Raw genomic sequence first — 224,733 nt, 5'->3', positions numbered from 1 at the left:
CAGTGCGGCGATCATTTGCACGCCGGGAGAGGCGCCGGGGAAGAAGACCTGGCCAAGCGCATAGGCGACAAAGCCGTATACGCCGAAGTCGAACCACTCCATCGCGTTACCCAGGGCCGCCGCGGTGATCGCCTTCTTGAGTTTGCTGTCATCGATGATGGTGATGTCGTTAATGTGCATCGGTTTATGTCGTTTTTTTCTTAACTTCATATAATCATCCCTTAATGAATTATTCGTTGTTCGTGAAAGCGTAATCTCCGTTCACTGTTGTTTTCGAGTTATCAAATCGGCTAATCGAATCGCGGTTCAAGACGATTCATTATCCACATTTAAGTTGGGATGTGGATCACAAAATACCGTCGTTTATGCCGAGGTTATGTCATTTAGGTGACTAATTATTTTGCATCTATAGCTTAACGTTATATCTTGCGGCGATCAAATCCAGCAGTTTAACTTAAGTGTTTGCACCGATTTGGTGCGAGAATGGTCTAATAAATGTGCGATTTGACGATTTTTCGTCTAATTGGTCATGTTTTAAGTATAGAGAGTACGGGAGATAAAACAGGAAAAATTGATGTGTTTGCCGTCAAAAAAAACGCCTGACCCACTGGCCAGGCAGTTTGGATTAAGGTACCGATGAACCGCCGAATTCGAGATAGATTTTCGCCAGATTCTGGTACTGCGCGAAGCGGTTTTCATCCACCGACAGTTCCGCCTGACGGCGTTGTTCCTGAGCATTCAGCCAGTCGGTAATGGTGACGGCGCCCTGTCGGTAACGCACCTCGTTCAGCCGTTCCGATTTACGCGCCAACGCCAATGAGGCGCGCAACTGTGTCTCCTGCGCCAGCAGCTGCGTGCGCAGTGACAGCGCGTTGTTCACATCGCCCATCGCTTTGTACAGCGCCTGCTTGAAGGCCAGAACTTGCTGTTCATAATCGTTGCGGGCGATCTTGATCTCCACGCCCATTTGCCGCCACTGCAGGAACGGCAGCGTCAGGCCGGCGCCGAGGCTGCCCGTCGGGTTGCGCAGGAATTCCAGCAGCGCGCTGCTGCTGGCGCCCAGTGAACCGGTCAGGCTGAACGCAGGATAGTATTGCAGACGTTTTTCATCGACGTTGGCCAGGGCGGCGCGCAACCGCAGCTCTTGAGCGCTGAGATCCGGGCGACGGCTCAGGACGCTAGCGGGAATGCCGGTGTTGATCTGCGGCATCGCCGTCGTCGGCAGGCGCACGGGCGCGATGGTGGCCTGGCCTGATGGCGCGCCCAGCAGCACCGCCTGCTCGTTCAGCGCCTGTTGACGATCGTGTTGTAACGCCAGCAGGCTGCGTTCCTGCGCCAGCAAGTTTTGTTCCGCGTTCACTACGTCCAGCGCCGAGATGCTGCCGGCCTGATAACGGGCGTTGGCCAGCCGCAGCGTCGTTTTGGCATAGGCGATGCTCGCCTGGCTGACGCTGATTTGTTGATTGAGAAAACCGATGCGCCAGTAGTTGGTGGCGGCGTCGGCCAACAGTTTCAGGCGCGCCGCCTGCAGATCCTGCACGGAAGCCTGGCTGCTCCACTCGGCGGCGTCGCGCTGGCGCGCCAGCTTGCCCCACAGATCGACTTCATAGCTGGTGGTGAGCGACGCGTTGCTGGTTTTATTCCACGCGGAGGACTCGGACAGCGGGCGATTGATACCGCTGCCTAATGAGGCGCTGATGCCGGGCGCGGTGCTGATGCCGACGCGTTCCGCCTCGAGCTGCGCGCGGTAAACGCGCAGTACGGCGGCGGCCAGATCGTTATTGCTCGCCATCACCTGTTGCAGCCAGCGATCGAGCTCAGGATCGTGGAAATCGCGCCAGTCGAACGGCGTGGGCGCGGCGTTGTGGGCGTCGTGCTGCCAGCTCGTCGGATAGTTGACCTGCGGCGCCCGGTAGTCGCTTTTCAGGGCGTTGCCGCAGCCGGCGGTGAGCAAGGCGACGAGGCTTAGCGCCAGGGGAGATAAAATTTTCATGGGTTACTCGCTGGCCAATGAAACGACCGGATCCATCCTTGCCGCTTTACGGGCGGGGAGATAACCGAAGATCATGCCGATTAAAGTTGAACAGAAAAACGCCGTCGCGGCAGCTTGCCAGGAATAGATGGCGGTGAACATACCGCCCGCCAGCGAGGTGAACAGCGACCCGGCGGCGAACGACAGCGCGATGCCCAATGCGCCGCCGATCAGACAGACCAGCACCGCCTCTATCATGAACTGTTGCATGATGTCGCTGCGCCGCGCGCCGACCGCCATGCGCACGCCGATTTCGTGGGTGCGTTCGGTCACCGAGACCAGCATGATGTTCATCACCCCCAGGCTGCCGATCACCAGCGCGATTGATGCCACCATCAGGATCAGCAGGCTAAAAGTCATTGACGTGCGTTCGATGGACTTTCGGATTTTATCGAAGTTGTACAAACGGAAATCTTTTACGCCGTGGCGCTGGGTCAACAGCTGTGTGATAGCGGTGACGGCCGATTCGCTGGCGACATTGTCCTTTAGGCGAACGGTGATGCCGCTGAGCGTCGGTTTGCCTACCATGCGATACATGACAGTGCTGTAGGGCATCCATACAGTGATGCGATTGGGCGCGTAATTGCGATTGCTTTTAGCCACACCGATCACCCGGGCCGGCACCGAGCCGAGAAACACGATCTGGCCGAGCGGCTCGACGCCGAAATCGCCGAACAGCGCCTGGCGCGCATTGTCGTCGATGATCACTTCCTGCAGCGCATTACGATCGTCGCGGAAAGTCACGCCTTGTAACAGCTCGACGCCGTTAACGCGGAAATAGTCGCGCCCGACGCCGGTGATCGAGGCAGTGGCGGATTTGCTGCGAAAACGGATGCTGTCGGAGGCGTCTACTTCCGGGCTGACGCTGTCGACGAAGCTTTGCTGTGACAGCGCGTCGGCATCGGCCGGTACCAGGGTGCGGATGCTGTCGATGGCGTCGTCGAAGAAATCGCGGCCCGGATAGATGCTTACCACATTCGTGCCGAGATCTTTGAGGTTTTCCAGCGTGCGCTGTTTGGCGCCTTCGCCCAGCGCCACTACCGTGACCACGGCGGCGATGCCGAAGATGATGCCGGTCATGGTCAGCGCGGTGCGCAGACGATGAGCGTTCATCGCCTTCAACGCCATGTGCAGCGATTCGCGAGTGCGGTCGATCAGGCGTTGCCAGCCGCTTTGCCGGCTGCGGTTCGGCGGCGGCAACGATGGGCCGGACGCCGACTTGCGGCCACTGTCAGCGATGATCTTGCCGTCTTGCAGTTCGATGACGCGCTGCGCATGTTGCGCCACTTTCATATCGTGTGTGACGATCACCACGGTGTGGCCGCGCTGATTCAGTTCGCTCAGGATCGCCAGCACTTCCTGGCCGGATTGGGTGTCCAGCGCGCCGGTCGGTTCGTCCGCCAGGATGATCTCACCGCCGTTGATCAGCGAACGGGCGATGCTGACGCGCTGCTGCTGGCCGCCGGAAAGCTGGCCGGGTTTGTGGTCTTCGCGTCCCTCAAGCCCCAACCGCGCCAGCAATTGCGCCGCCCGCTGCCGCCGCTGATCGCGCCGGGCGTTGGCGTAGATAGCCGGGATTTCGACATTGCCCAGCGCGCTGAGATCGGGCATCAGGTGGTAACGCTGGAAAATAAAGCCGATATGCTCGCGGCGCAGGCGGGCCAGTTCGTCCGGCGACAGGTGGGCGGCGTTCTGGCCGCTGATGTAGTAATCGCCGCGATCCGGCACGTCGAGGCAGCCCATGATGTTCATCAGCGTCGATTTGCCGGAACCGGAGGCGCCGATGATCGCCACCAGCTCGCCGGCGGCGATGGTCAGATCGATGTCTTTCAATACCGTCAGCGCCTGGCCGCCGTTGGTGTAGGTTCGGCTGATGCCTTTTAGTTCGATGATCGCGTTCACAGGAAGATGCCATCCTCAGCCGATTTGGCGGCGGGCTGCGACAGCACCACGGTTTCACCGGCTTTCAGACCGCTGAGGATCTGAATGTCGACGTTGTTGGTGATGCCGGTGGTCACTTTGCGCGTTTCCAGCCGCTGGTCTTGGGTCAGCACCTGCACCTGCTGCTCTTGGCCATCGATTTTATGCACCGCCTGGATCGGCACCAGTAGGGTGTTCTTCGCGTCGCCGAGCAGCAAGGACACCTGCGCGGTCATGGCGATGCGCAGGCGGTTTTCCGGGTTGGGCACGTCCAGCAGCGCGTTGTAATAGACCGAGGCGTTCGAGGTGCCGGAGCCGGAAGCAGAGCTGGTCCCGGCGAGCGAGTCGTCTTTCATCACCGATTCCGGTGCCAGCTCGATGGTGCGCAGCGTGGCGTCGTACCGCTTATCCGGATCGGAGAAAATAGTGAAGTACGCCTTTTGTCCCGGCGAAATGCGGGTGATGTCGGCTTCGGAGATCTGCGCCTTGATGGTCATCATATCCAGCCGCGCCAGCTTGACGATGGTCGGTGCACTTTGGCTGGAGTTGACCGTTTGTCCCTGCTGCGTGACCACGGCGATAACAATGCCGTCCATCGGCGCAACCACGCGGGTATAGCCCAGATCGATTTTTTTCTTTTCGACTTCGATCTGCGATTGCACCAACTGCGCATTGAGCGCCTGCAGATCGGCGCGAGTGGTAGCGAGCGAGGCTTCGGCGGTCTCGAAGTCTTCCCGCGAACTGGCTTCGTCGTTCAGCATGCGGCGCTGGCGTTTAAAACGCGACTCCGCCTGTTTCAGCAAGGCCTGTTTGGCTAATATATTGGCTTTGACTACGTTCAGCGCCGCCTCGGCGTTGCGCAGATCGTTGCGCTGTTGCAGATCGTCGATGTCGGCGATCGGTTGCCCTTTGGTGACGCGATCGCCCAGCTTGACCTTCAGCGATTTGACTTCGCCGGAGACGCGGGCGCCGACGTTGACGCGTTCGATGGCATCCAGCCGCCCGGTGGCCAGCACGGCGTTTTCGATATCGCCCAGGCGGGCCGGCGCGGTAACGTAATCCTGCTGAGGCGGGCGTTGCCAAAAAATGGCCAGCGCGACGGCGACGGCGATGAAAACGATGGCGGCGATCAACGCCAGACGGCGGGAGGGGAGTTTCAGTGATGACATACCCAGGTTTTCCATAACGATAAAAGCGGCGGTTCCAGTCTGCCATCATGGCAGCGCCAGCTTGAACTGGCGCTAAACGTGAGGCGCTTTCCCGCTGGAAAGGGGATAGTAAAGGCTTTCCCGCTAAAGATCACGGCGAGTTATTATCCACCACGTGTGCAACCGGCTGCGTTGGGCGTTATACTGGGTAAAAAACCAGTATTCATTCATCAGCAGGATAACACCACCGCCATGATGCCAAACCGCCTCGAGCCAGAACTCGACATTTACCAATACCCGGAGCACCTGCGCGCCGGCCTGGCGCCGTTGCCCAAAGGGCCGGGCGTGTATGTGTTTCACGGTCAAAGCGAGAGCCTGCCGCTTTACATCGGTAAAAGCGTCAATATACGCAGCCGGGTGATGGCGCACTTCCGCGCGCAGGACGAGGCTAAAATGCTGCGCCAAACCCGGCGCATCAGCTTTATCGAGACCGCAGGCGAGTTGGGGGCATTGCTGCTGGAGGCGCAATTGATCAAACAGCAACAGCCGCTGTTCAACAAACGTCTGCGGCGTTCGAAACAGCTGTGCGCGCTGCGCTTGCAGGCAGATGCGGTGACGATTGCTCACGCCAAAGAGATCGACTTCGCCGTCACGCCCCACCTCTACGGGCTGTTTGCCAATCGCCACGCCGCGCTGGAAAAGCTGCGCGCCATCGCCGATGAGCATCGTTTATGTTACGGCAAGCTGGGGATCGACAAGCTGCCGGCAGGGCGAGCCTGTTTCCGCTACAGCCTGCGCAAGTGCGCGGGCGCCTGCTGTGGCGTGGAATCGGCGCAGGAGCATGCGCTGCGGCTCGGCGCGGCGCTTGAGCAGTTGCGCATCGCCTGTTGGCCGTTCGCCGGGCGCGTGGCGCTGGAGGAGCAGGGCGAGACGCTGCGTCAGTACCATGTGATCCACAATTGGTTTTATCTGGGCTCGGTCGGCGATCTGGCGCAGGCGGAGCGGCTACAGAGCGCGGCCAGCCATTTCGACAGCGATGGCTACAAGATTTTGTGCAAGCCGCTCATCGCTGGCGATTACCCGATTATTGAGCTGCCGTAAGGCCATCATGCTGGTGATAACCTAAGATTTATCCGTAAAGTCAGGGCATTATGCTAAAAAAGCTTGAATCCATAATGTTGCTATGGATAATGGCGCCCCGAAGCGAAGGAACGCGCTATTAACTCAGTTGGCAGAGTGATTGGTTTTATAATGGCTTGTTTTGGCTTGAAAATTGATAGACGCGGGTTCGAGTCCTGCATAGCGCGCCAGCTTTCTTCCTTCGTCTCATCGCGCTTACCGTAAAGCGCACCCGGGTTGATTTGCACTATCGGCTCCTCGTTGGGATTTTCGGGTGTGCTTTACCGTAACCGCTGGCTTTCCTTCCTCTTTCTCTTTCGATCCTTTGCTAAACTGTAATCAGGCAGGCTTGCTGCCCGGCAACAGGAGGTCGATATGTCTCACTCCGATCAACTGCAGGAACTCTTGCAACGCGTCGCCGCCCTCGAGGCGAGAGAGAAAGCGCTGACCGCCGCGTCCAACGCTTATCAGGCGATTATCACCACCATGTTAGGCAATATGGAGAAGACCGAACGTGATCGGATCATCGCGATGATCGATCAGGCCCATGAAATCGCCTACGCCCGCGCCATTCAGCGCAGCAACGAACCGCAAAAGCAGAAAATCAAGCAGGCCGACGATGTGGCCCAGCGCATGTTCATGTTTGCGCAAGGCAAGGCCGCTCAGCCGCGCTGAAGCCGAACTATAACAGTTGCCGTCATTAAGTTGGCTAACTGATCTACCCGGCAAAACTGTACTTGTGTTACTTTTAGCAGCGAGATTTGATGGCAATGCTGTTTCCAGCATAAGGTTGTAACGATGGACGCGATTAAAAGCATCTTGGTTAAAGAGATTGAGCAGATCAATCGGCGCGAAGGGCGTGACGGCAAGCCGCGCTTCAACAGCGAATTCGCCCGTACTCACCGCTATTTGTGCCTTGCCATGTTCGCCGGTTACTTCGCGGTGATCGCCGTGATGTATCAGGTGCCGTACATGGGAGTGTATGCCTTCCTGGGCTTCACCGCCTTCGTGCTGTTCATGTTCGCCATGCTGCTGATCGAGATCCGGCCGGTGTACCGTTTCGAGGATATCGGGGTGCTGGATCTGCGGGTTTGCTACAATGGCGAATGGTACTTCACCCGCGCGCTGTCGCCTTATGCGGTGCAGCAATTGCTGGATGAGCCCTCCATCGGCGCCGCGCTGAAACAGAAGATGCGAGTCATCATCGGCAACAAGGGCGAAATCGACTTCTACGACGTGTACGATATGGCCTACGGAAAAAAGCCGCAGGATGAGCCACCGCAGCTGGCGGCGGCAAACTGAAAGGTTTCCGGCCGGCGGCTTGTCGATTATACTCAGCGTTTACATGAAGCAGAATAAGGACCAAGCGATGAGTGATGATATTTTCGATTTTGATATCGATGCCGAACTGGCGAAAGCCGAAGAAAAAGCGGCGCAGAAGGTAAAAGAGGTCCCTGAAATCCTCGAAGACGAAGCGGACTGCGAAGGTTGCAAGATCTGATCGCCTGACCCATAAAAAAAACCGCCGCGGCGGTTTTTTTTATGTCTGAGCGTCGCGTGGCATCAATCCAGCACGAATCCCCAGATCAGGAACGCCGCCACCAGAATCAGGCAAAGCGCGGACACCGTCACCAGTATTTTCCCCAGAATGTCTTTTTCTTGTTCCTGCTGCGTCACGTTAAAATTATCCAATTAAAAGTCTATGGACCAAACCGGCGATGCTGAGATCGGCTGCCGCTACACCCAGCGCCATGAGCATCATCACCGAAAGAAATCGAGTCTTGCCGTTCACACCCTTAATCCCTGTGGGCGCCGCTGTTAAGTTTTTATATCAAAGGGATATAATTCAGCGGCGCCGAATCGCATACATCGTGATAGTGATTAAGAACGTTCTTAAGGCCAGAAGTTCCCTCATCTGATAGCGCCGCTGTGCGGCAGCGTCAGTCGGTCACGATCCTGACGCCTATCTTGCTGACTTGATTGCCGTCCATTTCTGCAATGGTCCAGGTCAGGCCGTCCCACTCCACCTGGTCGCCGATCACCGGTTCGCCGCCGATCAGCTGAATGACGAACTGCCCCAGCGTCTGCTGCTCGTCCACGTCGTCTTGCAGGTTGAGGCCATAAACCTGTGAGATGTCGCTCAAACGGGCGTCGGATTGCAGGATAAAGTCGCCGAAGAAGCGCTCGTCGAGCGTCACTGCCGGTGCCTGGCTAAAGAGCTTGCCGAGGATCGGCAGGTCGTGCTCATGGCCGATGACGCACAAAATATCGTTCTCGCGCAGCCGGGTACTGCCGCTAGGGTGCAACAGCTCTTTGCCGCGGAACAGGGCGGCGATGCGGGTATTAGGCGGCATTTTCAGTTCACGCAGCGCAGCACCGACGCACCAGTTTTCCGCCGAAAGCTGATAAACGAATTGTTCCCACTGGTTTTCCGGGTGTACGTCCAGCCCAACGCGGGAGATCGGCGTCAGCGCCGGCGGCACGATCACCTTGGCCTTTTTGGCGGCGAATGACAGCGTGGTGCCTTGCAGTAGCAGGGAAACCAGCACCACGAAGAACGCCACGTTAAAGAACAGTTGGGCGTTGGGCAGCCCGGCCATCATCGGGAACACCGCCAGGATCACCGGCACCGCGCCGCGCAGGCCAACCCAGGAAATAAAGCCGCGTTCGCGCAGGGTAAAGCTGCGGAACGGCAGCAAACCGATAAACACCGACAGCGGGCGCGCGAACAGGATCATCCACAGCGACAGCAGCAGGGCAGGGATGGCGATCGGCAGCAGCTCATGCGGGTTGAGCAGCAGGCCGAGTACCAGGAACATGCCGATCTGGCTGAGCCAGGCCAGGCCATCGAAGGTTTGCACGATGCCGTGACGGTTGCGGATTGGACGGTTGCCCAGCAGCAGACCGCACAGGTACACCGCCAGAATGCCGCTGCCGTCCAGCGCGGTAGTCAGCGCGAAAATAAGAATGCCGCCGCTCACCGCCAGCAGCGGGTAGAGACCGTCCGCCAGCTTGATGTGGTTGATCAGCGTCAGCAGCAGCCAGCCGCCGCCGAGACCGAAGACGATGCCCATGCCGAACTGCTGCATCAGATGCAGCGGGAAGGTCCAGCTTAGCGCGGTTTCCCCGGCGGCGATCATCGCAATCAGCGTGATGGTGAGAAATACCGCCATCGGATCGTTGCTGCCGGATTCGATCTCCAGCGTAGCGCTGACGCGTTCGTTCAACCCTTTGCCGCCCAGCAACGAGAAGACTGCGGCGGCGTCGGTGGAACCGATGATGGCACCGATCAGCAAGCCCTGCAGCAGATCGAGGTTGAACAGCCAGGCGGCGGCCATGCCGGTTAGGCCGGCGGTGATCACCACGCCGACGGTGGCGAGAGACAGTGCTGGCCACAGTGCCACGCGGAACGAACTGACCCGGGTGCGCATGCCGCCGTCGAGCAGGATCACCGCCAACGCGAGGTTACTGACCAGATAAGCGACCGGGTAATTGCTGAAGACGATGCCGCCGGGGCCGTCGACGCCGGCCAGCATGCCGATCGCCAGGAAGATCACCAGGATCGGAATGCCGAGTCGGGAAGAAAATGAGCTGAGCAGAATGCTTGCCCCCACCAGCACGGCACCGATGACGAACAAGCTGTTAATGGTGCTGGCATCCAAAATTTCGCTCTCCTGAGGCTGGGGATAGGGGGCACTGCGCGTGTGCCGATGATAACGTGTTTAGTGGGTAAAACGCCAAGGCTGATTGTGAAAACAATCGATCAATTATTGCCCTTTGGTACGATTAAACTAAGAAAGTGAGGAGAAGAGGGGAAATTCTGCCTTTTATCCAACATTATCAGGCTGCTGTATTTTTGCTGTGGCAACAATGATCGAGCGGCTCGGAGGAAATACCATTAAGCCCGCGCAGGCAGGCTTAATGGTTTGCAGGCGCGGTAGGGTTAGTGGTCGAGCGATTCCAGCGCCCGTTTGATCAGCTCGGTGGCCAGCTTGCTTTCCGCTTCAGAAATGCCGTCGAGATTAAAGTTGGAGAGCTCAGCGACCAAAACGCTGCGTTCTTTGCCGCTGATTGAGGCGTCCAGCGCGGACAGCAGCCTGCCGAGGATCTTCAGCAGGGTAGCGTTTTCCGCTACGGCTTCCTGAGCCGGGGTGTTCTTATCGGTCATTCAAAATCCTCTCTGTCGTGACGGAAGGGAGATGCAGCTAACGCCATCGAATGAATTAAACGATCGCGCAGCCCTTCGGGGGTGTCGAGCCCAATCACTACCGTAAGGCAGGGATATGGATTTTTACTTATGCATTTCAGTTATAACGACTAGGTAATCTATGCTGCCGTATCACTGTGCCCTAACGGGCGACGCCAGGCTGAGCAATGTGTGCTCTGTATGCAAACGACCAGTATAGGCTTTCTGCGCGGCGTTAATATGACAGAAAACCCCTGCGAACGGTCAGGTTTACAGGGGACAAGGTTATTGCGGCTTGCCGGAGAACAGGAAACGCAGCACCGGAATGCGCTTGTGCAGCTCATATAACGCGAAGGCCAGCGAGAACACAAACAGCAGGCCCAGCAAAAATCCCAACAGGTTATTGCCGATATACGGCGTCACGAAAGCGCCATATATCAGGGTCAACGGGTGGTGCACCAGATATATAAACAGCGAGGCGTTGACCAGATAGGTGATGCGCGGCGAGTGATAATTCAGCAGGTTATGCCCGAAAGAGAACACCACATTGGTCATCAGGATCCCCATTAGGGTTTTGATCACCACTTCCAGCTCGAACATATAGCTGCTGTGCGCCAACAGTTTCTGGTTCAGCATATATGCGATAAACAGCAGCAGCGAGCCGAGCAGCGCCAGCGGCGAACGACGCAGAAAAATCTCTTTAAGCCACACATACTTAAACGCATAGGCGCCGAGGATGAAGAACGGCAGGTAGAACATCGTCTCCATCACCACGAAATTGAACAGGCCATTGGATAATAGCTGCGGCGCGAAAATTAAAATAATACGGTGCGCGGCCGAATAGCATACCGCATAAATAAAGAAACACAGTGAGACATTTCCTAATCCACGCATTCTGTTTATTAACGGTGGAATAGGATCGCGGGTTTGACGCTTGATTTTGCGGAACAGATAAAAGCAGGCGAAGGTCAACAATGACAGGGTCAATAAGAACCACAGATGAGACACCAATTCCCAAACTGTTACATTTATTTTCTGATAGAGAGAAAACTCGTCCCAGCCGTTTAATTTATCGGTGAAATATTTCAGCATGAAAAATTGCGGCACCGTAATTAGCGGGATGGAGCTCAACAGCGGGATCGCCACCCGCTCCAGCCTGACCTTCAACCACTGATGGCGCTCGTAGCGCTCGTAGAGCATGTAGGAGAAGTAGCCGGAGATCACGAAGAACACCTGCATGCGGAAAGCGTGGATGAAGTCGTTCAGCACCGTGAGCGAGAAGGAGGGCGACGCGCTGTTCACCGCCCAGGCGTGGCTGGAATAAATCAGGGAGAGGTGAAACGGAATGCCGAGCAACATCAAATAGGCTCGGATCGAATCGAGGAAAAACTCGCGCTGTTTGCTGCCTTTAGTCATAGATTACCGCTGGTGATTTAATCGAGAGTTCATTAACACGCTTAATAAGTCGTCAAACGTTAAATTGTTATCCGGAACCCTACTATAGCCCCCCGCATTTTTCCATAGCGTCTTGTTGCGCGGCTTGCTACGCTGGTGTTCCATCAGCTGCTTAAACAATGAGCCGTAAACATGAACCATCCATTTATCATGTTGTCGGAAAGCTGAGTAATCCATTAATATGGATTTAAATGATTTGAGCACACGAATAGGGGGGGATGTGCTAGTTAATATATTATCCGGACAACCACGCGCCGCGAGCGTTCGTTGGTTAGGTGCTACCGTATTGTTCACGCTGTTCAGTTCGCCGGCATGGGCCTTTTCTATTGATGATGTCGCCAAGCAGGCGCAGGATCTGGCGGCGAAAGGTTTCGAAGCCCCGAAGAGCAACCTTCCTTCTCAGTTCCGCGAGATGAAGTTCGCAGACTATCAGCAGATTCAGTTCAATCACGATAAAGCCTATTGGAGCAAGCTGAAAACCCCTTTCAAGCTTGAGTTTTATCATCAGGGGATGTACTTCGATACGCCGGTGAAAATCAACGAAGTCACCTCCACCAGCGTAAAACAGATCAAGTACAGCCCAGATTACTTCAACTTCGGTTCGGTCAAACACGACCCTGAATCGGTGAAAAATCTCGGTTTTGCCGGCTTCAAGGTGCTTTATCCGATCAACAGCGCCGACAAAAACGATGAGATCATGAGCCTGCTGGGCGCGAGCTATTTCCGCGTGGTGGGTAAAGGGCAGGTTTACGGGCTTTCCGCTCGCGGCCTGGCTATCGACACCGCTTTGCCGTCCGGCGAAGAGTTCCCGCGTTTTCGCGAATTCTGGGTTGAACGTCCGAAGCAGGGCGACAAGCACCTGGTGATCTACGCGCTGCTGGATTCCCCGCGTGCCACCGGCGCTTACCGCTTCACGGTGATCCCGGGCCGCGACACCACCGTGGACGTCGAGTCTAAAGTGTTCCTGCGCGACAAGGTGGGCAAACTGGGGCTGGCGCCGCTGACCAGCATGTACCTGTTCGGGCCGAACCAGCCGTCACCGACGCTGAACTACCGCCCGGCGTTGCACGATTCCAACGGTCTGTCTATCCATGCCGGCAACGGCGAGTGGATCTGGCGTCCGCTGAACAATCCTAAACACCTGTCCGTCAGCACCTATACCGTTGAGAATCCGAAAGGCTTCGGTCTGCTGCAGCGCGGTCGCAACTTCAAAGAATATGAAGATCTGGACGATCGTTACGATCTGCGTCCGAGCGCCTGGATCGAACCGAAGGGCGACTGGGGCAAAGGCAAGGTCGAGCTGGTGGAGATCCCGACGGCGGATGAAACCAACGACAACATCGTCGCGTTCTGGACGCCGGATACCTTGCCGGAAGCCAAAAAGCCGCTGACGCTGAGCTACCGCCTGAACTTCACCCGCGATGAAGACAAGCTGCATTCGCAAGACATCGCCTATGTGGCGCGGACCATGCGTTCGACCGGTGACGTGAAGCAGTCCAACCTGATTCGCGAGCCAGACGGCAGCGTGGCTTTCCTGGTCGACTTCGTTGGCCCGGTGCTGAAAGGACTGGATGCCAATACCCCGGTCGCCTCTCAGATCAGCATCGGCGACAATGGTGAAATGGTAGAAAACAACGTCCGCTATAACCCAGTGACCAAAGGCTGGCGCCTGACGGTGCGTCTGAAAGTGAAAGACGACAAGAAGCCGGTAGAAATGCGTGCGGCGCTGGTCAATGGCGATAAGACTCTGTCGGAAACCTGGAGCTATCAGCTACCTGCCAATGAATAAGCCTACTCAACCCGCCCAGGATTATCTTGCGGCGTTGCCTCTGACCGCTGAGCGGTCAGAGGCGCTCAACCCTCAAACGGCGGATGACGCTCAGGCTCTGGAGGCGCTCCATCGGCAGATGGGCGCCGCCGACGCCAACGTCAATAGCCTGTCGGCGGATGACGTGGCGCTGGCCTCGGTCAAGCCGCGTATCGAAAACGCCTGGCCGGATGCGGTCAGCGATGACGACTTCGATACCGACGCCGAAGGGCGTGCCATTCTGAAGGCGACGCCGCCGATCAAACGCACCACCATGTTCCCGGAAGCCTGGCGCACCAACCCGGTGGCGCGCTTCTGGGATTCTCTGCTGGGGCGTTCACCGCACAATCGGCACGCCACCAAAGAGGAAGCCGCGGCCGAAAACCGCTGGCGTGTCGTCGGCTCCATGCGCCGCTATGTGCTGCTGGTGCTGATGCTGGTGCAGACCGGCATCGCCACCTGGTACATGAAAACCATCTTGCCTTATCAGGGCTGGGCGCTGATCGATCCTATCGCCATGTTGGATCAGGATCTGATGCAGTCGGTGCTGCAGCTGCTGCCGTATGTGCTGCAAACCGGCATTCTGATCCTGTTCGCCGTGCTGTTCTGCTGGGTCTCGGCCGGTTTCTGGACCGCGCTGATGGGCTTCCTGCAGTTGCTGATCGGCAAGGACAAATACAGTATTTCCTCTACCATCAAGGGCGATGAGCCGATCAACCCGGCGCACCGCACCGCGCTGATCATGCCGATCTGCAACGAAGACGTCGAACGCGTGTTCGCCGGCCTGCGTGCGACCTATGAGTCCGTCGCCGCGACCGGTCAGCTGGAACACTTCGATATCTACGTGCTGAGCGACAGCTACGATCCGGACATCTGCGTGGCGGAGCAAAAGGCGTGGATGGAGCTGTGCCGCGATGTCGACGGCCACGGCCGCATCTTCTATCGCCGCCGCCGCCGCCGCGTAAAACGCAAGAGCGGCAACATCGACGACTTCTGCCGTCGTTGGGGCGGTGAGTACAGTTACATGGTGATCCTGGATGCCGACAGCGTAATGAGCGGCGAATGCCTCACCGGGCTGGTGCGTTTGATGGAAGCCAACCCGAACGCCGGCATCATCCAGTCGGCGCCGAAGGCGTCCGGTATGGATACCCTGTATGCGCGCGTGCAGCAGTTCGCCACCCGCGTTTACGGGCCGTTGTTCACCGCCGGCCTGCATTTTTGGCAGTTGGGCGAGTCGCACTACTGGGGCCATAATGCCATCATCCGCGTGAAGCCGTTTATCGAGCACTGTGCGCTGGCGCCGTTGCCGGGCGAGGGCTCCTTCGCCGGTTCAATCTTGTCGCACGACTTCGTTGAAGCGGCGCTGATGCGCCGCGCCGGCTGGGGCGTGTGGATCGCTTACGATCTGCCGGGCAGTTACGAAGAGCTGCCACCAAACCTGCTGGACGAGCTGAAACGCGACCGCCGCTGGTGCCACGGCAACCTGATGAACTTCCGCCTGTTCCTGGTGAAGGGTATGCACCCGGTGCACCGTGCGGTGTTCCTGACCGGCGTGATGTCTTACCTGTCGGCGCCGCTGTGGTTCATGTTCCTGGCGCTCTCCACCGCATTGCAGGTGGTGCATACGCTGATGGAACCGCAATACTTCCTGCAGCCGCGGCAGCTGTTCCCGGTCTGGCCACAGTGGCGGCCCGAGCTGGCGATTGCACTGTTCTCCACCACGCTGGTGCTGCTGTTCCTGCCGAAGTTGCTCAGTATTGTGCTGATCTGGGCCAAGGGCGCGAAAGAGTACGGTGGGGCGTTCCGCCTGTTCATTTCGATGCTGATGGAAATGCTGTTCTCGGTGCTGCTGGCGCCGGTGCGCATGCTGTTCCATACCGTGTTCGTAGTGAGCGCCTTCCTCGGTTGGGAAGTGGTGTGGAATTCTCCGCAGCGTGACGATGACGATACGCCTTGGGGTGAAGCGTTCCGCCGCCATGGCTCGCAGATGTTGCTGGGCCTGGTGTGGGCCGGCGGCATGGCGTGGCTGGATCTGCGCTTCCTGTGGTGGTTAGCGCCGATCGTGTTCTCGCTGATCCTGTCACCGTTCGTGTCGGTGCTGTCGAGCCGCGCAACGCTGGGCATGAAGAGCAAACGCGCCAAGCTGTTCCTGATCCCGGAAGAGTACAACCCGCCGCGCGAGTTGCTGGCGACGGAAGAATATCTGCATCTCAACCGCAACCGCGCGCTGACCAACGGCTTTATGCATGCGGTGGTCAACCCATCCTTCAACGCGCTGGCGACGGCGTTGGCGACGGCGCGTCACCATCTGCGTGCGACGCTCGATCGCAACCGCGAGGAGCGGGTGAACGAAGCGCTGCAGCTGGGGCCGGAGAAACTGGTGAAGGGCAAACGTCTGGAGCTGCTGAGCGATCCGGTTACGCTGGCTCGTTTGCACCAGCGCGTTTGGCTGTTGCCGGAAGGCGCCGCCTGGCGTGAGCACTATCAGCAGTTGCCGCACAACCCGCTGGCGCACCCAACGGGCCGGCGTTAATCGCTGAACGGCAACGCTCAAACGGGGAATGCGCATGGCGCGCTCCCCGTTTTTTTTACCTTTTGCTTACGCGCGCCGATGCCGGTGGAGAAAGGGAACTGTGATAGACTGCGGCCGATGCGTTGTTCACTCGCGAAACAACCCTTTGCTCAGAGTCAATGTCGTGAAGCTCTCTTCCTACCTTCGGCTGGCCTGCGTGGCGGCCGGCGTGATGGTCTTAACCGGCTGCGGCAGCATCATCAGCCGCACCATGCCCGGCGCGGGGCATGGCCACCAGTACTATCCCGGCGTGCAGTGGGATTTGCGCGATACGCCCTGGCGTTACGTCACGGTGATAGATGTGCCGTTGTCGATGGTGGTGGACACCTTTATGCTGCCGTTCGATGCGCAGCACGGCCCCTATGAATAAACCTGCTCAGCGGGTGGCGAACACCACCAGCTGATAGCCTTTCTGCCCACAGTGGAAAGGTGCCAGCGCCGTCATGCCCAACCCTTGCACGTGAGCGGCCAACGAATGCGGATTGTCGTCGTCGATAAACAGCGCGCCCACGTCGTAGTCATGACTGGTGTGCGCTTTGACGGCGGCGTAGAGGCGTTTCAGCACGCCTTTGCCGCGCCAGGCGGCGTCGAGGCAAACCGGGCCGTAGAGAAACACCCGCTGCTCACTCAGCGCCCGCCCGGCGAAGGACTGCGTGGCGAGCGTCGCCAGCATCGCATCCACCACCGGTGGCCGCGGTTGCACGTCGGCAGGCATCAGGCAAACGAACCCTGCCAGTTGGTTCTCCTGTTCGGCCACTAGTATGCCGATGCCGCGGTTGATCGCCGTCAGCTGCGCCTCATTCATGCGCGATACGATAAATCCCTGCCGTTTTTGGCGCTCGTCGAGCGCTTCCGGCACGTTTTCCCCCTGCAGCTGCAAAATGGCGGGGTAGTCGGTAGAGCGGGCCCGGCGGATAATCATGTTGCCTCCTTGGCGATAAAAATGTGGTGCGGGTTAACGTTCATCCCACTCATCGGCCGCGGCCTGGCCTTCTTCGGTATCCAGCGGCGGTTCGAGCTGGAAGTCGCCTTCTTCCCATTCATACAGGGTATTTTCGTCTATCCACTCGGCGGTAATTTCCACCTCGTCGTAGTCCCCGTCGAAGATTGCCTGTGCCGCCGCACCGCTGCGCAGCGTCAGGCATTCCACCGCTTCACCCTCTTCTTCGAAGAACTCCGCCTGCCACATCGTGTCGCCATCCTGCATCACGTACTTTTGCAGATTGAACTGCTGCGGCACCGGCGATTCGTCACCGCTGCCGCCTTCGGCGGTGTCGAGAAACTCTTCGCGTGCGGCCTCGATGGCTTCTTCCAGGGTTGCATACAGGCTCATGTTCGCCTCCGTTGACAATGAGAATAAAGCGTCCGGCGTGCTGCCGGCGCGGTGGGGAAAAACGTCAAAACTAATTGTTGTCTCACTGGCGCAGGATGCAAATTTTTTTGTTGTCCGCTCTGCGACGACGGTTGTCCGCAAAGCGGGAGAAGCAGGCGCGGAGACGGGAAATAATGACGGTATCGTTCACTCAGGCATCAGGAGAAGCCCATGTTAATCGACCCTTCAAGCAAATACCGACCGTTCCCGCCGGTGACGTTACCGGATCGCCAGTGGCCTGCGCGCACGCTGCGGCAGGCGCCGCGCTGGTGCTCCAGCGATCTGCGCGACGGCAACCAGGCGCTGGCGGAGCCGATGGATAACGCGCGCAAGCGCGAATTCTATCAATTGTTGTTGCAGTGCGGTTTCAAAGAGATTGAGGTGGCTTTCCCTTCGGCGTCGCAAACGGATTTCGATTTTGTGCGTGCCCTGATCGACGAGCAGCTGATCCCGCATGACGTCACGATTCAGGTGCTGACGCAGTCGCGCGACGATCTGATCGATCGTACCTTCGAGGCGCTGCAGGGGGCGCCGCGGGCTATCGTGCATCTGTACAACGCCACGGCGCCGATGTTTCGCGACATCGTGTTCCGCCAGGATAAGGCCGCTACCGTGGCGCTGGCGGTGAACGGCGCGCGGCGCATTCGCCGGCATTGTGAGGCTCAGCCCGATACCGCCTGGTGCTTCGAGTATTCGCCGGAAACCTTTTGTTTTACGGAATTAGAGTTCGCGCTGGAGATCTGCGAAGCGGTGGCGGAGGTGTGGCAACCGGGGCCGCAGCGGCCGATGATTATCAACCTGCCGGCGACGGTGGAAGTGAGTACACCCAACGTGTATGCCGATCAGATTGAATGGTTCTGCCGCCATTTCAGCCGTCGCGCCGATGTGGCGATCAGCGTGCATCCGCATAACGATCGCGGTACCGGCGTGGCCTGCGCGGAGCTGGCGCTGTTGGCCGGCGCCGATCGGGTCGAAGGCTGCCTGTTCGGCAACGGAGAGCGTACCGGTAACGTCGATCTGGTTACGCTGGCGTTGAATCTTTATACCCAGGGCGTGGCGCCGGGCCTGGACTTCAGCCGCCTGAAACAGGTGGTGGAAGTGGTGGAACAGTGCAATCAGCTGCCGGTGCATCCTCGCCATCCTTATGCCGGTGAGTTGGTGTTTACCGCCTTCTCCGGTTCGCATCAGGATGCGATCAAGAAAGGTTTCGCCGCGCAACGCCAGCGACAAGATGGTTGGTGGCAGGTGCCTTACCTGCCGCTCGATCCCGCCGATGTCGGCTGCAGCTATGAGGCGGTGATCCGGGTTAACAGCCAGTCCGGCAAAAGCGGCGCCGCCTGGCTGTTGGAGCAGAACCATGGGCTGGCGTTGCCGCGCGGTTTGCAGATTGATTTCAGCCAGGTGGTCCAGCGGGCGACCGACGGCAGCGGTAAGGAAATGAGCGTTGCGCAGCTGTGGCGCTTATTCCGCGACACTTACGGGCTGGTGGAGCAGCCGTGCTTGCAGCTGTTGAGCTACCAGACGGAAAGTCACGGGGTAGAGGCCTACAGTTTCAACGCGAGAGTCGCCTGGCAGGGGGAGACACTGCGGTTGCAGGGAGCCGGCAACGGCCTGCTTTCCAGCGCGGTGGATGCGCTGCGCCAACGCTTCGGCTTGCCGTTGGCGATCGAGGATTACCACGAGCACACGTTGGGGTATCAGAGCGACAGTCGAGCGGTGGCCTATATCCGCTGTGCGCTGCCGCACGGTGAGGCGATCTACGGCGTTGGCATCGACGTCGACTCCGCCAGCGCTTCGCTGCAGGCGCTGTTCAACGTTGCCGGGCGCTATCTGGTGTCAACGTCGGCGCGGCCCGGCTGAAATAGTCGCTGGGCGCGACCCCCAGCACTCGGCGAAACATGGCGCTGAACGCGCTGGGGCTGTCATAGCCGAGATCCAGCGCCACTTCCAACACCGAGCGGCCGGTCGCCAGCGCGTTCAGCGCCGCCAGCAAACGGGCGCGTCGCACCCAATCGGCAAAATGCAGCCCGGTTTCTCGCTGGAAGCGCCGCGACAGGGTGCGTCCGCTGACGCTGAGCTGAGCGGCCGCCTGTTCCAGCGTCCAGGGCTGCGCCAGCGTAGTCTGAATATGGCGGCACAGGGCAAGCAGTGAGGCCTCACGCGGTTCGGGCAAGTGCAGCGGCAGGCTCGGCAGCATTCGCAACTCATCCAGGATCAGTTCCATCACGCGCTCATCGCGCCCGCCGCTGGGATAGCCGGGCGCAATCTCCATCGCGCTGATAATCAGCTCGCGCAGCAGCGGCGACACCTGCACCACCTGGCACTGAGCCGGCAGATCGGCGCGCGCCAGCGGATCGACAAACAGCGTCCTGGCCGCCACCTGGCCGGTGATGCGCAGGCTGTGCACCACTTTCGCCGGTACCCAGACGCCGCGGCCGGGTGGCACCACCCAACTGCCGAGCCGGGTGGTGACCTGCACCACGCCGCTCAGGCTGTGGATCAGCTGCGCGCAGTTATGGTAGTGATCCGGCTCGCTGTCGCCGTGGCGATAATCCTTGGCCAACGGCCGGATGGGCTGATCGACCGGCAGAACGTCATGAAACAACAGCATCGTTAGCGGCCTCCGCGCGGCAAAAGGGGGGAAGACAGCATGCCATGCGGCGCGGTTTCACACCAGCCTGTGGCACGCGGCAGATAAATAGTTTATAAAATGATATTATATAATTTTATAAACTATATGGAAGGGTGATGGATATTGACGTGATGCGCAAGGCGGCGGCGCAGGCTGGCGCGATGCTGCGCACCTTGGGCAACGAAGATCGGCTGCTGCTGCTGTGCCGGCTCAGTCAGGGCGAGATGGCGGTGAGCGAGCTGGCGCAGGCGCTGGATATCCGCCAGCCGACGTTGTCCCAACAGCTTGGCGTGCTGCGCGAGGAAGGGTTGGTCTCCACCCGACGCGCCGGCAAGCAGATTTACTATGCGGTGGCCGATGCCAAAGCGCTGGCGCTGCTAACGACCCTGTATCAACTGTATTGCCCACAGCCGGAGAACCGCGATGACCATTGACTGGCAACACTTCACGCCTTATTCCGCGCTGGCGGGCGGGGTCATTATCGGCGGTGCGGTAGCGCTGCTGCTGCTGTTCAACGGCCGCATCGCCGGCATCAGCGGCATTACCGGCGGCTTATTGAGCGCGGGCGGCCGAGAGCGGGGCTGGCGCGCCGCATTTCTTGGCGGGTTGCTGATTTCTCCTTGGCTGTATGCTGCTGCGGCGGCTTTGCCTCCTGCTGAGATCGCGGTCGGCAGCGGCTGGCTGGCGATCGCGGGGCTATTGGTGGGGGTGGGTACCCGATTGGGCAGCGGCTGCACCAGCGGGCACGGCGTGTGCGGCGTCGCGCGGCTGGCGCCGCGATCGTTGGCCGCCACGGCGGTGTTTATGCTGCTGGGCTTTACGACCGTGTGGCTGATGCGCCATCTGCTGGGAGGGTGAAGATGCTTAAGTCTCTGTTGGCGCTGCTGAGCGGCGTGATTTTCGGTCTGGGGTTAATTATCGCCGGCATGGCCAATCCGGCTAAGGTACTGGCGTTTCTCGATATTACCGGCCAGTGGGATCCTTCGCTGGCGTTGGTGATGGTTGGAGCGATTGCGGTGGCGGCACTGGCCTTTATGTGGGCGCGCCGACGCGAGCGGAGCCTGTTGGGGGAACCGCTGCAGATCCCGGCCGCCGGGCGTGTGGATCGCCGTTTGCTGGTGGGCAGCGCGCTGTTCGGCATCGGTTGGGGCATTGCGGGCATTTGCCCTGGCCCCGCCTGGGTGTTGGCCGGGGCGGAGATAAGCCGGGTATGGCCGTTCCTGCTGGCGATGCTGGCGGGTATGGCGCTGTATGACGTTATCATGAGGAGGAGGAGTACGTGTCGATAGCCAAAGCGGTGTTGCGCATCGCGCGCCCGACCGATCGGTTGCAAGAGATTGCTACGCTGTATTGCCGCGGGCTGGGTTTCGAAAAGCTGGGTGAGTTTGTCGATCATCAGGGGTTTGACGGCATGATGATTGGGCATCCGCAGCATGCCTACCATCTGGAGTTCACGCAGCATCGTGGGGTGCGGGTCGGGCAGGCGCCGACGCAGGATCATCTGCTGGTATTTTATCTGCCGGATGAGAACGAATGGCGGGCTGCGTGTGAGCGGATGCAGGCGGCAGGGTTTTTATCGGTCGCCGCCTATAATCCCTATTGGGATCGGGCGGGGCAAACCTTTGAAGATCCTGATGGCTATCGGGTGGTATTGCAACATCAGGCTTGGCAGGCATAAAAAAACCGGCGCATCGAGCGCCGGTTTGCGAGATAAAACGGGGTATCCGTCAGACGTTGGTCGCCGGTTTTTGCGCGCTCTTGGACTGGGTATTTTCCAGCATGCGGCGAATCGGCACGATCAGCACGATCAGCACGGCGGCGCAGATCAGCAGCGCGACTGAGCAGCGAGCGAACAGATCCGGCAGCATATCCAGTTGGTCTGCCTTGACGTGACCGCCGATAAGACCGGCCGCCAGGTTGCCCAGCGCACTGGCGCAGAACCACAGCCCCATCATTTGCCCGCGCATTCTCTCCGGCGCCAGCAGCGTCATGGTGGCCAGCCCGATCGGGCTCAGACACAGCTCACCCAGCGTCAGCATCAGGATACTGCCCACCAGCCACATCGGCGATACGCCGGCGCCGCCGTTGCTCAGCACATTCTGCGCGGCCAACATCATCAGGCCGAAACCGCCGGCGGCGCACAGGATACCGATCACGAACTTGGTGATGCTGCTCGGACGCACGTTATTGCGCGCCAGCGCAGGCCAGGCCCAGCTGAAGACCGGCGCCAGCAAGATGATGAACAGGGCGTTGATCGACTGGAACCACACCGCCGGGATCTCGAAGCCGCCGACCATGCGATTGGTGTAATCGTTGGCGAACAGGTTGAACGAGGTTGGCTTCTGTTCAAATGCCGACCAGAAGAACGCGGCGGAGATCAGCAGGATGAAGCACACCAGCAGGCGTGCGCGCTCTTTGCGGCTCAGGCCGGCAAAGGCGAACAGATAGATGAAGTACAGGGTGACCGAGGCGGCGATGACGTACACTAGCACGCTGGCCACCTCGACCGGGTTGATAACGATCGTGCCCTGAGCGATCAGCACGATGGCCGCCACCAGGATGGCCGCCAACGCCAGCAACCAGGCGCCGACGCCTTTTTTCTTCGCGACCGGGCTGTTCCAGGTGGAGTCCAGGCCCACTTCGCGATCATAGCGTTTCATCGCCGGGACGGCGAACACCCGGAAGATCACCAGCGCCACCAGCATCCCGATACCGCCGATGCCGAAGCCCCAGTGCCAGCCGTGTGACTTGATCAGCCAGCCGGAGATCAGCGGGGCGATGAACGAACCGATGTTGATGCCCATGTAGAACAGCGAGAAACCGCCGTCGCGACGCGCATCGCCTTTCTTGTACAGCGTGCCGACCATCACCGAGATACAGGTCTTGAACAGGCCTGAACCGAGCACGATGAACATCAGACCGATGAAGAACAGGTTGGTGCCCATCACTGCGGACAGGGCGATCGACAGGTGGCCGAGCGCGATCAGGATCGAACCGTACCAGACGGCCTTGCGTTGGCCGAGCCAGTTATCTGCCAGCCAGCCGCCCGGCAGCGCCGCCAGGTACATGCTGCCGGCGAAGATGCCGACGATCGCCGACGCGTTCTCACGCGCCAGGCCCAGGCCGCCGTCGTACACGGTGGCAGCCATAAACAGGATCAGTAGCGGACGGATGCCGTAGAACGAGAAGCGCTCCCACATTTCGGTGAAGAACAAAGAACCCAGTGGATAGGGATGGCCGAAGAAGGTCCGGCTTTCTGACTTATTGACAGAGGATTGCATAACGATTTCCCAATAAAAGGCGCTGCAAGGCTGCAGCCCGTACTGTGGTATGTATGTGTATTTAATGAAGGCGATCCGCCCAATGCGGATTACCCGACAAACACCGCGGCTGCAACGCTGATAAACCGTGGAAAGCGTGCTGACCTTTTCTTCACTTGGCCGATGCTTCACATCTGGCGTGATATTATTTAACCATTTGATAACTGGTCGTTGGTTTTGTCTAGTACCTGTATCCCATTTTTTAGACGAAAAGTCGACAAGCATCTCCTTTTCTGGTTTTTCTGTTGGTTATGACAGGAATATGATTGACAGCGGGTTTTATGCGCTGAAAGTTAATTAATTGTTGATAAACAAGATGTTGAGATAAGAATGTTCTGAGCGGGGCGAAAGTTCACAGGCCTGAAGGAAGCATTATTAAAAGTAGGGGAAACGCGCCGTTGATCTGACCAACGGCGGAAAGTGGCGATAAATGCAGCTATGACTCTTCCTGCAGCGTGTCTTCCCGCCTATAGCCCGGCCGTCGCCGCAGACACCACCAGGAATAACCGGCGTTGAACAGCACCACCAGCGCGGTGACCGCGAAGACCGCGCGAAAACCGTAGCCGGCGGAGATTGCGGCGCCGAGCAGCGGGCCGCTGACGTTGCCAACATCGCGGAACGACTGGTTGTAGCTGAAAATACGGCCGGCCACCTGATTGGTGCAGTTGTAAATCAACAACGTCTGTACCGCCGGCAGCAACGCGCCGTCGGCCGCCCCCAGCAGAAAACGCAGTACCCCGAGCTGCCACGGCGTCTGCACGAACGCCATCGGGATCAGTAACAGCACCGAGACGATCAGCATAAAGACCAGAATGCGTTCCGGGCCAATGCGATCGCCCAGCTTGCCCAGCCGCGGGGCGCTCATCAATGCCGCGACGCCGGGCACTGAGGCGATAAGCCCGCTGATAAACGCCAGATTGTGGGTGGCGCCGGCCAGATCGCGCACATACAGCGTCAGGATCGGCGCAATCGAGCCGGTGGCGATCTGGATGATCATGGTGGTGACAAACAGGCTGAGCACCAGTTTCGGGTTCTTCAGCGAGGCGAACACCTGTTTTGCGTGCAACATGTCGCGTTTTTGCACCGGGGTAAATTGTTCTTTGACATACAGCAGCGTCAGTACGAAGCAGACGAATAACACTGCGGCGGTGATATAAAACACCGGGCGCAGGCCGTACAGATCGGCTAACAAACCGCCGATCAATGGGCCTATCAGCGCACCGCCGACGCCGCCGGTAGACAGGATGCCGAGCGCCCAGCCGCTGCGGTTGCGCGGCACCTGGGTGGCGATCAGCGCGTTGGCGTTGGGAATGAACCCGCCGAGCAGCCCCAGCACCGCACGCAGCGCGAGAAACTCCCAGACCGTTTGCGCCATGCCCATCAGCGCCATGACGATCGCCATACCGAGCGCTGAACGCAGCAGCATCAGTTTGCGGCCGCGTCGGTCTGCCAGGGCGCCCCAGAACGGCGCGGCGATAGCGGAAAACAGGAAGGTGATGCTGAACAGCAGACCGGACCACATGTTGAGCGCCTGATGGCCGGTAACGCCCAGCGTCTCTACGTACAGCGGCAGAAACGGCATCACCAGGCTGAAGGCGGCGCCGGTGAGAAAACATCCCAGCCAGGCGACGAAAAGGTTGCGTTTCCAGTTAACGGGTTCTGCTGCCGAAGCCATAAATGTCCACTGCCGAAAGGTGACGCGTTTTGCCAGCGGCAAGATGAAGGGGCAAAACGTGAAAGTTAGCCTGGTAAGTATGCGCCGCAAGCGCGGCGACGGCAAACGAGGGGACAAAGATTGGGCGAAAAATGAAATAAAGTTTTAAAAATGACGTTTAAACCTTATTCCGCGCTTAGCGCGCGGAATTTACAGCGTTTTATAGTCCGGTCAGCGCCTCGAAACCGGCGGCGGTGGTGGTGGCGCTAAAGTCGGTGACCTCGTAGTGGGCTACGGCGTTGAAGGGATCTTCGGCCAGGATGGCGTCTAACTGCGCACGGTCAATGCCCTTGGCCAGGATCACGCCGCCGGTGCGGGGATTCTTGCGGCCGGAGGCGACGAAGGTGCCATCCTGAAAATATTTCTTAAGCCAGGCGATGTGCCCGTCAAGGTGGCTGTCGACGTCGGCGATCGGGCGATGGTAGGTCAGGCTGACAATGTACATAACGGCTCCAGGGTGGGCGGCAAAGGCTTTACCATCCCACCCTCGCCGTCGATTCTCAAGAGGCGCGCAATAAAAAACCCGCCGGTGGCGGGTTGGCTTGATCAGTAAAGAGAAGGCTCGCCTTCCGGGCGGGTCTTGAAGCGGCGATGCAGCCACATATATTGGTCCGGCGCCATCAGGATCTCTTTTTCCACCACCTTATTCATGAAGGCGGCGGCCTCGAGTTCGTTATCCAGCGGGAAGTTTTCCACCGCCGGTTGCATGATCAGCTCATACCCTTTGCCGTCCGGCAGGCGGCGCGGGGTGAACGGAACGATCGCCGGTTTACCCATCCGCACCAGCACGTAGCTGCCGGTGGTGGTGGCAGCCTTGTCCACCGCGAACAGCGGCACGAAAACGCTGCTGCGCGGGCCGTAGTCGTGATCCGGCGCATACCAGATGATATCACCCTGTTTCAGGGCGCGGATCATGCCTTTGATGTCTTTGCGGTCCAGCATCGATTTGTTGGAACGCATGCGGCCCCAGGTTTGCAGCCAGTCCATCAGCTTGTTGTCGTGCGGGCGGTAAACGCCGATGCCCGGGTTGTGAATGCCGAAGATGCGCGCGCCCAGCTCCAGCGTCAAAAAGTGCAGGCCAATCAGCAACACGCCCTGCTGGTTGTCGCGCGCTTGTTGGATGTGCTCCAGGCCACTGACCTTGAACCAGCGCTCGATGCGCCAGTTGGGCCAGAACCACGCCATGCCGGTTTCAAACAGCCCCATGCCGACCGATTCGAAATTCTTTACCACCAGCGCATCGCGTTCGGCCTGCGGCATGTCGGGAAAACAGAGCTCGAGGTTGCGTTGGGCGATAGCGACGCGTCGCTTGAGAAAGCGCATGGAAAATCGCCCAATCGAGGTGCCGAGCCAGTAGATGACGGGGTAAGGCAGCAACACCAGCAGGTACAGCAAGCCGATGCCGACCCAGGTCAGCCAATAGCGCGGATGCAATAAGGAACGATTGAAAGTAGGAACTTGAGTCATGGGTTCTCTGTTTGAATACGGTTGTTTAAGTGTAATGACAGAGTCATCGCATGGTCTGGCAGCCGGGTGAGCTCGGCGGCAAGGTTCGTTTCTGCCGTTTGTTTGCGACTATTGTGGCATTTTTCTGGCGATCCGGGAAAACACAACGCATTAAAATCCCTCTTTGGGCGTTAAATATGCATCGAATGCCGAATTTTTCCACAATCTTTCCTGCCAAAGATAATGGCGATATTATTACTGGTAATTATTCAGAGGGTAAATATTTTGGCACCATGGATCAGTGCGGGGCTGCTGGTTTTGGGCGCGACGGTCGGCAGCGTTGGCGCGCATCTGCAGGTGAACGCGATATTGGCGCTCGCCGGCGTGATGATGGCGCTCGGCATAGTGGCTTCTGCGTTTACCGAAGGCGACGGACACTGAACGGGGCGCTGGCGCCAGGGCTGCGCGGCGGCGGTTTTTCGGGTATGATATGCGCCGCGCGCGGGCCGGCAGGCGGCGCGCGATAATCAGTCACCTCCCGAAAGACAGGAAAGTACACCATGCCAGTGTTACATAACCGAATTTCTAATGAGGAACTGAAGGCGCGCATGCTGGCGGAAACCGAGCCGCGCACCACAGTTTCTTTTTACAAATACTTCTCCATCGACGATCCCAAAGCGTTTCGCGACAGCCTGTACGTTCAGTTCGAAAAACTGAAGGTGTTCGGCCGCATCTACGTGGCGAAAGAGGGCATCAACGCGCAGATCAGCGTGCCGCAGCACCACTTCGACGCGTTCAAAGCCGCGCTGTTCGCCTCGCACCCGGCGCTGGATCAGGTACGCCTGAATATTGCGCTCGAAGACGATGGCAAATCCTTCTGGGTACTACGCCTCAAGGTGCGTGAGCGCATCGTGGCCGACGGCATCGATGACGAGAGCTTCGACCCAAGCAACGTCGGCGAGTATCTGCAGGCCGATCGCGTCAATCAGATGATAGACGATCCGAATACGGTATTCGTCGATATGCGCAACCACTATGAGTACGAAGTCGGCCATTTCGAAAACGCCATTGAGGTGCCGTCGGATACCTTCCGCGATCAGCTGCCGATGGCGGTGGAGATGCTGCAGGACAGTAAAGACAAGAATATTGTCATGTATTGCACCGGCGGCATTCGCTGTGAAAAAGCCAGCGCCTATATGCTGCACAAAGGCTTTAAAAACATCTACCACGTGGAAGGCGGGATTATCGAGTACACCCGCAAAGCGAAAGAACAGGGGTTGCCGCTGAAGTTTATCGGCAAAAACTTCGTGTTCGATGAGCGTATGGGTGAGCGCATCTCCGACGATGTGATCGCCAACTGCCACCAGTGTGGAGCGCCGTGCGACACCCATACCAACTGCAAGAACGACGGTTGCCATCTGCTGTTCATTCAGTGCCCGAGCTGCGCCGCCAAATTTGAAGGGTGCTGTAGCGAGATTTGCCGCGAAGAGCTGAAGCTGCCGCGCGAAGAGCAACGCGCGCGCCGTGCCGGCCGTGAAAACGGCGTCAAGATCTTCAATAAGTCAAAAGGCTTGTTGCAGACTACGATGCACATTCCGGCACCGGAAGAAGAAGGCCCAGCCCGCTGAGCCTGAGGAAATGAGAAGCCCGGCCGCCAAACCGGGCTTTTTTTTATTTATTTCTCGCGTACGCCTTCTACGGAGATGATCAGCTCAACGTCTTGCGACGCCGGGCCCAGATCGGTGGTGATGCCGAAATCTTTCAGCTTGATCTTACCGTTGGCCTCAAAGCCGGCGCGGTAGCCGCCCCACGGATCGTTGCCCTGGCCAATCAGTTTGGCGTCCAGCGTAACGGGCTTGGTGACGCCGTTCAGCGTCAGGTTGCCGACCACCGCATAACCGTCGCCGCTTTTCTTCACTTCGGTGGATTCAAACTTGGCTTGCTTGTTCTTCTCCACGTTGAGGAACTCGGCGCTGCGCAGGTGCTTGTCGCGCTCGGCGTGGTTGGTGTCGACGCTGGCGGTATTGATGGTCACGTTGACCTTGTCCTTGGACGGATCTTTTTCGTCGAAGGTGAAGCCGCCGTCGAAGTCTTTAAAGCTGCCATACAGCCAGCTGTAGCCCAGGTGCTGGATGCGGAACTCGATAAAGGCGTGCTGGCCCTGTTTGTCGATCTTGTAGTCCGCCGCCAGTGCGGAACCGGCGCTCAGCAGCAGGGCGCCTGCGGTCAGGCCCAATACGGTCTTTTTCAACATAGCAATCTCCATAAATCCAAAGGTTAATCGGCGCTGCTACCCAGCATCCGTTTCAAAGTGACATCACGATCGATAAAGTGATGTTTAAGCGCGGCCAGACCGTGCAGTACCGAAAGCACTACCACGGCCCAGGCCAGGTAAAGGTGTATGGCGCCGGCGGTGTCGGCCTGTTCCGCCATGCCGGTGACGGTGGCGGGCACGTCGAACCAGCCGAATACGCTGATCGGTTGGCCGTCGGCGGTTGAGATCAGATAGCCGCTGATCAGAATGCCGAACAGCACGGCATACAGCGCCAGATGCGCGAGAATAGCGCTGACGCGAGTGAGGCGACCATAGCTGGCCAGCGGCTTGGGTGGCGGCGAGACAAAGCGCCAGATCACGCGGATCACCATCACGATGAACAGCAGCGTGCCGATGCTTTTGTGGATCTCCGGCGCCTGATGGTACCAGACGTCGTAATAGCCCAGCGTAACCATCCACAGACCGAGTGCGAACATGCCGTACACCGTCAGCGCCACCAGCCAGTGGATTAACACTGACACATGGCCGAAACGATCGGCGGTATTTTTCCAGAGCATCCTGTTTCCTTCGATTACCGATTGGCTGGCTGCAATAATTAAACTTTAGGAAACATAAAATCAATAATAAATTTAACTATGTTACTTCTTAGAAATATTAGTCAGTGAATTTGTTTGAGATGTTCGGGCTTCATCAGATAAATCGTTGAAGATGATATTATTTCCCTCATGGGGCGGTCGTGCTAGTTGTTGAAAATTAGGCTTATTATCTATTAATGTCAGCTTTTGTCATTTTACGTAAATCGTCCATGAGTTGCTCGGTGGAATTATTTGTTGGCAAACGTTATGCCTATTTCTTGCGGCAAAGAGCAGGGCGGAAAGATTAATTTTTTCGAACGGTTAGGCGAAATCCTCTGCGGCGTGACGGTGGACTTTGCTACCATTAGCGCCAAGAGTCGGCTCTTGGTGGCCGGTTAACCCAGTGAAATAACAAGGAAACGTCATGGGCCGAACCCGTGTGACCGACAGTAGCCTGCGTCTGGCCGTCCTGCTGGCGATGTTGGTGATCATTTTGGCCGGGGTGAAAGCCGCCGCCGACATCGTGGTGCCGTTTTTGCTGGCGGTGTTCCTCGCCATGGTGCTGAACCCGCTGGTGGCGATGCTGGAACGCCGACGAGTGCCGCGTATCGTCGGGGTGACGCTGCTGGTGACGGCGGTGATCGTGGTCGTGATGCTGTTTATCGGCATGCTGGGTGCTTCGCTGAACGAGTTCGCCCGCTCGCTGCCCCAGTACCGCGGCATGATGATCGAGAAGCTGCGCGAGCTGCAGCATTACGCCGATCGCTTCAATATCAGTCTCTCCAGCGAAGCGATGCTGCAGTATGTCGATCCCAGCGCGGCGATGAATCTGGTCACCCGCATGCTGGGGCACCTGTCTGGCGCCATGACCAACGTCTTCCTGCTGCTGATGACCGTGGTGTTTATGCTGTTCGAAGTGCAGCTGCTGCCGTATAAGCTGCAGCAGGCGCTGGATAAGCCGAACGAGGGGCTCGCCGCGGTGCGGCGGGCGCTGGACGGCGTGACACGTTATCTGGTGATTAAAACCATCATCAGCCTGGCCACTGGGGTGATCGTCTGGATCTTCCTGGCGGCGGTCGGCGTGCGTTTTGCCTTTATCTGGGGGCTGCTGGCGTTTCTGCTTAACTACATTCCCAACATTGGCTCGGTATTGGCCGCCATTCCGCCGCTGATTCAGGCGCTGTTGTTCAACGGATTGGGTGATGCGCTGGTGGTGGCGGGGGGCTTTATCGCTGTCAACATGGTGATCGGCAATATCCTCGAGCCGCGCGTGATGGGGCGCGGGCTGGGGCTGTCGACGCTGGTGGTGTTCCTGTCGCTGATCTTCTGGGGCTGGCTGCTCGGCCCGGTGGGCATGCTGCTGTCGGTGCCGCTGACGATCGTGGCGCGCATCGCGCTGGAGACCACCGAAGACGGCTATCGGCTGGCGGTTATCCTGGGGGACGGTCGCCCGCCGCGCCAGCCTCCAGCGGCGCCGGAGTGAGGAATATTTTGCCATTCACGCCGGGCTGGGCGGCGTGGTGCAGCGCCGCTGCGTAGTGAGGCAAAGGATAAATCGCGGCGGGTGGGCGCAGCGCCAGCTGGCCGCGTCGCAACAGCTGGAATAACTGATAAAACGCCGTCTGCCATTGCGCCGGTGCCGCCTGTGCGTTCCATTTGCGCAAGTGGAACAGCGAAGCCCGCAGCTTTAACTCGTCCACCACGCGCCGCCAGTCTACCTGGCGGCCGCTAAGCAGGCCCAGCGCCACAAAATCGCCGCCGGTGCGGACCGCCCGCGCCAACTGCAATCCGTCTTCGCCGCCGATGCAGTCGATGGCCGCACGGGCGCCAAAATTCGTCATTTCCACCAGCTGCGACGCTTCGATAACGCGCCAGGCGCCGGCGGCCAGTAACGCCTGGCGATGAGCGGTGTTGCGCACCACGACCGCCAGACGAATGCCGCGCAGCGCCGTCATCTGCGCCAACAGCAGGCTAACGGCGGAACCGCCGCCGTTGAGCAGCAGTAAGTCGCCGGCGTTGAGCGGCAGCCATTGCGTCAACAGCACCCAGCAGGTGAGCGGGTTGATATAGATTTGCGCTGCGCAGGCGTCGTCGATGTCGTCCGGCACCCAGATCACCCGATCTTCAGGCAGCGTGACGAACGTTTGCCAACTGCCGGTACCCGCTACCGCCAGCGCGCGGCGGCCCGTTGAATGCCCATTCTGCGGGTTGACGACGACGCCCACGCCTTCATATCCCGGCACCTGAGGAAGGGCGATGCGGTGCGCGTATTGGCCGTGGATCGGGATCAGATCGGAAGGGTTGATCGGGGCATAGCGCATCTGCAATAACCGCTGTCCGGGGCGCAGCAGCGGTCTGCTCATCTGCTGCAATTCCAGCACCTGGGCAGGATCACCGAAGCGGTTGAAGCTCAATCGGGGAAATAACGGCGGCATGGATTACATGACGAAGAAGAAATAGACATCCAACGCCAGCAGCACTAGCCACAGACACAGGTACAGCACCAGGTGCTCACGCACGTTGTTGACGATAGCCGCCAGTATTCGGTTTAACATTTCAGCTGCCTGAAGAAAGGGACCTTTGATTATAGTCCTTTTCTCGGCGTCTTTTACAGCGCGCCGCGCGTGAGTGCGGGAAGAGAGGCGATAAAAAAGCCTGCGTTATCGCAGGCTTGAGGTTACACGGCCAGCAGCGCCAGCGGCGTCGAATTTGTTGGCGTGCTCGGCGGGTAGAAATAGCGCAGCACGTTATACAGCGAGTAGAACTCCAGCCGGTTGCGCGCGTTGATCTTCTCCGTGATGTGACGCTTGTGCACGTACACCGTATGCGAGCTGATTTGCAGCTTTTTCGCGATGCGGTAGTTGGGCATCTCCGCCATCCAATATTTCATCACCGTCAGTTCCTGCGGACTGAACAAGGAACGCTCTTCGCCGTCATCGGCCAGCGCCAGCGGATTTTCGCGCAGCGTGCGTAAAGTGAGTGGCAGAATGCTTTTATTGAACAGAAAGGCGTTATCGGCGATGCGCATTGGCGTTTCGCTGTAAGGGTAAGGCGTATCGAGATAGATAAACAGCAAGGCAGACTGGCTGGCTTCCATAAACGCCAGCAGCTGCGCGTCTGCTTCGTTATAACGGCACTGGTTGCTGAGGTTCACCAGAATGTGGCTCGGCTGAAAGCTGGCCAACAGCGGCGTAGCGTATTCAATGCTGTGGCAGCACTTGATCGTCGTAATCCCACTATCAGCAAAGTAGCTGGCTATACCGACCCGGGTGAAGCAGCATTCGTCCACGACAAGTAGTTTCATGGTGACGTCCTTGTTGAAAGCCGATGGAGCATATCTTCTGTAAAATAGGACTTACACTGCAAGTGTTCAATTCGGAAATTCAAATGCTGAATATAAGAAATTTCCGTTATCAGGATTTTTACTTGGTATTTAAAAGAGTTAGCAGGTTAATAAATTGTAACCGCTAAATTTTGCTGTCCAGGGCACGACGGCAACCTGGACAGAGAAATCCTTCGCTTAGCTAAATCGTTTCAGACCAAAGCTGGAGACGTCGACCGGCGGCGCTTTGTCCTGCGCGAACAGCGCGGCAATCTCACCCAACGCGCTGGCGAACTTGAAGCCGTGGCCGCTCAATCCGCTGATGACCATCAGGCGATCGCAATCCGGCAGCGTATCGATAATAAAGTCTTCGTCGGGGCTCATATCATAACTGCAGGCTTCGCCGTGTAAACATACGCCTACACCCGGTAAAAATTGCCGCAGGAAGGAGAAAACTTCCGTGCCGTCGCTGGCGTAGCTGCCGAAGGGTTTGCGCTGCTCGGGGGCATCCATCGGCTGGCCGCCGTCGTGCTTGCCTACTTTCAGGCCGTCGTTATCCGCCGGGAAACCGTAATAGTGCGTGCCGTCTTGCGCTTCGACGGTAAAGGCCGGGAAACGATTGTTCACGCTGTAGCGGCCATCTGCCTGATGCCAGGAGAAGACTTTGCGCAGTGGCGCGACGGGTAACTGCGGCAACAGCGCGTTGACCCAGGTACCGGCGGTGATCACCGCTTTTCGCGCCGTGAAACGCCCTTCGCCGGTGATGACCTCAACGCCGCCCTCGATAGGCTCCACCGCGCTGACCGGGCAGTTGAACAACTGGCTGCAGCCGGCTTCTTTTGCCAGCTTGATCAGAGTGGCTATCGCCAGTTCGGCACGCAGGAAGCCGGCGTCGGGCTCGAACACGCCGACATAACCTTGCGGGGCCCGGAATTCCGGCCAGCGTTGAGCGATCTGTTCGGCGCTGAGGGTTTGCGCGTTCAGGCGGAATGTTTGCGCGCTCTGCTGCGCATTGCGAATGAAGTCGGAGTGCTGTGGCCCCAGGTTGAGCACGCCGCACGACTGGAACAGTTCCTCGCCGGATTGTTGAATCAGCGCATTCCACAGCGCCTGGGCACGTAGCACCAGCGGCACGTACTTTTCGCCTTCGCCGTAAGCGTGACGGATAATGCGGGTATCGCCGTGATGGCTGCCGTTGCGGTGCGGGGGAATGGCGCTGTCGATCATCAGCACTTTCAAGCCGGCCCGCGTGGCGTAATAGCCTGCCGCTGCGCCGACGGAACCGCTGCCCACCACAATCAAATCATATTCCACGTACCCACCCTCTCTGATAGCGATTTCTTATCGCCCCATGATAAAAGGTTGGCGGGCGCAATGCACTGATTGAACGATGAAAGGCAAAGAAAAAGGCGCCGGGAATGGTCACGGCGCCTTAGAGGTTAGGAGACGATAAATCAATGTTTTCTGCGATCAAGATCCTGGTAATCCGTAGCTTCAATCTTGGCGATGCCGGCTTCTAAGATATTGATTAATTGACGGGCGACATCTGTAGTCAGCCAAAGCGTTCGGTCTACTTGGGCTTCTTCGGGCGTTTGGTCTAGTGAAGACAGGTAATGAAGGCGTATCATCATGGCGTCGTAAACGTCGACAGTACTGATATCCCAACCGACAAGCGGGTGCGTCTGAATTACTTCATCATTTCTGTCCATAAAGACCCCTTATTGAGTAGTAACTACCGTGAGTGACTAACGAGGATCAATGAGGCTCATCATCATGAGAGCAATTACAGTATACGCATCCGCTTTCATCGGTGGAGGGGGTTGTCACCGAAATTTGCAAAATAAATATTTATTTGAACAATTATTCTACAAATTTGTAGGTGCAGCAGTGGACGAGTCAAGCGCAGCGCGTTATTCCGCGTCGGCAGGTGGCGATGCACCATGCAGACATTTTTCCAGCTCTTCGGCCAAATGGGCGAAATGCTTTTGCGTTTCGGCATCACGATTCTGGCTGTGCGATTCCAGCTTCAGGCTGTGGATCAGCCGTTGGTTGGCTTTGTCATCCAGGCTGAAGGCCAGATAAGAGAAAGCTACTTCCAGTACGTTCAAGCGCCTTTTCTGATCGGCAATCAGCGCCAGCAGTTCGCCAAACGTCATTGCGTCTTCGGATTTCACCTTGTCCGGGGCCATGCTTACTCCTTTGCGTTAAATACAGCGCTGAGGCAGATTTTGTTTCAGAGTAAGGGTAAGCGATGAATGGGCAGGGCGCCAGAAACAAAAAAGCCGGAGAGCGACCCCCGGCAAAAACAGCATTGCAGTGTTATTCTGCGCTAAACCATTCGTCCGCGCTTTCCCAGGTTTCCTGAAGGATTTCCTCGATCAGATCCCGGTCGGTTTTGGCGCCTCCCAGCACGGAGAGCCCGTTGGCGCCGGCATAACGTACGTGAACGACGGCGTCTGGAAACTGGCGATTGACCCGTTTGCCCAGTTCACCGGTCAGCGCCTCAATGGCGCCCGACGGCAGCGGCCGGGTTTTATCTAGAGTGACTTCAACACGCATAATTGCCCCCGAAGCGATTTACTGTTTATTTATACAGTTAACCATAGGCGAGGGCAAGAGGGCGAAGCAAAAATATCAGCCTTTCAGCGACCAGTTCAGGGTTTCGCCGGCCAGGAATGGGATCACGGATTCATTGCCCAGGGCGATCTCTTCCGGCTGGGTGGTCGGCACGCGCTGCAGTTCGATGAAATCTTCGTTGATCGGCAGGCCATAGAAACGTGGGCCGTTGAGCGAGCAGAAGGCCTCGAAGTGCTCCAGCGCGCCGAGCTGTTCGAAGACGGCAGCGTAAGCCGGGATCGCATTCGGCGCATTGAAGCAGCCGGCGCAGCCGCAGCTGGACTCTTTGCGATGCTTGAGGTGCGGCGCGGAGTCGGTGCCGAGGAAGAAACGGTCCGAGCCGCTGGCAACCGCCTGACGCAGCGCCTCCTGATGGACGTTGCGCTTGAGGATCGGTAGGCAGAACAGGTGTGGGCGAATGCCGCCGACCAGCATGTGGTTGCGGTTGAACATCAGGTGTTGCGGCGTGATGGTGGCGCCGAGGAAACGGTTGCCTGCCTGCACGTACTGTGCCGCTTCTTTGGTGGTGATGTGCTCGAAGACGATTTTCAGTTCCGGGAAGTGACGGCGGATAGGCTCCATCACCTGTTCGATAAAGCGCGCCTCGCGGTCGAAGATATCCACGGCAGGATCGGTCACTTCGCCGTGGATAAGCAAAGGCATGCCGATTTTTTGCATTTGCTCGAACAGTGGGTAAATGCCGGTCACGTCGCTGACGCCGTGGCTGGAGTTGGTGGTGGCGTTGGCCGGATACAGCTTGGCGGCGGTAAACACCCCTTGCTCGAAACCGCTGACCAGTTCACTGGCCGCCAGAGAGTTGGTCAGGTAACAGGTCATCAGCGGAGTGAAGTTGTGACCCTGCGGCACCGCCGCCAGAATGCGATCGCGGTAGGCGCGTGCGGCGGCCACGGTCGTCACGGGCGGAACCAGGTTCGGCATCACGATCGCCCGGCCAAATACCTGGCTGGTATAGGGCACCACCGTTTTCAGCATCTCATCGTCACGCAGGTGGATATGCCAGTCGTCTGGGCGGCGGATTTTCAGAACTTGAGGTTGTGCGGTCATCTAGCTAGGCTCCGGCGGTCAAATACGTCTAATGAAAAGCGAATAATGGGTTTATTCACGCCGGGGTGTAAGGATAAGCGGAAAGTGCCGCAGATGCATCTGTTTGTTGGCGACAAGTTGAAATCAACGGCGCAGCAGGCGCATAGTGACAAGGATTTCAACGATGCCGACGCCAATACCGTCGACTTTCATCAAGTGGAAAGGGAGAAAACAATGGAAGTACGCGTTATCGCCACCCTGCAAGCGAAAGCGGGATTTGAGGCCGCAGTCAGTGAAGCGGTGCACGACATTCTCGAGCCGAGCCGCCAGGAGCTGGGCAACCTGCAATATGATTTGCATCGCGATCTGGAAAAGCCGGGCACCTTCGTGTTCTTTGAGCGTTGGGCCAGCAGCGAAGCGCTGGATAAGCATAATGAGACGGCGCATTTTCAGCAGTTCGTCAGTCGACTTGACGGCAAGTTGGATGTTCTGGACATCAAGAAACTGAAAAAGATCGCCTGAGCTTTTTACAGGCAAGAAAAAACCCGCCGATGGCGGGTTTTTTTAGGGTTGCAGATTAACTTATTCGTTAACCGGCTGCGGCTTTGTGGCAGGCGCGGTGGCCTGGCTTACTGCCGAGTGACCACCGGCTGAACCTTTGCCTTCAAAGTTGAAGGAAGGGCGCTGCCAGTTGCTGTGCTTGCGTTCTTCCGGCACGTAGGCTGGCGCAGGCGCTTTAGTCATCGGCGCAGTGGCGATGTGTTTGTACAGCGCGTCCTGCACGGCTTTCACCGGCGCCGGCTGCTGCGCAACTGCAGGTGCAGGTTCTGCGGCGATTGGCGCTGGGGCTTTTTCGACCGGAGCAACTTCCACGGAGGCTGCCGCAGGTGCGGCTTCTACCACTGGCGTTTCTTCCGCTGGCGTGGCTTCTACCACCGGTGCAACTTCGACCACAGGCTCGTCTTCCGTTGGCACAGGTTCAACCACTGGCTCTACAGCTATGGTTTCAGCTACCGGCTCGGCTTCCACTGCAGGGGCAGTCTCTTCCACTTTCGGCTGTTCAACTGCAACAGTTGCCGGGGCGGTTTCCACCGGCGCCGGGATTTCCTCGGCCGGAGTGGCTACAACCGGTGCTACGACTGCAGCTTCTTCCGTTACGGTAACGCTAGCAGTTTCAACGGCGGCTTCGGGTGCCGGTCCGTTGACGCTGGCCGCGGTCTGAGTGTCTTCCACGGTAACGCTGTGCTGTTCAACCGCTGCGGCGACAACCGGCGCCTGCTCTACGGCTTCGGTTTGCACTTCGGCTTCTTCAACCTGAGCGACCGGGTAGCTTACCCATACTTTGCCTGATGCCATTTCCGGCGAAGCGAACGCGCCCGCCAACGGCATTGGGGATTGCAGCGGGTAACGCTCATCGCGGTAACGACGGCGACGCTGGCCGCTGACGCGCAGGTGACGCGGTGAACGACGGGAACGACGCGGCATGCCTTCGCCGTTGCCGCGGCTTTCGCCCTGGGCATCGTCTTCCGGCTGTGCGGCAACGGTTTCCGGCAACAGCTTGACGCTATCGTCGGCGGTCGGCTGCGCGTCTTCGGCTTTCGCTACCGGCGCTTTCGGCGCCAACAGCTCTTCCGCTGCACGCTGCAGCTCTTCTTCCGCAGACAGGATACGCACTTTCTGCGACAGAGGGCGGCGCTGACGGCGCTGCATGTTCTGCTGCTGGCGCTCTTCCTGCTCTTCGTCGGTACTCTCGACTGCGTCAACGCTTTCCAGCGCTTTCACTTCCTGCTGAGCCTGACGTTTCTCTTCCTGACGACGACGCTGGCGTTCAGCACGCTGCTCACGGCGTTGCTGCTGATCTTCGCGCGGCGCTTTAGCACCTTCTTCCGAAGCGGTTTCCTCCGCTACCGGCGCGTTCTGCTGCTGGTTGCGGCGGTTACGGCGCTGTTCATCGCGGGATTCACGCGATTCACGGCCTTCACGGTTCTCACGCGGTTCACGGTTATCGCGCTCGCGATTGTCACGGCCTTCACCGCGCTCTTTACGCTCGCCGCGTTCCGGGCGATCGCCACGGTCGCTACGCTCACCGCGCTCTTTACGGCCGGTGCCTTGACGGCGCTGACCGCGACGATCCTGACGACGGTTCTCACCGTTGCCTTCCGCCTTCGGCGTTTCGGCCGGTTTGGCTTCTTCGACGGCAGGTTGTTCTTCACCGGCGAACAAGTTCTTCAGACCACCGAACAGGCGGCCCAGGAAGCCCGGTTTAGCGGCGGCCGGCGCTGCGGCTTTAGTCTTGGCGGCTGCAGCGACAGGTTTGGCAACGGCGACGGGTTCTTCAGCCGGCGGCGGCACATCGGCGGACAGGGAGAAGGAAGCCAGGGCCGGTTGCTCCGGACGCTTGCGTTCCATCGGCGCATCTTCCAGCGGACGCTCCATGTCTTCTTCGTGCAGTTTCGGCAGCAGGTAGCTGAGGGTAGAGGTTTCCTCGCCCTTGCGCACGCGCAGCACCGAGTAGTGCGGGGTTTGCATTTCATCGTTCGGCACGATGACGGCTTTCACGCCACCCTGACGTTTTTCGATCGCGCTGACGGATTCGCGCTTTTCGTTCAGCAGGTACGAAGCGACCTGAACCGGCACGATAGCGTGAACTTCTTTGGTGTTTTCCTTCAGCGCTTCTTCTTCGATCAGGCGCAGGATGGACAGCGCCAGCGATTCGTTGTCGCGGATGGTACCGGTGCCGTTACAGCGTGGGCACACGTGGTGGCTGGACTCACCCAGCGACGGGCTGAGGCGCTGGCGTGACATTTCCAGCAGGCCGAAGCGGGAGATGCGGCCGATTTGGATGCGCGCGCGGTCTTGACGCACGGCGTCGCGCAAGCGGTTTTCCACTTCGCGCTGGTGGCGTACCGGCGTCATGTCGATGAAGTCGATGACGATCAGGCCGCCGAGGTCGCGCAGGCGCAGCTGGCGAGCGATCTCGTCCGCCGCTTCCAGGTTGGTGTTGAACGCCGTCTCTTCGATATCGCCGCCGCGGGTTGCGCGTGCGGAGTTGATGTCGATGGCGGTCAGCGCTTCGGTGCTGTCGATGACGATCGAGCCGCCGGACGGCAGGCGCACTTCGCGCTGGAAGGCGGATTCGATCTGCGATTCGATCTGATAGTGGCTGAACAGAGGAATTTCACCGCTGTACAGTTTGATTTTGCTGCTGAAATCCGGGCGGCCCAGCGCAGCGATGTGCTCTTTGGCCAGATCGAGAATTTTCGGGTTGTCGATCAGGATTTCGCCGATGTCCGGGCGCAGATAATCGCGGAAGGCACGCACGATAACGTTGCTTTCCTGGTGGATCAGGAACGGTGCAGGGCGGCCTTCGGCGGCTTTTTTAATCGCTTCCCAGTGCTTCAGACGGAAGGAGAGATCCCACTGCAGCGCGTCGGCGGATTTGCCTACGCCCGCGGTGCGAACGATCAGGCCCATGCCGTCTGGCAGTTGCAGCGAAGAGAGCGCTTCTTTCAGCTCGGTACGATCGTCACCCTCGATGCGGCGAGAAATACCGCCGGCGCGCGGGTTGTTCGGCATCAGCACCAGATAGCTGCCCGCCAGGCTGATGAAGGTGGTCAAGGCGGCGCCTTTGTTGCCACGTTCTTCTTTGTCTACCTGAACGATGACTTCCTGGCCTTCGCGCAGCACATCTTTGATGTTCGGGCGGCCATGGGAAGAGTAATTGCTAGGGAAGTATTCGCGGGCGATTTCTTTAAGAGGGAGGAAACCATGTCGTTCTGCGCCGTAGTCCACGAACGCTGCTTCAAGACTTGGTTCAATGCGGGTGATTTTGCCTTTGTAAATATTCGCTTTTTTCTGCTCATGACCCGGACTTTCGATATCCAAATCATACAGCCGCTGTCCATCTACGAGGGCAACACGCAACTCTTCCTGCTGAGTTGCGTTAATCAACATTCTTTTCATCTTAACTTACTCGTTATTTTTACATTATCGACAAAGCTGCGGGCAAAATAACCTCATGGCCGGAGTTAAACCGAAAGCCCCGTGTCTTCTCGCAAAGCCGTCAACCTCACGGTTGTCGCCTGCATAGGGGCGCATTATCTCGGTAAGCCTGCTTTTCTTTGTGAAAGACAGCACTTTTACTAGGGGAATAGCCTCTGATTTACGTCGACAGATCTGATTCCATTTGCCGGCCAAGCTGCAACCCGCAGCCCGCTAATTGTTTGATTTCGCATTACGTCTTACGCCATTGCTGCGTTTTTGCGCAATCAGACAAATTTTATAATTCCACCGTTTTCCCTGTTTAACGAGAATCAACGCGGAAAGTGACTGCATTATTCCACTGCTGATGCCGTTATAGCAAGGTGACTTTTCCTTAACTGCGGAAGAAATCGCAAACGTTCAAATCGGCTTGCTGCCTTATTGTCCGCTGGGGTTTCGCCCGCCGTCAGAGAGACAGTTAAGCACAGAAAAAGATGTGGCGCTATTCACGCGCTCTATTTAGAATCCCGCACCATGAAAACGAACAATCCAGCAGTACAATTCATCACGATTTCCGACGACGAAGCCGGTCAGAGAATCGACAACTTTCTGCTCGCTCGCCTGAAAGGCGTGCCGAAGAGCATGATTTATCGCATCGTGCGTAAAGGCGAGGTGCGGGTTAATAAAGGGCGCATCAAGGTCGAATACAAATTGGCGGCCGGCGACGTGGTGCGCGTACCACCGGTGCGCGTAGCCGAGCGCGAAGAGGCGCCGGTGTCGGCGAAGCTGGATAAAGTGGCCGCATTGGCAGACTGCATCCTGTATGAAGACGATCATCTGTTGATCCTTAACAAACCTTCCGGCACCGCGGTGCACGGCGGCAGCGGCCTGAGCTTCGGCGTGATTGAAGGGCTGCGCGCGCTGCGCCCGGAAGCCCGCTTCCTGGAGCTGGTGCATCGTCTGGATCGCGACACCTCCGGCGTGTTGTTGGTCGCCAAAAAACGTTCCGCGCTGCGTTCGCTGCATGAGCAACTGCGCCTGAAAGGCATGCAGAAAGATTATCTGGCGCTGGTGCGCGGCCAATGGCAGTCCCACTGCAAGGCCGTACAGGCGCCGCTGCTGAAAAACATTCTGCAAAGCGGCGAACGTATCGTGCGCGTCAACAGCGAAGGCAAGCCTTCGGAAACCCGCTTCAAGGTGGAAGAGCGTTACGAATTTGCCACCTTGGTGAAGGCCAGCCCGATCACCGGGCGAACTCACCAGATCCGCGTGCACACTCTGCATGCCGGGCACCCGATCGCCTTTGACGATCGCTATGGCGACCGCGAGTTCGATCGCCAACTGGCGGGTACCGGCCTGAAGCGACTGTTCCTGCACGCCGCGGCGCTGCGCTTCGAGCATCCGTCCACCGGCGAAACGATGCGCATCGAAGCGCCGATGGATGAAGAACTGCGTCACTGCCTGCAAGTGCTGCGCCGGCAGGCCGCCAAATAATCCGCGTCAGACCAGCGGGTTGATGCCTTCAGCCCGCAACATCTCCAACAGCGCGATCAACGGCAGGCCGATCAGGGCGTTCGGATCCCGGCCTTCCAGCCTGTCGAACAACGCGATCCCCAATCCCTCGCTCTTGAAACTGCCCGCGCAGTTCAGCGGTTGCTCTAGACGCACATAGGCGGCGATCTCCGCCTCGCTCAGCGCGCGAAAATGCACGTGGAAAGGCTCGCACAGGGCCTGCAGCTGCTTGCTGCGGCTGTTGTACAGCGCCAGGCCGGTATAGAAGGTCACGGCCTGGCCGCTGGCCTGGCGCAGCTGCGCCCGGGCGTTCACCTCGGTATGGGGCTTGCCGGTGATGCTGCCATCGATCACGCAGACCTGATCGGAACCGATGATCAGATGCTCGGGGTAGGCGAGGGCCAGCGCCTGAGCCTTCGCTGTCGCCAGGCGCAGCACCAGCGCTTCGGCGCTTTCACCCGGCAGTGGGGTTTCATCCACCTGCGGCGCGGCGCAGTCGAACGGCAGTTGCAGCTTCTCCAGCAGCATTTTTCGATAGGGGGAGGTGGAGGCTAAAAGCAATCTCTGCATAATTTTTTTCGCAAACCGTAGCGTAAATGGGTACGGCATTTTAAACTGTCGGCCGCTGTGGAAGCGAATATTGGTGAAAGGAGCCGTTTTACGGCCTTTTTCTTTGACTCTATGTCGTTACAAAGTTAATATGCGCGCCCTATGCAAAAGGTAAAATTACCCTTGACCATTGATGCGGTACGTACCGCTCAGAAACGCCTGGACTATGCTGGTGTCTATGCGCCTGAGCAGGTTACTCGTGTTGCCGACTCCGTGGTCAGTGTGGACAGTGATGTTGAGGTGTCGTTGTCGTTTAATATCGACAATCAGCGCCTCGCGGTGATAACAGGGCATGCGGACGTCACGGTAACGTTGATGTGCCAACGCTGTGGAGTCCCGTTCGAACATCAGGTTCACACAACATATTGTTTTAGCCCGGTCGTCAATGATGAGCAGGCTGAGGCATTACCGGAAGCGTACGAACCGATCGAAGTTGACGAGTTTGGCGAAGTCGATCTGTTGGCAATGATTGAAGACGAAATTATTCTTTCACTGCCTGTCGTTCCGGTACATGAATCTGAACACTGTGAAGTGTCCGAAGCGGACATGGTATTTGGCCAACTGCCTCCCGAGGCGGAGAAACCGAATCCGTTTGCCGTATTAGCCAGTTTAAAGCGTAAGTAATTGAGGAGTAAGGTCCATGGCCGTACAACAGAATAAACCAACCCGTTCCAAGCGTGGCATGCGTCGTTCGCACGATGCTCTGACCACGACTACTCTGTCTGTAGACAAAGTATCCGGTGAAACTCACCGTCGTCACCACATCACTGCCGACGGTTTCTACCGCGGTCGCAAGGTTATCGGCTAAGTAGCGATACCTTGACTCGTCTAACCCTGGCGTTAGATGCAATGGGCGGGGACTTCGGTCCCTGCGTCACAGTGCCTGCTTCGTTGCAGGCACTGGCCTCTAATTTACAGCTTCATCTCCTGCTGGTCGGCAATCCCGACGTCATCTCCCCTTTGCTTGCCCACGCCGATCCGGTTCTTCTGGAGCGTCTGCAAGTCGTGCCCGCCGAGTCTGTGATCGCCGGCGACGCCAAACCTTCACAAGCGATACGCGCCAGCCGCGGCACGTCGATGCGCATTGCGCTCGAACAGCTCAGCAGCGGCAATGCGCAGGGCTGCGTCAGCGCCGGCAATACCGGTGCGCTGATGGGGTTGGCGAAGCTGTTGGTCAAGCCGCTGGACGGCATTGAGCGCCCGGCGCTGATGACGGCGATCCCGAATCAGCAACGCAGTAAAACCGTGGTGCTGGATCTGGGCGCCAACGTCGAGTGCGACAGCACCATGCTGGTGCAGTTTGCCGTGATGGGCGCGGTGATGGCGGAAGAGGTGATCGGCATTGCGCAACCGCGGGTGGCGCTGCTGAATATTGGCGAAGAAGAGACCAAAGGCCTGGATAATATCCGCGAAGCGGCCGCTGTGCTAAAAAATACTCCGGCAATCAACTATATTGGTTACCTGGAAGGAAACGAACTGCTCACCGGCAAGACCGACGTGTTGGTCTGCGATGGCTTCGTGGGCAACGTCACCCTGAAAACCATGGAAGGGGTGGTTAGGGTATTCTTATCGCTGCTGAAATCGTCCGGCGACGGAAACAAGCAAGCGTGGTGGCTGAAATTGTTGGGCCGTTGGTTGCAAAAACGGGTGGTTAAGCGGTTCGGCCACCTGAACCCCGACCAGTATAATGGCGCATGTCTGTTAGGATTGCGCAGCACCGTAGTCAAGAGCCACGGCGCTGCGAACCCTCACGCGTTTGCAGTCGCAATCGAACAGGCTGTGCAGGCGGTGCAGCGGCAAGTCCCGGAAAGGATTGCTGCGCGCCTTGAGGCTGTATTACCTAAGAGTGACTGATCGTACATGTATACAAAGATTCTCGGTACGGGGAGTTATTTGCCCGTACAAGTGCGCACCAATGCTGATTTGGAAAAAATGGTGGATACCTCTGACGAATGGATCGTCACGCGTACCGGTATCCGCGAACGTCGCATCGCCGCTGCGGATGAAACCGTCGCGACGATGAGCTTCCAGGCCGCTGAGAAAGCGCTGGAAATGGCAGGTGTGGCTAAAGAAGACATTGGGCTTATCGTCGTGGCGACCACCACCACGACTCACGCATTCCCGAGCGCGGCGTGCCTGGTGCAGCAAATGCTGGGCATCAAAGACTGCGCGGCGTTCGATCTGGCTGCGGCCTGCGCCGGCTTTACTTATGCGCTCAGCGTGGCCGATCAGTACGTGAAAAACGGCGCGGTCAAACATGCGCTGGTTATCGGCGCGGACGTCTTGTCGCGCACGCTGGATCCTGAAGATCGCGGCACCATCATTCTGTTTGGCGATGGTGCGGGTGCGGTGGTGCTGGGGGCGTCTGAAGCGCCGGGCATTCTGTCTACCCATCTGCATGCCGACGGCAGCTACGGCAACCTGCTGACGCTGCCGTACAAGGATCGTCAGAATCAAGACAAGCCGGCCTATGTCACCATGGCGGGCAACGAAGTCTTCAAGGTTGCGGTTACCGAGCTGGCGCGCATCGTTGACGAGACGCTGCAGGCCAACAACATGGACCGCAGCGAGCTGGATTGGCTGGTGCCGCACCAGGCCAACCTGCGCATCATCAGCGCAACGGCGAAAAAACTGGGCATGGGGATGGACAAAGTGGTGGTGACGCTCGATCGTCACGGCAACACGTCTGCCGCCTCGGTGCCTTCCGCACTGGACGAAGCGGTGCGTGACGGGCGAATTCAGCGTGGCCAACTGGTGCTGCTGGAAGCCTTTGGCGGCGGCTTTACCTGGGGCTCGGCGCTGGTTCGTTTCTGATTTGGACAGGAAGAAAAAATGACGCAATTTGCTTTTGTTTTCCCGGGCCAGGGGTCGCAGACCGTTGGCATGCTGGCCGAGTTGGCCGCACAGTTCCCGATCGTCGAAGAAACCTTTGGCGAGGCTTCTTCCGCCCTGGGTTACGACCTGTGGCAGCTGGTGCAGCAAGGCCCGGTGGAAGAACTGAACAAAACCTGGCAGACCCAACCGGCTCTGCTGGCTGCCTCGGTGGCGATTTTCCGCGTTTGGCAGCAGCAGGGCGGTAAAGCGCCTGCGCTGATGGCGGGTCACAGCCTGGGCGAATACTCGGCGCTGGTCTGCGCCGGCGTGCTGGACTTCAAGGCGGCGATCCGTCTGGTCGAGCTGCGCGGCAAGCTGATGCAGGAAGCGGTGCCGGAAGGTACCGGCGCGATGTACGCCATCATCGGTCTGGATAACGACGCGATCGCCAAGGCGTGCGAAGAGTCTGCGCAGGGGCAGGTGGTTTCTCCGGTCAACTTCAACTCGCCGGGCCAGGTGGTCATCGCCGGCAACAAAGAAGCGGTTGAACGCGCAGGCGCCGCCTGTAAAGCTGCCGGCGCCAAACGTGCGCTGCCGCTGCCGGTGAGCGTGCCTTCGCACTGTGCGCTGATGAAGCCGGCCGCCGACAAGCTGGCCGTGGCGCTGCAGGACATCACCTTCAACGCGCCGCAGGTGCCGGTGGTGAACAACGTCGACGTGCGCACCGAAAACGATCCGGAAGCGATCCGCAGCGCGCTGGTGCGTCAGCTGTACAGCCCGGTGCGTTGGACCGAAAGCGTAGAGTTTATCGCAGCACAGGGAGTGACGTCGCTGCTGGAAGTGGGGCCGGGCAAAGTGCTGACCGGTCTGACTAAACGTATTGTTGACACCCTGACGGCTGCGGCGGTGAACGACACCGCCAGCCTGTCGGCGGCGCTTGAACAATAAAGAGGAAAATGATGAGCTTCGAAGGTAAAATCGTTCTGGTCACCGGCGCAAGCCGCGGTATTGGCCGAGCTATTGCAGAAACGTTTGTGGCACGCGGCGCCAAAGTGATCGGTACCGCGACCAGCGAGAGCGGCGCTGAAGCGATCAGCAGCTACCTGGGCGCAAACGGCAAAGGGTTTATGTTGAACGTTGTTGATGCGCAATCTATCGACAGCGTGCTGGCATCGATTCGCGCCGAATTTGGCGAAATCGACATTTTAGTGAATAATGCCGGCATTACGCGTGATAACCTGCTGATGCGTATGAAGGATGACGAGTGGGAGGATATCCTCGACACCAACCTGACTTCCGTATTCCGCCTGTCAAAAGCGGTAATGCGCGCTATGATGAAAAAGCGGTTTGGCCGTATCATCACCATCGGTTCCGTCGTCGGCACCATGGGGAACGCAGGGCAGGCGAACTACGCGGCGGCTAAAGCCGGCCTGATTGGTTTTAGCAAATCTTTGGCACGTGAAGTTGCTTCACGTGGCATTACGGTCAACGTCGTGGCACCTGGCTTTATTGAGACGGACATGACACGGGCGTTGACAGATGATCAACGCGCAGGCATTTTGTCATCAGTTCCAGCCAACCGGCTGGGCGATGCTAAAGAAATCGCCAGCGCTGTTGCATTTTTGGCCTCTGATGAGGCCGGCTACATCACCGGTGAAACGTTACATGTCAATGGCGGCATGTACATGATTTAAAAAATGTGAAAACCATTTGCGTTATTTGAGGCAAAAACCGCAAAATAGCGTAAAATCGTGGTTTGACCAGCCGGGATTTAGTTGCATCTTTTTCAGCATTTTATACACTACGAAAACCATCGCGAAAGCGAGTTTTGATAGGAAATTTAAGAGTATGAGCACTATCGAAGAACGCGTTAAGAAAATCATTGTTGAGCAACTGGGTGTTAAACAGGAAGAAGTTTTGAACAACGCTTCTTTCGTTGAAGATCTGGGCGCTGATTCTCTTGACACCGTTGAGCTGGTAATGGCACTGGAAGAAGAATTCGACACCGAGATTCCAGACGAAGAAGCTGAGAAGATCACTACTGTTCAGGCAGCTATTGATTTCATCAACGCCAGCCAGCAGTAAGAGAACATATCTAGGCGGTCGTTCGACCGCCTAAGTTTTTTCTATCCCTAGTGTCATATTTTTCCCTCCCTGGAGGACAAACGTGTCTAAGCGTCGAGTAGTTGTGACCGGACTGGGCATGTTGTCTCCTGTCGGCAATACGGTAGAGTCCACGTGGAACGCTCTTCTTGCCGGTCAGAGTGGCATCAGCCTGATCGACCATTTCGATACCACTGCCTATGCGACCAAGTTTGCTGGCCTGGTAAAGAATTTTAATTCTGAGGATTTCATCTCCCGCAAAGATGCGCGCAAGATGGATGCCTTTATCCAGTACGGTATCGCTGCCGGCATGCAAGCCATGCAGGATGCAGGTCTGGACATCACCGAGGCTAACGCCAGCCGTATTGGAGCCGCGATCGGTTCCGGCATCGGCGGCCTGGGTTTGATCGAAGAAAACCACAGTTCACTGGTTAACGGTGGCCCACGGAAAATCAGTCCGTTCTTCGTGCCCTCCACCATCGTGAATATGATTGCAGGCCACCTGACAATAATGTACGGCATGCGTGGCCCAAGCATTTCCATCGCCACCGCCTGTACTTCAGGTGTGCACAACATCGGCCATGCAGCGCGTATCATTGCTTACAATGATGCTGACGTGATGCTGGCCGGTGGGGCAGAGAAAGCCAGCACCCCATTGGGCGTCGGCGGCTTTGGCGCAGCGCGCGCCCTGTCCACCCGTAATGACAACCCGCAGGCGGCGAGCCGTCCGTGGGATAAAGACCGCGACGGCTTCGTGCTGGGCGACGGCGCCGGCATGATGGTGCTGGAAGAGTACGAACACGCGAAAAAACGCGGCGCGAAAATCTATGCCGAAGTGGTTGGCTTTGGGATGAGCAGCGATGCTTATCACATGACGTCACCACCGGAAAACGGCGCAGGCGCTGCGCTGGCGATGGAAAATGCCCTGCTTGACGCCGGTGTGACCCCGTCACAAATCGGTTACATCAACGCGCACGGCACCTCTACGCCGGCGGGCGACCAGGCGGAAGCGCAGGCGGTGAAATCCGTCTTCGGCGCTGATGCCCAGCGCGTGCTGGTGAGCTCGACCAAATCGATGACCGGCCACCTGTTGGGTGCGGCGGGCGCGATCGAGTCCATCTTCACCGTGCTGGCGCTGCGCGATCAGGCGGTACCGCCAACCATCAACCTGGATAACCCGGATGAAGGTTGCGATCTGGACTTCGTGCCTCACGAAGCGCGCCAGGTCAGCGATATGGAGTTCACCCTGTGCAACTCCTTCGGCTTCGGCGGCACCAATGGCTCGCTGATCTTCCGCCGAGTGTAACTCGCGCGGTTGTTCGCTGATGAAAAGCCCGGTTTTTTAACCGGGCTTTTTTACGCCTGGCGTCCGGCCGTCAGCAGGGCTGCGTATTGCCTCGTCGCCTGCTATTCTGCGAGCGTAATGAAATCACCCGGCAACAGGAGGAAGCATGTACTGGATTAACGGACAACGCCACGATGCGCTGGCGCCGAGCGATCGTGGCCTGCAGTTCGGCGATGGCTGCTTTACTACCGCCCGGGTTATCGACGGTAAAATCGAGCTGCTGCCCTGGCATCTGGAGCGGCTGCAGCAAGCGGCACAGAGGCTGATGCTGCCCACTACCGATTGGGCCGCTTTCGAGCGCGAGATGGCTCAGGCGGCCGAATCAATTCCGCTCGGCGTGGTCAAAGCGATACTGACGCGCGGCAGCGGCGGGCGGGGCTACAGCCCGACGGGGTGCGAAAATCCAACGCGCATCGTCGCCCGCAGCAGCTACCCTGCGCACTATTTGCAGTGGCGCGAGCAGGGCATCACGCTTGCGCTCAGCCCGGTGGCGCTGGCGCGCAATCCGCTGCTGGCGGGGTTGAAGCATTTGAACCGCCTGGAGCAGGTGCTGATCCGCGCGCATCTTGACCAGACGGCCGCCGACGAGGCACTGGTGCTTGACACTGCCGGTATGCTGGTGGAATGCTGTGCGGCTAATTTGTTCTGGCGTAAGGGAAAAGCGGTGTTTACCCCGGACCTGAGCCAGGCGGGCGTCGCGGGCCTGATGCGGCGGCGGGTGATCGCGCTGCTGGCGGGCTCGGAATACCGTCTGCACTGCGTCAGCGAACCGCTGGAGACGCTGGCCGATGCCGACGAAGTCCTGGTGAGCAACGCGCTGATGCCGCTGCTGCCGGTAAACGTTGCTCAATCATGGCGTTATCATTCGCGCCAGCTGTATGATTTTTTGCGTCCACACTGTTAACCATGGCTGATTGATGAAGAAAAGAAAGCTGAAGGTCCTGTCTGTTATTGTTGTTCTGGTATTGGCGCTGCTGTTTTGGGGCTACCAGAAGATCGAACGCTTTGCCGATACGCCGCTGGCTATCCAGCAAGAAACCATCTTCAAACTGCCTGCCGGCACCGGCCGGGTGGCGCTGGAAGGATTACTGGTGCGCGATAAACTGGTGCGCAACGGCCGCTGGTTCCAGTGGCTGCTGAAACTGGAGCCGGAGCTGGCGGAGTTTAAAGCCGGTACCTACCGGTTCACGCCGGGCATGACGGTGCGCCAGATGCTGAAACTGTTGGCCAGTGGCAAAGAGGCGCAGTTCACCGCACGCTTTATTGAAGGCTCACGCCTGCGTGACTGGCAGCAGGTATTGCAGCAGTCCAAATACCTGAAACATACTCTGGCGGGCAAGAGCGAAGTGGAGATCGCTACAGCGCTCGGCATTCCTGCGGGAGAAACCCCGGAAGGGCATTTGTACCCGGATACCTATCAGTATACCGCCGGCATGAGCGATATCGCGCTGCTCAAACGCGCACATGTTCGTATGAACAAAGCGCTGCAGGCCGCCTGGGACGGCCGCGACACCAGCCTGCCGTATAAAACGCCGGAAGAGCTGCTGACTATGGCCTCGATCGTCGAGAAAGAGACCGCGGTGCCGGAAGAGCGTAGCAAGGTGGCGTCGGTGTTCGTCAACCGTTTGCGCATCGGCATGCGCCTGCAGACCGATCCGACGGTGATTTACGGCATGGGCGAAAGCTATAATGGCAACATCACGCGCAAGGATCTGGAGACGCCGACGCCTTACAACACCTATGTGATCGCCGGCCTGCCGCCAACGCCGATCGCCATGCCGGGCGAGGCCTCGCTGCAAGCGGCCGCCAATCCGGCCAAAACGCCATATCTCTATTTTGTCGCCGACGGCAAGGGTGGGCATACCTTCACCACCAATCTGGCGAGCCATAACCAGGCGGTGCGTGTGTACCGTCAGGCGTTAAAGGAAAAGAATGAAAAGTAAATTCGTTGTAATCGAAGGGCTGGAAGGCGCGGGCAAAACCACAGCGCGTGACACGGTAGTCAATGTGCTGCGCGAACATGGCATCAACGACATCGTTTTCACCCGCGAACCGGGCGGCACACCGCTGGCGGAGAAGCTGCGCGAACTGTTCAAACGCGGCATCGACGGCGAATTGCCGACCATCAAGGCCGAAGTCTTGATGCTGTACGCTGCGCGCGTGCAGCTGGTGGAAACCGTGATCAAACCCGCCCTCGCGCGTGGCGCCTGGGTGGTGGGCGACCGCCACGATCTCTCTTCACAGGCTTACCAGGGCGGCGGCCGCGGTGTGGACCCACAGCTGATGAGCTCGCTGCGCGACACCGTACTGGGGGATTTCCGCCCGGATTTGACGGTTTATCTCGATCTGCCTCCGCTGGTCGGCTTGCAACGCGCACAGGCGCGCGGCCAGCTGGATCGCATCGAACAGGAGGCGCTGCCGTTCTTCGAACGCACCCGCGCTCGCTATCTTGAGCTGGCGGCGCAGGATGAAACCATCGTTACCGTTGACGCTGCCCAGCCGCTGGAACAGGTGACCGCGGCGATCCGCGACTGCGTCGGCCACTGGCTGCGGCAGCAGGAAGGCGCATAATGAACTGGTACCCGTGGCTGAATAGCCCTTATCGCCAGCTGATTGGGCAGTACGCCGACGGTCGCGGCCACCATGCGCTGCTGCTGCATGCGGCGGCGGGCAATGGTGACGATGCGCTGGCCTACGGCCTGAGCCGTTGGTTGATCTGCCAACAGCGCAACGGCGAAAAAAGCTGCGGCGAGTGCCACAGCTGCCGGCTGATGCTGGCGGGGAATCACCCGGATTATCACGTGCTGGCGCCGGAAAAGGGCAAGAGCAACCTGGGTATCGAACCGGTCCGCCAGGTGATTGAAACGCTGTACGCCCACGCGCAGCAGGGCGGCGCCAAGGTGATTTGGCTGCCGCAGGCGGAACAGTTGACCGAGGCGGCGGCCAACGCACTGCTTAAAACGCTGGAAGAGCCGCCGGAGAAAACCTATTTTCTGCTGGGTTGCCGTGAGCCGTCGCGGCTGATGGCGACGCTGCGCAGCCGCTGTCTTTATTGGCATTTGGCCAGCCCGGATGAGCAGCTCAGCCTGCAGTGGCTGGGCCGGCAGGCGGCCGGTTCTCAGACAGACCGCCTCACGGCGCTGCGCCTGCACGACGGCGCGCCGCTGGCCGCCGAACAGCTGTTACAGCCGCAGCAGTGGCAACAGCGCAGCGCCCTGTGCACCGCGTTGAGCGCCGCGCTGCCGCAGCGCGATATGCTGTCGCTGTTGCCGGTGCTGAACCATGAAGATGTCGCCGAGCGCCTGCACTGGTTGTGCGCGCTGTTGGTGGACGCGATGAAGTGGCAGCAGGGCGCGCATCACTATGTATTGAATCAGGATCAGCAACCACTGGTGCATCAGCTGGCCAGCGTGCTGAGCAGCGCCTCGCTGCAGCAGATCGTGCAGCAGTGGCTGACCTGCCGCCATCAGCTGCTCAGCGTGGTGGGTGTCAATCGCGAGCTGCTGCTGACCGAACAGTTACTTCGCTGGGAACAGATGCTTGGCGCCGCCGGCTATTCCCACCCTCATTCGCTGTAAAGTAAAAGAGTTAAAAATTATGTTGTTAGTCGATTCTCATTGCCACCTTGACAGTCTGGATTATCAAACGCTGCATCAGAATGTGGACGATGCGCTGGCCAAAGCCAAAGCGCGCGACGTCGGCTATGTGCTGGCGGTCGCCACCACGCTGCCGGGCTACCGTTCCATGACCGAGCTGATCGGCGAGCGCAACGATGTGGCTTTCTCCTGCGGGGTGCATCCGCTCAATCTGGAAGAGGGGTATGATTACGCCGAGCTGCGTCGCCTGGCGGCGGCGGAGCAGGTGGTAGCGCTGGGAGAGACCGGGCTCGATTACTTCTACCAGAAAGACAATCTTGAGCTGCAGCAGGACTCTTTCCGCGAACATATCCGCATTGGCCGGGATCTGAACAAGCCGGTGATCGTCCACACCCGCGATGCGCGCGCGGACACGCTGGCGATCCTGCGTGAAGAGAACGCACAGGAGTGCGGCGGCGTGCTGCACTGCTTCACTGAAGATTTGACCACTGCCGAAGCTTTGCTGGATCTGGGCTTCTACATCTCCTTCTCCGGCATCGTCACCTTCCGCAATGCCGAACAGCTGCGCGAAGTGGCACGCTACGTGCCGCTGGATCGCATCCTGGTGGAAACCGATTCGCCTTATCTGGCGCCGGTGCCGCATCGCGGCAAAGAAAACCAACCCGCCTATGTGCGTGATGTGGCTGAATACATGGCAGTATTGAAGGGCGTCAGCCTGGAACAACTGGCCGAAGCCACCTCCGCCAACTTTTCACGCTTATTTCACCTCGATCTGTGATCTTTGACCTAGGCTATAGCTGTAGGTCATTGTCTGCGTAATTTTTTTTAAGCTCGTAATTAATCACTGAAACGGGTAAGGTTCCCTCCCGTTTCAGGGTGATTGGTGCGTGTTTTTTGGCCGATTTTGCCAAAAAACGGCCGGTTTATGCAAAGTTACCGCGGCTCGATCATCGAAACGTGATTGTCATCAAACATTGCGCAGGCTATTTATTTTACTCTGCGTAATAAATTCAAGGGGTGCTCAGACACCCTGAATTGCAGGGGTTTTTCTCCCCCCCTTGCAGCGCGAATCATCGCGACAAGAAGTAGCAAAGCATTATTACTCAGGAGCACACTCAACTATGTTCAAGAACGCATTTGCAAACCTGCAAAAAGTAGGTAAATCGCTCATGCTGCCGGTGTCCGTGTTGCCTATCGCAGGTATCCTGCTGGGCGTCGGCTCCGCCAACTTTAGCTGGCTACCTGCGGTAGTCTCCCACGTGATGGCGGAGGCGGGCGGTTCGGTCTTCGCCAACATGCCGCTGATTTTCGCCATCGGCGTCGCTCTGGGCTTCACCAACAACGACGGCGTTTCCGCGCTGGCGGCGGTGGTGGCCTACGGCATCATGGTGAAAACCATGGCGGTGGTTGCGCCGCTGGTGCTGCACCTGCCGGCTGAAGAGATTGCGGCCAAACACCTGGCGGATACCGGTGTGCTCGGGGGGATTATCTCCGGCGCCATCGCGGCCTATATGTTCAACCGCTTCTTCCGCATTCAACTGCCGGAATACCTGGGCTTCTTTGCCGGTAAGCGTTTCGTGCCGATCATTTCCGGTCTGGCGGCGATCGTTCTGGGCGTAGTGCTGTCCTTCATCTGGCCGCCGATCGGTACGGCTATCCAGACCTTCTCGCAGTGGGCGGCTTATCAGAACCCGGTCGTGGCCTTCGGCATTTACGGCGTGGTTGAGCGTGCTCTGGTGCCGTTCGGTCTGCACCACATCTGGAACGTACCGTTCCAAATGCAAATTGGTGAATTCACCAACGCGGCGGGCCAGGTATTCCACGGCGACATCCCTCGCTACATGGCGGGCGACCCAACCGCGGGCAAACTGTCCGGCGGCTTCCTGTTCAAAATGTACGGTCTGCCTGCTGCGGCGATTGCCATCTGGCACTCGGCCAAGCCGGAAAACCGCGCGAAAGTCGGCGGCATCATGATCTCCGCCGCGCTGACCTCGTTCCTGACCGGTATCACCGAGCCGATCGAGTTCTCCTTCATGTTCGTCGCGCCGATCCTGTACGTGATCCACGCTATCCTGGCCGGTCTGGCGTTCCCAATCTGCATCCTGTTGGGCATGCGTGACGGCACCAGCTTCTCGCATGGCCTGATCGACTTTATCGTACTGAGCGGCAACAGCAGCAAAATCTGGCTGTTCCCGATCGTCGGCATCATCTACGGTCTGGTGTACTACACCATCTTCCGCGTGCTGATCGCCAAACTGGATCTGAAAACCCCTGGCCGTGAAGACAGCGCTGCCGAGCAGACTGCGCAGGGCGGTTCCGAAATGTCCGCGGCGCTGGTTCAGGCCTTCGGCGGTAAAGAAAATATCACTAACCTGGATGCTTGCATCACCCGTCTGCGCGTCAGCGTGGCCGACGTGTCCAAAGTTGACCAGGCGGGCCTGAAGAAACTGGGCGCAGCCGGCGTAGTCGTCGCTGGTTCCGGCGTGCAGGCCATCTTCGGCACCAAGTCTGACAACCTGAAAACCGATATGGACGAATATATCCGTAATCACTGATTCAGGCAGGGGAGTTACCAAGGGAGGCGAAAGCCTCCCTTTTTTGTTGTAAGTGACCCGTCCTGAATAGCGTTGACACATTTTACTCACGCACAGAGGAAAATGTGATGAACCAGTATATTAAACGCACACAACGCGATTACTCTCTATCCTTTAAACTGGCCGTCGTCGAGCAGGTCGAAAAAGGCAAAATGACTTGCCGTCAGGCCACAGACCGTTATGGTATCCAAGGCAACGTCACCGTCATGAACTGGCTGCGCAAATACGGTCAGCTTGACTGGCGGACTTCTCCTTCCACCAGAACGTGCGGAGACAATATGCCCAAACTCCCCCTGACGCCCGAACTGCGTATTAAAGAACTTGAGCAGCAACTGGCTTAATCTGAAGGCAAAGCCCAGTTCTTCGAAGCTGTCGTCAAAGTGATGAACACCGACTTTGGCGCCACGCTGACAAAAAAGCAGCTAACCGCCTTATCGCGCAAACACAAGTACCGGGACTCACAGTAACGCGGGCCTGCCGATGGATGGGCATCAGCCGTCAAGCGTGGTATCAGCCCCTGCAGCGTGAAGCAGGCAAAGAGGAGCAGGCCCGGCATCTCGTCGAACAGGTGACGGCCATCCGCTTGCACCAGCCCCGGCTGGGGACACGTAAGCTGCATCACCTGTTGCGGCAACGCCCCGAACCGGCGTTGCATGTGGGGCGCGACCGGCTGTTCAGTATCCTGCGCTGTGCGCGGTTATTGGTGATGCTTAAACGGGCATATCACAAGACGACGCAGAGCCATCATCGTTTTTATCGTCATCCCAACCTGCTGAAGGCGGGAAAAATCAGGTCATAGCCAGCCGTCCGGAACAGGTATGGGTGGCGGATATCACCTACTTGCCGCTGAGAACGGGGACGGCGCATGTCAGCCTGGTAACGGATACCTGGTCGAGAAAAATCGTGGGATATCACGTGCATGACAGTCTGCATACCCGGCATGTCGCCTGCGCGTTCAAAATGGCACTGGCCGGCAGACGCACGGCGTTGCCGCTGGTGCATCACTCGGACAGGGGTATCCAGCAGTGTTCGCAGGAATATCAGGCGTTACATCAGAGGTATGGCATCACCTGCTCGATGACGGACGGGTATGACTGTTATCAGAACGCGCTGGCGGAACGGATAAACGGGATACTCAAAACGGAATACCTGCTCGGCAAACCAGAAGATATCGCGCAGGCAAGAAAGATGGTCAGGTAGTCGGTGAACCTGTACAACACACGGCGGCCGCACTTGTCGCTGAAATACAAAACGCCCGATGAGGTTCATCGGGCGTTATCCGGTTGAAAAGTGTCAACCTATATCAGGACTAGTCAAAGCCTTAAACCACCTCCTAAGGAGGTGGTGATTGAACCTGTGAGGCTCTAGCCTGAAGGAAACCTATGCCGGAATATTCCAGCTTACTCACCACAAGTAAGAAGTAAATCACCAACATGGGTTTATACAGGAGTTCATCACATGTGTTCTGGCATTGCAAATACCACCTGGTTTGGACGCCGAAGTATCGATTTAAAATCCTCCGCGACAAGGTGGGTAAAGAGCTCTACCGAACAATTTATATCCTCTGCAACATGAAGGACTGTGAAGTTCTTGAGCTAAATATTCAGCCAGATCATGTGCATCTGGTCGTGATAGTCCCCCCGAAGCTATCGATTTCGACGTTGATGGGCGTCCTGAAAGGACGCAGTGCAATCCGGCTTTACAATCGTTTCCCACATATACGAAAGAAGTTGTGGGGCAATCATTTTTGGGCAAGGGGATACTTTGTCGATACGGTAGGGGTAAACGAAGAAATTATCAGGCGATACGTGAAGCATCAGGATAAGAAGGACCAAGAGATCGAACAGCAGATGGAGCTGTTGCAGGATTAACTCGAAAATGGCCCCCTTTTAGGGGGGGCGTGTAAAGCCACCTCCTCAGGAGGTGATCTTTTACTAGCTTAGACTTGAGATGATATTTTTGCAGATCAGAGCCATAACTAATATGACAGAGAGCTTTGTGCCAGAAACGCACGTATAATACTTTGGCTTGAGGTGGTTTTTAAGTGCAGAAAAAATCTTCAGATAGAAGCGTTATTTTTATTGATGGTGGCTCATTCCAGAGTTGAACTGGAATCCTCCCCTTCAAAAAAACTCTTGTATTTAAAAGTTTTCTTGAAGGGGGATGCTCTACCTTTAAGCTAATGAGCCATTATTTTTTCGGATCTCTCCCTTGAGATTCCGTATTCATTTTGAAGAAATCCTATCTCGGCATTCCTTCTTCTGTCTTCTTTGTCGTTTGCCCACTTCTCCGTTGGCACTGTAGATTTTAGTTTTTTGTTTCCAGGGTCAAGCCTTTCATCAAAAAGCGGAAGTATATCTAATAAAGTCCTACAAAACAACTTAACATCATGAAAATCTAGCAAGTAAAAATCATTTGGGGCAGCAGACATATTGTAATAATTTCGTACTATTTCTAATGATTCCTCTTCGTTTTTATAAAATTTCGCAGCAGATTTTTTATTGTCCTCTGATGGATGAACAATACCATTTCTAGCTAATCTATAATAATCAATTAATTTCAACTGATTATGAAGTATATCAATAGATGATTCGATTTCATTCAAAGGGATATTTTTACGAAATTCATCAAATGGGGTGTCGCTTTTATCTGATCGCCAATCCTTGTCAAATAGATGAACAAACTCTTTTCGATAGGCTGTCAAATAGAGATCGAATCCACTGTATACATTTACAATATTCAGCCTGGCAGCGCTAGTTAAGACATTGGCTGACATCAATCCATCAACTTTAATTCCAAATTCTTTTGCTACCGCAGCCCATGGGTCTTTCATTCCAGATTCTATTCCGGTCTTGTTTGTAAATTCGATTGCAACGTTAATTCCTGATGAGGTTGCTGTCAATTCACCAATAAACCTTTTAAAGTCCCTAAAACAATGCGTGGAAAACTTACTCATTTTTAAATTCCATATAACTACTAACACAGTCAGCTCGCACTGATCGGCTGGGAGTACAAAGACTCAAGATAAAACCCTCACCGTGACAGATATGGTTAGCTATGTATAGCACGTTGCTTCATGTCTCTTTCTTTATCGCTATCTTCGATTGACTCAATTGATACTATTTTTTCTTCAATGTAATCTGGTGGAAGTGAGGCCTCTTTCGCACCAACTAATACGTGATTTACATACCAAGAATAGGGTCTTAGGCTATTGTCTATTTTCGTAGCTACGTAGGTTATTGCGGTCACTAAAGATCCATCAGAAGCTGTTACTACTATTTCTTTTTCGTTGTAACCATATCCAACCCCTTCAGCCTTATCTAAGGCTGATTTTTCTTTTGGATCAATTTTGAACAAAACACCGTAAATGATATTGACGGTGTTTGAGGTTAGAAAAGCGTCACACTTTCCAGAACCATCCTTGCTAGACTTGTGAAACCTTAAATCGTGCTCGCCGAGAACGAAGCATCCGAGAGATTCTGCGCTTGGGACTCGTTCTCGTAATCGAGAGGTTGACATATTAGATCCGTATGCGAAGTAGTACATGGTTTTCCCGCACAGTTAAAAATATTTTTAGTGGATAAGCTGTTCATCTAGATTCAGAAACCTCATCCAATAATCTTCAGTAAGTAGTTTGCAACCTGAAATTTTATTCTTTTATAACATATTTCAGTTTGTGATTCAAGAAGACCAAAAAACTTCCTCTGTCTATTAATTATCAATACTTGAAGAACTGGACGTGTAGGGTAAAGTCAGCTCCTCGCTCGTTGCAGACTGTCAGATTTTATTGTGTTCTAACAAAGAATCCTGTCAGCTCAAGTCTGAGCTAAAACACTGTAATTATGCTGCGCGATACCAGCACATTAATTTGATGTGGCTTTCAACAATGTTGACTGACTTCCCACCCCCCGCGTCCTCCATTGTCAGGTCAATAGTGTGCGTGTAGCTTCCAATGTCAACGGTGTGGCTGTGAGCGCCAATATCTACCGTGTGACTGTGGGCACCAATATCAACGGTGTGGCTATGATTGCCATTACCGCTAGTCCAATTTCGGGTGCGATGGTTGTCATTGTCAGAACCTACAATGTAATCGCCATCCCATGCAGAACCTGGCCCGCCCATGCCACCTTGGTGCGCATGATCACCGCTCTCTGATGTCCCTTTGCTACCGTGGTCAAAACCGCTGGTTCCTTTTGTGCCATAGTCAAAAGCATGAAATAATCTTCTGATAATAATCGGACTCTCCTTCAAGTAAAAGGGCGGAATGAGATAGTTAGCGACTAGTGCTTGTGAGAATAACTGGTTGCCGTACCGTCGGTGCGATTAGAGTGGCTGATGTATCAAACAAGGATAAACTGATGGTGCAAGATATTGCGGAAGCTGAATTACAGAGCTGGTTTGAAGAGAAGTCACGGCAAGGGTTGCTTCATGATTATATCGTGAACCCTGACGTACTTTCAACTAAGCCGAAATGGCAGCGCAAAGGTATACGTGAGAACGAACGAACCCAGATGGATAGACTGGATAAGGCTCGTAAGGTGTACGAGGCGTTGGGTAATGTGCAGTACGTTGCAGGTAATCGCAGTATTTCCACTGTAGATCATACCCAAATGCGCCCCGATCTGATTATGATCTCGCCGGGAGCACACTATTTACTGGTGGAGTTGAAGACCCGTAAAGGGGCTGAGCGACAGGGGGTCCAGGAGCTACTGGCCTATAGCACAGCGATAAAAATGCAGTTGCCGTTTATCAATGAATTTATGTTTATCATCGTCGCTAGCCATTGGGATACTCTGCTTAAATTCTCAGTACGGTCGATGATTATTGACGGAAAATACGTGTTACCGCTAGTGCTGAAACTCGGCCAAGACAACGAATTTCAGCTGTACATTTATCAGGCACTGTTCGATATAGAGACCAGTGAGCCCTATGATCCTTTCTTCGCCATGGTGCCACATACGCTGGCAACGACGGTGAGTCGCAGTAATGAGGTTAGGGGGCTGTTAAGCACAAGAAAATTAGTAAAAAAATACTTCGAGGGCATGGCATTTAAGATTACTGATGATTGCCAACGCGCTAAGCAGAGCGGACTTGTAATGGTATGGAGTGATGGAGTCGGACTACTGTCAGAATGCATCAGCTTGACTGTATTGACTGTCAATCAATTCTGGAAATACAGTGAGCATCTCGATAGCGAAATGGTGCTGAACAGGAATATTTCCACCACAGGTATTGGACGTGTAAAGCAGAATGTTGCTCAAACACTGCGTGAGGAGATTTACTCCCGACCTTTGCCCGAAGGAGATAAATTAGATATCGAGTTGGAGGAGATATTTCGTAGCGCGGAGGCGTGGCAGACTGAGGCCGACATCTATCCGCAAAGTTCGCTCTCTTTCGATCTGCTCAATCGCCACAGCAATCCGGAGACAGAGGAGTATATAATAGGAGGAAATGGTGCTATTCAGTCGTTTGAATATGGTAGTGACAATAATTTGGCGGCGCTGTTGCGGAGGATGCAAGAACATCGGTTAGGACAGATTTGTATCTTGTTAACTTTTGGTGATATGAAAGATTTCTTACGTGAGAATAATATTAAAGTCCTAAGGAGTACTCCCAATCTCGCCACCTTTCAGAAGGTCATGGAGAATTTTCAATCCTATAAGCTGGCTGAAAATTAATCAGGCACAGGAAGCTATTCTGTCGAAAGTGCTGGAGTTATGTTCGCTTATAAATTTTAACAGACTGTTAGATTCAATTTTTTACGAGCCATAACAACGTCAGGTTAGTTCTCAGCTAATTCATGTTAAGTTAGTTGTAGCCAATGTAACCACCGAAAGGTGGTTTTTTATATTTATGCGCAGTTATTCATATAATAATGCTTCATGGTCTGTTGTTGTGACATGTCACAGACGATTTTGGCTATAAAAATGACATGTCACACGACAGTTGAAAATAGAATTATGGCGTGACAGGATAGTTTCGCGTTACTCGGCATGCCTTGTGGTCGTTCTCTTGCCTAAAGCGCATTTTTCTGGGATAGGCCTTGATTCTAGATAAAAAATTATTGCATACCCTAAGTGTAACAGTCTGCATACTTTTTTGCATACCTAATCTCCCTTCTAAGCCACAATCAGTAAGGAGTCGGGGTATTTTCCTACTGCATAAAAAGCGAATTCTTAAGCATGCAGCGCGGGGGCGGGGGGGACGGCACGGATTAGGGGATCGATGGGGATCGTTTTTCTGTCTATCCTGTGCAAAGCCGCTACCAGATCCATCTACGCATAGATGCGAAGTGATCATATTCGAAGTGCGTTTATAGATGTGAAGAAAAAGCGCCTTGTTGTGTGGCGTAAAGGTGTTTTGGTGAAGGCGGTAAGATGAGGGTTTTTAGGTCCCTCTGCTGCGGTCATTCATTTTATGAGTATTAATTCATTTTAATAGCATAACTTGTGTAAGCTAAAACTTGAACTGCCACAACATGGACTAAGGCAGTAAAATCGAGTGGCTAGCGGAAATTGATAATTAACGAACCGCATCGAGGGGAGTCCGCGATGCGGTAAAAGGACGCAAGAAAAGCAATTCGCTAGTTCTATTTCAGTAGAATAGAAGGAACTATGGGCAATCCGCACCATTCCGCCAGCTTGTTGTATCGGGTAGCTAAATCTGAAAAAATCTCCCAACCCTTTTCAGCTTTTTTTATCGCGGAATTGAGGTTGCTTCCTGTGTCAGTCACTCTATCTATTAGCCTTTTAAACTTGCTCATGGCAGGTGACCTTCTCACTGATTCTTGATCATTATCAGTTTCAATTGATATCAATGAACCTTCAAGTTCTTTTAAAGTGGAATATGCCTCGCTAGATTCAGGCAGTTCTTCCATTAACTCAGTAACACAACTCAACGCAGCTGCAACACTTTGGTTAATAGTTATGGTATTAGAAAGTGTTATTGTTGGTTTAAAATCCACCATTACTTGATGCTTTTGAGATAATCCATTACCAACAATATTAAGCAGTTGATCAATTCTATTGTTTTGGATTCCAATAAAATCTTGTTGCGATTCAAGTCTAAACTTAGCTATGCGTATCTCATTTCTTAATTCGAGAATAAGCTTGTCATTGTTGGAGAATTTTTCTGGTGGTTCAGTTCCTGTGATAATTAATTCATACTCATGTAGTGCCTTTTCTATTATTTCGGATTTTCCATCTGCTGTTTCAATCACTAATCTAACTGTAAGCCCTTTTTGTTCAATTTTAACGGATGCATTTTCTTCTGGATATTGTTCTCTTAGATAAGTTCCGAAATAATTTAGAATATCTAAGCCAGCCTGATGATATTCTGACGGGAATTCAATACACCTATCAATAACAGATTTATCTTCTCTCACGTATGAATCGGATGCTATCTCAACAATTTCTGGTCCACATATGGACTTCTTATTGGAGTAGCCAATTATCAAAAAAGGATATTGATGACTTAATGGAGCCAGCATTTCTATTTGACCTAGATTCATTTCGAAATTTTCTCTCCTCAGCCAAGTATTTCCTAACTCCCTTGATAAATCACGTACAGGAACCAGCATGACTGGGGTTTTTATAAGGCCATATTTAACTGCAACCGTACTTTGTTGAAATATCCATCTACTTATAGTATCGAAACCACCAAAAGGAAGTGTCACACTTAAACCATTTTTTGTCGGTCCCAGTCTGCCTACATTTATACGTACTCCCTCTGCTGTGTAATGAGTCCTGTCAATTAATTCCCAGCCTATTTTATACAATAATTTTTCCCAAATCTCTCTTTGGGATATTCTTTCAGCTTGCATTTCTGATTCAATGTTTTCAGAAAGCAGGTCGTCGAGTGCAGATTGAATTTCTAATAACTCAGTCATATGCTTATCGCTTACTATCTCCCAAGCATGTTTATAACTGATAACTTTATCTATATACATACATCTAAATCCTTTAGAGGTTATTATAAAATTTTGGTAAAGGGGGGTATCTTGTTCCAGTAAGCAAAACTAGTGGTTCGAAGTATTTGATATTTTTTCCTTAACCAAACGTAGCATCCGTAACTTAATGAGAAACTTATTCAGCTAAACACATGGCTTTCAGCCGTGAAAAATTAACTTCGACATGTATTTCTCTCAATGTTTCCCATGGGGCGTCTTACATCAGTAAAGAGATTATTATAATTATCATATGATTGCAATATTCATTAATTCAACAAGACCTTCTCAATTTTAACCGTATTTGTTGGTTAGTTAGGAACCTGTCGACTGTCCGGTATGTTCGGTTGAACTGTTCGATAAAAGCATTTTGTGTAGGCTTACCCGGCTTGATAAATTCGAGCTGCACACCATGTTCTTCGGCCCATTGTGCCAGCGCCAGTGAGACCAGTTCGGGCCCGTTGTCCATCCGCATCTTCAGCGGGTAACCACGGTTTGCCACGCTCCTGTCCAGCACCCGGACGACTCGCTGAGCAGGGATATTCAGGTCGATTTCTATCGCCAGTGCTTCACGGTTAAAATCATCTACCACGTTGAAGGTCCGGAAGCGCCTGCCACAGACCAGCGCATCGTGCATAAAATTAATGGACCAGCTCTAGTTCAGCGATCCTGGTGTGGCCAGCGAGGCCGGATTACGCACTCGGCAGTCAGGGTTTGGCGTGCTTTTGCAAATAATGCTCGAACACCGCCAGCGTTTCGTCCGAGATATGGTGTTCAATCCCTTCGCTGTCCAGCTCGGCAGTTTCGCTCGGCACCCCGAGGCACATCAGCAGATCGACCACGATGCGGTGACGGCGGCGCACCTTCTGCGCCAGCAGCTCGCCTTCCTCGGTTAAAAACACCCCGCGATAAGGGCGCGATTCCACCAGCCCGGCGCTTTTCAACCGCGCGATATTTTTGATCGCCGTCGGGTGAGAGACGCCGAAGCGGCGCGCGATATCGGTGGTTCTGGCTTCACGGGTGCTTTGCAGCAAATCGGCGATCAGCTCAACGTAATCTTCGATCAGCGCATTGGACTGCGCTTCGCGGGCGCGGCTAAAACGCAGGGCGTGCTCGGCCTCGTCCGGCATGTCGGTCTGGGCGGGGCGGTCGGCGTTATCTGGCGCGCGGGTAACCATAGCGTGGGGCGTCCTGTAAGCATAAAAATGGCATCTCCCGGCAATGTGGGGAGGGTTGCCCTAAGTTAGTCCAAATAGCACACATTATCAATTCGATGCCACGCATTGTGGTAGTGAGAAATATCTCTACACAAAGCCCATTAATTTCGCCTGTTGCATAAAGTGTAGCCGATGCTACATTGTCAGCATGATCGGTGGAAAAATAACCAGCAAAAGATTAAGGGTACTTCATGCGAGACGCGGCAACTCCCTCATCGTTAACCGAACGGACCAACATTGCGATTGGTGCCGCCCTTGCCGGGCGCAAGCGCGGCGCTTTTACGCCGCTGCTGTTCGCCGGCCCGGCGGTGATTGCCTCTATTGCCTATATGGACCCCGGTAACTTCGCCACCAACATCCAGGCCGGGGCGAAATACGGCTACAGCCTGCTGTGGGTGGTGGTGATGGCCAACCTGATCGCCATGCTGTTCCAGGCGCTGTCGGCCAAGCTCGGCATCGTCACCAACCGCAATCTGGCGGAGATGTGCCGCGATCAGTTTTCGCGGCCGGTAGTGATCGGCATGTGGCTGCTTAGCGAAGTGGCGGCGATGGCCACCGATCTGGCGGAGTTTCTCGGCGGGGCGATCGCACTGGCGCTGCTGTTCCACATGCCGCTGCTGGCGGGGATGGGGGTGACGGCGGTGATCACCTATGCGCTGTTGATGGTGGAAAAGAAAGGTTTCCGCCCGGTCGAGCTGATGATCGGCGGCCTGGTAGGCATCATCGCGCTGTGCTACCTGGTGGAGATGTTCATTGTGCCGGTGGACTGGCAGGCGGCCGGGATCGGCATGGTGACGCCGCAACTGCCGGATGCCCAGGCGCTGACCATCGCCGTCGGCATTATCGGCGCCACCGTGATGCCGCACGCCATTTTCCTGCACTCGGGGCTGACCCAGCACCGCAGCCCGGCCAGCGACAACGGCGAGCGGCGCAAGCTGCTGCGTTTCTCCAATATTGAAGTGGTGATCGCGCTGGCGCTGGCAGGGCTGGTGAATATCGCGATGGTGATCATGGCCTCGAGCGCTTTCCACGCCGGTAACAGCGACGTGGCCGAAATTGGCACCGCCTACCATACGCTGACGCCGCTGTTCGGCGCGGCCGCCGCCGGTATCTTCCTGGCGTCGCTGATCGCCTCTGGCATTTCCAGTTCGGTGGTGGGCACCATGGCCGGGCAAATGATCATGCAGGGCTTCGTCGGTTTCCGCATTCCGGTGTGGGTGCGCCGCCTGGTCACCATGGTGCCGGCGTTTATCGTGGTGGCGATGGGCGTCAACGCCACCGACGCGCTGGTCTACAGCCAGGTGGTGCTGAGCCTGGCGCTGCCGGCGCCGATGATCGCGCTGGTGATGTTCACCCGTCGCCGCGACATCATGGGCGAGTTTGCCAACGGCCGCTGGACCAGCCTGGCGGCAGTGGTCGGCACGGTGGTGATCGTGCTGCTTAACGTGGTGTTGCTGTTGCAGACTTTCGGCGTCGATATCCCTGGGTTAGGGTGAGACGCGGGATCGGGGCCCGGCGAATTTGTTGGCGAACAGTTCGCTGATGAAGTCGACGAAAACCCGAATTTTATGGCTGCGATCCCGCAGGCGTGGATAGAGAATATTGATCGGTGCCCCTGTGGGCGCCCACTCCTGCAGTATCGGTTCCAGTTCGCCTGCCTTCAGATAGTTTTCCAGCGTGCAGTCCAGCAAGTAAACCAGGCCGAGGTGGTTCCTGGCCACCTCGCACAGCGATTGTGAATGGTTGAAACTCAGCAGCGGGCTGGGCGCCAGACGGTAGCGCTCGTCACCACGAATGAACTGCCAGTCGTCCGCCGCCGCCGCGCCTGAACGGATAAATCCCAGCCGCTGATGCTGTTGCAGCTGTTCCGGGTGTTCCGGCCGGCCATGGCGCGCAAAATAATCGGGAGACGCACAGCACAAATAGCGTGGTTGCAGCAATTGACGGCTGACCATCTCGGGTATGTGGCCGGCGCCGATGCGAATAAATACGTCGGCGCGATCTTCCGCCGGATTGACCAGGCGATCGCTAACCGACACGCTGAGCTGCAATTCCGGGTATTGCGCCAAAAAAGCCGGGAGCGCCGGAGCGATATGCATGCTGCTGAGCATCGTGGCTATCTCGACCCGCAGCGGTCCTCGCGGTTGTTCAAAATCGCCCGACATGTCGTTTTTCAGCCGGTCAAACTGCTGCAGGATGTCTTGTGCGGTGCGATAGCAACGCTCCCCGGCGCTGGTCAGCGAGAAGCGCCGGGTCGAACGCTTGAACAGGGGTTGCCCGAACTGTTTTTCAAGCTGATTGATGCTGTATGTGACGCTGGCCGGGGAGAGCCCCATTTTGGTTGCCGCCTGGCTGAACCCCTCCATTTCCACCACCTGGCAGAATACGCGCAGCGCGTGCAGTTCATTCATGTTAACGGCTTCCATTATTTAAATTATTAAAAGAGTATTTTTAAATATGCCGGCTGTCAATTTGACGCAGCATTGGATAATTTATTTTCAGCGTTTTTATTTATCTGAAATCGCATCCTGTATTGCCATAATGAAATAATGCCGAAGAGGATATTTATATGAAAAAATTAACTGCCGTATTGTTATTGGCGGGTGCGGGCTTGTGCGGCCAAACTTATGCCGCAAGCAGCGAGGCCGCATCGCAAAGTTACAGGGTTTCCGCAGAGGCGGGCGTCGCGGCCGAACAGAAGGCGGTGTATGAGCTGATAAACCGCTACCAGACAGCGCTTAACGCCGGCGATACGCAAACGATTTTGTCACTTTTTGCGCCAGAAAGTTACTCACAATGGAACGAAAAACCGACGGCGGACAGCAATGAAAAGCGCCGCCAACAATATGATGACTTATTTAAAAACGAGAAATTTGAAACCGAGTTTGCTTATGACAGCGTCAGAGTGAGCGGTAATATGGCCTATGTGCGCACGCACCATCATCGCGGGGCAACGGTTACCCGAATAAGCGACGGTGCCACCCTGATCGATTTAAACCGTGAAGTATTTGTATTGGAGAAACAGCAGGGCCAATGGAAGATCGTGGTCTACACCTTTAATACCAACCCGATTCAAGGGGTGAGTTGAGAAGGACAGATAAAGGCCGCGCAAGCGGCCTTCTGATGGTGTCGCGCGCGGTTACAGGTTCCCCACGCCGCCATCCATCTGCAGCTCCGCGCCGACCATAAACGCCGACTCATCCGCCGCCAGAAACACCGCCGCTTTGGCCAGCTCCAGTGCGCTGCCCATGCGGCCGATCGGCACTAGCGCGCGGATATCGTCGCGCAATGCCCGTTCATCCGCTTCCGCCAGCCCCAGTTTTCCCAGCGCCGGGGTTTCGGTCGGGCCGGGGCTGAGGCCGTTGACGCGAATGCCGCGCGCGTGCAGCTCGCCGGAGAGCGTTCTGGCCAGAGATAACAAACCGGCTTTGCTGGCGGCGTAGGCGCTGCTTTGCGGCAGACCGATATGGGCGCTGACCGAACCGCACAGGATCACCGAGGAAGGGGTGGCCAGCAGCGGCAGCAGCGCCTGGATCAGAAAGAACGGCCCCTTCAGGTTGATGTCCATCAGCCGCTGGTAGCTCTGCTCATCCCACTCCTGCAGCGGGCGGTGCGTGACGTCGCCGGCGTTAACGTATAGCACGTCCAGCCGCGGCCACCGTTGCTCCAACTGCTGCGCCAGCGCACGTTGCTGTGGGATGTCGCCGGCGTCGCTCAGCAGCAACAGCGCGTTGCCCGCCAATGCCTGGCCCGCCGCGTCCAGGGCGCGTTGGCTGCGGCCGGTGATCGCCACCGTTGCGCCCTCTGCGATGAATTGGCGGGCGGTTTCCAGCCCGATGCCGCTGGTGCCGCCGGTGATCAATGCGTATTTGCCTTGCAGTCGTGACATAACCGATTCCTCTTTAACGTCTGTTACGGCATTATTTGCGCTATAGTTCCTTTTGCATAGTAGGCACCTTTTGGATACTAAAGGACGAGGTGGGATGAAATGACGGCGCGCGCGCCCTTAGCGGCGAAAAATAATTTGTCGGCGTTGCCGACGGCGGGCGAATCCTGCCCGATGGTGGACTTCGTCAATCTGGTGTCGGGCAAATGGGCGATACCCATCCTGTACCGGCTGATTATGATCGATGGCCCGGTGCGATTCAGCGAGCTGCAGCGGGCGGTGGCGCCCATTGCGCAAAAAGAGCTGACGCGCCAGCTGCGGCTGTTCGAGCAGCGCGGTCTTGTGACGCGGCAGGTGTATCCCGAAGTGCCGCCGCGGGTGGAGTACCAGGTCACCACGCTCGGCAAATCGCTGCGGCCGACGCTGGACTCGCTGGCCGAGTGGATGCGCCGACATGCCCCGCAGCTGATCGGTAGCTAGTCGCCGATGCCCGGCGGGTTGATGGTTGAGCGCTCGACCTTTTCGTCGCCTTCGCCCCAGCGTTCCAGCACCTGCGCATATTCGCCGCTGACGATCGCGCCATTGATCGCGGCGTTGACGGCGTTCACCAACCCGTTGCCTTTTTTGGTGGTGACCGCGACGTAGGCCACGTTGGGGCCGATGCCGACCATTTTGGTTTTGCCGGTCAGCGCCGCCTTGTAGGCGCCGGTGGAGTGGGGGCCGAAGAACGCATCGGCGCGCCCGGACTGAATGCTGAGGTTGGTGGCGGCGTCGTCGGTCACGTAGATCGGCTGCACCGGCGGCAGCCCGGCGGCGCGATTCTGCTTATCCCATCCCAGCAGAATGTTTTCCTGATTGGTGCCGGATCCGACGATGATCCGCAGCCCGGCCACGTCCTGCGGGCGGTTGATCGAGGTGATGTGGCTGGTGGATTTGACGTAAAAGCCCAGCGTGTCCACCCGGTAAGTGGCGAAGTCGAATTTGGTTTTACGCTGTTTGGTGACGGCGATGTTGAAGATCGCCGCATCGTATTTGCCCGCGCTGATGCCCAAGGGCCAATCTTCCCAGGAGGTGGGCACCAGATTCAGCTCCAGCCCGAGGCTGTCGGCCACCAGGCGGGCGATGTCCGGATCGCTGCCGATCAGCGTTTTATTGTCTTCGGCGAACAGCGCCAGCGGCGGGGAGTTCTCGAATGCTACCGCCACCGTCAGCTTGCCGGGCACCGCGAAGTGAAAGTTCGCCGGGATCAGCGCGATAGCCGCCGGGTTTTTCTCCGTGCGTATCGGCTCTCGGTTAGCCTGCAGGTCGATACCGCCCGTCGTGGCCGCCTGCACGGCAGCGCTCAGCAACAGCGCGCACAGCGCCGCAATCTTCAGTGGCATAGTGCCCTCTATCCTTTGTTAATCATGGGGTTACTATTGGCGGCGGCGCGGGGCAAGTAAAGCAACAATAGTGAATAACCAAAGTGAAAAGATGCACAAGCGGGGCGACGGCCTGCGCGAATCTGCAGCACTCGACGTGGAAAGTGCGCAATCAGGTTGAAAGCAGTAGAATTTGTCACTCATACTGCGTACAGCTAATTGTGTAAAACAAGGAACGCCAGATGGCCGAAGAAACGATTTTCAGTAAAATTATCCGCCGCGAAATCCCTGCTGATGTGGTTTACCAGGATGAACTGGTCACCGCTTTCCGTGACATCTCCCCCCAGGCGCCTACCCATGTGCTGATCGTTCCCAACGTGCTGATCCCAACCGTCAACGACGTGACCGTCGAGCACGAAGCCGCGCTGGGCCGCATGATCACCGCCGCGGCGAAGATCGCCGAACAGGAAGGCATCGCCGAGGACGGCTACCGCCTGATCGTCAACTGTAACCGCCACGCCGGTCAGGAGGTCTATCATATTCATATGCACCTGGTCGGTGGCCGCTCGCTGGGGCCGCTGCTGTCACGTTAAGCGAGGAAATCATGCGCGGTAAAAAAACTCTGCGTTGTCTGATGGCGTTGGCGCTGCCCGCCGCGTTGCTGATGGGGTGCAGTTCGCCATCCGGCATCGCGGTTAACCGGGGGCAAACGGTGGTGATGGATCCTTCGGTGCTGACCGCCGGCATTTTTGCCGATACGCCCTCTGTCTCGAACGCTTCCGGCCGGGTGATGGCGACTTCGGTGCTCAATAACAGCCAACCGACGCCGGTCACCGTGCATTATCGTTTCTATTGGTACGACGCGCAGGGGCTGGATATTCGCCCCTTCGAGAAACCGCGTGAGATCGTCGTGGCGCCTAACTCAGACGCCAAAATCTACTCGATTAACGGTAATCTGGAAGCTAAAAGCGCGCGTCTGTATCTGTACCTGTAAGCGCTTGCCAGGTTTGGAGAAAAAGCATGAAAAAGTACGTCTTAGTGGCGCTGGCCGCATTCACCCTGAGCGGCTGTCTGTCGCGTCCGCCTGAGCCGGATCAGCCGTTGCCGCCGGTCACCGTCGAACCAGAACAGCCGACGCCGCCGGTCGAGCAGCCGCAGCCGCCAACTACCGAGCCGGTGCCGCAGCCGCCGAAAATCCAGCAGCTCGACTGGCTGGGCAGCGTTCAGCCGCTGGTAAATCAGATGTTGAAGGCCGATGGCGTCACGGCCGGCAGCGTGCTGCTGCTGGACAGCGTCAAGAACAACACCAACGGCTCGCTGCAGATGGGCAAAGCCACCGCGGCGCTGTATAAGGCGCTGGCGTCGAACTCCACCTTCAGCGTGGTGCCGGAAGCGAAGCTGACCAGCGCCAGACAAACATTGGGCCTGTCGGCGGATGACAGCTTCGGCTCGCGCAGCAAGGCGATTGGCCTGGCGCGCATCGTCGGTGCGCAGTACGTGCTGTACAGCGACGTCAGCGGCGACGTGAAGTCGCCGGCGTTGGATATGCAGCTGATGCTGGTGCAAACCGGCGAGATCGTCTGGTCGGGCAATGGCGCCGTTAAACGCTGAGGCCGCGCTGCGACGATTGATGGAAACCAGACTGCCGGCGGTGAATACCGCCGGTTGTCATTTCAGCCCGGTGCAGGGGCTGACCGGCGAGAGCTGGCGTATCGACGGTTCGGGCATCACGCTGCTGGCGCGACAAAACAGCGCGGAGAAACGCGCGCTGGGCGTGAGCAGGCGGCGGGAGGCGCAGGTCCTGAGGCGCTGCGCGCCGGGGCTGGGGCCACGTGTTTTCGCGCAGAATAATCAGTGGCTTGTCCTCGAATGGCTCGAAGGTGACGTCGTCACAGAAGCTGAGTTTGACAGGCTGAATCAGCGCGGCGAGCTGGCGGCGATGGCGGCGACGCTGCACCGGCGGCCGCTCAGTGGTTACCGGTTGGATCTGCGGCGGCAGTTCCGCCGCTACTGGCAGCAGCTGGATACGCGGCGTTTAACCCCCGCCTGGCTGAGTTGGCAGCGTCATTTCTTACGCTGCGCGCCGCCGCGGCCATTACGCCTGGCGCCGCTACACATGGACATCCATCCGGGCAATTTGCTCGCGACCGGCGAGGGGCTGCGGCTGATCGACTGGGAGTATGCCGCCGACGGCGATGTGGCGTTGGATATCGCCGCGCTGTTTCGCGGCAACGGCTGGGCGGCGGAGGCGCAGCAGCGCTTTTTGCAGCACTACGCGCGTCAGGGCTATCACGACGTCGCCCGGCTGCAGGCGCAGGTGCAGCGCTGGCTGCCGTGGGTGGATTATCTGATGCTGCTGTGGTTTGAAGTGCGCTGGCAGCAGAGCGGCGACGCCGAATTTTTGCGCTGGGGCGCGGCGCTGCGCCGGCGATTCTGTTTATCATCATCCGAATTCTGAACGAACAATAATGAAGTGAGGTGCCCGTGGGCCCAGTAATGCTAGATGTCGCCGGCTACGAGCTGGATGCAGAAGAACGCGAGATTTTGAAACATCCGCTGGTTGGTGGATTGATCTTGTTTACCCGCAACTTCCACGATGCGGAGCAGCTGCGTGAACTGGTGCGCCAGATCCGCGCCGAATCGCACGATCGGCTGGTGGTGGCGGTAGATCAGGAAGGCGGGCGCGTGCAGCGCTTCCGCGAGGGCTTCACCCGTCTGCCGGCGGCGCAGTCGTTTGCCGCGTTGCACGATGCGCAGGAAGGCGGCCGTCTGGCGCAGGAGGCCGGCTGGCTGATGGCGGCGGAAATGATCGCGCAGGATATCGACATCAGCTTTGCGCCGGTGCTGGATATCGGCCACGGCAGTGCGGCGATCGGCGAACGTTCGTTCCACAGCGATCCGCAGCAGGCGTTGGCGATGGCGGAACGCTTCATCCTCGGCATGCACAGCGCCGGCATGAAAACCACCGGTAAACACTTCCCGGGGCACGGCGCCGTCAGCGCCGATTCGCACAAGGAAACGCCGCGCGATCCGCGACCGCTGGCGCAGATCCGCGAGCACGACATGGCGATCTTCCGCGAGCTGATCAACCGTCAGCTGTTGGACGCCGTCATGCCGGCTCACGTCATCTATACTGAAGCGGACCCGCGTCCGGCCAGCGGCTCGCCTTACTGGCTGCAGCAGATCCTGCGTCAGGAGTTGGGCTTCGACGGCGTGATTTTCTCCGACGATCTGTCGATGGAAGGCGCTGCGATCATGGGCAGCTACGCCGAGCGCGGCCAGGCGGCGCTGGATGCCGGTTGCGACATGATCCTGGTGTGCAACCACCGCGAAGGTGCGGTCAGCGTGTTGGATAACCTGTCCCCGGTCAAAGCAGAGAAGGTGAAGCGGTTATATCATCGCGGTCAGTTCACCCGTCAGGAACTGCGCGACTCCGAGCGCTGGCAGCAGGCGCACAAGGCGCTCAGCGCGCTGAGCGAACGCTGGGAGGAGCACAAGCAGCGTTCGCAAGGGTGAATCCAGGCGCCGCACCGCGGCGCAGAGCGGAAATGATGAGGGCCGCGCCCGCGGCCCTTGGCTTGTTGCGAGGATCCACATGATTATCTATTTGCACGGCTTCGATTCCACCAGCCCCGGCAATCATGAAAAGGTGTTACAGCTGCAGTTTATCGATCCGGACGTGCGCTTTATCAGCTACAGCACGCTGCATCCGCGTCACGACATGCAGCATCTGTTGAAAGAGGTGGACAAGGCGGTGCAGCAGGGTGGCGACGCGCACCCGTTGATCTGCGGGGTCGGCCTCGGCGGCTTCTGGGCGGAGCGCATCGGCTTCCTGTGCGGCATTCGCCAGGCGATGTTCAATCCCAATCTGTACCCGGAAGAACACATGCACGGCAAGATAGACCGGCCGGAAGAGTATCGCGATATCGCCACCAAGTGCGTGGAGGATTTCCGCGAGAAAAATCGCGATCGCTGTCTGGTGGTGCTGTCGCGCCACGACGAGGTGCTGGATAACCGGCGCAGTGCCGAATTGCTGCATCACTACTACGAAATCGTCTGGGATGAACAGCAGACGCACAAGTTCAAAAACATCTCGCCGCATCTGCAGCGGCTCAAGGCGTTCAAGGAGCTGGGTTAACAGTTTCATAACGCTGCCGCGAGCCGCTCTCCCCCGCTTTTCACCGACGGAAAGTGCGGCTTTTTTGTGCGTCAAAGCCAGATTTTGCGTGGCAATCGGCAAAATTTAAAACTGTGACTCAGCGCTAACTATTTGAATCGCAATCCCCAAAAAATCCCCTCGTCCAGCCTTTAACCAAAAAAAATTGATGTACGTCAATTTTGGTATGACCAAATAACCTCACATGCTATTCTGGCTTCAGAGAGCCGATTTATTTTACGCGAACCCTATGTATTCTAAGGATATTATTTATTTACCCTGGGATAACAAATGGTTCACATTTAGGGGGTTATTTTGACAACGCCAAAGAAGAAAATCGTTATTGTTGGCGGCGGCGCCGGTGGTCTGGAGCTGGCGACCAGCCTGGGCCATAAACTTGGCCGCAAGAACAAAGCGGAGATCACGCTGGTGGATCGCAACCACAGCCATTTGTGGAAACCGCTGTTGCACGAAGTGGCAACCGGTTCCCTCGATGACGGCGTGGATGCGCTCAGCTACCTGGCGCACGCGCGCAATCACCATTTCAGCTTCCAGCTGGGATCGTTGACCAACATCAACCGCGAAACGCAAACGCTGCAGCTGGCGCAGATCTGCGACGAGCAGGGCGGCGAGCTGGTGCCGGCGCGTGAACTGCCGTACGACATCCTGGTGATGGCGCTGGGCAGCACCTCGAACGATTTCGGTACGCCGGGCGTGAAAGAGCACTGCATCTTCCTGGATAACCCACATCAGGCACGTCGTTTCCACAACGAAATGCTCAACCTGTTCCTGAAGTTCTCGGCGCAGCCGGGGCAAAAAGAGCGGGTCAACATCGCTATCGTCGGCGGCGGCGCCACCGGCGTTGAGCTGTCCGCCGAACTGCACAACGCGGTGAAGCAGCTGCACAGCTACGGTTTCGAAGGCCTGGACAACAGCGCGCTCAACGTGACGCTGGTGGAAGCCGGCGAGCGCATTCTGCCGGCGCTGCCGCCGCGCATTTCCGCTGCTGCGCACCAGGAACTGATTAAACTGGGCGTGCGCGTGCTGACCAACACCATGGTGACCAGCGCGGACGCCAAAGGCCTGAACACCAAGGGCGGCGAGTTCATCGACGCCGATCTGATGGTGTGGGCGGCCGGCATCAAGGCGCCGGACTTCATGAAAGACATCGGTGGCCTGGAAACCAACCGCATCAACCAGCTGGTGGTGGAGCCGACGCTGCAGACCACGCGCGATCCGAACATCTTCGCCATCGGCGACTGCGCCTCTTGCCCGAAAGAGGGCGGCGGTTTCGTGCCGCCGCGCGCCCAGTCGGCACACCAGATGGCCTCGCGCTGCGCCACCAATATCCTGGCGCTGATGAACGGCCAGACGCTGAAGCCATACGTGTATAAAGACCACGGCTCGCTGGTGTCGCTGTCGCGCTTCAGCACCGTCGGCAGCCTGATGGGCAACCTGATGCGCGGCTCGATGATGGTGGAAGGGCGCATCGCGCGCTTCGTTTACATCTCGCTGTACCGCATGCACCAGGTGGCGCTGCATGGCTACATCAAAACCGGCCTGATGATGCTGGTGGGCGGCATTAACCGGGTGATCCGTCCGCGTCTGAAGATGCACTGATCCCGCCTTTGTCGACCAACCCGCGCCGGTTCGCCCGCGCGGGTTTTTTTATGGCAGCGCGAGGCGAGCGGCGGCGGTTGCTTGATTCTTCAGCATAAGCTGTCGCCGATATGGGTAAAATTCTTAAGATTCCTCCTAAACAACGGGAAAACAGCCGTTTTCCCGCATTTTTGGTCCCCTTGTCTTATTGCGGGTCCTCAGATCATTGTGCAGACTTTATCTCGTTTACAGACGGCGCGTCGCGCACGCCGTAAACCGGGATACCGCAAGCCGCCCATGCGCAAAATAATAAGCGCGGTGCCATGCCGGTAACAGACCCCGGAAAAAATGCGTGGTAACACTTTCAGGAGGTTTCCTGTGAACAAGTCAATGTTAGCCGGTGTTGGAATTGGTGTCGCTGCCGCTCTGGGGATTGCCGCGGTAGCCAGCCTCGACGTCTTTTCTGCCGGTCCGCAATATGCGCAGGTGCTCGCCGCAACGCCGATTAAAGAAACCATCAAAACGCCGCGTCAGGAATGCCGCAACGTCACCGTGACGCACCGTGCACCGGTGCAGGATGAAAACCGCATCGCCGGTTCTGTGTTGGGCGCAGTGGCGGGCGGCGTGATCGGCCACCAGTTCGGCGGCGGTCGCGGGCGCGACGTGGCGACCGTGGTAGGCGCACTGGGTGGCGGCTATGCCGGTAACCAGGTGCAAGGGGCGATGCAGAACAACGACGTCAGCACCAGCGTTCAGCAGCGTTGCAAAACGGTCTACGACAAGTCCCAGAAAATGCTGGGCTATGACGTGACCTACAAGATCGGCAATCAGCAGGGCAAGATCCGCATGGATCACGATCCGGGCACGCAAATCCCGTTGGATAAAAACGGCCAGCTGGTGCTGAACAGAGCCTGATCGCCACATTCGAATTAAACCCGCGGGCAGTGTTAGTTCTGATCGTTTAACCCGGTTAAGCGAGCGGCGTTAACATTGACGCGGGTTTCTGTTTTTTGCCTGTCTAAGAATTTGCGATCGTTCTAATGTCTGCGTGCGATATCACTGGGCAAAACTTCAAAAAAGCCCCCGCGTTTGTTATATTATTGTGCAATTAAGCGGTGTTATCGGCGCCAATCGCCACACCGGTCAAACCCGAGTATTTCGTCTCGCAGAGATAACGACATGTTAGATTTTCGCTTTCCGACAGCGTTGCAAATGGTCCTTAGCGTCGCCGTAGCTGAAAAGCAGGGCATGCGTTCGACAAGCGCCACCCTCGCCGCCGCTCTGGAAGCCAACCCCAGCTTTATCCGCAAACTGATGGTCCCGCTGACCAAAGACGGCATCATCGTTTCCACCCTGGGCCGAAACGGCTCTATCCACCTCGGCCGCCCGGCGGAAGAGATCACCCTGCGGGACATCTACCTGGCGGTGATCGACGACAAGCGCATCTGGGCTTCCCGTCCTGAAGTGCCGGCTCGCTGCCTGGTGAGCGCCAACGCCTGCTGGTATTTCAAGTCGGTGGTAAACGAGGCCGAACAGGCTTCGCTTGCGGTGCTGGCGCGCCACACCGTGGCCGATTCGCTGGCCGAACTGGAGCGGGGCGACAAGCGCGCCTGTGCGGAGTACGCTGCTGCGCAAGAGGCTGAAACCGCCGATAAATAATCGCGGTTCGCATGCATAAAAAAAGGTCGGGCAATGCCCGACCTTTTTGCATGTTAAGACGATGATTACGCCGTCTGCGGCTGTGCCTTGCGTGCCACCAGGCGGCGCAGGGTGACGTAGAACACCGGCGTCAGGAACAGCCCGAACAGCGTGACCCCCAGCATGCCGGAGAACACCGTGATGCCGGTGACGCCGCGCACTTCGGCGCCGGCGCCGTGGCCGAGGATCAGCGGGATGGTGCCGGCGATGAAGGCGATGGAGGTCATCACGATCGGGCGCAACCGCAGGCGACAGGCTTCCAGCGCCGCTTCGACGATGCCTTTGCCCTGCATTTCCAGCTCGCGGGCGAACTCGACGATAAGAATGGCGTTCTTACAGGCCAGCCCCATCAGAACGACCAACCCGACCTGCACGAACACGTTGTTGTCGCCGCCGGTCAACCATACGCCGAACAGCGCCGACAGCATGGTCATCGGCACGATCAGGATCACCGCCAGCGGCAGCGTCCAGCTTTCATACAGCGCCGCCAGCGCGAGGAACGCCAGCAGCACCGCTACCGGGAACACCACCAGCGCGGCGTTGCCCTGGGTCGATTGCTGATAGCTCAGATCGGTCCACTGAATGTTCATGCCGTTCGGCAACAGCTTATCGGCCATCTGCGTCAGCGCACCCATCGCCTGGGTAGAGGAGAGCACGCGCGGGTCGGCATCGCCGATCAGGTCCGCCGCCGGGAAGCCGTTATAACGGATCACCGGATCCGGGCCGTAGGTGGTGCCGATGCTGACCATGCTGCCGATCGGCACCATTTCGCCCTTGTCGTTGCGGGTACGCAGGTTGGCGATGTCTTCCACGCTGTCGCGGAACTGGCCGTCGGCCTGCGCCATCACCTTCCAGGTGCGGCCATAGCGGTTGAAGTCATTGATGTAAGACGAACCGAGGTAGGTTTGCAGCGTGCTGAACAGCGCATTGAGCGGCACCCCCTGCGCCTTGGCCTTGTCGCGATCGATTTTGGCGTCCAGCTGCGGCACGTTAGCCTGATAGGAGGAGATCGGGAACCCCATGCCCGGCGTTTGCATAATGGCGCCGGACATCGTGTTGATCGCCGTCTGCAGCGCGCCGTAACCCAGTCCGCCGCGATCTTGCACGTACAGCGAATAGCCGGAACCCTGGCCGATGCCGAGGATCGGCGGCGGCATGATCGAGAAGGCGAAACCTTCCTGGATCTGCGAAATGCGCGCGTTGATCTCGGCGTTGATCTGCGCCGCGGTGCGAGTACGGGTGCTCAATGACTCCAGCGCGAAGAATACCGTGCCGGTATTCGGCGTATTGGTGAACTGCAGCGCGTTCAGGCCGGGGAAGGCCACCGCATCGGTGACGCCGTCCACGCTCATACCGATGGCGCTCATCTTGCGGATCACCGCATCGGTGCGCTCCAGCGAGGCGCCTTCCGGCATCTTCACGCCGCCAATCAGATACAGCTTGTCCTGCGTCGGGATAAAGCCGCCGGGCACGGTCTTAAACATCACCCCGGCGGCGGCAAGCAGCAGCAGGTAAACGACGAACACCGCGCCGCGTCGGCCCAGCACGCGGGACACCCCGTGCTGGTAACGCTGCGAACCGCTGGCGAAGAAGCGGTTGAACGGCCGGAACAGCCAGCCGAACAGCCGGTCGATCAGGCGCGACGGCATATCTTTCGGCGCGCCGTGCGGTTTCAGCAAGCGCGCCGCCAGCGCCGGCGACAGGGTCAGCGAGTTGATGGCGGAGATCACCGTCGAGATGGCGATGGTGACGGCGAACTGCTTGTAGAACTGGCCGGTGACGCCGGAAAGGAACGCCATCGGTACGAACACCGCGCACAGCACCACGGCGATGGCGATGATCGGGCCGGAGACCTCGCGCATCGCCTGGTGCGCCGCCGCCAGCGGCGACAGCCCCTCTTCGATATTGCGCTCGACGTTCTCCACCACCACGATGGCGTCATCCACCACAATACCGATCGCCAGCACCAGCCCGAACAGGCTGAGGGTGTTGAGCGAGAAGCCGAGCAGATACAGTGCGGCGAAGGTGCCGACCACGGAGATCGGGACCGCCAACAGCGGAATGATCGACGCGCGCCAGGTCTGCAGGAACAGAATGACCACCAGCACCACCAGGATCACCGCTTCCAGCAGGGTATCCACCACCGCGCGGATCGAATCGCGCACGAACACCGTCGGATCGTATGGCGCTTTCCAGCTCATGCCGTCCGGGAAGCGGGTTGCCAGCTCGGCCATCTTGCCGCGCACCGCATCCGACAGCTCGATGGCGTTGGCGCCCGGCGACTGGAAGATACCGATACCAACCGCATCCTTGTTATTGAGCTGGGCGCGCAGCGCGTAGCTGCCGGAACCCATTTCGATGCGCGCCACGTCGCGCAGCCGCACAATCTCGCCGTTGTCGCCGCTTTTGAGGATGATGTTGCCGAACTCTTCTTCGGTTTGCAGGCGGCCCTGGGCGTTGATAGACAGCAGATAGTCGCTGCGCGTCGGCATCGGTTCCGCGCCCAGCTGGCCGGCGGAGACCTGCACGTTCTGCTCCTGCATGGCGCTCACCACGTCGGAGGCGGTCAGCCCGCGCGCGGCAACCTTGTTAGGATCGAGCCAGATGCGCATCGCGTATTCACCGGCGCCGAAGATCTGCACCTGGCCGACGCCCGGTAGACGGGCCAGCTCGTCCTTGACCTTCAGGGTGGCGTAGTTGCGCAGGTAGAGCGAATCGTACTTGCCGGAAGGCGAGACCAGATGCACCACCAGCGTCAGCGCCGGAGACTGTTTCTGAGTGGTGATGCCCTGGCGGCGTACGTCTTCCGGCAGCCGAGCTTCGGCCTGCGCCACGCGGTTTTGCACCTGCACCTGCGCTTGATCGGGATCGGTGCCGGGGCGGAAGGTGACGGTGGTCACCAGCACGCCGTCGGAGCCGGCGACCGATTTCATGTACATCATGTTTTCGACGCCGTTGATCGCTTCTTCCAGCGGCGTGGCCACCGTTTCAGCGATCTCTTTCGGGTTGGCGCCCGGGTATTCTGCGCGCACCTGCACGCTGGGCGGCACCACGTCCGGGTATTCGCTGATCGGCAGCAGCGGGATGGCGATCGCCCCGGCGACAAAAATCAGTATCGACAGCACCGCGGCAAAGATCGGTCGGTCGATGAAAAAACGGGAAAAGTCCATGGGTCAGAAGTCTCGGCTGGGAGCTTAGTTAAGTGCGGAAGCGGTAGTGGTCATCGCGACGCTTTTCGCGTCGACCGGCATGCCCGGCATAAACACTTTCTGCATGCCGTCGACGATCACCCGATCGCCGTTTGCCAACCCTTTCTGCACGATGCGCAATCCTTCGGCCATGCGGCCCACGTCGATGTCGCGGCGCTGTGCCTTACCGTCTTTATCGACGATGTAAACGAACTTGCGGTTTTGGTCGGTCATCACCGCTTTATCGTCGATCAGCATGGCGTTGAACTCGGCGCTGCCGGGCATCTGCACGCGGGCGAACAGCCCCGGCGTGAAGCGACGATCGCGGTTGTCGAGCAGGGCGCGCATGCGGATGGTGCCGGTACCGGCGTTCAGTTGGTTATCGGTGAAATCCACCAGCCCCTGATGCGGGGTGCCGTCTTCACCCACCAGGCCAACTTTCACCGGCAGGCGGGCATCGTGCCGGCCCTGCTGCTGATAGCGCAGGAAGGTGGCTTCATCCACGTCGAAATAGACGTAAACCTTATCGAGCGACACCAGCGTCGTCAGCACGCTGGCGCTGTCGCCAGCGGTGACCAGGTTGCCGGCGGTGATCATCGCGCGGCTGGCGCGTCCATCGATCGGCGCGGTGACGCGAGTAAAGTCGAGATTAAGCTGCGCCATATCGAGCTGAGCCTGCGCCGCCAGCACGTTGCTTTGCGCCTGTGCGGCGGACGAACGACGCTGTTCCCACACCTCTTGCGAGATGGCCTGGGTGCCGATCAGCTTCTCGGTGCGCGAAGATTCGCTGCGCGCCAGGGTTGCCTGATTGCGCGCTCGCACCAGCTCGGCCTGCGCCTGTTCGCGCGCGGCGCGGTAGGTGCGATCGTCAATGGTGAACAGCACCTGGCCTTTCTTCACCTCGTCGCCTTCGGTGTAGTTGACCCGCTCGATGTAGCCGGAAACTCGCGGGCGCAGCTGTACGCTTTGCACTGCTTCGACCCGGCCATTGAACGCATCCCACTGGCTGATCGGTTTGACCACCACGCTGGCGGCGCTGACCACCGGCGGCGGTGGCGGGGCGTTGTGCGCGACGCTGTTGTCACACCCGGCGAGCAGGGCGGCCAGCAGCGCCACCCCGGAGAGCCGCTGGCCCAGAGCGAAGGCGCGCGTGCGGCCGCCGGCGTTGAACGATGAGTTTGGTTGATTTGCCATTATTTTTATTCCGATAAGTAAGCGCTGTCTGGCCCCATACCCAGCCCTGTTTTCCGGGCTTTCCCTTCATGTATGCCTGCGTTCGGCGGAAGGGGCGTTGTGCCTTGTTATGGCCCAACGTTAGGTTTTGAAACATATTGGTGTCACATTAATGTATCAATATCGGTTACATTAATTGGGTGGAGTATAGAGGCGGCTTTCTGGTAAATGCAATAATAAAAATTGCATTTAAAGCGAAACTGTTGCAACGTATGTGCATCGGGCAGAGGGGGACCCTGCCGAATGATGGGAGCATCAGCATGAACACGACGGGTTTCATTACCGATTTGAAGACGTGGATCGACAACAATCTGGAAGAAAAATTGGATATCAACACCGTAGCGGACCGCGCGGGCTACTCCAAATGGCATCTGCAGCGCATGTTCAAGCGCCAGACCGGCTACGCGTTGGGGGAGTATATCCGTATGCAAAAATTGAAGGTGTCGGCGGAGCGTTTGGCCAACAGCGGTGAACCGATTGTCAGCGTGGCGATCTCGCTCGGCTTCGACTCACAGCAGTCGTTCAACCGCAGCTTCAAGCGCCAGTTCGGCCAAACGCCGGGTGACTGGCGCCGTGCGTTGGCGCAGCCAACGTCGGTGAGATGCACGCACCACTGATCGGTTGGGCAGTGGGGATAAAAAAGCCTGAATTTGCGTTCGGGCTTTTTTGTCAGTGACAGGATTCTATCTATTAAAGCTATTCAATAGTTCTATTGAGTTTTTCTATTCTGTGTTTTATTTACAATGCTTCTATTTATCTATTGTAGGGGTTGTATATAATGCTAAGTACGCGTGCTTTTATTCCTTTTATCCCAGACAATACGGAAGGTTTTAAATGCTGGCCTTGTCATCTTTACGACAACACTCTTGTTTGCACTGCTATATGAAGAAGTAATATCTTGATATGTTAGCTTAGATTTACAGCCGATATAAATCTCTTTAAGTACGATGTCAGTGTCAAACTCTTTAAATCTTATGCCGTTACTATCTTCAGGGAAATTACAATTCTTAATTATTAATCTTCTTTCTTTCTCGTAATTCCAGTGGCTAAATTTAGTAGTGAGTATCTTTTTGTTAAATTCTGATTCTTCTATTGTTTTTTTCAATAGGCGTTCGGAAACATATTTGACTTTTTGGAGGAGTTCTTCTTGGATCTCGAACCCGAGACAAACACCTTTGTGATTATCGCCGTAATGGGCCCACTGAACTGGGTTATATTTATCTTCACTAAAGCATATTAACCCATATTCTTCGGATATTTTATTTTTCTCAAAATTTGCAGCATTCCGTACTTTTTTATCACCTAATTCGACACCTAGTAGCTCAAATGGATCATTGACATTTAAAAAGTTTGATATCTTTAATCGTTTATGCTTGAGATTATCAATTCCATACTTTGCTGATGTGAAGTAATAAACAATCATATTTTTATTTATAACCTTATACCGTGTTTTGCGGAAATTTTGAATGGTTGCAGCTTGTTCTTGTCGCTACGTATTGCGGTAATTTATACTAGTTGCGCATGACTCTGTTTGAACACCAATTTTCTATCTGGCGATTAGTATACAATCATAAACAAAAAAGTCTGAGCTTTCGCTCAGGCTTTCTCGTTAGAATATGGCGGTGAGGGAGGGATAGATTCGCTGCGCTCACCCTGCGGGCCGCCGTTGGCGGTCCAAAACGCAAGCGTTTTGTCGAACCCTGTCGAGGGTTCTCACCCTCCCGGTCGGTGCGTTATGCAAACAAAAAAGCCTGAACTTTCGCTCAGGCTTTCTCGTTAGAATATGGCGGTGAGGGAGGGATTCGAACCCTCGATACACTTTCGCGTATACACACTTTCCAGGCGTGCTCCTTCAGCCACTCGGACACCTCACCATATTTTTTTGTTGCGAAATCATCGCTGCAACGGGGCGCTACTATAGGGAGTGGGGCCGATCCGGTCAAGAATAATTTCTGTGTTTTTGTTCGTCCGCTCAAGCCGTGCGCACTTTGCTGAAAACTGCGGCGAACGGCAGGGCAGATGTCATGAAAGGGTGAGAAAATCAGAAGTAGGGCTCGTGGATAACCGGCGGAAATGGGGATCATGATCGCAGAGGCTGGGGAGATGCGCAGTGCACCATGCAAAAAAAAGCCTGGACGCGAATCCAGGCTTTCTCTTTGAATTTTGCGGTGAGAGAGGGCTTGATTCGCTGCGCTCACCCTGCGGGCCGCCGTTGGCGGTCCAAAACGCGGGCGTTTTGTCGAACCCTGTCGAGGCTTCTCACCCCTCTCGGCGGTGAGCCATGCAAAAAAAGCCTGGACGCGAATCCAGGCTTTCTCTTTAAATTTGGCGGTGAGAGAGGGGTTCGAACCCTCGATACACTTTCGCGTATACACACTTTCCAGGCGTGCTCCTTCAGCCACTCAGACACCTCACCGTTTTGTTGTCGATAACGCTTTGCGCTGTCGACGGGCGCTAATGTAGGAGAATCTGATCTCAGCGTCAACCCTCTTATTTCATTCTCATGACTGTTTAGCCAAACTTGCAGCAATTTGCTGATTTACCGAACGATATTCCCACTCGTGGCCACACGTGGGCAGGGTAGACCGCAGTCGGAATCCATAAAAGACGATTGTTTGACCTTTTTCTGTACAGGTAGCTCAATATATCGCCACTGACGTTAGGTTGTCTGCTGTTATATGCATTAATACTGGATTATTAGTCAGATGTGTCGCTAAATGGAATTGTGTCGGCGCGGCGTTTTTGGCAAGGAACATCACAACGCCGCGCAGATTGCCGGGTGACAGGCCGGCGATATCGCAGACAGGGACAGACTCATTACATAATAATGCAGTAGAGGTTCGTTTTGACTCCTTCAGATGCCATGCCGGCGCCGCAAGCGCGCCATGCCATTCCCCCCGGTGCGGGGGCGCTGTTCTTCATCCAGATCTTCGCCACGCTGGGTTTCGCCGTACTCTATTCCACGCTGGTGCTGTACGCCACCAAGCGGCTGGGCTTCAACGAAAGCAGCGCCAACGCCATGATGGGCGTGTTCGGCGCCTTCAACTATGGCCTGCACATGTTCGGCGGCTATCTCGGCGGCCGTTTCCTCAGCAACCGCAACCTGTTCGTGCTCGGCATGGTGCTGCAGGTGATCGGCTGCGCGCTGATTGCCGTCGCGGGCGTGTGGGGGCTGTACTGGGGGCTGGCGATGTTCCTGACCGGCAGCGGCCTTAACGTGACCTGCATTAATATGATGCTGACTCAGCGTTTCAAGCCGGACGATGATCGGCGCGAATCGGCCTTCCTGTGGAACTACGCCGGCATGAACCTCGGGTTCTTCGTCGGCTTTACCGTCGCCGGTTATTTCCAACTGACGGAAAACTACCGCGCGCTGTTCCTGTTTGCCACGCTGGGCAACGCGGCGGCGATTATCGTCGCCGTCTGCCGTTGGCGCATTCTGGCCGATCTCAATACGCCGCTGCACGATGCCAGCCGCAGCCAATACCGTTGGCGCATGCTGGTCGGGCTGGCGGTGTTGGTAGCGCTGGTGCCGATCATCCGTGTGATGCTGACCCACGCCGAGTTCAGCGGCCATTTCGTGATTGTGCTCGGCGCGCTGATCTTCCTGATGCTGTGCGTCGTGACGCTGCGCCACCATCCGCGCGATGAGCGCCGCAGAATGGCGGCTTATCTGATCCTGGCGCTGGGCTCGCTGGTGTTCTGGGCGCTGTACCAGCTGGCGCCGATGGGGCTGATGCTGTTCTCCGAGCACAACATCAATCTGAACGTTTACGGCATTCAGGTGGCGCCGCAGTGGATCCAGAACATCAACACGCTGGTGATCGTGGTGGGCGGCCCGCTGCTGGCCTGGTGGTTCAATCGCCTGCGCGCTCGCGGTTGCAACATCGACATTCCGCTGCAGTTCTCCGGATCGCTGTTCTGTATCGGGCTCGGCATGCTGGTGCTGCCGCTGGGCATCAGCATGGCGGGCGGCGACGGGCTGGTGGCGTTTAAATGGATCGTCATCAGCTATGTGCTGCAAAGCGTTGGCGAATTGATGATCTCGCCGATCGGTTACGCGATGATCGGCAAGCTGGCGCCGCCGCGCTATCAGGGCGTGATGATGGGCTGCTGGATGATGGTGACCGGCGTCGCTTCGGTGTTGGCGGGCTACGTCTCCGGCCTGATGCCGGAAAACAGCGGCAACACGCCGCTGCAAACCAATCCCGGCTACAGCGAAATCTTCAGCGCGCTGGGCTGGGGGGCGACGGGCGTCGGCGTGGCGATGCTGATTCTCATTCCGCTGCTGCGGCGCCTTATCCGGCGCGACGGCCCGTCTGCCGCCTGATTGGCGAGTATGCGCAACAGCCCCACTGGTCGGGGCTGTTTTTATTTTGGGCTTTAACGCTTGCATCCGGCGGCGAATCGCGGAAGGCTGGAGGAAAACCAATAAAAACAAACGGGAGCCCGCAGTATGAACATCATTTATTACCACCCCTTGTTTAACGCCCAGGAATGGCTGGCCGGCATCAAGCAACGCCTACCGCAGGCCGAGATCCGCGAGTGGCAGCGCGGCGACGAGCGGCCAGCCGATTACGCGCTGGTGTGGCGCCCGCCGCACGAAATGCTGGCCAACCGCCGCGATCTGAAAGCGGTGTTCGCCCTCGGCGCCGGCGTCGATGCCATTCTTGATCAGGAGCGCAAACACCCCGGCACGCTGCCCGCCGGCGTGCCGCTGCTGCGGCTGGAGGATACCGGCATGGCGCAGCAGATGCAGGAATATGCGCTGAGCTATGTACTGCGCTATTTCCGCCGTTTCGACGAGTATCAGGCGCTGCAGCAGCGGCAGGAATGGCAGCCGCTCGATCCTCACTCGCTGGATGATTTCACCATCGGCATCCTCGGCGCCGGCGTGCTGGGGCAGAGCGTGGCGCGCAAGCTGACCGAGTTTGGCTTTCGCGTGCGCTGCTGGAGCCGCAGCGCCAAACAGATCGACGGCGTGCAAAGTTTCGCCGGGGAGGCGCAGCGCGCGGCCTTCCTCGACGGCGTCAAACTGCTGATCAACCTGCTGCCCAATACGCCGGAGACCGTCGGCATCCTCAACCGCGAGCTGTTCGCGCAGTTGAGCACGGGCGCCTACCTCATCAACATCGCGCGCGGCGCGCATCTGGTGGAAGCCGATTTGCTGGCGGCGCTCGAGCAGGGGCAGCTGGCCGCCACCACGCTGGACGTGTTCGCTCGCGAGCCGTTGCCGCAGGATCACCCGTTCTGGCGTCATCCGCGTGTCACCATAACCCCGCATATTGCTGCCATCACGTTGCCGCAGCAGGCGATGGATCAGATCGCCGCCAACATCCGCGCGCTGGAGGCGGGGCACACCCCGGCCGGCGTGGTCGACAGGCAGCGGGGTTACTGATCCTTCAGCCGCCGTTCGGTAACTGATAAGCTGTTATCGTCATCGCGCCTGCCCGTACCTTTGCGGGCGGGCCCTCTGGAAGGAGAAACAATGTACCCCGTTGATTTGCACATGCACACCGTCGCCAGCACCCACGCTTACAGCACGCTGCACGATTACATCGCCGAAGCCCAGCAGAAGGGCATCAAGCTGTTCGCCATCACCGATCACGGCCCGGACATGGCCGATGCGCCGCACTACTGGCACTTTATGAACATGCACGTCTGGCCGCGCCGGGTGAACGGCGTGGGCATCTTGCGCGGTATCGAAGCCAACATCAAAAACCTACAGGGCGACATCGACTGCACCGGCCCGATGTTGACCGCCACCGACGTGATCATCGCCGGTTTCCACGAGCCGGTGTTTGCGCCGCAGGATAAAGCGTCCAATACTGAAGCGATGATCGCCGCGATGGCGCAGGGGGACGTGCATATCATCAGCCACCCCGGCAACCCACGTTATCCGATCGACATTCCCGCCGTCGCGGCGGCGGCGGCCAAATACGAGGTGGCGCTGGAGCTGAATAACTCGTCGTTCACCCACTCCCGCAAGGGCAGCGAGGCCAACTGTCGGGCGATCGCCGCCGCCGTGCGCGATGCCGGCGGTTGGTTGGCGCTGGGTTCGGATTCGCACGTTGCCTTTTCGCTGGGCAACTTTGAGCACTGCGAGCGCATCATCGACGAGGTGGGCTTCCCGCAGGAGCGCATTCTCAACGTCAGCCCGCGCCGGCTGCTGGATTTTCTCGAACGGCGCGGCAAGCCGGCGATTGCGGAATTGGCCGATTTGTGACATCGTCCCGGCAAAATTTTCCGTATTGAATAAGGCTTTATCATGAATGAGTTTTCGATTGTCTGCCGCGTGCTGGGTACGCTGTTCTACCGCCAGCCGCAGGATCCGCTGCTGGTGCCGCTGTTTGCGCTGATCAAAGAGGGCAAGCTGCAGCAGCACTGGCCGCTGGAGCAGGATGACCTGCTGAAGCGCCTGCAGCAGGGCTGCGATGTCAACCAACTGGCGACCGACTTCAACGCGATGTTCGTCGGCAGCGAGTGCAGCGTGTCGCCGTTCCGCTCCGACTACGTCGAAGGCGCCAGCGAAGCGGAAGTGCGCACCTTCTTGCAGCAGCGCGGCATGCCGCTGGCGGAGGCACCGGCCGACCATTTCGGCCAGCTGTTGCTGGCGGCGTCCTGGCTGGAAGATCAGTCGCAGGAAGATGAAGCACAGGCGCAGATCGCGCTGTTCGACGAGTTCCTGTTGCCGTGGTGCGGCCGTTTCCTCGGTAAAGTGGAAGCGCACGCCACCACCGGTTTCTACCGCACGCTGGCGCTGATGACTCGTGACGCCATCCAGGCGATGCGCGACGAGCTGGCGGAGTACGAGCAGGACGACGAAGCGGGCGACGAAGAGGCGTAACGCCGCAGCCATCCAGGCGGGCCGCCCGGCCCGCTAAACACAGGTTTGCATCCCCCAGACGTAAATTGACAAAAGATCCCCTAATCTGGCGGTTTACCGTCGGTTCGGCCGCGCCTGCGCGCCGCGTTTTTTCACGCAAGGGGTAGATGATGAAAAGTAACTGGATGCAACAGATTCAAACGTTGATCGGGCAGAAGGCCGGCGCGATGGGCGGGGCGGAAGGCATCGGCAAGCTGCTGGCGCCCACGGCGCTGGGCGGCCTGGTCGGCGTGCTGTTGGCCAACAAGTCCTCGCGCAAGCTGGTGGGCAAGTTCGGCAAGAATGCGCTGATTATCGGTGGCAGCGCGGCGGTGGGCGCAGTGCTGTGGAACAAGTACAAACAGCGGGTGAAAGAGACCCATCAGGACGAACCGCAGTTCGGTTTGCAAACCACGCCGGTGGATCTGCGCGCCAAACGCCTGGTGCAGGCGCTGGTGTTTGCCGCCAAGAGCGACGGCCATATCGATGCCGACGAGCAGCGTGCCATCGATCACAGCCTGGCGCAGTTGCAGGTGGGGGAAGAGGCGCAGGGTTGGGTACAGGAAGCGCTCGATCAGCCGCTCAACCCGGCATTGATCGCCCGCAGCGTGCAAAACGAAGACGAGGCGCTGGAGGTTTATTACCTGAGCTGTCTGGTGATCGACGTCGATCATTTTATGGAGCGCGGCTATCTCGATGCGTTGGCACAGGCGCTGAAGATCCCGGCGGACGTCAAGCAGGGCATCGAGAGCGACGTCAACGAGAAAAAGCGCGAGCTGGCGTAGCGCCGCTTGGCAAGCCGGGGGGAATCGTGTCACTCTTGCCGCAATCTATGTAAGCGGATGATTTAGCAATGATGACCCCACCGAAAGCGGAAAAACGTCCTTATCCCATCACTATCCACGGCGACACGCGCGTGGATGACTACTACTGGCTGCGCGACGACGAGCGCGCAGACCGCCAGGTGCTGGACTACCTGCAGGCGGAGAACGCCTATACCGATGCGATGCTGAAGCCACAGCAGGCGCTGCGTGAAACCCTGTACGAAGAGATGGTGGCGCGTATTCCGCAGCAGGAACATTCGGTGCCTTACGTGCGCCATGGCTATCGCTATCAGACGCGCTACGAGCCGGGCAACGAATACGCGATTTCCGTGCGCCAGCCGCAGGCCGAGAGTGAGCACTGGGAGGTGCTTATTGACGGCAACCAGCGCGCCGAGAATCACGAGTTTTATACCCTGGGCGGGCTGGACGTCAGCCCCGACAACCAGCGGCTGGGGGTGGCGGAGGATTTCCTGTCGCGCCGCCAGTATGACATTCGCTTCAAGAGCCTGGCCGACGGCAGCTGGGCGGACGAAGTGCTGGAAAACACCTCCGGCAGCTTCGAGTGGGCCAACGACTCCTCGACGGTCTACTACGTGCGCAAGCACGCCAAGACGCTGTTGCCGTATCAGGTCTATCGTCACGTGGTGGGCAGCGATCCGCAGCAGGATGAGCTGATTTACGAAGAGCGGGACGATACCTTTTACGTCGGGCTGGAGAAGACCACCTCCGAGCGCTTTATCCTGATCCACCTGAGCAGCACCACCACCTCGGAGATCCTGCTGCTGGATGCCGATCGCGCGGACGCCAAGCCGCAGCTGTTCGTGCCGCGCCGCAAGGATCACGAGTACGCCATCGATCACTATCACCAGCATTTCTATATCCGCTCCAACAAGGACGGCAAGAACTTCGGCCTGTACCAAAGCGAACAGGCGGATGAAGCGCAGTGGCAGACGCTGATCGCCCCGCGCGGCGACGTGATGCTGGAGGGCTTCAGCCTGTTCCGTGATTGGTTGGTGGTCGAAGAGCGCAATGCCGGCCTGACGCTGCTACGCCAGATCCATTGGCAAAGCGGCGAAGAGAAGCGCATCGCCTTCGACGATCCGACTTACACCACCTGGCTGGCGTATAACCCGGATCCGGAGACCGCGCTGCTGCGCTACGGCTATTCGTCGATGACCACCCCGACCACGCTGTACGAGCTGAACATGGACAGCGGCGAGCGGACGATGCTCAAACAGCAGGAAGTGAAGAACTTCACGCCAGAAAACTACCGCAGCGAGCGGGTGTGGGTGAAGGCGCGCGACGGCGTCGAAGTGCCGGTCTCGCTGGTGTATCGCCAGGACAGCTTCCAGCGCGGCACCAACCCGCTGATGGTGTATGGCTACGGATCTTACGGCAGCAGTATGGATCCGGCGTTCAGCGCCAGCCGCCTGAGCCTGCTGGATCGCGGTGTCGTGTTCGCGCTGGCGCACATTCGTGGCGGCGGCGAGCTGGGGCAGCTGTGGTATGAAGACGGCAAACTGTTCAACAAGCAGAACACCTTCAACGACTTTATCGACGTGACCGAAACGCTGGTCGCCCAAGGATACGGCGACGGCAAGCGGGTGTTCGCGATGGGCGGCAGCGCGGGCGGCCTGCTGATGGGCGCGGTGATCAACCAGGCGCCGCAGCTGTTCCACGGCGTGGTGGCGCAGGTGCCGTTCGTCGACGTGGTGACCACCATGCTGGATGAGTCCATTCCGCTGACCACCGGCGAATACGACGAGTGGGGCAACCCGAACGAGCAGGCCTATTACGACTACATCAAGCAGTACAGCCCGTACGATCAGGTGAAAGCGCAGGAGTACCCGCATCTGCTGGTGACCACCGGCCTGCACGATTCGCAGGTGCAGTATTGGGAGCCGGCCAAGTGGGTGGCCAAGCTGCGCGAGCTGAAAACCGACGATCGGCAGCTGCTGCTGTATACCGACATGGATGCCGGCCACGGCGGCAAATCCGGCCGTTTCAAGGCCTATGAGGATATTGCGTTGGAGTACGCCTTCATTCTGGCGCTGGCGGAGTAACGGCATTCGGCGGGCGGCCTGCGCCGCCCGCCGTGTTAGCCGATCAGATAGTATTTCAGAGTGTGCTTCATGTCCGGGCTCAGATCGTCGATGGATTTCAGCATCCAGCGCAGATAGCCAGGATCTTCCTGGGCGATGCGATCAATCTCCTGCCCGCGATACTTGCCGAACTTGAACTTCTTCAGCAGCACCGGCTGTTCGGTGATCTGCACCATTTGCTCCGGCGTCCAGCCCGAATCCTTGATGATGCGTTGCAGCAGCGCGGCGGTGACGTAGCAGTCATACAGCGCGCGGTGCGGGTACAGCGTGGCGTCTGCCGGCAGCTGCACGTCCAGATTCAGCGCGTAGCGCAGATACTGGTTGCCGTACTTGATGTCCGGATACAACGTGCGCGCCAGCTTGAGGGTGCAGATCCAGGCGCCGTTCATCTCCGGCAACACCCCGCGATCAAAGGCGGCGTTGTGCGCCACATAGTAGGGGCTGCCCTGATAGCGGCCGATCGCCACCGCAATGCGCGGTTTGTCTTCCACCATCTGTTCGGTGATGTGATGAATCGCCATCGCGTCGAGGCTGATGGGGCGGTCCGGGCTGACCAGATCGCTCATCGGGTTGGTCAATTGGCCGTCGAGCAGATCGAGGGAGGCCACTTCCACCACGCCGCCGTCCAGCCCGCAGGTCTCGGTATCTATTACGCGTAACGTCATGCTTTCCTCCGCGTTGCCGTCAGGCTTCAGCTTAACCGGCACAGGCGGCCGTGCCAACCGTCGCGGGTCTTGTCGGCGATGACAAGACCAGGGGCGTCATCCGGTGCGGCAACCAAAAGCGCTCCCGTTTCATCCCAGATGGCGCTGCGGCCTGCCGGGATCCAGCCACCGGTTGGCGCTGCATGGTTGGCCATCAGCGTGACCATGCCATAACGCCGGGCATAGCCTGCCAGCGTGGCGCTGTCTTTCGCGTAACCGGCTTCAGATACCAGCACGCCGGCGGCATAAATCTGCGCACCCGCCAGCGCGGCGGCACTTGCGTGGCCGGGTTGCGAGGTGTCGGCGCAGATAGCCAGTGCGATGCGTTGCCGATGTATTTCCAGCAGCGTGCCGCCATTACCGGGCAAGAACCGTTGTTGTTCCGCGCCGTGCAGATGTTGCTTGGTATAGGCGGCCACCGCGCCGTTGGGGTGAAAGATCAAGGCGGCGATATGCAGCGCCTGGCCGCTGCGCAAGGGCGCGCCGACGATGATCGTCATCTGATGCGATTGCGCCGCCGCAGCGAGCGGTTGCAGACGCGGATCGCCCAGCGTCAGCGCCAGTTCGGCAGCATCGGCCAGCTCATAGCCGCTTAGCGACAGTTCGGGAAAAACCAGCAGTTGCACCTGCTGTTCGGCTGCCTGCGCGACAAATTCAAGGTGACGTTCAAGGTTGCAGGCGATATTGGCCGCAGCGGCGGGGTATTGGGCTGCGGCGAGGGTAAAGCAGGGCATTGGCCATCTCTCCAGTGAGGCAATAAAAAACCCGCCTTGGCGGGTTTAATGACGGATGGAAGGACGCTTACTCACCAGACGGATGCGCTTTTTTGGCGCGTTTCTCCGCACGTTTCTCGGCTGGGGTTTTCAACGGCTTCTTCTTCGCATTTTTTTTGCTATCCATTCCCTTACTCATGATGGCCTCTCGTTACCTATGATTGGGTGGCTTGCTCAGCCATTAACCGCCTAAAGCCGACAGGATGCAAGCGACAAAGTGCCAGTAGTGTGTAACTGGCTGTTTGCACGTGAAATTTTGTTTTTGGATGACCGGGTGCTTAAAATAATTATTATGTTATAATATTACACTTTTAGGGTTCGGAGAACGCAATGACAGTGATGACATTACCGGATGCGCAGCAACTGCTGGCCATGCCGGATTCTGATTACATGAACTCGGTTCAACGGGCTTTTTTCCGCCAGCTGCTGCAGGATGAGCGGCAAAAACTGCTGCTGCACATCGATGAGCTGAAGAAGGCGATCGACAGCGGCGAAGCGACGGGCGATGAAGCCGACAAGGCGGCGCGCGAAGAAGAGCTGCGCCTGTTGTTCCGCCAGTTGGATCGCGAAAGCCGCCTGCTGCCGAAAATCGATGCGGCGCTGGCGCGGTTGCAGAACGGCGAGTACGGCTACTGCCGGGAAACCGGCGAACCCATCGGCTTGGCGCGTCTGTTGCTGCGCCCGACGGCGGAGCTGAGCATCGAGGCGAAAACCGCGCAGGAGATGCGCGAGCCGCATATGCGCAAAGGCGGGTAAGGTTTCAGCCGCCGAGCGTATCCACCAAGAGATCGAGAAAGCGCCTGACGCGGGGTTCCAGCAGGCGCTTATTCGGATAGAGCGCCACAATCCTGACTTCTTCACCCTCCACGGCGCGCAGCACCTGCTGCAGACGACCGGCGGCCAAATCCTCCGCAATCATAAACTCCGGCAGATACGCGATGCCCAACCCGGCCAAGGCGGCATCGTGCAGCGCTTCTCCGCTGTCCAGCCGCAGGCGGCCGCGAACTGGGGCCTTGACCCATTCGCCGCGCTCGTCACGCAGCCGCCAGGGCTGTTTTTGGCTGCGGCTGCTGAACAGCAGAGCCTCGTGCCCGGCGAGCGACTCGACGGTATGCGGTTCGCCACGGGCGGCGAGGTAGGCGGGGGAGGCGCACAGCAGGGCGCGATACCTGGCGAGGGTTCTGGACACCAGCCGGGTATCCGGCGCCGTGACGCCGATCCGCACCGCCAAATCAAATCCTTCTTCCACGACATCTGCCAGACGATCGGAAAAACTGATCTCCACCTGCACCTCAGGCCAGGCGACGAGAAATTTCGGCACCAGCGGCAACAGGATCCGTCTGCCGAAGGCGGAAGGGGCGGTCAACCGCAGCACTCCGCGTGCGGTGCCCTTGTCGCCGGCGACGCTGGCCTCGGCGTCGTCGACCGAAGTGAGGATCTGCAGGCCACGTCGATAAAACTCTCGTCCCTCGTCGGTCAGGCCAAGCGAACGCGTGGTGCGATGCAACAGCCGCACGCTCAGCCGCTGCTCCAGACGCGCGATGGCCTTGCCCGCCGCCGAACGCGACAGCCCCATCGTCTGTCCGCCGGCGACAAAACTGCCGGTATCGACGACGGCCATGAAAACCTGAATGTCATTGAGATTCGCCCGTAGCATGCTGCCCTCCGAGAACCGGTGATAAGATAATTAATTTAACATATTCAATGCATTAACTGCATCTTCAACGTCGTTTCAGTGACGACATCCATTCGCCAATCAAACGATTATAGTCATCATGGAAACGATAAACGGTTGGAGAATCAGCATGAAAAATGGCATCACGCACTATCACCACGGGGTCATTTGGGAAGAGGAGAATGGCGTGTCCCAAGGCTATCGCGTCAAGGACACCCTCTACATCTCGGGGCAGTTTTCCCATGATATGCAGGGGGAGTTTATCGGCGCGGGCGATATCGAACGGCAAACCCAACAGACGTTGGACAATCTGGATCGGGTATTGGCGGGATTCGGTGCCGAACGTTCGAACCTGGCGTATGTGGAGATCTACCTGACCGATGTACTGGCGCACTTTGAACCGTGCGTTGCGTTGTTCAAGCGCTATGTCGGCGATCACCGGCCCGCCGGTTCGCTGATCGGCGTCACCGGGTTGGCTTCGCCTGAGCAATTGGTGGAGATCAGTGCGATCGCGCACCTTAACTGATCGGGCCTGTGGGCGTTTTGCAGGCAGGTCGATGTGATTTTGAGCAAACGCGCGCCGAGTTCTCGGCGCGCGTTCGAGTTTTCGGGTTTTACCGTTGACCTGCCGGGCGGCTTCCGCTTTGATGAAAGCATGACTCACAGAGAGACGGAAAGCGCCATGGAACAATTACGAGGTTTGTACCCGCCGTTAGCGGCATACGACAGCGGTTGGCTGGACACTGGGGATGGCCACCGGATCTACTGGGAGCTGAGCGGTAACCCGAACGGTAAACCGGCGGTCTTCATTCACGGTGGACCGGGCGGCGGCATCTCCCCGCATCATCGTCAGCTGTTCGATCCCGAACGCTACAAGGTGCTGCTGTTCGATCAGCGCGGTTGCGGCCGTTCCCGCCCGCACGCCAGCCTGGACAACAATACTACCTGGCACTTGGTGGCCGATATCGAGCGGTTGCGCGAAATGGCCGGCGTCGAGCAGTGGCTGGTGTTCGGCGGCTCCTGGGGGTCTACGCTGGCGCTCGCCTATGCGCAGACCCACCCGGAGCACGTCAGTGAAATGGTGCTGCGCGGCATCTTCACCCTGCGCAAGCAGGAGCTGCATTGGTATTACCAGGACGGCGCTTCGCGCTTCTTCCCGGACAAATGGGAGCGCGTGCTGTCCATCCTATCGGATGACGAGCGTCAAGACGTGATCGCCGCCTACCGGCAGCGGCTGACCTCGGCCGATCCGCAGGTGCAGCTTGAAGCGGCCAAGCTGTGGAGCGTGTGGGAAGGGGAGACGGTCACGCTGTTGCCGAGCCGTGAATCTGCTTCGTTTGGCGAGGATGATTTCGCGCTGGCGTTCGCCCGTATTGAAAACCACTACTTCACGCATCTGGGCTTCCTGGAGAGCGATGACCAGCTGCTGCGTAATGTGCCGCTGATCCGCCATATTCCGGCGGTGATTGTCCACGGCCGCTATGACATGGCCTGCCAGGTGCAGAACGCCTGGGATCTGGCCAAGGCCTGGCCGGAGGCGGAACTGCATATCGTGGAAGGGGCGGGGCATTCGTATGATGAGCCGGGTATTTTGCACCAGCTGATGATCGCCACCGACCGGTTCGCCGGCAAGTGACGCAAAAACCCGCCGTAATGGCGGGTTTTGTTATTTGACCTTCGGCTCGTACGGCAGGCGCGAAAATCGGTGGGATTCCGCGCGGTAGTGCGCCACGCGCTCGCGAAAATAGTCGCGCAGCGGCTCCGGCTGCTCGCGCTCTACCACTTCCGGGATCACCGGCATGTTGTAGCGCTCTTTGTACGCCACGCCTGAGGCGGCGAGATCCACGTTCACCCTGTCCATCTCTTCTTTGGACAACTCGGCCAGATTGTAACCCACGCTATGCTCCTTACTTACTTTGCCGCATTGAATCTGCGCAGAAGGTAATCCACCCGGCGGCGCTTGGCAAGCCCGTTTCGCCGCCGTCGCGGGCGATATTTATCCAGCAGTAATGCAATCTATTTATTCTTTTAAATAAGAATGATTCGCTTTATGATTAAAATAAAAGATGAAAATAATTATCATGTTAATTCTCAATGTATTGTTGATATTTTAATTTATTGATATTTATGGTTTTTATAATTAATGTGATTTGAGTGTAAATAAGGTGTTTTTATTTTTACGGCAGCAGGGCATAATGCGCGGAAATTAAATTCATGACCTGCAAAATAAAAGGAATCATTATGCTGACGCAAGAAATGACTCAAAAGCTGAATGAGCAACTGAATCTGGAGTTCTACTCCGCCAACCTGTACCTGCAGATGAGCGCATGGTGCAGCGATAAAGGCTTTGAAGGCGCCGCCGCATTTCTTAAAGAGCACTCTCAGGAAGAGATGCAGCATATGCAACGCCTGTTCGACTACCTGAGCGACACCGGTTCTCTACCGCTGCTGGGCAGCATCGCCGCGCCGCCGGTGGCGTTCGAATCGCTGGCGGACGTGTTCCAGCAGACCTACGAACACGAACAGCTGATCACCCGTCAGATCAACGAACTGGCGCACGCCGCCATGACCGCGCACGATTACTCCACCTTCAACTTCCTGCAGTGGTACGTGGCGGAGCAGCATGAAGAAGAGAAACTGTTCAAATCCGTGCTGGATAAGCTGGCGCTGGTGGGCACCAGCGGCAAAGGCTTGTTCTTCATCGACAAAGATCTGAAGAAAATGGGCGCGATGGGTCAGGGCGGCAACGGCCAGGCTTAATCTGCACCAGAACATCGAAAAACCGCGCGCGGGCGAGCCTGACGCGCGGTTTTTTTTACCCTGCGTTTATCGCGGTTATGCGGCGATACGTGCTGCCGGATCGCAAAATGCCAGTGATGCGCTCGACTTGCCGCAGCGTGGTCGTTATGATTTACCGCGATACGCTACAGGGATGGTAGAGTCAAAACAGCGGGTTAGCCGATATAACCCGTTTTTCTGTTTACCCGTGGCGCAATCACTTGCGGTGGGTTGGGGCCGCTGATACATCGCCTTGGCTGTGGCCTTAACCCTTATGACCCTCTTTTACTGTTAAGGGATACCACTGTGATCGGTAAAATTCGTTCCTCCTGTCGCCTGCTTTCCACCGTTTTCGTCCTGTTCGTTGGCCTGTCTTCACAGCAAGCGCTGGCGCACGCCCACTTGAAAGTGGAAACGCCGAAGGCCGACGCTAGCGTCAGCCCGGCGCCGAAGGCGCTGACCCTCAGCTTCTCCGAAGGCATCGAGCCGAACTTCAGCGGCGTGAAAATCACCGGCCCGGACAACGCCGTGGTGAAAACCGGCAAGCTGCAGCTCGATCCGAACAATAACACCCAGGTCAACGTGCCGATCGACGGCGAGCTGAGCGCGGGCAAATACAACGTCAGCTGGCATGTGGTGTCGGTCGACGGGCATAAAACCAAAGGCCAGTACAGCTTCACCGTAAACTGATCGTGAGTCTGGCGACCCTGTTCGTTCTGTGTCGCTTGGTGCACTTTGCGGCGGTGATGCTGATGTTCGGCATCAGTCTGTTCACCGCCTTATTGTCACCGCAGCGCCTCTCCCCGATCCTCTCCCGCGATGTGCGCCCGCTGCTGCTTGCCGGCACCTGGGCTGCTGGGCTTTCCGCCGTGGCGCTGCTGGCTATTCAGGCCGGGCAGATGGGCGACGGTTGGCAAGACGCCTGGCGGCTGGAGATTTGGTGGGCGGTGCTCGGCACCACCTTCGGCGAAGTGTGGCGTTGGCATCTGGGCCTGTCGCTGCTGGCGATCCTGAGCCTGCTGCTGCCGGAGCGGCCGCGCGCGCAGGCGTTGGCGCTGTGTTCGGCGCTGCTGCTGGTGAGCCTGGCGTTTATCGGCCACGCGGCGATGCACGAAGGCACGTTGGGCGCGCTGCACCGCGCCAACCATGCGATACACCTGCTGGCCGCCGGTTACTGGTTCGGCAGCCTGGCGCCGCTGCTGGTTTGCCTGCGCTACCTGCAGCCGCCGCAATGGCGCAGCGACGCAATCACCACTCTGATCCGTTTCTCGCGCTGGGGGCACCTGGCGGTGGCGGCGGTGATCGTCACCGGCATCGTCAACAGCCTGATCATTCTCGGCGGTTGGCCGCTCAACCTCAGCTCGCCTTATCAGCGCCTGCTGCTGATTAAAACCGCGCTGGTGGCGCTGATGGTGATGGTGGCGCTGGCCAATCGCTACGCTATCGTGCCGGCAATGAGCCGCGTGCCGGCGCTGGCGCAGCGCGGCGTGGTGCTGGCCTGCTGGCTCGAAGTCGGGCTGGGGATGGCGGTGCTGCTGCTGGTCAGTTTATTTGCAACCTATGCGCCGGTATGACATTTCAGCTTGCCGCAGGCCGGCAAGCTGCGGGAAAATCGACGCGAATAGCAACCTTAAGGCCAACACATGAAATCGGTATTACTCGGCATTACGCTGCTGGCAACCGCGACCGGCGCGCTGGCGGCAGACAAACTGGTGAACATCACTAAACTGGAGTACGGCAAACAGTGGGCGTTCACCAAGGAAGAGGTGACGCTGCAGTGCCGCAGCGGCGGCGCGCTGTTCGTGCTCAACAACAGCACCTTGATGCAATATCCGCTCAACGATGCAGCGGAGCAGCAGGTGAAGAAGGGCCATCAGCGTGCGCAGCCGCTGGAGGTGCTCCTGCTGGACGACCCTGCCGAACCGGGGAAAAAAATGAGCCTGGCGCCGTTCATTGAACGCGCCGAGAAGCTGTGCGCTGACTAACCGCTTGTTTGCCAACGCCTTGCCCAACGTGCGCGGATTGATGCGCATTTGCCGCATAGTTATTTCGTCACGAAACTATCACGCGGCCGCCGGGCGGCTGGCAAAACTGGCGCGGTAGGCTACTCTTAAAGTGCACGGCTGAACAAGCCCTGCATTAAATGCCAACTTTTAGCGCACGGCTCTCTCCCAAGAGCCATTTCCCTAGACCGAATATAGGAATCGTATTCGGTCTTTTTTTCTGTGTTTGATTTTAAAGGATTTATTTTCGTTTGTCCGAAAATGTCCGAATTTTGATATTCGGTCTTTTACAGCATCACGTACTCTTCCCCCCTCGTTTTAAGATATTTCAGCGTCATCATTTCCGACGATGTGCCCCAGCAATTTCTGCGCAAATCCCTTCCTCTTTCCTTCTCATACAGACGCCTAGCCAGACTACGGATCTCGTGAAATGTTGATATATTGTTACCAAGAGCCAGCGTTGAGGCATTCCTGACCTTTACAAATGCTTAGGTTAAAGCGCCTGGGTGTAACGATGTATCACCTTTCTTACGGGATTGTGAAAAGAAGTGAAAGCAGCGGGTTGCGTAGCAACTAAAGAGAAAAATGATTGGAGAAACAAATTATGCAGTGCAGGGTACAAATCGTCGGTATGTTTTAGGTATGATATTGTAGTGCTGTGTGTGACAAGTTATTTACTTGAGTGATATTTAGCAATGCAATAATAATAGAAGTATTAGAATAACTAACAGAAGGTTTATATGAGCGAAAATAAAAATTTGATCAACGTGTGTTATGAAGGTGCCTCGGGCTCTAATGATATTAGGACTTGCTATATCGAAGGTATTTTACACTTCGCGCTCAAAGATATATTAATCACGCTAAACAAAGAGAATAGAGGGTTAGGTGACGATAATCCCACGAGACACATACCTACTTTAATTAAAGCGTTGGTAGTAGACCTTGACTCGGATGAGTACACCAACGTCCCCGTAAATAATGGGGTGTTCGAGGAGGAAAGGGAAATATTCGTTACCCAACCTGGATTAAACCGAATCATGGGTAACGATAAATCCAAAGCAGGTCGTAAATTCCAGCGTTGGTTATATCACGAAGTTGTACCATCGTTAACAAAACATGGCGTCTACCCACCACCGCAAACGCCACAGGGTTCTGCCTTATCACAAATGGCCGAAATTATTGCACAAAATGCTAGGGCTTTGGCGGATACGATTCGTCGTCAAGATGAGTTAGAGGAAGAATTTTCTAGCGTAAAAGTTGAAATAAAAGATGTAGCAACAAGAGTATTGAAACTTGAGGGTGAGTCTGAGTCAGAATATATTTTAACTGTTCGTCAATGGTTTGATAAGTCGGAGCTCGCTCTGTCTCTAGAAAAAGAAAATGATATTGTTATATGGTGTGAAAACTTGAGTCTTAGACATACAAAACCTCAACAAACTTGTCCGTCTGGAGAGAGGCTGCGCACAAAGTTTTATCAAACCGTAATAGAAGAAGCAAAAAGCTTAGTCGAACGCTCAAGGTCTTGAAATATTATTTTTCCGTGCGTTGGTATTAGTTTTCGCCATAGGGGGGGAATCTGCCAAGTTACAAAAGAGGACTGACCAAAAATGACCAACGCAATAGAGCAACTCATAAAAATTCACGAACCGCGCTGTGTAAGCGCGGAATCTACGAATGTAGGCTGTGTGGGCTCGCCTCTCTGACCTGGGGGCTGATTCTCGGGCATTCACCGCCGCGCAGTACCAGCATTCGGTTGGGCTCGAACTACTGATGACGAAGTACCGCAACGATTTCAAAGCAGAGTAGCGGCTAAGTGCAGTGATCAATGAATGGGTGCACCAACACCGCATCCTGAACGCGCGGCGGAAACATGTCAGCAAGCCCTCAGTATCGTGCTTGAACGAAACCTTCTAGCTCTGGTGGCGTACATCACAACGTTACTTCGTCTATATGGTTCGCGAACAGCTCAAAACTCGACAGTTGAACACAGTCGATATGCATTTGGCGATCCTCTGGTTTTCTCTGCATGGAAGGCCCATTGATGAATTATGGCCGGCACTCGCCGGCCTGATAGCATCAATAACCTCGTAGCTTTTTGATGAGGCTGTCGCCAAGCCAACAAATGATACAAAATATTGCTATTGTCGATAAAATGGCAACGACGCGCTGAGTTATCGTGTCGAAACTAAAGAAAAAATAGATACACAATAGAAACCCAACCCCCCCGATTAACTGATAGAAAAATTCAAAGAAAAAAGAGAGTATGCGGATATGGATGCTATCTTTTCTCATTTCATTTTTTCCTCAATGTTTTGCAGCAATCTATTAAACTCTGCATCACCTTGGTTTTTACGTACGGCCAAAGCTTCTATGAATGGATCAACATAGGGTTGAACTAAAAAATATATAAAGTCCAAATTTCCGGCATTTCTAAGCTTGTAGTAAACCGCACTATGCATACGTTCGAGACCGATTGATTTGTATATGCTTCGTTCTATCATTCCGCCAGCCATCAGTGTGAAGCTTGTAGCTACGCCTGCACCTCGAGTAATCATGGCTGCACCACCTGCTGATATGATGCTATTCACTATTCTGGATGAAATCAGGGAGGTGGTAAGCATTCTGCCGGCGGATGCGGAGCCTGCGCCCCTAAATATTTTGTCTTGCGTCTCTTTTGGGATGTGCGCGGTGAATGCATCGATGATGATTTTAGTCGTTCTGATAACTTGATGATAGTTCAATAAACCGGACTTCATTGCCCGCATCATGCGAATGCGTTCGTCTTCCATCTTGCGACGATTGCTTGTGTCAAAAATACCCAGAGCTAGATAGCCAAAATCAACAGGCACAGACATTGCGCCGTCAAGCAGCCCCACAACTGTTTCTGGGGAGACAATGACTTTTACTATCCGTTCCACTATCTCTGTGTTGTTCACTTTCATCCCTCGAGATTTTTATGGTTGTAACATAACGGACGTGGGGAGATGTTTCAATGCTTAGCCAGTGTGGCCACCTGAGCGAAAATCACACTTTTGGATCTGGTGATTACATCCCAACCCGATCTCCACCCTTATTCCCCACCCGCACATATCGCTAATTTAGCCGCACTAAAAGTCATTACGTCATCTATGGCGCTGATAAGCTCCGGTCATTGCTCCCATCACCGGTTAAGCGAGAGCGGCATTATGGGGAATATCAAGATATTAGGCGTTGTAGTTGTAAAAGGACACCTGCGTTGAACGATCGGTTGAGTCGGTTGAAGAGGGCGTTGCCCGGCTATCTCGAGGCGTGGCGTGAGGGGGCTTTACCCTCTGACTGGGGGCAGATGGTCAACCCCGAAGTGGTTGCCGCCCTGTTGGCGGAGTGGGAGGCGCTAAGCGAATTGGCGTCGCTGTTCGAAACCGCGACTGAAACCCCAACCGAGCCCGCCGCGTTTTGGCGGGCGCGTGCCGAGCAGATGGCGCAGCGCAATCGCGAACTCAGTGCCCAACTGGCGACGCCAGTCCGTTTGCCCGGCGCGCGGGTGGCATTCTTTGGCTATGTGAAAACGGCGGTGATGGACGCCAGGCAGGTGATGGCGGCGATTCGTGATGCCGGTTTTCTCATTGATACCGATGATAAAAACGACAGCGTACCGTCATGACCTCTGTCCTGTAACGCATGAGTTTGGAGAATAAGCGCGAGCGAATAATGTCGCCTCTGTGATACGGAGCAAGGTTCAATTCATCCAGTCAATTTGTTAGGATCGTCTGACCTACATGACTATTGGTGCAGTACATTGAAAATCAAAGCGTTGTTATTTGTTGCGTTGGCCGCATTGGCCGGCTGCAGCCAGGAGGGAACCTCGATGAATCAGCCCGCAAATGAGAAAGGCGGCCAAACGGAAGTGTTGCTGGTGAACAGCGCACTGGTGGACTGCGTGGGCGTCGGCCCGATGAAGTGCATGCAGGTGCGTCGCTCCGCGCAGCAGCCGTGGGAGTTGTTCTATACCGGCATCGAGGGTTTCACCTTCGAACCGGGTTATCAGTATCGGCTGAAAGTGCTTGTTACCCCGGTGGAGAACGTGCCGGCCGATGCCTCGTCGCTGCGTTATACGCTGATTGAGCAGCTGGAAAAGAACAAGGCGTAATGGATCTACCTTGTCACCACCAAATGGCGTTTCATTTGGTGGTGACGACTTCAGGAAAGTTTGTCTTTTTTCTTTCTTCTGGAGGATTCGAAAGTGGCGAAGGCATGTGCAAGAGCAAACCCCAACGCACAGTAGCGTAGAGGCCAATTTTCTTTGGTCCATGTTTCAGAGTCAGCAATAAACATCGCGTTGCCGTTGGCAAAAAGGGTAAATTGCCAGCAAAGGATTAAAAAACATATCGTAACCAGAACGACATAACCCTTGGAACCCAGAGGCGGCCTGAAGCCGTATTTCACGGCCAGACAGGCCGCGGCAGCGAGAGTAGAAAGAATATAATATAAAGTTGGTTCCATCACTGTTCCTGGTGATTTTATCTTCCCTGATATTCGACCGAAAAACAGCCACACCATAACGCAACGCCAGAAGCATGATCAACTTTTGCTGATTTAAGAGGGAAGGCTTGAACGCGCTGAGGGTGCGAAGCGTGGCGCGTGGAGGCATCACGATGCGGAGTTGGGCAACCCTGATCCCTCGACTAAACTGGTCTGTTCACTGCGCTTGTTTTCGCACTTTCTTAAGTATATCGAGAAAATCAGGTATATTGTCCTTCGGTTTTTAGCTACCAAGAAAAAATTACTATGATTATCAAACCTAAAATTCGTGGTTTTATCTGCACCACCGCTCACCCGGCAGGCTGTGAAGCCAACGTCCGTGAGCAAATCGCCTACGTTAAGTCGCGCGGCGAACTGAAAAACGGGCCTAAAAAGGTGCTGGTCATTGGTGCATCCACCGGTTACGGTCTGGCCTCGCGCATCAATGCCGCTTTCGGCAGCGGTGCGGCCACCATCGGCGTATTTTTCGAGAAGCCTGGCAGCGAAGGCAAAACCGGTTCCGCCGGTTGGTACAACTCCGCCGGTTTCGACAAGGCAGCTAAAGAAGAAGGCCTGTACGCGAAAAGCATCAACGGCGACGCATTCTCCAACGAGTGCCGTCAGACCGTTATCGATCTGATCAAAAAAGACCTGGGTCAGGTTGACCTGGTGGTTTACTCGCTGGCTTCGCCGGTGCGTAAAATGCCGGAAACCGGCGAAGTGGTGCGTTCCGCACTGAAGCCGATCGGCGAGCCGTACAAATCCGTTGCGCTGGACACCAACAAAGACGTGCTGGTTGAAGCCGTGGTCGAGCCGGCCAACGAGCAAGAAATCGCCGACACCGTGAAGGTGATGGGCGGCCAGGACTGGCAGCTGTGGATGGACGCGCTGGACGAAGCGGGCGTGCTGGCGGATAACGCGCAGTCTGTCGCTTACTCCTACATCGGTACCGATCTGACCTGGCCAATCTACTGGCACGGTACGCTGGGCAAGGCGAAAGAAGATCTGGATCGCGCGGCGCAGGCCATCAACCAGAAGCTGCAGGCCAAAGGCGGCGCGGCTTACGTTGCGGTGCTCAAGTCGGTGGTAACTCAGGCCTCCTCCGCCATTCCGGTGATGCCGCTGTATATCTCCATCGTGTTCAAAATCATGAAGGAGCAGGGCATTCACGAAGGCTGCATCGAGCAGATCCAGCGTCTGTTCGCGACCAAGCTGTACAGCGGTGCGGCGCCGGACACCGACGAGAAACACCGTCTGCGCCTGGATGACTGGGAACTGCGCGATGCCGTGCAGGAAACCTGCCGTGAAATCTGGCAGCAGCTGAACGACAATAACATCAACGAACTGACCGATTACCAGGGCTACAAGGCGGAATTCCTGCGCCTGTTCGGCTTCGGTCTGCAGGGCGTTGATTACGATGCCGATCTGAGCGGCGAAGCCAACTTCGACGTGATCGAACTGGTCTAAGCGCGTCGAGCAGTCAAACAAGGTCGGGTTAGCCCGGCCTTTTTTATTGCCCGCGCATTGGCGCCCACCGTCTGACTCATCAGTCCACTTGATCATTGACAGCAATAAATTATCGTTTTACGATAATTTATTGCTGTTGATTAAGGGATAGAAAATTATGGGCGCTGCGCCAAGGATCCATCTGCCGCTGTACGTGCGTTGTCTGTGTTTGCTCATTATGGCGATGCTGATCGTCAGCACCGGCGTTGAGATGTTCATCATTGTGCGGGATTGGCTGCAGGGCGTAGCCTATCGCGATATCATCGCCTCTTACCGGGAATATTACCCGGAGCTGCTTGCCTACGCGATCCCGCAGCAACGCTGGGCGCTGTTCGCCACGCTGGTTATCGACATGCTCGGTTATTTGCCCTATTACAGCGCGCTGCTGTGCGGCGCCGGGCTGTTTTATCAATTTTTCCGCGGCAACGTGTGGCATCGCAACAATATGGTGCTGTTGCAGATCATCGGCATCTTGCTGATCGTCGATGTGTTGTTCCCGTCGTTAGCTGGTCTGTTGCAGGTGATGGTATTGACCGCCGATGAAAAAATGCTGTTTATCCTTTATTATGGCGTCAATAGCGAGTCGGTGCGCTCGCTGATCGTAGGCTGCGCAATCCTGGTATTTAGCCGGGTATTTCTGGAAGCGTTGCGGCTGAATGAAGAACAGCTTTCTTTCGTGTGAGAATAGAGTGGCAATAATCGTAAGTCTTGATGTCATGTTGGCCAAAAGGAAGATGCGTTCAAAGGAGCTGGCGGAGCAGGTGGGGATCACTGAGCAAAACCTGTCTCTGTTGAAAAACGGCAAGGTCAAGGGAGTCAGGCTGGAAACGCTGGACAAGATCTGCCGCATTCTCGACTGCCAGCCTGGCGATCTGTTGGCCTGGCAGCCGGACGGCGAAGAGTAAGATCCCAGCGCACTCGGAAGTGCGCTGAACCTGCTGGCCCATTTCTGCGATTAGCGTTGTCTTATTGAGCGATATTTGTTTTATTCAGGTTAATTAAAATAACGGGTGATTAACACTTGCGTATTCTTTTTGTCGCTGGCGATGGCATGCGGCGAACGTTATTAAACTAAATAAACTCATTTTTCATTTACCGTCACTACCAATGGCGTTATTTTAAGGGGAATAGTATGACATGGCGTAATTATCTTCTGGCATTGTGTCTGGTATTAAACGGATGCAGTGCCATTTACCCCACTGTTTCATCCTCATCCTCCTCCACTCATCGGGGGAATTGGGGAGCACCGCAGCCCGCAACGCGAGAACAAAAACAGCGTATTATCGCCGGTGAATCCGCCGCTTCCGTGCTGAATGAAGGCCGGGTCGGTATCGGCGGTACGCTGGACTGGTCGAAAATAGGGGGGCGCTAATCGCCACTCTTTATTCAGCGTGGCGCCAGACGTTATCTCAGAGATATTATGGAGCGGTTTATTATTAATTCGCTACTCTGTTTTTCCGATGCGTTATTTATCTTTAAACGATGAATCTCTGCTTGTTGAGTTTATATCGACATACCCAGACATCATTACAGGAGTTTTCAATGGCAAAGCGTATTGTCGCCATGTTGATAATGTCGTTGTTGAGTCTGCAAGCAAATGCGGCCCGTTACGATCGGCAATGCGAGGGAGTTTCTCCCGTGCTGTTTCAGAAGAAATTGAAAGAGCTGGCGCATGGCCTGCGACAAGAGATGGCGGTGCCGACACCACCCACGGAGAACGAGGCTGAAACCTTGGCGCGTCTGGCGGAATGCGATGCCGAAAACGCGAAAACGCCGGCGACGGGAGGGCAACATGCGCCCGATCCCGCAGAGCCTCATATGTCTTCACTCAATGGCTGTTGAACGGTTCTCTGCGTCATTTTTCGTGGCGCGCCCCAGTCGGCTTATTCATGGAGCTTGTGTATTGAAAATACCCTCGTTAATCGCTGCGGCGCTGGCGCTGCTGGCCTCATTTTGCAGTCAGGCGTTCATCGATCGCCATTCCTCGCTCGGCGCCTCGACGGAAAGTCCCTCTGCGGCGGGATGCCCGGCGCGGCTGGATGGCTTGTTGCAGCATATTTGGTTGGTTGAACAGATTCAGGCGGAGCGCATGCAGCTGGCGCGGCTGCGTGCGGAGCGGGAAGCGTTGGAAATGTGGTTGCAAACACAGAAAACGGCGAGACGTTCTGCGCAGGGGCACCAGAGCGCCCGATCGGCCTGCGAACAGGGAGCCGATATTGTTCGCTGCCTGTCGCTGCGTCTGCGCCGGACGTCCCTGATGGGGCCGCATCGGCCGTTTGTCGGCGCATATTGCCGGGCCTGGCTGAATGGTCGGCCGCTGAATTGCTAAAGATGAGAACAGGGACTTGTCAGGAGTTTATCGATGAAAATGATAGTGTTGACCGGCGTGGCCTTGTGTTGCGCCAGCTTCGCGCAGGCGCGGGTGGATCTGGAATACCATGCGGCGGCGCCGAAGGACAGTAAGATCACCGAGGAATACCAGAAAAAGCGTGATGCATTGCGTCACAAGGTGTGGAATGTCGATAACCTAACGCTGGTCAACGAGCAGGCGATTGCACGGGAACAGCAGCGCGAGGCAGCAGAGGCCGCCGAGCGGCAGCAGCGGAACCTGGAACAGCAGGAGAAAAAGCAGCGTTGCCTGCGCAGACACTCGAAAGATCCTCACCCCGAGGCGAAGTGTTACATGCACAACTTCTAGCCTTTAACGTCCGGGCGCTTGCTGCGCCCGGCGTCGTTTAGGCCGGGCGGCAATGCTCTTTCAGCATGGCGATCGCATCCGGTTTCAACTGATACAGATAGACCGGTCGGCCAGTGGCGCCGTACAGAATACGGGTGCCGAGAATGCCGCTCTCCGCCAGATAGATGAGGTACTTGCGGCAGGACACCCGCGAAATGCCGATGGCGTTGGCCAGGTTGTCGGTGGAGAATTCGCTGTCGTGCTGTTGTTCGATCCACTCGCACACCGTGCTCAGGGTGATGCTGGTCAGCCCTTTCGGCAGCTTCTTGCTCTCCTGGCCGCCGGGCTGGCGGCGTAGCAGGCTGTCGACGTCGGCCTGCGAAAACTCGCGCTGCGCCAAGAGCTGAGACTGTTGCCGGTAGTGGCTCAGCGCCTCCTTAAAGCGGCTGAACTGGAACGGTTTGATCAGATAATCCACCACGCCGTAGTGCAGCGCTTTTTGCACCGTGTTCACGTCGCTGGCGGAGGAGATGATGATCACATCGGTCTTCTCACCCAGTTCGCGCAGGCCGGGCAGCAGATCCAGCCCGTTCTCCTGCTGCATGTAGATATCCAACAACACCAGATCGATGCTGACGCTGGCATCGGCCAGCAGGGCGCGCGCCTGGCTCAGAGTGGCGACCGTCGCTTGGCAGTGAAAACCGCCGACCTGGCTCAGGTAGTATTTGTTCAGCTCCGCCACCATCGGGTCGTCGTCGACAATCAGTACGTTAATCATGGGCTCTGCTCTTGGCCTGATAGGGAAGGTGCACGAAAAATTGGGTCAGCTCGCCCGGTTCGGATTCGAAATCGATGCTGCCCCCCAGTTTCTCCAGATGGCTGCGGATCAGCGCCAGGCCGATGCCGCGTCCCGTTCCCTTGGTGGAAAATCCGTGTTCGAAGATGCGCGCGCCGATCGCCGGATCGATGCCGGGGCCGTCGTCGCTGACGATACAGTGTAATTGATCGTCGTGGTGATGGAAGCTCAGGCCGATCTCGTGGCCCTCAACGCCGTCGATGGCGTCGATGGCGTTTTCGATCAGGTTGCCGAGCACGCTGATCAGCACATGGGTGGTTTCCGCGTCGTCGCTTTCAGGCAGCAGGCTGGTTTCCTCGATGGTCAGCTCAACGCCGGCTTCGTGGGCGCGGCTGATCTTGCCGATGAAGAAGCCCGCCACTTCCGGCGAATGGATCTTGCGCAGCAACGCGCCGATCTCTTCCTGGTAGTTGCTGGCGGTATTGATGATGTAGTTTTCCAACTGCTGATAGGCCTTCATGTGCAGCATGCCGAGTATCACGTGCAGCTTGTTCATAAATTCGTGCGACTGCACCCGCAGGGCGTCGGCGTAGTGTGCCATGCCGCTCAGGCGCTGCAGCAAGCGGCTGACCTCGGTCTTGTCGCGGAAGGTGGCGATGGCACCGGTCACCTTGCCGTTGACGATCACCGGCACGGTATTGGTCAGCAGTTCGCTGCCGTTGAAGCTGATCTGCCGATCGCGCAGCGGTTCGCCGCTGGCCAGCACCTCCGCCAGATGCAGCTGCGCCGGCCAATGCTTGCTGGCGGCTTCCAGCAGCAGGTTTTCCACCGGCCCGCTCTGGCGCAGCAGGCGCTTGGCTTCGTCATTGACGATGGTGATGCGGGATTCATTATCGACCGCGATCACGCCTTCTTTAATCGACTGCAGCATGGCGTTGCGCTGTTCGAACAGGTTGGAGATTTCGTAAGGCTCGAAACCCAGCATGATGCGTTTGAGCGCGGAGACCAGGAAGAAGGTGCCCAGGCTGCCGACCAGCGCGGCGAAGGCGATGGTCCAATAGATGATCCAGCGGCTCTCCGCCACCACCCGCTGCACGGTGTCCAGCGCGATGCCGAGTGCCACTACGCCGATTTGTTTTTTCTGATCGTCATACACCGGCACGAACACCCGCAGGGCCGGAGCCAGCGTGCCGCGGTTGATGGCGCTGTTGACGTTGCCTTGCAGCGCCGGCGCCAGATCGTCGCCGATAAAATGTTTGCCGATCAGCCAGGGTTTGGGGTGCGAATAGCGGATGCCCTGCATATCCACCACCACCACGAACAGCAGCTCGTTTTGATGGCGCACCTGCTCGGCGAAGCGCTGAATGGCGCCGCTTTGATCGCGCCGCTGCAAGCCGTCGATCACGGTGTTGGAGAGCGCCAGCGTGTTGGCGACGGCGATGGCTTTTTGCTGCAGCTGATCTTGCCCCTCGCGGCTCATCTGCACGAAAAACAGCGCGAACACCACCAGCAGCACCGAAGCGATGATGGCGGACACCATCAGCGTGATGGAGGTGCTCAGCTTGAGCGGCACCCGTTGTTTTGGCATGGCGGTTCTCCGAATGGCGATATCACGGCGTATTCTAGCGAGGAATGAGGCAAGCTGCAGTTACCGGCAGCAGGTTATAGCATGCTGCCGGGGTGCGGAGGGGTTATTTTAGTTACAAAAGCGGGTCATTGCTGGTGGTAGAGCTCCAGCGCCTGTTGGCCGCTGGCACCTTGATGGATGATCGCCATCAGGGCGCGCACCACCTGCGACGGATTGCTGTGTTGGTAAACGTTGCGGCCATAGACCATGCCGGAAGCGCCCTGGGCCATCAGCGCGGCGGATTTTTCCAGCACCGGCCCCAGCTCCCCCTTGCCGCCGCCACGCACCAGCGTCGGGCAGCGCGCCGCTTCCACCACGCGGTGAAAATCCTCCACCCGATCGGTCGGATCGGCCTTGATGATGTCGGCACCCAGCTCGCGCGCCAGCCGCACCAGCGACACGATCTTCTCCACGTCACCCAGCGATCCGTAGGCGGCGCCCTGGCCGGCTGGCGCCATTACCAGCGGTTCGATCATCAGCGGCATGGCGTAGCGATCGCAGGCGTGGCGCAGGCGGCCGATGTTCTCCACGCATTGGCGGAAAATGCCGGGTTCATCCGGGATCATATACAGATTGACCACCACCGCGGCGGCGTCCATTTGCAGCGCGGCGAGGATCGGCGCTTCCGGGTTGTGCAACACCGCCCACATCTCACGGTGGCGCGCGGCGTTATAGGCGTTGCCGACGTCGGTGCGCATCACCAGCGCCGGCTTTTCGCGCTGCGGCGCGCGCTGCAGCAGCTCCGCCTGGCCGTAGTTGACCTGAATGGCGTCGGGGCGCGCGGCGATCAGGTTGCCCATCACCCGTTCGATATCTTCCAGGCCGATTAAAAAATCCGGTTCGTTGGCGATGCCGTGATCGATCGCCACATCCAGGCACTTGCCGTTGTTGAACAGGCGGTTCATCCGCACCTTACTGCTGAGCTGCATGTCAGGTCCTCCTGAGATAGGGATATGTCCATTATTGCCGAGTAAGAATGGTCGGGAAACGCGGAAACCGCAAACTGCGTAGCCGCTCGCAGTTTTTGCCGGCGCACGAAAGGGGAACGCTCGCCGGTGGCTTTCATTTCATTTGTTAGATCCGTGTCATGTTTTTGTTAATAAGCCATTCCAAAATGCATGTTTCGCTTGTTTGGGTTAAAAAGTTTCAATAATCTAAATTTTGAAATAAACATTTAAAAACGCGATAAAGACGCCGTTTGCTGTGCCAGGGGTTTATTTCAATTGATTGTTTTTAATCTGTTTTGAGATATCGATCACCATTTTTTTCACGGCCTTAATACGGCGATAACGCGGTAATTTCGCCGTATCAAAGGGATAACACCGACCGTATTGTTGTTTGAATGTAAAAAATATTTTTCATTAGCTGTCAACCAACAGACCTCTTCATTCTAACGATTAAAGGGTAACGAACATGAAGCTGAAGAAACTGATCGCCGCCTCGGTACTGATGTGTATGCTGCCGGCCAGCGTGTTGGCGAAAGACATCAAGATCGGCGTTTCCATGGCTTACTTCGATGACAACTTCCTCACCATTCTGCGCCAGTCGATGCAAAGCAAAATGAAGGCCGACGGCAACGTCAGCGGCCAGTTCGAAGACGCCAAGGGCGACATCGCGCAGCAAATTCAACAAATCGAAAACTTCGTCAGCCAGGGCGTCGACGCCATCATCCTCAACCCGGTGGATACCCAGGGCGTCAAGCCGATGATCAAGCTGGCCGAGAAGGCCAAGATCCCGCTGGTGTTCGTCAACCGCAAGCCGGAAGTGGCGCTGCCGGCCGGCATGGCCTACGTCGGCTCCGATTCCAAGCTGGCCGGCAAGCTCCAGATGGAAGAGCTGGCCAAGCTGATGAACGGCAAGGGCAACGTGATGATCCTGATGGGCGAGCTGTCGAGCGAAGCCACGCGCGACCGCACTCGCGGCGTGGAAGAGGTGGCGGCCAACTACCCCGGTATCAAAATAGTCGACAAACAAACCGCTAAGTTCTTCCGTAAAGAGGCCGTGGACGTCACCACCGACTGGATTTTGTCCGGCCAGCAGATTGACGCCATCGCCTCCAACAACGACGAAATGGCCATCGGCGCTATTTTGGCGCTGAAGCAAGCCAAGAAATCCGGCGTGCTGGTGGCCGGCGTTGACGGCACGCCGGACGCGCTGGAGTTCATCAAGAAGGGCGATCTGGCGTTGAGCGTGTTCCAGGACGCCAAAGGCCAGGGCGAGGGCGCGGTGCAAACCGCCGTTCAGCTGGTGAAAGGCGAGAAAGTGGAGAGCAACGTGCTGATCCCTTACCAGCTGATCACCCAGGCCAATTACCAGCAATTCGCCGATAAAAACAAGCAATAAGCCTTGAAGCCCGCCGCGGGCGCCGGTGTGGGGCGATCGCGGCGGAAAACGTGGGTCAGTGCGGAGGTAAGCGGTATGTACCCTTATGTTCTTGAGGCCGAAGGCATCAGTAAGCAGTTCCCCGGCGTCAAAGCGCTGGATAAGGTCTCGATTAAAATCAAACCCGGCAGCGTGCACGCGCTGATGGGGGAAAATGGCGCGGGCAAATCGACGCTGATGAAATGCCTGATCGGCATCTACCACCCGGACGAAGGCTCGATCAAAATCAAAGGCCGGCCGGTCACCTTCAGCGATACGCTGCAGGCGCTGCATTCGGGCATTTCCATGATCCACCAGGAGCTGAACCTGGTGCCTGACATGACGGTGGCGGAAAACATCTGGTTGGGGCGCGAGCCGGCGCGGCTGGGGTTCGTCAACCACGAGCAGCTGAACGAACAGACCCGCGAGCTGCTGGCGCGGCTGAACATCAAACTGCAGCCGGATACGCTGGTGGGCGAGTTGAGCATCGCCAATCAGCAGATGGTGGAGATCGCCAAGGCGGTGTCCTACAACGCCGACGTCTTGATCATGGATGAACCGACCTCGGCGCTGACCGAAGGCGAAGTGGTGCACCTGTTCGCCATCATCCGTGAACTGCGCGAGCAGGGCAAAGGCATCATCTATATCAGCCACAAGATGGACGAGATCTTCGCCATCACCGACGAAGTGAGCATTTTCCGTGACGGCACCTTCATCGCCTGCGACAAAACCGAAAACCTGACCAAACAGTCGCTGATCACCATGATGGTGGGGCGCGAACTGACGCAGATGTTCCCCAAATTCAACAACAATATCGGCGAGGAAGTGCTGCGGGTGGCGGGGCTGCGCCGCAGCGGCTGGTTTCATGACGTGTCGTTCAGCGTCAAACGCGGCGAGATCCTCGGCGTCGCCGGGCTGGTGGGCGCCGGGCGCAGCGAAGTGATGGAAAGCCTGTTCGGCATGCACCCGGCGGACGGCGGCGAGATCTTTATCGAAGGCCAGGCGGTGAAGGTGGATTCCCCGGCGAAGGCGATCGAGAGCGGGCTGGCGTTTCTCACCGAAGACCGCAAGAAATCCGGCCTGTTTCTGGTGTTGTCGGTGGTCGAGAACATGAGCATCGTCAACCTGTCGGAATACATCGGCAAGAACGGTTTCGTCAGCCATGTGCAGATGGCCAAAGACTGCATGGATCAGATCAAAAAGCTCAACATCAAAACGCCGACCATGGATCAGATCATCAATAACCTCAGCGGCGGCAACCAGCAGAAGGTGCTGATCGCGCGTTGGCTGTTGGCACAGCCGAAAATCCTGATCCTCGACGAACCGACGCGCGGCATCGACGTGGGGGCGAAAGCGGAAATCTACCGCCTGATCAGCGAGCTGGCCAACCGCGGCGTCGCCATCATTCTGGTCTCCTCCGAGCTGCCGGAGATCCTCGGCATGAGCGACCGGGTGATGGTGATGCACGGCGGCCGCATTACCGGCATTTTGGACAAAGACGACGCGGACCAGGAGAAGATCCTGGCGCTGGCCTCAGAATAACGAAGGGTGAACATCATGAGTAACGTAAAGATTGAGAAGCCGCTCTCCGCCGATTCAACGGGCAAGGGAGGGCTGTTCTCCGGGCTGAGCGGCAAAATGCCGAAGGACACCGGTATCTTCATCGTGATGATCGGCATCGCGCTGATCTTCGAAATCCTCGGCTGGTACATGCGCGATCAGTCGTTCCTGCTGAACCCGAACCGCCTGCTGCTGATCGTGCTGCAGGTGGCGATCATCGGCATCATCGCGGTGGGCGTCACCCAGGTGATCATCACCACCGGCATCGATCTCTCCTCCGGCTCGCTGATTGCGCTGACCGCGGTGGTGGCGGCCAGCCTGGCGCAGACCTCGGACAGCATCTCGCCGATGTACCCAGGGTTGCTCGATCTGCCGGCGGCGATCCCGATCGGCGCCGGGATTGGGGTGGGCATCGTCTGCGGCTTTATCAACGGCTTCCTGATCACCCGCACCGGCATTCCGCCATTCATCGCCACGCTGGGGATGATGGTATCGGCGCGCGGCCTGGCGCAGTACTACACCAAGGGGAACCCGGTCAGCTTCCTGTCGGACGGCTTCACGTCAATCGGCCAGGGCGCGATGCCGGTGATCATCTTCCTGGTGATTGCGGTGATCTTCCATATCGCGCTCAAACACACCCGCTACGGCAAATACATCTACGCCATCGGCGGCAACATGACCTCGGCGCGGGTCTCCGGCATCAACGTCAATAAGTACCTGGTGACGGTTTACACCATCGCCGGCGGCCTGGCGGGGTTGGCGGGCGTGGTGCTGGCGGCGCGCGTCAGCAGCGGCCAGTCGAGCATGGGGATGTCGTACGAGCTGGACGCCATCGCCGCGGCGGTGATCGGCGGCAGCAGCTTGATGGGCGGTGTCGGGCGCATTACCGGCACGCTGATCGGCGCGGTGATCCTCGGTCTTATCAAAAGCGGCTTCACCTTTATCGGCGTCGATTCTTACATTCAGGACATCATCAAAGGCGTGATTATCGTCGCCGCCGTGTCGATCGACATGCGGCGCAACCGCAAAAAACACTGATTGCCGTGAATTGCCGCCGGCGCCAAGGTGGGCCGGCGGCGTTTTTTTACCCGGGGGAACACATGATGAATTACCTGAAAGGGCTGTGGCTGGCGGTGGCGCTGTGTGCGTCCACTTCGGCATGGGCGCAAACCATCGGCGTATCGATGGCCTATTTTGACCAGAACTTCCTCACCATTATCCGCCAGGCGATCGACAAGGAGGCCAAGGCGCGCGGCATTACCGTACAGTTCGAAGACGCGCGCGGCGACGTCGGCCGCCAGACCGATCAGGTGCAGAGCTTTATCAGCGCCGGGGTGGACGCGATTATCGTCGATCCGGTCAACTCGGCCAGCACCCCGGTGATGACCAAAATGGTCCAGGCCGCCGGCGTGCCGCTGGTGTACGTGAACCGCACGCCGGGCGACGCCAAACTGCCGCAGGGCGTGGTGTTCGTCGGCTCCGACGAGCGGGAGTCCGGCACGCTGCAGATGGAAGAGCTGGCGCGGTTGGCTAACTATCAGGGCAACGTGGCGGTAATGATCGGCAACCTGACCGACGCCGGCGCGCTGCAGCGCACCAAAGACGTGGAGCAGGTGGTGGCCAAGTACCCGAAAATGAAGGTGGTGCAGAAGCAAAGCGCCAACTATTCACGCAGTGAAGGCATGGATCTGATGATGAACTGGCTGACCAACGGCGAAGCGATCGACATCGTCGCCGCTAACAACGACGAGATGGCGATTGGTGCGATCATGGCGCTGCAGCAGGCGGGCAAGGCGGATAAGAAAGTGCTGATCGGCGGCATCGACGCCACGCCGGACGGCCTCAAGGCGCTGGCCTCCGGCAAGATGCAGGTCACGGTGTTCCAGGACGCGGTCGGCCAGGGCAAGGCCTCGGTCGATGTGGCGCAGCGCATGATCAACGGTGAAAAACTCGAGCCGTATTACTGGATCCCGTTCGAGCTGGTGACGCCGGCCAATCAGGGGAAATATGCGGCCAGGCCGTGAGTTAACCGCCAGGTTCGCGTTGCCGGGGCGCTGCTTGCAGCGCCTTTTTCATGCGCCAATTGCATGTCCGCTTGCGGCCAGCGCGGCGCCGAATCTTGCCTCACACTGAGGATCTTTAAACCGCGTGAGGATGGGCGATGAACGCATTAAACGGCAAGGTGGCGGTGATCGGCGGCGCCAGTTCGGGGATCGGCAAAGCGGCGGCGCTGCTGTTTGCCCGGCAGGGCGCAGCGCTGGTGTTGGGCGCGCGGCGCGAGCCGCTGTTGGCCGAGCTGGTAGAAGACATTCGGCGCGAGGGCGGCCGGGCGTTGGCGGTAGCCGGTGACGTGCGCGACGAAGCCTTCGCCGAACGGTTGACGGCGACGGCCGTCGATGAGTTCGGCGGGCTGGATATCGCTTTCAACAACGCCGGCACCTTGGGGCCGCTGGGGCCATCGCTGGCGCTCACCGCCTCAGCGTGGCGCGAGGTGTTGGAAACCAACCTGTCCAGCGCCTACTACGGCGCCAAATATCAAATCCCCGCCATGTTGGCGCGCGGCGCAGGCTCGGTGATCTTCACCTCCACCTTCGTTGGCCACACCGCGGCGTTTCCCGGCACGGCGGCCTATGCGGCCGGCAAATCGGGGCTGATCGGCCTGACGCAGGCGCTGGCGGTGGAGTTCGGCGGGCGCGGCATTCGGGTGAACGCGCTGCTGCCGGGCGGCACCGATACGGCGATGGGGCGGCAGATGAGCAATACCCCGGAGGCGCTGGCACAGGTGGCCGAACTGCACGCGCTGAAGCGGCTGGCGATGCCGGAGGAGATCGCGCAGGCGGCGCTGTATCTGGCGTCTGACGCGTCCTCATTCGTCACCGGCACCGCGATGCTGGTGGACGGCGGCGTATCCATCCAGCGCGGCTGAGGTTGGCAGGGCCCGTGGCCGGGCGCCACGGGCCCTACGCGAGGCATTACCAGCCTTTGACGGCGTCGCCCTTGTAGATTTCGGTGGCGCTGGCCGCCACTTCATCGGTCTGATAGGCCTTGACCAGATCCTTCACTTTCTCGCTGTCTTTGTTGTCGATGCGGCTGGCGAAGATGTTGACATAAGGCGAGTTTTTGTCCTCGACAAACAGCCCGTCCTTCGCCGGCGACAGACCGATCTGGCTGGAATAGTTGGTGTTGATGATCGCCAGCGTCACCTGTTGGTCGTCCAGCGCGCGCGGCAGCTGCGGCGCTTCAATTTCGACGATCTTCAGCTTTTTCGGGTTGCTGACGATGTCCAGCGCGGTCGGCAGCAGGCCGACGCCGTCTTTCAGAGTAATCAGCCCCTGTTTTTGCAACAGCAGCAGCGAACGGCCCAGGTTGGTCGGATCGTTCGGCACCGCCACCTGCGCGCCGTCCGGCAGTTGGCTGAGTGCGGTTATCTTCTTCGAATAGCCGGCGATCGGGTAGACGAAGGTGTTGCCTACCGCCGCCAGCTTGTAGCCGCGCTCCAGCATCTGTTTGTCCAGATACGGTTTGTGCTGGAAGGCGTTGACGTCCAGATCGCCGTTGTTCAGCGCTTCGTTCGGCAGCACGTAATCGTTGAAGGTCACCACCTCCACGTCCAGATCGTATTTCTGCTTGGCGACCTTCTGCACCACCGCCCACAGCGACTGATCGATACCGGCGCTGATGCCGACCTTGATGTGGTGATCGTCCTGTGCGGTCGGGCCGCAGGCGGTTAGCAGCAGCGTGCCGGCGGCGGCCAGCGCCAGGGTGAGGTTTTTCAGCGTAAATGTCATTTTCCCAGGGTCCTTGTCAACATTGCCTGCTAATTTTGGCGGGCAGAATAGTGGCAGTGACTGTAGGTAATCGCTGGGCTAAAACAAAATACTGATTCACTATGACTCATAGCGATTAGCTATGAGCGGCCGCTGCCCGGCGCGGTGCGGATTGCTTTGACGGCGAATCGACGGGCTTATTATGATAGCCGTTGGCCCGCAAGGGCAGACTGGGTACTGAAACGAAGGAAAAGACAATGCGATTGAACACTTGGAGCAAGGCGCTGCTGCCGCTGGTGGTGTTGGCCTGCGTCTCGGCGACTCAGGTTCGGGCGGCGGAGAGCGATACCGGACCGATCCCTAAACAGCTGCTGGGCAACTGGCGCGTCAGCAAGATCGTGCCGACCCAGACCACCGGCTGCTGGGATCAACAGCAGGCGCAGAGCCTGATCGGCGGCAAAATCAGCTATAAGGCGGATGTGTTCAGCTGGAACGGCACGGCGCTGAAAAGCGAAGGGGCCACCGTCAGCACCGTAGAAGCGCAGGAGTTTGTCGAGGACAATTCCGGCAGCAGCTCCTACATCGATTTCCCGATGCTGGGCATCAGCACGCCGTCGGTCGAACGCGTGGTCATTCAGCATGCGGATACTACCATCAAAGGCATCACCGATCAGGGCACCGATGGGGTGCCCGGCGATAACGTGCTGGTGAAAGACGCCAACACGCTGATCCTGTCGCTGTGCAACGTCTGGTTTGAGGCGCAGCGCGAGAAGTAATTTTTACCTTCAGCCCCGGCAACGGGGCTTTCCCACCGCATCGCCACCCGTCGTACGCGCCATTTCTGAACTAAAATTAACCATAACGATATGCCCTGACGTGATATCGGAGCCTCGGCTCTACCGAGTCCATGACAGGAGGCGCTATGTGTTACCACCATATTGTCATCGCCACCGATCTGAGCGATGACGGCAAACGGCTGGTCGAAAAGGGGGCGCGGCTGGCGGAGGCGCTGCAGGCCAAACTCTCGCTGATCTATGTGGACGTCCACTACGACACCTACCACGCGGCGATCGGTTTTTCGGAGCGCAGCGATAACGGCGTGCCGTTCGAAGAGAAGATCCGCAAAGAGCTGGAGCCCACCACGCAAAACGTCAATTACCCGATCGCGGAAGTGATTATTGGGCGCGGCGGCTTCGTTGACGAACTGCGCACGGCAGTGGTGGACAAGAACATCGATCTGCTGGTGTTCGGCCATCACCACGATCTGTGGAGCAATCTGTTTTCTTCCACCCGCAACGCCATCAACCAGCTGAATATCGACGTGCTGGTGATCCCGATCCGTTCATAAACGCGGGCCACCGCCGGGCAACGATGGCGGTGGCCGCTGCGGCTTATTGCGTGAAGAAGTCGTTATACAGCATGTACAGGTGCGCCGCGCTCCAGGAAAAGTTCGGCGCGCCTTGCTGCTTGCCGGTGAGCGGGTTGTAGTTCTCGCGGATCGGCCCGTCGGCGATCAGACCGTCGGCGTGGCGAAAGAAGGCCTGCGCCATCGCCACCGCGTCATCGCGATAGCCGTAGCGTTCCATGCCCTTGAGACCGAAATACAGCTGATCGACCCACACGCGGCCGCGCCAGTAGATATCCGCGCCGAACGCCGGGTTGGTCAGCGCCGCGGTGCCGAGCGGCACGTAGGTATTGAACTCGCGCGGATCCTTCATCACCCTGACCACCGCATCGGCGTGCGTCTGGCTGGCGGCGCCGTTGAACAGCGGCGACCAGCCCTCCGGCCCTTTGCCGCGCTCGACGATCGGTTTGCCGGCGCAGCCATTGGCCAACGCCCGGCCTTCGATGCGGATGTCATAGAAGAAACCGCTTTGCTTGTCGAACATGCAGGTGTTGATGTAGGCCGCCAGCCGGTCGGCTTTGGCGCGGAAGGCGGCGGCTTCGGCGCCGCGGCCCAGAATATCGGCCATCTCCGCCAGGTAGCGGTTGTCGCTGTACATGTAGCTGGCCTGATCCACCGATTCCTGCAGCAGTGAGTAACCAAGCAGCGTGCCGTCCGGCGCGCGGTTTTCGGCGAATTTCACCTGCCAGTCTTCGCGTTTGCCGCCCTGCGCTACATAGCGCGCCAATTGATCCGGATCGATAAAGCCGAATACCGCCGCGTCGTCGCGGCCCGATTCCCAGGAGGCGGCGGTCTGAGCCGGGATCTCGATGCTGTCGTACCGCCCCTCGCGCACGATGCGATCGTAATTGTCGAGGCCGGCCAACGTTTGCTCGCGCTGCCCGCGCTTGACGGTGAACAATATGCGCCCGTCGGGGGTATTGTGCGCTTTGTCGCGGGTGGCGCCATACTCCGGCACGCCGTTGCCGTTGTGGTCACGGTTGCGCAGCCACCAGTCATGGTAGGCCATCAGCTTCGGGTACATCTCCGCCAGCCAGCCCTTATCGCCGGTGACGCGATAGACCTCCATCACCGCCCAGGCCGCCAGGCTCGGCTTGGTGTTGCGCTCGTTCCAGTTGCCGCCGTCGCCGCCGCGCTCCGGGCTGGGGTTGTAGGCGATAAGGTCAGGCAGAAAACCGGCATCCCACGGGCGCAGGGCATCGCCCGGCCGGATCTGGTAGGCGAATACTGCGCGAATGTTGTCCTTGGCCACGTCCGGGTTGAAGTGCGCCATGGCGTAGGCCTGTTTCCAGGTGTCCCACGGCCAGGTCTGATTGCCGGAGAACCAGCGCCCGGTGACCGATGGCGTGACCGAGTCGAACTTCATCGCCCCAGCTGCGCCGCGCCAGTTGCCGTTCAGCGTTTCTATCGCTTTGACCGCTACGCGCGTTTGTTCCGCCGTGGCGTGCGGGTTGCTGAGCCCGTCGGCGAGATAGCGTTCCCAGCGTTGGGCCGACGCGACCATATAGCGCTGCGGGTGAGCGAGGATGTCGGCGATAGTGCGTTGTTCACGCTGCGCCTCTTCGGCGGTGAGCAGGTGCGAGTAGGTGGTATAGAGCGTGGTGGAGCCGGCGATGCGCGCCGTGGCGCGGAAGCGGTGGCCATCGACCGTGGTGCGCTGCGGCAGCGATTTATGGATCTGATACTCGGACTGCCCGGAGGTCATCAGCTGCGACGGCGCACGCACCTTGCCGAAGGTGACGCGCAGGCCGTCCGCCGTCGGCACAATGCGGCGCATGTAGTTCGGGAACGCCTGCTCGACGGTGGCCGGCGGCTGCGGCTTTTGCTCTTTGGCGGCGTAGCGCTCCAGCAATTCGCCGTCCCACACCAGCTCCAGCGGCGCGTCGGTCAGGATCTGGGTTTCCAGCAACGAGGTGCGCGCGGCGGCGAAGCGCAGCGTCAGGTTGACGGTCACGCCCGGCGCGCTGAGCCGCTGCACCAGGGCGCCGGGCAGGCTGTAGGCCGTCATGGTGAAATGCACCGGTTTACCGTCTCGATAGACGCTGAGCCGATCGAAATTGTTGGCCATAAAGTTGATGTACTCTTCGGTCAGCAGCGCCGGGCCGGGGAAGCCACCCATGCCTTCAGGGCCGCTCGGCAACAGGTGGCCGTGCCAGGCGCCGAGATCGAAGAGTGGGTTGAAGCGCTGGTGATCGTCGAAGTCGTAGTCGAGCATAGAATGCGGCGCACCGTGGCGATCGATCACGTTTGGGTAGCGCTCGGCCAGCGGGGCGTCGGGCATTTTCGGCGCGCAGCCCGTCAGCATCAGCACGAGGGCAGTGGCCAGCGGGGTCAGGGGAGTCATGTTCATCGTAGGAGCCTCAACGGTTACCAATAGAAATATTGCATCAGAAACACCGAGTTGCTGGCGCCGGTGCTGTCATTGCGCATAAAGAACTTGCTGTCCAGCGCGGTGGCCAGTTTGCCGCCGGCGTATTCGTACCAGACGCCGAACTGGGCGTATGAGGTGGCGGTATCCGCTGCGTTATCAAACCGGTGGCGGGCGTAGCTGTAGGCGGTGGAGAGATACAGCCCTTTGGCGGTTTCCGTCATCGCGCTGAGCATCAGGCCCGACTCGCTGCCGGGGTGGCCACCGCTGTCGCCTTTGCCGGTGTGGTGCCAGATGCGGCCGGCCAGGTGTTTGCCGCGCAGCCCCAGCAAAAACAGCTGCCCCAGGCCGTCCGTCACTTCCAGGCCGTTCAGCAACGTCAGACTGTCCTGCAGATCGTATTGGGTGTAACCGTTGATCATCGCCCGGTAGGTGTACTTGTCGGAATAGCGATCGTATTTGCCGAAGTGCAACAGCGCCTTGCTCTCGTCGATACGACTTTCCGGCGCCGCTGTCACACTGTAGCGGAAGCGTCCGGTCAGATTTTGCAGCTTGGCGGCGTAGCTGAGATCGCGGGTGTTGGGGATCACGTAGCCGTACTCCGGCGTGAAGTCCCCCCACCATTGCAGATCGTCGAGCGACGAGTCGTTGCGTACGCTAAGCATCATCTCGGTGCCGTCGTCGGTGCGGTAACCGCCGTAAAAGCGGTTTAACCCACCCTCGAAGCCGCCCCAGCCGTGGCCCGGCGTCCAGGCATGGCCCTGGCTGTCCGCCTGCACGGTCCAGCCTTCGCCGTAAATCAGGCCGAACCAGTGGCCCTGTTTGATCTCCAGGCCGCCTTCGATATAGGTGCCGTCGCTGTATTGATGCTGATGTTCGCCGTTCAAATAGACGCTGCCGCCGATGCCGAGCTCGCCGTAAAAGCGCAGGGCGGTCGCGGCGGTTTCGGGCAACGACGGCGGCGGCAGCTGATTGCGCTCCGCCGGGGTGACAGGTTCTTGCTCCGCCCAGACGGGCGCGCTAACGAGCAGCAACCAGGGCAACAGGGCGTGATGATTTAGTGATTTCATGGGGCATAGGCCTGGTGTTGGATGGAACGGAACGTCAGCCGAGCGGCGGCTCACGCGAGGTCGCTCCCGGATCCCTGGGAGAAGAGAAAAAGTCCGATCGTAGAGAGCGGTAAACGGCAGGTATATTAGTAAAATATTTAGTAAAAAATACGCTTTAATCAGTAAAGCGTTAACTTGATCACAGCGGACGAAATGGGTATCTTTCGCTGCAGGCGCCCGGCAACGGCTGGCATGAGCGTGCTCTGGCCCGATTTGGGAAGGAGAGGGCGCGGGCGGCGCTGTACGCCGCGGCGCTATCCGATTAAGCTACCGTTTTTCGTCTGTGCATTGGGACTCTATGGCCACACTGAAGGAAATTGCTGAAGCTGCTAATGTGTCCGTCGCCACCGTTTCGCGCGTGTTGAATGACGACCCCACCCTGAGCGTGAAGGCGCAAACCCGCCAGAAGATCCTGGAAGCGGCGGAGCGCCTCGAATACAAGATTGCGCCTTCCAAACGGCAGAGCGGGCAACGCCTGCAATTCGCCGCGCTGTTCACCTATACGCAGGGCGTGGAGATCAACGATCCCTATTACCTGGCGATGCGTTACGGCATCGAAACGCAGTGCGAAAAGCTGGGCGTGGCGCTGAGCGCCGGTTACGACTTCAACGGCGACAAGGCGCTGCCGGCGGCCGACGGCCTGCTGGTGATCGGCCGGCCGCAGCCCGCGCTGTATGAGCAGATCAGGCAGCAGGAAACGCCGGTGGTGTTCATCGACGGCGTGGTGGACGACGAGCGTTTCGACTGCGTCAATGTCGACCTGTACAAGATCAGCCGCAAGGTGATCGACTACTTCATCGGCCGCGGCTATCAGCGCATCGGCTTTATCGGCGGGCGCGACGCTCCGGCCGGCATCGACCAGCGCGAGCAGGCGTTCGTCGAGTATGGCCGGCAGCAAAATGTGGTACGGGCGCAGGATATCTACCACGGCGATTTCAGCAGCCAGTCGGGCTATCAGTGCGCGAAAGCGATGTTGCAGAGCAAGAATGGCTATCCGCCGGCGCTGCTGGTGGCGACCGATTCGATCGCGATCGGCGTGCTGCGCGCGCTGCACGAACACGGCATTCAGGTGCCGGGGCAGATCGCGCTCATCAGCGTCAACGACATTCCCACTGCCCGCTTTATTTTCCCCGCCTTGTCCACGGTGCGCATCCCTTCGGAAACCATGGGCGCACAGGCCGTCAACCTGCTGGCGGAGCGGCTGCGCGATGAGCGCGCCGTCCCGCTGTCGATCTTCGTTCCCAGCTCGTTGCAGCTGCGCGACACCACCCTCGCCTGACCGGTCCCCGCCTCGGCGGGGGGCGTTGGCGCCCAAAATTAACGTCATGATAAAAAAAGATATTTGAGATTTATTGTGATCCTGTCGTCATTTGGTAAATATCAACTGTAGTTTTTACTAAATATTTACTATCGTTTCCGCATTGCACAGGTGTCGGGAGACGTGACGTGAATAATTGGGAAAACATTGGAAAACAGTCGGAGCACCGGTTGCCGCCGCGCGCGAGCTTCTTCAGCTATGCGGATGCCGGGCAGGCGCTGAGCTTTGATCGCAACGCCAGCCGACGCTTCCAGCTGCTGAGCGGCCGCTGGCGCTTTCGCTTCTTCGAGCATCCGGCGCAGGTGCCGGCGGCGTTTTACCGCGAGCCGATGAGTGACTGGGGCGATATGGCGGTGCCGGGCATGTGGCAACTGGAAGGGCATGGCCACCTGCAGTACACCGACGAGGGCTTCCCGTTCCCGATCGACGTGCCTTACGTGCCGACCAATAACCCCACCGGCGCCTATCAGCGCCACTTTACGCTCGATGCCGGCTGGCAAGATCAGCAAGTGCTGATCAAATTCGACGGCGTGGAAACCTACTTCGAGGTGTACGTCAACGGCCATTATGTCGGCTTCAGCAAGGGCAGCCGGCTGTGCGCCGAGTTCGATATCAGCCCCTATGTACGGCAGGGCGAGAACTTGCTGTCGGTGCGGGTGATGCAGTGGGCCGATTCCACCTACATCGAAGATCAGGACATGTGGTGGATGGCCGGCATCTTCCGCGACGTCTATCTGATTGGCCAGAGCGCCACCCACATTCACGACCTGACGTTGGTCACCACCTTTGATGAGCGCTATTGCGACGCGCAGTTGGCGATCGATGCCGAACTGCATCATCTCGGATCGCAGGCCGCCGAGGGCTGCCGCCTCCAGGCACAGCTGTTCGACGGCGATCGCTGCGTGGCGGAGCAGTGGCGCGACGATCTACGCATCGAGCAAGCGCTAAGCTGCCGTTTCGAACTGCCGGTCAGCCGCCCGCAGCAGTGGAATGCGGAAAATCCCTACCTGTATCAACTGCTGCTCAGCCTGTATGACGGCGCCGGCAACCTGTTGGGCGTGGTGCCTCAGCGGGTGGGCTTCCGCGAGATCGCGGTGCGCGACGGGCTGATGTACGTCAACGGGCGCTACTTCAAACTGCACGGCGTCAACCGCCACGATCACGATCACCTTAAAGGGCGCGCCGTCGATATGGCGCGGGTGGAGCGCGATATCGTGCTGATGAAGCAGCACAACATCAACTCGGTGCGCACCGCCCATTACCCCAACGATCCGCGCTTTTACGAGCTGTGCGATCTCTATGGCCTGTTCGTGATGGCGGAGACCGATCTGGAGAGCCACGGCTTCGCTAACGTCGGCGATCTCAGCCGCATCACTGACGATCCGCGCTGGGAGCATGCCTACGTCGAGCGCATCGAGCGCCACGTGGCGGCACAGAAAAACCACCCGTCGATCATCATCTGGTCGCTGGGTAACGAGTCGGGCTATGGCTGCAACATTCGCGCCATGGCCCGGCGCTGCAAGGCGCTCGATCCGACTCGCCTGATCCACTATGAAGAAGATCGCGACGCCGAAGTGACCGACGTGATCAGCACCATGTATTCCCGTGTAGCGATGATGAACGCCTTCGGCGAATACCCGCACCCCAAACCGCGCATCCTGTGCGAATACGCCCATGCCATGGGCAATGGCCCCGGCGGGCTGTTCGAATACCAGTCGGTGTTCAACCGCCACGCCAGTTTGCAGGGGCACTACATCTGGGAATGGTGCGATCATGGCCTGCTGAGCCACGACGAGCAGGGACGCGAGCGCTACCAGTACGGCGGCGATTACGGCGACTACCCGAACAACTACAACTTCTGCATGGACGGCTTGATCTACCCGGATCAGCGCCCCGGCCCCGGCCTGCGTGAATACCAGCAGGTGCTGTGCCCGGTGGAGGTGACGGCGGATGAGGGGGCAGGTGACGTGCTGCGGGTGAGAAACCGCTATTGGTTCAGCTCGCTGGCGGACATCACGCTGAAGGTCAGCGTCAAGACCGACGGCCGCCAGGTGGCAAGTTACGAATTCAAGCTGCCGAATCTGCAGCCGGGCGAGAGCGAAGACATGCACCTGCCGGTGTTGGCGCTGGGGCAAGGGGAAACGCTGATCGACGTGGCGGTGTATAAGGACAGCGCCACCCGTTACAGCGAGAGCGGCCAGCGGCTGGGGCATTATCAGCATCTGCGCCAGACGGCGACGCGGCTGCCGGCTCCACCGTTGGCCGATGCGCCGACGCTGCAATGCCGCGAGGAGAATCATCAGCTGATCGTCAGCGGCAGCCGGTTCCAGCTGGCGTTCTCGCTGCTGAGCGGCGAACTGCTTTCGTGGCGGGTAGACGGTGAAGAGGTGGTGGGGCGCGCGCCGCGCATCACCTTCTTCAAACCGGTGATCGATAACCATAAACAGGAATATGAGGGAATTTGGCTACCGCATCATTTCCCCATCATGCAGCAGCACTTCCGCCGCCTTAGCCGGCAATGGCAGGGCGAAGATCTGCTGCTCGAGGTGCACAGCCTGATTGCGCCGCCGGTATTCGACTTCGGCATGCGCTGCACCTACCGTTGGCGCATCTCCCCGCAGGGCTACGTCAGCCTGGATCTGGCCGGTGAGCCTTACGGCGATTTCCGGCAGATTATCCCGAAAATCGGTCTCGATTTCGGCATCAGCCGCCGCTTCGAGCAGGTGGAATACTACGGCCGTGGACCGGGCGAGAACTACCGCGACAGCTGCCGGACCAACCTTATCGGTCACTACCGGCAGCGCGCCGACGCGCTGTTCGAATACTATCCGTTCCCGCAGGACAACGGCAATCGGCAGGACGTGCGCTGGCTGAGCCTGCAGGACGCGGCGGGTAAGGGGATCTTCATCCAGCCGCGGCGGCCGATCAATTTCAGCCTGTGGCCTTACAGCGCCGAGAGGCTGCACCAGGCCCAGCACATCAACGAGCTGGAACCGAGCGACTGCCTGACGCTGAACCTGGACGACCAGATCCTCGGCCTTGGCTCCAACTCCTGGGGCTCCGAAGTGCTGGATACCCACCGGGTTTATCTGGCGCCGTTCAGCTACGGCTTCACGCTGGTGCCGTTCGACGGTCGGCAAACGCAGGGCGCCACGCTCGCTGGTTATGACTTCACGCCCGCTCATCACCACCCGCAGTCTGCGGAGGAAAACGCATGATCATTCTCGAATCCCTGGTGGAATTTCAGCGCATTTATCACAGCGGCAAGAAGTGGCTGCGCTGCATGGAGGCGATCGCCAATGTCGATCGCATCAGTCCGAACGTATGCCATTCGATCGGCGACTCGCTGACGTATCGGCTGAGCGTCGGCGCCGGCCGGCAGCACGGCTGGCTGGAGGGCAACCGCCGTTACTTCGACGTGCACTATTACCTCGACGGGGAAGAGACCGTCGAGGTCGCCGACAAGCGGGAGCTGACGACGGTGGCGCCCTATCAGGACGAAACCGACCGCGAGTTTTTCAGCGGCGAAGGCGAGCGGCGCCGGGTCGGTAAAGGCAACGTGGTGATTTTCGAAAACCACCAGGCTCATCGCTTCACAGAAAGCGACAAGATAAAAAAAGTCATTTTAAAAGTGACGCTGGAAGACAGCTATTTCGTCAATAAATAGCGTGCCCGCCGAACAATAACAACAAACCGAAGTCCCCTACACCATTCGGAGAATCTCTATGGCTGCGTCGAACAGAAACACCATCGGCAAGTTTGGCCTGCTGTCGATGACGTTTGCGGCAGTGTTCAGTTTCAACAATGTGATTAACAACAATATTCAGCTCGGGGTCGCTTCGTCGCCGGTATTCCTGGTGGCGACGATCATCTACTTCATTCCCTTTTGCCTGATCATCGCCGAATTCGTCTCGCTCAACCGCAACTCCGAGGCCGGCGTCTATGCCTGGGTGAAAAGCGCGCTGGGCGGGCGCTGGGCGTTTATCACCGCCTACACCTATTGGTTCGTGAACCTGTTCTTTTTCACCGCGCTGCTGCCGCGCGTCATCGCCTACGCCTCTTATGCGTTTTTAGGCTATGACTACGTGTTTACGCCGCTGACCACGGCGATCATCAGCATCTTCCTGTTCGCCTTCTCGACCTACATCTCCAACAGCGGCGCAAAACTGCTGGGGCCGATGACCTCGGTGACCTCGTCGCTGATGCTGCTGCTGACGTTTTCCTACATCATCTTGGCGGGCGCGGCGGTGTTGGGCGGCATCGAGCCGGCCGACCCGATCAACGTGCAGGCGATGACCCCGAACTTCAACTGGGCGTTCCTCGGCATTACCGCCTGGATCTTCCAGGCGGCGGGCGGGGCGGAATCCGTGGCGGTGTACGTGAACGATGTGAAAGGCGGCAGCCGCGCTTTTGTTAAGGTGATCATCGTTTCCGGGCTGTTCATCGGCGTGCTGTACTCGGTGTCTTCGCTGCTGATCAACGTGTTCGTGCACCGCACCGACCTGCACTTTACCGGCGGTACGGTACAGGTGTTCGAAGGCCTGTCGGCGCACTTCGGCCTGCCGACGGTGCTGATGAACCGCTTTGTCGGCATTGTTTCCTTCACCGCCATGTTCGGTTCGCTGTTGATGTGGACGGCGGCGCCGGTGAAGATTTTCTTCACCGAAATCCCGAAGGGCATTTTCGGCGAGAAAACCATTCGCCTGAACCGGCACGGCGTGCCGACGCGCGCGGCCTGGATCCAGTTCTTCATCGTTATCCCGCTGATGCTGATCCCGACGTTGGGTTCCAGCAGCGTGCAGGATTTGATGAACACGCTGATCAACATGACCGCTGCCGCCTCGATGTTGCCGCCGCTGTTCATCATGCTGGCCTACCTGAATCTGCGGCTGAAGTACGACCGGGTGGCGCGCGATTTCAAAATGGGCTCGCGGCTGCAGGGCATCGCCATCGTCAGCGTGCTGATCGCCATCTTCACCGTCGGTTTCTTCGCCTCGACGTTCCCGACCGGCGCCAGCATCATGACCATCGTGTTCTATAACGTCGGCGGGTTGGTGGTGTTTCTGGGCTACGCCTGGTGGAAGTACAATCGCTACTCGAAGACCCTGAACGCCGAGGCGCGCTACCACGAAGACATGCCGCTGGCGTGCCTCGCGCTGGAAGCGCAGGAAGGGGCGCCGGCCGGGCAACCCACGTTGACCCCGCCCGCTTGCAATAAGCCGCTGTAATCTCTCCTCTATCGGCTCCGCGTTCCGGCGCGGAGTCTCGTTTCACGGAAAAAATTCCTGCCCCGGCGCTTGCATAATACATAAGTGAATACTAATGTGTTTGTATGAACGAAAATGACATCTTCAAGGCGTTGGCCGATCCGACCCGCCGCGGCATCTTCGACAAACTTGCCGCCGGCAGCATGAACGCCAGCGCGCTGCGCGAAGGGCTGACCATCAGCCAGTCGGCGATGTCGCAACACCTGGCGGTGCTGCGCAATGCCGGGCTGATACGTGAGGCGAAGCAGGGGCGCTGCGTTAATTACCAGGTCGACCCGGACGGGCTGGCGCAGATCGCCCAGTGGCTGGCGAAGTACCGCGCCTATTGGCCGGCGCGCATCGACGCGCTGCAAATCTTGCTGAAGGATATGGATCAATGAATAAACGGGTTGAGCCGCCGCCGCGCGATCGGCTGGTATTGGAGTATGCGCTCGAGGCGCCGCCGGAAAAAGTGTGGCGGGCGCTCAGTATTCCCGAACTGCGCGAGCAGTGGCTGCCGCCGGGGGATCTGGCGCAGGCCGAGCCGTTGGCCACTACGCCGGGCGAAGCCGTGAGCTATCGCCTGCGCGACGACCAGCCGCCGTTTCTCGAAAGCGTCGTCACCCTGCAGATCGTGCCGGATGCCGGCGGCGGCAGCCTGTTGCGGGTGATCCACCGGCTCGACGCCGTCAACGACGGCCCGACGATGATGATGCGCGCCGCCTGACGCGTTAAACACATTTCTCTTTGTTGCCAACCCAGGAGTTCACCGATGCGTGAGAAGATGATGCTCGTCCCGATGGTGGTGGAGCAGACCAGCCGGGGAGAACGTTCCTTTGATATTTATTCGCGCCTGCTGCGCGACCGGATCGTGTTCCTTAACGGTGAGGTCAATGACGACGTGGCCGAAATGCTGTGCGCCCAGTTGCTGTTTCTGGAGGCGGAAAACCCGGAAAAACCGATCCACCTGTACATCAACTCGCCGGGTGGGGCGATCACCAGCGGGCTGGCGATTTACGACACCATGCAGTATATCCGCGCGCCGGTGCATACGCTGTGCATGGGCACCGCGCGTTCAATGGGCTCATTCCTGCTGATGGCCGGCGAACCGGGGCACCGCATGGCGCTGCCCAACGCCAGCCTGCACGTGCACCAGCCGCTGGGCGGCTTTCAGGGGCAGGCGTCCGACATCTTGATCCACGCCGAAGAGATGAAGCGCACCAAAGTGCGGGTGATCCGGCTGTATGCCCAACATTGCGGCCTGAGCGAAGAGGAGGTGGAGCGGGTGTTGGATCGCGATCGCTTTATGACCGCCGACGAAGCGGCGGCCTGGGGATTGATCGATCGGGTATTGCGGGAAAGGTAAACATTGGTGGCCGATTATTGATTCCTGTCGGCCTTTCCTCAGGATATCCGCAGTCGTGTTAATGAAATAAATAATAAAAATGATCATATCTTATTTGGCGTTATTTAATATTTAACTTGCTTGCTTGCTTGCTTGCTTGCTTGCTTGCTTGCTTGCTTGCTTGCTTGCTAACTAACTATCTATCTATTTGATTAGTTACCCCTCTGCCAAGCCACGCTATTCATCTTTATCGTGACTGATGAACAGCGTGGCAGGTTTCTTCTTTGTATATTTTTACCTATGTTTTTCTTTGTATTTATAACTTCGGTGTATGTATTTTTATTTTTCAGCATCAGTTCTGACCACAAATTTTGGAAAATAATCTTGCCATTGGCTTGTCTATACAACTATATCTATGGCTGAGAAATGACAAAGCTAGACTTTCCGCCATTATGTCATCGTTCTGATATCAGTGACGTCTGGCGGCGGTTATCAGCCGTTCAGACATTTTCAGGTCATTCTCATACGGTGTCGTTTTCGGAATAATGTAATTGGAAATGGCTTGAAACTAGTCTGGGTGCGGCATGTTATGACACACATTTTAAAGAAGGCTGTGCGGAGCCCGATTTTCTAAGCTCGAGCCTTGGCGAACAATGTGTTAATTGTGATGGGAATTCATAATGAAAAAGACAAGGCAGTTTCGCGGTTGGTACATGGTCGGTGCCGTTCATCTTTTGCTGGCGGTTATTTTTGGCGCTGCTTACTCATTTGGGGCATTTTTTACTGCATTACAGGCGAATTTTGGCGCGGGGAGTTTTTCTACCGCCTCAATATTCTCGTTGACGGCGTTAATTTACTACATCGTAGGCGTATTTTCCGGTGCCTGGAGCGATCGTACTTCGGTAAGGACGGTAACCGGCATCGGTATTTTACTGCTTTCTCTGGGCTTTTTGGGCAGTAGCCTGCTGGCGTCGACACTGACGGCGTTTTTGTTCACGTTTTGCCTGTTGGTTGGGGGCGGCGTCGGGTTGGTTTACGTGCCGGCTGTTTCAACCATTCAACGCTGGTTCGTCGTTCATCGAAGTTCGGCTTCCGGCTTAGCGCTGGCCGGCACCGGTTTGGGAACGCTGGTGGGGCCGATGGTGGCTGGTGGGTTGATGCAGCATTTGTCCTGGCAAAGTACCCTACAAGTTTACGCCGTCGCTATCGCTGTGCTGGGGTTATCTGCCGCCTTCGTCTTGCGAGGCAGGCCAGAGGACGTGGGAGAATATCCCGATGGGCTTGGTCCCGCTGAGGTGACATCAATACCGGGTTCCGCGTTTAACGGGAGCGTTACGTTGCGAGAAGCGGCGAGACAAGCCCAGTTTTGGTGGTTCTTTATCGCGATATTTTTCGGCTCTATCGGACTGTTCCTGGCGTTGGTTCATATTAATCCTTATGCACAACAACAGGGGCTAAATGCAACGCAGGCCAATCTGCTCATCGGTTTGATCGGCATGGGCAATATCGGCGGCCGCCTAGTTTTGGGGCGGATAGGCGACCGTATGGGCGCGCGGCGTTTTTTGGTTATCGTTACGTTGAGTTTGGCCCTGTTATGCGGCTTTTGGAGTGTGGCGCACAGCTTTACCGCGCTGGCGATTTTCGCGCTGTTATTCGGCGCGGCCAACGGCGGCTGTATTGCGCTGTATCCGGCAGTGGCCAGTACATGGTTCGGCACTGCTAATCTGGGCGCCATTCTGGGGGCGTTGTATCTCGCCGTGGGGATCGCCGCCGTTGGCGGGGGCAGCGCCGCCGGTTGGCTGTATGACCTGTATCAGAGTTACACGTTGTCTATTGCGTTGGCCGGCATTGCGGCAGTGTTATCCGCCGGGAGTGTCGCCTTGGCCGCCACCTACGGGACGCTTCATGACCGCCGACGAAGCGGCGGCCTGGGGCTTGATCGATAAGGTGCCACGAGCGCGGTGAACGGCTCAACTATGCTCGGTCGCTCGTTGCGTTTGCCAAACCCATTCAAGCCCGCATTCGACCATCGCGAAATAGAGGCTGAAGTAGCGCTCCGCCATGATAAAGAACGAGCTGTTGAGTTCGATCACCACGTTATTGGTGGTGGTCAGCAGGCCGGATTTTTCCGCCGCCTGCAGAATGCGATTCACGTGCGCGCGTGAGACGGAGCACGACTTGGCGATTTTCGCCGAGGAGAGCAGCAGAAAGGGGGAGTCCTGCCGGATGCTTTCGATATGCAGCATCAGCAGCACCATGTGGCCGGCGTCCTTGCTGATAAACAGTCCGGATTGCGGCACCAGATCGATCAGGTAGATCTCCTTGAGCATCAGCTGCCCGTAGGCGGCGAAAAAGGTGGGCAGAAAGTCGGGCGCCGCCAGCAGCGTCGCGATGGGCATCTGTGGCGCCAGCGCCTGATAGGGCAACGCCATTGAGGCGATCAGCGCCTGGGTTTCCGCCAGCGCGTGCGGCGTAGGTTTATAGCGCAGCTGGCGTTTGTCATGTTCGCAGGGTTTGACCTCCAGTCTACGGCCGACCCGCAAAAAAAACAGAAAGGAGTCCAGGGAGTTCTCGCTGATCAAATTTTTCCCTTTAAAAAAGGCTTTGATGTCTTTCAGCCCGGCGGCGGGCTGGTGGTAATAAATGGACAGGATAGTGGAGCAAATGATGAACCGGCTGTTCCTGAAGATGATTTTATAAAACAGCGGATGTTTCTTGTAGGTCTCTTTTAATAACTCCCCGTGTTTGACGATGGCGGCGTGAAACGCCGGTGTTTGCCTGATGATGTTGGCCTGTTTCTCCAGGTGAAACTGTAGCTGGAATCTGCTTAGACTCATTTTCCCTATTTCCTGTACTTAAAAAAAATGTGCTGCTTTTTATCGTTATGGATTTGCTGTGTATGACTTGACGATCTGTTGGCCTTGGTCGTTGATGAGGGTGGCCTGAACGGTGATCTGAGAGGGGAGCCCCGACGCCGCAACGCCGTCGAGGTGATAATCCCGCGTGCTGAATGGCGCGGTCATCATGTCGCTTTCTTGCCGCACCGGGGCATCGCGCCTGTCGGTTTGCACGGCGATGCGAGCGAAGGAGAGATAAAACGCCGACCGGTTGTGACAGCGCAGCAGATAGCCACGCGGTGATTTTTGCAGCGTGAACGAAACGGCCTCGGCCGCGTTGTCGGCGTTTCCCTTCAGCGCTCTGGGGCGGTAGAAGATTTTCATCTGCGTGTTCATCGCCATCGTCACGCGCGACGCCTGCGGCGGCGTGATCGGCCGGCTGGGCGGGATCTCATACAGGTTAAGCCAGAACACCGACTCCCTGTCGGTGGGCAGGCTCGCGCCGGCAAACAGGATCCGCAGCCCTTTCAGCGCGGAAGGCGGCAGGGCGAATACGCTGGGCAGGGTGACAAACGGCGCACGGGACAGTTCGGGGGCGGCGTTGACGTCGCCGTTATCGACCCAGGTTTGCGCTACGATCGGATAGCCGTTGGTGTTGAGCAGCATCAGGGTTTTTTCCGTCTCGCCCTCGTGAAAGATCACCCGCGTGGCGGAGGCGATGATACCCGCCTGCGCGCCCATGGTCGCCAGCGTCAGCAACAGGGCGCATCCCATCGTCAGATATTTCTTTCTCATCATTGCACCTTAACCCAGACGTAGGCCCTGGCGTCCACTTTGCCCGCGGTGACGGTCTGCCCGGGCAGCCGGGCGAGCGTGGCAGTGAGTTGGGTGGTGTAGTGGGTAAACCCCGCCGCGGTGCTGCCCCCGCCGCTGGCGCCGTTAAGCACTGGGTACCAGCCGGCGTCATTACCTTGCGGGCATTGCCCGGCGCTGCAGCGCGCCCAGCCGACGAAGTTCATCGGCGCGCCGTTGCCGGCGTTGGCGAGCGCGATACCCACGCCGGTGGCGACGCTGCTGTCGGTGCCGTAGCCGCTGGAGAGCAGGTAACTTACGCCGCCGTTGGCGCTGACTAACCCGAGCCGCTGCGCCGCGACATAGCTTTCATACGGCACCTGCAGGCCGAGGGCGGTATTGTTGCTGCTGACGCCGGACACGGCGGCGTTGTCACATTCGATATTGAGGGTGAACTGCGCCTGTGAGGTTTGCCCGGCGGTCAGCTGGCTGACGGAGAGGGTCGGCAGGATCACCAGCGGCGTGACGTTGCGCGCCACGCAGGTGGCGGTATAGGTCAATGAGGAGATCGGTGCGGTGCCCATGCCCATCGCGTTCCACCGCCCGGTGCCCCAGGTGGCGTAGTTGGTGGCGGAGTCGCTGCCGATAGGATCCGAGGCGATGCCGGGCCCCTGAAAGGTGACATAGCCGTTCGGCTGCGTGCAGGTATAGTTCGAATTGCCGGTGGTCGAGGCCATGCCCACTAGCGGGTTGCCGGCGCTGTAGCCACAGTAGTTGCTGGCGCCCGCACCCGGCAGCGAACTGATGCGGATCAAGTCGGCACGGATGGCGCTGAAGTCTTTCACCCGGATCTGAATTTTGCTGCCGACGGTGGCGTAGCGGGTAATCGGCGCCGACTGCCAGTAGCGGGTAAAAACCTTGCCGGAATCCAGGTGGGTCAGACGGATGCCGACGTAGGGGAAATAGGTGGCGTAGTAGTTGGGGTTGCCGTCCCTGGCGCCCAGATCGTAATAGCCGCCGACGCGATCGTCGCCGTTGGTGGCGAAGACTTCATAAATTTGCCCAACATCGCCGGCATCGCATTCATACAGCACCTTGTTTGGGTCGGGATAGCGGGTGCCGGAGGTCAGATCGAACACGCTGGTGCCCAGCGGCGTGCCGACGGGCTGCAGATAGGTGCTGGTCAGGTTGACCCGACCCAGCGCCGTGCCCACCCCGCAAGGATCGCAGCCAGAGTCGATCCAGGGGGCGACGCGCGTGCATTGCGCCAGCGCCGCGGGCGCGCCGAACAGCGACAGGGCGAACAGCGCCGGGGCGGCGACCAGATAAGAAATGCGTTTCATCGTCTCTCCTGAGATAAGTTAAACGGGTTAGCGGCACGGAGCGCTGAGCCGCTGAATCGGTCCGTCTTCCCCGGCGGGCAAGCGGTAATGCAGCATGCACTGTTGGCTGGGCGCGTCGCCCCAGTTCAGCGTCAGCACACCGGCATTCCGGTCGCTGCGCAGATACACCTGATTGGCCTGGCCGACCATGCCCACGCTGTTGCCTGCCGCGTCAAGAACGTTGGCGCCCATCGGGATCGGTGCGTTATCGGGCCGCTGCGCGGTGATCAGCAGCGCCTGGCCGCGCACGGTGTTGAAGCGCAGGCGCACCGTGGCGCCGGCGTACGGGGCGACGCGGCGCTGGCCGTCTTCCAGTTCCGCTTTGTCGTTCATGCCCTCGGGGTTCAGCGCGACGGTGTTGTAGTGATAGGGCACTAGCGACGGCGCCAGGGCGTAGCCGAAGCGATCGACACGCGCCCCTTGGCCGTCCATCACCCGTGCGCCGCTGGCGCCGGGCGCCTCGATCAGGGCGAAGGTGTCGCCGACATACGGCCCTAATGTCACGCCGCCGCGGTGCGCCACCACGGCGCCCTGCAGCGACAGTGAGCCTTGTCGGTACTGGCGCGCGGTGGAGAACGAGCCGGTGACGTTGGCGTAAGGTAGGCGGGTTTGCAGGTTGCCGCCCCAGATGCTTTGTTGGCGATCGTCGTCGGTGGTGAAGTTCAGGCCGTAGCTGACCGGCTGCTCGTCGCCGACGCTGCCCGACAGCGCAGCCTGATAGTTGCCGCCCTGACCCTGGCTGTGGTTTGCCAACAGCGAGACGCTGGGGGCGGATGATGAACGTCCGAACGGGAAGCTCAGCGACAGGGCGGTGACGGTTTGCGTGTTCTGCGCCAGCGGCGCACTGTAGACGTTGTCCAGCGGCCCGTAGCCGCGGTAGTCGCCGTTGCTGTCGCCCAGGCTGCGGGTGCGCGTGACGGAGAGGTTAAGCGCCACGCCGTTGCCGAAGGTTTTTCCCCAGCCCAGTTGGAGCTGATTATCGCGGCCGCGCTGATCGCGGTAGTCCTGGGTCGAGCCGGACATCGTCAGGCTGCCGAATGCCCCCATCCCCTGATTGACGGCGACCTCGAAACGCGAACGTTGGCGGTAGGAGTCGGACTGCCAGTTTTGGCCGGTAGTGGCGGCGCGACGTACGCCGAGCACGTCGCTGAGATCGCGAAAGCCTTCGGTAGAGTAGCGGTAGCCGGCGATGGATAAGGTGGTGTCCGTCGGGCTGAAGGTTCGGCTGTATGAGAGGTGCAGCATCCAGCCGGAGGCACCGCCGTCCGGCAGGCTGGCGTGGGAATAGGTGGTATCCATGCCGAAGGCGCCCAGCCAACTGCTGTACACGCCGCCCAGCATCATCGCCTGGTAGCCGTCCGCCAGCTGGTTGCCGAAGTTGAAGGTCAGGGCGTTGGTCAGGCCGTGCTGCCAGGTCACTTCGCTGAACAGATCGTTGTCGCCGACGTAGCGGGAACGGCCGACGATCGCGGAGTAGCGCGACTGGCCGGGGCGGATGGATTCCGGCACCGCGGCGAACGGCACGGTGAAGGTGCTGACGCTGCCGTCGGCTTCCGTCACCACCACGGTGAGATCGCCGGCGTAGTTGGTGGCGTACAGATCGTTGATGGCGAACGGCCCCGGCGCGACGGTGGTTTCATACAGCGTGCTTTTGCCCTGCAGCACCGTCACTCGCGCATTACTTTTTGCCACGCCGCGCACCACCGGCGCATAGCCGCGCTGTGAATCCGGCAGCATGCGGTCGTCTGAACTGAGCTGAATGCCGCGAAAGCCCAGGCCGGAGAAGAAGTGCCCGTCGGTAAAGCCTTCGCCCAACAGCATTTCGCTGCGCCAGGGCAAGATCGCGCGCTGCACGTAGCGGCGGCTGGTGTCCAGGTGGCCGCCGAACTCCCGATCGTAGCGGTAGCTGGACTGCTGGCGGTAGCGCCATAGCCCGAGGTTGAACCCGCCGTTCAGGTTGGCGTAGGTCGAGTCGAGATCGCGGGTTTGCCCCTGTCGGTAGCTGACGTGGTACTGGTTGAGGTTGTAATTGACGAAGGCCATCGATTCGCCGCTGTCCAGGCTGGCGGGATTGACGCTGCCGCGCGGCTGGCCGTTCAACAGCGCCTGCGGAATGCTCAGATCCAGCCGCAGCCGCGAGATATCGGCGTTCACCGTAATGTCCTTCAAATCCCGGCCGGGTAGCAGGCATGCTGTTTGGGGCATCGGCGGATTTTTCAGCCCGAAGCGCGTCAGCTGCGGCCGATCGAAACAGGGCAGTACCTGCTTGCCTTCACGCACGAAGCGAATTTGATCGCGCTCGAGAAACTGGCCGTTGAGGTACAGATCGATCTGATAGCTGCCGGGGGCGACGGCGTCCTGTTGGTTGAATTGACTCAGGGCGCTGTTGCTCAGCACGCTGCCGCGTAGCAGCGCGGGATCGAAGGTGTAGCCATCGGCGGCGGCGCAGCCCAGCGGCAGCGCCAGCAGCGCGCAATACCAGCGTGCGGGCAGCGGCGTCGCCTTGCGAGCATCGAACATGAAAACCTCCCTGTCTGGTTTCAGCGCGCGACGTTCAGGGTGCGTGTGATTTCCACCCCATAGTCATTGATGACGCGCAGTGCGACCTGCCGCACCTCCCCGTTCACCGGCCAGCTGGCCTGCGAAAACGGCGGGATCAGATCCGCCTGCGGGATCACGGTGCGTTTCGCGCCGCTGAGGATCGCGGCCTGGCTGACGTTGGCGTAGTAGCCGGTCGGGTTGTCGACGTGCAGCGCGTTGCCGGCCTGGCGCAGGCTGAGCCGATCGATAACGTGGTTGGCGTCACCGGACAGCCCGGCGGGGCGATAGAACACCTTCAGCCGATTGGTGACCACCAGCAGCAGTTTGTTCTTGTCGCTGTCCGTCTGGCGCACCGCGGGCACCTGCAGGAAGTTGAGGTAGAACAGCGATTCGCGATCGCGCGGCAGCGGCTGGCCGACGAACGACAGCCGCACCATCTGCCCGCTGTGCGGATTCATGCGGAAGATTTGCGGCGAGGCGACAAAGGGCGCATCGGCGTTTTCCGGCGTGGATTTGGGGTTATTGATGTCGAGCCAGATTTGCATCAGCGCCGGGGTGCCGTCGTCGTTGGTGAACTGCAGCGTTTTTTCCCGTGCCTCGGCGGGGTAGATCACGCGGTTGCCGAGCAGCGTCACGCTGGCCGACGCGTGGGTAGCGGCAAAACTTATCAGGCAAAGCGACAGGGCGGCCCATCGGTGGGCGGAGCGGGTTATCTGCGGCATAAACGTGAACCGATAAAGGGAGCGAGTTATTCAGCGCCGCCCGGCTAAGGGCGGCGCTGGCATCAACAGGTATGGCGCCTGACGCCGGCTTATTTATAGCTAATGGCGAACTGTGCGGTGGCGATCACCGAACCGGCCGCCACGCCGGTGTCTTCCGCGTAGTAGCGGGCCACCAGGTTCTGCGAGGTGGAGGTGGCGTCTTTCGCCAGCGTCATCGCAGAGGTAGTGACGGTCGAACCGCTGGCGAACGACAGCGGCGTGGTGGCGTCGCTGTCCAGCAGTTGGATGGACACTTTGGCCGCATCGCCCGCGTTGCCCAGGTTGCCGTTGGTGGTTGGGTTGTTGCCCGCCAGCACGGTTTTGATCGCCGTATCGCTGGTTGCCGCTGCACAGCCCGTGACGTTAACGGTAAAGGTGGTGTCGCCGGCGGTGGCGCCTTTGGTGGCGAGCTGGCTGGCGGCGACGGTCGGCAGCAGAACAACCGGGTTGGATTGATTGCCGTTAATATTCACCGAGCAGGTTTGCGTGCTGACTTCGCCTTTAAATTGCACCGTATTGGACGAAGCGGCCGCACAGGCGCCGGAGAGAGCCAGCATGGATAATGCGACTAATTTAACATTCATGTGAAATGCCCTTTAATTTACTTTGGAGAAAAGCTTTCCTGGCAGTAATAAATTACTGTCGTACGGTTGTTGGTTAATCATGTTGCGCAATTGTTTTTTAAACGCGTCGGCAAACATGGATTTTCATCCTAGCAAACTAAGAATTTTCCCTATAGATGTTTTGAATAAGACAATAAGGCGAGGGTGTTGATTGTTACATTTTCTTTCATTTATGTTTATGTCCTGAGAAATAGAAAATAGATCTATATCATTACGTTGCGTTTTTATTGAGTTGTCAGTTTTTGTGAATGAAATAATTTGAAACATTCATGTCTTTTTTGCGTATTAATCAATGCACTGGCTGTTGCGTGATTATTTGAAAAACATGTTATCAAGATGTTTTATATCGGTGTGCTTTGCAGGCGAATTACCCCAAAAAAGAGCAGCGACAAGCCGCCTGAGGTGTGGAAGCATGTTTTCATGCTGATAAGGAGAATTAAAGTGAGAGTGATTTATATCGACGGTTCGTCGTTGTGCCGGTTAGGTATGAAAACATTATTGGGCGGTGGGGTGATAACCTTATCCTCTCCCAATATTAATATTATTAAAAATATAAGCCCGGCGCCTGATTTAATTATCATGGATTTTCCCCATGAAATTTATCGGTTCGAAGCGTATTTGCGATTTATTCACGCCTCACGTGCTGAATATGAAGGCGTCCGGATACTGTTCTTCGTCGATAAGACTTCGCCGCTGATCCTGGCATTTATCGCGGCGGCGCAGCCGGATGCGATTTTGCACAAACGGGAAGCGCTACAGGTGGTGCGAGAGACCTGCGCAACGCTGGCCCGCCAGGAGACGAGCGAACGGCACGTGGTGAACCGGCAGCGGGCGGCGGCGATCACGCCTGGCGAAGCGGCGGTGCTGTGTGAAACCGCCCGCACCGAAGATATCCGCCTGACCGCTCGGCGGCTTAACCTGCACCCGAAAACCGTTTATTCGCACCTCAATAACGCCGGCAAAAAGTTCGGCATCCGCAATCGGGTCGAACTACTGAAGATGATAGCGCTGTTGTAGCGCACCGTTAGCGGGTTTTGCCGACGGCCAGCCGCCATTGCGTCATTTCGTCGGCGCCCGGCCCGGCCGCCAGCGCCAGGTTTTGCGCCGGCAGCGATTCGCCGGTCACGGCATCCACCGCGCGCAGGGTGGCGGGGTGGCCGGTTACGCGGTCAACCACGCGCAGCGGCGGCCCGGCCAGCTCGGACAGATTCCATTTGTCGCCAATCTGAATCATCGCCATCACCAGCAGCCCGAGATCTTTTCCCTTTTCCGTCGGCAGATACTCATAACGAGCGGGGCGCGTTTGGTATTGCCGCTTTTCGATAAGGCCGTGGCTTTCCAGGGCCTTGAGCCGGTCGGCCAGCGTATTGTTGGTGATGCCGGTCGAGTGGCGCAGATCGTCATAGCGCGAGAGCCCCAGCAGCAGATCGCGCATGAGAATAGCGCCCCAGCGATCGCCCAATGCCGACAGCACGTGCGCCACCGAGCACGTCATGCCTTCAAACCCTTTTGCTTTCACGTTGCTTAACCTCCGCTTGCCGCCTGATTGCCGAGAATGCTATCGCCTCGGCTTGATAACTTCAATAATTGGAGTTATTACTCTTATTATTGGAGTTTATCATTAACAGCGGCTGATGGCCTGAGCGCCGGCCGGAAACCCTAGGAGACAACGCGATGCCACTGTGGCAGATTTACCACCCTGAGCCGGCCTTCAGCGCCGCCGATAAACGCGCGATTGCGCAGAAGGTCACTGCCCTGTATCAGGACTTTTTGCCGCGCTTTTACGTCAACGTGTTCTTCCACGCGCTGCCGCCAGGTTCGGCCTATCTCGGCGGCGAACCGGCCGATGATTTCGTGCGGGTGACCATCGATCATATCGCGCGCGCCATGGACAACGACGCAGAGCAGCAGCAATTCCTGGCGGCCTGCTCCCGCATCCTGCAACCCTACATCGCCGCCCGCGGGTTGCGCTGGGAACTGCACGTGGACGAAACGCCGTTCTCGCTGTGGACGATTGACGGATTAAAACCGCCGGCGCCGGGGACGGCGGCAGGCGAGAAGTGGCGCAGCGAGAATCGGCCTTCGGCGTGGGAGGGAAGTTGATGGGGGAGCGGCGGCGGCAAAACGCTTTTCGCCACCGTGAACCGTTATCAGCGCTTAACCTTTTCGCTTAAAGACCTTCTGCCGTAACCAGTGTTTGATCTGGCCCCAATACTCTTTGCCCAGCAGGGCGATGGCAATGACAAACAAGGTTTCACCGACCACAACAAGCGTAGAGACAACGACAATCTTGTAGGGGATGTCGAGGAACGGAATGACAGGGAAGGCAAGCCAATACAGCAGAACCACGAAAAGCATGGAAAACCCGGCTTTTTTCCTACCACTCAGATTCTTGCTGCGTGCCAGCAGGCTAGGCAACTTGCGCAGCCAGTTTTCAAGATCGTCAATCAGGGTATAAACGACAGGGATAACCAGCAGGCTCAGCACGGTGGATGTAATCAATCCTCCGATGACGGCCACCGCCATCGGGCTGCGGAAGCTGGGGTCGGCACTGCCGAAACCCAGAGCCACAGGCAACATGCCTGCCCCCATCGCTAACGTGGTCATGATGACGGGGCGGGAACGTTTGTGGCAGGCATCAATCAGCGCTTCCGTTCGGCTCATGGGTTTATTGAGCACTTCGCCATTCGGACCGATGTGGCCGCGACGTGACTCGATCGCATAATCGACCAGCAGTATCGAGTTTTTGGTCGCAATCCCCATCAACATGATTAACCCGATCAGGGATGACATCGAGAAAGACTGCCCCGCCAACAGTAACCCAACGAATGCGCCGCCCAATGACAGTGGGAGCGCGGCCAGGATGGTGATCGGTTGGAAGAAGTCTTTGAACAGCAGAACCAGCACGATATAGATGGCCAGGATCCCGGCGACCATAGCCGTGCCGAAACCGGCAAACAGTTCCTTCATCATTTCGTCATCACCCTGCACAACCTGGTGCACGCCGACCGGCAGATTCTGGATTGACGGCAGCTTCGCCACCTGAGCGGCCAGATCCCCGAGTTGGGTGTCCGACAGTTCTACGTCAAGGGTCACGCTGCGCGTGCGATTGATGCGACTGATCTGCGCCGGTCCACTGCCTTGCTCAATGTTAACGATCTGATTGAGCAGCACCGGGCCTCTGGCACCGGGTACGGTCAAACGTTCAAGTAATCCCATATCCTCACGGATGTCTTTTGACAGCTTGACGACGATCGGGATCTGGCGCTGCTCCACGTTGAATTTTGACAGGAACTGATCGTAGTCGCCTACGGTCGCAATACGCAAAGTATCGGCAATCGCGACGCCCGATACCCCAAGATCGGCCGCTTTGGCGAAATTGGGTTGCAGGAGGATTTCGCTGCGCGCCAGCCCGGCACTGGAGGTAATGTTACCGAGGCCGGGGAGCTGCCGCAGGTCACTTAATACTGAATCGGCCGCCTTAGCCAGCAGCTGAGGGTCATCACCGGCCAGCACCAATTGGTATTTTTCACCTGAGCCGCCAAACCCCACTTTGCTGCGCACCCCCGGAAGTGCTGCCATTGCCGTGCGTATCTCGCCTTCGATGACCTGCTTCTTCGGACGCGCTTGACGCGCATCTAACAACACCGTCAGCGTTGCCATGCGAACATCGGTTTTTCCGTCGGAAGCCATGACATCGCCGCCCGTTGCGCCGCCACCGATGGTGGTATAGATGTTGCGGATATGCGGGATGGGCGCCAGGCGATGCCGAGCGAGTTCTGCCATGGCCTGGGTTTGTTCCAGCGTGCTCCCTGGCGGCAGCTCCAACGTCACCTGCGTCTGGGAGTTGTCATCTGCAGGGAAGAAGCCCTGGGGCAGCAGAGGGATAAGCATCAGAGAGCCAATAAAGAACCCGCCGGCCAGCGCCAGGGTGAGCCCGCGGTGCCGCAGCGTCCACCGGCAGGCGCGCAGGTAGAGCGCCATCCAGACAGGATCGCGCTGAGGGCGCACATGCGGTTTCATCAGGTAGGCAGCCATCATTGGCGTCAGCAAGCGCGCCACAACCAGCGAGGCAAACACCGCCAGCGCCGCCGTCCATCCAAACTGCGTGAAGAATCTTCCGGCAACGCCGGACATGAAGGCCGTCGGCAGGAAAACGGCGATCAAGGCAAATGTCGTGGCGACGACGGCCAGGCCGATTTCCGATGCGGCATCCATCGCGGCCTGGTACGGCGGTTTACCCATGCCGATGTGGCGTTCGATGTTCTCCACTTCGACGATGGCATCATCCACCAACAGGCCAATCACCAGCGACAGCGCCAGCAGCGTGACGATACTGAGCGAAAAGCCCATCATGTCCATACCGATGAAGGCCGGTAAAATCGACAGGGGCAACGCCGCCGCCGAGATCAGCGTCGCCCGGATATCGCGCAGAAACATGAAGACCACCAGGATAGCGAGAATGGCGCCTTCATAGATCATGTGCATGGAGGCGTCGAACTCCTCTTGCACAGGCCGTACAAAGTCGAAGACCTGCGTGATGTGCAAATCAGGCCGCTCCGTGCGCAATTGCGCCAGAACTTTCTCCACCTTGTTGCCGACCTCGACTTCACCGGCGCCTTTGGCGCGCGTGATCTCAAAGCCCACTACCTTCTTGCCGTTGAGTAGCGCAAGTGAACTGCGTTCCGCAATGGTGTCTTTCAGCGTCGCCACGTCGTCCAGGCGAAAACGTTGCCCGCCGGGCAACGACAGTTCCACCGCGGCTAGTTCATCCACGTTCTTGACGCGGGCGACCAAACGCAGCGGCTGTTTTCCCCGCCCCAGATCGACTCGCCCGCCCGTCGCGTCCATCTGTACATCGCGCAACTGGCGGGAAACCTCGGCAGCGGTGGCGCCAATCGCCTCCAGTTTGACCGGATCGAGTTCGACTTGGATCTCGCGGTTCACGCCGCCCACACGGGTGACCGACCCTACGCCGGCGACGCCTCTCAGACGCCGCGACAGGGTATTGTCCACGAACCAGGACAGCTCATTCTCATCCATCTTGCTGGCGCTGATGGAAAAGGCCAGGATAGGTTTGCCCGTGATGTTGAGCTTGCGAACGATAGGATCACGTAAATCCGTCGGCAACTCGGTGCGAATGCTTTGCACGGCTGACCGGACTTCATCCACCGCTTCCTGAACGGGTTTTTCCAGACGAAACTCCGCTGAGATATCGACCAGCCCGTCCTGGATCGTGGTACGCAAGTTCTTCAATCCCTGCACCGAAGAGACGGTGTCCTCCAGCTTGCGCGCCACCTCCGTTTCGAGCTGGGGCGGCGCAGCGCCCGGAAGAGAAGCGGACACGGTCACCGTAGGCACATCCATGTCCGGGAAGCTCTGGATCTTCATCAATTTGAAAGAATAAAAGCCGGCAACGCTCAAGATGACAAAGAGCAAGATAGACGGAATGGGGTTGCGAATGGACCAGGTAGAGATATTCATGATGGGCCTCTTAGCGCGGTTCCGATGAATGGGAAGCATCGGTGGTGTTGGCCAATTGGACTTTATCGCCCTCATTGAGGAATACGCCGCCGCTGGCGACGATGCGTTCCGCGCCTTGAAGACCGGACAGGATCTCCTGCTGGTCATTCACCAGACGGCCTACCGCGACTTTAAGCGGATGTGCACGCATCTCGTCATCTACGGTGAACACCAGGTGAAAACCGTCGCGCGCCACGACGGCGGATTGCGGCACGGTCAGCCCTTGCCGATCGCCGACCGTAATCAGACCGCTGGCATACGTGCCGGGCCGAATCGGCGAGGCGTTCTTCGCTGTCGATGGAAGGATGTCCACATAGGCAATCCCACGGCGCGAGGTTGAATTGACGGTGGGGGCGGCCAGGCGTACGACGCCTTCCCAGGTGTTACCGCCAGGTGAAGCGATCTGCGCTTTTTGCCCCGGTTGGATTTGTTCCAGCTGCTGCGCCGACAATTCCGCTCGCCATTCAAATTTTCCCTGGCGGATCAGGCGGAACATTTCGGTGCTTTGCATAGGAACTGAACCGATCGTGGCCGAACGAGCTGAAATGATGCCGTCGTCGGGAGCGCGTAATATCGTCTGGTCCAGCCGCAACTGCTGAGCCGCCATACGCGCTTTCGCCGATTCCAGACGCGCCTGCGCCGTTTTTTCCTGGGTTAACAACTTTTGGATGTCCTGTTCGCTCAGGCTGCCGACGCCGCGCAACAACCGCGCTCGTTTTCCATCCGCTTGCGCATTCAACGCGACTGCTTTCGCTTCGTTGAGATCGGCTTTCGCCAGCAGCCAGTCATTCATCACGGAATCGCGTGTAAATTCCGCCAGAGGTTGGCCCTGGCGTACCATATCCCCCTCCTGCACCAACAGTTTTTGCACGCGCAGCCCATTGGCTTCGGGGCTGATGATCGCCTCTTGCCAGGCCGCAATTGAACCATTGGCCGTGACGGTGCGGGAAACGGACTGTATTGCCGGCGTTGTCAGGGCCACTGTCAGCGTCGGTTTATCTGACGGTGGGGCAACCTTGTCCGCCGGCGTATCGCAGGCCGATAAGGCGGCGGCAATCGGCATCGCCAGCACGGCTGCATGCAGGGTCCGCAAAGACCAAAAGCGGGGACGCGTGTTTTTAGCTATCAGTTGTGTCATCGGGAGAACCCATAAGGTGAATGATTTGTCGAACCTGTCGCCAGCGGCGCGGCGATGTATTGCTCTGTATTGAATTTCAAACGAATACGGCGCTGTCCTGCAGCGGTTCAGCCTGGCGTTGAAGCATTGCTCGCTCTGACGAAGTGAACAGACGCCGTATCCACTTCCGCACTGTCGATCGCACGCGGCTATGATGCTCATGCGGTTCAGCCTGCCAACCCGCCACACTTTCACCGGGATCGGTATCCACGCGCGATAGATCCAACGTCCAGGGAACCGAATGCTTGGTTGTGTGGCGGTTGATCCCGCTTCCATCGGCAGCGGTCTTGCCACGACCGGCGACTTCCTTCTGAGCAGATTGAGACGCCCGGCGAGGGGGCGTTTGTATCGCCCATTCGAAGGATTCAGGCAGTGGCGCGCTTTGGGTAGAGAACGCGTGTTGTCGCCGGCAGGTACGCGAGGCGTAATAGAGGGCCGCAGCCTCTGTCGCAACCAGTTTGCGGGCGTCATTCCATAACGCTTGAACGCACTCCAAATTTGCGCGCGCAACTGGCGTTTTTGCTGCGCGCTCATTCTCTACGTGACTGGGCTTGCCGGCCGGAGCGCGCAAGCGCCGGGCGCCGGGTTCATTTCGGGCGGGGGGCCATGCATTCCACACAGACACGTGCGCTGAGCCAGGCAGGGAGGCCGCCATGTTGTTGGAACATGCTGGGTTCCTGACAAACGGTCTGATGCAGGTGCGGTTGCGCACCCGCAGAGAATCAAAGACACGCTGAGAAACAGAGAAACGAATATGAGTCGGCGGAGCCTTGGATAGGCCCGTGTTCGCAGCATTTTTAGTTTTGAAACGGGTGGCATGATTTTTGTGTCTTTTTAATGCGTGAGTACGCACTCATTATATAATTAAAAAAAGAAGCTAGATGGCTGTATGAACGTCAGGAAGCTCAATGGCTCGCACCATGGCTTCATAACCTGCGCGTTTGTAAATATCCAGCAGGTGAGGTTTTTGAACGGCCATATCGATAACGCCATTGGCCATTACCGTGCAGATCATGCCCTGAAACTCGCTCGACAGCGGTAAATCCAGCCCCTGGACCAATGGAATACCCAGCTGGGAAATATCACCGAACCGCACGCTTCTCTCCATCTGTGCACTGGATAACTTGCCGGAAACCATCAATTTGTTCCCTGTCGCATACGCGGCGGGATTGGCGAGCGCCCAATCAATGTAGGCATTCCAGGCGACCTGCATTTGATCTTTACCCGGCAAAACGCCCTGTAAGCTTTGCGTCAGCAGGCACTCCATTTCATCAAGCAGGTAGTCGCAGACTGCGCTCAGCAGTACGTCCTTATTTTCAAAGTAGCGGAACAGCGTGCCCTCCGAGACGCCAGCCTTCCTGGCGATGGCCGATGTGGGCGCCGCTAATCCTTGTTCGGCAAAAATGTCGGTGGCGGCACGCAATAGCGCCTGCTGCTTTTCTTCACTGCGGGGACGGGCCACTTTGAGGTTCCTTTAATAAGTGAGTAAACACTCATTATAGAGGTGCAATGGAATATGACAAGCCTTTTCCTGTAGGACAAGGGATCAACACGAGAGCTTTTTTCGTGCAGCGATGCGGATAATGCCGTCATGAAGGGCGTAATAAAACGTACGGCGAAGATCGTTCAGTGGGAAAGAACCGGGAGGGTGTGACGGCGTCCAGGTTGCCAAAACGCAGGTCCTGGAGACAAAAAAATCCACGCCGAAGCGTGGATTTTTCCGTTTCCGGCAGCGGAGAAAAGCGCTGCGGAGAGAGGCCTAGACGTTGAACAAGAAGTTCATTACGTCGCCGTCTTTGACGATGTAGTCTTTACCTTCGGAGCGCATTTTGCCGGCTTCTTTGGCACCTTGCTCACCCTTGTAGGTGATGAAGTCGTCATAGGAGATGGTTTGGGCGCGGATAAAGCCTTTCTCGAAGTCGGTGTGGATCTTGCCGGCCGCCTGCGGGGCAGTGGCGCCTACCGGGATGGTCCAGGCGCGCACTTCTTTCACGCCGGCGGTGAAGTAGGTCTGCAGGTTCAGCAGTTCATAACCGGCGCGGATCACGCGGTTCAGACCCGGCTCTTCCAGGCCCAGTTCGGCCATGAACTCGTCGCGCTCTTCGTCTTCCAGCTCGGCGATGTCGGATTCCACGGCGGCGCACACGGCAACCACCACGGAGCCTTCGGCGTCGGCGATTTTACGCACGGTGTCCAGGTACGGGTTGTTCTCGAAGCCGTCTTCGTTGACGTTGGCGATGTACATGGTCGGCTTCAGGGTCAGGAAGCTCAGGTATTTGATCGCCGCCTTGTCTTCATCGGTCAAATCCAGCGCGCGCAGCATGCCGGCGTTTTCCAGGTGCGGCAGGCATTTCTCCAGCGCCGCCAGCTCGGCTTTGGCGTCTTTGTCGCCGCCTTTGGCTTTCTTCTGCACGCGGTGGATGGCGCGCTCGCAGGTGTCCAGGTCAGACAGCGCCAGTTCGGTGTTGATCACGTCGATGTCTTCGGCGGGATCGACCTTGTTGTTGACGTGAATGATGTTGTCGTTCTCGAAGCAGCGCACCACGTGGCCGATGGCTTCGGTTTCGCGGATGTTGGTCAGGAACTGGTTGCCCAGGCCTTCACCTTTGGACGCGCCTTTCACCAGGCCGGCGATGTCGACGAATTCCATGGTGGTCGGCAGAATGCGCTGCGGCTTGACGATCTCGGCCAGCTTATCCAGACGCGGATCGGGCATCGGCACCACACCGGTGTTCGGTTCAATGGTGCAGAACGGGAAGTTGGCTGCTTCAATGCCCGCTTTGGTCAACGCGTTGAACAGGGTGGATTTGCCTACGTTAGGCAGGCCGACGATACCGCATTTGAATCCCATGTTGTAATCACCTTAAATATCTTAACTATCAGTCAGTTATATTTAACCAACTGCATAAAGGGCAAAATAATGCCGCCATTATACACGTAATGGGCGTTTATCTCGATCAGACTTGCTTGGCTGGGGCGAGTGCAGCGCGGGCGACCGGTTTTTGATTGAGATTTGGATCACATTTACCCATACTGGCCGTTCCGATTAACCGACAGGAAACGCGCCGGATGTATTTCTTGCCTACGCCACCCTGAGCTGTGCCCGCCAGCAGTCTGCCGCCCCTTGCGGTACCCCATACCCGCTACGCGGGGAGATGATGTCATCTGTCATAAGTGAATAATGCATGTTTAACCTGAGTAACGTCAGGATCGCGGACGTTAAAAATGAAGTCCTGGCAGGCTTTGTGGTGGCGGTTTCGATGATCCCCGAGGCGGTCGGCTTTTCGCTGGTCGCCGGTCTTTCGCCGATCGTCGGTTTGCATACCGCGTTTATTATCGGCCTGGTCACGGCGCTGTTCGGCGGCAAGCCGGGCATGGTTTCCGGCGCCGCAGGTTCCATTGTGGTGGTGCTGATGAGCCTGGCGGCGCAGTACGGCATGGGTTACGTACTGTGGGCCACGCTGTTTGCCGGGGGGATTCAAATCCTGATCGGCGCCTTTCGGCTGGGCAAGTTCATTCGTCTGGTGCCGCTGCCGGCGATCCACGGCTTCGTCAACGGTCTGGCGATCGTCATCATGCTGGCGCAGTTGAAGATGATCGCCGGGCAGGGCCCGCTGATGTACGGCCTGGTGGCGCTGGCAATTGCGGTGGTGGTGCTGTTCCCGCGCCTGACCAAAGCCATTCCGTCTTCGCTGGCGGCGCTGCTGGTGGTCTCGGCGTTGGCGATCGGCCTCAATCTGCATACGCTGCGGGTGGGCGATCTGGCGGACATTTCCGGCGCGCTGCCGCACTTCAGCCTGCCGACGGCGCCGTTTACCCTGGAGATGGTGCGGGTGGTGCTACCCTATGCGGTAGTGATTGCCCTGGTCGGTTTGATTGAATCGCTGCTGACCATGACGGTGCTGGATGAAATGGGCGGCAAGAAGGGGAACGGCAACCGCGAGAGTATCGCGCAGGGCGCCGGTAACGCGGTGTGCGGCCTGTTCGGCTGCTTCGCCGGTTGTGCGATGATCGGCCAGTCGATCATCAACTTCACCTCGGGCGGGCGCGGGCGCATCTCCGGCACGGTGGGCGCTATCCTGCTGATTTTATTTGTGGTTAGCCTGTCGCGCTATATCGGCCTGCTGCCAGTGGCGGCGCTGGCCGGGGTGATGCTGGTGGTGTGTTACAACACTTTCGAGTGGAGTTCGCTGCGCCGTTTGCGCCGTATGCCGAAGGCGGACGCGCTGGTGATGATCGCCGTCACGTTGATCACCATCTTTACCGATCTGGCGGTGGCGGTGATCAGCGGGGTGATTATCTCGGCGCTGGTGTTCGCCTGGCAGCAGGCACGCATCCGCGTGCGCCAGCGGCAGGTGACGGGCGACGTGGCGGTGTATCGGCTCGATGGTCCGCTGTTCTTCGGCTCGGCCGCGGCTTTTGCCGAGCTGTTCGAGCCGCAAGGCGATCCGCAGAACGTGGTGCTGGACTTTGCTGGCACCCGGGTGATGGATTCCAGCGGCGTAGAGGCGATCGATAAGCTGACGGCGCGTTATCTGGCGGCGGGGAAAAGCATTCGTCTGCGCCACCTGAGCGGTGACTGCGTGCGCCTGCTCAAGCGCGCCGGGCCGTTCTGCAGCCATGAACTGGACGATCCGCAGTATTACGTTGCGGAGGAGGGGTTCGCCGCCGATGACCGCCGCGTGGGCGAGGAGACCTTCAACCCGCGCGGCTAAAAGCCGGCAGCGGGCAGGGCGCCCGCTGCGGTAAGGTTCAGGCCTGCGCCTTGAAGCTGTGCAGGCGCTGAACGGTTTTTTCCAGCCCGTCCTTCATCAGCATCTCGGTGCAGCGCAGCGACTCGTCGATCGCTTCGTCAATCATCTTCTGCTCGCTGGCCGGCGGCTTGCCGAGCACGAAGCCCACCACCTTGTTCTTGTCGCCCGGATGGCCGATGCCGATGCGCAGGCGGTAGAAGTTCGGGTTATTGCCGAACTTGTTCTGGATGTCTTTCAGGCCGTTGTGGCCGCCGTTGCCGCCGCCGAGCTTGATTTTTGCCACGCCGGGCGGCAGATCCAGCTCGTCGTGCGCCACCAGGATCTCGTTGGGTTCGATGCGGTAGAAATTGGCCATCGCCAGCACCGCTTTGCCGCTCAGGTTCATGAAGGTGGTCGGCACCAGCAGGCGCACGTCGTTGCCCGCCAGACTCAAACGGGCGGTGTAGCCGAAGAACTTGCTCTCTTCTTTCAACTGCTGATTGTGGCGCTGAGCCAGCAGATCGACGTACCAGGCGCCGGCGTTGTGGCGTGTCTGGGCGTATTCCGCGCCCGGGTTGGCCAGGCCGACTATCAATTTAATACTGCTCACTGGGAGATTCACTATGATCAGGGTAATGGAAAGGGCCTTAGTCTACCTGTCGGGGCGGTGAATGACAAAATCCGATCTCTGCCTTCGGCGTTGGTAAGAAAGACGAATGATTCATTAGCTGAATCATTCAATTTGTCTGCTAATTTTCAGTGGCGTGTTAAGAAGTGTCAATAATTCTTTACCATTTGTGATCGCCTCCGCAATCCCCTTGCCATAACAAGGACTATACTTAACTTATCAAAGTGGGTTAACAAGTTGCAGCGTTATCCCGGTTGGCACATGGTAATCATGGAGGTGGCATATGAAACGTAGAAGCGCGGACAGAATGGGCAACTTTTTTATGGGGCTGGGGCTGGTCGTGATGATCGGCGGCGTTGGATACTCCATTATTGCTGAAGTTTCCCAGTTCAATTTACCGCAATTTTTCGCCCACGGCGCCATCATGAGTATCTTCGTCGGCGCGCTGTTATGGCTGGTGGGCGCGCGTATAGGCGGCCGCGAGCAGGTGGCGGATCGCTACTGGTGGGTAAAACACTTTGATAAACGGTGCCGTAACGACCAACATCGTTCGTCGCATTGATTAAAAAATCAGAAGGGAAGCAAGAGCAGGGCAAGGGAATATCTGCCGTGCATTAAGGTCTGAGGTCATGTTGGACTACGAGTAGAAAACCCGTTGTTGCTCACGCACCAACGGGTTTTTCTTTTTCTGCTGTCGGGCTCGCTATCTTTCCGGCACGGTGGGCGCCGCACCGGAAAGACGACGAATCAATGCTCGAACATCGCAGAGATCGACTCTTCGTTGCTGATGCGGCGGATGGCTTCAGCCAGCATGCCGGACAAGGTCAGAGTGCGAACGTTTTTCAGTGCCTTGATTTCCGGCGACAGCGGAATGGTGTCGCAGACGATCACTTCATCAATCACCGAGTTCTTGATGTTGTCCACGGCGTTGCCGGAGAAGATCGGGTGCGTCGCGTAGGCGAATACGCGCTTGGCACCGCGTTCTTTCAACGCTTCAGCCGCTTTACACAAGGTACCGCCGGTGTCGATCATGTCGTCGACCAGCACGCAGTCGCGGCCTGCCACGTCACCGATGATGTGCATCACCTGAGAAACGTTCGCGCGCGGGCGGCGTTTGTCGATGATGGCCATGTCGGTGTCGTTCAGCAGTTTGGCGATGGCGCGAGCACGCACTACGCCGCCGATGTCCGGGGAAACCACGATCGGGTTTTCCAGGTTCTGCTGCAGCATGTCTTCCAGCAGGATCGGGCTGCCGAACACGTTGTCTACCGGTACGTCGAAGAAGCCTTGAATCTGCTCAGCATGCAGATCCACCGTCAGAACGCGGTCAACCCCTACGCTGGAGAGGAAATCGGCAACCACCTTGGCGGTGATGGGTACACGCGCGGAACGCACGCGGCGATCCTGGCGGGCATAGCCGAAGTAAGGGATAACGGCGGTAATACGACCTGCGGAGGCGCGACGCAGGGCGTCGACCATCACAACCAGTTCCATCAGGTTGTCGTTGGTCGGGGCACAGGTGGACTGGATGATGAAAATATCACCGCCGCGTACATTTTCGTTGATTTGCACGCTCACTTCGCCGTCGCTAAAACGACCTACAGCGGCGTCACCAAGGCTGGTGTACAAACGGTTGGCAATACGTTGTGCTAGTTCCGGGGTGGCGTTACCAGCAAAAAGCTTCATATCAGGCACGAGAAGAACCTCAGGCTTGCGTCCAGAGAAGATATTGTCATACGACATCGCCAAGGGGCAGTTGGCGACGCCGGCGCAATATACATACGGGTATGTAAAACTAAAATTGAGACCGCAGGCAGCGCAGGGATAACAGGGCCAGGTGTGCATGACCCTGCGCAGCGAAACGTTGAGCTACGACTCAAACCGCCCGGAACGAATGCGATGTAGTGGGGAGACGTTAACGCCGCGCGCTACAAAACCACACAACCACTCCGGGGCTTGATTTAACACCTGACGGGCGGCGATTTCTGTGTCGAATTCAGCAAACACACAAGCACCTGTGCCAGTCAGGCGTGACGGGGCGTATTCTAACAGCCATGAAAGAAGCTGTTCAACCTCGCGAAAACGTTTTCTTGCGATCGGTTCGCAATCATTTGCGTACGGCGCCTGCAACAGCTCACTTAAGGAGCGAACCGGGGTGTTTCTTTTTAATTCGGGGTCGCCGAAGATAACCGGCGTCGGGATGCCGACGCCAGGATGCGCCACCAGATACCATTTTTCCTGCGGCTCGGCCGGCTGCAGGCGCTCGCCGATGCCTTCGGCGAAGGCGGCGTGGCCGCGCACGAACACCGGCACGTCGGCGCCGAGGCTGAGCCCCAGCGCTGCCAGTTGGTCGTCGCCAAGACCGCAGCGCCACAGTTCGTTCAGCGCCACCAGCACGGTGGCGGCGTTGGAGGAACCGCCGCCCAAACCGCCGCCCATCGGCAGGCGCTTGTCGATGCTGATGTCGGCGCCGCGCGGCGCGGTTTGCAGGCCGCGTTCATCGCAATAGCGCTGCAGCAGGCGGGCGGCGCGCACGATCAGGTTCTGCTCGTCTGGAACGCCGTCGACCGGCGTCAGCAGATGAATGCGGTCGTCCTGGCGAGGGTCGATGGTCAGGGTATCGCCGTAGTCCAGAAACTGGAACAGCGTCTGCAGCAGGTGATAGCCGTCTTCACGACGGCCGGTGATGTACAAAAACAGGTTGAGTTTCGCGGGGGAGGGCCACTGGCGGATCATTTGAGCGTCCAGTTATCCATCTTCAGCTTGATGCGCTGGTCGCCCTGCTGCAGCTCCAGGCGGTTCGGCAGCGTCGGCTGCACCTCGTTGCTGTAGCCCTGGTAATCCACTTTCCAGGTCTGGCCGCCTTGCTGGTAGGTCAGCTTGCTCAGGCGATATTGGTCATCCAGCGCAAAATCGCTGGCTTCGCCCGGCAGGCCGACCATCCACTGACGCAGGTTGTTCAGCGGGATCGCCATGCCGGTCAGCTTGCGGATCATCTCTTCCGGGTTGTCGCTGACGTAGCGTTTGCCCTGGTTGTCGGTCAGCTGCACCACGTTTTTCTGCACGTTGAGGTCCATTTCCGTACTGCCCAGCGGGTTGGTCAGCAGCAGGCGGTAGCGCTCCGGCGAGAACTGCTGCCAGAAGAAGCGGGCGTAGACTTTTTTCTGATCAGACAAGTAGGCGAAGGAGCCGCGGGTCTGATAGGTGCTGAGCTGTTGCACTGCCTGCTCATGGGCGCGCCACTGCGGTGAAGTCGGGCTGGTGGCCGGGCCGGTCGGCTTGGTGGTGGTACAGGCGGCCAGCACCAGGCTGGCCAGCGGGATCAGACGGAGCAAACTAACTTTGCGTATTGGCATAACTTTCTCTTGTCCTTTTGTCCTTGCGGGCATGCGCGACGAAACCCGGATTCAGCGCTCACGCTAACGGGGCGGCGGCGGCGCGTCAATTTTTTGCTGCATCGCGTTGAATCTTTCCGCTTTTGCCGGCGCAATGCCAACCCGTTACGCGCGTCGGGGTCGCCATTAAGCGTAACACAATCGCCTAAAGGCGGGGAGGCGCGCCCGATAAGCGGTGCCGGAGTTGCGCAAACGCCGCCGTTGCGCACGCCGAATAGCGTGCGCGTTATCGCAAACTGCGCTAAAATTTAAGCAATCAACCTAGCCTATGACTATTTATCCCGCTGTATTTATTGCTTATTCATTAATTGATGTCGTCTATGACAGCGATTGAACGGAAGATGCGGTTGTTACTTTTATTGATCCCGCGCATCAAGTAGAATGCCGTTCAACGAGAACCCGTACCAAGATAAGTATTACTCGAAGCAATGACCCTGCTGGCGTTAGGTATAAATCACAAAACCGCTCCGGTTTCTCTGCGTGAAAGGGTGACCTTCTCGCCAGAGTCCATCGATGAGGCGCTAACCAGCTTGCTCCAACAACCGTTGGTGCAGGGCGGCGTCGTGTTGTCCACCTGCAACCGCACCGAGCTGTACCTCAGCGTAGAGCAACAGGAACACATGCACGAGCAGCTGGTCGCCTGGCTGTGCGCGTACCACAACCTGCGCCCGGAAGAGGTGAAGAAAAGCCTGTACTGGCATCAGGGCAACGACGCGGTCAGCCATCTGATGCGGGTGGCCAGCGGGTTGGACTCACTGGTATTGGGCGAACCGCAGATCCTCGGCCAGGTGAAAAAGGCCTTCGCCGAGTCGCAACGCGGCCAGTCGCTGTCCGGCGAGCTGGAGCGTCTGTTCCAGAAATCCTTCTCCGTCGCCAAGCGCGTGCGCACCGAAACCGAAATCGGCGCCAGCGCGGTCTCCGTAGCGTTTGCTGCCTGTACCCTAGCACGGCAGATCTTCGAATCGCTGGCCGATCTCAACGTCTTGCTGGTGGGCGCCGGTGAAACCATCGAGCTGGTGGCGCGCCACCTGCGCGAACACAAAGTGCGGCACATGATCATCGCCAACCGCACCCGCGAGCGCGCGCAGCTGCTGGCGGACGAGGTGGGCGCAGAAGTGATCACCCTGCCGGAGATCGACGAACGCCTGGCGGACGCCGACATCATCATCAGCTCCACCGCCAGCCCGCTGCCGATCATCGGTAAGGGGATGGTGGAGCGCGCGCTGAAGGCGCGCCGCAACCAGCCGATGCTGCTGGTGGATATCGCCGTACCGCGCGATATCGAGCCGGAAGTCGGCAAACTGGCCAACGCCTATCTGTACAGCGTGGACGATCTGCACGCCATCATTCAAAGCAACCTGGCGCAGCGCAAAGCGGCGGCGGTGCAGGCGGAGTCGATCGTGCAGCAGGAAAGCATCAACTTCATGGCCTGGCTGCGTTCGCAGGGCGCGGTGGAAACCATCCGCGACTACCGTTCGCAGGCTGACCAAATTCGCGCGGAAATGGAGGCCAAAGCGCTGGCCGCCATCGCGCAGGGCGCCAACGTGGAGCAGGTTATTCACGAGCTGGCCCATAAGCTGACCAACCGTCTTATTCATGCCCCTACCAAATCCCTCCAGCAGGCCGCCGGCGACGGCGACGTGGAGCGGTTGCAGTTATTACGCGACAGCCTCGGGCTGGATCAGCATTAGTTTTCTCTATTAACAGGGTTTATTACCACGCATGAAGCCTTCTATTGTTGCCAAACTGGAAGCGTTACAAGAGCGCCATGAAGAAGTGCAGGCGCTGCTCGGCGATGCCGGCGTCATCGCCGAGCAAGACCGGTTCCGCGCGCTGTCGCGAGAATACGCGCAGCTGACCGACGTCAGCCGCTGCTTCCTGGAATGGCGTCAGGTGCAGGAGGATCTGGAGACGGCGGAAATGATGCTGGACGATCCGGAAATGCGCGAGATGGCGCAGGAAGAGCTGAAACAGGCGCGGGCGACCAGTGAAGCGCTGGAGCAGCAGCTGCAGGTGTTGCTGCTGCCGAAAGATCCGGATGACGAGCGCAGCTGCTTCCTCGAAGTGCGCGCCGGCACCGGCGGCGATGAGGCGGCGATCTTTGCCGGCGATCTGTTCCGCATGTACAGCCGCTATGCGGAAAGCCGCCGCTGGCGTGTCGAGGTGATGAGCGCCAACGAAGGCGAACACGGCGGTTTCAAAGAAGTGATTGCCAAAGTTTCCGGCGACGGCGTGTACGGTCAGCTGAAGTTTGAATCCGGCGGGCACCGCGTGCAGCGCGTGCCGGAAACCGAATCCCAGGGGCGCATCCACACCTCCGCCTGTACCGTGGCGGTGATGCCGGAAGTGCCGGAAGCCGAGTTGCCGGACATCAACCCGGGCGATCTGAAAATCGACACCTTCCGCTCCTCCGGCGCCGGTGGCCAGCACGTTAACACCACCGACTCGGCGATCCGCATCACCCACCTGCCGACCGGCATCGTGGTGGAGTGCCAGGACGAACGTTCGCAGCACAAAAACAAAGCCAAGGCGATGTCGGTGCTGGGCGCGCGCATTCGCGCCGCCGAGATGGCCAAGCGCCAGCAGGCCGAGGCGTCCACTCGCCGCAACCTGCTGGGCAGCGGCGATCGTTCCGACCGCAACCGCACCTACAACTTCCCGCAGGGGCGGGTAACCGACCACCGCATCAACCTGACGCTCTACCGTCTGGACGAAGTGATGGAAGGCAAACTGGATATGCTGATCCAGCCGATCGTGCAGGAGTATCAGGCCGATCAGCTGGCTGCGCTGTCCGCCGAGCAAGAGTGATGGATTATCAATACTGGCTGAAAGCCGCCGCCGCGCGTTTGACCCACAGCGACAGCGCCCGGCGCGACGCGGAAATCCTGTTGGGTTTCGTGACCGGCAAGGCCAGAACCTTCCTGATGGCGTTCGGGGAAACCCTGCTGACGCCGCCGCAGCAACAGCAGCTGGAGACGCTGCTGGCGCGCCGCGAACGCGGTGAGCCGGTGGCCTATCTGGTGGGCGAGCGCGAGTTTTGGTCGCTGCCGCTGTCGGTCTCGCCGGCGACGCTGATCCCACGCCCTGATACCGAATGCCTGGTGGAACTGGCGCTGACGCGCCTGCCGCCGCAACCCTGCCATTTCCTCGATCTTGGCACCGGCACCGGCGCCATCGCGCTGGCGCTGGCCAGTGAGCGCCCGGATTGTTCGGCTATCGGCATCGATGTGCAGCCGGAGGCGGTTGCGCTGGCGCAGCACAATGCGCACAAGCTGAAGATCGACAACGTCCGATTTCTACAGGGCAGCTGGTTTGCGCCGGTGGCGGGGCAACGCTTCGCGCTGATCGCCAGCAATCCGCCCTATATCGACGCCGCCGATCCGCATTTGTCGCAGGGCGACGTGCGCTTTGAACCCGGTAGCGCGCTGGTTGCCGCCGAGCACGGGCTGGCGGATCTGGCCGCCATCGTGCGCCAGGCGCCGCATTATTTGCAGCCGCAGGGCTGGCTGCTGTTGGAACATGGTTGGCAGCAGGGCGAGAGCGTGCGCGCGCTGCTGCAGGCCGCCGGATTTTCCGCTGTCGCCACCCACCGTGATTACGGCGACAACGACCGCGTGACGCTCGGCCAATGGCCGGGATAAGCGCCACTCATAATAACGACGCCCGGGCCATTTAAGGGAGCATCATGACTGCATACACCGCGTTGAAACATTTCCATTTGCTGACGGTCGCCATCAGTATTACCTTGTTTGTGCTGCGTTTCTTTTGGCAGTGGCGCCGCTCGCCGATCATGGGGCGCCGCTGGGTCAAGGTAGCGCCGCACCTGAACGACACGCTGCTGTTCGTCAGCGGCATCGCGCTGGTGGTGACGTTCGGGTTTTATCCGCTGCTGGGTATGGACTCATGGCTGACCGAGAAGCTGTTTGGCGTTATTATCTATATCCTGCTTGGCTACGTCGCATTGGGCAAGAAGACCAAAAGTCAGCGGCTGCGAACCGTGGCGTTCGTGCTGGCGTTGGGCTGTCTGTATCTGATAATTAAACTTGCCACGACGAAAATACCGTTTCTGATGGGATACCTATGAGTAGCATTGCTGATTTTGAATTTAACACCTCGCCGCTGAGCGAAGGGGTGATCCTGGTGTCGCAGTCGGTGCGGCGCGATTTTCCCGCTGCCGACGTGGAGCGCAAGCTGCAACAGCTGGTGGATGAAGCGCGTGCGGCGGTGCCGGTCGATATCACTCAGGAGCAGCAACTGGATGCGCTCATCGAACTGTTCTACAAAACCTGGGGATTCGGCGGCGCCAGCGGCGTTTACCGCCTGTCGGACGCCATCTGGCTGGACAAGGTGCTGGAAGGGCGGCAGGGCACGCCGGTCTCGCTAGGCACCATTTTCCTGCACATCGCCAACGCGCTGGATCTGCCGCTGTTGCCGGTGATTTTCCCCACTCAGCTGATCCTGCGCGCCGATTGGCTGGACGAAGAGCTGTGGCTGATCAACCCGCTGAACGGCGAAACCCTGAGCGAGCACCAGCTGGAAGTGTGGATCAAGGGCAACCTGGGGCTGGGTGCCGAACTGGAAGACGACGACCTCGACGAGTCGGAGAACATCATGGTGGTGCGCAAGATGTTGGATACGCTGAAGGCCGCCCTGATGGAAGAAAAGCAGCTGGAAATGGCGCTGCGCACCAGCGAAACGGTGCTGTGCTTCGATCCGGAAGATCCTTACGAGATCCGCGACCGCGGGCTGATTTATGCCCAGCTGGAGTGCAACCACATCGCGATTTCCGATCTCAACTATTTTGTCGAGCAGTGTCCTGAAGACCCGGTCAGCGAAGTGATCAAAGTACAGATCCACTCGATTGAGCCGAAACAGGTGACGCTGCATTAATTCAATGACTCCGTGCAGTTTGCAAGGCGACGGTTACAACCTTAACAAAGGCGAAAGCATGAAACAGAAAGTGGTTAGCATTGGCGACATCGACGTAGCAAACGACCTGCCGTTTGTGCTGTTTGGCGGTATGAACGTGCTGGAATCGCGCGATCTGGCGATGAGCATCTGCGAGCACTACGTCACCGTGACGCAAAAACTGGGCATTCCTTACGTATTCAAAGCCTCTTTCGACAAAGCCAACCGTTCTTCCATCCACTCGTACCGCGGTCCGGGCCTGGAAGAAGGGATGAAGATCTTCGAAGAGCTGAAGAAAACCTTCGGCGTGAAAATCATCACCGACGTGCATGAAGTGGCGCAGGCGCAGCCGGTTTCTGAAGTGGTTGACGTGATCCAACTGCCGGCCTTCCTGGCGCGTCAGACCGATCTGGTGGAAGCGATGGCGAAAACCGGCGCGGTGATCAACGTCAAGAAGCCACAGTTCGTCAGCCCGGGGCAGATGGGCAACATCGTCGACAAATTCAAAGAAGGCGGCAACGACCAGGTGATCCTGTGCGATCGCGGCAGCAACTTTGGTTATGACAACCTGGTGGTCGACATGCTGGGCATCAACGTGATGAAGAACGTGACCGGCGGCCATCCGGTGATCTTCGACGTGACCCACGCGCTGCAGACCCGCGATCCGTTCGGCGCCGCGTCCGGCGGCCGCCGCGCTCAGGTGGCCGAGTTGGCGCGCGCCGGCATGGCGGTTGGCCTGGCCGGCCTGTTCCTCGAAGCGCACCCGGATCCGAACAACGCCAAGTGCGACGGTCCTTCCGCGCTGCCGTTGGACAAACTGGAGCCGTTCCTGGCGCAGATGAAAGCCATCGACGACCTGGTGAAGAGCTTCCCGGAGCTGGATACCAGCAACTAAGCGCTCGTCGCCATAAAAAAAGCCCGACTCGTCGGGCTTTTTTACGTTTAGGCGCCGGTGGCCGCCAGCGCTTCCGGCAGGGTCGGATAGAACTGCAAGCGGCCCTCGATCGGCTGCACCCGCGCACGCGCCAGGGTTTTCAGCGGCTGGAACGGCACGTCGGTGATCACCAGTTTCTTGTCCGCCGGCAACACGTCGATAAAGCGTCGCAGGGCGCTCAGACCGCCGGCGTCGAGTACCGGCACCGCATCCCATTGCAGCACGATCGTGCGATAACTTTCGCTGCGCGTCAGCAGTTCGGTAAAGATGCGCTCGGCGGCGGCGAAGAACAGCGGGCCATTCACTCGCAGCACCAGGCGGCCGTCATCGGCGCTCAGTTCGCTTAGCCGCGTCATGCGGGCGATGCGGCGCATAAACAGCAGCGACGCCAACACGATGCCCACGGTAATGGCGATCACCATGTCGAACAGCACCGTCAGCGACATGCACAGCAGCAGTACCAGAATGTCGTCCTTCGGCGCCCGGCGCAGCAGGTAAACCACCTTGTGGGCCTCGCTCATGTTCCAGGCGACCATCAACAGCAGCGCCGCCATCGCCGCCAGCGGCAGATAAGAGAGCCACGGCGCCAGCACCAGCAGCGCCAACAGCACCAGCAGCGCGTGGATGATGGCGGATACCGGTGAGGTGGCACCGGCGCGCACGTTGGCCGCTGAACGGGCAATTGCGGCGGTCGCGGTGATGCCGCCGAAGAACGGCGCGATGATGTTGCCCGCGCCTTGGCCGATCAATTCGCTGTTCGAGTTATGCTTCTTACCGGTCATGCCGTCGAGCACCACTGCGCACAGCAGCGACTCGATCGCGCCGAGCATTGCCATCGAAAATGCCGCCGGCAACAGGGCGGAAACGGTTTGCCAGCTCAGGGTGAACGGCTGCCCGCCGCCGCCCGGCAGATCCCAGGGCAGCAGCAGCTGCGGCAGGATCGGCGGAATGCCCTGGCCGCTGCTGCCATCGGCCAGCAGGTAGCTGAAGCGGGAACCGATGGTCGCCACCGGGTGGTCAAACAGCGTCAGCAGCCCCATCAGCGCGGTGCCCGCCAGCAGCGCCGGCAGGTGGCCGGGCACCCGCAGGCCGAGCTTGGGCCAGAAGATCAGGATCAGCAGCGTCACGGCGCCGATCAGGGTATCGCCGAGATCCAGCGTTGGCAGCGCCTGCAGCAGGGCGTACAGCTTGCCAACGTAATTTTCCGGCGTGTGCGCCAGCTGCAGGCCGAAAAAGTCCTTGATCTGCATGGTGGCGATGGTGATGGCAATGCCGGAGGTAAAGCCCAGCGTCACCGGCAGCGGAATGTATTCGATCAGCCGGCCAAAGCGCGCCAGCCCCATCAGCAGCAGAAATACCCCGGAGATCAGCGTGGCGACCAGCAAGCCGGCCAGGCCAAACTGCTGCGAGACCGGATAGAGGATCACCACGAAGGCGGCGGTGGGGCCGGAGACGCTGTAGCGCGAACCGCCGCTGACGGCGATGACGATGCCGGCGATGGCGGCGGTATACAGGCCGTACTGCGGCGGCACGCCGCTGGCGATCGCCAGCGCCATCGCCAGCGGAATGGCGATAATACCGACCGTCACCCCGGCGATGGCGTCTTTCAGCAACCGCGCCAGGCTATAAGGTTCCCGCCAGCAGGCATCTATCAGCGCGCTGAAGGGGCGAATTTTGTTTATTTCATGCGTTTTCATCTACGGTGCGTACCAAATCTTCAAAAGTGAAAGGAATGGCGGGCCCGATGAGGTCCGTCTTGTCACGTGACAGATACCATACGCCTTTTGTTCAGCGGATTACCAGACCTGCGTCAATTTGGCACAGGAAATCAGAGAGTCGTCGTTTTATCCGGCGCTAAATGCCGTTAAGAGGTAAGTAAGCCGCAGATTCTGCGGCTGAAAAAGAAAGGAATAATCAAGGTTTTGGCGGTTAGTGCAGAGCGGGTAGGGATAAGCCGAGAAAGTGGGCTAAAGTGCTTACCAACAGCTGGTGATCTTCCTTCTGCGGCGCGCCGGAAATGCTGATGCTGCCGACGCAGCCGAGGCCGGTCAGGGTGAGCGGGAAGGCGCCGCCGTGCACCGAATAGTCGCGCACGCTCAGCCCGTAACGCTCCTCCAGCGACGTTTGCCGCTGCTGCAGACGCAGGCCGATGGCGTAAGAACTTTTGTGAAAATGGTTCACCAGATTGCGCTTGCGCCGCACCCAGTCGGCGATGTCCGGCGTGGCGCCCGGCATGGCGTAATAAAACAGCGTCTGCCCGGCCAGTTGGATTTCGATGGCGATGCTCAGGCCGCGTCGCTCGGCGGCGGTTTTCAGCGCCGCGCCCAGCTCCCAGGCGGTGGTGGCGTCAAAATGGGTAAAGGCCAGCGTCGCTTCCTGTTCGCTGAGCGCCTGCAGTTCATCGTCGATATTCATGCGTTTCTCCCCCGATATACAAAGGACAGAGTAGCCTGAAGCGAGCATCGTGAGATAGACGGCTTGGCGATAAGATAGAACTGCTACTCTATTAATAGACTGTGTAAAATGGCCGCCGCCGAAGCGGAGACGACAGGGATGCGTTATTCAACGTCTTTACATTACCCCTGGCGATCCCGAGGAGCGCGCTGACTATTTATGACTTACATTGCGTCCATTTCCACCCTTTACAGCGACGCTTGCATCACCTATGCCACGCTGTCGGTAAGCTATTTCGTTCTCAGCAAGAATGCCCCGTTTTCCTACCGTTCCGCACTGTGGAAGCGCGTCGTGTTCGGCCTGCTGGCCGGGGTGGCGGTGCTGTATTTGAGTCAGGATCGGCTGGTGTTGACCGATAAGGTACATTACAGCTTTGCGATGATCCCGATGATACTGGTGACGTTCTTCGGCGGCGGCGTCAGCGGACTGGTGAGTTTTCTGTTCGCCATGGCGCTGACCGGCGGTTTCACCGTCGATAACCTGTTCATCGCCTCGATCATCGCGCCGCTGCTGCTGTCGCAGGTGTGGCTGAAAAAATCCCACCGGACGTTTTACCTGACGATCGGCATTATCGCGCTGTATCGCATCGCGGTGGTGTGGCTGCTGGTGGACATGAGCGGGCTGTGGCCGGATGTGTTGCTGTACCAGGCGGTCTCCGCGCTCTGTCTGGCGATTTGCTATCATGCGCTGAATTTCAAAGAGCGCCACATCTACGCCTATTTCGCGATGCGTGCGCGTGCCACGACCGACAGTGTGACCCACATCAACAACCGCGCCAGCGTCGATTATCAGCTGATGCTGCAGCGTGCCGAGCGTCGCCCGTGCGGGTTGATGATCCTCGATTTGGATAACTTTAAAAGCATCAACGATACCTACGGTCATCCGGCCGGTGACGTGCTGCTGGCCAGCGTCGGTCGGCTGCTGCAAAACAGCGTGCGTAACGAGGACTTCGTCGGGCGCTACGGTGGCGAGGAGTTTATGGTGATCACCGCCAGCTACGATCCGCAGGTCATCGGTGGGGTAGCCGAACGTATTCGCAGCGCGGTGGAAAGTTCGACGTTCTTGCTGAATGCACACGACGAAGCGCACATCACGATGTCCATCGGCGTGTCGCTGTATCTGCCCGGCATGACGTTGGACAAGGCGATCGCCATGACCGACGAAGCGTTGTACGAGGCGAAGCGCAGCGGCAAAAACCGGGTGGTGACCAGCCGCGTGATGCAGCTGGCGCCACTGGGCGCCGGTTTTCCGCGCGGATAAGCCGCCCCCGTCGGAGCGACGGGGGCGTTGCCTTAGGCGGCCAGCGTGTGTTCGCGGAAGGCGTTCAGCAGCTCTTCGGTGAACGTCAGGCGTTTCTGGCGATCGGCCAGATCGAGCGTGAACTTCAGCTTACTCGGGCCGTCCAGGCGGTAAACCTGCGGATTGCCCTGCAACAGGCCGATCAGATAACCCGGGTCAACGCGGTTGTTGTCGCCGAACTCGATAAAGCCGCCGCGCTCGTTGCTCTCGATGCGTTTGATCCCCAGCCTCTGCGCATGCAGGCGCAGCGCCGCGCATTGCAACAGGTTGCGCGCCGCATCCGGCAGCTGGCCGAAGCGGTCGATCAGTTCGACCTTCAACTCGTCAAGCTCACCGTCGTTCTTCGCGCTGGCGATACGCTTATACAGTGACAGACGGGTATTGACGTCGGGAATGAAGTCTTCCGGCAGCAGCGTCGGCATGCGCAGTTCTACCTCGGTCTGGCTGCTGGTGAGATCTTCCAACGACGGTTCGCGACCGTTTTTCAACGCGTCGACGGCGCTTTCCAGCAGTTCCATATAGAGCGAGAAACCGACGGTGGTCATTTGGCCGCTCTGGTCTTCACCCAGCAGTTCACCGGCGCCGCGGATCTCCAGATCGTGGGTTGCCAGCGCGAACCCGGCGCCGAGATCTTCCAGCGACGCGATGGCCTCGAGCCGTTTATGGGCGTCGGTGCCCATGGCTTTCGGGTTTGGCGTCAGCAGATAGGCGTAAGCCTGGTGGTGCGACCGCCCGACGCGGCCGCGCAATTGATGCAGCTGCGCCAGGCCGAAGCGATCGGCCCGCTCGATGATGATGGTGTTGGCGCTGGGGATATCGATGCCGGTTTCGATGATGGTGGTGCACACCAGCACGTTGAAGCGCTGGTGGTGGAAATCGTTCATCACCCGCTCCAGATCGCGTTCACGCATCTGGCCGTGGCCGATGGCGATGCGCGCTTCAGGCACCAGCTCAGCCAGGCGCTGCGCCGCTTTCTCGATGTTTTCCACGTCGTTGTAAAGGTAGTAAACCTGGCCGCCACGCAGCACTTCGCGCAGGATCGCCTCGCGCACCACCAGGCTGTCGTATTCGCGCACGAAGGTCTTCACCGCCAAGCGGCGCGCCGGCGGAGTGGCGATGATCGACAGATCGCGCATGCCGCTCATCGCCATGTTCAGCGTCCGCGGGATTGGCGTGGCGGTCAGCGTCAGGATATCGACATCGGCGCGCATCGCCTTGATGCGCTCCTTGTGGCGCACGCCAAAGCGGTGCTCTTCATCGACGATCAGCAACCCCAAATCCTTCCAGTGCAGATCGCTCTGCAGCAGTTTGTGGGTGCCGATGATGATGTCCACTTTGCCTTCGGCCGCGTCGTCCAGCACCTGTTGCTGCTCTTTGGCGCTGCGGAAGCGCGACATCATCTCGATGCGGATCGGCCAGGTGGCGAAGCGATCGCGGAAGTTGTCGAAGTGCTGCTGCGCCAGCAGCGTCGTCGGCACCAGCACCGCCACCTGCTTGCCGTTTTCCACCGCCAGGAAGGCGGCGCGCATCGCCACTTCGGTTTTGCCGAAGCCGACGTCGCCGCACACCAGGCGGTCCATCGCCAGCGGCTGGCACATGTCGCTCAGCACCGCGTTGATCGCCTGTTCCTGATCCGGCGTGGTTTCGAACGGGAAGCTCTGGCAGAACAGCTGGTACTGCTCGCGGTTGTGTTTGAAGGCGAAACCGGCCTTGGCGGCGCGCTGGGCGTAAATATCCAGCAGCTCGGCCGCCACGTCGCGCACCCGCTCGGCGGCTTTCTGCCGCGCGCGCGTCCAGGCGTCGCCGCCCAGTTTGTGCAGCGGGGCGTTTTCGTCCGCGCCGCCGGCGTAGCGGCTGATCAGATGCAGCGATGACACCGGCACGTACAGCTTGTCCTCACCGGCGTAGGAGAGGATCAGGTACTCGGCCTTGATGCCGCCGGCCTCCAGCGTGGTCAGGCCGACGTAGCGGCCGACGCCGTGTTCCAGGTGCACCACCGGCTGGCCGGGATGCAGCTCCGCCAGGTTGCGGATCAGGGTATCGGTGTTGATGGTGCGCCGGTTGTCCTGCCGGCGGCGGCTGACGCGCTCGCCGAGCAGATCGCTTTCGCAGATCAGCGCCCGCCGGCGCAGGCCGTCGAGGAAGCCGTGTTCGGCGGCGCCGACCATCATGTAACGGCCCGCCGTTTCCGCCTGATCGAGGCGCTGAATCAGCGCCGGCGCCAGCTTGATGCGGCCGAGCAGATCCTGCAGCGTTTCACGCCGCCCCTCGCTCTCGACGGAGAAAATCACGCTGCCGTCGAAGCCTTCGATAAAGCGCCGCAGATTATCCAGCGGGGATTTATGCTGCGCCTGCACCGCCAGATCGGGCAGGGTATGGTAGTCCAGATTGGTATTGCCGGCCTTGGCCGGCAGCTCATCGGTTTTTAGCGCGATGCGCGGCCAGGCCTTCAGCTCGCCGAACAGTGCGTCGACGCGCAGCCACAGCGTATCCGGCGCCAGCAGCGGGCGCATCGGATCGACGCGGCGGCTTTCGTAACGCTGGTTGACGTCCTGCCAGAAGCGCTCGGCGGCGCCCTCCAGATCGCCGGTGTTGACGATCAGCGTATTGCCTGGCAGGTAGCTGAACAGCGACGGCAGCGGCTGGCTGAAGAACAGCGGCTGCCAGTATTCGATACCGGCGGGCCAGGCGCTTTTGCTGACCTGCTGATAAATGTGTTCGGCGTCGCGACGCACCTCAAACTGCTCGCGCCACTGGCTGCGGAACAGCTCGATGGCGTTCTTGTCGGTGGGGAACTCGTGGGCCGGCAACAGATTGATGGCCTCGACTTCGCTCAGCGTGCGCTGGGTATCGACGTCGAAGATACGCAGACTGTCGATTTCGTCATCGAAAAAGTCGATGCGGTAAGGCTCATCGCTGCCCATCGGGTAAAGATCGAGCAGCGCGCCGCGGGTGGCGAATTCGCCGTGCTCCATCACCTGATCGACGCTGCGGTAGCCGGCCTGTTCCAACTGCGCGCGCAGTTTGTCGCGCGACAGGCGCTGGCCTTTCTTCATCACCAGCGCGTGGCCGTGCAGGAATTCGTGCGGGCAGACGCGCTGCATCAGGGTGTTGACCGGCAGAATGATCACGCCGCGCGCCATGGTCGGCAGGTGATACAGGCTCGACAAACGATCTGAGATGATTTCCTGGTGCGGCGAGAAACTGTCGTACGGCAGGGTTTCCCAGTCGGACAGCGTGGTCACCATCTGGTCAGTGAACTGCTGGATCTCGTCGCGCAGCCGCAGGGCGTTTTGCATATCCGGCGCGATCAGCATCACCGGGCCAGGGTGGCGTTCTACGATCTCGGCGCATTCCACGGCACAGGCCGCGCCGGTCAGTTGCCCCAGTTGGCGCAGATCGCCCGCGCGATCGGGCAGAGAATAACGAGGGGATGAAGAACGGTTACGGCTATCGGAAGTGCTCATTCAGGTATCTTTAATCAATGTGTTGGATGGCGTCCCGGCACGGATAACCCAGCGCCTTTATGCTGTTTATAGTAGCCCAGCGGCCGGCAAACTGACACAGCAAAAAGCGCTGCTCATCAATTTTCTGCCGGTTATTTAACCGGTTAATGCCGTCTGTTTTTTGCGGCTGAGGATAAATAACGCGCGAAGCTGCCGCCGTCTCCCTCTTCGCCGCCACGCAATAAAAGGCCGTCGGGTGTTCCCTAAACGAGGGAGAGCCTTTATTATCCATGATCACTTTGCTTAAGCCACGGCTATCAAACGGATTTCATGTATCAACCTGTCGCGTTATTCATTGGCCTGCGCTACATGCGCGGGCGAGCCTCAGACCGCTTCGGGCGGTTTGTTTCCTGGCTTTCCACCATCGGCATTACGCTGGGGGTGATGGCGTTGGTCACCGTGCTGTCGGTGATGAACGGTTTCGAAAAGGATCTGGAGAACAACATCCTCGGCCTGATGCCGCAGGCGTTGGTCACCAGTCCACAGGGATCGGTCAACCCGCAGCAGCTGCCGGCCTCCGAGGTGCAGAAGCTGCAGGGCGTCACGCGCGTTGCGCCGCTGACCACCGGTGACGTGGTGCTGCAAAGCGCCCGCAGCGTGGCGGTTGGGGTGATGCTTGGCGTCAATCCCGACGAGGCCGATCCGCTAACCCCCTATCTGGTCAACGTTAAGCAGCAACAGCTGCAGCCGGGCCAATACAACATCATCATCGGCGAACAGCTGGCGGGGCAACTGGGCGTCAAGCGCGGCGATTCGCTGCGCGTGATGGTGCCGAGCGCCAGCCAGTTCACACCGATGGGCCGCATCCCCAGCCAGCGCCTGTTCACCCTCATCGGCACCTTCCATGCCAATAGCGAGGTGGACGGCTATCAGCTGTTGGTCAACCAACAGGACGCCTCGCGCCTGATGCGTTACCCGGCCGGCAACATCACCGGCTGGCGCCTATTCCTGCAACAGCCGCTGACGGTCGATACCCTCAGCCAACAGGCGCTGCCGGCGGGCACCGTCTGGAAAGACTGGCGCGATCGCAAGGGCGAGCTGTTCCAGGCGGTGCGCATGGAGAAGAACATGATGGGGCTGCTGCTCAGCCTGATCGTGGCGGTGGCGGCGTTTAACATCATTACGTCGCTCGGCCTGCTGGTGATGGAGAAGCAGGGCGAGGTTGCCATTCTGCAGACCCAGGGGCTGACCCGCCGCCAGATCATGTCGGTATTCATGGTGCAGGGCGCCAGCGCCGGCATCATCGGTTCGCTGCTCGGCACGCTGCTCGGCGTGCTGCTGGCCACCAACCTGAATAACCTGATGCCGATCCTCGGCGCCTTGATCGACGGCGCTTCGCTGCCGGTGGCGGTCGATCCGCTGCAGGTGACGATCATCGCCGTGGTGGCGATGGCGGTTTCCCTGTTGTCCACGCTTTATCCTTCATGGCGCGCTGCCGCCGTACAACCCGCTGAGGCTTTACGTTATGAGTAACCATCTTTTGTTGCAGTGTGACAACCTGTGCAAGACCTATCAGGAAGGCAACCTGCACACCGACGTGCTGCGCAACGTCAGCTTTGCTATGCAGCAGGGCGAGATGATGGCGATCGTCGGCAGCTCGGGTTCCGGCAAGAGCACCCTGTTGCACCTGCTGGGCGGGTTGGACTCACCGACCTCCGGCGAGGTGATTTTCAAGGGCGAATCGCTGAACGCCATGTCTTCGGCGGCCAAGGCTGAGCTGCGCAACCGCCAGTTGGGCTTCATCTATCAGTTCCACCACCTGTTGCCGGACTTCACCGCGCTGGAAAACGCCGCCATGCCGCTGCTGATCGGCGGCGCCAAACCGGCGCAGGCGCAGGAGAAAGCGCGGGAGATGCTGGCGGCGGTCGGGCTGGAAAAGCGCAGCAAACACCGTCCGTCCGAGCTTTCCGGCGGCGAGCGTCAGCGCGTAGCGATCGCCCGCGCGCTGGTCAACAACCCGGCGCTGGTGCTGGCGGACGAACCGACCGGTAACCTGGATAAACGCACCGCGGACAGCATCTTCGATCTGCTGGGCGAGCTGAACGTGCGTCAGGGCACCGCGTTCCTGGTGGTGACGCACGATCTGCAGCTGGCCAAGCGTCTGAGCCGCCAGCTGGAAATGGCCGACGGCCACCTGCAGGCGCAGCTGACCCTGATGGGGGCCGAGTAATGGCGGGAGCCTCACTGTCCTTCCTGACGGCCCTGCGTTTCAGCCGCGGCCGTAAACGCGGCGGCATGGTGTCGCTGATCTCGGTTATCTCCACCATTGGCATTGCGTTGGGGGTGGCGGTGCTGATCGTCGGCCTGAGCGCGATGAACGGCTTTGAGCGCGAGCTGAAGAACCGCATTCTGGCGGTGGTGCCGCATGGCGAACTCGAACCGGTCAATCAGCCGTTCAGCGGCTGGCCGTCGATTCTGCAACGGGTGGAAAAGGTGCCGGGCATTGTGGCCGCCGCACCGTACATCAACTTTACCGGCCTGATGGAAAACGGCGCGCAGCTGCGCGCGGTGGAAGTCAAAGGCGTTGATCCGCAGCAGGAGAGCCGGCTGAGCGCGCTGCCGCAGTATGTGCAGGGCGACGCCTGGGCCAACTTCAAGCCCGGCGAGCAGCAGGTGATCCTCGGCAAGGGCGTGGCCGACGCGCTGGGCGTCAAGCAGGGCGCCTATGTCACGGTGATGATCCCCAACAGCGACCCGGAAATGAAGCTGCTGCAGCCGAAGCGCATTCGCCTGCATGTGACCGGCATTTTGCAGCTCAGCGGCCAACTCGATCACAGCCTGGCGCTGGTGCCGTTGGCCGATGCGCAGCAGTATCTCGACATGGGTGACAGCGTCACGGGCATCGCCCTCAAGATGAACGACGTGTTCGCCGCCAACAAACTGGTGCGCGACGCCGGCGAAGTGACCAATTCTTATATCTACATCAAAAGCTGGATCGGCAAGTACGGCTATATGTATCGCGACATCCAGATGATCCGCGCCATCATGTACCTGGCGATGGTGCTGGTGATCGGCGTAGCCTGCTTCAACATTGTCTCCACGCTGGTGATGGCGGTGAAAGACAAAAGCGCCGACATCGCAGTGCTGCGTACCCTGGGCGCCAAAGACGGTTTTATCCGCGCCATCTTCATCTGGTACGGGCTGCTGGCCGGGCTGCTGGGCAGCCTGAGCGGCGTGGTGATCGGGGTGATCGCCTCGCTGCAGCTGACCAACATCATCCGGGGCATCGAGAAACTGGTCGGCCATTCCTTCCTGTCGGGCGATATCTACTTCATCGACTTCCTGCCTTCCGAGCTGCACTGGCTGGATGTGCTGATCGTGCTGGCGACCGCCATCGTGCTGAGCCTGCTGGCCAGTTGGTATCCGGCGAGGCGCGCCAGCCGCATCGATCCGGCGCGGGTGCTGAGCGGACAATAAAACCCACGGGGAGGCAGCGATGCCGCCCCGTTTTTTTAGCCTGGGGATGGGTTATGTACTACGGTTTCGATATGGGCGGCACCAAGATTGAGCTGGGGGTGTTCGACGACAACCTGCGGCGCATTTGGCAAAAGCGGGTGCCGACGCCGCGCGACGATTATCGGCAACTGCTGGCCACGCTGTGCGATCTGACCCTGGAGGCGGATGCGTTTTGCGGCCGGCGCGGCAGCGTCGGCATCGGTATTCCGGGCCTGCCCAACGACGATGACGGCACGCTGTTTACCGCCAACGTGCCGGCGGCGATGGGGCGTCCGCTGCCGCGCGATCTGGCGGCGCTGATCGGGCGCGAGGTGCGGGTCGATAACGACGCCAACTGCTTTGCGCTGTCGGAAGCCTGGGACGACGAGTTCCGCCGCTACCCGACGGTGCTGGGCATCATCCTCGGCACCGGCGTAGGCGGCGGCCTGATCGTCGACGGCAAGACGGTGCCTGGGCGCAACTATATCGCCGGCGAGTTCGGCCATTTGCGCCTGCCGGTGGACGCGCTCGAGGTGCTGGGGCGTGATGTGCCTCGCGTTGCCTGCGGGTGCGGCCATCAGGGTTGCATCGAAAATTACATATCGGGCCGCGGTTTCGAATGGATGTACGCCCATTTCTATGGCCGGCGCTTGCCTGCCACCGAGATCATTGCGCATTATCAGGCGGGTGAGCCGCAGGCGATGGCCCACGTCGACCGCTTTATGGACGTGCTGGCGATCTGCCTGGGCAACCTGCTGACGGTGCTGGATCCGCATCTGGTGGTGATCGGTGGCGGGTTGTCGAACTTCGACGCCATTTATCAGGCGTTGCCGCAGCGGCTGCCGGCTCACCTGCTGCGGGTGGCCCGGCTACCGCGCATCGAGAAAGCGCGCTATGGCGACGCCGGCGGCGTGCGCGGCGCAGCGTTTCTCAATTTGGCTCGCCCAAAGTAATGGGCGTTGCGGCCAGGCGTGAATATATGCAGCCAACAACGCCGCAACGTCCAGTAAGAAGGGTAAACAGGGAAAAGTAAGGAGAGAGTTAATGCACACTCGCCATCGGCTGTGTCAGTTTCGCAAGAGTAAGCATGTGCTGCATCAGCGCTTTCGTTCACGTATTTTTCACCGTGACACCATGGCGGCGGCAGAGCTGAAAAAGCCGTTTGTGGTGGTGTTGACCGGGGCCGGCATTTCGGCCGAGTCGGGCATTCGCACCTTCCGCGCCGCGGATGGGCTGTGGGAAGAGCACCGGGTGGAGGACGTCGCCACGCCGGAAGGTTTCCAGCGCGATCCGGCGCTGGTGCAGGCGTTTTACAACGAACGCCGCCGTCAGCTGCAGACGGAGGAGATCGTCCCGAACGCCGCGCACCGCGCGCTGGCGGATCTGGAAGAGTGGCTGGGAGACAACTTCCTGCTGGTCACGCAAAACATCGATAACCTGCATGAGCGCGCCGGCAGCAAGCGGGTGTTGCATATGCACGGCGAATTGCTGAAGGTGCGCTGCACCCAGTCGGGGCAGGTGTTCGAATGGCCCGGCGATCTCAGCGTCGACGATCGTTGCCATTGCTGCCAGTTCCCGGCGCCGCTGCGGCCGCACGTGGTGTGGTTCGGCGAGATGCCGCTGGGCATGGACGACATCTACCAGGCGCTGAGCAAGGCCGATTTCTTCGTCGCCATCGGCACTTCCGGCCACGTCTATCCGGCGGCCGGGTTCGTGCATGAGGCGCGGCTGGGCGGCGCCTATGCGATGGAGCTGAACCTGGAGCCGAGTCAGGTGGAAAGCCAGTTCGACGAGAAACACTACGGTCTGGCCAGTGAAGTGGTGCCGCGTTTTGTGCACAAGTTTCTGGTGGGCAAGGTGGCGCGGGCCGACAGGCCCTGAGAAAGGCATCAGGGCGCACTGCGCGCCCTGATGTGATGGCGGGGCGTATTAGCGCCCGGCTTTCAACTTTTGGAAGTAGCTTTCGTACAGCGTGCTGGCGTCGCCGACGTCGTTTTGCCACTCGCCGTGCTCAATCACCGTCTTATCCGGGTAGAGAGACGGATCGTTGGCGATCTCCGGCGACAGCAGCTTCTTCGCCGCCAGGTTCGGCGTCGGGTAACCGATGGTCTCCGCCACCTGCACCGCGATTTCCGGCCGCAGCAGGAAGTCGATCAGCTTCAGCGCCCCTTCGACGTTGCGCGCGTTGGCCGGAATGGCCAGGCTGTCCATCCAGAAGATCCCGCCTTCCTTCGGCCAGACGATCTCCAGCGGCGTGCCGGCCTGGCGCGCCACAAAGGCCGAACCGTTCCACACCATGCCGACGTTGACTTCCCCTTCCATAAACGGGTTGCCCGGGTTGTCGGAGTTGAAGGCCAGCACGTTTGGCATCAATTTTTGCAGTTCGTGGTAGGCAGCTTCGATCTCCTTCGGATCGGTGGTGTTACCGGAATAGCCCAGCTTGAGCAGCGCCATTTGGAACACTTCGCGTGCGTCGTCAGTCAACAGCAGGCGGCCCTTGTACTGCGGTTGCCACAGATCGGCCCAGGCGGTAACGGTAGAGGGATCTTGCGCGTCGCTGTTAACGCCGATGGCAGTAGCGCCCCAGATGTAAGGAATGGAATAGTCGTTGTTGGGATCGAACGGCTTGTTCAGCAGGGTGGGATCGAGATCCTTGAAGTGGCTGAGCTTGCTCTTGTCGATTTTTTGCAGCATGCCTTCCTTGCTCATCTTGGCGATGAAGTAAGTGGAAGGCACCACCAGATCGTACGCGCCGTCTTTGTAGGTTTTCAGCTTGGCGTACATGCTTTCGTTGGATTCATAGGTGGAATAGATCACCTTGATGCCGGTTTCCTTGGTGAACTGCTCCAGCAGCCCCGGCGGGACGTATTCAGTCCAGTTATAGAAGTACAGTGTCTTGCCGTCAGAGGCGTTTGCAGAGCAGAAACTCAGCGCCATCATCCCGGCTGCGAGCAGATGTGACCACTTTTTCATGCAGCGTATCCTTCAGCAGTAGTGAGCCGAACCCGTATGGGCTGCCGTTTTCGGCCGCGCCATACCCCAGAAAGGGGCCATTATAGGGGCCGGGGCGGGGTGGGTAAAGGCGGTTATCCCGTTGGCAAATCAAGGGGTTCGGCGGCTTAAAGCGCATCACAATTTGTGTGTCTCGCGCTGGACAGGCGGTGAAGCGCGTGCGAAACAATAATTTTGGCGAATAAACGAGGGCGGCGATGAATTTCAAACAGGTCTTCAGCCAGGCGGAGCTCAGCGAGACGGATCTGACGATTTTGCACTGCATTCTCGACAACCCGGACGCCTGCATCGACGACGGCATCCGCGCGGTGTCCGCACGCTGCTACAGTTCCCCCTCGACGCTGGTGCGGCTGGCTAAAAAGCTGGGCTTTCGCGGCTATCTCGAACTGGTCTATTTCATCAAGTTCAACCTGACGATGGCGCCGGCCTACCAGGTGGAACGCCCTACGTCGGCGGCACCGCCGGCCCAGCAGGCGCAGTTTCTCGATCTGCTCGACAGCGGCAAGATCCTGATCCACGGCAGCGGTTTTTCACAGCTGGTGGCGCAGTATATGTACAACAAGTTTATGACGCTGGGCGTAGACAGTTACCTGTCGCTGTGGCCGGATTTCGACATTCTTGACCGCGAGACGCGCTTTCGCTTCGACATGGTGATCGTGATTTCAAAGTCGGGCAACAGCGGCTCGGCGCTGAGCTGGAGCGAGGCGGTGAAGCGTAATCACATTCTGCTGGCGGCCTTCTGCGGCGACGGCGACAGCCCGCTGGCGCAGCAGGCCGATATGACCTTTCTGTTTGAGGATCGGCAAAAATACGATCACGATATCTACTATCCCAACCCATTTTTCGGCCACTGTCTGTTGGGATTCGAGAATGTGATCACCGCCTGGTTTGAACGACGCGGCCGCTGACGGCCGCATCGCACCGTTTAGCGCCAGTGCCTGGCATACTGACGGTGGGCCAGCAGGTACTCCTCCACCAGCGTTTTCGCCAGCGAGTAGGAGTTGACCAGCGGGTGCACCATCAGCGCCTTGATGGCCAGTTGGCGGTTGCCGGTCAGGATCGCCGCCACCGCCAGCCGTTCGTACTCTTTCACCTGCGAAATCAGGTTTTTCTGGGTGTCGGGAATATCGCGCATTTTTACCGGCTGAATACCGGCGCTGCTCAATTCGCAGCTGATTTCGATCACGTCTTCCGGGTGCAGAAAATCGAGCGTGTCGCGGTTTTGCATCGATACCACTACGCGTTTTTGCCGGCCGCTGTTGACCGCCTCCAGAATGTCGATCGCCACCCCGGCATAGCCGCCGCTGTCCGGCTGCTCGATAAACTGTTGCAGCGTCAGCATCTCACGTTTTTTCACCTTGCCCTGGTTGGACTCGCGCTGCATGTAGGAGTTTTCGCGCTGCAGATAATGGCTGAAGTAGACAGAGAAGGCGTGTTCCAACTGGTGGGGGATGTCCAGCTCGCCTAACTCTGACAGCATTTGGCGGTTGATCGCCGCGATTTGTTCGCCGCGGGTCTCGCCGCCCGCGACGATGGCGGCGATCGCCTGCTCACGGTAGTAGTAATAGTAGAGATACTCGTTGAGCATCAAATTGTTTGACAGCGCCACCAGCTCCGGCGAGAAGTATTTCATGCAGGTATCGCGATACAGGCGCGGATCCGCCAGCAACCGTTCCGTGACCGGCTCGCCGTTGACGCGCGCATTGCGGAACCAGGAAAGATGGTTGAGGCCGAAGCAGTCGACGCTCAGTTGGTCTTCGCGGCAGTCCAGCAGCTCGGCCAGTTCGCGGATAAACTCGCTGGGGGCGTCGCAGATGCCGTAGACCCGGCGCTGGAAGCCGGATTTGATGATCGCCTCGGTCACCATGCCGGAAGGATTGGTGAAGTTGAACAGGACCGCGTCCGGCGAGGAAACCTGCTCGATCAGGCGGCAATAGTCGAGGATCGCCGGAATTGAACGCATCGCCATGGCGAAGCCGCCGGCGCCGGTGGTTTCTTGCCCGAGCAACTGGTGATTGAGCGCGATGCGCTCGTCATGGATGCGGCCTTCCTCGCCGCCGATGCGCAGGGTGGTGATGATGTAATCGGCGTCTTGCAGCGCCTGGCGCGGATCGCTGCTGAGGCTGAAAGCAATGTCGCCGCGAATGCGCTGGAATACGCCCTGCGCGAGGGCGCCGTAGATCGCCAGATGGCGCTCATCGGTATCCATAAACACCACTTCGGTAATGCCGATGCGATGGGCGTTATAGGCGATGGATTTGGCGAGGAACGGGGAACGCACGCCGCCGCCGCCGAGAACGGTTAATTTCATTCGATATCTCCCATTAATAAAGCGTTAGAGTGCCGCTAAATATTTCTCTACCTGATTTTTGACCTTGCCGACCGTGACGCCGTAAATCACCTGCACTTCACGGCGATTCTTCACCACGCCTTTGGCGCCGGTACTTTTCAACGCGGCCTCATCCACCCGCGCCATATCCTTTAATTCCACCCGCAGCCGGGTAAAGCAGTTATCGACGGAAATAATGTTTTCCTTGCCACCCAGCGCGCGAATAATGATGCCGCTTGGCTCGTCCGGGGTATTTTTGCGGTTCCGGTAATCCTGTTTGGAATAGAGTTTGACGTCCTGATCATCTTCACGGCCCGGCGTCTTCAGATTGAGCTTCAGCACCAGCGTTTTGAACACCAGGTAATACACCGCAAACTGCACCAGCCCGATGACCACATACAGCGGCCAGCGGGTGAGGGAGACCGGCAGCGGCAGGTTGTAGGCCAGGAACTCGACCAGCCCGCTGGCGCCCCAGGGGCGCACTTGGAACAGGTTGCAGGCTACCTGCGAGAGCGCGGTCAACACGGCGTGGATCACCCACAGCAGCGGAGAGATAAACAGGAAGGTGAACTCTATCGGCTCGGTGATGCCGACCAGGATCGAGGTGGTGATGGCCGGGATCAGAATCGCCTTGGCCAGCATTTTCTTTTCCGGTTTGGCGGTGTGATAGAAAGCCAATGCCGCGCCCGACAGGCCGAAGATGGTCACCATCCCTTGCTGCGAGAAACGCAGCGCCTCGTTCATCAGCGGCGAGATGCTTGGGTCGCGCATGTAGGCCAGGAAAATCGCCTGCGAGCCGGAGACGGTCTGGCCGTCTTGTACGATCGAACCGCCGATACTGGTGAGCTGGAACGGCGACCAGATAAAGTGGTGCAGCCCGGTGGGGATCAGGAATTTCTCGAAGAAGCCGTAGACGAATACCCCGAGCGAGCCGGCGCTTTTCATAAAGCCGGTAAGCGCGATCAGGCCCTGTGAGATAGCCGGCCACAGGTAGCTGAAGGCGACGGCGTACAGCATGATGATCGGCGTCATGGCAATCAGCACCAGCTTGGCGCCGCCGTAGACCGAGAACACGCCGTTGAGTTCGACGTTGCACAGGCGGTTATGCACCCAGGCAATCGTGACGCCGAGGATAAGACCGAGGAAAATGCCCATATCTACCACGGTAAATCCCAGCAGTTCCGTTTGCCCGGTGCCGTAATACTCACCGTTAATCTTGGCCGCGACGTGGCCGCTGAATTGCAGATAAGACGAATTGGCGCCGAGGAACATGATAAAGCACATCACCGCGACCAGCGCCGCTTCGCTTTTCTTGTCTTTGGCCAGGCCGTAGGTAATACCGATACAGAAAATCAGCCCGAGATTGCCGAATAACGGCCAGAAGGTATCGCCGATCATTTTACCGATAGAGAAGACGGCGGAATGTTCATTGATTAATGTGGCATTGGTAAGAATAGAACTGAGCGCCAGAATCAGACCGATTACCGGCAGGAAAAATATCGGCCCCATCATGGCTTTGGAGAAAAGCTGCAGCTTGTTTAAGATATTATCGATAATACCTTTCATGGCAGTTCCTTTTTATATTTTAATGGATGACGACGTTGCTGAATAAACTCCCTGAAAGCGAGAAAAATAAGGCACCTTGCCTGGATTCAGTTATAGGGGGAAGTTTTCGCCGCTGCAATCGGTGGGGCGGAAATAGGCACCGATGGTCACTGAGTGACAACCGGTGCCGGTTGTGAAGGGGATCACAACCGGGCGCGGCAGCGCCCGGCGGGAAGGATTATTCTGCCTTGGGCGAGCGATCGCGCATCACCCACTGGCTGGCGATCACCAGCACCAGCGACAGCAGCAGCAAAATGGTGGCCAGCGCGTTGACCTCCGGCGAGACGCCGACTTTCACCATCGAGTAGATCTTCAGCGGCAAAATCTCGTAGCTCGGCCCGGTGACAAAGGAGGAGACGACCACGTCGTCCATCGACAGGGTAAAGCTCAGCAGCCAACCTGCCGCCACCGCCGGCATCGCCAGCGGCAGGATGATTTTGCGCAGGATGGTGAACTCGCTTGCGCCGAGATCGCGCGCGGCTTCCAGCATCTTCACGTCGAAGCCTTTCAGGCGCGCGTAGACGGTCACTACCACGAACGGCAGGCAGAAGGTGATGTGCGAGAACAGCAGCGACCAGAAGCCGAGCGAAATGCCCAGCAGCATGAACAGCACCAGCAGCGAGATGGCCATTACGATGTCCGGTGACATCATCACCACGAACAGCATGCCGCCGACGAACGGCTTGCCGCGGAAGCGGTAGCGGTACAGCGCCACCGCGGTCAGCGAGCCGATCAGGGTGGCGAAGGTAGCGGAAAGCACCGCCATGGTCAGCGAGTGCCCCGCGGCCTGCAGCAGGCTGTCGTTATTCAGCAGCGTGGCGTACCACTTGGTGGTGAATCCTTGCCAGTTGATGCCAAAGCGCGAAGCGTTGAAGGAGTTGACGATCAGGATGACGATCGGGATATACAGATAGGCGTATACCAGCGTCATAAAGCCGCCGCGTAGCAGACGTCCGATCATGCCAGATCCTCCTTCTTGTTCAGCAGGCGGGCGGCCCGGTAATAGACCAGCAGCAACAGCCCCATCACCAGCGTCAGGCAGATGCTGGTGGCCGCGCCGAACGGCCAGTCGCGGATATTGAGGAACTGGCTTTTAATCACGTTGCCGATCAATAGATTCTTGGCGCCGCCCATCAGATCGGCGACGAAGAACAGCCCCATCGCCGGCAGCACCACCAGCAGGCAGCCGGCGATAATGCCCGGCATGGTCAGCGGCACGATGATGCGGATAAAGGTCTGCAGCTTGCTGGCGCCGAGATCGCGCGCCGCCTCCAGGCAGGATTTATCGAGCTTTTCGATGCTGGAGTAGAGCGGCATCACCATAAACGGCAGCAGAATATACACCAGGCCGAGGATCACCGCTTCCGAGGTGTACATGATGCGCAGCGGCTTGTCGATGACGCCGATCCACAGCAGCGCGTCGTTGAGATAGCCGCGGGTGCTGAGAAACAGCTTCAGGCCGTAGATGCGGATCAGCGAGTTGGTCCAGAAGGGCACGATCAGCAGAAACAGCAGCAGCGGCCGCACCTTCTGCGGCAAGCGCGCCAGGATAAAGGCGAACGGATAGCCGATCACCAGGCAGCACAGGGTGGCGATCAGCGCCATGTTCAGCGAGTGCAGCAGCACCTGGGCGTACAACGGGTCGAACAAGCGCCGGTAGTTATCCAGCGTGAACACCATCTGCACCAGATTGGCGTCGTCGCGGGTCAGGAAGCTGGTGCCGATGATCATCAGGTTCGGCATGAACACGAACAACAGCAGCCAGGCGACGACGCCGACGATCACCACATTCTGGAAGACTTTACGCGATTTCTTCATCGGCCAGCACCACCTCCCAGCTTTCGACCCAGGTCACCGCCATCTTCTGGTTGAGCGAGTGATCGACGTCCGGATCGTCTTCGTTGAAGAACTCGCTGACCATCACCGTTTTGCCGTTCTCCAGCTCGACCACCGACTCCAGCGTCATGCCTTTGTAGTTGCGCTCACGCACGTAACCGATCAGCCCGTCGTGCTGCGCGCTGTCGTTCACTTCTTCCACCCGCAGATCTTCCGGGCGCAGCAGCACCTTCAGCTTTTGGCCCGGCTCCACCGGCAGATCGGCATAGATGTCGCACTCGCGGCCTTCGACGTTGGCGCGCACCCGCTGTGAATCGAGGCGTTCCAAAACCACCGCGTCGAAGATGTTAATCTCGCCGATGAAGCTGGCGACGAACAGATTCTTCGGCTCTTCGTAGATCTCACGCGGCGTGCCGTCCTGCTCGATGCGGCCTTCGCGCATCACCACGATGCGGTCCGACATGGTCAGCGCTTCTTCCTGATCGTGGGTGACGAACACGAAGGTGATGCCCAGCTTGCGCTGCAGCGCCTTCAGCTCGTTCTGCATCTGCTTGCGCAGCTTGTAGTCCAGCGCCGACAGCGATTCGTCCAGCAGCAGCACTTTCGGCTTGTTGACCACCGCGCGGGCGATGGCTACGCGCTGCTGTTGGCCACCGGAGAGCTGGCCCGGCCGCCGCTTGGCGAAGTCGTCCAACTGCACCATGCGCAGTGCCTCTTCGACGCGCGGCGTCAGTTCGGCCGCCGGCACCTTTTGCATGCGCAGGCCGAAGGCGACGTTGTCGAACACCGACATGTGCGGAAACAGAGCGTAGCTCTGAAACACGGTGTTGACGTGGCGATGCTCGGCCGGAATGGCGGTGATGTCCTGGCCGTCGAGCGCGATGCGGCCCCGATCGGCGTCTTCCAGACCGGCGATCAGGCGCAGCACCGTGGTTTTGCCACAGCCGGAGGGGCCGAGAATGGTGAGGAATTCGCCGTGATTAATCGTCAGATCCAGATCGGCAATGATGGTTTTGCCATCGAACGCTTTGCTCAGGGCATGCAGTTCAACAAGGGGAGTCGGAGAGGATGTCTCAGTCATTTATCGTATTACTCTATCCCGTGGGCTAATGCAGATAGAACCGCAACTGGAAAAGACTGCCGGAGCTTGCGGGATGCCCGCTGATCAAATGAAGCTCAAACCAGTTACGCCAATGGAAATTTTTCGAGCGCGCATGATAGACGCTGAATGCCGGAATTGAAAGCCGATCCGGCCCAGATGCCGCGTTTTTCATCATGATAGCGACAAATGACCCTGTGATGACAGCATTATTTCTCTCAGAAATCATCACAAAGATTAATGATATTGGCGAATTCTGGTTAAAAATGACCTGACGCAATATTTGATCCTGATCGGTTCCGCATAATGAAACGCGATATTCTGAGGGGCCGCTACCATGGACAAATTACTTGACCGCTTTTTCAACTACGTCTCTTTCGACACCCAGTCCAAAGCGAACGTAAAGCATGTGCCGAGCACCGACGGGCAGTTGAAGCTGGCGCGTGCGTTGCAGCAGGAAATGATCGCGCTCGGCTTCGAGCGAGTGTCGCTCAGCGAACACGGCTGCGTGATGGGCACCTGGCCGGGTAACGTCGCCTGGCCGGTGCCGGCGGTCGGTTTTATCGCCCATCTGGATACTTCGCCGGATTTCAGCGGCAAACACGTCAATCCGCAGATCGTCGAGAACTATCGCGGCGGCGACATTGCGCTCGGCATCGGTGATGAAGTGCTGTCGCCGGTGATGTTCCCGATCCTGCACCAGATGCTGGGGCAGACGCTGATCACCACCGATGGCAAAACGCTGCTGGGCGCCGACGACAAGGCCGGCATCGCCGAGATCCTCACCGCCATGGTGCGCCTGCGCGCGCGCAAAATCCCGCACGGCGACATCCGCGTGGCCTTCACCCCGGACGAGGAGGTGGGCAAAGGGGCGCAGCTGTTCGACGTGGCGGCCTTCAATGCCGAATGGGCTTACACCGTGGACGGCGGCGGCGTCGGCGAGTTGGAGTGCGAGAACTTCAACGCCGCCTCGGTGACGATCAAAATCCTCGGTAACAGCGTGCACCCCGGCAGCGCCAAGGGCGTGATGGTCAACGCGCTGTCGCTGGCGACCCGCATTCATCAGGCACTGCCGGCGGACGAAGCGCCGGAGACCACCGAAGGCTACCAGGGCTTTTATCACCTCAGCAGCATCAAGGGCAGCGTGGAGCGCGCCGAAATGCACTATATCTTGCGCGACTTCGAGCGTGAGGGGTTTGAGGCGCGCAAGCGCAAGATGGTGGACATCGCTCGCGAGGTCGGCAAAGGCCTGCCCCGCGATTGCTATATCGAAGTGAGCATCGAAGACAGCTATTACAACATGCGCGAACAGGTGGCGGAGCACCCGCACGTGATTGCGCTGGCGCAGCAGGCGATGCGCGACTGCGACATCGAACCGGTGATGAAACCGATCCGCGGCGGCACCGACGGCGCGCAGCTGTCGTTTCGCGGCCTGCCGTGCCCGAACCTGTTCACCGGTGGCTACAACTACCACGGCAAGCACGAGTTCGTGACGCTGGAGGGCATGGAGCAAGCGGTGGCGGTGATCATGCGCATCGCGGCGCTGGCCGCCGAGCGGGCGCGGTAAACGGGACGCTTGCGATCGGCATAATCGCTTGCCGCAACAAGGCGTTGCCCATAGTGTGGAGGTACATTCCCCACGCATAAGGACCGCATGATGAGCACCGAATACCGTATCGCCAGCCCGCATTTGACGCAGTTCGTTCAGGCAATTTGGCGCCAGGCCGGCAGTACGGCGCGCGAAGCCGAGCTGGTGGCCGATCATCTGGTGCAGGCCAATCTGGCCGGGCACGATTCGCACGGCGTCGGCATGATCCCCAGCTACATGGCGTCGTTGGCGCAGGGGCAATTACAGCTCAATCAGCACGCCGAAGTGGTGCGCGACGCTGGCGCGGTGCTGACGCTCGACGGCGCGCGCGGCTTCGGCCAGGTGGTGGCCAGCGAAGCGATGGCGCTGGGCATTGAACGCGCCGGCAAGCTGGGCCTGGCAGCGGTGGCGCTGCACAATGCGCACCATATCGGCCGCATCGGCCATTGGGCGGAACAGTGTGCCCGCGCCGGTTTTATCTCGATTCACTTCGTCAACGTGGTGGGCGATCCGATGGTGGCGCCGTTCGGCGGCAGCGATCGCCGCTTCGGCACCAACCCGTTCTGCGCCATTTTCCCGCGGCCGGGCCGAACGCCGCTGCTGTTGGATTTCGCCACCAGCGGCATCGCCTTCGGCAAGACCCGGGTGGCCTATAACAAAGGGCTGTCGGTGGCGCCGGGCTATCTGATCGACGAACACGGGCAACCCACCACCGAACCGAAGGTGATGCACGAAGCGCCGTTCGGGTCACTGTTGCCGTTCGGCTTGCACAAAGGCTATGCGCTGGCGGCGATGTGCGAGATCCTCGGCGGCGCGCTCTCCGGCGGCCGCACCACCCACGACGCTACGCTGAAAGCCGACAGCGACGCCATCTTCAACTGCATGACGACCCTGATCCTCGATCCTCAGGCCTTCGACGCCCCGCAAATGCAGGCCGAGGCCGAAGCGTTTATCGGCTGGGTGAAGGCGTCGCCGCCGAGCGGCGAACAGCCGATCGCGGTGCCGGGAGAATGGGAAGAGGCCAACCGCGCGACGCGGCTGGAGCAGGGCATACCGATAGACGCCAATACCTGGCGGCAGATTTGCGCGGCGGCGGAGCAGGCGGGCATGGCGAATGAAGCGCTGGCCGGCTTTCGCGCGCAGGCGCGGCAGGCATAAAAAAAGCCACCCGATAGGGTGGCTTGTTCGCGTACTCGCAATCAGTCGTTAAAGTACCAATAGCCGCTGTTGACCAGCGCGGTCAGCAGCGCCAGGAATGACGGGTCGTCCACCGCGTCGCCGAGCAGGGCGGCGTCGACGCTGAAGTGCTGGCACAGGGCATCTGCGGCCTGCAGCTGGTCGGTGTCGATCAGTTCGCCGTTGACGAAGCAGCGATCGCCGACCCGCAGCACGCGCAACCCGCCCAGGCGCTGCAGCGCTTCACCCTGTTGCAGCAGTTCGTAGATTTCCCCGGCCTGATACGGTGGCTCCGGCGGCGCCAGATCCAGCTCGTGGCGCGATTGGGAGATAAACTCGCCGAACCAGTGCTGGAAGTGTTCCGGCTGTTGCACCAGATCCAGCATCATCTGCCGTAAGGCGTCCACTTCCTGCGGCAGGATCTCCGCCGGGTGTTCGCGCAGTTTAACGTCCGGATCGCCGTAGCGTTTGCTGCCCAGCTCGCGTGCCAGCACGTAATCGGCGAAGCCGCTCACTAGCTCGCGGCCGTTCGGCGCGCGGAAGCCCACCGAGTAATTGAGCGCGTTTTCCAGCGCGTAGCCTTCATGCGGGAAGCCCGGCGGAATGTAGAGAATGTCGCCCGGCTCCATCTCTTCGTCGATGATGGCGTCGAACGGTTCGACCTGCAGCAGATCCGGGTGCGGGCAGTGCTGTTTCAGCGGCGTTTTTTCCCCGACGCGCCAGCGGCGGCGGCCAGTGCCCTGAATGATGAACACGTCGTACTGATCGAGATGCGGGCCGACGCCGCCACCCGGCACCGAGAAGGAGATCATCAGGTCATCCATCCGCCAGTCCGGCAGCTGGCGGAACGGGCGCATCAGCGCGGCGGAAGGCTCATGCCAGTGGTCCACCGCCTGCACCAGCAGCGACCAGTTGTTTTCGCTCAGGTGATCGAAGCTCTCGAAGGGGCCGTGCGCAACCTGCCAACGGCCGTCCTGGTGGCTGACCAGGCGGCTGTCCACTTCGTTTTCCATCGCCAGCCCGGCCAGCTCATCCGGGGAGATCGGATCGATAAAGTTTTTGAAGCCGCGCTTCAGAATCACCGGACGCTTTTGCCAATAGCGTTGCAAAAAATCGTTCCAGTCCAGATCTAATTGATAATCCATGTTCTATTCCAGGATAGAGGAGTGAGCCTGAGTGCGATTATAACGGAAGTTTGGCCCCGTGGATCGGGGCCGCAGCGGCATAATTTACTCGTTGTGGTGGGTGTCGTGCTGGCGGGCGAAGGTGACCTGCATGCGCGCGCCGCCGAGCGGACTGTCGCTGATGACGATTTCGCCGTCGTATTGCTCGATGATCTCCGCCGCCACCGACAGGCCAAGGCCCTGGCCGGGGCGCAGGGTATCCACCCGCTGGCCGCGCTGGAAGATCAGCTGGCGCTTGCTTTCCGGGATGCCCGGGCCGTCGTCGTCGATGACGATGGTGAGATTTTTCTCGGAGTGCAGCGAGGTGATTTCCACGAACTCCAGGCAGTATTTGCAGGCGTTTTCCAACACGTTGCCCATCACTTCCATAAAGTCGTTCTTCTCGCCCATAAAGGTCACTTCCGGCGAGATATCCAGCGTGATCACCACCCCTTTGCGCTGGTAAACCTTGTTCAGCGCCACCACCAGGCTGTCGAGCAGCGCCGGCACCGAGTGGATCTCGCGCGTCAGCACCGTCTGGCCGGAGTTGATGCTGGCCCGGTGCAGGTAGTAACCGATTTGCTGAGAGATGCGCCCGATCTGATCCAGCATGATCGGCTCGGCTTCTTCGATGGTGGTCTGCTTGCCGCTGCGCAGCGAGCGCAGGGTGCTTTGCAGCACCGCCAGCGGCGTTTTCAGGCTGTGGGTCAGATCCGACAGGGTGGTGCGATATTTGGTGTAGCGCTGGCGCTCGTTGCGCACCAGAATGTTCAGATTGCGCACCAGCCCGCGCAGCTCGCTGGGCGGATTCTCATCCAGCTGATCGCGCTCGCCGTTCTCCAGTTCGCCCACCTGATTGACCAGCGCCTTGATCGGCCGTAGGCTCCAGTAGGCCGCCAGCCACAGCAGTGGCACCACCAGCAGCAGGTTGGCCAGCAGCACGTAGCTGAACCACTCCCACACCACGTCTGAGCGCTGCAGCTCCTGCGGAATGCTGTCGACCACCACGATGGTCAACGCCGGCAGCCGCGCCGTGGCGGCATAGGTGTTGACCGCCACCGAGTGCGTCAGCGCGTTCTGATCGGTATCGTCATAATTCTTCAGCTGATCCTGCGCTTTGGGGTTATCCCCCAGCACTTCGCTACTGATGCGGGTATCGGTGTCAATTTCGTAGAAGCCGGACTCTTCCAGCCATTCCTTGTTGATCAGCTTCTCCAGCTCCGGCACTTTGCGCTGGCTCCAGAGCAGGTTGCCCTTATCGTCGTAGATAAAGACCAGCGTCGGGAAGTTGAGATCGATATCGGGGGGGATGGCGATGGTGAGCTTGTTGTCTTTCCACTGCGCCAGGCTGAAGAACAGGTTGCTCTCGCCGCGCAGCAGGCGGAAGGCGGTCTTGTCGAAGCTGACGATGTAGCCGACGACCGCCACCAAACCGTAAGAGAGCGACAGCGCCAGGATCACCCCGGCGGTCGCCATCAGGAAGCGGGCGCGCAGCGAAAACGGTTTTTTATTCTTGTTGAACATCATGTTCACTTCGCGTCAAAACGATAACCCTGGCCACGTACCGTGGTGATCACTTCATGCGGGTATTCCGCCTGCACCTTTTTACGCAAACGTCCCATCAGCACGTCGATGGTATGGCTTTCGCGCAGCTCGGCGTCCGGGTAGAGCTGCAGCATCAACGAATCCTTGCTCACCACCTTGCCGGCGTTGCGGATCAGGGTCTCGATGATGGTGTATTCAAAAGCGGTCAGCTTGATCTGCCGATCGTTGACGCTCAGTTCGCGGCGCGACAGATCGATCTGGAACGGGGGCAGCACGATCACCTGCGAAGCCAGGCCGCTGTTGCGGCGCATCAGCGCCTGCATGCGGGCGATCACTTCTTCCAGGTGGAACGGCTTGGTGACATAGTCGTCGGCGCCGGCTTCCAGCACCGCCACTTTGTCCTGCCAGCTTTCGCGGGCGGTCAGCACCAGGATCGGCAGTTTGGTCTGGTGCGCGCGCCAACGGCGGATCAGGCTCAGGCCGTCTTCGCCCGGCAGGCCGAGATCGACGATGGCAATATCCGGCGCGTGTTCCTGCAGGAAATAATCGGCTTCCTTGGCGTCTTCGGCCGCGTCGACCTGATGGCCCATCTCGCGCATCTGAACGGAAAGGTGGTGGCGCAGCAAACCATTATCTTCAACAACCAGTACTCGCATGGCGAACTCCTGTGACTGTGCGGGTGAACGTCCTGTCACCCACGCGATAAAAGGGAACACGCTCTGCGGCGTGTCAGGGGATAACGCGGCCACCTGAACCATTTTGACAAAAAGTGCTGAGGCTATGGTAGGTATAACCCGCCCGGCTCGCAAGAGAACCGAAGCAATGTATTAAAATAAGCGTTATCAATTTGTTCGCCGACATTATCGACAAGTTCTGATAAACGTCGGATAAACAGCGACGGGGCAACGTTAAACGCAACTTAAACGCGCCAGGCATTGTCGCGAAAGCAAAATGTGAACCGGGGCGCTTGATAAGCTTTAAAGGTACTAATAAGGTATTATCGAGGTATCGGCATATTTTCTCAGGAGCGACGGATGAAGCAGTTAACCCAGGCAGAACGCATAGCGGGCGCACTTTACGGACAGATGCTGGGCGACGCGCTCGGCATGCCTTCCGAGCTGTGGCCGCGCGAGCGGGTTAAGCGCCATTTCGGTTGGATAGACGGTTTCCTTGATGGGCCGGCGGAGAACTCGGCCGCCTGCTACTTCAAGGCCGGGCAATATACCGACGATACCGCGATGGCGTTAGCGCTGGCCGATGCGCTGCGGGAAGCGAAAGGCGAGGTGGTGCCAGAGTTGATCGCCCGCAACGTGATCCGCTGGGTGGACAGTTTTGACGCCTTCAACAAGAACATTCTCGGCCCCAGTTCCAAACTGGCGCTGAGCGAGCAGAAAGCGGGAACGCCAATCGCCGAGTTGGAAAACAACGGCATCACCAACGGTGCGGCGATGCGCATTTCGCCTTTAGGCTGCGTGCTGCCGTCTGCGCCGCTGGAGGAGTTCTGTCAGCAGGTGTGGCTGGCCTCCAGCCCGACGCACAAATCTGACATCGCCGTCGCCGGGGCCGTCGCGATCGCTTGGGCGGTTGCGCGGGCGGTGGAGGGCGCGGACTGGGCCTCGATTCGCCTGGCGCTGCCGGGCGTGGCGGAGTATGCCCAGCGCCGTCAGGAGACGACGTTCAGCCCCTCGTTGGCGGCGCGTATCGAGCTGGCGTTTCAGGTGGTGGATGAAGCCAGCGATCCCGAGCAGGCCTCCGAGCGGGTGTATCAACTGATCGGCGCCGGGGTCAGCACCATCGAGTCGGTGCCGGCGGCGCTGGCGATGGTGCAGCTGGCGCAAACCGACCCTACCCGGTGCGCCGTGCTGTGCGCCAACCTGGGCGGCGATACCGACACCATCGGTGCGATGGCCACTGCGATTTGCGGCGCGCTGCATGGCGCTGAAGCGATCGAAGCCGGGTTGCTGGCGGAGTTAAAACGGATGAATCCGCTGGATATCGAGGCTTACGTTCAGGCGTTCGTGCGCTTTCGCCGCCGCCGGCAGGGCGAGGCATAACGGATCAGCTTTCGCTGGTAAACTCGTACATGTCGCTGCGGCAGAAGCTTTCGCTGTATTCGATCGGCTTCTTGCTGTGGTCGAACAGCGTTTGACGCACGATCAGTAGCGGCATCGGTTCTGATAATTGCAGCGCCCGGCGGATGTCGTCGTCGGCCATCGCCGCGCTGACCTGGCTGCGCAGCGATCCCATTTCGACGTTATTGCGCCGGAAGTAGTCGTACAGCGAGATGCCGATCTCGTCGACGTTGGCAATCGCCGCCACCACCACGTAGGACACCGCCACCGACATCGGCCGCCGATCGATCAAGTGAATGCGTTTGAGTGTGTAGATCGGCGTTCCGGCCGCCAGCTGCAGCTTTTCAGCCAGTTCGGCGCTGGCGGGTACCCGCTCGCGGCTGATCCATTGCGTATCTGGCCGGCGCCCCTGCTGTAACACCTCGCTCGAGAATCCTTTGACGTCTGCCAAAGAATAGAACAGCTTCGGTTCGGGCCGTTGCAGTTGGATAAAGGTGCCGTAACCGCGTGAACGGCCGATGAGGCCGTCCTGCTCGAGGCAGGCCAACGCTTTGCGTACCGTGATGCGCGAGATGCCGAGCCGTTCGGTGAACAGGCGCTCGCTGGGCAAAAAATCCCCCGCATTCAGCAATCCTTGATCGATAGCCTGGCGCACCGAGGCGTTGAAGCGCAAATACAGCGGCATCGCGCCCGCGCTGGCCAGATCCTGCTGCAGTTTGTCCAGCAGACGCTGGTTGGTCTCCTTGCTCATAGCCGACGGAAATCCTGTAGCCGCATTGCGATGGCTTATTTAAGGGGATTTCGCCGGGCAGCGCAACTGCCGCCGCCCGGCGATAACGATGGGTGGGCATAGGATGCCCACTGGTTCATGGCTGAGACGGGTTATCGCCGGAGCGAATGTTTTTCACCTGATCGGCGCTGACCGCCGGGGCGCTGTTACCCCAACTGGTGCGCACGAAGGTCGCGAGCTGAGCGACCTGTTCATCGCTCAACCGCCAACCGAAGTCCGGCATGGTCAGGCCGGTAGGCGCACCGATGGTTACCGGCGTCCGTGAGCCGTGGAGGATGATGCTGATCAGCGACGACGGATCTTCGCTCAGCAACGCCGGATTGCGTGCCAGCTGAGGAAACGTGTTGCGATACCCCTGGCCGTCGCTACGGTGGCAGGCAGCGCAGTTGTCCAGGTAGGTTTGTGCGCCGGGCGTGTTGACCTTACCGGTGAACAACGCCTGGGCGATGCCGTCGTTGCGCGGCGGCGATGACTTCTCATCACCGGCAGGCAGCGATTTCAGGTAGACCGCGATCGCTTTCAGATCGTCATCGTTCAGATGTTGCGTGCTGTCCTGTACCACCTCCACCATTGAGCCGAAGGCGGCGAAACGTTGGGTATGGCCGGTTTTCAGAAAGCGCGTGATCTCCTGCGCACTCCAGTCCCCTAAGCCGCTGGCGGTATCGGCGCGCAGGTTAGCGGCATGCCAGCCCTCCAACGTCCCGCCGCTCAGATAGGCTGTATCGCTTTGGCTGAGCGCCTTTTCCTGGAAGCCGATACCGCGCGGCGTGTGACATGTGCCGCAGTGACCGAGCCCCTGAACCAGATAGGCACCGCGATTCCACTCGGCGCCGCGCTGCGCATCCAGCTGATAAACACCGTCTTCGCGAAAGATCAGATCCCACAATGCCAGCGGCCAACGCATGCTGAGCGGCCAGGGAATGTCGCTTTCCCGATTCGGCTGCGCCACTGCGCTGACCTTTTGCGTGAAATACAGATAAAGATCGCGGATATCGTCATCGTTGATTTTGGCAAACGACGGGTAGGGCATGGCCGGGTACAGCCGCCTGCCGTCGCGCGCGATGCCTTTGCGAAGCGCATCGGCGAACTCGGGCAGGCTGTACCCGCCGATACCGGTTTGGCGATCGGGCGTGATGTTGGTGGAGTAAATAGCGCCGATCGGCGTGGTCATCTTCAGGCCACCTGCGAAGAGGGCGCCGCCGGGCGCGGTGTGGCAGGCCGCGCAATCCCCTGCGCGCGCCAGATATTCACCGTGTTCAATTCGCGCCGTGGAAGGGAGGGCGTCGGCCGCCTTAACCGCACCTGCGGCGAGCAACAGCAGCACCGGCAATGTGGGTGTAAATCCTTTCATCTTGAGCTCCTTAGGCGTTATGCCTGCACCAGCGGGCCAGGGTTTTTCAGGTATTGCTCGCGGATCGCTTCGGCAGAGTGATAAGCCAGCGCGCCGACGATGCCGGTTGGGTTGTAGGCCAGGTTCTGCGGGAATGCACAGGCGCCAGTGACGAATACATTGGGCACGTCCCAGCATTGCAGGTATTTGTTCACCACGCTGGTGACCGGATTGTCGCCGATGATGGCACCGCCGGTAGTGTGAGTGGATTGGTAGGGGCGCACGTCATAATGATCGCCGGTTTTTCTTACCGAGATAGCCATCTGCTTTGGTTTCATAGCGTTGGCGATGTCCGCCATTTTAGCGGTGATATGCTGGGTCATTTTGATCTCATTCGATTTCCAGTCGAAGGTCATACGCAGCAGAGGCTGACCGTAGGCGTCTTTATAGGTGGGATCCAAATCCAGATAGCAATCGCGGTATGGCATCACCGATCCTTCCGAGCCGATGCTCATTGAGTGCGGGTAATTGTCGCGGATGCCTTGTTTCCAGCCGCTGCCCCAGTTCGGCGTGCCCGGCGGCAGCATCATTTGCTGGATAGGCCGACCGCCGGTGCGGGTGGCGGAGATGTAGGCGCCGCCGATAAAACCGAGATCGGCGTGGTCGAAGTTTTCCCCGTTAAGATCGTCGATCACCGTTCCGGCGGCACCGGCGCCGATAAAGGGATTGAAATGGGTATCGCGATCGTAAAAGAGAGAAATGCCGCTGTTCATTTGATAGGCGTAGTTCTTGCCGACCACGCCCTCACCAGTGACCGGATCATAGGGTTTTCCGATGCCGGAAAGCAGCAGCAGGCGAACATTATGGAGTTGGAAAGCGCTGAGGATCACCAGATCGGCGGGTTGCTCTACTTCACGCCCTTGCTCGTCGATGTAGGTGACGCCGGTGGCCTTTTTGCCGCTGCTGTCCAGATTGACCTTGATCACCTGCGCCTGGGTGCGCAGCTCAAAGTTTTTACGCTGTGTCAGTACCGGCAGGATGGTCGACTGCGGCGAGGCCTTGGAGTACATGAAGCAGCCGAAACGTTCGCAGTAACCGCAGAAGTTACAGGGGCCAAGCTGCACGCCGTACGGGTTGGTATAGGGTTCGGAACAGTTGGCGGCGGGGATAGCAAACGGATGGTAGCCTAGCGATTCGGCGGCTTTGCCAAACAGTGAGCCCGAGTAGAGCTGTTTAAGCGGCGGCGTCGGGTAGTCATTGCTACGCGGCCCTTCGAACGGATTGCCGCCCTTGATGAGCTCACCCTGCAGATTACCGGCCTTACCGGCGGTGCCGCACACCTTCTCGAACTTGTCGAAGTAAGGCTCCAACTCCTGGTAGCTGAGGGGGTAGTCCTGTAACGTCATGCCTTCCGGGATCCAGTTGGCGCCGTATTTTTCAGTGAGGGTGGTGTGCAGTTTGAGATCGGAAGGCAGGGCGCGCCAGTGCATGCCGTTCCAGTGCACGCCGGCTCCGCCGACGCCGTTGCCCGGCAAAAAAGAGCCGAGCTGGCGATAAGGCACCGCGAAATCCGCCGGCGTATGGCGCACGGTGACGGTTTCATGCGCCATTTCCTGCGCCAGCTTGAGGCGAATGCCGTAAGTCAGTTCATCGGCGATACGCGGATAAGCGAAATCAGGGTAGGTATCGCGCCGTTCACCGCGTTCCAGCGCCAGCACCTGCAGGCCGCTGTCGGTCAATTCCATTCCCATAATGGCGCCGGTCCAGCCAAAGCCGACGATCACCACATCTACCGGTGGTTTTTTTATTGTGCTCATGATTATGCATTCCTTTTGCTGGAGATACTGACCGGGTGAAGAGGATAGGGTTGGTTGGGTTTGTTGACCCAATCGGCGAAGTCAGCGCGCGCACCGGGGAAGCCTATCAATTTCCATGATGCCAGCGTTTGGTTGCCGCCGTGGATCGGATCGGCCAGATAACCTTCTTTGGTGTTTTGCAGCAGCTGTTCGAAGAAAGCTTTACCCGGCAAGGTATCCGCATCGAGTTGGCCGCTTTCCAACGCGGTCAACAGCTGTTCTTGCTCGCCATGAGACAGCTCGGCGAAAACTTTGCCGAACTGACGTTGACAGAGCTCATTGAACGCGAGGATACCGTTGCGATAGGTCTCGCGCGGCGTCAGTTTGGACTGATAGCCCAACTCCGGCGCCGATGGCACGAACGGCGGGTGCATGTACCACAGGCCGCCATGGCCGTAGGGTGTTTCCATTTGGCGATCGATGAATACCGGGACCCCCTGATCGACGGCTCCGGGGCCGTTCTCGTCGCTGGGGATCAGCCGATCGCAGGCCGCCAGCAAGAATCGCCACTCTTCGTTGTTGAAATAAACCGGAACGTAATTCGGCGAGATGCCCGCAGCCGGCGCTGCCTGGGCGTTTACCATCATGAGACCGTTACCGGCAGCGGCTAACGGGATCAGCGCCAGCGTTTTTTTCAAAAATTCACGCCGGGGCGGCGTAGGGATATGCTGTTGCGACATAATTCCACCTTGAACATGCTTCACAGTAATGCCCGCGCAGGTTTTGCATCACCTGCGCCGTCGCTCTCCAGCGACGGTAAACAGGCGGGGAAAGGAGAGGTCGTCTATCACCATATATAGTTAGCAAGCTACTTGTATGGTAATTAAGTCTAAGATCGAGAAGTGTGAAGAAACAATAAATGATCTGTTTCAAAACGTTTTTTTTACATTTCAGTTGATCGGGATCAATTTGTTAACATTCACGGTGAGCCGGCGAAGTGCAATAAGGTCGTGTTCCGCTTAACTCACATTGGAGTGCCATGGAAAACTGCATCAACGAGCCGTATGCCATAGAAGAGGCGATCGCGGCGGCTTTTTCGCCAGGTCTGCAACAAGGCCTGACCCGGCGCTCGGCGCTGCATCAGGCTCTGTTGCAACTGATTGCCGCCGGAGAACTGCCCTGGCGGGCGAAGCTGCCGCCGAGCCGTGCGTTGGCGGCCCGGCTGACGGTGGCGCGCGACACGGTGGAACAGACCTACGCTCGGCTGGAGGCTGAGGGGTTCATCAGCCGAACGGTGGGGCGCGGCAGCTTTGTGCGTTATCGTAGTGACACGCTGCTCGGCCGTGAACTGCTGACGACGGCGACGGGGCAAGAGGCGCGGCTGGCGGAGCGCGAGCTGAGCGATCGCGGCCGGGCGCTGCTGGCGGTCAGCCATACGCCGCACACCTGCCGCCAGGCTTCGCTGACGCCTTCGCTGGCGGACCTGCGGGCGTTCCCCATCGAGCAATGGCTGCAGCAGGAAAAGCAGGCGCTGCGGCGGCACGGCGAGCGATTATTGGGGTATGCCGATCCGCAAGGGCTGCCGGAGCTGCGCGCGGAGATCGCGCACTATCTGCAGCGGGAGCGGGGCGTCAAGGCGACGGCGGAACAGGTGATCGTGGTCACCAGCTCTCAGCAGGCGTTGGCGCTGTGTACGCAGGTGCTGTTCGATCCCGGCGATGCGGTATTCGTCGAAGAGCCGGGTTACCAGGGGGCAAAAAAACTGGTGCAGTCGGCGGGGCTGCAGGCGCGGCCGATCGGCATCGATGAACAAGGGCTGGACGTCGGGCAGTTGATGCAGGCTTCGGGCGGTGGGCGGGGCGTTTACATCACGCCGTCCCATCATTACCCGCTGGGGTATTCGCTGAGCCTCGAGCGGCGGCTGGCGCTGTTGCAGTGGGCGCAGCGCTGCCGGGCCTGGATCATCGAAGACGACTACGACGCCGAGTTCAACTACGACCGGCAAACCAAGGCGGCGCTGCAGGGACTGGACAGCGGCGGGCGTACGCTGTACATCGGCACCTTCAGCAAGACGCTGTTTCCGGGGCTGCGCATCGGTTTCATGATCGCGCCGCCTCAGTTGGTGCGGCCCTTGGTCGCCGCCAGGCAGTTTCAGGACGGCTACACGTCGGCGCTGGCGCAGATGACGCTGTTCCACTTCCTGCACGAGGGCGGCTACGCTGAGCATCTGCGCAATATGCGCACGCTGTACAAAGCGCGGCTGGACGTGCTGTACGACGCGGTGCATCGTCACCTTGCGGCCTGGACGCGTCCGGCGCTGCCGCAGGGCGGGCTGCAGCTGGTTTGCCCGTTGGCGGATGCGGCGACGGAGCGGCGGCTGGTGGTGGCGGCCGCCGAAAGGGGGATACGGCTGTACGGCCTGGCGGACTTCTACACCGGCACACCGCAGCGCGGGGCGTTGGTGCTCGGCTTCTCGGCCTATACGCCGGATGAGATCGTGCGCTTTATCGCCACGCTGGCGCAGGTGTTCAACGCGCTGCCGGTGGAAAGCGATGGCTAAAATTGGTCTGCTCTGTGTTTCAAATTGGTCCGTATTGTACCGCCGCCATGCGGTGTATTCTGCCGCTATCCGATTATTTCCCTAATGGAAATAATATCTTACACCGTGAGGCGCTATGAACCCATCAAACCCTGAAGTGACTATCCGCAGAATCAATGGCGACGACAAAGCGCAATGGCTGGCGCTCTGGCAGGGCTATCTCGACTTTTACCGCGCCGATGTGGCGCCGCAGGTGACCGATCGCACCTTCGAACGCCTGGGGCAGGATGAACAGGTGTACGGGCTGGTGGCGGAGGATGCCGACGGCCAGCTACTGGGGCTGATGAACCTGGTGTTCCACCCGTCCACCTGGAGCGCAGTCGGCTATTGTTATATCGAAGATCTCTATGTGTCGCCGCAGGCGCGCGGCCATAAGGTGTCGGAAAAGCTGTTCGAACAGGCGTACCGATTGGCAGAGACGCGCGGCAGCGATCGGGTCTACTGGATGACCCAGGAGTACAACGCGCCGGCGCGCTCGCTGTACGACAAAATCGGCAGAAGAAGCTCGTTTATCGTTTATACCCGTTAACCGCAGGAGGCGTGTATGGCAATGAATCGTTATGGTCAGCCGATTGGCGAACCGATGCCGGATTGGCAGCCGGCTCGCCGTCCGGGCGGCGCGACGCTCGGCGGGCGTTTCTGCTCGCTGGCGCCGCTCGAGCCGCAGCGGGATTACGCCGCGCTGTTCGAGGCGTTTCAACTGGCGCCGGACGGCCGCGACTGGACCTATCTGTCTATCGAACGGCCCGACACGCCGGCGGCGATGCTGCAGCATCTGGAAACGCTGCAAGCCAACCCGACGCTGGTTAATCTGACGGTGTTCGACGCCGCCAGCGACGCGCCGGTGGGCACGGTGGCGCTGATGCGCATCGACGAGGCCAATGGCGTGCTGGAGATCGGCCACGTCAGCTGGTCGCCGTTGATGAAACAGCGCTCCAGCGCCACCGAGGCTATCGCGCTGCTGCTGCGCTATGCCTTCGACACGCTGGGCTACCGCCGCTGCGAGTGGAAGTGCGACAGCCATAACGCACCCTCCCGCCAGGCTGCGCTGCGCTTTGGCTTTCGCTACGAGGGTAACTTCCGCTATGCGGTGATCGTCAAGGGGCGCAGCCGGGATACCGACTGGTTCGCCATCACCGCCGACCGGTGGCCGACGGTACGACAGGCGCTGGCGCGCTGGCTTAGCGCGGACAACTTCGATGCGCAGGGGCGGCAGATAGCTCGGCTGCAGGTGTTGCGCGGCGAATAATAAGCAAAAAGGCGGCCCGCGGGCCGCCTTTTTATCGGGCTAAAGCGCTTACTTCAGCTCGTCGACCAGGGTGGTGGCGCGGCCGATGTAGTTGGCAGGGGTCATCGCTTTCAGACGGGTTTTCTCTTCTTCCGGCAGCGCCAGGCCATCGATGAACGCCTGCATGCCGGCAGCGTCCACGCGCTTGCCGCGGGTCAGCTCTTTCAGCTTCTCGTAAGGCTTCTCGATGCCGTAACGGCGCATCACGGTCTGGATCGGCTCGGCCAGCACTTCCCAGTTGTGATCCAGTTCGTCCAGCAGGTGTGCCTGATTCACTTCCAGCTTGCTGATGCCTTTCAGGGTGGCCTGGTAGGCGATCAGCGCATAGCCCAGGCCCACGCCCAGGTTACGCAGCACGGTGGAATCGGTCAGGTCGCGCTGCCAACGGGAGACCGGCAGTTTGCCCGCCAGGTGGCCCAGCACGGCGTTGGCCAGGCCCAGGTTGCCTTCGGAGTTTTCGAAGTCGATCGGGTTGACCTTGTGCGGCATGGTGGAAGAACCGATTTCGCCGGCGATGGTCTTCTGCTTGAAGTGGTTCAGGGCGATGTAGCCCCAGATGTCGCGGTCGAAGTCGATCAGAATGGTGTTGAAACGCGCTACGCAGTCGAACAGCTCGGCGATGTAGTCATGCGGCTCGATCTGGGTGGTGTACGGGTTCCAGGTGATGCCGAGCGAGGTCACGAACGCTTCGCTGAACTGATGCCAGTCCACTTCCGGGTAAGCGACGATGTGGGCGTTGTAGTTGCCGACCGCGCCGTTGATTTTACCCATGATCTCCACGCGCTCCAGCTGGCGGTATTGGCGCTCCATGCGGTAAGCCACGTTGGCGAACTCTTTGCCGACGGTCGACGGGGTCGCCGGCTGGCCATGGGTGCGCGACAGCAGCGGGATATCGCGGTATTCCAGCGCCAGCCCTTTCAGCGCATCGATGATTTTACGCCAGTAAGGCAGCACCACGTCCTGACGGGCGCTTTGCAGCATCAGCGCGTGCGACAGGTTGTTGATGTCTTCGGAGGTGCAGGCGAAGTGGATGAACTCGGACACCGCGTGCAGCGCAGGCACCGCCGCCACTTTTTCCTTCAGGAAATACTCGACCGCTTTCACGTCGTGGTTGGTGGTGCGCTCGATGGTTTTGATACGCTGAGCGTCTTCTTCGTTGAATTCAGCGACGATTTTGTCGAGGAAAGCGTTTGCGTCGGCGTCAAAAGCGGGAACTTCCTTGATTTCTGCGCAGGCGGCCAGTTTTTGCAGCCAACGTACTTCAACCTGTACGCGGAATTTCAGCAGACCGTATTCGCTGAAAATGGGGCGCAGTGCGCTGACTTTATCACCGTAGCGTCCATCAACGGGGGAAACGGCGGTCAGTGAGGATAATTCCATCGGTAGCAACTCCTGGGATCGATTAACAATGAGCAACGATATTTTGCGCCTGCTTGAACAGACGATTACGGGAAAACATTAACTGCAGGCGGCTGCCGCCAACCTGTTGCCACAGCACGGCGGCGCGAATGCCGGCCAGCAGCGTGGCGCGAACCTTGGCCTGCACCTGCGGGTTCTGCAAGATAGCCGGCGAGCCGGTTACCTGGATACGCGGCCCGAGCGGGCTGACCACGTCGACGTAAATGCCGGCCAGCGCGCTGATGATGGTGTCTGACTCAAGATCGAAGTGCGCCAGCTGGCGTTCGAGTTGGCCGAGGCGTTCACCGAGCGTGTTCATCGCCTGTTTGTTGGCGTTGAGCTTGCGCTCCAGCACCATCAGGCTGATGGTGTAGCGGGTCAGTTCCGCGCCCGGCCCTTTGTTGTTGGCGTTAAGCACGCCCATCAGGGTTTCGAGGCCGACCATCAAATTGCGCTCCTCGCCGCCGAACACCGCCAGCGTGGAGGGCGGGTCCATCTGCAGCAGGCTTTTCAGCGAGGTCTGAAAGGCTTCGCGATTGCATTGCCCTTCGTGGGCCAGCTGCTGAACCAAACGCGCCGCCTGGCTGATGCCCGCCATGGCCAGCGTGATGTCATAATAATTCTTCGCCACGAATACTCCTGTAAACGCTGTGAACGGTACATGGCTTACTGCATAAGGTTGTGTGTATCGCCAGGGTAACGGCGGCGGCCGCGAACGGGAACGATCGGGCGTGGCTGTAACAACGATGACAACGAATGCCGCGGATCATGCCACAAAATCGAGGGTAAACCCAGCGTCTAATACGCCTGCGGCAAGGCGGATGCGCCGTGCGGCGCAGAACTGCGCAAATAGGCGGCGAAAATCGCCGGCGCGGCGGTGCGAACTTATTGTTGCGGCGACAAATAAAGTGCGGTGGCTGCATCTATACTGCCAACGTGGCCCCTCAAATAAAGACCTCTATATGCACGTAAAAAACAAGCAGCCACTGCCGGCGGTAACGCTGGCGGCCATCGGCGTGGTGTACGGCGATATCGGTACCAGCCCGCTGTATACCTTGCGCGAATGCCTGACGGCGGAGGAGGGCATCACCCTGACGCCGGCCTCGATTTACGGCTTTTTGTCGCTGATTTTCTGGCTGCTGACGCTGGTGGTGTCAATTAAGTACATTTGTTTTGTGATGCGTGCCGACAACGACGGCGAGGGAGGCATTCTGACACTGATGTCGCTGGCGATCCGCAAGCTGGATGCACGCTGGGTACCGGCGGCGGTGCTGATCGGGCTGGTGGGCGGCAGCTTCTTTTACGGCGACGGGGTGATCACTCCGGCCATTTCGGTGCTCTCGGCCATCGAGGGGCTGCAGATTATCGCCCCCGAGCTGGACAGCTTTATCGTGCCGCTGTCGCTGCTGGTGCTAACCGCGTTGTTCGCGATCCAAAAGCGCGGTACCGGCAGCGTCGGCAAATTGTTCGCCCCGGCGATGGTTATCTGGTTCCTGACACTCGCGCTGCTGGGCATCGGCGGCATTCTGCATCACCCCGGCGTGCTGCGGGCGCTGAACCCTTACTGGGCGGTGAATTTCTTCCTCGAATACAAGGCGGTGTCATTCTTTGCGCTGGGCATGGTGGTGCTGTCGGTCACCGGTGCCGAAGCGCTGTACGCCGATATGGGCCACTTCGGTAAAAAGCCGATTCGTCTGGCGTGGTTTACGCTGGTGGCGCCGGCGCTGGTGTTGAACTACTTCGGCCAGGGAGCGCTGTTGCTGGCCAATCCGGCGGCGATCAACAACCCGTTTTTCCTGCTGGCGCCGACCTGGGCGCTGCTCCCGCTGCTGGTGATTGCCACGCTGGCGACGGTGATCGCCTCGCAGGCGGTGATCTCCGGCGTGTTCTCGCTGACGCGCCAGGCGGTGCGGCTGGGCTACCTGCCGCCGATGCGTATCATCTATACCTCCGATCAGGAATCCGGGCAGATTTACATTCCGGTGGTGAACTGGCTGCTGTTCGCAGCGGTGCTGATCGTGATTATCAGTTTCAAACACTCCAGCAACCTGGCGTCGGCTTATGGCATCGTGGTGACCGGCACCATGCTGCTGTCGTCGATTTTGCTGAGCATTGTGGCGGTGAAAAACTGGGGCTGGCCGCGCGCGTTGGGCGGGCTGATGCTGCTGGTCATGCTGTGCATCGACGTACCGCTGTTCGGTGCCAACCTGATCAAGCTGGCGACCGGCGGTTGGCTGCCGGTGGCGCTTGGGCTGACGATTCTGCTGATCATGCTGACCTGGAAGACCGAGCGTTCGCGCCTGATCCGCCGGTTGCGCGACAATCAGGAAGGGCTGAGCGCGCTGATCGAGTCGCTGGAGAAAGCGCCGCCGAAGCGGGTGCCGGGCACCGCGGTGTTTATGGAGCGCACACCGCATGCGGTGCCGCTGGTATTGTTGCACAACCTGAAGCACAACAAGGTGTTGCATGAGCGTGTGGTGCTGCTGACCATCGTCACCACCGACATGCCGTACGTGCACAACGTACAGCGGGTGGCGATTGAACAGCTGTCGGCGAGCTTTTGGCGGGTGGTGGCAAGCTACGGCTGGCGCGAGACGCCCAACGTGACGGACATCCTTTATCGCTGCGGGCTGGAGGGGATGAGCTTCACCATGAACGAGACCTCGTTCTTCATGTCGCGCGATACGCTGGTATTAGGCAAGCGCCCCTGGTATCTGCGCGTGCGTGGCAAGGTATTCCAGCTGTTGCAGCGCAACGCGCTGAGGGCGCCGGATCTGTTCGAAATCCCGCCGAATCGGGTGATTGAACTGGGGGCACAGGTGGAATTTTGAATAAAAAAAACGCTGCGGTAAACGCAGCGTTTTTCTTGCAACAGACGAATTATGCCAGGCGCTGTTCGATAATGCCGCCGCCGAGGCAGATTTCGCCCTGATAGAACACCGCCGACTGGCCGGGGGTGACGGCGGAGACCGGCTCGTCGAAACGCACTTCGATGCGTTCGCTGTCGAGTGGGGTCACGGTGCAAGGGATGTCCTGCTGGCGATAGCGGGTCTTCACCGTACAGCGGAACGGGCCGGTCAGCGGCAGACGATCAACCCAGTGCAACTGCTGCGCGATAAGGCCGACGGACATCAGGCGCGGGTGATCGTGCCCCTGCGCGACCACCAGCACGTTGTTGGCCACGTCTTTATCCACCACGTACCACGGATCTTCGCTGCTGTCTTTCATACCGCCGATGCCCAGCCCTTTGCGCTGGCCCAGGGTGTGATACATCAGGCCCTGGTGTTCGCCGACGGTCTGGCCGTCGACGCTGACGATCGGGCCCGGCTGCGCCGGCAGGTAGCGGCCGAGGAAGTCGCGGAATTTACGTTCGCCGATAAAGCAGATACCGGTGGAGTCTTTCTTCTTGGCGGTGACCAGCTCCAGTTGTTCGGCGATGCGGCGCACCTCCGGCTTCTCCAACTCCCCGACCGGGAACAGGCTTTGCGCCACCTGCTCGTGGCTCAGGGTATAGAGGAAGTAGCTCTGATCTTTGTTGCCGTCGACGCCGCGCAGCAGGCGGCTCTTGCCGTCCACGTCCTGGCGACGCACGTAGTGGCCGGTGGCGATAAAATCGGCCCCCAGATCTTCGGCGGCAAACTCCAGGAAGGCTTTGAATTTGATCTCTTTATTGCACAGGATGTCCGGGTTCGGCGTGCGGCCGGCCTTGTACTCTTCCAGGAACAGCTCAAACACGTTGTCCCAGTATTCCGCCGCGAAGTTCACCGTGTGCAGTTCGATGCCCAGCTTGTCGCAGACCGCTTGCGCGTCGGCCAGATCGGTCGCGGCGGAGCAGTACTCTTCGTCGTCGTCTTCTTCCCAGTTTTTCATGAACAGCCCAGCGACCTGATAGCCCTGTTGCTGTAACAGATAGGCGGTAACGGAGGAGTCGACGCCGCCGGACATACCGACGATTACTTTTTTCTGGCTGTTGTCTGACATGGGGATCTCACGAACTTGAACACGAACCGTGCTGATAAAAACAAGCGCAGGATTTTACCACGTTGGCCGCGCCGGCGCACTGGTCATCTTGTGCTGCTCGGCGCCCTTAAAACGGCCAGGCGAAGCTGCCGACCAGCGACAGCGGATAGCGCTCCGGCTGCTGGTAGCTGCGAATGCTCTCCGCCACCAGCGCGGAACGCAGGTTGGGCGCCTGCAAAATCTCGTCGGCGCTCAGCCACAGGCAGCGATCGATGTCGCTGTCGTGCGGCTCGGTCGGCAGCGGCTGTTCCAGCTCGATAACAAAGCAAAAACGCAGAAACGGCGTGCGATCCGGCGCTATCCACTGGTGCAGGCGCAGGAACGCCTGCGGCGTGGCGCGGATACCGGTCTCTTCCCACAGCTCGCGCTCGGCGGCCTGCACCAGCGTCTCGTCGGCCTCCAGGTGGCCGGCCGGCTGGTTCCATAGCGCTTTGCCGTTGATGGTCTCTTCGACCACCAAAAATTTGCCGGCGGCGTGTACCACGCAGGCCACGGTGACGTGCGGTTTGAACATGCGGTCTCCTTACAGAGGTTTGTCGATGCGCCGGTAGATGTCGTCCAGCTCGGCGATGCGGGTACGATAACTTTGCAGCAGGCAGGCGGTATCGCCGCCGCACCGCTGGCGTTTTGCCAGCCAGGCCTGCTGGCTGTCCTGCATCGCGCCACGCGCGCCCATGGCGAACAGGCCGCGCAGGAATTGGTACTTGGTGGCCATTTGTACATCCAAATCGTTCAGCGTGCGGTTGGCGCAGATGGCTTGCTCATCGCGGTTTGCTGCCTTGGCGCAGTCGAAGCTGGCGGCCTGGGCCGCGAATGGGGCCGCCAGAGCGGCGAGCAGCAGCGCGATCGGCGTGGATTTCATGGCGCCTCCATCAGTTATCGGTCTACAGGGAATCGATGCTTTTCCATTCACCAGGCTGCAGTGAACCCAGCGAAAGATTACCCATACTGTAGCGAATCAGGCGCAGGGTAGGGAACCCGATATGCGCCGTCATGCGACGCACCTGGCGGTTTCGCCCTTCGAACAGGGTGATTTTCAGCCAACTGGTGGGGATGGATTTACGCTCGCGGATCGGCGGGTTGCGCGGCCATAGCCACTGAGGCTCGGCCACCAACTCAACACCGGCGGGTAGCGTCGGGCCGTCTTTCAGCGTGACGCCGCTGCGCAATGGCGCCAGATCGCTCTCCTGTGGCGTGCCCTCGACCTGCACATAATAGATTTTGCCGGTGCGCTTGCCCGGCTGGGTGAGCTGCGCCTGCAGCTGTCCGTCGTTGGTCAGCACCAGCAGCCCTTCGCTATCGCGATCCAGACGCCCGGCGGCGTAAACGTCGGGGAAGGGGATGTACTCTTTCAGCGTGGCGCGGCCGGCTTCATCGGTGAACTGCGGCAGCACGTCGAAGGGCTTGTTGAATAACACAATTCGACGCGGCCCCTTCGGCGCGGCGGGTTTGGCGGCATTCGGCTTGCTGAATCGTTTAACGTTGTGATTTCTAACAGAGAATTTTTTCATAACAGTTGAGATTACGGATGATAAGCGCATTATAACCGAATCCGTTTCGGATTGGCGCGGACCGAATATTCAAGTAGTATCTACACGCATCTTACAAAGCATTAACAAAATTGCGCTTGAAGGAGAGGTTGATGGAAAGCAAAGTAGTTGTTCCGGCAGAAGGTAAAAAAATCACGGTTGACGCCCAGGGTAAACTGGTTGTTCCTCATAACCCGATCATCCCGTTCATCGAAGGCGACGGCATCGGCGTTGACGTGACTCCTGCCATGATCCACGTGGTTGATGCGGCCGTTAAAAAGGCTTACCACGGCGAACGTAAAATCTCCTGGATGGAAATCTACACCGGCGAAAAATCTACCCACGTTTACGGTAAAGACGTGTGGCTGCCGGACGAAACTCTGGACCTGATCCGCGACTACCGCGTCGCCATCAAAGGCCCCCTGACCACCCCGGTCGGCGGCGGCATCCGTTCTCTGAACGTGGCCCTGCGCCAGCAGCTGGACCTGTACGTGTGCCTGCGCCCGGTGCGTTACTACCAGGGCACTCCAAGCCCGGTGAAACAGCCTGAGCTGACCGACATGGTGATCTTCCGCGAAAACGCCGAAGACATCTACGCCGGCATCGAGTGGAAAGCCGGCTCCGCCGAAGCGGACAAAGTGATCAAATTCCTGCGCGACGAAATGGGTGTGAAGAAAATCCGCTTCCCAGAGCAGTGCGGTATCGGCGTGAAGCCATGCTCCGAAGAAGGGACCAAGCGTCTGGTGCGTGCGGCGATCGAATACGCCATCACCAACGACCGCGACTCCGTGACCCTGGTTCACAAAGGCAACATCATGAAGTTCACCGAAGGTGCCTTCAAGGATTGGGGCTATGAGCTGGCGCGCGAAGAGTTCGGCGGCGAGCTGATCGACGGCGGCCCATGGCTGAAGATCAAGAACCCGAATACCGGCAAAGAGATCGTGGTTAAAGACGTGATCGCCGACGCCTTCCTGCAGCAAATCCTGCTGCGCCCGGCGGAATACGACGTGATCGCCTGTATGAACCTGAACGGCGACTACATCTCCGACGCCCTGGCGGCCCAGGTTGGCGGCATCGGTATCGCGCCGGGCGCCAACATCGGCTCCGACTGCGCGCTGTTCGAAGCGACTCACGGCACCGCGCCGAAGTACGCCGGCCAGGACAAAGTGAACCCAGGCTCCATCATCCTGTCCGCAGAGATGATGTTGCGCCACATGGGTTGGTTCGAAGCGGCTGACCTGATTGTTAAAGGCATGGAGGGCGCAATCGCTGCCAAGACCGTGACCTATGACTTCGAACGCCTGATGGAAGGCGCTAAGCTGCTGAAATGTTCAGAGTTTGGCGACGCTATCGTTAAACACATGTAATGGTGTTTTAGCGTTAAATGATAACGGGAGCCTGATGGTTCCCGTTTTTTATTATTCAAACTGCAACGGTTATCAAAACTCGGCCATTTTGGCGCTTTAGAGCGTATAGATCTAAAGGTTGAGCTGCGTCTAAACTTTGCAATGAAATGGACGATAAACTGCCTGCAGCCGCATTTTTTTGCATGAGATAAAATTCTACAAGGAGTGTTAATGAGCTTTTTCTGGGTGAATATTGGTAGCAGTTTTAATGAGGTTAAAGAACAAAATTTCCTCTGGGCTCCACAATATGGCATGAATAAGCACGGGAAAAAGTTTAGTAATGCCTCCTGGGAGACAGTGAAGGATGTAAAAGCAGGTGACGTCATCTTTTGTAATAAGGATCGAGAGATTGTCTATGTAGCGACTGCTACAGCCGATGCTGATGATGCACCGCGGCCACCTAATCGATCTTTTGATAAGTGGGAGCGTGAAGGTACCCGAGTAGAAGTAGATTTGACCGTTTTAGAGCACCCGATCGATGTTTTGCAGTTCAGTGACATATTTCTGACTGTGTTTAATGAGTTAAGTCGGCCAACAGTTTTTGCTGAAAACGGGTTTTGTACGCAGACTTACATGTGCGAAATACCCGAGGCTGCAGCAAAAATGATAGCAAGTTTTATTAACGATAACGTTTCAATTGACTTCAATAAACAGACGGCCACGGTAAAAGAGGCGAGAGGAAGCACTAAAGCAGCCGTCATTCAGGCTCGCGTTGGTCACGGCCCCTACCGCGATAAATTATTTAAGAAGTGGGGCGGAAAATGCGCGGTCACCGGCATTGCGCTTGAGTCAATGCTAACCGCTTCTCATATTGTTTCGTGGTCTATCTCAAATGACAAAGAGAAAGTTGACCCTTACAACGGATTCCCCCTGATTCCTAACCTGGACAGATTGTTCGACCGGGGCATGATCAGTTTTGATGATAATGGACGCTTATTGCACAAGAAAGAATATGCAGGTTTGCTTCATGATTTAAAAATTCCCTTGGACTCAAAAATTGATGGGCTGTTTGGGGAGAATAAAAAATACTTAAAACGGCACCGCGTGACGTTTGGGTTCGAGAAAGAGTAAAAGCTTGAGGGGGACCCTCAAGTGTATTAGTTCAGACCTGATACGGTACAGAATCAATCCCAATCTGATGGGCAGTTCTCTGCCAGAAGCGGACTTTCGTTAGAGTGCGAACTGTATTAATCCATGGGGGCATGTCACTATGATTATGGCCGATAGTATCGCATTGACCATGTATCGATGTTGTTATCAGTAATGTTGAAAATCGCTGGTCATACACTCTAGATTCAAACGCTGCCTAGTAATCTTGCGATGCTATCATTAAACACATGTAAGCGTGTTTGGCGCTTGAATGGGAGCGGGAGCCTTAGGGCTCCCGTTTTTTATTGTTCAAATGAGTAAGAGATATCAAGCGTTAGCCGATTCACGCACGACCAGCACCGGGCAATTGGCGTGGCGGACGACGGCGGTGGCATTCGAGCCGAGGAGGTAAGTCATTGCAGAAGGGCGGTTGGAACCCATCACAATAATCTCCGCGTTAAGCGCATCAGCGAGTTCCAGGATCTGATCTTTGGGATCGCCGACGGCCACATGGGTGGTCACTCTATCCTCGGGAACGCTGAATTGTTTCGCCGCTTTTGCCAGCCCCTCGGTCGCTACCGCAATAGTTTCATCTTTGGTTTCCACCGCCGCGGTGGCGGCAAAGCCGAAGGCCGCGTAGGTGGCGCGAGACGGGATCACCGCCAGGAAATGGACGTGGGAGTCTTCGAGCCTGGCGAGCGCATTGACATGCGGGATGACCTGCTGTGTTAATTCCGGCTCGGTAATATCCACGGGAACCAAAATAGTTTTGTACATACTCCCTCCTTATCGTTATCAAATAACTCCACTTCTTGGATTATAGCCGTTCGACGCCGGGAAAGGGGAGATCCGTATGGCAAACCTGAGAACGTTGTCTGCTGAAATGTCAGGTGGTTATCGACGTTCTCATTAAACGCGGGCAGGCACGGTTGGTGTTTGAGTTGGGAGGGAGCCATGGGCTCCCTAGGTTTTAGCGGGCTAAGATTATCGGAACCTTAATGAGGGATCTCTGAAACCTCTTTGACTTCCGTCTTGTTGATTTGCTGTTTAACGCCATTGGCATCGGTATAACCGAGCAAACCGGCAGAGGTTTCTTTCGGTTTACCGTCACTGATGAGCGTTCGGCCATCGTGGGTATGAATAGCGTAGCTGGTGCGTGTGCAGCCTGACAGTGTGGCGATAGCAACCAGGGCGATCGCGGGAAGAACAAGCGCTTTTTTCATTTGAAGCTCCTTTTAGTTATCCAACTCACTCATGTTTGCAATCTGGTCTCGATTGATCTGTTCCGTTTTGCCCGTTTCTGCATTTCGGTAGGAGACTAACCCGGTATCTTTATCGACTTGAGGCTTGCCGTCGGTGACAATAGTCTTGCCATCCGTTGTTTTAATCGCCTGATTGGAAGCGCAGCCCGCCATGAATATCACCGTGGTCGCAGTAAGAAGCGCGGCAAAGAGTCGTTTACTTTTCATACTTACCATCCTGGTTACTTAAATGAATTTAATGGCAGGAAAGTAAGTATAGGCAGAATCTCCAGATTGCTAGCGTTAAAAGTGCTTTTAATGCGATAAAAAATTAAGAATTTCTTAATTTATTGATGGAGTGATTGCCCATTCGAGGGGTGTCGATAAGTCATGGCCTTCAGGCGTACGGCCCGCCGATGGGGTTAGGGTTTCATATCATCATCTACTCACGATTTTCCGCGTGCCAGAGCTTGATGTCATTGGCGGTTTTACGTGAATTCTGTATAAGTATTGACCGGGGATCTTGTCAAATACCACGTTGATTTGGCTGATAATCATCCATAAGGACAGGGATATGAAAATTACGCATTCAGGCTACAAAACCGGCGCCGCCATATTATTGGCGGGAATGTTCGCACTGGCATTAACGGGGTGTGCCAAGAGTACTGCCCCCAGCCAAAGCAATCCGGAAAATAAAAAGGTTGACGATCTTTTCGCCAATCTTGGCGACCCAAAGGCGCCGGCACCGGGAAAAGAGAAAGAACGCTATATCGCCCAGTTGCAGGCCGTGATTCAAAGCCATTTGAAAGATGCCGAAGCCTACTCGGGCAAGCGTTGCACATTGCGTATCACGCTGGCGCCGGACGGTATGCCAATCGGTGTTCGAACTGAAGGAGGCGATCCGGATCTTTGCCGCGCCGCCATGAAGGCAATTGCCGATTCGCGCTTCCCTAAGCCGCCGACGGCAGAGGCCCATAATGCGTTCCAAATTATCACGTTGCAACTGCGTCCTTAAGCAGCTAGATGAAATAAGGGGTTGGGATAACGCAGTGTTTTGCAGCGGGATCTTTTAGTAAAAAATTTAGGTGTTCACGTGACTTCCACCAGCCTGTGCGGCTGGTGGATTTAGATTTAAGTCTTTATTGTCCGTCTTAGTTTTAAGCAAGATGCTCCTTTGTATTCGCATTGGCCAAATATTTGGTAACCCAGATGTTGAGCTATTTTAACGGAAGGCCGATTGTTTTCACCGATAAGGCAAACTGTTTGAGCGGGTGATAACGTGCTGTCAATCCATTGATGCGCTGCGGCAGCCGCTTCTTGCGCGACTCCCTGACCTTGGGCCTCCCGGGCAATAATCCATGCGGCTTCAGGGCTCCCATCGAAGTCATTGCCTAGACCCCGATGAAAATCCGCCAACCCGGTCTCGCCCAGGAACTGTCCGTCCACTTTGCGAAATATGGCGAACAGCCCATAGCCGAAAACCGACCAGTGGCCAATATAGCGCAGTAGTCTATTCCAACCGTCTTCAGGTGAAAGATTGGGGGCGCTGATAAATTTGAACAGTTCCTTATCTGTAAACATGGCATACCAGGCATCGAAATCGGCCAGGTTGTGAGGACGTAATATCAACCGTTCGGTTTCGATGTGCACGGCAGGGAGTAAAGGCATAACGGTTCCTTTTCTGCGTTGCAGCGTATCGTAATGTTACCCTGAGAGAACGAGCGATAATTTCCCGTCTTGGCGCGCAGATGACAAGGTTACGGCTAAGGTGCGGGCAAGCTCTTTGTCGCAAATCACTTTATCATTGGGTTTAACGCGCCGGCTACTTGTTTGGTATTACCGATACATCATCGCGCTCACGCGCTCGGCCCGATCTTTAAAACCGTTGCTGCGCATCGTTACCACATAGTAGCGATAGTGATGTTTCTGTGCGTATTCGCGCACCAGATCTTCGGCGAACAGGCCGCTGAAGGTGACGGTGGTGACGAACGTCAGCCCTTTCACTTCGTAGGTGCTGATCTCTTGCGGGGTGCCGATATACGGCGGCGGGAACACGGTTTTGTGGAACTGGCAGCCCGCCAGCAGCAGGGTAAACAGCAGGGCGGCGGAGATTTGCGGTATTCTCATCGGGAAAAGCTTTCCTTCCTTGGCGTGTGTTTTAGTAACTCTATAATAGGATTACAAAATTCGGCGGGGATGTAAAAGTTATCCCGCTTCGGTTGCCGTTTCGTTGAAGCGGTGTCGCCGTCACCCATCAGAATGAAGGGGTAAACATGTGTGTTCGTCTTGCCACTGAAACCGATGCCGCAGCCCTGATCGCCCTCGACAGCGTCGCCGAAGGCGAGCCGCAGCGCGCGGCGCAGATCCGCACCTGGTGCGCACAGAGTGTCTGCTATCTTGCCGAAGAACGGGGCGTGGTGATGGGCTACGCTGTGCTGCACTATCACTTCTTCGGCTGCGGCTTTGTCGAGATGCTGATGGTCGGCGAGCGCTATCGCCGCCGGGGCGTCGGGCAGGCGCTGATTGCGGCGTTGAAATCCCATTGCCGACATCCGAAGCTGTTCACCTCCACCAATCGTTCCAACCTGCCGATGCAGCGGCTGCTGTTGAACGCCGGGTTTGTCGCCAGCGGCCAAATTGACAATCTCGATGACGGCGATCCGGAGCAGGTCTTTTTTATCCCGGCGTGCTAATACAGCCGGACATCGACTGCCTGCTGTTGCAGCCAGGTGCTGACGTAGCCATAAGCGGCATAGAAGGCCAGCAGCGCGAAGAGCAGCACGGAAAGCGAGGCCAAAAACCTGACGTCGCCGTGCTTTGACAGCTGATAGGCGCAATAGATAAAGGCTAACAGGCACAGCAGAGTGAAGGCGATAGCCAGCGTGGCGTAAAAAATAAGCATAACGAAACCCGTTCTTCCTTGTAAGCGCGGCAAGGATACCACAGACAAAAAAAGGGGCCCAATTGGGCCCCTGTGTGATTCGCTGCGAGAGGGTTACTCCGCCGCCGCGTCGGGATGATTTTTGCCTTCCTCGATGAATTCTTCGTCGATCTCTTCGATGTTCTCCTCGCTGTCGCGGCCGGACAGGATGTTCCAGCAGGCGATGAACAGCGCGGCGATCAAGGGCCCGATGACGAAGCCGTTGATGCCGTAAATCTCCATGCCGCCCAGGGTGGAGATCAGGATCAGGTAGTCCGGCATTTTGGTGTCTTTGCCTACCAGCAGTGGGCGCAGAATGTTGTCCACCAGGCCGATCACCACCACGAAGAACACCACCAGGAAAATGGCTTTCCACAGCATGCCGGTAGCGAAGAAGTAGATCACCGCCGGCACCCAGATGATGGCGGAGCCCACGGCCGGGATGATCGACAGGAACGCCATCAGCGCGCCCCACAGCAGGCTGCCGTCGATGCCGGTAAAGTAAAATGCCAGCCCGCCGAGCGCACCTTGCACCACGGCGACCACCACCGTGCCCTTGACGGTGGCGCGGGAGACGGCGGCGAACTTCACGAACAGGTGGTGCTTCACGTGCTGGGAGAGCGGCAGCGCTTCGAGCGCCAGGTTCACCAGATAGGGGCCGTCTTTCAGCAGGAAGAACAGCAGGTAGAGCATCACGCCGAAGCCGACGACGAAGTTGAAGGTGCCTTTGCCGATCAGGAAGACGCTGCCCGCCAGATATTGCCCGCCCTTGAGCGCCACGTCGGAAAGCTGCTTTTGGATCTCGGCGGCGCTGTTGAGGTTATGCTCCGCCAGGAAGCGCTGCGCCCAGCCGGGCAGGTGACGCATAAAGTCCGCCAGCATGGTCGGCAATTGGCTGTTGTTGGTTTGCAGCTTGGTGTAGATCACGTTGAATTCCATCGCCAGCGATGAGGCGATGATCGCCAACGGCGTGAACACGATCAGACAGATCAGCGCCACCGTCAGCAGCGACACTACGCCGTTGCGTTCGCCGACGTACTGCTTCAACTTCTTTTTCACCGGATGGAAAATCACCGCCAGAATAACCGCCCACAGCACTGAGGAGTAATAAGGCCCCAGCACGTCGAGAAAGGCGGCGGTAACGATGAACAGGATCAGAATAAAGAATCCCTTGGAAATGCCTTTAGACATCATAGTCGTCCCTCAAAAGATGAATTTTCAGCATAGATGAACTGAATGAAAACAACACTATCATCACCTTTACTTAACCGGTAGGGGATTTTTAACGGCGTATACCATAGGGTTACTAAGGGAAAGGCGGGCGCTGCAGGGTGAACAGGCGGCGGCGCGAGAAAAGAAAGAGGGCTAAATAATTAACAAAATTTATCGATTGTGTTTCATTTTGTGAGCCGCGCTTGCCGCCTGCGCCAGGCTTTCCTAGTTTTTAGGAGGGCGGCCTTTCGTCCGATATCACGAAGGAGTATGCAAATGACTGAACACAAACGACTCGGTGTCATCGAGAAAACGCTACTGATCGCCTTTGCCGGCCTGTTGGTGTATTTCGCGGCCACTGGCGCATTGTCATTGTCGGGTCTCGATCATCATTGGCCTTATCCTTCGCGATAGGCAGGCACCTGCACCAGGGAAAATTCAGTACCGCTTATAACAAACAGAACGACTTTTCTGCTTATCACCCTGCATTATGCCGCCTGCTGAGAAAAGCCAGCGCCAACAGCGCCCCTAACAGGGCCGCCGCCAGCACCAGCCACGCCGGCGCCACCCAACCGGCTGCGGCCACGATGGCGCTCAGCGCGACCGGGCCGATCACCTGGCCGAGATAGTTCCCTTGCATCACCAGCCCCAGGTTCAGCGGCAACAGCGTGGGCTCCGGCGTCGCCGCCGGCGTGGCGGCCAGAATGGTGGCGGGCAGCATGCCAGCGATGGCGCAGAACAGGAAACACAGTGGGATCAGCAGGCCGTTGGGCGTCATCGGCAGGAAAATGCCGATGCCGAAGATGCCGATGACCAGGCTGGTGGCCGCGAGCAGGCTACCGGCCCGCAGACCGCGCGACAGCAAGAACCCGGCGGCGAGGTTGCCGATGATGTTCGCCGCCACCGCCGCTGCGCTGATGCCGCCGGCGGCCGCCAGCGACAGGCCGATGCGCTGCATCAGGAAGATCGGCAGAAAGGTCATCACCGAGAAAAACTGCAGGTTGTAAGTGGCGAACATCAGCGCCAGCAACAGCGGTTGGCGTGCCCGCAGCATCGCGCCCAGCGCATGCCGCAGCTGCAACGGCGGAACGTGCGTCTTGGCGGCGCGTCGGGGCGTGGTCAGCGGCAGCAGCAGGGCGGCCAGCAGCGTCAACGCCGCACCGGCCTGCCAACTCTGTTGCCAGCCGGCGAGATGGGGGCCGAAAAACAATGAAATGGCGATGCCCGCCGGCATGAAGGTGCTCCAGATGCCGAACACCAGGCTGCGCTGCGCCGGGGCGACGATGCGGTTCAGCACCGCCGGCGAGGCGACCACCACGATCACGAAGCCGAGGCCTTCGACAAAGCGGCTGACGATCAATCCGTTGAAGTCGTGCAGCGTGGCGCCGGTAAAGCTGGCGGCGCTGACGATCAGTAACCCCGCCGCCAGCAGGCGCCGATCGCCCCAGCGGCGCACCAGCAGCCCGGCGGCGATGCCGCCGAACACCCCGACGAAAGGAAAGGCCGAGATGACCCAGCTCAGCGTTTCGAGCGAACGGCCGAATTCGGCCTGCAGCGCCGGTAGCGCGATGGTGGCCTTACCTACGTGCAGCGCCGCGGCGATGCCGGCGAACAGCACGTTGATGACGGCTAGCCAGGGCGTAGCGGCGGGAAGGACGCGGTCGATGGCGTCCGGTTTAATCGCGGTCATAACACTCTCCTGAGGCGGTAACGCCCTCACTATGCGTCTGCGCTACAACAGAAGTCGTTCAAATGCTGCGCTGTCACGCGGGGAAATTATTCATTTCGAGCTTTATTTTGCGCGCCTCGTTGTTTGGTTCGCCAGCGTACCACCCTGCGTGGACGCGGGTGTCCGTTCAGCGGTTTACTGTTCCGGCACGCAGCGAGCGTGCCCGATCAATTTTATTTATAAGGAGCAGTGTATGTCAGAGATGATGAATGAAAATGGAGCGCCGGTGATGGAGTGGAGCTATGGCGGCCGGGGTGATGATATCAGCAGCAGCCTGAGCCTCGACACGGTTGAGGAGCAACCGCAGGGTTTCTTGATGACGGTCGATCGGCCGGTGCAGATCTTTAAAGAAGCGCTGTCGCCGATGATGGCCTTTGTCACGCTGCTGCGCCCGCTATACGCCAAGACGGGCGAGGGCTTCCAGTACGTGCCGGTTTCCAACCCCTGGACCGACGTGCAGCGCCTGCCGGCCAGCGCAGGCTATCTGGGCGTGCAGGTTAACGCTGGCCTGTTCTTCCACGGCGCCAAACCGACGCACTATAAAGATCGCGACGGCCAGATGAAACCGATTGACGGCGGCACTATCCTGCAGAACATCACCGTGCTGCATCAGGTGGCGCAGCCGCTGGGCCCGGGCGAAGGCGGGATCTGAGGCTGAAACGTCATCACGGGGCCGGACGCGGCCCTTATCTCGCCTTGAAAACCGCCCTTGGCTTGGGTAAAAAGGGTTGTCTATTCAAGGAGAAGAGTATGTACAGCGATAACGAGAAAAAATTCTACATCATCCTCAACCGCAACCACGAACCGGCCACTCTGTTTAACGCCTCCTGCCATCTGACGGCGGGCATCACCGATCTTATCGAGCAGCGCGAGTTTCACCACTACCCGAGCAGCCTCGACGGCGTCAGCGCCAATATGAGCCACTACCCGATCGTCATCCTGCAGGCCAAGAACAGCAGCCAGCTCAGCAACCTGATCCTCAAGTGCAAGGAGGAGGGCGTGCTGTCCAACTTCTTCACCACCACCATGCTGTCGCACTCCGCCGAACAACAGATCGCCGACACCGCCAATACCCCCTACGAGCAGTTGGACTTCGTGGCGGTGGCGCTCTACGGCGACACTGAACAGCTTAAGCCGCTCACCAAGAAGTTCTCCGTCTACCGTTAATCGCGAACGGCATCACATCAGGGGCGGCAACGTCTATGATATTTTTCCATCAAATCGTTGATGGAGATGAACATGAGCGGCAAGAAAACCACCATGGCGGCCATCGCCAGAGAGGCGCGGGTCGGCATCGCCACCGTCGATCGGGTGATCAACCAACGCGCGTCGGTGCGGCCCGCCACCCAGCGCCGGGTGATTGAGGCGGCGAAAAAGTTGGGGTTCGCGTTGGAAAAGTCCCACTGCCTGTCGGCGGTGCTGGGCAGGCCGGAACGCCGCCTGAGAATGGGGTTCATCCTACTGCGGCGCGAACACTCTTTCTATGCGCAACTGGCTGATGAACTGATGGTGCAAGCGGCGCCGTATCATGAGCCGGGGCAGCCGCCGCAGTTCATCTTCCACTCTCTCAATGCCATCGGCGATACCGCCGCCGCCATTAGCCAATTGAGCCGCCAGGTGGACGCGATCGGCGTGTTGGCGCTGGATCACCCCCTGATCCACTATGCCGTAGAAGAAGCCACGCAGGCGGGCATCAACGTTTTCGCGCTGCTGTCGGATTTATCGGTGCCCAGCCGCGCCGGCTACATCGGTCTGGATAATCAAAAAGCGGGCCGCACCGCCGGTTGGGCGGTGGACCGTCTGTGCCGGCGTCAGGGAGATGTTGGCGTGATCATCGGCGACAACCGTTTTACTTGCCAGGAAGCCTGCGAGATCGGTTTTCGCTCCTACCTGCGTGAGCAGATGAGCGGCCAGCGTGTGCTGGAACCGGTGCGCAGCCTCGAGGACGCGGAAACGGCGCGCCGGGTCACGCGTGAACTGCTGGCGAACCACCCGGAGCTGGCGGCGCTGTACGCGCCGAGCGGCGGTGTAGAGGGCATTATTCAGGCGTTACGAGAGAGCGGCCGGCAGCGCGACATCACGCTGGTGTGCCACGGCCCGGTGCAGGGCGGTGAAATGGCGCTGCTCGACGGCACGGTGGATCTGTTGCTGTGTCACCGCATTTCTGAGTTGGCCGCCACGATTGTCGAGACGCTGCTCGCTGCCGATGAACAACCGGGATTACGCCACATCATTAATCGCTTCGATGTGATCACCAAAGAAAACCTCTGACGGCCGCTGAGTGGTGTTTGCCGAGGTCAGGGCGCAGCCAGGTGCCGCCTGAATTTGATTAAAAACTATCAAATAATTTATCAAAAATAGCGCGATCTCTATCAAAAAATAAAATTTTCATTATTGATGATTTTGGAATTTTTGTTTGATACTGCCGGCATTCCCCGCAAAAAAGGAGCCGTCGCCATGACTTTGCCTATCGCCAATGCGCCCTGCAGTTGGGGCGTGGATGATCCTAACAACCCCCATTTGCCGCCCTATGCCACGGTTCTGCAAGAAGCGTCGGCGGCCGGCTACCGCAGCATCGAGCTGGGGCCGTGGGGCTATCTGCCGACGCAGAGCGAGGCGCTGTGCGCCGCGCTGGAGCAGCATCGCCTGTCGCTGGTGGCCGGTACGATTTTTGACGATCTGGTCAGCGAGGCGAACATTGAGCGCCTGCTGGCCCTGACTCATCGGATATGCCGCAACCTCTCGCGGGCGCCCAGGGCGGAGCCGACCGAGGGCGATCGCGCCGCGCCGCCGTTCTTGGTGATTATCGATTTCGGCAATCCGCAACGCGCCAGGTTCGCCGGGCGTTCAGATTTAGCGCCGCGTTTGTCGCAGGCAGAGTGGCAGAGGATGATCGGGCACATTACGCGCATCAGCGAATTGGCCTGGCGGGAATACGGCGTGCGGCCGGTGGTGCATCCGCACGCCGGCGGCTGCATCGAGTTCGCCGACGAAATCGACCGGTTGGCGGCGGACATTCCGCATCACACCGCCGGATTGTGCCTGGATACCGGCCATCTGTATTACGCCGGGCTGGACCCGGCTGCCTGGTTGAGCAAGCACTTTGAACGTCTCGATTATCTGCACTTTAAAGACGTCGATCCGCAGGTGTTCCGCGAGGTGCTGGCGCGCGGCGTCGATTTTTTCACCGCCTGCGCCGAGGGCGTCATGTGCCCGTTGGGCAGCGGGGCGATCGATTATCCGCAGCTGCGCGCGCTGTTGGCCGAGCGCGGATACCGGGGCTGGATCACTATCGAGCAGGAACGCGATCCGCGCAATGTGCAGGGCAGCCTGCAGGACGTCACCGCCAGCTTGCGCTACTTGCGCGGCCTCGGCTTTTAATCAGGAGAAACACGATGATCAACGGCAGCAAACCTTTGGCGAGATCGTTGCGCTGGGGCATGGTCGGCGGCGGCGGCACCAGCCAGATCGGTTACATCCATCGTTCGGCGGCCTTGCGCGACGGCGCGTTTACTCTGTTGGCCGGCGCGTTCGACATTGACGCCGAACGCGGGCGTGATTTTGGCCGGAGTCTGGGCGTGGCGGTGGAGCGCTGTTATGCGGATTATGCCGAAATGTTCCGCGCCGAAGCCGCGCGGGCGGACGGCATTGAAGCGGTCTCGATCGCCACGCCGAACAACACCCATTACGCTATTTGCCGGGCGGCGCTGGAGGCGGGATTGCACGTGGTGTGCGAGAAGCCGCTGTGTTTCAGCGTCGATGAGGCGCAGGCGCTGGCGGCGTTGTGCGAGCGGCAGCGCAAAGTCATCGGCGTGACCTACGGCTATGCCGGGCACCAGATGATTTTACAGGCCCGGCAGATGATTGCCGATGGCCGTCTGGGGGAAATCCGGCTGGTGAATATGCAGTTCGCTCACGGCTTTCACGCCGCGCCGGTGGAGCAGGATAATCCCAGCACTCGCTGGCGGGTCGATCCGCGCTTTGTCGGCCCCAGCTATGTGCTGGGCGATCTGGCGACCCACACGCTGTTTCTGGCGGAAACCATGGCGCCGCAGCTGAAGATCCGGCGGTTGATCTGCAGCCGGCAAAGCTTTGTGCCGTCGCGCGCGCCGTTGGAGGACAACGCCTATGTGCTGATGGAGTATCACAACGGCGCCGTCGGCTCCGTGTGGTGTTCGGCGGTCAACTGCGGTTCGATGCACGGTCAAAAGGTGCGCATCGTCGGTGAAAAGGCTAGCCTGGAGTGGTGGGATGAACAACCCAATCAGCTACGCTTCGAAGTGCAGGGCGAGCCGGTGCGGATCCTGGAGCGCGGCATGCCGTATCTCGATGCGCCGGCGTTGGCGGACGATCGCATCGGCGGCGGTCATGCGGAGGGGTTGTTTGAAGCCTGGTCGAATCTCTACCGCCGCTTCGCGCTGGCGATGGACGCCACCGATCGGCGCGACGCGGCCTTCCTGGCCGACTTCTGGTACCCGGACGTGCAGGCTGGCGCACTGGGCGTGAAGTGGGTGGCGCGCTGCGTGCAATCCGCTGAAACCGACGCCGGCTGGGTTGCCTTCGACTGAGTGCGCGATTCGCTCAGACGCTGGCCCCGTCGTAGCGGTGGATCTGTAACGCATCCAGCGCGACGTCAGGCACGCAGCGCAGGTTAACGGCGCACATCGCGGCGCCGTCCGGCGCGGTACCGTAGGCGAAGGGCTGGGCACCGCAGGTCCGGCAGAACTGATGGCGGATCCTGTGGTGATTGAAAGTGTAAGTGCTGAGCTGGTCCTGACCGCTGTTGAGCGTGAAAGCGCTGATGGGGAAGAACGACAGCAGCAGCCCTTTGCGGCGGCAAATAGAACAGTTGCAGCTGAGGGCTTCAGTGGGCAGTTCGGCGTCTACGGAGAAGGTGACGGCGCCACAGTGGCAGCTTCCCTGGAATGACATGGCGATGATCCTGTATCAGGGGGGGAGTGTTTGCCCAGTATAGTGCAATTTATCGTCACTCGGCCGCGCCCGGCTTGGTTTCCTTAGTAAATGCGCGGTTTTCTGGTAGGTTAGAGGTTAACGTCATCAAAAGGAGATCGCGATGTTAGAACATTACTATCCGGCCAATATGGGCGCCGAACCGGTCACGGACGAACAGCACAAACGGCTGGTGGCGGTGCAGGCGGCGCTGGAACTGATCAAGGCCACGCTGTCGGATACCAACGACGGCAACGGCGTGGACTTCCAGCTGAAAGCGGCGGAAAAGCACATCGGCCCAATGGCCGACGCCATTCAGGAAGCTCTGAAGTAACGGTTCGCCGTCACCTCAACCGCCCGCATCGGGCGGTTTTTTTTGCGCTGATTACTGCGATTTTTTTAGTGGCGCATTGCCTTTTTCCCGGCTGGTGCCGTAAGCGGCGCGATCCTACTCTAGCGATCCGAGTCCTCATCAGGGTCATGCTCATGTTCCGCTTCAGTCTCTTGTCTTTCTTATTGTTGCGCCGCCGGCGCGTCACCCAGCTGGCCGGCGCCACACTGCTTCTCGGCGTCGTTATGCAGGCGCAGGCCACGCAACGCATCGAGTTTTCGCCGGATCCCGCCGGCGCCTACCCTGAGGGCATCGCCTGGGAGCCGCGCGCCGGTGCGTTCCTGATCTCCTCCCTGCGCGGTGGCCAGCTGGGCCTGGTCTACCCGGATGGCCGCTATCGGCGGTTTTCCACCGACAAGGGACTGATTACCACCTCCGGCATGCTGGTGGACACCGAGCGCAACCGGGTGCTGGTATGCAACGAAGACGTGGGCGTCTCCCTCCATTCAGCCCCTGGCACGCGCAATCGCGTGGCGCAGGTGCTGGAGTTCAATCTCGATACCGGCGCGCTGCAGCAGACGTACGATCTCTCATCGTTAAGCCGTGGGTCGACGCTGGCCAACGATCTGACGCTCGATGCGCAGGGCAATATCTACGTAACCGACAGCTTCCAGCCGCAGATTTACAAGATCGACCGGGCAACGCGCCACGTGTCGATCCTGGTGCGCTCATCGCTTCTGCTGCCCGCCGACGCACCCGCCGCTGCGCAGGGCACACAGCCTTATCTCAACGGCATCGTGTATCACCCGGATGGCTACCTGATTGCGTCGGACTACACCCGCGGGCTGCTGTGGAAGGTGACGCTGGATAACACGCCTGCGATAAGTGAAATCAGGCTGCCGCATCGGCTGAAAGGGCCGGACGGGCTGCGGCTCAAAAACGCCAACGAATTGGTGATCGTACAGTCTTTTCCGGCTGAAAAGGGGAGCATGTCCGGCGACGTGACGCTGCTCGCCTCGGCCGACGGCTGGGCCAGCGCCCATGTCGCCGCGGTCGCCACGCCGCCGGGATTGGATGGGCCGACCGGCGCCGCGTTGCGCGATGGCGAGGTGTGGGTGGTCAACTCCCGTTACCCCAAACTGTTTGCTGACGTCGCTCAGGCGGAGAGCATCAGGACGTTCAGCATCGTCAAGGTGGCGTTAGCACGGCCTGCGGCTGAGGCACGCTGATCGACGACGGTTGCCAACCTTGTCGGAATAGGATTAAATGCTGCCCTGGCTGTATAAATAAACAGGGGTATTGCAATGAGCCTGGCGCTGAAGGGTGAGAAGATCGAACGTAACCGCTTTACCGGCGAGAAGATTGAAAACGGCAGCTTTATGCTGTGTGATTTTTCGGGTGCCGATCTGACCGGCACCGAATTTATCGGCTGCCAATTCTACGATCGCGACAGCCGACAGGGCGGCAACTTCAGCCGCGCGATACTGAAAGACGCGAGTTTTAAAAGCTGTGATTTATCGATGGCCGATTTTCGTCATGCCAACGCGTTGGGCATCGAGATCCGCGAATGCCGCGCGCAGGGCGCCGATTTTCGCGGCACCAGCTTTATGAACATGATCACCAGCCGCACCTGGTTTTGCAGCGCCTATATCACCAAAAGCAACCTGAGCTATGCCAACTTCGCCAAGGTGGTGCTGGAGAAATGCGAGCTGTGGGAAAACCGCTGGCACGGCGCACAGGTGCTCGGCGCCAGCTTCAGCGGCTCCGATCTGTCCGGCGGCGAATTCTCCGGTTTCGACTGGCGTGCCGCCGACGTCACCCAGTGTGATTTGAGCAACGCGGAACTGGGCGAGTTGGATTTGCGCACTACCGATCTGCAGGGCGTCAAAATGGACAGCCACCAGGCCGCGCAGCTGTTGGAGCGGCTCGGGATCGCGATCATCGGCTGAAGAGCTGCCTGAAGCCCAGGCTGATGATCAGCACGCCGCAGGCGCGATCGATCCAGGCTTTACTGCGTCGGTAGGCGCTGGCGATCGGCGCGTGCGACAGCACCAGCGCCACCAGGCCATACCACAGGCTAGCGACTACCGCGACCTCCAGCAGCATGGCGGCGAAGGTGGGCATGGAGACATGGGCAGGCGCCGCCGACGAAAACACCGCGGCGTAAAAGGCGACGGATTTGGGGTTGGCGATGTTGGTGGCGACCCCTTGCAAGAATGCCGATCTGAAGCCGGAGTTCACCCCACCCGCCGCGCCGATAACCCCTGAGCCGGGAGCTGCATGGGCGATAAGCCGATAACCGAACCAAATCAAATAACCTGCGCCGGCCACTTTTACCGCCAGCGCCAACCAGGGGAACAAGGCGAAAATTATACCGACGCCGAGCAGGGCGCTGCTCGCCCAGAACAGGTTGACCAAGACAATGCCCGCCACCAGAGCGAAAGCTTCGCTGCGGCGCGCGGAAACGGCTTTGTGGGCGACGGCGACAAAATTGGGGCCGGGGATCACCACGCCAACGATATAGACGGTGAAAACGGCGAGCACGGCTGGCATATCGATCATCGGTTAACGGCCTGTAAGCAGCGAGTTAGCCTTAGTTTTATAATGAATCGCCGATATGATCCAGCAGGGTGAAACCTTTTTTTACCTGCCCGTAGCGACAGGCGTCAGCGGCCTTTTGCGATAATAAATTTATGAGCCATATGAATATAATTTAAAATATATCTTGCTTAAATAAATTAGCTGTGTGTAAATAGCGTCATCGGTTTGTCATACAGACCTTATGAAAGCAGTTTTAGTAAAGCAGTTCTCAGTGTTAGTGATATCTCCCAGATACCTCTTCTTCCGCGAATTTTCTTCTCTAGTGCCCCATAAGTTTCCAATAAAAACAGACCTCTATCGCCCTATGGCGTCGCAAAAATATAAAGGAAATATCTCTATGTCTACTAAAATGACGGGTTTGGTAAAATGGTTTGATGCAGGGAAAGGCTTCGGCTTTATCACCCCGGCAGACGGCGGCAAAGACGTGTTCGTACACTTCTCTGCTATCCAGAGCAACGATTTCAAAACGCTGGACGAAGGCCAACAGGTTGAGTTCACTATCGAAAAGGGTATGAAGGGTCCTTCTGCCGGCAACGTGGTCGCGTTGTAATTTTCGGTCGAGGTGCGGTTTCTTACGACAGCGATGAGGGTTTAAGCCGGAGCAGTTAAGAAATAACACCTTTAGCCTGAATAAACTCCGGGTTCGCCCGGAGTCTTTATCGATACGTCATTAGCTCAGCAGGAAGAGCGGCAGCGAAATATTCGTTGGCGGACTGGGGTTCGATTCCTCGATGACGTTCCAATAATTAATTATTATTGGCAACAGAAAAACAGATTATCGCATAAATAATAATGCCACTTTTCAGTCTTTTTTTCTGTTGTGAAAAAGTTGTGCTTAGGCTGCGTAATGTTGGAGTGTTGGATGGACGCTTACGCCATAACATGACAGCCGGGAAAGCCACCGGCACATGATCAATAGCCCCGGCCTTAGCCGGGGTTTTTTATGCCCGCGATTTTAACGCTGCGAGTCCAGCAGTTCGTTGTTTTTCACCACGTCCTGCGCCTTGAGGTAGCTCTCGATCAACAGCTGATAGGCCGGGAAGATTTTGGTGTAGACCTCGGCCCACTGCTGAGCGTCGGCACGATTCCAACTACCCTGCAGCTCGGAGGCGACGCCGGCGGTGTCGATCGGCACCACGCCGGCCTGCACCACGCGCGCCAGGGTGATTTCCTGCGCCATTTTCGAGTAGGTGCCGGAGGCGTCGATCACCGCGAACACTTTATAGCCTTCGGCCACCGCGCTGATGGACGGGAAGGCCATGCAGACGCTGGTGATGGTGCCGGCGATGATCAGGGTCTTGCGGCCGGTGGCCTTGACCGCCGCTACGAAGTCAGGGTTGTCCCAGGCGTTGATTTCCCCTTTACGGGCGACGTACTGCGCGTGCGGCGCATTCTGGTGAATTTCCGGGATCAGCGGGCCGTTGGGGCCCTGCGGCACCGAGGCGGTGGTGATCACCGGCAGTTTGCTGAGGGTAGCGATGCTGGCGAGGGCGGCGGCGCGGGCGCGCAGCTCGGTCATCGGCATATCGGCGACGGTCTGGAACAGGCCGCTCTGGTGGTCGATCAGGAGCATGACTGCGTCATTGGCATCAATAACAGGACGCTGGCCGTTGAAGTTGGCTGGAGTGCTCATGGTGTTTTCCTTTTCTCGTCGTGAGGTCAGTGGGTATCTTCTTTGATTGATAAGGCTGAAACTCAGCACTTGCCTATAGTGTAGGGAGAAGAGAGAAATCCGGTAGAGCCTGAAGTCGGGATACATCGTTCCATAAATGGAACGATTTTGACGCAGGCGAAGGGCTCGGCGCTGGGCTAAACTTAAGGTGCATAAGAAACATGCGGCAAGGAACGCCATCCTGTTCATGGGTTTGACGCGGAGGGCCACCGTCATGGCTTATCAGCATATCGTTGTCGCCACGGATCTCAGCGAAGACGCCGAGTTTCTGCTGGGCAAGGGCGCCAGGCTGGCTGCCGCGCTCCATGCCAAACTTTCCCTGATCTATATCGACATCCACCGCGCCGGCTATTACGTCGATCTGGGCGTGGGAGATTACAACTACACCGATCGCACCTTTTCGGAGCGGGTGAAGAATATGCTCAATGCGATCAAAGGGCAGTCGTCCTACCCGGTCGAAGAGGTGATTGTCAGCCGTGGCGCGTTGACGGAAGAGCTGAACCGGGTTGCGAAAGAGAAAGGGTTCGATCTGGTGATCTTCGGCCATCACCACGATGTCTGGAGCCGGCTGGTTTCTTCGGCGCGTCAGGCGATCAATGAGTTGAACGTCGATCTGCTGGTTGTCCCCATCGAGAAAAAATAGTCGCCGCCGCCTGCGGGCGGCGGCCTTTTTTCATTCGTATCGCTTATCTCTGAGCGGCCATAACCGCCTACCCGCAATAATCCCGCTAGCTGACAATCCACCTGACGAATAGTGACTAACCGTGATTTTATTTTATCCATCAATATGTTGGCCAAAATCCGATAAAGGTTAATCCAGCGCATTGAAATCACTGACATACCTCCTTTTGGTTAATAAACCGCACGTTTTGACTGGCTCTCAGGGGAGGGGCGTCTTATCCTCGGGGTAATGAGATTTGTATGACTTATATAAATACGTTCACATGGAGGAGGTCTCATGCGTTTTGACAATAAAGTCGTGGTTATCACCGGTGCGGGCAATGGTATGGGGGAAGCGGCGGCGCGGCGTTTCTCCGCCGAGGGCGCCATCGTGGTGCTGGCCGACTGGGCCAAGGAAGCGGTAGACAAGGTCGCCGCTTCCCTGCCGAAGGGCCGCGCGATGGCGGTGCATATCGATGTTTCCGATCACGTCGCGGTTGAAAAAATGATGAACGAGGTGGCGGAAAAACTGGGCCGCATCGACGTCCTGCTGAACAACGCCGGCGTACACGTGGCGGGCAGCGTGCTGGAAACCAGCATCGACGACTGGCGTCGCATCGCCGGGGTCGATATCGATGGCGTGGTGTTCTGTTCCAAATTTGCCTTGCCGCACCTGCTGAAAACCAAGGGCTGTATCGTCAATACCGCGTCGGTGTCCGGCCTGGGTGGCGACTGGGGTGCGGCCTATTACTGCGCGGCGAAAGGCGCGGTGGTCAACCTGACGCGCGCCATGGCGCTGGATCACGGCGGTGACGGCGTGCGCATCAACTCGGTCTGCCCGAGCCTGGTCAAAACCAACATGACCAACGGCTGGCCGCAGGAGATCCGCGACAAGTTCAATGAGCGCATCGCGCTGGGGCGTGCGGCGGAGCCGGAAGAAGTGGCGGCGGTGATGGCGTTTCTGGCCAGCGACGACGCCAGCTTTATCAATGGCGCCAACATTCCGGTCGATGGCGGGGCGACCGCCTCGGACGGCCAACCGAAGATCGTCTAAGCGTTAACCTACCGGCCCGGCCAGGATGACCGGGCCTGTTGTTTTTAGACGCCGATGCGGTCGC

General features: G+C 58.4%; 224 protein-coding genes, 4 tRNA genes, 1 other RNA gene and 3 pseudogenes (2 of these 232 running past the window's edge). 126 read left to right on the top strand and 106 right to left on the bottom strand.

Annotation, left to right across the window (positions count from 1 at the left end):
- The 4 genes from proP to BVU99_RS19000 all read right to left on the bottom strand — a co-directional run.
- Positions 1-210 carry the 5' end (the start) of a glycine betaine/L-proline transporter ProP gene (gene proP, locus BVU99_RS19015; protein ID WP_025302375.1) on the bottom strand. It extends 1,293 nt beyond the left edge of the window, so only the first 210 of its 1,503 coding nucleotides appear in the window; its start codon is at positions 208-210; its stop codon lies beyond the left edge, outside the window.
- 415 nt (positions 211-625) lie between these two features.
- Positions 626-1,993: a TolC family protein gene (locus BVU99_RS19010; RefSeq protein ID WP_060447416.1), complete on the bottom strand. Its 1,368-nt coding sequence runs from the start codon at positions 1,991-1,993 to the stop codon at positions 626-628.
- A 3-nt stretch (positions 1,994-1,996) separates the two neighbouring features.
- On the bottom strand, positions 1,997-3,934 hold the full coding sequence (locus BVU99_RS19005) for a MacB family efflux pump subunit (protein WP_099817758.1): 1,938 nt from the start codon (positions 3,932-3,934) through the stop codon (positions 1,997-1,999).
- Positions 3,931-5,136 carry an efflux RND transporter periplasmic adaptor subunit gene (locus BVU99_RS19000; protein ID WP_080352482.1) on the bottom strand — a complete coding sequence of 402 codons (1,206 nt, stop codon included), beginning with the start codon at positions 5,134-5,136 and terminating at the stop codon, positions 3,931-3,933. Before BVU99_RS19000 ends, BVU99_RS19005 begins: the two co-directional genes overlap by 4 nt.
- 216 nt (positions 5,137-5,352) lie before the next feature.
- On the opposite strand from BVU99_RS19000, the gene cho reads away from it, so the two are divergent.
- The 5 genes from cho to BVU99_RS25360 all read left to right on the top strand — a co-directional run bounded on the left by cho (position 5,353) and on the right by BVU99_RS25360 (position 7,720).
- Positions 5,353-6,201 (top strand): excinuclease Cho, encoded by an 849-nt coding sequence (gene cho / locus BVU99_RS18995; RefSeq protein ID WP_099817389.1) that lies wholly within the window; start codon positions 5,353-5,355, stop codon positions 6,199-6,201.
- 112 nt (positions 6,202-6,313) lie between these two features.
- A tRNA-OTHER gene (locus BVU99_RS18990) sits at positions 6,314-6,410 on the top strand.
- Between the two features lie 184 nt (positions 6,411-6,594).
- A complete protein-coding gene (locus tag BVU99_RS18985) occupies positions 6,595-6,894 on the top strand; it encodes a sigma-S stabilization anti-adapter protein IraP (RefSeq protein ID WP_025302380.1) in 300 nt (99 codons plus the stop codon).
- Positions 6,895-7,017: 123 nt separating this feature from the next.
- The gene (locus BVU99_RS18980) at positions 7,018-7,521 is read left to right on the top strand and encodes a YlaC family protein (RefSeq protein WP_043141770.1); all 504 of its coding nucleotides are present in this window, start codon (positions 7,018-7,020) and stop codon (positions 7,519-7,521) included.
- A gap of 67 nt (positions 7,522-7,588) precedes the next feature.
- Entirely contained in the window at positions 7,589-7,720 is a 132-nt protein-coding gene (locus tag BVU99_RS25360; RefSeq protein ID WP_256376330.1) for a hypothetical protein, read from the top strand.
- A gap of 62 nt (positions 7,721-7,782) precedes the next feature.
- On the opposite strand, the gene BVU99_RS25355 is transcribed toward BVU99_RS25360, so the two are convergent.
- From BVU99_RS25355 to mdoC, 4 genes are all read right to left on the bottom strand, one after another.
- A complete protein-coding gene (locus tag BVU99_RS25355) occupies positions 7,783-7,911 on the bottom strand; it encodes a hypothetical protein (protein ID WP_016928228.1) in 129 nt (42 codons plus the stop codon).
- A 248-nt stretch (positions 7,912-8,159) separates the two neighbouring features.
- Positions 8,160-9,881 (bottom strand): potassium/proton antiporter, encoded by a 1,722-nt coding sequence (locus BVU99_RS18975; protein ID WP_015377414.1) that lies wholly within the window; start codon positions 9,879-9,881, stop codon positions 8,160-8,162.
- 281 nt (positions 9,882-10,162) lie between these two features.
- On the bottom strand, positions 10,163-10,387 hold the full coding sequence (locus BVU99_RS18970; RefSeq protein WP_033633376.1) for a hypothetical protein: 225 nt from the start codon (positions 10,385-10,387) through the stop codon (positions 10,163-10,165).
- Positions 10,388-10,690: 303 nt separating this feature from the next.
- Positions 10,691-11,821, bottom strand: coding sequence for a glucans biosynthesis protein MdoC (mdoC, locus tag BVU99_RS18965; protein ID WP_043141764.1), 1,131 nt, complete (start codon positions 11,819-11,821; stop codon positions 10,691-10,693).
- Positions 11,822-12,080: 259 nt separating this feature from the next.
- Here mdoC and mdoG point away from each other — a divergent pair, with 259 nt between their 5' ends.
- The 3 genes from mdoG (at position 12,081) to BVU99_RS18950 (ending at position 16,609) form a co-directional block, all read left to right on the top strand.
- The gene (mdoG, locus tag BVU99_RS18960; RefSeq protein WP_025302384.1) at positions 12,081-13,649 is read left to right on the top strand and encodes a glucans biosynthesis protein MdoG; all 1,569 of its coding nucleotides are present in this window, start codon (positions 12,081-12,083) and stop codon (positions 13,647-13,649) included.
- Entirely contained in the window at positions 13,642-16,200 is a 2,559-nt protein-coding gene (mdoH, locus tag BVU99_RS18955) for a glucans biosynthesis glucosyltransferase MdoH (RefSeq protein ID WP_025302385.1), read from the top strand. The genes mdoG and mdoH overlap by 8 nt, the downstream gene beginning before the upstream one ends.
- Positions 16,201-16,363: 163 nt before the next feature.
- Positions 16,364-16,609: a YceK/YidQ family lipoprotein gene (locus BVU99_RS18950; RefSeq protein WP_025302386.1), complete on the top strand. Its 246-nt coding sequence runs from the start codon at positions 16,364-16,366 to the stop codon at positions 16,607-16,609.
- 6 nt (positions 16,610-16,615) lie between these two features.
- Here the strand turns inward: BVU99_RS18950 and BVU99_RS18945 are convergent, their stop codons facing one another.
- Both BVU99_RS18945 and BVU99_RS18940 read right to left on the bottom strand, forming a co-directional pair.
- Positions 16,616-17,161: a GNAT family N-acetyltransferase gene (locus tag BVU99_RS18945; protein WP_025302387.1), complete on the bottom strand. Its 546-nt coding sequence runs from the start codon at positions 17,159-17,161 to the stop codon at positions 16,616-16,618.
- A gap of 33 nt (positions 17,162-17,194) precedes the next feature.
- Positions 17,195-17,572 carry a MysB family protein gene (locus tag BVU99_RS18940; RefSeq protein ID WP_025302388.1) on the bottom strand — a complete coding sequence of 126 codons (378 nt, stop codon included), beginning with the start codon at positions 17,570-17,572 and terminating at the stop codon, positions 17,195-17,197.
- 210 nt (positions 17,573-17,782) lie between these two features.
- Here BVU99_RS18940 and leuA point away from each other — a divergent pair, with 210 nt between their 5' ends.
- On the top strand, positions 17,783-19,471 hold the full coding sequence (leuA, locus tag BVU99_RS18935) for a 2-isopropylmalate synthase (protein ID WP_099817366.1): 1,689 nt from the start codon (positions 17,783-17,785) through the stop codon (positions 19,469-19,471).
- Here leuA and BVU99_RS18930 read toward each other — a convergent pair.
- A complete protein-coding gene (locus BVU99_RS18930) occupies positions 19,422-20,222 on the bottom strand; it encodes a helix-turn-helix transcriptional regulator (RefSeq protein ID WP_099817365.1) in 801 nt (266 codons plus the stop codon). The two genes, leuA and BVU99_RS18930, sit on opposite strands and share 50 nt — an antisense overlap.
- Before the next feature lie 137 nt (positions 20,223-20,359).
- Here BVU99_RS18930 and BVU99_RS18925 point away from each other — a divergent pair, with 137 nt between their 5' ends.
- Genes BVU99_RS18925 through BVU99_RS18910 form a run of 4 tightly spaced genes read left to right on the top strand, consistent with a single transcriptional unit; the run spans position 20,360 to position 21,921 of the window.
- The gene (locus tag BVU99_RS18925; RefSeq protein ID WP_099817330.1) at positions 20,360-20,677 is read left to right on the top strand and encodes a metalloregulator ArsR/SmtB family transcription factor; all 318 of its coding nucleotides are present in this window, start codon (positions 20,360-20,362) and stop codon (positions 20,675-20,677) included.
- Positions 20,667-21,101, top strand: a complete 435-nt coding sequence (locus BVU99_RS18920; protein WP_025302391.1) for a membrane protein — start codon at positions 20,667-20,669, stop codon at positions 21,099-21,101. Before BVU99_RS18925 ends, BVU99_RS18920 begins: the two co-directional genes overlap by 11 nt.
- A 2-nt stretch (positions 21,102-21,103) precedes the next feature.
- The gene (locus tag BVU99_RS18915) at positions 21,104-21,532 is read left to right on the top strand and encodes a YeeE/YedE family protein (RefSeq protein WP_025302392.1); all 429 of its coding nucleotides are present in this window, start codon (positions 21,104-21,106) and stop codon (positions 21,530-21,532) included.
- Positions 21,523-21,921, top strand: a complete 399-nt coding sequence (locus BVU99_RS18910; RefSeq protein ID WP_025302393.1) for a VOC family protein — start codon at positions 21,523-21,525, stop codon at positions 21,919-21,921. The genes BVU99_RS18915 and BVU99_RS18910 overlap by 10 nt, the downstream gene beginning before the upstream one ends.
- A 49-nt stretch (positions 21,922-21,970) precedes the next feature.
- Here BVU99_RS18910 and BVU99_RS18905 read toward each other — a convergent pair whose 3' ends face one another.
- The 4 genes from BVU99_RS18905 to BVU99_RS18890 form a co-directional block, all read right to left on the bottom strand.
- Positions 21,971-23,524 (bottom strand): peptide MFS transporter, encoded by a 1,554-nt coding sequence (locus tag BVU99_RS18905; RefSeq protein ID WP_099817329.1) that lies wholly within the window; start codon positions 23,522-23,524, stop codon positions 21,971-21,973.
- A gap of 475 nt (positions 23,525-23,999) precedes the next feature.
- Positions 24,000-25,238 carry a multidrug efflux MFS transporter MdtG gene (mdtG, locus tag BVU99_RS18900; protein WP_099817328.1) on the bottom strand — a complete coding sequence of 413 codons (1,239 nt, stop codon included), beginning with the start codon at positions 25,236-25,238 and terminating at the stop codon, positions 24,000-24,002.
- A gap of 199 nt (positions 25,239-25,437) precedes the next feature.
- Positions 25,438-25,722 (bottom strand): YciI family protein, encoded by a 285-nt coding sequence (locus tag BVU99_RS18895; protein ID WP_089180764.1) that lies wholly within the window; start codon positions 25,720-25,722, stop codon positions 25,438-25,440.
- Positions 25,723-25,823: 101 nt separating this feature from the next.
- On the bottom strand, positions 25,824-26,744 hold the full coding sequence (locus tag BVU99_RS18890) for a Kdo(2)-lipid IV(A) acyltransferase (protein ID WP_025302397.1): 921 nt from the start codon (positions 26,742-26,744) through the stop codon (positions 25,824-25,826).
- A 264-nt stretch (positions 26,745-27,008) separates the two neighbouring features.
- Between BVU99_RS18890 and BVU99_RS18885 the strand changes: the two genes are divergently transcribed.
- A complete protein-coding gene (locus tag BVU99_RS18885; protein WP_225735595.1) occupies positions 27,009-27,164 on the top strand; it encodes a histidine kinase in 156 nt (51 codons plus the stop codon).
- A 119-nt stretch (positions 27,165-27,283) separates the two neighbouring features.
- Complete coding sequence (locus BVU99_RS18880; protein ID WP_025302399.1) at positions 27,284-28,351, top strand: rhodanese-related sulfurtransferase; 1,068 nt, start codon at positions 27,284-27,286, stop codon at positions 28,349-28,351.
- 47 nt (positions 28,352-28,398) lie between these two features.
- Here BVU99_RS18880 and BVU99_RS18875 read toward each other — a convergent pair whose 3' ends face one another.
- A complete protein-coding gene (locus BVU99_RS18875) occupies positions 28,399-28,977 on the bottom strand; it encodes a YceI family protein (RefSeq protein ID WP_016928208.1) in 579 nt (192 codons plus the stop codon).
- A 23-nt stretch (positions 28,978-29,000) separates the two neighbouring features.
- Entirely contained in the window at positions 29,001-29,555 is a 555-nt protein-coding gene (locus BVU99_RS18870; protein ID WP_004927830.1) for a cytochrome b, read from the bottom strand.
- 442 nt (positions 29,556-29,997) lie between these two features.
- Between BVU99_RS18870 and BVU99_RS18865 the strand changes: the two genes are divergently transcribed.
- Positions 29,998-31,056 (top strand): AI-2E family transporter, encoded by a 1,059-nt coding sequence (locus tag BVU99_RS18865; RefSeq protein ID WP_049205122.1) that lies wholly within the window; start codon positions 29,998-30,000, stop codon positions 31,054-31,056.
- Here the strand turns inward: BVU99_RS18865 and BVU99_RS18860 are convergent.
- The 8 genes from BVU99_RS18860 to pyrC form a co-directional block, all read right to left on the bottom strand.
- A complete protein-coding gene (locus BVU99_RS18860; RefSeq protein WP_239534417.1) occupies positions 31,004-31,936 on the bottom strand; it encodes a zinc-dependent alcohol dehydrogenase family protein in 933 nt (310 codons plus the stop codon). The genes BVU99_RS18865 and BVU99_RS18860 overlap by 53 nt on opposite strands.
- 75 nt (positions 31,937-32,011) lie before the next feature.
- The gene (locus BVU99_RS18855) at positions 32,012-32,128 is read right to left on the bottom strand and encodes a DUF2770 family protein (RefSeq protein ID WP_004927822.1); all 117 of its coding nucleotides are present in this window, start codon (positions 32,126-32,128) and stop codon (positions 32,012-32,014) included.
- Between the two features lie 122 nt (positions 32,129-32,250).
- The gene (locus BVU99_RS18850) at positions 32,251-32,877 is read right to left on the bottom strand and encodes a LuxR C-terminal-related transcriptional regulator (RefSeq protein ID WP_025302402.1); all 627 of its coding nucleotides are present in this window, start codon (positions 32,875-32,877) and stop codon (positions 32,251-32,253) included.
- Positions 32,878-33,093: 216 nt separating this feature from the next.
- Positions 33,094-34,209 carry an N-methyl-L-tryptophan oxidase gene (gene solA / locus BVU99_RS18845; RefSeq protein WP_099817326.1) on the bottom strand — a complete coding sequence of 372 codons (1,116 nt, stop codon included), beginning with the start codon at positions 34,207-34,209 and terminating at the stop codon, positions 33,094-33,096.
- A gap of 140 nt (positions 34,210-34,349) precedes the next feature.
- Positions 34,350-34,604 (bottom strand): biofilm formation regulator BssS, encoded by a 255-nt coding sequence (gene bssS, locus BVU99_RS18840; protein ID WP_004927812.1) that lies wholly within the window; start codon positions 34,602-34,604, stop codon positions 34,350-34,352.
- A 201-nt stretch (positions 34,605-34,805) separates the two neighbouring features.
- The gene (locus BVU99_RS18835) at positions 34,806-35,084 is read right to left on the bottom strand and encodes a hypothetical protein (protein WP_004927809.1); all 279 of its coding nucleotides are present in this window, start codon (positions 35,082-35,084) and stop codon (positions 34,806-34,808) included.
- A 130-nt stretch (positions 35,085-35,214) separates the two neighbouring features.
- On the bottom strand, positions 35,215-35,454 hold the full coding sequence (gene dinI, locus BVU99_RS18830) for a DNA damage-inducible protein I (protein WP_043141722.1): 240 nt from the start codon (positions 35,452-35,454) through the stop codon (positions 35,215-35,217).
- Between the two features lie 75 nt (positions 35,455-35,529).
- The gene (pyrC, locus tag BVU99_RS18825; protein WP_033642678.1) at positions 35,530-36,576 is read right to left on the bottom strand and encodes a dihydroorotase; all 1,047 of its coding nucleotides are present in this window, start codon (positions 36,574-36,576) and stop codon (positions 35,530-35,532) included.
- Positions 36,577-36,789: 213 nt separating this feature from the next.
- On the opposite strand from pyrC, the gene BVU99_RS18820 reads away from it, so the two are divergent.
- Positions 36,790-37,077: a putative quinol monooxygenase gene (locus tag BVU99_RS18820; protein WP_025302406.1), complete on the top strand. Its 288-nt coding sequence runs from the start codon at positions 36,790-36,792 to the stop codon at positions 37,075-37,077.
- Between the two features lie 60 nt (positions 37,078-37,137).
- Here BVU99_RS18820 and rne read toward each other — a convergent pair whose 3' ends face one another.
- Positions 37,138-40,518 carry a ribonuclease E gene (gene rne, locus BVU99_RS18815; protein ID WP_099817325.1) on the bottom strand — a complete coding sequence of 1,127 codons (3,381 nt, stop codon included), beginning with the start codon at positions 40,516-40,518 and terminating at the stop codon, positions 37,138-37,140.
- A gap of 552 nt (positions 40,519-41,070) precedes the next feature.
- Between rne and rluC the strand changes: the two genes are divergently transcribed.
- The gene (gene rluC, locus BVU99_RS18805; protein WP_025302408.1) at positions 41,071-42,030 is read left to right on the top strand and encodes a 23S rRNA pseudouridine(955/2504/2580) synthase RluC; all 960 of its coding nucleotides are present in this window, start codon (positions 41,071-41,073) and stop codon (positions 42,028-42,030) included.
- A gap of 6 nt (positions 42,031-42,036) precedes the next feature.
- Here the strand turns inward: rluC and BVU99_RS18800 are convergent, their stop codons facing one another.
- Entirely contained in the window at positions 42,037-42,618 is a 582-nt protein-coding gene (locus BVU99_RS18800; RefSeq protein ID WP_062826731.1) for a nucleoside triphosphate pyrophosphatase, read from the bottom strand.
- 141 nt (positions 42,619-42,759) lie between these two features.
- Here BVU99_RS18800 and yceD point away from each other — a divergent pair, with 141 nt between their 5' ends.
- The 16 genes and pseudogenes from yceD (at position 42,760) to tnpA (ending at position 56,980) form a co-directional block, all read left to right on the top strand.
- Complete coding sequence (gene yceD / locus BVU99_RS18795) at positions 42,760-43,281, top strand: 23S rRNA accumulation protein YceD (RefSeq protein WP_004927780.1); 522 nt, start codon at positions 42,760-42,762, stop codon at positions 43,279-43,281.
- 16 nt (positions 43,282-43,297) lie between these two features.
- On the top strand, positions 43,298-43,465 hold the full coding sequence (gene rpmF, locus BVU99_RS18790) for a 50S ribosomal protein L32 (protein ID WP_004927778.1): 168 nt from the start codon (positions 43,298-43,300) through the stop codon (positions 43,463-43,465).
- 11 nt (positions 43,466-43,476) lie between these two features.
- Entirely contained in the window at positions 43,477-44,511 is a 1,035-nt protein-coding gene (gene plsX / locus BVU99_RS18785) for a phosphate acyltransferase PlsX (protein WP_025302410.1), read from the top strand.
- Between the two features lie 6 nt (positions 44,512-44,517).
- The gene (locus tag BVU99_RS18780; protein ID WP_025302411.1) at positions 44,518-45,471 is read left to right on the top strand and encodes a beta-ketoacyl-ACP synthase III; all 954 of its coding nucleotides are present in this window, start codon (positions 44,518-44,520) and stop codon (positions 45,469-45,471) included.
- A gap of 18 nt (positions 45,472-45,489) precedes the next feature.
- A complete protein-coding gene (fabD, locus tag BVU99_RS18775) occupies positions 45,490-46,419 on the top strand; it encodes an ACP S-malonyltransferase (RefSeq protein ID WP_049208450.1) in 930 nt (309 codons plus the stop codon).
- A gap of 11 nt (positions 46,420-46,430) precedes the next feature.
- Positions 46,431-47,165, top strand: a complete 735-nt coding sequence (gene fabG / locus BVU99_RS18770) for a 3-oxoacyl-ACP reductase FabG (RefSeq protein ID WP_016928193.1) — start codon at positions 46,431-46,433, stop codon at positions 47,163-47,165.
- A gap of 154 nt (positions 47,166-47,319) precedes the next feature.
- The gene (gene acpP, locus BVU99_RS18765) at positions 47,320-47,556 is read left to right on the top strand and encodes an acyl carrier protein (protein ID WP_004719003.1); all 237 of its coding nucleotides are present in this window, start codon (positions 47,320-47,322) and stop codon (positions 47,554-47,556) included.
- 82 nt (positions 47,557-47,638) lie between these two features.
- The gene (gene fabF / locus BVU99_RS18760; protein WP_025302412.1) at positions 47,639-48,880 is read left to right on the top strand and encodes a beta-ketoacyl-ACP synthase II; all 1,242 of its coding nucleotides are present in this window, start codon (positions 47,639-47,641) and stop codon (positions 48,878-48,880) included.
- A 145-nt stretch (positions 48,881-49,025) separates the two neighbouring features.
- Positions 49,026-49,823 (top strand): aminodeoxychorismate lyase, encoded by a 798-nt coding sequence (gene pabC / locus BVU99_RS18755; protein WP_025302413.1) that lies wholly within the window; start codon positions 49,026-49,028, stop codon positions 49,821-49,823.
- 13 nt (positions 49,824-49,836) lie between these two features.
- Complete coding sequence (mltG, locus tag BVU99_RS18750; protein ID WP_099817324.1) at positions 49,837-50,862, top strand: endolytic transglycosylase MltG; 1,026 nt, start codon at positions 49,837-49,839, stop codon at positions 50,860-50,862.
- A complete protein-coding gene (gene tmk, locus BVU99_RS18745) occupies positions 50,852-51,490 on the top strand; it encodes a dTMP kinase (RefSeq protein ID WP_025302415.1) in 639 nt (212 codons plus the stop codon). Before mltG ends, tmk begins: the two co-directional genes overlap by 11 nt.
- Complete coding sequence (gene holB, locus BVU99_RS18740) at positions 51,490-52,497, top strand: DNA polymerase III subunit delta' (RefSeq protein ID WP_099817323.1); 1,008 nt, start codon at positions 51,490-51,492, stop codon at positions 52,495-52,497. The genes tmk and holB overlap by 1 nt, the downstream gene beginning before the upstream one ends.
- A 19-nt stretch (positions 52,498-52,516) precedes the next feature.
- Positions 52,517-53,293: a metal-dependent hydrolase gene (locus tag BVU99_RS18735; RefSeq protein ID WP_099817322.1), complete on the top strand. Its 777-nt coding sequence runs from the start codon at positions 52,517-52,519 to the stop codon at positions 53,291-53,293.
- 343 nt (positions 53,294-53,636) lie between these two features.
- Entirely contained in the window at positions 53,637-55,070 is a 1,434-nt protein-coding gene (gene ptsG, locus BVU99_RS18730; RefSeq protein ID WP_049205136.1) for a PTS glucose transporter subunit IIBC, read from the top strand.
- Between the two features lie 107 nt (positions 55,071-55,177).
- Positions 55,178-56,422 (top strand): annotated as a pseudogene (locus BVU99_RS18725) (IS3 family transposase).
- A gap of 120 nt (positions 56,423-56,542) precedes the next feature.
- The gene (gene tnpA / locus BVU99_RS18720; RefSeq protein ID WP_099817321.1) at positions 56,543-56,980 is read left to right on the top strand and encodes an IS200/IS605 family transposase; all 438 of its coding nucleotides are present in this window, start codon (positions 56,543-56,545) and stop codon (positions 56,978-56,980) included.
- 214 nt (positions 56,981-57,194) lie between these two features.
- Here the strand turns inward: tnpA and BVU99_RS25165 are convergent.
- The 3 genes from BVU99_RS25165 to BVU99_RS18710 all read right to left on the bottom strand — a co-directional run bounded on the left by BVU99_RS25165 (position 57,195) and on the right by BVU99_RS18710 (position 58,655).
- Positions 57,195-57,298: transfer RNA gene (locus tag BVU99_RS25165), tRNA-OTHER, on the bottom strand.
- Positions 57,289-58,065, bottom strand: coding sequence for a hypothetical protein (locus BVU99_RS18715; protein WP_099817320.1), 777 nt, complete (start codon positions 58,063-58,065; stop codon positions 57,289-57,291). The genes BVU99_RS25165 and BVU99_RS18715 overlap by 10 nt, the downstream gene beginning before the upstream one ends.
- Positions 58,066-58,160: 95 nt before the next feature.
- On the bottom strand, positions 58,161-58,655 hold the full coding sequence (locus BVU99_RS18710) for a gamma-glutamylcyclotransferase family protein (protein WP_099817319.1): 495 nt from the start codon (positions 58,653-58,655) through the stop codon (positions 58,161-58,163).
- 812 nt (positions 58,656-59,467) lie between these two features.
- Here BVU99_RS18710 and BVU99_RS18705 point away from each other — a divergent pair.
- Complete coding sequence (locus tag BVU99_RS18705; RefSeq protein WP_099817318.1) at positions 59,468-60,787, top strand: hypothetical protein; 1,320 nt, start codon at positions 59,468-59,470, stop codon at positions 60,785-60,787.
- A gap of 911 nt (positions 60,788-61,698) precedes the next feature.
- On the opposite strand, the gene BVU99_RS18700 is transcribed toward BVU99_RS18705, so the two are convergent.
- The 3 genes and pseudogenes from BVU99_RS18700 to mntR all read right to left on the bottom strand — a co-directional run bounded on the left by BVU99_RS18700 (position 61,699) and on the right by mntR (position 64,232).
- Entirely contained in the window at positions 61,699-63,057 is a 1,359-nt protein-coding gene (locus BVU99_RS18700) for a hypothetical protein (RefSeq protein WP_099817317.1), read from the bottom strand.
- 313 nt (positions 63,058-63,370) lie between these two features.
- Positions 63,371-63,751, bottom strand: a pseudogene (locus tag BVU99_RS18695) (DDE-type integrase/transposase/recombinase); the annotation flags it as partial.
- A 10-nt stretch (positions 63,752-63,761) separates the two neighbouring features.
- The gene (mntR, locus tag BVU99_RS18690; RefSeq protein ID WP_099817316.1) at positions 63,762-64,232 is read right to left on the bottom strand and encodes a manganese-binding transcriptional regulator MntR; all 471 of its coding nucleotides are present in this window, start codon (positions 64,230-64,232) and stop codon (positions 63,762-63,764) included.
- A gap of 230 nt (positions 64,233-64,462) precedes the next feature.
- Here mntR and BVU99_RS18685 point away from each other — a divergent pair, with 230 nt between their 5' ends.
- Positions 64,463-65,767 carry an Nramp family divalent metal transporter gene (locus BVU99_RS18685; protein WP_033642695.1) on the top strand — a complete coding sequence of 435 codons (1,305 nt, stop codon included), beginning with the start codon at positions 64,463-64,465 and terminating at the stop codon, positions 65,765-65,767.
- On the opposite strand, the gene BVU99_RS18680 is transcribed toward BVU99_RS18685, so the two are convergent.
- Positions 65,759-66,682 carry a LysR family transcriptional regulator gene (locus BVU99_RS18680; RefSeq protein WP_025302423.1) on the bottom strand — a complete coding sequence of 308 codons (924 nt, stop codon included), beginning with the start codon at positions 66,680-66,682 and terminating at the stop codon, positions 65,759-65,761. The genes BVU99_RS18685 and BVU99_RS18680 overlap by 9 nt on opposite strands.
- A 158-nt stretch (positions 66,683-66,840) precedes the next feature.
- Here BVU99_RS18680 and BVU99_RS18675 point away from each other — a divergent pair, with 158 nt between their 5' ends.
- The gene (locus tag BVU99_RS18675; protein WP_043141683.1) at positions 66,841-67,359 is read left to right on the top strand and encodes a nuclear transport factor 2 family protein; all 519 of its coding nucleotides are present in this window, start codon (positions 66,841-66,843) and stop codon (positions 67,357-67,359) included.
- 51 nt (positions 67,360-67,410) lie between these two features.
- Here the strand turns inward: BVU99_RS18675 and BVU99_RS18670 are convergent, their stop codons facing one another.
- Positions 67,411-68,160: an SDR family oxidoreductase gene (locus tag BVU99_RS18670; RefSeq protein WP_043141680.1), complete on the bottom strand. Its 750-nt coding sequence runs from the start codon at positions 68,158-68,160 to the stop codon at positions 67,411-67,413.
- Between the two features lie 99 nt (positions 68,161-68,259).
- Between BVU99_RS18670 and BVU99_RS18665 the strand changes: the two genes are divergently transcribed.
- Positions 68,260-68,637 (top strand): helix-turn-helix domain-containing protein, encoded by a 378-nt coding sequence (locus BVU99_RS18665; RefSeq protein ID WP_072271517.1) that lies wholly within the window; start codon positions 68,260-68,262, stop codon positions 68,635-68,637.
- Here BVU99_RS18665 and BVU99_RS18660 read toward each other — a convergent pair.
- Positions 68,634-69,539: a transporter substrate-binding domain-containing protein gene (locus BVU99_RS18660; RefSeq protein ID WP_025302427.1), complete on the bottom strand. Its 906-nt coding sequence runs from the start codon at positions 69,537-69,539 to the stop codon at positions 68,634-68,636. The two genes, BVU99_RS18665 and BVU99_RS18660, sit on opposite strands and share 4 nt — an antisense overlap.
- Positions 69,540-69,760: 221 nt before the next feature.
- On the opposite strand from BVU99_RS18660, the gene hinT reads away from it, so the two are divergent.
- The 9 genes from hinT (at position 69,761) to BVU99_RS18615 (ending at position 76,932) form a co-directional block, all read left to right on the top strand.
- Positions 69,761-70,111 carry a purine nucleoside phosphoramidase gene (gene hinT / locus BVU99_RS18655; protein ID WP_004928776.1) on the top strand — a complete coding sequence of 117 codons (351 nt, stop codon included), beginning with the start codon at positions 69,761-69,763 and terminating at the stop codon, positions 70,109-70,111.
- An 11-nt stretch (positions 70,112-70,122) separates the two neighbouring features.
- Positions 70,123-70,512, top strand: a complete 390-nt coding sequence (locus tag BVU99_RS18650) for a YcfL family protein (RefSeq protein WP_025302428.1) — start codon at positions 70,123-70,125, stop codon at positions 70,510-70,512.
- Positions 70,513-70,538: 26 nt separating this feature from the next.
- The gene (gene lpoB / locus BVU99_RS18645) at positions 70,539-71,129 is read left to right on the top strand and encodes a penicillin-binding protein activator LpoB (protein ID WP_025302429.1); all 591 of its coding nucleotides are present in this window, start codon (positions 70,539-70,541) and stop codon (positions 71,127-71,129) included.
- Entirely contained in the window at positions 71,110-71,976 is an 867-nt protein-coding gene (gene thiK, locus BVU99_RS18640; protein WP_043141671.1) for a thiamine kinase, read from the top strand. Before lpoB ends, thiK begins: the two co-directional genes overlap by 20 nt.
- A gap of 38 nt (positions 71,977-72,014) precedes the next feature.
- Positions 72,015-73,034 carry a beta-N-acetylhexosaminidase gene (nagZ, locus tag BVU99_RS18635; RefSeq protein WP_049207136.1) on the top strand — a complete coding sequence of 340 codons (1,020 nt, stop codon included), beginning with the start codon at positions 72,015-72,017 and terminating at the stop codon, positions 73,032-73,034.
- Between the two features lie 79 nt (positions 73,035-73,113).
- A complete protein-coding gene (gene ycfP, locus BVU99_RS18630; protein WP_099817315.1) occupies positions 73,114-73,656 on the top strand; it encodes an alpha/beta hydrolase YcfP in 543 nt (180 codons plus the stop codon).
- A 333-nt stretch (positions 73,657-73,989) separates the two neighbouring features.
- On the top strand, positions 73,990-75,294 hold the full coding sequence (locus BVU99_RS18625; RefSeq protein WP_004928794.1) for an NAD(P)/FAD-dependent oxidoreductase: 1,305 nt from the start codon (positions 73,990-73,992) through the stop codon (positions 75,292-75,294).
- A gap of 357 nt (positions 75,295-75,651) precedes the next feature.
- Positions 75,652-76,188 (top strand): glycine zipper 2TM domain-containing protein, encoded by a 537-nt coding sequence (locus BVU99_RS18620; protein ID WP_167325016.1) that lies wholly within the window; start codon positions 75,652-75,654, stop codon positions 76,186-76,188.
- 264 nt (positions 76,189-76,452) lie between these two features.
- A complete protein-coding gene (locus tag BVU99_RS18615) occupies positions 76,453-76,932 on the top strand; it encodes an Rrf2 family transcriptional regulator (protein WP_025302433.1) in 480 nt (159 codons plus the stop codon).
- A gap of 65 nt (positions 76,933-76,997) precedes the next feature.
- Here BVU99_RS18615 and sdeB read toward each other — a convergent pair whose 3' ends face one another.
- On the bottom strand, positions 76,998-80,141 hold the full coding sequence (gene sdeB / locus BVU99_RS18610; RefSeq protein WP_043141659.1) for a multidrug efflux RND transporter permease subunit SdeB: 3,144 nt from the start codon (positions 80,139-80,141) through the stop codon (positions 76,998-77,000).
- 24 nt (positions 80,142-80,165) lie between these two features.
- Positions 80,166-81,353, bottom strand: coding sequence for a multidrug efflux RND transporter periplasmic adaptor subunit SdeA (gene sdeA / locus BVU99_RS18605; protein ID WP_043141656.1), 1,188 nt, complete (start codon positions 81,351-81,353; stop codon positions 80,166-80,168).
- 299 nt (positions 81,354-81,652) lie between these two features.
- On the opposite strand from sdeA, the gene BVU99_RS18600 reads away from it, so the two are divergent.
- Positions 81,653-82,009 (top strand): helix-turn-helix domain-containing protein, encoded by a 357-nt coding sequence (locus BVU99_RS18600; RefSeq protein WP_025302436.1) that lies wholly within the window; start codon positions 81,653-81,655, stop codon positions 82,007-82,009.
- Between the two features lie 164 nt (positions 82,010-82,173).
- On the opposite strand, the gene BVU99_RS18595 is transcribed toward BVU99_RS18600, so the two are convergent.
- The 4 genes from BVU99_RS18595 to BVU99_RS18580 all read right to left on the bottom strand — a co-directional run bounded on the left by BVU99_RS18595 (position 82,174) and on the right by BVU99_RS18580 (position 83,808).
- Complete coding sequence (locus BVU99_RS18595; protein WP_071826111.1) at positions 82,174-82,815, bottom strand: DUF2971 domain-containing protein; 642 nt, start codon at positions 82,813-82,815, stop codon at positions 82,174-82,176.
- 194 nt (positions 82,816-83,009) lie between these two features.
- A non-coding RNA gene (locus BVU99_RS18590) (RtT sRNA) lies at positions 83,010-83,129 on the bottom strand.
- A gap of 47 nt (positions 83,130-83,176) precedes the next feature.
- Positions 83,177-83,266 (bottom strand) — tRNA-Ser (locus BVU99_RS18585).
- 452 nt (positions 83,267-83,718) lie between these two features.
- Positions 83,719-83,808: transfer RNA gene (locus tag BVU99_RS18580), tRNA-Ser, on the bottom strand.
- Between the two features lie 447 nt (positions 83,809-84,255).
- Here BVU99_RS18580 and BVU99_RS18575 point away from each other — a divergent pair.
- The 6 genes from BVU99_RS18575 (at position 84,256) to BVU99_RS18550 (ending at position 91,144) form a co-directional block, all read left to right on the top strand.
- Positions 84,256-85,722 carry a peptide MFS transporter gene (locus BVU99_RS18575; protein WP_049203463.1) on the top strand — a complete coding sequence of 489 codons (1,467 nt, stop codon included), beginning with the start codon at positions 84,256-84,258 and terminating at the stop codon, positions 85,720-85,722.
- Positions 85,723-85,848: 126 nt separating this feature from the next.
- Positions 85,849-86,790, top strand: coding sequence for a glyoxylate/hydroxypyruvate reductase GhrA (gene ghrA / locus BVU99_RS18570; protein ID WP_049209419.1), 942 nt, complete (start codon positions 85,849-85,851; stop codon positions 86,788-86,790).
- 90 nt (positions 86,791-86,880) lie between these two features.
- The gene (locus BVU99_RS18565; protein ID WP_025302439.1) at positions 86,881-87,618 is read left to right on the top strand and encodes a phosphatase; all 738 of its coding nucleotides are present in this window, start codon (positions 86,881-86,883) and stop codon (positions 87,616-87,618) included.
- 42 nt (positions 87,619-87,660) lie between these two features.
- On the top strand, positions 87,661-88,239 hold the full coding sequence (locus BVU99_RS18560; RefSeq protein WP_019455786.1) for a molecular chaperone: 579 nt from the start codon (positions 87,661-87,663) through the stop codon (positions 88,237-88,239).
- A gap of 149 nt (positions 88,240-88,388) precedes the next feature.
- Positions 88,389-89,042 (top strand): DUF533 domain-containing protein, encoded by a 654-nt coding sequence (locus tag BVU99_RS18555; protein WP_033642711.1) that lies wholly within the window; start codon positions 88,389-88,391, stop codon positions 89,040-89,042.
- Between the two features lie 68 nt (positions 89,043-89,110).
- Positions 89,111-91,144: a prolyl oligopeptidase family serine peptidase gene (locus tag BVU99_RS18550; RefSeq protein WP_089180775.1), complete on the top strand. Its 2,034-nt coding sequence runs from the start codon at positions 89,111-89,113 to the stop codon at positions 91,142-91,144.
- A gap of 35 nt (positions 91,145-91,179) precedes the next feature.
- Here the strand turns inward: BVU99_RS18550 and exoX are convergent, their stop codons facing one another.
- Positions 91,180-91,848: an exodeoxyribonuclease X gene (gene exoX, locus BVU99_RS18545; protein ID WP_025302442.1), complete on the bottom strand. Its 669-nt coding sequence runs from the start codon at positions 91,846-91,848 to the stop codon at positions 91,180-91,182.
- A gap of 26 nt (positions 91,849-91,874) precedes the next feature.
- Positions 91,875-92,621: a carbon-nitrogen hydrolase family protein gene (locus BVU99_RS18540; RefSeq protein WP_025302443.1), complete on the bottom strand. Its 747-nt coding sequence runs from the start codon at positions 92,619-92,621 to the stop codon at positions 91,875-91,877.
- A gap of 369 nt (positions 92,622-92,990) precedes the next feature.
- On the opposite strand from BVU99_RS18540, the gene dksA reads away from it, so the two are divergent.
- Positions 92,991-93,416: an RNA polymerase-binding protein DksA gene (dksA, locus tag BVU99_RS18535; protein WP_043141630.1), complete on the top strand. Its 426-nt coding sequence runs from the start codon at positions 92,991-92,993 to the stop codon at positions 93,414-93,416.
- 4 nt (positions 93,417-93,420) lie between these two features.
- Here the strand turns inward: dksA and BVU99_RS18530 are convergent, their stop codons facing one another.
- Complete coding sequence (locus tag BVU99_RS18530) at positions 93,421-94,317, bottom strand: LysR family transcriptional regulator (protein ID WP_049295396.1); 897 nt, start codon at positions 94,315-94,317, stop codon at positions 93,421-93,423.
- A gap of 148 nt (positions 94,318-94,465) precedes the next feature.
- Here BVU99_RS18530 and BVU99_RS18525 point away from each other — a divergent pair, with 148 nt between their 5' ends.
- Together BVU99_RS18525 and pip are read left to right on the top strand one after the other, a co-directional pair.
- Positions 94,466-94,861 carry a RidA family protein gene (locus tag BVU99_RS18525; protein ID WP_025302446.1) on the top strand — a complete coding sequence of 132 codons (396 nt, stop codon included), beginning with the start codon at positions 94,466-94,468 and terminating at the stop codon, positions 94,859-94,861.
- Between the two features lie 156 nt (positions 94,862-95,017).
- Positions 95,018-95,971 (top strand): prolyl aminopeptidase, encoded by a 954-nt coding sequence (gene pip / locus BVU99_RS18520; RefSeq protein WP_025302447.1) that lies wholly within the window; start codon positions 95,018-95,020, stop codon positions 95,969-95,971.
- A 30-nt stretch (positions 95,972-96,001) separates the two neighbouring features.
- Here pip and BVU99_RS18515 read toward each other — a convergent pair whose 3' ends face one another.
- Positions 96,002-96,232: a DNA polymerase III subunit theta gene (locus BVU99_RS18515; protein ID WP_043141621.1), complete on the bottom strand. Its 231-nt coding sequence runs from the start codon at positions 96,230-96,232 to the stop codon at positions 96,002-96,004.
- A 344-nt stretch (positions 96,233-96,576) separates the two neighbouring features.
- Here BVU99_RS18515 and ftnA point away from each other — a divergent pair, with 344 nt between their 5' ends.
- The 5 genes from ftnA (at position 96,577) to BVU99_RS18485 (ending at position 100,642) form a co-directional block, all read left to right on the top strand.
- Positions 96,577-97,095, top strand: coding sequence for a non-heme ferritin (gene ftnA / locus BVU99_RS18510; RefSeq protein WP_025302449.1), 519 nt, complete (start codon positions 96,577-96,579; stop codon positions 97,093-97,095).
- A 324-nt stretch (positions 97,096-97,419) separates the two neighbouring features.
- A complete protein-coding gene (yobA, locus tag BVU99_RS18505) occupies positions 97,420-97,803 on the top strand; it encodes a CopC domain-containing protein YobA (RefSeq protein WP_025302450.1) in 384 nt (127 codons plus the stop codon).
- A 2-nt stretch (positions 97,804-97,805) separates the two neighbouring features.
- The gene (copD, locus tag BVU99_RS18500; protein WP_099817314.1) at positions 97,806-98,687 is read left to right on the top strand and encodes a copper homeostasis membrane protein CopD; all 882 of its coding nucleotides are present in this window, start codon (positions 97,806-97,808) and stop codon (positions 98,685-98,687) included.
- 69 nt (positions 98,688-98,756) lie between these two features.
- On the top strand, positions 98,757-99,098 hold the full coding sequence (locus BVU99_RS18495) for a YebY family protein (RefSeq protein WP_025302452.1): 342 nt from the start codon (positions 98,757-98,759) through the stop codon (positions 99,096-99,098).
- A gap of 758 nt (positions 99,099-99,856) precedes the next feature.
- Positions 99,857-100,642 (top strand): BRO-like protein, encoded by a 786-nt coding sequence (locus BVU99_RS18485; protein WP_099817312.1) that lies wholly within the window; start codon positions 99,857-99,859, stop codon positions 100,640-100,642.
- Positions 100,643-101,404: 762 nt separating this feature from the next.
- Here BVU99_RS18485 and BVU99_RS18475 read toward each other — a convergent pair.
- The gene (locus tag BVU99_RS18475) at positions 101,405-102,058 is read right to left on the bottom strand and encodes a hypothetical protein (protein ID WP_099817310.1); all 654 of its coding nucleotides are present in this window, start codon (positions 102,056-102,058) and stop codon (positions 101,405-101,407) included.
- Between the two features lie 293 nt (positions 102,059-102,351).
- On the opposite strand from BVU99_RS18475, the gene BVU99_RS18470 reads away from it, so the two are divergent.
- Both BVU99_RS18470 and BVU99_RS18465 read left to right on the top strand, forming a co-directional pair.
- The gene (locus BVU99_RS18470) at positions 102,352-102,759 is read left to right on the top strand and encodes a hypothetical protein (protein ID WP_099817309.1); all 408 of its coding nucleotides are present in this window, start codon (positions 102,352-102,354) and stop codon (positions 102,757-102,759) included.
- A gap of 135 nt (positions 102,760-102,894) precedes the next feature.
- Positions 102,895-103,245, top strand: a complete 351-nt coding sequence (locus BVU99_RS18465; RefSeq protein ID WP_025302454.1) for a DUF4377 domain-containing protein — start codon at positions 102,895-102,897, stop codon at positions 103,243-103,245.
- A 50-nt stretch (positions 103,246-103,295) separates the two neighbouring features.
- Here BVU99_RS18465 and BVU99_RS18460 read toward each other — a convergent pair whose 3' ends face one another.
- Positions 103,296-103,598 (bottom strand): hypothetical protein, encoded by a 303-nt coding sequence (locus BVU99_RS18460; RefSeq protein ID WP_016928136.1) that lies wholly within the window; start codon positions 103,596-103,598, stop codon positions 103,296-103,298.
- 285 nt (positions 103,599-103,883) lie between these two features.
- On the opposite strand from BVU99_RS18460, the gene fabV reads away from it, so the two are divergent.
- From fabV to BVU99_RS18425, 6 genes are all read left to right on the top strand, one after another.
- Positions 103,884-105,083: an enoyl-ACP reductase FabV gene (fabV, locus tag BVU99_RS18455; protein ID WP_025302456.1), complete on the top strand. Its 1,200-nt coding sequence runs from the start codon at positions 103,884-103,886 to the stop codon at positions 105,081-105,083.
- Between the two features lie 157 nt (positions 105,084-105,240).
- A complete protein-coding gene (locus BVU99_RS18450; RefSeq protein ID WP_099817308.1) occupies positions 105,241-105,804 on the top strand; it encodes a DUF2975 domain-containing protein in 564 nt (187 codons plus the stop codon).
- Positions 105,805-105,811: 7 nt separating this feature from the next.
- Positions 105,812-106,027, top strand: coding sequence for a helix-turn-helix transcriptional regulator (locus BVU99_RS18445; RefSeq protein ID WP_025302459.1), 216 nt, complete (start codon positions 105,812-105,814; stop codon positions 106,025-106,027).
- 637 nt (positions 106,028-106,664) lie between these two features.
- A complete protein-coding gene (locus BVU99_RS18435; RefSeq protein WP_025302460.1) occupies positions 106,665-106,964 on the top strand; it encodes a hypothetical protein in 300 nt (99 codons plus the stop codon).
- Between the two features lie 61 nt (positions 106,965-107,025).
- A complete protein-coding gene (locus BVU99_RS18430; RefSeq protein WP_099817307.1) occupies positions 107,026-107,451 on the top strand; it encodes a hypothetical protein in 426 nt (141 codons plus the stop codon).
- Positions 107,452-107,484: 33 nt separating this feature from the next.
- Positions 107,485-107,820, top strand: a complete 336-nt coding sequence (locus BVU99_RS18425; RefSeq protein WP_025302462.1) for a hypothetical protein — start codon at positions 107,485-107,487, stop codon at positions 107,818-107,820.
- A 37-nt stretch (positions 107,821-107,857) separates the two neighbouring features.
- Here BVU99_RS18425 and dcuR read toward each other — a convergent pair whose 3' ends face one another.
- From dcuR to BVU99_RS18410, 3 genes are all read right to left on the bottom strand, one after another.
- Positions 107,858-108,577, bottom strand: coding sequence for a two-component system response regulator DcuR (gene dcuR, locus BVU99_RS18420; RefSeq protein ID WP_004940959.1), 720 nt, complete (start codon positions 108,575-108,577; stop codon positions 107,858-107,860).
- Positions 108,570-110,183 carry a sensor histidine kinase gene (locus BVU99_RS18415; RefSeq protein WP_099817306.1) on the bottom strand — a complete coding sequence of 538 codons (1,614 nt, stop codon included), beginning with the start codon at positions 110,181-110,183 and terminating at the stop codon, positions 108,570-108,572. Before BVU99_RS18415 ends, dcuR begins: the two co-directional genes overlap by 8 nt.
- Before the next feature lie 125 nt (positions 110,184-110,308).
- Entirely contained in the window at positions 110,309-111,151 is an 843-nt protein-coding gene (locus tag BVU99_RS18410) for an aldolase (protein WP_099817305.1), read from the bottom strand.
- 484 nt (positions 111,152-111,635) lie between these two features.
- Here BVU99_RS18410 and BVU99_RS18405 point away from each other — a divergent pair, with 484 nt between their 5' ends.
- From BVU99_RS18405 to BVU99_RS18385, 5 genes are all read left to right on the top strand, one after another.
- A complete protein-coding gene (locus BVU99_RS18405) occupies positions 111,636-112,565 on the top strand; it encodes a sugar ABC transporter substrate-binding protein (RefSeq protein ID WP_099817304.1) in 930 nt (309 codons plus the stop codon).
- 75 nt (positions 112,566-112,640) lie between these two features.
- A complete protein-coding gene (locus tag BVU99_RS18400) occupies positions 112,641-114,125 on the top strand; it encodes a sugar ABC transporter ATP-binding protein (RefSeq protein WP_025302466.1) in 1,485 nt (494 codons plus the stop codon).
- A gap of 15 nt (positions 114,126-114,140) precedes the next feature.
- A complete protein-coding gene (locus BVU99_RS18395) occupies positions 114,141-115,181 on the top strand; it encodes an ABC transporter permease (protein ID WP_049204184.1) in 1,041 nt (346 codons plus the stop codon).
- A 65-nt stretch (positions 115,182-115,246) separates the two neighbouring features.
- On the top strand, positions 115,247-116,167 hold the full coding sequence (locus BVU99_RS18390; protein ID WP_043141597.1) for a sugar ABC transporter substrate-binding protein: 921 nt from the start codon (positions 115,247-115,249) through the stop codon (positions 116,165-116,167).
- Positions 116,168-116,304: 137 nt separating this feature from the next.
- A complete protein-coding gene (locus tag BVU99_RS18385; protein WP_099817303.1) occupies positions 116,305-117,069 on the top strand; it encodes an SDR family oxidoreductase in 765 nt (254 codons plus the stop codon).
- A gap of 46 nt (positions 117,070-117,115) precedes the next feature.
- Here BVU99_RS18385 and metQ read toward each other — a convergent pair whose 3' ends face one another.
- Positions 117,116-117,931 (bottom strand): methionine ABC transporter substrate-binding lipoprotein MetQ, encoded by an 816-nt coding sequence (gene metQ, locus BVU99_RS18380; protein WP_099817302.1) that lies wholly within the window; start codon positions 117,929-117,931, stop codon positions 117,116-117,118.
- Positions 117,932-118,167: 236 nt separating this feature from the next.
- Here metQ and BVU99_RS18375 point away from each other — a divergent pair, with 236 nt between their 5' ends.
- On the top strand, positions 118,168-118,686 hold the full coding sequence (locus BVU99_RS18375) for a hypothetical protein (RefSeq protein ID WP_099817301.1): 519 nt from the start codon (positions 118,168-118,170) through the stop codon (positions 118,684-118,686).
- A gap of 146 nt (positions 118,687-118,832) precedes the next feature.
- On the top strand, positions 118,833-119,258 hold the full coding sequence (locus tag BVU99_RS18370; protein ID WP_025302472.1) for a universal stress protein: 426 nt from the start codon (positions 118,833-118,835) through the stop codon (positions 119,256-119,258).
- Between the two features lie 43 nt (positions 119,259-119,301).
- Here the strand turns inward: BVU99_RS18370 and ygjK are convergent, their stop codons facing one another.
- Positions 119,302-121,665, bottom strand: coding sequence for an alpha-glucosidase (gene ygjK, locus BVU99_RS18365; protein ID WP_099817300.1), 2,364 nt, complete (start codon positions 121,663-121,665; stop codon positions 119,302-119,304).
- Between the two features lie 17 nt (positions 121,666-121,682).
- The gene (gene ygjJ, locus BVU99_RS18360; RefSeq protein WP_099817299.1) at positions 121,683-122,753 is read right to left on the bottom strand and encodes a protein YgjJ; all 1,071 of its coding nucleotides are present in this window, start codon (positions 122,751-122,753) and stop codon (positions 121,683-121,685) included.
- Positions 122,754-123,090: 337 nt separating this feature from the next.
- Here ygjJ and ebgR point away from each other — a divergent pair, with 337 nt between their 5' ends.
- The 8 genes from ebgR to BVU99_RS18320 all read left to right on the top strand — a co-directional run bounded on the left by ebgR (position 123,091) and on the right by BVU99_RS18320 (position 132,647).
- Positions 123,091-124,071 carry a transcriptional regulator EbgR gene (ebgR, locus tag BVU99_RS18355; protein WP_089195774.1) on the top strand — a complete coding sequence of 327 codons (981 nt, stop codon included), beginning with the start codon at positions 123,091-123,093 and terminating at the stop codon, positions 124,069-124,071.
- A 167-nt stretch (positions 124,072-124,238) separates the two neighbouring features.
- Positions 124,239-127,328, top strand: coding sequence for a beta-galactosidase subunit alpha (gene ebgA / locus BVU99_RS18350; protein ID WP_089195775.1), 3,090 nt, complete (start codon positions 124,239-124,241; stop codon positions 127,326-127,328).
- On the top strand, positions 127,325-127,777 hold the full coding sequence (locus BVU99_RS18345) for a beta-galactosidase subunit beta (RefSeq protein WP_089195776.1): 453 nt from the start codon (positions 127,325-127,327) through the stop codon (positions 127,775-127,777). The genes ebgA and BVU99_RS18345 overlap by 4 nt, the downstream gene beginning before the upstream one ends.
- A gap of 58 nt (positions 127,778-127,835) precedes the next feature.
- A complete protein-coding gene (locus BVU99_RS18340) occupies positions 127,836-129,338 on the top strand; it encodes an amino acid permease (protein WP_099817298.1) in 1,503 nt (500 codons plus the stop codon).
- Positions 129,339-129,442: 104 nt separating this feature from the next.
- Positions 129,443-129,757 carry a metalloregulator ArsR/SmtB family transcription factor gene (locus BVU99_RS18335; protein WP_049295409.1) on the top strand — a complete coding sequence of 105 codons (315 nt, stop codon included), beginning with the start codon at positions 129,443-129,445 and terminating at the stop codon, positions 129,755-129,757.
- Positions 129,754-130,083: an SRPBCC domain-containing protein gene (locus BVU99_RS18330; RefSeq protein WP_025302474.1), complete on the top strand. Its 330-nt coding sequence runs from the start codon at positions 129,754-129,756 to the stop codon at positions 130,081-130,083. The genes BVU99_RS18335 and BVU99_RS18330 overlap by 4 nt, the downstream gene beginning before the upstream one ends.
- Before the next feature lie 45 nt (positions 130,084-130,128).
- Positions 130,129-130,722, top strand: coding sequence for an ATP-dependent Clp protease proteolytic subunit (locus BVU99_RS18325; protein ID WP_043141566.1), 594 nt, complete (start codon positions 130,129-130,131; stop codon positions 130,720-130,722).
- Positions 130,723-131,381: 659 nt separating this feature from the next.
- A complete protein-coding gene (locus BVU99_RS18320) occupies positions 131,382-132,647 on the top strand; it encodes an MFS transporter (RefSeq protein ID WP_089180792.1) in 1,266 nt (421 codons plus the stop codon).
- A gap of 24 nt (positions 132,648-132,671) precedes the next feature.
- Here BVU99_RS18320 and BVU99_RS18315 read toward each other — a convergent pair whose 3' ends face one another.
- The 6 genes from BVU99_RS18315 to BVU99_RS18290 all read right to left on the bottom strand — a co-directional run bounded on the left by BVU99_RS18315 (position 132,672) and on the right by BVU99_RS18290 (position 139,598).
- Positions 132,672-133,538, bottom strand: coding sequence for a hypothetical protein (locus BVU99_RS18315; RefSeq protein ID WP_089180793.1), 867 nt, complete (start codon positions 133,536-133,538; stop codon positions 132,672-132,674).
- Between the two features lie 45 nt (positions 133,539-133,583).
- Positions 133,584-134,336 carry a molecular chaperone gene (locus BVU99_RS18310; protein WP_233494389.1) on the bottom strand — a complete coding sequence of 251 codons (753 nt, stop codon included), beginning with the start codon at positions 134,334-134,336 and terminating at the stop codon, positions 133,584-133,586.
- Positions 134,333-135,673, bottom strand: a complete 1,341-nt coding sequence (locus tag BVU99_RS18305; protein WP_099817297.1) for a fimbrial protein — start codon at positions 135,671-135,673, stop codon at positions 134,333-134,335. Before BVU99_RS18305 ends, BVU99_RS18310 begins: the two co-directional genes overlap by 4 nt.
- A 27-nt stretch (positions 135,674-135,700) precedes the next feature.
- The gene (locus BVU99_RS18300) at positions 135,701-138,232 is read right to left on the bottom strand and encodes a fimbria/pilus outer membrane usher protein (protein WP_099817296.1); all 2,532 of its coding nucleotides are present in this window, start codon (positions 138,230-138,232) and stop codon (positions 135,701-135,703) included.
- Positions 138,233-138,252: 20 nt separating this feature from the next.
- Entirely contained in the window at positions 138,253-138,975 is a 723-nt protein-coding gene (locus BVU99_RS18295) for a molecular chaperone (RefSeq protein ID WP_099817295.1), read from the bottom strand.
- A gap of 89 nt (positions 138,976-139,064) precedes the next feature.
- Positions 139,065-139,598: a fimbrial protein gene (locus tag BVU99_RS18290; RefSeq protein ID WP_033633310.1), complete on the bottom strand. Its 534-nt coding sequence runs from the start codon at positions 139,596-139,598 to the stop codon at positions 139,065-139,067.
- 375 nt (positions 139,599-139,973) lie between these two features.
- Between BVU99_RS18290 and BVU99_RS18285 the strand changes: the two genes are divergently transcribed.
- The gene (locus BVU99_RS18285; protein ID WP_244590510.1) at positions 139,974-140,654 is read left to right on the top strand and encodes a LuxR C-terminal-related transcriptional regulator; all 681 of its coding nucleotides are present in this window, start codon (positions 139,974-139,976) and stop codon (positions 140,652-140,654) included.
- A 7-nt stretch (positions 140,655-140,661) separates the two neighbouring features.
- Here the strand turns inward: BVU99_RS18285 and BVU99_RS18280 are convergent, their stop codons facing one another.
- A complete protein-coding gene (locus BVU99_RS18280) occupies positions 140,662-141,156 on the bottom strand; it encodes a helix-turn-helix domain-containing protein (RefSeq protein ID WP_025302484.1) in 495 nt (164 codons plus the stop codon).
- A 155-nt stretch (positions 141,157-141,311) separates the two neighbouring features.
- Here BVU99_RS18280 and BVU99_RS18275 point away from each other — a divergent pair, with 155 nt between their 5' ends.
- Complete coding sequence (locus BVU99_RS18275) at positions 141,312-141,740, top strand: tautomerase family protein (RefSeq protein WP_099817294.1); 429 nt, start codon at positions 141,312-141,314, stop codon at positions 141,738-141,740.
- A gap of 54 nt (positions 141,741-141,794) precedes the next feature.
- On the opposite strand, the gene BVU99_RS18270 is transcribed toward BVU99_RS18275, so the two are convergent.
- The 4 genes from BVU99_RS18270 to ychF form a co-directional block, all read right to left on the bottom strand.
- Complete coding sequence (locus BVU99_RS18270) at positions 141,795-145,121, bottom strand: efflux RND transporter permease subunit (protein ID WP_025302486.1); 3,327 nt, start codon at positions 145,119-145,121, stop codon at positions 141,795-141,797.
- Between the two features lie 10 nt (positions 145,122-145,131).
- Complete coding sequence (locus BVU99_RS18265) at positions 145,132-146,298, bottom strand: efflux RND transporter periplasmic adaptor subunit (RefSeq protein WP_227255571.1); 1,167 nt, start codon at positions 146,296-146,298, stop codon at positions 145,132-145,134.
- A 916-nt stretch (positions 146,299-147,214) separates the two neighbouring features.
- Positions 147,215-147,799, bottom strand: a complete 585-nt coding sequence (locus tag BVU99_RS18260) for a TetR/AcrR family transcriptional regulator (RefSeq protein WP_049204148.1) — start codon at positions 147,797-147,799, stop codon at positions 147,215-147,217.
- Positions 147,800-148,096: 297 nt separating this feature from the next.
- Positions 148,097-149,188, bottom strand: coding sequence for a redox-regulated ATPase YchF (gene ychF / locus BVU99_RS18255; protein WP_025302489.1), 1,092 nt, complete (start codon positions 149,186-149,188; stop codon positions 148,097-148,099).
- A 334-nt stretch (positions 149,189-149,522) separates the two neighbouring features.
- Between ychF and BVU99_RS18250 the strand changes: the two genes are divergently transcribed.
- The gene (locus BVU99_RS18250; RefSeq protein WP_025302490.1) at positions 149,523-151,052 is read left to right on the top strand and encodes a SulP family inorganic anion transporter; all 1,530 of its coding nucleotides are present in this window, start codon (positions 149,523-149,525) and stop codon (positions 151,050-151,052) included.
- 37 nt (positions 151,053-151,089) lie between these two features.
- Here BVU99_RS18250 and pth read toward each other — a convergent pair whose 3' ends face one another.
- Entirely contained in the window at positions 151,090-151,680 is a 591-nt protein-coding gene (gene pth / locus BVU99_RS18245; RefSeq protein ID WP_099817293.1) for an aminoacyl-tRNA hydrolase, read from the bottom strand.
- Positions 151,681-151,981: 301 nt separating this feature from the next.
- On the opposite strand from pth, the gene ychH reads away from it, so the two are divergent.
- Positions 151,982-152,260: a stress-induced protein YchH gene (gene ychH, locus BVU99_RS18240; protein ID WP_025302491.1), complete on the top strand. Its 279-nt coding sequence runs from the start codon at positions 151,982-151,984 to the stop codon at positions 152,258-152,260.
- A 185-nt stretch (positions 152,261-152,445) separates the two neighbouring features.
- Here the strand turns inward: ychH and prs are convergent, their stop codons facing one another.
- The 3 genes from prs to lolB form a co-directional block, all read right to left on the bottom strand.
- Positions 152,446-153,393: a ribose-phosphate diphosphokinase gene (gene prs, locus BVU99_RS18235; RefSeq protein ID WP_004941061.1), complete on the bottom strand. Its 948-nt coding sequence runs from the start codon at positions 153,391-153,393 to the stop codon at positions 152,446-152,448.
- A gap of 174 nt (positions 153,394-153,567) precedes the next feature.
- Positions 153,568-154,434 (bottom strand): 4-(cytidine 5'-diphospho)-2-C-methyl-D-erythritol kinase, encoded by an 867-nt coding sequence (gene ispE / locus BVU99_RS18230; protein ID WP_049207164.1) that lies wholly within the window; start codon positions 154,432-154,434, stop codon positions 153,568-153,570.
- Positions 154,431-155,054, bottom strand: a complete 624-nt coding sequence (gene lolB, locus BVU99_RS18225; RefSeq protein ID WP_049207163.1) for a lipoprotein insertase outer membrane protein LolB — start codon at positions 155,052-155,054, stop codon at positions 154,431-154,433. The genes ispE and lolB overlap by 4 nt, the downstream gene beginning before the upstream one ends.
- A 467-nt stretch (positions 155,055-155,521) precedes the next feature.
- On the opposite strand from lolB, the gene hemA reads away from it, so the two are divergent.
- The 6 genes from hemA to kdsA are packed head-to-tail and all read left to right on the top strand — an operon-like array spanning position 155,522 to position 160,896.
- Positions 155,522-156,784 carry a glutamyl-tRNA reductase gene (gene hemA / locus BVU99_RS18220; RefSeq protein ID WP_025302494.1) on the top strand — a complete coding sequence of 421 codons (1,263 nt, stop codon included), beginning with the start codon at positions 155,522-155,524 and terminating at the stop codon, positions 156,782-156,784.
- A gap of 31 nt (positions 156,785-156,815) precedes the next feature.
- On the top strand, positions 156,816-157,901 hold the full coding sequence (gene prfA / locus BVU99_RS18215; protein WP_016928099.1) for a peptide chain release factor 1: 1,086 nt from the start codon (positions 156,816-156,818) through the stop codon (positions 157,899-157,901).
- Complete coding sequence (prmC, locus tag BVU99_RS18210; protein WP_043141530.1) at positions 157,901-158,734, top strand: peptide chain release factor N(5)-glutamine methyltransferase; 834 nt, start codon at positions 157,901-157,903, stop codon at positions 158,732-158,734. Before prfA ends, prmC begins: the two co-directional genes overlap by 1 nt.
- Positions 158,735-158,775: 41 nt before the next feature.
- Positions 158,776-159,177, top strand: a complete 402-nt coding sequence (locus tag BVU99_RS18205; RefSeq protein ID WP_170310367.1) for a SirB2 family protein — start codon at positions 158,776-158,778, stop codon at positions 159,175-159,177.
- The gene (sirB1, locus tag BVU99_RS18200; protein ID WP_016928096.1) at positions 159,174-159,983 is read left to right on the top strand and encodes an invasion regulator SirB1; all 810 of its coding nucleotides are present in this window, start codon (positions 159,174-159,176) and stop codon (positions 159,981-159,983) included. Before BVU99_RS18205 ends, sirB1 begins: the two co-directional genes overlap by 4 nt.
- Before the next feature lie 58 nt (positions 159,984-160,041).
- Positions 160,042-160,896, top strand: coding sequence for a 3-deoxy-8-phosphooctulonate synthase (gene kdsA / locus BVU99_RS18195; protein WP_025302497.1), 855 nt, complete (start codon positions 160,042-160,044; stop codon positions 160,894-160,896).
- A gap of 47 nt (positions 160,897-160,943) precedes the next feature.
- Here the strand turns inward: kdsA and dauA are convergent, their stop codons facing one another.
- Both dauA and BVU99_RS18185 read right to left on the bottom strand, forming a co-directional pair.
- Positions 160,944-162,632 carry a C4-dicarboxylic acid transporter DauA gene (dauA, locus tag BVU99_RS18190; RefSeq protein ID WP_043141525.1) on the bottom strand — a complete coding sequence of 563 codons (1,689 nt, stop codon included), beginning with the start codon at positions 162,630-162,632 and terminating at the stop codon, positions 160,944-160,946.
- Between the two features lie 232 nt (positions 162,633-162,864).
- Positions 162,865-163,350: a heme-degrading domain-containing protein gene (locus tag BVU99_RS18185; protein ID WP_025302499.1), complete on the bottom strand. Its 486-nt coding sequence runs from the start codon at positions 163,348-163,350 to the stop codon at positions 162,865-162,867.
- 198 nt (positions 163,351-163,548) lie between these two features.
- On the opposite strand from BVU99_RS18185, the gene BVU99_RS18180 reads away from it, so the two are divergent.
- Entirely contained in the window at positions 163,549-164,649 is a 1,101-nt protein-coding gene (locus tag BVU99_RS18180) for a GGDEF domain-containing protein (protein ID WP_043141520.1), read from the top strand.
- Positions 164,650-164,681: 32 nt separating this feature from the next.
- Here BVU99_RS18180 and mfd read toward each other — a convergent pair whose 3' ends face one another.
- Together mfd and BVU99_RS18170 are read right to left on the bottom strand one after the other, a co-directional pair.
- The gene (gene mfd, locus BVU99_RS18175) at positions 164,682-168,155 is read right to left on the bottom strand and encodes a transcription-repair coupling factor (RefSeq protein WP_099817292.1); all 3,474 of its coding nucleotides are present in this window, start codon (positions 168,153-168,155) and stop codon (positions 164,682-164,684) included.
- 10 nt (positions 168,156-168,165) lie between these two features.
- A complete protein-coding gene (locus tag BVU99_RS18170) occupies positions 168,166-168,426 on the bottom strand; it encodes a hypothetical protein (protein ID WP_016928090.1) in 261 nt (86 codons plus the stop codon).
- A 38-nt stretch (positions 168,427-168,464) separates the two neighbouring features.
- Between BVU99_RS18170 and lolC the strand changes: the two genes are divergently transcribed.
- The 5 genes from lolC (at position 168,465) to cobB (ending at position 173,510) form a co-directional block, all read left to right on the top strand.
- Positions 168,465-169,667: a lipoprotein-releasing ABC transporter permease subunit LolC gene (gene lolC, locus BVU99_RS18165; RefSeq protein WP_004941116.1), complete on the top strand. Its 1,203-nt coding sequence runs from the start codon at positions 168,465-168,467 to the stop codon at positions 169,665-169,667.
- On the top strand, positions 169,660-170,364 hold the full coding sequence (lolD, locus tag BVU99_RS18160) for a lipoprotein-releasing ABC transporter ATP-binding protein LolD (protein WP_004941120.1): 705 nt from the start codon (positions 169,660-169,662) through the stop codon (positions 170,362-170,364). The genes lolC and lolD overlap by 8 nt, the downstream gene beginning before the upstream one ends.
- The gene (gene lolE / locus BVU99_RS18155; RefSeq protein ID WP_025302503.1) at positions 170,364-171,611 is read left to right on the top strand and encodes a lipoprotein-releasing ABC transporter permease subunit LolE; all 1,248 of its coding nucleotides are present in this window, start codon (positions 170,364-170,366) and stop codon (positions 171,609-171,611) included. The genes lolD and lolE overlap by 1 nt, the downstream gene beginning before the upstream one ends.
- A gap of 53 nt (positions 171,612-171,664) precedes the next feature.
- Positions 171,665-172,582: an N-acetylglucosamine kinase gene (nagK, locus tag BVU99_RS18150; protein ID WP_099817291.1), complete on the top strand. Its 918-nt coding sequence runs from the start codon at positions 171,665-171,667 to the stop codon at positions 172,580-172,582.
- Between the two features lie 91 nt (positions 172,583-172,673).
- Positions 172,674-173,510, top strand: coding sequence for a Sir2 family NAD+-dependent deacetylase (cobB, locus tag BVU99_RS18145; RefSeq protein WP_016928086.1), 837 nt, complete (start codon positions 172,674-172,676; stop codon positions 173,508-173,510).
- Between the two features lie 48 nt (positions 173,511-173,558).
- Here cobB and potD read toward each other — a convergent pair whose 3' ends face one another.
- Both potD and BVU99_RS25025 read right to left on the bottom strand, forming a co-directional pair.
- Positions 173,559-174,602: a spermidine/putrescine ABC transporter substrate-binding protein PotD gene (gene potD / locus BVU99_RS18140; protein WP_049207158.1), complete on the bottom strand. Its 1,044-nt coding sequence runs from the start codon at positions 174,600-174,602 to the stop codon at positions 173,559-173,561.
- On the bottom strand, positions 174,532-174,849 hold the full coding sequence (locus tag BVU99_RS25025; protein WP_127146172.1) for a hypothetical protein: 318 nt from the start codon (positions 174,847-174,849) through the stop codon (positions 174,532-174,534). Before BVU99_RS25025 ends, potD begins: the two co-directional genes overlap by 71 nt.
- Between BVU99_RS25025 and BVU99_RS18135 the strand changes: the two genes are divergently transcribed.
- Complete coding sequence (locus tag BVU99_RS18135) at positions 174,839-175,549, top strand: MurR/RpiR family transcriptional regulator (protein ID WP_099817757.1); 711 nt, start codon at positions 174,839-174,841, stop codon at positions 175,547-175,549. The genes BVU99_RS25025 and BVU99_RS18135 overlap by 11 nt on opposite strands.
- Positions 175,550-175,566: 17 nt before the next feature.
- On the opposite strand, the gene BVU99_RS18130 is transcribed toward BVU99_RS18135, so the two are convergent.
- The 6 genes from BVU99_RS18130 to BVU99_RS25020 form a co-directional block, all read right to left on the bottom strand.
- On the bottom strand, positions 175,567-176,952 hold the full coding sequence (locus BVU99_RS18130; RefSeq protein WP_099817332.1) for a glycoside hydrolase: 1,386 nt from the start codon (positions 176,950-176,952) through the stop codon (positions 175,567-175,569).
- A gap of 24 nt (positions 176,953-176,976) precedes the next feature.
- Positions 176,977-178,536 carry a PTS transporter subunit EIIC gene (locus tag BVU99_RS18125; protein WP_025302508.1) on the bottom strand — a complete coding sequence of 520 codons (1,560 nt, stop codon included), beginning with the start codon at positions 178,534-178,536 and terminating at the stop codon, positions 176,977-176,979.
- A 217-nt stretch (positions 178,537-178,753) separates the two neighbouring features.
- Positions 178,754-179,536, bottom strand: coding sequence for a spermidine/putrescine ABC transporter permease PotC (gene potC, locus BVU99_RS18120; RefSeq protein WP_043141506.1), 783 nt, complete (start codon positions 179,534-179,536; stop codon positions 178,754-178,756).
- Entirely contained in the window at positions 179,533-180,393 is an 861-nt protein-coding gene (gene potB / locus BVU99_RS18115) for a spermidine/putrescine ABC transporter permease PotB (RefSeq protein ID WP_025302510.1), read from the bottom strand. Before potB ends, potC begins: the two co-directional genes overlap by 4 nt.
- Positions 180,377-181,492 carry a spermidine/putrescine ABC transporter ATP-binding protein PotA gene (gene potA, locus BVU99_RS18110; protein WP_099817333.1) on the bottom strand — a complete coding sequence of 372 codons (1,116 nt, stop codon included), beginning with the start codon at positions 181,490-181,492 and terminating at the stop codon, positions 180,377-180,379. Before potA ends, potB begins: the two co-directional genes overlap by 17 nt.
- 25 nt (positions 181,493-181,517) lie before the next feature.
- Positions 181,518-181,790: a hypothetical protein gene (locus BVU99_RS25020; RefSeq protein ID WP_141997848.1), complete on the bottom strand. Its 273-nt coding sequence runs from the start codon at positions 181,788-181,790 to the stop codon at positions 181,518-181,520.
- 57 nt (positions 181,791-181,847) lie between these two features.
- On the opposite strand from BVU99_RS25020, the gene pepT reads away from it, so the two are divergent.
- Both pepT and BVU99_RS18100 read left to right on the top strand, forming a co-directional pair.
- Positions 181,848-183,077 carry a peptidase T gene (pepT, locus tag BVU99_RS18105; RefSeq protein ID WP_004941154.1) on the top strand — a complete coding sequence of 410 codons (1,230 nt, stop codon included), beginning with the start codon at positions 181,848-181,850 and terminating at the stop codon, positions 183,075-183,077.
- A 90-nt stretch (positions 183,078-183,167) separates the two neighbouring features.
- Entirely contained in the window at positions 183,168-184,256 is a 1,089-nt protein-coding gene (locus tag BVU99_RS18100) for a malate/lactate/ureidoglycolate dehydrogenase (RefSeq protein WP_049207171.1), read from the top strand.
- Positions 184,257-184,297: 41 nt separating this feature from the next.
- Here the strand turns inward: BVU99_RS18100 and BVU99_RS18095 are convergent, their stop codons facing one another.
- The 3 genes from BVU99_RS18095 to phoP all read right to left on the bottom strand — a co-directional run bounded on the left by BVU99_RS18095 (position 184,298) and on the right by phoP (position 187,638).
- Positions 184,298-185,419 carry a cupin domain-containing protein gene (locus tag BVU99_RS18095; protein WP_004941161.1) on the bottom strand — a complete coding sequence of 374 codons (1,122 nt, stop codon included), beginning with the start codon at positions 185,417-185,419 and terminating at the stop codon, positions 184,298-184,300.
- 84 nt (positions 185,420-185,503) lie between these two features.
- Positions 185,504-186,961 (bottom strand): two-component system sensor histidine kinase PhoQ, encoded by a 1,458-nt coding sequence (phoQ, locus tag BVU99_RS18090; RefSeq protein WP_025160271.1) that lies wholly within the window; start codon positions 186,959-186,961, stop codon positions 185,504-185,506.
- Between the two features lie 5 nt (positions 186,962-186,966).
- The gene (gene phoP, locus BVU99_RS18085) at positions 186,967-187,638 is read right to left on the bottom strand and encodes a two-component system response regulator PhoP (RefSeq protein WP_025302513.1); all 672 of its coding nucleotides are present in this window, start codon (positions 187,636-187,638) and stop codon (positions 186,967-186,969) included.
- A gap of 378 nt (positions 187,639-188,016) precedes the next feature.
- Here phoP and BVU99_RS18080 point away from each other — a divergent pair, with 378 nt between their 5' ends.
- Positions 188,017-189,036 carry an ADP-ribosylglycohydrolase family protein gene (locus tag BVU99_RS18080; RefSeq protein ID WP_025302514.1) on the top strand — a complete coding sequence of 340 codons (1,020 nt, stop codon included), beginning with the start codon at positions 188,017-188,019 and terminating at the stop codon, positions 189,034-189,036.
- 4 nt (positions 189,037-189,040) lie between these two features.
- On the opposite strand, the gene BVU99_RS18075 is transcribed toward BVU99_RS18080, so the two are convergent.
- The 4 genes from BVU99_RS18075 to BVU99_RS18060 form a co-directional block, all read right to left on the bottom strand.
- Entirely contained in the window at positions 189,041-189,805 is a 765-nt protein-coding gene (locus BVU99_RS18075; RefSeq protein WP_025302515.1) for a GntR family transcriptional regulator, read from the bottom strand.
- A 115-nt stretch (positions 189,806-189,920) separates the two neighbouring features.
- Positions 189,921-191,195, bottom strand: a complete 1,275-nt coding sequence (locus tag BVU99_RS18070) for a cytochrome c (RefSeq protein ID WP_025302516.1) — start codon at positions 191,193-191,195, stop codon at positions 189,921-189,923.
- Between the two features lie 17 nt (positions 191,196-191,212).
- Entirely contained in the window at positions 191,213-192,991 is a 1,779-nt protein-coding gene (locus tag BVU99_RS18065; protein WP_025302517.1) for a GMC family oxidoreductase, read from the bottom strand.
- Between the two features lie 2 nt (positions 192,992-192,993).
- The gene (locus tag BVU99_RS18060) at positions 192,994-193,710 is read right to left on the bottom strand and encodes a gluconate 2-dehydrogenase subunit 3 family protein (protein WP_025302518.1); all 717 of its coding nucleotides are present in this window, start codon (positions 193,708-193,710) and stop codon (positions 192,994-192,996) included.
- A 299-nt stretch (positions 193,711-194,009) separates the two neighbouring features.
- On the opposite strand from BVU99_RS18060, the gene BVU99_RS18055 reads away from it, so the two are divergent.
- From BVU99_RS18055 to BVU99_RS18045, 3 genes are all read left to right on the top strand, one after another.
- On the top strand, positions 194,010-195,530 hold the full coding sequence (locus BVU99_RS18055; RefSeq protein ID WP_025302519.1) for a PLP-dependent aminotransferase family protein: 1,521 nt from the start codon (positions 194,010-194,012) through the stop codon (positions 195,528-195,530).
- Positions 195,531-195,645: 115 nt separating this feature from the next.
- Positions 195,646-196,098 carry a GNAT family N-acetyltransferase gene (locus BVU99_RS18050; protein WP_043141490.1) on the top strand — a complete coding sequence of 151 codons (453 nt, stop codon included), beginning with the start codon at positions 195,646-195,648 and terminating at the stop codon, positions 196,096-196,098.
- A gap of 15 nt (positions 196,099-196,113) precedes the next feature.
- Entirely contained in the window at positions 196,114-196,818 is a 705-nt protein-coding gene (locus BVU99_RS18045; RefSeq protein WP_025302521.1) for a GNAT family protein, read from the top strand.
- 48 nt (positions 196,819-196,866) lie between these two features.
- Here BVU99_RS18045 and purB read toward each other — a convergent pair whose 3' ends face one another.
- Positions 196,867-198,237, bottom strand: a complete 1,371-nt coding sequence (gene purB / locus BVU99_RS18040; protein ID WP_033652066.1) for an adenylosuccinate lyase — start codon at positions 198,235-198,237, stop codon at positions 196,867-196,869.
- Positions 198,238-198,259: 22 nt separating this feature from the next.
- A complete protein-coding gene (gene hflD, locus BVU99_RS18035) occupies positions 198,260-198,886 on the bottom strand; it encodes a high frequency lysogenization protein HflD (RefSeq protein ID WP_025302523.1) in 627 nt (208 codons plus the stop codon).
- Positions 198,887-199,217: 331 nt separating this feature from the next.
- On the opposite strand from hflD, the gene kup reads away from it, so the two are divergent.
- Positions 199,218-201,086 (top strand): low affinity potassium transporter Kup, encoded by a 1,869-nt coding sequence (gene kup, locus BVU99_RS18030; protein WP_025302524.1) that lies wholly within the window; start codon positions 199,218-199,220, stop codon positions 201,084-201,086.
- A 49-nt stretch (positions 201,087-201,135) separates the two neighbouring features.
- On the opposite strand, the gene mnmA is transcribed toward kup, so the two are convergent.
- The 4 genes from mnmA to rluE all read right to left on the bottom strand — a co-directional run bounded on the left by mnmA (position 201,136) and on the right by rluE (position 203,786).
- On the bottom strand, positions 201,136-202,236 hold the full coding sequence (gene mnmA, locus BVU99_RS18025) for a tRNA 2-thiouridine(34) synthase MnmA (protein ID WP_025302525.1): 1,101 nt from the start codon (positions 202,234-202,236) through the stop codon (positions 201,136-201,138).
- Between the two features lie 106 nt (positions 202,237-202,342).
- Positions 202,343-202,789, bottom strand: coding sequence for an NUDIX hydrolase (locus BVU99_RS18020; RefSeq protein ID WP_025302526.1), 447 nt, complete (start codon positions 202,787-202,789; stop codon positions 202,343-202,345).
- A 9-nt stretch (positions 202,790-202,798) separates the two neighbouring features.
- Positions 202,799-203,137, bottom strand: a complete 339-nt coding sequence (locus tag BVU99_RS18015) for a lysozyme inhibitor LprI family protein (RefSeq protein WP_025302527.1) — start codon at positions 203,135-203,137, stop codon at positions 202,799-202,801.
- Positions 203,138-203,159: 22 nt separating this feature from the next.
- A complete protein-coding gene (gene rluE, locus BVU99_RS18010; RefSeq protein WP_025302528.1) occupies positions 203,160-203,786 on the bottom strand; it encodes a 23S rRNA pseudouridine(2457) synthase RluE in 627 nt (208 codons plus the stop codon).
- Between the two features lie 131 nt (positions 203,787-203,917).
- Between rluE and icd the strand changes: the two genes are divergently transcribed.
- Both icd and BVU99_RS18000 read left to right on the top strand, forming a co-directional pair.
- Positions 203,918-205,171, top strand: coding sequence for an NADP-dependent isocitrate dehydrogenase (gene icd, locus BVU99_RS18005; protein WP_015377612.1), 1,254 nt, complete (start codon positions 203,918-203,920; stop codon positions 205,169-205,171).
- A gap of 210 nt (positions 205,172-205,381) precedes the next feature.
- The gene (locus tag BVU99_RS18000; protein ID WP_025302529.1) at positions 205,382-206,281 is read left to right on the top strand and encodes an HNH endonuclease signature motif containing protein; all 900 of its coding nucleotides are present in this window, start codon (positions 205,382-205,384) and stop codon (positions 206,279-206,281) included.
- A gap of 345 nt (positions 206,282-206,626) precedes the next feature.
- Here BVU99_RS18000 and uspF read toward each other — a convergent pair whose 3' ends face one another.
- The 3 genes from uspF to BVU99_RS17985 form a co-directional block, all read right to left on the bottom strand.
- Entirely contained in the window at positions 206,627-207,076 is a 450-nt protein-coding gene (gene uspF / locus BVU99_RS17995; protein WP_025302530.1) for a universal stress protein UspF, read from the bottom strand.
- A gap of 218 nt (positions 207,077-207,294) precedes the next feature.
- On the bottom strand, positions 207,295-207,522 hold the full coding sequence (locus BVU99_RS17990) for a YgdI/YgdR family lipoprotein (protein WP_025302531.1): 228 nt from the start codon (positions 207,520-207,522) through the stop codon (positions 207,295-207,297).
- A 12-nt stretch (positions 207,523-207,534) separates the two neighbouring features.
- On the bottom strand, positions 207,535-207,768 hold the full coding sequence (locus BVU99_RS17985) for a YgdI/YgdR family lipoprotein (protein ID WP_099817334.1): 234 nt from the start codon (positions 207,766-207,768) through the stop codon (positions 207,535-207,537).
- Between the two features lie 346 nt (positions 207,769-208,114).
- Here BVU99_RS17985 and tolA point away from each other — a divergent pair, with 346 nt between their 5' ends.
- Positions 208,115-208,555, top strand: coding sequence for a cell envelope integrity protein TolA (tolA, locus tag BVU99_RS17980; RefSeq protein ID WP_043141467.1), 441 nt, complete (start codon positions 208,115-208,117; stop codon positions 208,553-208,555).
- A gap of 116 nt (positions 208,556-208,671) precedes the next feature.
- Here the strand turns inward: tolA and BVU99_RS17975 are convergent, their stop codons facing one another.
- Together BVU99_RS17975 and BVU99_RS17970 are read right to left on the bottom strand one after the other, a co-directional pair.
- Positions 208,672-209,208 (bottom strand): GNAT family N-acetyltransferase, encoded by a 537-nt coding sequence (locus BVU99_RS17975; protein WP_025302533.1) that lies wholly within the window; start codon positions 209,206-209,208, stop codon positions 208,672-208,674.
- 168 nt (positions 209,209-209,376) lie between these two features.
- Positions 209,377-209,667 (bottom strand): hypothetical protein, encoded by a 291-nt coding sequence (locus tag BVU99_RS17970; protein ID WP_025302534.1) that lies wholly within the window; start codon positions 209,665-209,667, stop codon positions 209,377-209,379.
- A gap of 146 nt (positions 209,668-209,813) precedes the next feature.
- Here BVU99_RS17970 and BVU99_RS17965 point away from each other — a divergent pair, with 146 nt between their 5' ends.
- On the top strand, positions 209,814-210,233 hold the full coding sequence (locus BVU99_RS17965) for a GNAT family N-acetyltransferase (RefSeq protein ID WP_099817335.1): 420 nt from the start codon (positions 209,814-209,816) through the stop codon (positions 210,231-210,233).
- Here BVU99_RS17965 and BVU99_RS17960 read toward each other — a convergent pair.
- Both BVU99_RS17960 and BVU99_RS17955 read right to left on the bottom strand, forming a co-directional pair.
- Positions 210,230-210,442 (bottom strand): hypothetical protein, encoded by a 213-nt coding sequence (locus tag BVU99_RS17960; protein WP_099817336.1) that lies wholly within the window; start codon positions 210,440-210,442, stop codon positions 210,230-210,232. The two genes, BVU99_RS17965 and BVU99_RS17960, sit on opposite strands and share 4 nt — an antisense overlap.
- A gap of 93 nt (positions 210,443-210,535) precedes the next feature.
- Positions 210,536-211,654: an AI-2E family transporter gene (locus tag BVU99_RS17955; protein WP_025302537.1), complete on the bottom strand. Its 1,119-nt coding sequence runs from the start codon at positions 211,652-211,654 to the stop codon at positions 210,536-210,538.
- Between the two features lie 294 nt (positions 211,655-211,948).
- Between BVU99_RS17955 and BVU99_RS25160 the strand changes: the two genes are divergently transcribed.
- Positions 211,949-212,086, top strand: coding sequence for a hypothetical protein (locus BVU99_RS25160; RefSeq protein ID WP_162837928.1), 138 nt, complete (start codon positions 211,949-211,951; stop codon positions 212,084-212,086).
- A gap of 64 nt (positions 212,087-212,150) precedes the next feature.
- On the opposite strand, the gene BVU99_RS17950 is transcribed toward BVU99_RS25160, so the two are convergent.
- Complete coding sequence (locus tag BVU99_RS17950; RefSeq protein WP_099817337.1) at positions 212,151-213,362, bottom strand: MFS transporter; 1,212 nt, start codon at positions 213,360-213,362, stop codon at positions 212,151-212,153.
- 232 nt (positions 213,363-213,594) lie between these two features.
- Between BVU99_RS17950 and BVU99_RS17945 the strand changes: the two genes are divergently transcribed.
- The 5 genes from BVU99_RS17945 to BVU99_RS17925 all read left to right on the top strand — a co-directional run bounded on the left by BVU99_RS17945 (position 213,595) and on the right by BVU99_RS17925 (position 217,969).
- Positions 213,595-214,053, top strand: a complete 459-nt coding sequence (locus BVU99_RS17945) for a hypothetical protein (protein WP_043141449.1) — start codon at positions 213,595-213,597, stop codon at positions 214,051-214,053.
- A gap of 98 nt (positions 214,054-214,151) precedes the next feature.
- On the top strand, positions 214,152-214,568 hold the full coding sequence (locus BVU99_RS17940) for a DUF2000 domain-containing protein (RefSeq protein WP_004941246.1): 417 nt from the start codon (positions 214,152-214,154) through the stop codon (positions 214,566-214,568).
- Positions 214,569-214,640: 72 nt separating this feature from the next.
- The gene (locus BVU99_RS17935) at positions 214,641-215,672 is read left to right on the top strand and encodes a LacI family DNA-binding transcriptional regulator (protein ID WP_038629231.1); all 1,032 of its coding nucleotides are present in this window, start codon (positions 214,641-214,643) and stop codon (positions 215,670-215,672) included.
- Positions 215,673-215,858: 186 nt separating this feature from the next.
- Positions 215,859-216,782 (top strand): TIM barrel protein, encoded by a 924-nt coding sequence (locus BVU99_RS17930; protein WP_099817339.1) that lies wholly within the window; start codon positions 215,859-215,861, stop codon positions 216,780-216,782.
- A 14-nt stretch (positions 216,783-216,796) separates the two neighbouring features.
- Positions 216,797-217,969, top strand: coding sequence for a Gfo/Idh/MocA family oxidoreductase (locus tag BVU99_RS17925; protein ID WP_099817340.1), 1,173 nt, complete (start codon positions 216,797-216,799; stop codon positions 217,967-217,969).
- A 13-nt stretch (positions 217,970-217,982) separates the two neighbouring features.
- Here BVU99_RS17925 and BVU99_RS17920 read toward each other — a convergent pair whose 3' ends face one another.
- Entirely contained in the window at positions 217,983-218,333 is a 351-nt protein-coding gene (locus BVU99_RS17920; protein WP_047575702.1) for a GFA family protein, read from the bottom strand.
- A 142-nt stretch (positions 218,334-218,475) separates the two neighbouring features.
- On the opposite strand from BVU99_RS17920, the gene BVU99_RS17915 reads away from it, so the two are divergent.
- The 3 genes from BVU99_RS17915 (at position 218,476) to BVU99_RS17905 (ending at position 220,631) form a co-directional block, all read left to right on the top strand.
- Complete coding sequence (locus tag BVU99_RS17915) at positions 218,476-218,685, top strand: hypothetical protein (protein WP_004941260.1); 210 nt, start codon at positions 218,476-218,478, stop codon at positions 218,683-218,685.
- Between the two features lie 152 nt (positions 218,686-218,837).
- Positions 218,838-219,911, top strand: a complete 1,074-nt coding sequence (locus BVU99_RS17910) for an SMP-30/gluconolactonase/LRE family protein (protein WP_099817363.1) — start codon at positions 218,838-218,840, stop codon at positions 219,909-219,911.
- A gap of 75 nt (positions 219,912-219,986) precedes the next feature.
- Complete coding sequence (locus tag BVU99_RS17905; protein ID WP_025302545.1) at positions 219,987-220,631, top strand: Qnr family pentapeptide repeat protein; 645 nt, start codon at positions 219,987-219,989, stop codon at positions 220,629-220,631.
- On the opposite strand, the gene BVU99_RS17900 is transcribed toward BVU99_RS17905, so the two are convergent.
- The gene (locus BVU99_RS17900; RefSeq protein WP_099817341.1) at positions 220,621-221,244 is read right to left on the bottom strand and encodes a LysE family transporter; all 624 of its coding nucleotides are present in this window, start codon (positions 221,242-221,244) and stop codon (positions 220,621-220,623) included. The two genes, BVU99_RS17905 and BVU99_RS17900, sit on opposite strands and share 11 nt — an antisense overlap.
- Before the next feature lie 376 nt (positions 221,245-221,620).
- Between BVU99_RS17900 and cspA the strand changes: the two genes are divergently transcribed.
- Together cspA and BVU99_RS17890 are read left to right on the top strand one after the other, a co-directional pair.
- Entirely contained in the window at positions 221,621-221,833 is a 213-nt protein-coding gene (gene cspA / locus BVU99_RS17895; RefSeq protein WP_025302547.1) for an RNA chaperone/antiterminator CspA, read from the top strand.
- Between the two features lie 114 nt (positions 221,834-221,947).
- Positions 221,948-222,025, top strand: a pseudogene (locus tag BVU99_RS17890).
- 213 nt (positions 222,026-222,238) lie between these two features.
- Here the strand turns inward: BVU99_RS17890 and BVU99_RS17885 are convergent.
- Positions 222,239-222,916 (bottom strand): isochorismatase family protein, encoded by a 678-nt coding sequence (locus BVU99_RS17885; protein WP_016928046.1) that lies wholly within the window; start codon positions 222,914-222,916, stop codon positions 222,239-222,241.
- A 253-nt stretch (positions 222,917-223,169) separates the two neighbouring features.
- On the opposite strand from BVU99_RS17885, the gene BVU99_RS17880 reads away from it, so the two are divergent.
- Complete coding sequence (locus BVU99_RS17880; RefSeq protein ID WP_025302548.1) at positions 223,170-223,598, top strand: universal stress protein; 429 nt, start codon at positions 223,170-223,172, stop codon at positions 223,596-223,598.
- Positions 223,599-223,913: 315 nt separating this feature from the next.
- Positions 223,914-224,669 carry an SDR family oxidoreductase gene (locus BVU99_RS17875; protein ID WP_016928044.1) on the top strand — a complete coding sequence of 252 codons (756 nt, stop codon included), beginning with the start codon at positions 223,914-223,916 and terminating at the stop codon, positions 224,667-224,669.
- A 44-nt stretch (positions 224,670-224,713) separates the two neighbouring features.
- Here the strand turns inward: BVU99_RS17875 and BVU99_RS17870 are convergent, their stop codons facing one another.
- Positions 224,714-224,733, bottom strand: partial view of an FAD-binding oxidoreductase gene (locus tag BVU99_RS17870; RefSeq protein ID WP_025302550.1) — the final stretch only. 1,261 nt of this gene lie beyond the right edge of the window; 20 of the gene's 1,281 nt are visible here — the last part of the coding sequence; its start codon lies beyond the right edge, outside the window — the gene reads right to left on this strand; it ends in the stop codon at positions 224,714-224,716.

The organism is Serratia sp. OLAL2, from assembly GCF_002752475.1.
In the GTDB taxonomy this organism is placed as follows: Bacteria; Pseudomonadota; Gammaproteobacteria; order Enterobacterales; family Enterobacteriaceae; genus Serratia; species Serratia bockelmannii.
The sequence above is the reverse complement of the archived record's forward strand: the minus strand, read 5'-3'. Positions and strand labels throughout refer to the sequence as shown.

Bases quoted from the DNA above. Each gene is read 5' to 3' on its own strand.
- BVU99_RS18865 (WP_049205122.1), top strand. From the start codon at position 29,998: ATGGGCCGAACCCGTGTGACCGACAGTAGCCTGCGTCTGGCCGTCCTG.
- dauA (WP_043141525.1), bottom strand. From the start codon at position 162,632: ATGAAAACGCATGAAATAAACAAAATTCGCCCCTTCAGCGCGCTGATA.
- BVU99_RS18835 (WP_004927809.1), bottom strand. From the start codon at position 35,084: ATGGCCCCGGACAAGGTGAAATCCGAAGACGCAATGACGTTTGGCGAA.
- BVU99_RS18185 (WP_025302499.1), bottom strand. From the start codon at position 163,350: ATGAATATCGACGATGAACTGCAGGCGCTCAGCGAACAGGAAGCGACG.
- BVU99_RS18495 (WP_025302452.1), top strand. From the start codon at position 98,757: ATGAAATCGGTATTACTCGGCATTACGCTGCTGGCAACCGCGACCGGC.
- BVU99_RS18325 (WP_043141566.1), top strand. From the start codon at position 130,129: ATGCGTGAGAAGATGATGCTCGTCCCGATGGTGGTGGAGCAGACCAGC.
- BVU99_RS18700 (WP_099817317.1), bottom strand. From the start codon at position 63,057: ATGTATATAGATAAAGTTATCAGTTATAAACATGCTTGGGAGATAGTA.
- BVU99_RS17875 (WP_016928044.1), top strand. From the start codon at position 223,914: ATGCGTTTTGACAATAAAGTCGTGGTTATCACCGGTGCGGGCAATGGT.
- BVU99_RS18670 (WP_043141680.1), bottom strand. From the start codon at position 68,160: ATGTCACGACTGCAAGGCAAATACGCATTGATCACCGGCGGCACCAGC.
- BVU99_RS18940 (WP_025302388.1), bottom strand. From the start codon at position 17,572: ATGAGCCTGTATGCAACCCTGGAAGAAGCCATCGAGGCCGCACGCGAA.
- tmk (WP_025302415.1), top strand. From the start codon at position 50,852: ATGAAAAGTAAATTCGTTGTAATCGAAGGGCTGGAAGGCGCGGGCAAA.
- hinT (WP_004928776.1), top strand. From the start codon at position 69,761: ATGGCCGAAGAAACGATTTTCAGTAAAATTATCCGCCGCGAAATCCCT.
- BVU99_RS18395 (WP_049204184.1), top strand. From the start codon at position 114,141: ATGAGTAACGTAAAGATTGAGAAGCCGCTCTCCGCCGATTCAACGGGC.
- BVU99_RS18275 (WP_099817294.1), top strand. From the start codon at position 141,312: ATGCCACTGTGGCAGATTTACCACCCTGAGCCGGCCTTCAGCGCCGCC.
- BVU99_RS19010 (WP_060447416.1), bottom strand. From the start codon at position 1,993: ATGAAAATTTTATCTCCCCTGGCGCTAAGCCTCGTCGCCTTGCTCACC.
- BVU99_RS18540 (WP_025302443.1), bottom strand. From the start codon at position 92,621: ATGCCCTGCTTTACCCTCGCCGCAGCCCAATACCCCGCCGCTGCGGCC.
- exoX (WP_025302442.1), bottom strand. From the start codon at position 91,848: ATGACGTTACGCGTAATAGATACCGAGACCTGCGGGCTGGACGGCGGC.
- BVU99_RS18015 (WP_025302527.1), bottom strand. From the start codon at position 203,137: ATGAAATCCACGCCGATCGCGCTGCTGCTCGCCGCTCTGGCGGCCCCA.
- potC (WP_043141506.1), bottom strand. From the start codon at position 179,536: ATGATCGGACGTCTGCTACGCGGCGGCTTTATGACGCTGGTATACGCC.
- BVU99_RS18080 (WP_025302514.1), top strand. From the start codon at position 188,017: ATGAAGCAGTTAACCCAGGCAGAACGCATAGCGGGCGCACTTTACGGA.
- BVU99_RS18560 (WP_019455786.1), top strand. From the start codon at position 87,661: ATGAATGAGTTTTCGATTGTCTGCCGCGTGCTGGGTACGCTGTTCTAC.
- rluC (WP_025302408.1), top strand. From the start codon at position 41,071: ATGAAAACGAACAATCCAGCAGTACAATTCATCACGATTTCCGACGAC.
- BVU99_RS18295 (WP_099817295.1), bottom strand. From the start codon at position 138,975: ATGCCGCAGATAACCCGCTCCGCCCACCGATGGGCCGCCCTGTCGCTT.
- BVU99_RS18370 (WP_025302472.1), top strand. From the start codon at position 118,833: ATGTGTTACCACCATATTGTCATCGCCACCGATCTGAGCGATGACGGC.
- BVU99_RS17905 (WP_025302545.1), top strand. From the start codon at position 219,987: ATGAGCCTGGCGCTGAAGGGTGAGAAGATCGAACGTAACCGCTTTACC.
- BVU99_RS18315 (WP_089180793.1), bottom strand. From the start codon at position 133,538: ATGAGTCTAAGCAGATTCCAGCTACAGTTTCACCTGGAGAAACAGGCC.
- BVU99_RS18555 (WP_033642711.1), top strand. From the start codon at position 88,389: ATGAAAAGTAACTGGATGCAACAGATTCAAACGTTGATCGGGCAGAAG.
- ygjK (WP_099817300.1), bottom strand. From the start codon at position 121,665: ATGAACATGACTCCCCTGACCCCGCTGGCCACTGCCCTCGTGCTGATG.
- BVU99_RS17945 (WP_043141449.1), top strand. From the start codon at position 213,595: ATGTCAGAGATGATGAATGAAAATGGAGCGCCGGTGATGGAGTGGAGC.
- BVU99_RS18390 (WP_043141597.1), top strand. From the start codon at position 115,247: ATGAATTACCTGAAAGGGCTGTGGCTGGCGGTGGCGCTGTGTGCGTCC.
- lolD (WP_004941120.1), top strand. From the start codon at position 169,660: ATGAGTAACCATCTTTTGTTGCAGTGTGACAACCTGTGCAAGACCTAT.
- BVU99_RS18565 (WP_025302439.1), top strand. From the start codon at position 86,881: ATGTACCCCGTTGATTTGCACATGCACACCGTCGCCAGCACCCACGCT.
- pyrC (WP_033642678.1), bottom strand. From the start codon at position 36,576: ATGACCGCACAACCTCAAGTTCTGAAAATCCGCCGCCCAGACGACTGG.
- fabV (WP_025302456.1), top strand. From the start codon at position 103,884: ATGATTATCAAACCTAAAATTCGTGGTTTTATCTGCACCACCGCTCAC.
- BVU99_RS18905 (WP_099817329.1), bottom strand. From the start codon at position 23,524: ATGCAATCCTCTGTCAATAAGTCAGAAAGCCGGACCTTCTTCGGCCAT.
- BVU99_RS18060 (WP_025302518.1), bottom strand. From the start codon at position 193,710: ATGTCGCAACAGCATATCCCTACGCCGCCCCGGCGTGAATTTTTGAAA.
- BVU99_RS18550 (WP_089180775.1), top strand. From the start codon at position 89,111: ATGATGACCCCACCGAAAGCGGAAAAACGTCCTTATCCCATCACTATC.
- BVU99_RS17925 (WP_099817340.1), top strand. From the start codon at position 216,797: ATGATCAACGGCAGCAAACCTTTGGCGAGATCGTTGCGCTGGGGCATG.
- prmC (WP_043141530.1), top strand. From the start codon at position 157,901: ATGGATTATCAATACTGGCTGAAAGCCGCCGCCGCGCGTTTGACCCAC.
- BVU99_RS18435 (WP_025302460.1), top strand. From the start codon at position 106,665: ATGGCAAAGCGTATTGTCGCCATGTTGATAATGTCGTTGTTGAGTCTG.
- BVU99_RS19000 (WP_080352482.1), bottom strand. From the start codon at position 5,136: ATGGAAAACCTGGGTATGTCATCACTGAAACTCCCCTCCCGCCGTCTG.
- BVU99_RS18265 (WP_227255571.1), bottom strand. From the start codon at position 146,298: ATGACACAACTGATAGCTAAAAACACGCGTCCCCGCTTTTGGTCTTTG.
- BVU99_RS17960 (WP_099817336.1), bottom strand. From the start codon at position 210,442: ATGCTTATTTTTTACGCCACGCTGGCTATCGCCTTCACTCTGCTGTGC.
- BVU99_RS18400 (WP_025302466.1), top strand. From the start codon at position 112,641: ATGTACCCTTATGTTCTTGAGGCCGAAGGCATCAGTAAGCAGTTCCCC.
- BVU99_RS18310 (WP_233494389.1), bottom strand. From the start codon at position 134,336: ATGATGAGAAAGAAATATCTGACGATGGGATGCGCCCTGTTGCTGACG.
- BVU99_RS18650 (WP_025302428.1), top strand. From the start codon at position 70,123: ATGCGCGGTAAAAAAACTCTGCGTTGTCTGATGGCGTTGGCGCTGCCC.
- BVU99_RS18425 (WP_025302462.1), top strand. From the start codon at position 107,485: ATGAAAATGATAGTGTTGACCGGCGTGGCCTTGTGTTGCGCCAGCTTC.
- BVU99_RS18340 (WP_099817298.1), top strand. From the start codon at position 127,836: ATGGCTGCGTCGAACAGAAACACCATCGGCAAGTTTGGCCTGCTGTCG.
- nagK (WP_099817291.1), top strand. From the start codon at position 171,665: ATGTACTACGGTTTCGATATGGGCGGCACCAAGATTGAGCTGGGGGTG.
- BVU99_RS18880 (WP_025302399.1), top strand. From the start codon at position 27,284: ATGCCAGTGTTACATAACCGAATTTCTAATGAGGAACTGAAGGCGCGC.
- BVU99_RS17940 (WP_004941246.1), top strand. From the start codon at position 214,152: ATGTACAGCGATAACGAGAAAAAATTCTACATCATCCTCAACCGCAAC.
- BVU99_RS25160 (WP_162837928.1), top strand. From the start codon at position 211,949: ATGACTGAACACAAACGACTCGGTGTCATCGAGAAAACGCTACTGATC.
- BVU99_RS18735 (WP_099817322.1), top strand. From the start codon at position 52,517: ATGTTGTTAGTCGATTCTCATTGCCACCTTGACAGTCTGGATTATCAA.
- BVU99_RS18920 (WP_025302391.1), top strand. From the start codon at position 20,667: ATGACCATTGACTGGCAACACTTCACGCCTTATTCCGCGCTGGCGGGC.
- BVU99_RS18475 (WP_099817310.1), bottom strand. From the start codon at position 102,058: ATGAAAGTGAACAACACAGAGATAGTGGAACGGATAGTAAAAGTCATT.
- mfd (WP_099817292.1), bottom strand. From the start codon at position 168,155: ATGAGCACTTCCGATAGCCGTAACCGTTCTTCATCCCCTCGTTATTCT.
- ispE (WP_049207164.1), bottom strand. From the start codon at position 154,434: ATGATCCGCCAGTGGCCCTCCCCCGCGAAACTCAACCTGTTTTTGTAC.
- BVU99_RS18330 (WP_025302474.1), top strand. From the start codon at position 129,754: ATGAATAAACGGGTTGAGCCGCCGCCGCGCGATCGGCTGGTATTGGAG.
- potD (WP_049207158.1), bottom strand. From the start codon at position 174,602: ATGAAAAAGTGGTCACATCTGCTCGCAGCCGGGATGATGGCGCTGAGT.
- BVU99_RS18250 (WP_025302490.1), top strand. From the start codon at position 149,523: ATGTTTAACCTGAGTAACGTCAGGATCGCGGACGTTAAAAATGAAGTC.
- tnpA (WP_099817321.1), top strand. From the start codon at position 56,543: ATGGGTTTATACAGGAGTTCATCACATGTGTTCTGGCATTGCAAATAC.
- mltG (WP_099817324.1), top strand. From the start codon at position 49,837: ATGAAGAAAAGAAAGCTGAAGGTCCTGTCTGTTATTGTTGTTCTGGTA.
- BVU99_RS18970 (WP_033633376.1), bottom strand. From the start codon at position 10,387: ATGACCGATAAGAACACCCCGGCTCAGGAAGCCGTAGCGGAAAACGCT.
- BVU99_RS18800 (WP_062826731.1), bottom strand. From the start codon at position 42,618: ATGCAGAGATTGCTTTTAGCCTCCACCTCCCCCTATCGAAAAATGCTG.
- BVU99_RS18665 (WP_072271517.1), top strand. From the start codon at position 68,260: ATGACGGCGCGCGCGCCCTTAGCGGCGAAAAATAATTTGTCGGCGTTG.
- dinI (WP_043141722.1), bottom strand. From the start codon at position 35,454: ATGCGTGTTGAAGTCACTCTAGATAAAACCCGGCCGCTGCCGTCGGGC.
- BVU99_RS18675 (WP_043141683.1), top strand. From the start codon at position 66,841: ATGAAAAAATTAACTGCCGTATTGTTATTGGCGGGTGCGGGCTTGTGC.
- lolB (WP_049207163.1), bottom strand. From the start codon at position 155,054: ATGCCAATACGCAAAGTTAGTTTGCTCCGTCTGATCCCGCTGGCCAGC.
- BVU99_RS18405 (WP_099817304.1), top strand. From the start codon at position 111,636: ATGAAGCTGAAGAAACTGATCGCCGCCTCGGTACTGATGTGTATGCTG.
- BVU99_RS18780 (WP_025302411.1), top strand. From the start codon at position 44,518: ATGTATACAAAGATTCTCGGTACGGGGAGTTATTTGCCCGTACAAGTG.
- BVU99_RS18660 (WP_025302427.1), bottom strand. From the start codon at position 69,539: ATGCCACTGAAGATTGCGGCGCTGTGCGCGCTGTTGCTGAGCGCTGCC.
- BVU99_RS18875 (WP_016928208.1), bottom strand. From the start codon at position 28,977: ATGTTGAAAAAGACCGTATTGGGCCTGACCGCAGGCGCCCTGCTGCTG.
- BVU99_RS18070 (WP_025302516.1), bottom strand. From the start codon at position 191,195: ATGAAAGGATTTACACCCACATTGCCGGTGCTGCTGTTGCTCGCCGCA.
- BVU99_RS25360 (WP_256376330.1), top strand. From the start codon at position 7,589: ATGAGTGATGATATTTTCGATTTTGATATCGATGCCGAACTGGCGAAA.
- kup (WP_025302524.1), top strand. From the start codon at position 199,218: ATGCACGTAAAAAACAAGCAGCCACTGCCGGCGGTAACGCTGGCGGCC.
- BVU99_RS18020 (WP_025302526.1), bottom strand. From the start codon at position 202,789: ATGTTCAAACCGCACGTCACCGTGGCCTGCGTGGTACACGCCGCCGGC.
- BVU99_RS18410 (WP_099817305.1), bottom strand. From the start codon at position 111,151: ATGCAGCTCAGCAGTAAGGTGCGGATGAACCGCCTGTTCAACAACGGC.
- bssS (WP_004927812.1), bottom strand. From the start codon at position 34,604: ATGGACAGAAATGATGAAGTAATTCAGACGCACCCGCTTGTCGGTTGG.
- rluE (WP_025302528.1), bottom strand. From the start codon at position 203,786: ATGAAAAAATTCTCTGTTAGAAATCACAACGTTAAACGATTCAGCAAG.
- BVU99_RS18075 (WP_025302515.1), bottom strand. From the start codon at position 189,805: ATGAGCAAGGAGACCAACCAGCGTCTGCTGGACAAACTGCAGCAGGAT.
- acpP (WP_004719003.1), top strand. From the start codon at position 47,320: ATGAGCACTATCGAAGAACGCGTTAAGAAAATCATTGTTGAGCAACTG.
- BVU99_RS18170 (WP_016928090.1), bottom strand. From the start codon at position 168,426: ATGGATAATAAAGGCTCTCCCTCGTTTAGGGAACACCCGACGGCCTTT.
- BVU99_RS18385 (WP_099817303.1), top strand. From the start codon at position 116,305: ATGAACGCATTAAACGGCAAGGTGGCGGTGATCGGCGGCGCCAGTTCG.
- BVU99_RS18345 (WP_089195776.1), top strand. From the start codon at position 127,325: ATGATCATTCTCGAATCCCTGGTGGAATTTCAGCGCATTTATCACAGC.
- BVU99_RS18860 (WP_239534417.1), bottom strand. From the start codon at position 31,936: ATGAGCAGACCGCTGCTGCGCCCCGGACAGCGGTTATTGCAGATGCGC.
- BVU99_RS17985 (WP_099817334.1), bottom strand. From the start codon at position 207,768: ATGAAAAGTAAACGACTCTTTGCCGCGCTTCTTACTGCGACCACGGTG.
- uspF (WP_025302530.1), bottom strand. From the start codon at position 207,076: ATGTACAAAACTATTTTGGTTCCCGTGGATATTACCGAGCCGGAATTA.
- BVU99_RS18925 (WP_099817330.1), top strand. From the start codon at position 20,360: ATGGATATTGACGTGATGCGCAAGGCGGCGGCGCAGGCTGGCGCGATG.
- BVU99_RS18820 (WP_025302406.1), top strand. From the start codon at position 36,790: ATGGAAGTACGCGTTATCGCCACCCTGCAAGCGAAAGCGGGATTTGAG.
- BVU99_RS18130 (WP_099817332.1), bottom strand. From the start codon at position 176,952: ATGAAATTAACCGTTCTCGGCGGCGGCGGCGTGCGTTCCCCGTTCCTC.
- BVU99_RS18985 (WP_025302380.1), top strand. From the start codon at position 6,595: ATGTCTCACTCCGATCAACTGCAGGAACTCTTGCAACGCGTCGCCGCC.
- BVU99_RS18575 (WP_049203463.1), top strand. From the start codon at position 84,256: ATGCCGGCGCCGCAAGCGCGCCATGCCATTCCCCCCGGTGCGGGGGCG.
- BVU99_RS18895 (WP_089180764.1), bottom strand. From the start codon at position 25,722: ATGTACATTGTCAGCCTGACCTACCATCGCCCGATCGCCGACGTCGAC.
- BVU99_RS18460 (WP_016928136.1), bottom strand. From the start codon at position 103,598: ATGGAACCAACTTTATATTATATTCTTTCTACTCTCGCTGCCGCGGCC.
- phoQ (WP_025160271.1), bottom strand. From the start codon at position 186,961: ATGTTCAACAAGAATAAAAAACCGTTTTCGCTGCGCGCCCGCTTCCTG.
- BVU99_RS17910 (WP_099817363.1), top strand. From the start codon at position 218,838: ATGTTCCGCTTCAGTCTCTTGTCTTTCTTATTGTTGCGCCGCCGGCGC.
- BVU99_RS18300 (WP_099817296.1), bottom strand. From the start codon at position 138,232: ATGTTCGATGCTCGCAAGGCGACGCCGCTGCCCGCACGCTGGTATTGC.
- BVU99_RS17965 (WP_099817335.1), top strand. From the start codon at position 209,814: ATGTGTGTTCGTCTTGCCACTGAAACCGATGCCGCAGCCCTGATCGCC.
- hemA (WP_025302494.1), top strand. From the start codon at position 155,522: ATGACCCTGCTGGCGTTAGGTATAAATCACAAAACCGCTCCGGTTTCT.
- BVU99_RS18095 (WP_004941161.1), bottom strand. From the start codon at position 185,419: ATGGATTATCAATTAGATCTGGACTGGAACGATTTTTTGCAACGCTAT.
- BVU99_RS18945 (WP_025302387.1), bottom strand. From the start codon at position 17,161: ATGATTATCCGCCGGGCCCGCTCTACCGACTACCCCGCCATTTTGCAG.
- BVU99_RS17880 (WP_025302548.1), top strand. From the start codon at position 223,170: ATGGCTTATCAGCATATCGTTGTCGCCACGGATCTCAGCGAAGACGCC.
- BVU99_RS17920 (WP_047575702.1), bottom strand. From the start codon at position 218,333: ATGTCATTCCAGGGAAGCTGCCACTGTGGCGCCGTCACCTTCTCCGTA.
- BVU99_RS18450 (WP_099817308.1), top strand. From the start codon at position 105,241: ATGGGCGCTGCGCCAAGGATCCATCTGCCGCTGTACGTGCGTTGTCTG.
- BVU99_RS18915 (WP_025302392.1), top strand. From the start codon at position 21,104: ATGCTTAAGTCTCTGTTGGCGCTGCTGAGCGGCGTGATTTTCGGTCTG.
- BVU99_RS17930 (WP_099817339.1), top strand. From the start codon at position 215,859: ATGACTTTGCCTATCGCCAATGCGCCCTGCAGTTGGGGCGTGGATGAT.
- ebgR (WP_089195774.1), top strand. From the start codon at position 123,091: ATGGCCACACTGAAGGAAATTGCTGAAGCTGCTAATGTGTCCGTCGCC.
- yceD (WP_004927780.1), top strand. From the start codon at position 42,760: ATGCAAAAGGTAAAATTACCCTTGACCATTGATGCGGTACGTACCGCT.
- rne (WP_099817325.1), bottom strand. From the start codon at position 40,518: ATGAAAAGAATGTTGATTAACGCAACTCAGCAGGAAGAGTTGCGTGTT.
- BVU99_RS18850 (WP_025302402.1), bottom strand. From the start codon at position 32,877: ATGAAACTACTTGTCGTGGACGAATGCTGCTTCACCCGGGTCGGTATA.
- ychH (WP_025302491.1), top strand. From the start codon at position 151,982: ATGAAACGTAGAAGCGCGGACAGAATGGGCAACTTTTTTATGGGGCTG.
- BVU99_RS18980 (WP_043141770.1), top strand. From the start codon at position 7,018: ATGGACGCGATTAAAAGCATCTTGGTTAAAGAGATTGAGCAGATCAAT.
- BVU99_RS18135 (WP_099817757.1), top strand. From the start codon at position 174,839: ATGAATTTCAAACAGGTCTTCAGCCAGGCGGAGCTCAGCGAGACGGAT.
- ghrA (WP_049209419.1), top strand. From the start codon at position 85,849: ATGAACATCATTTATTACCACCCCTTGTTTAACGCCCAGGAATGGCTG.
- thiK (WP_043141671.1), top strand. From the start codon at position 71,110: ATGGCGCCGTTAAACGCTGAGGCCGCGCTGCGACGATTGATGGAAACC.
- sdeB (WP_043141659.1), bottom strand. From the start codon at position 80,141: ATGGACTTTTCCCGTTTTTTCATCGACCGACCGATCTTTGCCGCGGTG.
- BVU99_RS17970 (WP_025302534.1), bottom strand. From the start codon at position 209,667: ATGAGAATACCGCAAATCTCCGCCGCCCTGCTGTTTACCCTGCTGCTG.
- mdoC (WP_043141764.1), bottom strand. From the start codon at position 11,821: ATGACTAAAGGCAGCAAACAGCGCGAGTTTTTCCTCGATTCGATCCGA.
- phoP (WP_025302513.1), bottom strand. From the start codon at position 187,638: ATGCGAGTACTGGTTGTTGAAGATAATGGTTTGCTGCGCCACCACCTT.
- BVU99_RS18415 (WP_099817306.1), bottom strand. From the start codon at position 110,183: ATGCCAAAACAACGGGTGCCGCTCAAGCTGAGCACCTCCATCACGCTG.
- BVU99_RS17955 (WP_025302537.1), bottom strand. From the start codon at position 211,654: ATGATGTCTAAAGGCATTTCCAAGGGATTCTTTATTCTGATCCTGTTC.
- BVU99_RS18055 (WP_025302519.1), top strand. From the start codon at position 194,010: ATGGAAAACTGCATCAACGAGCCGTATGCCATAGAAGAGGCGATCGCG.
- fabG (WP_016928193.1), top strand. From the start codon at position 46,431: ATGAGCTTCGAAGGTAAAATCGTTCTGGTCACCGGCGCAAGCCGCGGT.
- BVU99_RS18930 (WP_099817365.1), bottom strand. From the start codon at position 20,222: ATGCTGTTGTTTCATGACGTTCTGCCGGTCGATCAGCCCATCCGGCCG.
- BVU99_RS18595 (WP_071826111.1), bottom strand. From the start codon at position 82,815: ATGATTGTTTATTACTTCACATCAGCAAAGTATGGAATTGATAATCTC.
- BVU99_RS18305 (WP_099817297.1), bottom strand. From the start codon at position 135,673: ATGAAACGCATTTCTTATCTGGTCGCCGCCCCGGCGCTGTTCGCCCTG.
- BVU99_RS18705 (WP_099817318.1), top strand. From the start codon at position 59,468: ATGGTGCAAGATATTGCGGAAGCTGAATTACAGAGCTGGTTTGAAGAG.
- BVU99_RS18320 (WP_089180792.1), top strand. From the start codon at position 131,382: ATGAAAAAGACAAGGCAGTTTCGCGGTTGGTACATGGTCGGTGCCGTT.
- BVU99_RS18615 (WP_025302433.1), top strand. From the start codon at position 76,453: ATGTTAGATTTTCGCTTTCCGACAGCGTTGCAAATGGTCCTTAGCGTC.
- BVU99_RS18100 (WP_049207171.1), top strand. From the start codon at position 183,168: ATGAGCACCGAATACCGTATCGCCAGCCCGCATTTGACGCAGTTCGTT.
- potA (WP_099817333.1), bottom strand. From the start codon at position 181,492: ATGACTGAGACATCCTCTCCGACTCCCCTTGTTGAACTGCATGCCCTG.
- BVU99_RS18600 (WP_025302436.1), top strand. From the start codon at position 81,653: ATGAACACGACGGGTTTCATTACCGATTTGAAGACGTGGATCGACAAC.
- BVU99_RS18375 (WP_099817301.1), top strand. From the start codon at position 118,168: ATGCGATTGAACACTTGGAGCAAGGCGCTGCTGCCGCTGGTGGTGTTG.
- BVU99_RS17990 (WP_025302531.1), bottom strand. From the start codon at position 207,522: ATGAAAAAAGCGCTTGTTCTTCCCGCGATCGCCCTGGTTGCTATCGCC.
- tolA (WP_043141467.1), top strand. From the start codon at position 208,115: ATGAAAATTACGCATTCAGGCTACAAAACCGGCGCCGCCATATTATTG.
- BVU99_RS18715 (WP_099817320.1), bottom strand. From the start codon at position 58,065: ATGAGTAAGTTTTCCACGCATTGTTTTAGGGACTTTAAAAGGTTTATT.
- ycfP (WP_099817315.1), top strand. From the start codon at position 73,114: ATGATTATCTATTTGCACGGCTTCGATTCCACCAGCCCCGGCAATCAT.
- BVU99_RS17915 (WP_004941260.1), top strand. From the start codon at position 218,476: ATGTTAGAACATTACTATCCGGCCAATATGGGCGCCGAACCGGTCACG.
- mnmA (WP_025302525.1), bottom strand. From the start codon at position 202,236: ATGTCAGACAACAGCCAGAAAAAAGTAATCGTCGGTATGTCCGGCGGC.
- mntR (WP_099817316.1), bottom strand. From the start codon at position 64,232: ATGGTTACCCGCGCGCCAGATAACGCCGACCGCCCCGCCCAGACCGAC.
- BVU99_RS18270 (WP_025302486.1), bottom strand. From the start codon at position 145,121: ATGAATATCTCTACCTGGTCCATTCGCAACCCCATTCCGTCTATCTTG.
- fabD (WP_049208450.1), top strand. From the start codon at position 45,490: ATGACGCAATTTGCTTTTGTTTTCCCGGGCCAGGGGTCGCAGACCGTT.
- BVU99_RS18000 (WP_025302529.1), top strand. From the start codon at position 205,382: ATGAGCTTTTTCTGGGTGAATATTGGTAGCAGTTTTAATGAGGTTAAA.
- cspA (WP_025302547.1), top strand. From the start codon at position 221,621: ATGTCTACTAAAATGACGGGTTTGGTAAAATGGTTTGATGCAGGGAAA.
- BVU99_RS17935 (WP_038629231.1), top strand. From the start codon at position 214,641: ATGAGCGGCAAGAAAACCACCATGGCGGCCATCGCCAGAGAGGCGCGG.
- BVU99_RS18890 (WP_025302397.1), bottom strand. From the start codon at position 26,744: ATGACTCAAGTTCCTACTTTCAATCGTTCCTTATTGCATCCGCGCTAT.
- BVU99_RS18290 (WP_033633310.1), bottom strand. From the start codon at position 139,598: ATGAATGTTAAATTAGTCGCATTATCCATGCTGGCTCTCTCCGGCGCC.
- BVU99_RS18525 (WP_025302446.1), top strand. From the start codon at position 94,466: ATGAAAAATGGCATCACGCACTATCACCACGGGGTCATTTGGGAAGAG.
- ftnA (WP_025302449.1), top strand. From the start codon at position 96,577: ATGCTGACGCAAGAAATGACTCAAAAGCTGAATGAGCAACTGAATCTG.
- BVU99_RS18710 (WP_099817319.1), bottom strand. From the start codon at position 58,655: ATGTACTACTTCGCATACGGATCTAATATGTCAACCTCTCGATTACGA.
- BVU99_RS18870 (WP_004927830.1), bottom strand. From the start codon at position 29,555: ATGCTCTGGAAAAATACCGCCGATCGTTTCGGCCATGTGTCAGTGTTA.
- rpmF (WP_004927778.1), top strand. From the start codon at position 43,298: ATGGCCGTACAACAGAATAAACCAACCCGTTCCAAGCGTGGCATGCGT.
- BVU99_RS17975 (WP_025302533.1), bottom strand. From the start codon at position 209,208: ATGCCTTTACTCCCTGCCGTGCACATCGAAACCGAACGGTTGATATTA.
- prfA (WP_016928099.1), top strand. From the start codon at position 156,816: ATGAAGCCTTCTATTGTTGCCAAACTGGAAGCGTTACAAGAGCGCCAT.
- icd (WP_015377612.1), top strand. From the start codon at position 203,918: ATGGAAAGCAAAGTAGTTGTTCCGGCAGAAGGTAAAAAAATCACGGTT.
- pepT (WP_004941154.1), top strand. From the start codon at position 181,848: ATGGACAAATTACTTGACCGCTTTTTCAACTACGTCTCTTTCGACACC.
- BVU99_RS18685 (WP_033642695.1), top strand. From the start codon at position 64,463: ATGCGAGACGCGGCAACTCCCTCATCGTTAACCGAACGGACCAACATT.
- nagZ (WP_049207136.1), top strand. From the start codon at position 72,015: ATGCTAGATGTCGCCGGCTACGAGCTGGATGCAGAAGAACGCGAGATT.
- kdsA (WP_025302497.1), top strand. From the start codon at position 160,042: ATGAAACAGAAAGTGGTTAGCATTGGCGACATCGACGTAGCAAACGAC.
- sirB1 (WP_016928096.1), top strand. From the start codon at position 159,174: ATGAGTAGCATTGCTGATTTTGAATTTAACACCTCGCCGCTGAGCGAA.
- ychF (WP_025302489.1), bottom strand. From the start codon at position 149,188: ATGGGATTCAAATGCGGTATCGTCGGCCTGCCTAACGTAGGCAAATCC.
- mdtG (WP_099817328.1), bottom strand. From the start codon at position 25,238: ATGGCTTCGGCAGCAGAACCCGTTAACTGGAAACGCAACCTTTTCGTC.
- lolE (WP_025302503.1), top strand. From the start codon at position 170,364: ATGGCGGGAGCCTCACTGTCCTTCCTGACGGCCCTGCGTTTCAGCCGC.
- BVU99_RS18530 (WP_049295396.1), bottom strand. From the start codon at position 94,317: ATGCTACGGGCGAATCTCAATGACATTCAGGTTTTCATGGCCGTCGTC.
- BVU99_RS18855 (WP_004927822.1), bottom strand. From the start codon at position 32,128: ATGTTAAACCGAATACTGGCGGCTATCGTCAACAACGTGCGTGAGCAC.
- BVU99_RS17900 (WP_099817341.1), bottom strand. From the start codon at position 221,244: ATGATCGATATGCCAGCCGTGCTCGCCGTTTTCACCGTCTATATCGTT.
- BVU99_RS17885 (WP_016928046.1), bottom strand. From the start codon at position 222,916: ATGAGCACTCCAGCCAACTTCAACGGCCAGCGTCCTGTTATTGATGCC.
- BVU99_RS18125 (WP_025302508.1), bottom strand. From the start codon at position 178,536: ATGAAAGGTATTATCGATAATATCTTAAACAAGCTGCAGCTTTTCTCC.
- BVU99_RS18065 (WP_025302517.1), bottom strand. From the start codon at position 192,991: ATGAGCACAATAAAAAAACCACCGGTAGATGTGGTGATCGTCGGCTTT.
- cobB (WP_016928086.1), top strand. From the start codon at position 172,674: ATGCACACTCGCCATCGGCTGTGTCAGTTTCGCAAGAGTAAGCATGTG.
- sdeA (WP_043141656.1), bottom strand. From the start codon at position 81,353: ATGGCAAATCAACCAAACTCATCGTTCAACGCCGGCGGCCGCACGCGC.
- cho (WP_099817389.1), top strand. From the start codon at position 5,353: ATGATGCCAAACCGCCTCGAGCCAGAACTCGACATTTACCAATACCCG.
- ptsG (WP_049205136.1), top strand. From the start codon at position 53,637: ATGTTCAAGAACGCATTTGCAAACCTGCAAAAAGTAGGTAAATCGCTC.
- BVU99_RS18050 (WP_043141490.1), top strand. From the start codon at position 195,646: ATGAACCCATCAAACCCTGAAGTGACTATCCGCAGAATCAATGGCGAC.
- pip (WP_025302447.1), top strand. From the start codon at position 95,018: ATGGAACAATTACGAGGTTTGTACCCGCCGTTAGCGGCATACGACAGC.
- potB (WP_025302510.1), bottom strand. From the start codon at position 180,393: ATGAAGAAATCGCGTAAAGTCTTCCAGAATGTGGTGATCGTCGGCGTC.
- dcuR (WP_004940959.1), bottom strand. From the start codon at position 108,577: ATGATTAACGTACTGATTGTCGACGACGACCCGATGGTGGCGGAGCTG.
- BVU99_RS18180 (WP_043141520.1), top strand. From the start codon at position 163,549: ATGACTTACATTGCGTCCATTTCCACCCTTTACAGCGACGCTTGCATC.
- mdoH (WP_025302385.1), top strand. From the start codon at position 13,642: ATGAATAAGCCTACTCAACCCGCCCAGGATTATCTTGCGGCGTTGCCT.
- BVU99_RS18045 (WP_025302521.1), top strand. From the start codon at position 196,114: ATGGCAATGAATCGTTATGGTCAGCCGATTGGCGAACCGATGCCGGAT.
- holB (WP_099817323.1), top strand. From the start codon at position 51,490: ATGAACTGGTACCCGTGGCTGAATAGCCCTTATCGCCAGCTGATTGGG.
- lolC (WP_004941116.1), top strand. From the start codon at position 168,465: ATGTATCAACCTGTCGCGTTATTCATTGGCCTGCGCTACATGCGCGGG.
- leuA (WP_099817366.1), top strand. From the start codon at position 17,783: ATGTTAATCGACCCTTCAAGCAAATACCGACCGTTCCCGCCGGTGACG.
- ygjJ (WP_099817299.1), bottom strand. From the start codon at position 122,753: ATGAAATCACTAAATCATCACGCCCTGTTGCCCTGGTTGCTGCTCGTT.
- BVU99_RS18285 (WP_244590510.1), top strand. From the start codon at position 139,974: ATGTTTTATATCGGTGTGCTTTGCAGGCGAATTACCCCAAAAAAGAGC.
- purB (WP_033652066.1), bottom strand. From the start codon at position 198,237: ATGGAATTATCCTCACTGACCGCCGTTTCCCCCGTTGATGGACGCTAC.
- BVU99_RS18335 (WP_049295409.1), top strand. From the start codon at position 129,443: ATGAACGAAAATGACATCTTCAAGGCGTTGGCCGATCCGACCCGCCGC.
- BVU99_RS18485 (WP_099817312.1), top strand. From the start codon at position 99,857: ATGAGCGAAAATAAAAATTTGATCAACGTGTGTTATGAAGGTGCCTCG.
- BVU99_RS18680 (WP_025302423.1), bottom strand. From the start codon at position 66,682: ATGAATGAACTGCACGCGCTGCGCGTATTCTGCCAGGTGGTGGAAATG.
- BVU99_RS17950 (WP_099817337.1), bottom strand. From the start codon at position 213,362: ATGACCGCGATTAAACCGGACGCCATCGACCGCGTCCTTCCCGCCGCT.
- pabC (WP_025302413.1), top strand. From the start codon at position 49,026: ATGTACTGGATTAACGGACAACGCCACGATGCGCTGGCGCCGAGCGAT.
- metQ (WP_099817302.1), bottom strand. From the start codon at position 117,931: ATGACATTTACGCTGAAAAACCTCACCCTGGCGCTGGCCGCCGCCGGC.
- lpoB (WP_025302429.1), top strand. From the start codon at position 70,539: ATGAAAAAGTACGTCTTAGTGGCGCTGGCCGCATTCACCCTGAGCGGC.
- dksA (WP_043141630.1), top strand. From the start codon at position 92,991: ATGACAGTGATGACATTACCGGATGCGCAGCAACTGCTGGCCATGCCG.